This window comes from Pseudomonas sp. NPDC079367 (assembly GCF_044542195.1).
Taxonomy (GTDB): Bacteria; Pseudomonadota; Gammaproteobacteria; order Pseudomonadales; family Pseudomonadaceae; genus Aquipseudomonas.
The window spans coordinates 32,547-223,417 of sequence record NZ_JBITTW010000004.1 but is presented as its reverse complement, the minus strand read 5'-3'; the positions used below and the strand labels follow the sequence as shown (position 1 = coordinate 223,417).

166 protein-coding genes, 3 tRNA genes and 1 pseudogene are annotated in these 190,871 nt (G+C 60.2%); 82 read left to right on the top strand and 88 right to left on the bottom strand.

The annotated features are described in order from the left end of the window. From glnA to ntrC, 5 genes are all read left to right on the top strand, one after another. The coding region (gene glnA / locus ACIGDJ_RS08245; RefSeq protein ID WP_397504533.1) for a type I glutamate--ammonia ligase at positions 1-1,381 on the top strand (1,381 nt) is incomplete at its 5' end. Between the two features lie 288 nt (positions 1,382-1,669). Then, positions 1,670-2,182 carry a DUF4124 domain-containing protein gene (locus ACIGDJ_RS08240; protein WP_101156755.1) on the top strand — a complete coding sequence of 171 codons (513 nt, stop codon included), beginning with the start codon at positions 1,670-1,672 and terminating at the stop codon, positions 2,180-2,182. Next, positions 2,179-2,802, top strand: coding sequence for a DUF4124 domain-containing protein (locus ACIGDJ_RS08235; protein WP_101156757.1), 624 nt, complete (start codon positions 2,179-2,181; stop codon positions 2,800-2,802). Before ACIGDJ_RS08240 ends, ACIGDJ_RS08235 begins: the two co-directional genes overlap by 4 nt. A 230-nt stretch (positions 2,803-3,032) precedes the next feature. Then, entirely contained in the window at positions 3,033-4,118 is a 1,086-nt protein-coding gene (gene glnL / locus ACIGDJ_RS08230) for a nitrogen regulation protein NR(II) (RefSeq protein ID WP_101156759.1), read from the top strand. Next, positions 4,115-5,551, top strand: a complete 1,437-nt coding sequence (gene ntrC / locus ACIGDJ_RS08225) for a nitrogen regulation protein NR(I) (RefSeq protein ID WP_101156761.1) — start codon at positions 4,115-4,117, stop codon at positions 5,549-5,551. The genes glnL and ntrC overlap by 4 nt, the downstream gene beginning before the upstream one ends. A 559-nt stretch (positions 5,552-6,110) precedes the next feature. On the opposite strand, the gene ACIGDJ_RS08220 is transcribed toward ntrC, so the two are convergent. Beyond that, entirely contained in the window at positions 6,111-9,101 is a 2,991-nt protein-coding gene (locus tag ACIGDJ_RS08220) for a leucine-rich repeat domain-containing protein (protein ID WP_397478542.1), read from the bottom strand. A 492-nt stretch (positions 9,102-9,593) separates the two neighbouring features. Next, a complete protein-coding gene (locus tag ACIGDJ_RS08215) occupies positions 9,594-10,034 on the bottom strand; it encodes a hypothetical protein (RefSeq protein ID WP_312997972.1) in 441 nt (146 codons plus the stop codon). Here ACIGDJ_RS08215 and trmL point away from each other — a divergent pair. Further along, the gene (trmL, locus tag ACIGDJ_RS08210) at positions 10,033-10,488 is read left to right on the top strand and encodes a tRNA (uridine(34)/cytosine(34)/5-carboxymethylaminomethyluridine(34)-2'-O)-methyltransferase TrmL (RefSeq protein WP_027611265.1); all 456 of its coding nucleotides are present in this window, start codon (positions 10,033-10,035) and stop codon (positions 10,486-10,488) included. The two genes, ACIGDJ_RS08215 and trmL, sit on opposite strands and share 2 nt — an antisense overlap. Positions 10,489-10,614: 126 nt before the next feature. Here trmL and secB read toward each other — a convergent pair whose 3' ends face one another. Genes secB through ACIGDJ_RS08195 form a run of 3 tightly spaced genes read right to left on the bottom strand, consistent with a single transcriptional unit; the run spans position 10,615 to position 11,827 of the window. Then, the gene (gene secB, locus ACIGDJ_RS08205) at positions 10,615-11,100 is read right to left on the bottom strand and encodes a protein-export chaperone SecB (RefSeq protein ID WP_016772114.1); all 486 of its coding nucleotides are present in this window, start codon (positions 11,098-11,100) and stop codon (positions 10,615-10,617) included. A 57-nt stretch (positions 11,101-11,157) separates the two neighbouring features. Next, positions 11,158-11,412: a glutaredoxin 3 gene (gene grxC, locus ACIGDJ_RS08200; protein WP_312997976.1), complete on the bottom strand. Its 255-nt coding sequence runs from the start codon at positions 11,410-11,412 to the stop codon at positions 11,158-11,160. A gap of 1 nt (position 11,413) precedes the next feature. Continuing rightward, on the bottom strand, positions 11,414-11,827 hold the full coding sequence (locus tag ACIGDJ_RS08195; protein ID WP_101156769.1) for a rhodanese-like domain-containing protein: 414 nt from the start codon (positions 11,825-11,827) through the stop codon (positions 11,414-11,416). Positions 11,828-11,980: 153 nt separating this feature from the next. Here ACIGDJ_RS08195 and gpmI point away from each other — a divergent pair, with 153 nt between their 5' ends. The 5 genes from gpmI (at position 11,981) to ACIGDJ_RS08170 (ending at position 18,632) form a co-directional block, all read left to right on the top strand. Then, positions 11,981-13,510 (top strand): 2,3-bisphosphoglycerate-independent phosphoglycerate mutase, encoded by a 1,530-nt coding sequence (gene gpmI, locus ACIGDJ_RS08190; RefSeq protein ID WP_397478543.1) that lies wholly within the window; start codon positions 11,981-11,983, stop codon positions 13,508-13,510. A 216-nt stretch (positions 13,511-13,726) separates the two neighbouring features. Further along, the gene (locus ACIGDJ_RS08185) at positions 13,727-15,013 is read left to right on the top strand and encodes a murein hydrolase activator EnvC (RefSeq protein WP_312997984.1); all 1,287 of its coding nucleotides are present in this window, start codon (positions 13,727-13,729) and stop codon (positions 15,011-15,013) included. A 31-nt stretch (positions 15,014-15,044) separates the two neighbouring features. Next, positions 15,045-16,364, top strand: a complete 1,320-nt coding sequence (locus ACIGDJ_RS08180; protein ID WP_101156775.1) for a S41 family peptidase — start codon at positions 15,045-15,047, stop codon at positions 16,362-16,364. Between the two features lie 2 nt (positions 16,365-16,366). Beyond that, on the top strand, positions 16,367-17,143 hold the full coding sequence (locus tag ACIGDJ_RS08175; protein ID WP_101156777.1) for a divergent polysaccharide deacetylase family protein: 777 nt from the start codon (positions 16,367-16,369) through the stop codon (positions 17,141-17,143). 115 nt (positions 17,144-17,258) lie between these two features. After that, entirely contained in the window at positions 17,259-18,632 is a 1,374-nt protein-coding gene (locus tag ACIGDJ_RS08170; protein ID WP_397504532.1) for a Vps62-related protein, read from the top strand. Here ACIGDJ_RS08170 and ACIGDJ_RS08165 read toward each other — a convergent pair. After that, positions 18,613-19,368: an ABC transporter substrate-binding protein gene (locus ACIGDJ_RS08165; RefSeq protein WP_101156781.1), complete on the bottom strand. Its 756-nt coding sequence runs from the start codon at positions 19,366-19,368 to the stop codon at positions 18,613-18,615. The two genes, ACIGDJ_RS08170 and ACIGDJ_RS08165, sit on opposite strands and share 20 nt — an antisense overlap. Before the next feature lie 285 nt (positions 19,369-19,653). Between ACIGDJ_RS08165 and ACIGDJ_RS08160 the strand changes: the two genes are divergently transcribed. Next, positions 19,654-21,141: a trypsin-like serine peptidase gene (locus ACIGDJ_RS08160; RefSeq protein WP_397478545.1), complete on the top strand. Its 1,488-nt coding sequence runs from the start codon at positions 19,654-19,656 to the stop codon at positions 21,139-21,141. Positions 21,142-21,202: 61 nt separating this feature from the next. Here ACIGDJ_RS08160 and hisF read toward each other — a convergent pair whose 3' ends face one another. From hisF to ACIGDJ_RS08130, 6 genes are all read right to left on the bottom strand, one after another. After that, positions 21,203-21,973 (bottom strand): imidazole glycerol phosphate synthase subunit HisF, encoded by a 771-nt coding sequence (gene hisF / locus ACIGDJ_RS08155; RefSeq protein ID WP_007897430.1) that lies wholly within the window; start codon positions 21,971-21,973, stop codon positions 21,203-21,205. 9 nt (positions 21,974-21,982) lie between these two features. Continuing rightward, the gene (hisA, locus tag ACIGDJ_RS08150) at positions 21,983-22,720 is read right to left on the bottom strand and encodes a 1-(5-phosphoribosyl)-5-[(5-phosphoribosylamino)methylideneamino]imidazole-4-carboxamide isomerase (RefSeq protein ID WP_003220753.1); all 738 of its coding nucleotides are present in this window, start codon (positions 22,718-22,720) and stop codon (positions 21,983-21,985) included. Between the two features lie 42 nt (positions 22,721-22,762). After that, positions 22,763-23,023 carry a DUF2164 domain-containing protein gene (locus ACIGDJ_RS08145; RefSeq protein ID WP_011332018.1) on the bottom strand — a complete coding sequence of 87 codons (261 nt, stop codon included), beginning with the start codon at positions 23,021-23,023 and terminating at the stop codon, positions 22,763-22,765. After that, positions 23,024-23,662: an imidazole glycerol phosphate synthase subunit HisH gene (hisH, locus tag ACIGDJ_RS08140; RefSeq protein ID WP_016772124.1), complete on the bottom strand. Its 639-nt coding sequence runs from the start codon at positions 23,660-23,662 to the stop codon at positions 23,024-23,026. Beyond that, positions 23,662-24,255, bottom strand: a complete 594-nt coding sequence (hisB, locus tag ACIGDJ_RS08135; RefSeq protein ID WP_016772125.1) for an imidazoleglycerol-phosphate dehydratase HisB — start codon at positions 24,253-24,255, stop codon at positions 23,662-23,664. Before hisB ends, hisH begins: the two co-directional genes overlap by 1 nt. Before the next feature lie 284 nt (positions 24,256-24,539). Then, complete coding sequence (locus ACIGDJ_RS08130; protein WP_397478547.1) at positions 24,540-26,204, bottom strand: OFA family MFS transporter; 1,665 nt, start codon at positions 26,202-26,204, stop codon at positions 24,540-24,542. A 630-nt stretch (positions 26,205-26,834) separates the two neighbouring features. Between ACIGDJ_RS08130 and ACIGDJ_RS08125 the strand changes: the two genes are divergently transcribed. From ACIGDJ_RS08125 to ACIGDJ_RS08085, 9 genes are all read left to right on the top strand, one after another. Continuing rightward, a complete protein-coding gene (locus ACIGDJ_RS08125; RefSeq protein ID WP_397478548.1) occupies positions 26,835-29,051 on the top strand; it encodes an AsmA family protein in 2,217 nt (738 codons plus the stop codon). Then, positions 29,048-30,115 (top strand): A/G-specific adenine glycosylase, encoded by a 1,068-nt coding sequence (gene mutY / locus ACIGDJ_RS08120; RefSeq protein ID WP_397478549.1) that lies wholly within the window; start codon positions 29,048-29,050, stop codon positions 30,113-30,115. Before ACIGDJ_RS08125 ends, mutY begins: the two co-directional genes overlap by 4 nt. Then, entirely contained in the window at positions 30,112-30,384 is a 273-nt protein-coding gene (locus ACIGDJ_RS08115; protein ID WP_101156793.1) for an oxidative damage protection protein, read from the top strand. The genes mutY and ACIGDJ_RS08115 overlap by 4 nt, the downstream gene beginning before the upstream one ends. Before the next feature lie 91 nt (positions 30,385-30,475). Further along, positions 30,476-30,551: transfer RNA gene (locus ACIGDJ_RS08110), tRNA-Phe, on the top strand. Positions 30,552-30,676: 125 nt separating this feature from the next. After that, positions 30,677-31,024, top strand: coding sequence for a hypothetical protein (locus ACIGDJ_RS08105; RefSeq protein ID WP_397478550.1), 348 nt, complete (start codon positions 30,677-30,679; stop codon positions 31,022-31,024). A gap of 179 nt (positions 31,025-31,203) precedes the next feature. Next, positions 31,204-32,262: a YhcG family protein gene (locus ACIGDJ_RS08100; RefSeq protein ID WP_397478551.1), complete on the top strand. Its 1,059-nt coding sequence runs from the start codon at positions 31,204-31,206 to the stop codon at positions 32,260-32,262. A gap of 67 nt (positions 32,263-32,329) precedes the next feature. Further along, positions 32,330-33,304 (top strand): alpha/beta fold hydrolase, encoded by a 975-nt coding sequence (locus tag ACIGDJ_RS08095; RefSeq protein WP_312998013.1) that lies wholly within the window; start codon positions 32,330-32,332, stop codon positions 33,302-33,304. 29 nt (positions 33,305-33,333) lie between these two features. Beyond that, positions 33,334-33,747, top strand: a complete 414-nt coding sequence (locus ACIGDJ_RS08090; protein WP_312998016.1) for a hypothetical protein — start codon at positions 33,334-33,336, stop codon at positions 33,745-33,747. Between the two features lie 6 nt (positions 33,748-33,753). Further along, entirely contained in the window at positions 33,754-34,206 is a 453-nt protein-coding gene (locus tag ACIGDJ_RS08085; protein ID WP_312998018.1) for a hypothetical protein, read from the top strand. A 71-nt stretch (positions 34,207-34,277) separates the two neighbouring features. Here the strand turns inward: ACIGDJ_RS08085 and gabP are convergent, their stop codons facing one another. Beyond that, positions 34,278-35,669: a GABA permease gene (gabP, locus tag ACIGDJ_RS08080; protein ID WP_101156804.1), complete on the bottom strand. Its 1,392-nt coding sequence runs from the start codon at positions 35,667-35,669 to the stop codon at positions 34,278-34,280. A gap of 543 nt (positions 35,670-36,212) precedes the next feature. Here gabP and ACIGDJ_RS08075 point away from each other — a divergent pair. The 7 genes and pseudogenes from ACIGDJ_RS08075 to ACIGDJ_RS08045 all read left to right on the top strand — a co-directional run bounded on the left by ACIGDJ_RS08075 (position 36,213) and on the right by ACIGDJ_RS08045 (position 42,126). Next, positions 36,213-36,985, top strand: a pseudogene (locus tag ACIGDJ_RS08075) (ABC transporter ATP-binding protein). Between the two features lie 13 nt (positions 36,986-36,998). Continuing rightward, the gene (locus ACIGDJ_RS08070; RefSeq protein ID WP_101156806.1) at positions 36,999-37,751 is read left to right on the top strand and encodes an ABC transporter substrate-binding protein; all 753 of its coding nucleotides are present in this window, start codon (positions 36,999-37,001) and stop codon (positions 37,749-37,751) included. Positions 37,752-37,828: 77 nt separating this feature from the next. Continuing rightward, a complete protein-coding gene (locus ACIGDJ_RS08065; protein ID WP_101156808.1) occupies positions 37,829-38,524 on the top strand; it encodes an ABC transporter permease in 696 nt (231 codons plus the stop codon). Continuing rightward, the gene (locus ACIGDJ_RS08060) at positions 38,521-39,210 is read left to right on the top strand and encodes an ABC transporter permease (RefSeq protein ID WP_016772145.1); all 690 of its coding nucleotides are present in this window, start codon (positions 38,521-38,523) and stop codon (positions 39,208-39,210) included. The genes ACIGDJ_RS08065 and ACIGDJ_RS08060 overlap by 4 nt, the downstream gene beginning before the upstream one ends. Next, positions 39,191-40,423 (top strand): methyltransferase, encoded by a 1,233-nt coding sequence (locus ACIGDJ_RS08055; protein WP_397478552.1) that lies wholly within the window; start codon positions 39,191-39,193, stop codon positions 40,421-40,423. The genes ACIGDJ_RS08060 and ACIGDJ_RS08055 overlap by 20 nt, the downstream gene beginning before the upstream one ends. Positions 40,424-40,841: 418 nt before the next feature. Then, a tRNA-Thr gene (locus ACIGDJ_RS08050) sits at positions 40,842-40,917 on the top strand. Between the two features lie 411 nt (positions 40,918-41,328). Further along, on the top strand, positions 41,329-42,126 hold the full coding sequence (locus ACIGDJ_RS08045) for a lipopolysaccharide biosynthesis protein (RefSeq protein ID WP_101156812.1): 798 nt from the start codon (positions 41,329-41,331) through the stop codon (positions 42,124-42,126). On the opposite strand, the gene ACIGDJ_RS08040 is transcribed toward ACIGDJ_RS08045, so the two are convergent. After that, positions 42,117-42,782: an RES family NAD+ phosphorylase gene (locus ACIGDJ_RS08040; protein WP_397478604.1), complete on the bottom strand. Its 666-nt coding sequence runs from the start codon at positions 42,780-42,782 to the stop codon at positions 42,117-42,119. The two genes, ACIGDJ_RS08045 and ACIGDJ_RS08040, sit on opposite strands and share 10 nt — an antisense overlap. Positions 42,783-42,793: 11 nt before the next feature. Further along, positions 42,794-43,201, bottom strand: a complete 408-nt coding sequence (locus ACIGDJ_RS08035) for an antitoxin Xre-like helix-turn-helix domain-containing protein (RefSeq protein ID WP_397478553.1) — start codon at positions 43,199-43,201, stop codon at positions 42,794-42,796. A 322-nt stretch (positions 43,202-43,523) separates the two neighbouring features. Here ACIGDJ_RS08035 and ACIGDJ_RS08030 point away from each other — a divergent pair, with 322 nt between their 5' ends. Further along, on the top strand, positions 43,524-44,450 hold the full coding sequence (locus ACIGDJ_RS08030) for a LysR family transcriptional regulator (protein ID WP_397478554.1): 927 nt from the start codon (positions 43,524-43,526) through the stop codon (positions 44,448-44,450). Here the strand turns inward: ACIGDJ_RS08030 and ACIGDJ_RS08025 are convergent. The 5 genes from ACIGDJ_RS08025 to ACIGDJ_RS08005 all read right to left on the bottom strand — a co-directional run bounded on the left by ACIGDJ_RS08025 (position 44,367) and on the right by ACIGDJ_RS08005 (position 48,113). After that, a complete protein-coding gene (locus ACIGDJ_RS08025) occupies positions 44,367-44,684 on the bottom strand; it encodes an AzlD domain-containing protein (protein WP_024011198.1) in 318 nt (105 codons plus the stop codon). The two genes, ACIGDJ_RS08030 and ACIGDJ_RS08025, sit on opposite strands and share 84 nt — an antisense overlap. Further along, positions 44,663-45,379 (bottom strand): AzlC family ABC transporter permease, encoded by a 717-nt coding sequence (locus ACIGDJ_RS08020; protein ID WP_101156817.1) that lies wholly within the window; start codon positions 45,377-45,379, stop codon positions 44,663-44,665. The genes ACIGDJ_RS08025 and ACIGDJ_RS08020 overlap by 22 nt, the downstream gene beginning before the upstream one ends. Continuing rightward, a complete protein-coding gene (locus ACIGDJ_RS08015; protein WP_101156819.1) occupies positions 45,376-45,753 on the bottom strand; it encodes a GNAT family N-acetyltransferase in 378 nt (125 codons plus the stop codon). The genes ACIGDJ_RS08020 and ACIGDJ_RS08015 overlap by 4 nt, the downstream gene beginning before the upstream one ends. A 79-nt stretch (positions 45,754-45,832) precedes the next feature. Beyond that, on the bottom strand, positions 45,833-46,579 hold the full coding sequence (locus tag ACIGDJ_RS08010; RefSeq protein ID WP_101156821.1) for a 2OG-Fe dioxygenase family protein: 747 nt from the start codon (positions 46,577-46,579) through the stop codon (positions 45,833-45,835). 229 nt (positions 46,580-46,808) lie between these two features. Continuing rightward, a complete protein-coding gene (locus ACIGDJ_RS08005) occupies positions 46,809-48,113 on the bottom strand; it encodes an OprD family porin (protein ID WP_101156823.1) in 1,305 nt (434 codons plus the stop codon). 512 nt (positions 48,114-48,625) lie between these two features. On the opposite strand from ACIGDJ_RS08005, the gene ACIGDJ_RS08000 reads away from it, so the two are divergent. Next, positions 48,626-50,719, top strand: coding sequence for a TonB-dependent receptor (locus ACIGDJ_RS08000; RefSeq protein WP_397478555.1), 2,094 nt, complete (start codon positions 48,626-48,628; stop codon positions 50,717-50,719). A 125-nt stretch (positions 50,720-50,844) separates the two neighbouring features. Here ACIGDJ_RS08000 and ACIGDJ_RS07995 read toward each other — a convergent pair whose 3' ends face one another. The 4 genes from ACIGDJ_RS07995 to ACIGDJ_RS07980 form a co-directional block, all read right to left on the bottom strand. Continuing rightward, a complete protein-coding gene (locus tag ACIGDJ_RS07995) occupies positions 50,845-51,057 on the bottom strand; it encodes a hypothetical protein (RefSeq protein ID WP_090288350.1) in 213 nt (70 codons plus the stop codon). A gap of 245 nt (positions 51,058-51,302) precedes the next feature. After that, on the bottom strand, positions 51,303-52,409 hold the full coding sequence (aguA, locus tag ACIGDJ_RS07990) for an agmatine deiminase (RefSeq protein WP_101156827.1): 1,107 nt from the start codon (positions 52,407-52,409) through the stop codon (positions 51,303-51,305). Then, positions 52,409-53,287, bottom strand: coding sequence for an N-carbamoylputrescine amidase (aguB, locus tag ACIGDJ_RS07985; protein WP_101156829.1), 879 nt, complete (start codon positions 53,285-53,287; stop codon positions 52,409-52,411). Before aguB ends, aguA begins: the two co-directional genes overlap by 1 nt. A 306-nt stretch (positions 53,288-53,593) precedes the next feature. Next, entirely contained in the window at positions 53,594-56,506 is a 2,913-nt protein-coding gene (locus tag ACIGDJ_RS07980) for an aminotransferase (protein WP_397478556.1), read from the bottom strand. A gap of 161 nt (positions 56,507-56,667) precedes the next feature. Here ACIGDJ_RS07980 and rfbC point away from each other — a divergent pair, with 161 nt between their 5' ends. The 4 genes from rfbC (at position 56,668) to ACIGDJ_RS07960 (ending at position 61,037) form a co-directional block, all read left to right on the top strand. After that, positions 56,668-57,213 (top strand): dTDP-4-dehydrorhamnose 3,5-epimerase, encoded by a 546-nt coding sequence (gene rfbC / locus ACIGDJ_RS07975; protein ID WP_101156832.1) that lies wholly within the window; start codon positions 56,668-56,670, stop codon positions 57,211-57,213. Between the two features lie 184 nt (positions 57,214-57,397). Continuing rightward, on the top strand, positions 57,398-59,206 hold the full coding sequence (locus tag ACIGDJ_RS07970) for an ATP-binding protein (protein ID WP_397478557.1): 1,809 nt from the start codon (positions 57,398-57,400) through the stop codon (positions 59,204-59,206). After that, entirely contained in the window at positions 59,203-60,585 is a 1,383-nt protein-coding gene (locus tag ACIGDJ_RS07965; protein ID WP_312998071.1) for a sigma-54 dependent transcriptional regulator, read from the top strand. Before ACIGDJ_RS07970 ends, ACIGDJ_RS07965 begins: the two co-directional genes overlap by 4 nt. Beyond that, on the top strand, positions 60,582-61,037 hold the full coding sequence (locus ACIGDJ_RS07960) for a thioesterase domain-containing protein (RefSeq protein ID WP_101156838.1): 456 nt from the start codon (positions 60,582-60,584) through the stop codon (positions 61,035-61,037). Before ACIGDJ_RS07965 ends, ACIGDJ_RS07960 begins: the two co-directional genes overlap by 4 nt. An 11-nt stretch (positions 61,038-61,048) precedes the next feature. Here ACIGDJ_RS07960 and cysQ read toward each other — a convergent pair whose 3' ends face one another. Beyond that, the gene (cysQ, locus tag ACIGDJ_RS07955; protein ID WP_397478605.1) at positions 61,049-61,876 is read right to left on the bottom strand and encodes a 3'(2'),5'-bisphosphate nucleotidase CysQ; all 828 of its coding nucleotides are present in this window, start codon (positions 61,874-61,876) and stop codon (positions 61,049-61,051) included. Between the two features lie 7 nt (positions 61,877-61,883). After that, positions 61,884-62,453 carry an ADP compounds hydrolase NudE gene (gene nudE / locus ACIGDJ_RS07950; RefSeq protein WP_101156841.1) on the bottom strand — a complete coding sequence of 190 codons (570 nt, stop codon included), beginning with the start codon at positions 62,451-62,453 and terminating at the stop codon, positions 61,884-61,886. Positions 62,454-62,541: 88 nt separating this feature from the next. Between nudE and yrfG the strand changes: the two genes are divergently transcribed. Then, positions 62,542-63,204, top strand: a complete 663-nt coding sequence (gene yrfG / locus ACIGDJ_RS07945; protein ID WP_071174081.1) for a GMP/IMP nucleotidase — start codon at positions 62,542-62,544, stop codon at positions 63,202-63,204. A gap of 57 nt (positions 63,205-63,261) precedes the next feature. Here the strand turns inward: yrfG and lysM are convergent, their stop codons facing one another. Further along, on the bottom strand, positions 63,262-63,702 hold the full coding sequence (lysM, locus tag ACIGDJ_RS07940) for a peptidoglycan-binding protein LysM (RefSeq protein WP_123585632.1): 441 nt from the start codon (positions 63,700-63,702) through the stop codon (positions 63,262-63,264). Positions 63,703-63,839: 137 nt separating this feature from the next. Between lysM and ACIGDJ_RS07935 the strand changes: the two genes are divergently transcribed. The 4 genes from ACIGDJ_RS07935 (at position 63,840) to ACIGDJ_RS07920 (ending at position 68,783) form a co-directional block, all read left to right on the top strand. Then, positions 63,840-64,727 (top strand): LysR family transcriptional regulator, encoded by an 888-nt coding sequence (locus ACIGDJ_RS07935; RefSeq protein WP_101156845.1) that lies wholly within the window; start codon positions 63,840-63,842, stop codon positions 64,725-64,727. A 92-nt stretch (positions 64,728-64,819) separates the two neighbouring features. After that, complete coding sequence (gene fdhD, locus ACIGDJ_RS07930) at positions 64,820-65,659, top strand: formate dehydrogenase accessory sulfurtransferase FdhD (RefSeq protein WP_101156847.1); 840 nt, start codon at positions 64,820-64,822, stop codon at positions 65,657-65,659. After that, on the top strand, positions 65,656-68,004 hold the full coding sequence (locus tag ACIGDJ_RS07925) for an FdhF/YdeP family oxidoreductase (RefSeq protein ID WP_101156849.1): 2,349 nt from the start codon (positions 65,656-65,658) through the stop codon (positions 68,002-68,004). The genes fdhD and ACIGDJ_RS07925 overlap by 4 nt, the downstream gene beginning before the upstream one ends. A 293-nt stretch (positions 68,005-68,297) precedes the next feature. After that, entirely contained in the window at positions 68,298-68,783 is a 486-nt protein-coding gene (locus tag ACIGDJ_RS07920) for a glycine zipper domain-containing protein (protein ID WP_016772172.1), read from the top strand. Positions 68,784-68,837: 54 nt separating this feature from the next. On the opposite strand, the gene ACIGDJ_RS07915 is transcribed toward ACIGDJ_RS07920, so the two are convergent. From ACIGDJ_RS07915 to ACIGDJ_RS07905, 3 genes are all read right to left on the bottom strand, one after another. Beyond that, positions 68,838-69,257 (bottom strand): thioesterase family protein, encoded by a 420-nt coding sequence (locus ACIGDJ_RS07915; RefSeq protein ID WP_312998086.1) that lies wholly within the window; start codon positions 69,255-69,257, stop codon positions 68,838-68,840. Positions 69,258-69,356: 99 nt separating this feature from the next. Then, positions 69,357-70,583, bottom strand: coding sequence for a 3-hydroxyacyl-CoA dehydrogenase NAD-binding domain-containing protein (locus ACIGDJ_RS07910; protein WP_397478558.1), 1,227 nt, complete (start codon positions 70,581-70,583; stop codon positions 69,357-69,359). Positions 70,584-70,672: 89 nt separating this feature from the next. Continuing rightward, positions 70,673-72,643, bottom strand: a complete 1,971-nt coding sequence (locus ACIGDJ_RS07905; protein WP_397478559.1) for an ATP-dependent DNA helicase RecQ — start codon at positions 72,641-72,643, stop codon at positions 70,673-70,675. Positions 72,644-72,947: 304 nt separating this feature from the next. Between ACIGDJ_RS07905 and ACIGDJ_RS07900 the strand changes: the two genes are divergently transcribed. Continuing rightward, complete coding sequence (locus tag ACIGDJ_RS07900) at positions 72,948-74,090, top strand: hypothetical protein (RefSeq protein WP_397478560.1); 1,143 nt, start codon at positions 72,948-72,950, stop codon at positions 74,088-74,090. 197 nt (positions 74,091-74,287) lie between these two features. Here the strand turns inward: ACIGDJ_RS07900 and ACIGDJ_RS07895 are convergent, their stop codons facing one another. Next, a complete protein-coding gene (locus ACIGDJ_RS07895; RefSeq protein ID WP_101156859.1) occupies positions 74,288-75,829 on the bottom strand; it encodes a phosphoenolpyruvate carboxykinase in 1,542 nt (513 codons plus the stop codon). Positions 75,830-76,010: 181 nt separating this feature from the next. Then, the gene (hslO, locus tag ACIGDJ_RS07890) at positions 76,011-76,913 is read right to left on the bottom strand and encodes an Hsp33 family molecular chaperone HslO (protein WP_101156861.1); all 903 of its coding nucleotides are present in this window, start codon (positions 76,911-76,913) and stop codon (positions 76,011-76,013) included. A 107-nt stretch (positions 76,914-77,020) separates the two neighbouring features. Here hslO and ACIGDJ_RS07885 point away from each other — a divergent pair, with 107 nt between their 5' ends. Then, positions 77,021-77,821: a phosphatase PAP2 family protein gene (locus ACIGDJ_RS07885; RefSeq protein WP_101156863.1), complete on the top strand. Its 801-nt coding sequence runs from the start codon at positions 77,021-77,023 to the stop codon at positions 77,819-77,821. An 87-nt stretch (positions 77,822-77,908) separates the two neighbouring features. On the opposite strand, the gene ACIGDJ_RS07880 is transcribed toward ACIGDJ_RS07885, so the two are convergent. Then, positions 77,909-78,313, bottom strand: a complete 405-nt coding sequence (locus ACIGDJ_RS07880) for a S4 domain-containing protein (RefSeq protein ID WP_312998101.1) — start codon at positions 78,311-78,313, stop codon at positions 77,909-77,911. Positions 78,314-78,429: 116 nt separating this feature from the next. On the opposite strand from ACIGDJ_RS07880, the gene ACIGDJ_RS07875 reads away from it, so the two are divergent. From ACIGDJ_RS07875 to rimK, 3 genes are read left to right on the top strand one after another with little or no spacing between them, the layout of a single operon-like run. Beyond that, a complete protein-coding gene (locus tag ACIGDJ_RS07875) occupies positions 78,430-79,209 on the top strand; it encodes an EAL domain-containing protein (protein ID WP_397478562.1) in 780 nt (259 codons plus the stop codon). 34 nt (positions 79,210-79,243) lie between these two features. Beyond that, a complete protein-coding gene (locus ACIGDJ_RS07870) occupies positions 79,244-79,705 on the top strand; it encodes an ATP-dependent zinc protease (RefSeq protein WP_172667902.1) in 462 nt (153 codons plus the stop codon). After that, on the top strand, positions 79,702-80,607 hold the full coding sequence (gene rimK, locus ACIGDJ_RS07865; RefSeq protein ID WP_024011184.1) for a 30S ribosomal protein S6--L-glutamate ligase: 906 nt from the start codon (positions 79,702-79,704) through the stop codon (positions 80,605-80,607). The genes ACIGDJ_RS07870 and rimK overlap by 4 nt, the downstream gene beginning before the upstream one ends. An 86-nt stretch (positions 80,608-80,693) precedes the next feature. Here rimK and ACIGDJ_RS07860 read toward each other — a convergent pair whose 3' ends face one another. Beyond that, complete coding sequence (locus tag ACIGDJ_RS07860; protein WP_312998110.1) at positions 80,694-82,007, bottom strand: ATP-binding protein; 1,314 nt, start codon at positions 82,005-82,007, stop codon at positions 80,694-80,696. 114 nt (positions 82,008-82,121) lie between these two features. Continuing rightward, positions 82,122-82,862 (bottom strand): two-component system response regulator OmpR, encoded by a 741-nt coding sequence (gene ompR / locus ACIGDJ_RS07855; RefSeq protein WP_397478563.1) that lies wholly within the window; start codon positions 82,860-82,862, stop codon positions 82,122-82,124. 359 nt (positions 82,863-83,221) lie between these two features. Here ompR and ACIGDJ_RS07850 point away from each other — a divergent pair, with 359 nt between their 5' ends. The 7 genes from ACIGDJ_RS07850 (at position 83,222) to tauD (ending at position 91,690) form a co-directional block, all read left to right on the top strand. Then, positions 83,222-85,546, top strand: coding sequence for a Tex family protein (locus ACIGDJ_RS07850; protein ID WP_312998115.1), 2,325 nt, complete (start codon positions 83,222-83,224; stop codon positions 85,544-85,546). Next, positions 85,546-85,929 carry a PaaI family thioesterase gene (locus ACIGDJ_RS07845; RefSeq protein ID WP_024011182.1) on the top strand — a complete coding sequence of 128 codons (384 nt, stop codon included), beginning with the start codon at positions 85,546-85,548 and terminating at the stop codon, positions 85,927-85,929. Before ACIGDJ_RS07850 ends, ACIGDJ_RS07845 begins: the two co-directional genes overlap by 1 nt. A 317-nt stretch (positions 85,930-86,246) precedes the next feature. Continuing rightward, on the top strand, positions 86,247-87,830 hold the full coding sequence (gene gshA / locus ACIGDJ_RS07840) for a glutamate--cysteine ligase (RefSeq protein ID WP_397478564.1): 1,584 nt from the start codon (positions 86,247-86,249) through the stop codon (positions 87,828-87,830). A 257-nt stretch (positions 87,831-88,087) separates the two neighbouring features. After that, positions 88,088-89,065 (top strand): taurine ABC transporter substrate-binding protein, encoded by a 978-nt coding sequence (gene tauA, locus ACIGDJ_RS07835; protein ID WP_101156880.1) that lies wholly within the window; start codon positions 88,088-88,090, stop codon positions 89,063-89,065. A 16-nt stretch (positions 89,066-89,081) separates the two neighbouring features. Then, the gene (gene tauB, locus ACIGDJ_RS07830) at positions 89,082-89,876 is read left to right on the top strand and encodes a taurine ABC transporter ATP-binding subunit (RefSeq protein WP_397478565.1); all 795 of its coding nucleotides are present in this window, start codon (positions 89,082-89,084) and stop codon (positions 89,874-89,876) included. Beyond that, complete coding sequence (gene tauC, locus ACIGDJ_RS07825) at positions 89,873-90,706, top strand: taurine ABC transporter permease TauC (protein ID WP_312998129.1); 834 nt, start codon at positions 89,873-89,875, stop codon at positions 90,704-90,706. The genes tauB and tauC overlap by 4 nt, the downstream gene beginning before the upstream one ends. 141 nt (positions 90,707-90,847) lie before the next feature. Beyond that, positions 90,848-91,690: a taurine dioxygenase gene (tauD, locus tag ACIGDJ_RS07820; RefSeq protein ID WP_397478566.1), complete on the top strand. Its 843-nt coding sequence runs from the start codon at positions 90,848-90,850 to the stop codon at positions 91,688-91,690. 49 nt (positions 91,691-91,739) lie between these two features. On the opposite strand, the gene mgrA is transcribed toward tauD, so the two are convergent. The 3 genes from mgrA to epsC all read right to left on the bottom strand — a co-directional run bounded on the left by mgrA (position 91,740) and on the right by epsC (position 96,253). Next, positions 91,740-92,777, bottom strand: coding sequence for an L-glyceraldehyde 3-phosphate reductase (mgrA, locus tag ACIGDJ_RS07815; protein ID WP_312998133.1), 1,038 nt, complete (start codon positions 92,775-92,777; stop codon positions 91,740-91,742). 180 nt (positions 92,778-92,957) lie between these two features. Beyond that, the gene (gene betT, locus ACIGDJ_RS07810; protein ID WP_160768576.1) at positions 92,958-94,919 is read right to left on the bottom strand and encodes a choline transporter BetT; all 1,962 of its coding nucleotides are present in this window, start codon (positions 94,917-94,919) and stop codon (positions 92,958-92,960) included. A 407-nt stretch (positions 94,920-95,326) separates the two neighbouring features. Further along, positions 95,327-96,253, bottom strand: coding sequence for a serine O-acetyltransferase EpsC (epsC, locus tag ACIGDJ_RS07805; protein ID WP_101156892.1), 927 nt, complete (start codon positions 96,251-96,253; stop codon positions 95,327-95,329). A 190-nt stretch (positions 96,254-96,443) separates the two neighbouring features. Here epsC and ACIGDJ_RS07800 point away from each other — a divergent pair, with 190 nt between their 5' ends. The 13 genes from ACIGDJ_RS07800 to ACIGDJ_RS07740 all read left to right on the top strand — a co-directional run bounded on the left by ACIGDJ_RS07800 (position 96,444) and on the right by ACIGDJ_RS07740 (position 109,517). Beyond that, the gene (locus tag ACIGDJ_RS07800) at positions 96,444-97,436 is read left to right on the top strand and encodes a D-cysteine desulfhydrase (RefSeq protein WP_397478567.1); all 993 of its coding nucleotides are present in this window, start codon (positions 96,444-96,446) and stop codon (positions 97,434-97,436) included. 306 nt (positions 97,437-97,742) lie between these two features. Next, positions 97,743-98,543 carry a cystine ABC transporter substrate-binding protein gene (tcyJ, locus tag ACIGDJ_RS07795; protein ID WP_101156896.1) on the top strand — a complete coding sequence of 267 codons (801 nt, stop codon included), beginning with the start codon at positions 97,743-97,745 and terminating at the stop codon, positions 98,541-98,543. After that, positions 98,543-99,265 carry a cystine ABC transporter permease gene (gene tcyL, locus ACIGDJ_RS07790; RefSeq protein ID WP_256589696.1) on the top strand — a complete coding sequence of 241 codons (723 nt, stop codon included), beginning with the start codon at positions 98,543-98,545 and terminating at the stop codon, positions 99,263-99,265. Before tcyJ ends, tcyL begins: the two co-directional genes overlap by 1 nt. A 4-nt stretch (positions 99,266-99,269) precedes the next feature. Then, positions 99,270-100,019, top strand: coding sequence for an L-cystine ABC transporter ATP-binding protein TcyN (gene tcyN, locus ACIGDJ_RS07785; RefSeq protein WP_101156898.1), 750 nt, complete (start codon positions 99,270-99,272; stop codon positions 100,017-100,019). 462 nt (positions 100,020-100,481) lie between these two features. Then, a complete protein-coding gene (locus ACIGDJ_RS07780; protein WP_101156900.1) occupies positions 100,482-101,246 on the top strand; it encodes a hypothetical protein in 765 nt (254 codons plus the stop codon). Positions 101,247-101,507: 261 nt separating this feature from the next. Beyond that, positions 101,508-102,749 carry an SfnB family sulfur acquisition oxidoreductase gene (locus ACIGDJ_RS07775; protein ID WP_397478568.1) on the top strand — a complete coding sequence of 414 codons (1,242 nt, stop codon included), beginning with the start codon at positions 101,508-101,510 and terminating at the stop codon, positions 102,747-102,749. A 26-nt stretch (positions 102,750-102,775) separates the two neighbouring features. Further along, a complete protein-coding gene (locus ACIGDJ_RS07770; protein ID WP_397478569.1) occupies positions 102,776-103,969 on the top strand; it encodes an SfnB family sulfur acquisition oxidoreductase in 1,194 nt (397 codons plus the stop codon). Next, on the top strand, positions 103,969-105,327 hold the full coding sequence (locus ACIGDJ_RS07765) for an LLM class flavin-dependent oxidoreductase (protein ID WP_397478570.1): 1,359 nt from the start codon (positions 103,969-103,971) through the stop codon (positions 105,325-105,327). Before ACIGDJ_RS07770 ends, ACIGDJ_RS07765 begins: the two co-directional genes overlap by 1 nt. A gap of 119 nt (positions 105,328-105,446) precedes the next feature. Next, positions 105,447-106,256 carry a MetQ/NlpA family ABC transporter substrate-binding protein gene (locus ACIGDJ_RS07760; RefSeq protein WP_397478571.1) on the top strand — a complete coding sequence of 270 codons (810 nt, stop codon included), beginning with the start codon at positions 105,447-105,449 and terminating at the stop codon, positions 106,254-106,256. Positions 106,257-106,258: 2 nt separating this feature from the next. Continuing rightward, positions 106,259-107,380 (top strand): methionine ABC transporter ATP-binding protein, encoded by a 1,122-nt coding sequence (locus tag ACIGDJ_RS07755; RefSeq protein ID WP_397478572.1) that lies wholly within the window; start codon positions 106,259-106,261, stop codon positions 107,378-107,380. Then, entirely contained in the window at positions 107,370-108,014 is a 645-nt protein-coding gene (locus ACIGDJ_RS07750; RefSeq protein WP_065261159.1) for a methionine ABC transporter permease, read from the top strand. The genes ACIGDJ_RS07755 and ACIGDJ_RS07750 overlap by 11 nt, the downstream gene beginning before the upstream one ends. Before the next feature lie 412 nt (positions 108,015-108,426). Further along, entirely contained in the window at positions 108,427-108,783 is a 357-nt protein-coding gene (locus ACIGDJ_RS07745; protein ID WP_042608557.1) for a DUF6124 family protein, read from the top strand. 104 nt (positions 108,784-108,887) lie between these two features. Then, positions 108,888-109,517, top strand: coding sequence for a bifunctional 2-polyprenyl-6-hydroxyphenol methylase/3-demethylubiquinol 3-O-methyltransferase UbiG (locus ACIGDJ_RS07740; protein ID WP_101156914.1), 630 nt, complete (start codon positions 108,888-108,890; stop codon positions 109,515-109,517). A 90-nt stretch (positions 109,518-109,607) separates the two neighbouring features. Here the strand turns inward: ACIGDJ_RS07740 and ACIGDJ_RS07735 are convergent, their stop codons facing one another. The 3 genes from ACIGDJ_RS07735 to ACIGDJ_RS07725 are packed head-to-tail and all read right to left on the bottom strand — an operon-like array spanning position 109,608 to position 114,822. Further along, positions 109,608-112,661 (bottom strand): efflux RND transporter permease subunit, encoded by a 3,054-nt coding sequence (locus ACIGDJ_RS07735; RefSeq protein ID WP_056787048.1) that lies wholly within the window; start codon positions 112,659-112,661, stop codon positions 109,608-109,610. Beyond that, positions 112,658-113,722: an efflux RND transporter periplasmic adaptor subunit gene (locus ACIGDJ_RS07730; RefSeq protein WP_076565023.1), complete on the bottom strand. Its 1,065-nt coding sequence runs from the start codon at positions 113,720-113,722 to the stop codon at positions 112,658-112,660. The genes ACIGDJ_RS07735 and ACIGDJ_RS07730 overlap by 4 nt, the downstream gene beginning before the upstream one ends. After that, complete coding sequence (locus ACIGDJ_RS07725) at positions 113,719-114,822, bottom strand: efflux RND transporter periplasmic adaptor subunit (protein WP_397478573.1); 1,104 nt, start codon at positions 114,820-114,822, stop codon at positions 113,719-113,721. Before ACIGDJ_RS07725 ends, ACIGDJ_RS07730 begins: the two co-directional genes overlap by 4 nt. 146 nt (positions 114,823-114,968) lie before the next feature. Between ACIGDJ_RS07725 and ACIGDJ_RS07720 the strand changes: the two genes are divergently transcribed. Beyond that, positions 114,969-116,129: an AAA family ATPase gene (locus ACIGDJ_RS07720; protein WP_397478574.1), complete on the top strand. Its 1,161-nt coding sequence runs from the start codon at positions 114,969-114,971 to the stop codon at positions 116,127-116,129. A gap of 438 nt (positions 116,130-116,567) precedes the next feature. On the opposite strand, the gene ACIGDJ_RS07715 is transcribed toward ACIGDJ_RS07720, so the two are convergent. From ACIGDJ_RS07715 to ACIGDJ_RS07680, 8 genes are all read right to left on the bottom strand, one after another. Beyond that, positions 116,568-117,365: a MetQ/NlpA family ABC transporter substrate-binding protein gene (locus ACIGDJ_RS07715; RefSeq protein ID WP_016772222.1), complete on the bottom strand. Its 798-nt coding sequence runs from the start codon at positions 117,363-117,365 to the stop codon at positions 116,568-116,570. Positions 117,366-117,532: 167 nt separating this feature from the next. Then, positions 117,533-118,465 (bottom strand): sigma 54-interacting transcriptional regulator, encoded by a 933-nt coding sequence (locus ACIGDJ_RS07710; RefSeq protein WP_312998188.1) that lies wholly within the window; start codon positions 118,463-118,465, stop codon positions 117,533-117,535. 51 nt (positions 118,466-118,516) lie between these two features. Then, a complete protein-coding gene (locus ACIGDJ_RS07705; RefSeq protein WP_101156943.1) occupies positions 118,517-119,098 on the bottom strand; it encodes an alpha/beta hydrolase in 582 nt (193 codons plus the stop codon). A gap of 201 nt (positions 119,099-119,299) precedes the next feature. Next, positions 119,300-119,701, bottom strand: coding sequence for a biopolymer transporter ExbD (locus ACIGDJ_RS07700; protein ID WP_101156945.1), 402 nt, complete (start codon positions 119,699-119,701; stop codon positions 119,300-119,302). 1 nt (position 119,702) lies between these two features. Continuing rightward, entirely contained in the window at positions 119,703-120,428 is a 726-nt protein-coding gene (locus ACIGDJ_RS07695; protein WP_101156947.1) for a MotA/TolQ/ExbB proton channel family protein, read from the bottom strand. Between the two features lie 45 nt (positions 120,429-120,473). Further along, positions 120,474-121,283, bottom strand: coding sequence for an energy transducer TonB (locus tag ACIGDJ_RS07690; RefSeq protein WP_397478575.1), 810 nt, complete (start codon positions 121,281-121,283; stop codon positions 120,474-120,476). Between the two features lie 271 nt (positions 121,284-121,554). Further along, on the bottom strand, positions 121,555-122,898 hold the full coding sequence (locus ACIGDJ_RS07685) for an aryl-sulfate sulfotransferase (RefSeq protein ID WP_397478576.1): 1,344 nt from the start codon (positions 122,896-122,898) through the stop codon (positions 121,555-121,557). A 23-nt stretch (positions 122,899-122,921) separates the two neighbouring features. Continuing rightward, entirely contained in the window at positions 122,922-125,282 is a 2,361-nt protein-coding gene (locus tag ACIGDJ_RS07680; RefSeq protein ID WP_397478577.1) for a TonB-dependent receptor, read from the bottom strand. Positions 125,283-125,447: 165 nt separating this feature from the next. Here ACIGDJ_RS07680 and ACIGDJ_RS07675 point away from each other — a divergent pair, with 165 nt between their 5' ends. Together ACIGDJ_RS07675 and ACIGDJ_RS07670 are read left to right on the top strand one after the other, a co-directional pair. Next, positions 125,448-126,392 (top strand): LysR family transcriptional regulator, encoded by a 945-nt coding sequence (locus ACIGDJ_RS07675; protein ID WP_397478578.1) that lies wholly within the window; start codon positions 125,448-125,450, stop codon positions 126,390-126,392. Positions 126,393-126,518: 126 nt separating this feature from the next. Beyond that, positions 126,519-128,135: an alkaline phosphatase family protein gene (locus ACIGDJ_RS07670; protein WP_397478579.1), complete on the top strand. Its 1,617-nt coding sequence runs from the start codon at positions 126,519-126,521 to the stop codon at positions 128,133-128,135. A 148-nt stretch (positions 128,136-128,283) separates the two neighbouring features. On the opposite strand, the gene ACIGDJ_RS07665 is transcribed toward ACIGDJ_RS07670, so the two are convergent. After that, the gene (locus ACIGDJ_RS07665; protein WP_101156961.1) at positions 128,284-129,204 is read right to left on the bottom strand and encodes a TauD/TfdA family dioxygenase; all 921 of its coding nucleotides are present in this window, start codon (positions 129,202-129,204) and stop codon (positions 128,284-128,286) included. Between the two features lie 182 nt (positions 129,205-129,386). On the opposite strand from ACIGDJ_RS07665, the gene ACIGDJ_RS07660 reads away from it, so the two are divergent. Further along, entirely contained in the window at positions 129,387-130,307 is a 921-nt protein-coding gene (locus ACIGDJ_RS07660; RefSeq protein WP_312998214.1) for a LysR family transcriptional regulator, read from the top strand. A gap of 137 nt (positions 130,308-130,444) precedes the next feature. Here the strand turns inward: ACIGDJ_RS07660 and ACIGDJ_RS07655 are convergent, their stop codons facing one another. After that, on the bottom strand, positions 130,445-131,458 hold the full coding sequence (locus ACIGDJ_RS07655) for an ABC transporter substrate-binding protein (protein WP_397478580.1): 1,014 nt from the start codon (positions 131,456-131,458) through the stop codon (positions 130,445-130,447). A gap of 396 nt (positions 131,459-131,854) precedes the next feature. Here ACIGDJ_RS07655 and ACIGDJ_RS07650 point away from each other — a divergent pair, with 396 nt between their 5' ends. Genes ACIGDJ_RS07650 through ACIGDJ_RS07640 form a run of 3 tightly spaced genes read left to right on the top strand, consistent with a single transcriptional unit; the run spans position 131,855 to position 135,890 of the window. Beyond that, positions 131,855-133,453: an ABC transporter permease gene (locus ACIGDJ_RS07650; protein WP_397478581.1), complete on the top strand. Its 1,599-nt coding sequence runs from the start codon at positions 131,855-131,857 to the stop codon at positions 133,451-133,453. Then, entirely contained in the window at positions 133,450-134,265 is an 816-nt protein-coding gene (locus tag ACIGDJ_RS07645; protein WP_101156968.1) for an ABC transporter ATP-binding protein, read from the top strand. The genes ACIGDJ_RS07650 and ACIGDJ_RS07645 overlap by 4 nt, the downstream gene beginning before the upstream one ends. A 14-nt stretch (positions 134,266-134,279) precedes the next feature. Beyond that, entirely contained in the window at positions 134,280-135,890 is a 1,611-nt protein-coding gene (locus ACIGDJ_RS07640; RefSeq protein ID WP_397478582.1) for an arylsulfatase, read from the top strand. A gap of 109 nt (positions 135,891-135,999) precedes the next feature. Here the strand turns inward: ACIGDJ_RS07640 and ACIGDJ_RS07635 are convergent, their stop codons facing one another. Continuing rightward, positions 136,000-137,073 (bottom strand): fatty acid desaturase, encoded by a 1,074-nt coding sequence (locus ACIGDJ_RS07635; protein WP_101156971.1) that lies wholly within the window; start codon positions 137,071-137,073, stop codon positions 136,000-136,002. Between the two features lie 100 nt (positions 137,074-137,173). Between ACIGDJ_RS07635 and ACIGDJ_RS07630 the strand changes: the two genes are divergently transcribed. Further along, a complete protein-coding gene (locus ACIGDJ_RS07630; protein WP_101156973.1) occupies positions 137,174-138,178 on the top strand; it encodes an AraC family transcriptional regulator in 1,005 nt (334 codons plus the stop codon). 107 nt (positions 138,179-138,285) lie between these two features. Here the strand turns inward: ACIGDJ_RS07630 and ACIGDJ_RS07625 are convergent, their stop codons facing one another. Continuing rightward, entirely contained in the window at positions 138,286-139,671 is a 1,386-nt protein-coding gene (locus tag ACIGDJ_RS07625; RefSeq protein ID WP_101156975.1) for a heavy metal sensor histidine kinase, read from the bottom strand. Then, positions 139,661-140,341, bottom strand: coding sequence for a heavy metal response regulator transcription factor (locus ACIGDJ_RS07620; RefSeq protein ID WP_101156977.1), 681 nt, complete (start codon positions 140,339-140,341; stop codon positions 139,661-139,663). The genes ACIGDJ_RS07625 and ACIGDJ_RS07620 overlap by 11 nt, the downstream gene beginning before the upstream one ends. Positions 140,342-140,477: 136 nt before the next feature. Between ACIGDJ_RS07620 and ACIGDJ_RS07615 the strand changes: the two genes are divergently transcribed. Both ACIGDJ_RS07615 and uraH read left to right on the top strand, forming a co-directional pair. Then, positions 140,478-140,978, top strand: coding sequence for a heme-binding protein (locus tag ACIGDJ_RS07615; RefSeq protein ID WP_101156979.1), 501 nt, complete (start codon positions 140,478-140,480; stop codon positions 140,976-140,978). Continuing rightward, positions 140,975-141,385 carry a hydroxyisourate hydrolase gene (gene uraH / locus ACIGDJ_RS07610; protein WP_101156981.1) on the top strand — a complete coding sequence of 137 codons (411 nt, stop codon included), beginning with the start codon at positions 140,975-140,977 and terminating at the stop codon, positions 141,383-141,385. Before ACIGDJ_RS07615 ends, uraH begins: the two co-directional genes overlap by 4 nt. A 121-nt stretch (positions 141,386-141,506) precedes the next feature. Here the strand turns inward: uraH and ACIGDJ_RS07605 are convergent, their stop codons facing one another. Further along, positions 141,507-142,184, bottom strand: coding sequence for a Crp/Fnr family transcriptional regulator (locus ACIGDJ_RS07605; protein ID WP_101156983.1), 678 nt, complete (start codon positions 142,182-142,184; stop codon positions 141,507-141,509). 84 nt (positions 142,185-142,268) lie between these two features. Between ACIGDJ_RS07605 and ACIGDJ_RS07600 the strand changes: the two genes are divergently transcribed. Continuing rightward, positions 142,269-142,796 (top strand): DUF962 domain-containing protein, encoded by a 528-nt coding sequence (locus ACIGDJ_RS07600; RefSeq protein ID WP_101156985.1) that lies wholly within the window; start codon positions 142,269-142,271, stop codon positions 142,794-142,796. Between the two features lie 114 nt (positions 142,797-142,910). Here the strand turns inward: ACIGDJ_RS07600 and ACIGDJ_RS07595 are convergent, their stop codons facing one another. The 6 genes from ACIGDJ_RS07595 to dibA form a co-directional block, all read right to left on the bottom strand. After that, positions 142,911-143,900 (bottom strand): sulfate/molybdate ABC transporter ATP-binding protein, encoded by a 990-nt coding sequence (locus ACIGDJ_RS07595; protein WP_101156987.1) that lies wholly within the window; start codon positions 143,898-143,900, stop codon positions 142,911-142,913. 3 nt (positions 143,901-143,903) lie between these two features. Then, a complete protein-coding gene (cysW, locus tag ACIGDJ_RS07590) occupies positions 143,904-144,692 on the bottom strand; it encodes a sulfate ABC transporter permease subunit CysW (protein ID WP_397504531.1) in 789 nt (262 codons plus the stop codon). 12 nt (positions 144,693-144,704) lie between these two features. After that, entirely contained in the window at positions 144,705-145,523 is an 819-nt protein-coding gene (cysT, locus tag ACIGDJ_RS07585; RefSeq protein ID WP_007917680.1) for a sulfate ABC transporter permease subunit CysT, read from the bottom strand. A gap of 156 nt (positions 145,524-145,679) precedes the next feature. Beyond that, complete coding sequence (locus ACIGDJ_RS07580; RefSeq protein ID WP_101156989.1) at positions 145,680-146,693, bottom strand: sulfate ABC transporter substrate-binding protein; 1,014 nt, start codon at positions 146,691-146,693, stop codon at positions 145,680-145,682. A 157-nt stretch (positions 146,694-146,850) separates the two neighbouring features. Next, on the bottom strand, positions 146,851-147,033 hold the full coding sequence (oscA, locus tag ACIGDJ_RS07575; RefSeq protein WP_007917682.1) for a sulfur starvation response protein OscA: 183 nt from the start codon (positions 147,031-147,033) through the stop codon (positions 146,851-146,853). 237 nt (positions 147,034-147,270) lie between these two features. After that, positions 147,271-149,190, bottom strand: a complete 1,920-nt coding sequence (gene dibA / locus ACIGDJ_RS07570; protein WP_101156991.1) for a phosphodiesterase DibA — start codon at positions 149,188-149,190, stop codon at positions 147,271-147,273. 147 nt (positions 149,191-149,337) lie between these two features. Between dibA and desA the strand changes: the two genes are divergently transcribed. Next, positions 149,338-150,522: a delta-9 fatty acid desaturase DesA gene (gene desA, locus ACIGDJ_RS07565; RefSeq protein ID WP_312998272.1), complete on the top strand. Its 1,185-nt coding sequence runs from the start codon at positions 149,338-149,340 to the stop codon at positions 150,520-150,522. 208 nt (positions 150,523-150,730) lie between these two features. Next, positions 150,731-151,720 carry a sensor domain-containing diguanylate cyclase gene (locus ACIGDJ_RS07560; protein ID WP_101156994.1) on the top strand — a complete coding sequence of 330 codons (990 nt, stop codon included), beginning with the start codon at positions 150,731-150,733 and terminating at the stop codon, positions 151,718-151,720. Between the two features lie 139 nt (positions 151,721-151,859). On the opposite strand, the gene ACIGDJ_RS07555 is transcribed toward ACIGDJ_RS07560, so the two are convergent. From ACIGDJ_RS07555 to gabD, 3 genes are all read right to left on the bottom strand, one after another. Further along, a complete protein-coding gene (locus ACIGDJ_RS07555) occupies positions 151,860-153,071 on the bottom strand; it encodes an HDOD domain-containing protein (RefSeq protein ID WP_397478584.1) in 1,212 nt (403 codons plus the stop codon). A gap of 135 nt (positions 153,072-153,206) precedes the next feature. Next, positions 153,207-154,484, bottom strand: a complete 1,278-nt coding sequence (gene gabT, locus ACIGDJ_RS07550; RefSeq protein WP_101156998.1) for a 4-aminobutyrate--2-oxoglutarate transaminase — start codon at positions 154,482-154,484, stop codon at positions 153,207-153,209. A gap of 185 nt (positions 154,485-154,669) precedes the next feature. After that, entirely contained in the window at positions 154,670-156,112 is a 1,443-nt protein-coding gene (gabD, locus tag ACIGDJ_RS07545; RefSeq protein ID WP_024011131.1) for an NADP-dependent succinate-semialdehyde dehydrogenase, read from the bottom strand. Between the two features lie 432 nt (positions 156,113-156,544). Here gabD and ACIGDJ_RS07540 point away from each other — a divergent pair. Then, positions 156,545-156,621 (top strand) — tRNA-Arg (locus ACIGDJ_RS07540). 77 nt (positions 156,622-156,698) lie between these two features. On the opposite strand, the gene ACIGDJ_RS07535 is transcribed toward ACIGDJ_RS07540, so the two are convergent. After that, positions 156,699-156,908 carry a hypothetical protein gene (locus ACIGDJ_RS07535; RefSeq protein WP_024011130.1) on the bottom strand — a complete coding sequence of 70 codons (210 nt, stop codon included), beginning with the start codon at positions 156,906-156,908 and terminating at the stop codon, positions 156,699-156,701. A gap of 106 nt (positions 156,909-157,014) precedes the next feature. Beyond that, complete coding sequence (locus ACIGDJ_RS07530) at positions 157,015-157,575, bottom strand: YbhB/YbcL family Raf kinase inhibitor-like protein (protein WP_101157047.1); 561 nt, start codon at positions 157,573-157,575, stop codon at positions 157,015-157,017. 139 nt (positions 157,576-157,714) lie between these two features. Between ACIGDJ_RS07530 and ACIGDJ_RS07525 the strand changes: the two genes are divergently transcribed. After that, the gene (locus ACIGDJ_RS07525) at positions 157,715-159,238 is read left to right on the top strand and encodes an FAD-dependent oxidoreductase (protein ID WP_397478585.1); all 1,524 of its coding nucleotides are present in this window, start codon (positions 157,715-157,717) and stop codon (positions 159,236-159,238) included. 118 nt (positions 159,239-159,356) lie between these two features. Here ACIGDJ_RS07525 and pgaD read toward each other — a convergent pair whose 3' ends face one another. The 11 genes from pgaD to ACIGDJ_RS07470 all read right to left on the bottom strand — a co-directional run bounded on the left by pgaD (position 159,357) and on the right by ACIGDJ_RS07470 (position 173,485). Next, a complete protein-coding gene (gene pgaD, locus ACIGDJ_RS07520; RefSeq protein ID WP_101157052.1) occupies positions 159,357-159,887 on the bottom strand; it encodes a poly-beta-1,6-N-acetyl-D-glucosamine biosynthesis protein PgaD in 531 nt (176 codons plus the stop codon). Beyond that, positions 159,884-161,239, bottom strand: a complete 1,356-nt coding sequence (pgaC, locus tag ACIGDJ_RS07515; RefSeq protein WP_101157054.1) for a poly-beta-1,6-N-acetyl-D-glucosamine synthase — start codon at positions 161,237-161,239, stop codon at positions 159,884-159,886. Before pgaC ends, pgaD begins: the two co-directional genes overlap by 4 nt. A 1-nt stretch (position 161,240) precedes the next feature. After that, positions 161,241-163,238 (bottom strand): poly-beta-1,6-N-acetyl-D-glucosamine N-deacetylase PgaB, encoded by a 1,998-nt coding sequence (gene pgaB / locus ACIGDJ_RS07510; RefSeq protein WP_312998302.1) that lies wholly within the window; start codon positions 163,236-163,238, stop codon positions 161,241-161,243. Positions 163,239-163,250: 12 nt separating this feature from the next. Beyond that, positions 163,251-165,731, bottom strand: a complete 2,481-nt coding sequence (pgaA, locus tag ACIGDJ_RS07505) for a poly-beta-1,6 N-acetyl-D-glucosamine export porin PgaA (RefSeq protein ID WP_101157058.1) — start codon at positions 165,729-165,731, stop codon at positions 163,251-163,253. A gap of 239 nt (positions 165,732-165,970) precedes the next feature. Beyond that, complete coding sequence (locus ACIGDJ_RS07500; protein WP_101157060.1) at positions 165,971-167,476, bottom strand: YdgA family protein; 1,506 nt, start codon at positions 167,474-167,476, stop codon at positions 165,971-165,973. 262 nt (positions 167,477-167,738) lie between these two features. Next, positions 167,739-168,374: an NADH:ubiquinone oxidoreductase subunit N gene (locus tag ACIGDJ_RS07495; RefSeq protein WP_101157062.1), complete on the bottom strand. Its 636-nt coding sequence runs from the start codon at positions 168,372-168,374 to the stop codon at positions 167,739-167,741. A gap of 93 nt (positions 168,375-168,467) precedes the next feature. Continuing rightward, positions 168,468-169,910, bottom strand: a complete 1,443-nt coding sequence (locus ACIGDJ_RS07490) for an efflux transporter outer membrane subunit (protein WP_397478586.1) — start codon at positions 169,908-169,910, stop codon at positions 168,468-168,470. After that, positions 169,907-170,794 carry an efflux RND transporter periplasmic adaptor subunit gene (locus tag ACIGDJ_RS07485; protein WP_397478587.1) on the bottom strand — a complete coding sequence of 296 codons (888 nt, stop codon included), beginning with the start codon at positions 170,792-170,794 and terminating at the stop codon, positions 169,907-169,909. The genes ACIGDJ_RS07490 and ACIGDJ_RS07485 overlap by 4 nt, the downstream gene beginning before the upstream one ends. After that, complete coding sequence (locus ACIGDJ_RS07480; protein WP_016772264.1) at positions 170,791-171,000, bottom strand: DUF1656 domain-containing protein; 210 nt, start codon at positions 170,998-171,000, stop codon at positions 170,791-170,793. The genes ACIGDJ_RS07485 and ACIGDJ_RS07480 overlap by 4 nt, the downstream gene beginning before the upstream one ends. Then, positions 170,997-173,060: an FUSC family protein gene (locus ACIGDJ_RS07475; RefSeq protein ID WP_397478588.1), complete on the bottom strand. Its 2,064-nt coding sequence runs from the start codon at positions 173,058-173,060 to the stop codon at positions 170,997-170,999. The genes ACIGDJ_RS07480 and ACIGDJ_RS07475 overlap by 4 nt, the downstream gene beginning before the upstream one ends. After that, positions 173,057-173,485, bottom strand: a complete 429-nt coding sequence (locus ACIGDJ_RS07470) for a MarR family winged helix-turn-helix transcriptional regulator (protein ID WP_016772266.1) — start codon at positions 173,483-173,485, stop codon at positions 173,057-173,059. The genes ACIGDJ_RS07475 and ACIGDJ_RS07470 overlap by 4 nt, the downstream gene beginning before the upstream one ends. Before the next feature lie 195 nt (positions 173,486-173,680). Here ACIGDJ_RS07470 and ACIGDJ_RS07465 point away from each other — a divergent pair, with 195 nt between their 5' ends. Together ACIGDJ_RS07465 and ACIGDJ_RS07460 are read left to right on the top strand one after the other, a co-directional pair. Continuing rightward, positions 173,681-173,959, top strand: a complete 279-nt coding sequence (locus ACIGDJ_RS07465) for an antitoxin of toxin-antitoxin stability system (protein WP_397478589.1) — start codon at positions 173,681-173,683, stop codon at positions 173,957-173,959. Next, positions 173,956-174,237, top strand: coding sequence for a type II toxin-antitoxin system RelE/ParE family toxin (locus tag ACIGDJ_RS07460; protein WP_397478590.1), 282 nt, complete (start codon positions 173,956-173,958; stop codon positions 174,235-174,237). Before ACIGDJ_RS07465 ends, ACIGDJ_RS07460 begins: the two co-directional genes overlap by 4 nt. On the opposite strand, the gene ACIGDJ_RS07455 is transcribed toward ACIGDJ_RS07460, so the two are convergent. The 11 genes from ACIGDJ_RS07455 to ACIGDJ_RS07405 form a co-directional block, all read right to left on the bottom strand. Continuing rightward, complete coding sequence (locus ACIGDJ_RS07455; RefSeq protein WP_397478591.1) at positions 174,225-174,479, bottom strand: DUF2789 domain-containing protein; 255 nt, start codon at positions 174,477-174,479, stop codon at positions 174,225-174,227. The two genes, ACIGDJ_RS07460 and ACIGDJ_RS07455, sit on opposite strands and share 13 nt — an antisense overlap. A 77-nt stretch (positions 174,480-174,556) precedes the next feature. Next, on the bottom strand, positions 174,557-176,125 hold the full coding sequence (locus ACIGDJ_RS07450) for an efflux transporter outer membrane subunit (protein ID WP_397478592.1): 1,569 nt from the start codon (positions 176,123-176,125) through the stop codon (positions 174,557-174,559). Then, on the bottom strand, positions 176,122-177,189 hold the full coding sequence (locus ACIGDJ_RS07445) for an HlyD family secretion protein (protein WP_397478593.1): 1,068 nt from the start codon (positions 177,187-177,189) through the stop codon (positions 176,122-176,124). The genes ACIGDJ_RS07450 and ACIGDJ_RS07445 overlap by 4 nt, the downstream gene beginning before the upstream one ends. 27 nt (positions 177,190-177,216) lie before the next feature. Beyond that, entirely contained in the window at positions 177,217-178,755 is a 1,539-nt protein-coding gene (locus tag ACIGDJ_RS07440) for an MFS transporter (RefSeq protein WP_397478594.1), read from the bottom strand. Between the two features lie 199 nt (positions 178,756-178,954). After that, the gene (locus ACIGDJ_RS07435; protein WP_016772273.1) at positions 178,955-179,872 is read right to left on the bottom strand and encodes a LysR family transcriptional regulator; all 918 of its coding nucleotides are present in this window, start codon (positions 179,870-179,872) and stop codon (positions 178,955-178,957) included. Between the two features lie 133 nt (positions 179,873-180,005). Next, positions 180,006-180,872 carry an ABC transporter permease gene (locus ACIGDJ_RS07430; protein WP_397478595.1) on the bottom strand — a complete coding sequence of 289 codons (867 nt, stop codon included), beginning with the start codon at positions 180,870-180,872 and terminating at the stop codon, positions 180,006-180,008. A 20-nt stretch (positions 180,873-180,892) separates the two neighbouring features. Then, the gene (locus ACIGDJ_RS07425) at positions 180,893-181,753 is read right to left on the bottom strand and encodes an ABC transporter ATP-binding protein (RefSeq protein ID WP_312998342.1); all 861 of its coding nucleotides are present in this window, start codon (positions 181,751-181,753) and stop codon (positions 180,893-180,895) included. Between the two features lie 17 nt (positions 181,754-181,770). Further along, positions 181,771-182,667, bottom strand: coding sequence for a TauD/TfdA dioxygenase family protein (locus ACIGDJ_RS07420; RefSeq protein WP_397478596.1), 897 nt, complete (start codon positions 182,665-182,667; stop codon positions 181,771-181,773). 371 nt (positions 182,668-183,038) lie between these two features. Then, the gene (locus tag ACIGDJ_RS07415) at positions 183,039-184,406 is read right to left on the bottom strand and encodes an HlyD family type I secretion periplasmic adaptor subunit (protein ID WP_101157087.1); all 1,368 of its coding nucleotides are present in this window, start codon (positions 184,404-184,406) and stop codon (positions 183,039-183,041) included. Further along, positions 184,396-186,552: a type I secretion system permease/ATPase gene (locus tag ACIGDJ_RS07410; protein WP_101157089.1), complete on the bottom strand. Its 2,157-nt coding sequence runs from the start codon at positions 186,550-186,552 to the stop codon at positions 184,396-184,398. Before ACIGDJ_RS07410 ends, ACIGDJ_RS07415 begins: the two co-directional genes overlap by 11 nt. A 33-nt stretch (positions 186,553-186,585) precedes the next feature. Further along, positions 186,586-187,938: a TolC family outer membrane protein gene (locus ACIGDJ_RS07405; protein ID WP_101157108.1), complete on the bottom strand. Its 1,353-nt coding sequence runs from the start codon at positions 187,936-187,938 to the stop codon at positions 186,586-186,588. Positions 187,939-188,297: 359 nt separating this feature from the next. Here ACIGDJ_RS07405 and ACIGDJ_RS07400 point away from each other — a divergent pair. Beyond that, on the top strand, positions 188,298-190,871 hold a 2,574-nt coding region (locus ACIGDJ_RS07400; RefSeq protein ID WP_397504530.1), incomplete at its 3' end, for a retention module-containing protein.

Genomic DNA, 190,871 nt, shown 5'->3' with positions numbered 1-190,871 from the left:
AGATCATGACGTCAAGTGGATTGATCTGCGCTTCACGGACACCAAAGGCACTCAGCACCACGTGACCATGCCGGCTCGCGATGCGCTGGATGACGACTTCTTCGAAGTCGGCAAGATGTTCGACGGTTCCTCCATCTCCGGCTGGAAAGGCATCGAAGCCTCCGACATGATCCTGATGCCGGTCGACGACACTGCCGTGCTCGATCCGTTTACCGAAGACCCGACTCTGATTCTGGTCTGCGACATCATCGAACCTTCGAGCATGCAAGGCTACGATCGCGACCCACGTGCAATCGCCAAGCGCGCCGAAGAGCACCTGAAAGCCACCGGTATCGGTGACACCGTATTCGCCGGCCCAGAGCCAGAATTCTTCATCTTCGACTCGGTGAAGTTCAAGTCGGACATTTCCGGCTCGATGTTCAAGATCTACTCCGAGCAAGGTTCGTGGATGTCCGACCAGGACATCGAAGGCGGCAACAAGGGCCACCGTCCAGGCGTGAAAGGCGGCTACTTCCCGGTTCCACCATTCGACCACGACCACGAAATCCGTACCGCCATGTGCAACGCACTGGAAGAAATGGGTCAATCGGTTGAAGTTCACCACCACGAAGTGGCAACTGCCGGCCAGAACGAAATCGGCGTCAAGTTCAACACCCTGGTGAAGAAGGCCGACGAAGTTCAAACCCTGAAATACGTTGTACACAACGTTGCCGACGCTTACGGCCGCACCGCGACCTTCATGCCGAAGCCGCTGTACGGCGACAACGGTTCGGGCATGCATGTGCATATGTCGATCTGGAAAGACGGCAAGAACACTTTCGCCGGTGAAGGCTATGCCGGTCTGTCCGATACCGCTCTGTACTTCATCGGCGGCATCATCAAGCACGGTAAGGCCCTGAACGGCTTCACCAACCCGGCGACCAACTCCTACAAGCGTCTGGTCCCAGGCTTCGAAGCTCCGGTGATGCTGGCCTATTCGGCTCGCAACCGCTCCGCGTCGATCCGCATTCCTTACGTGTCGAGCCCGAAAGCCCGCCGTATCGAAGCACGCTTCCCGGATCCGGCTGCCAACCCGTACCTGGCCTTCGCAGCTCTGCTGATGGCTGGTCTGGACGGTATCCAGAACAAGATCCACCCAGGCGATGCGGCCGACAAGAACCTGTACGACCTGCCGCCTGAAGAGGCGAAAGAAATCCCACAGGTGTGCGGCAGCCTCAAAGAAGCCCTGGAAGAGCTGGACAAGGGCCGCGCGTTCCTGACCAAGGGCGGCGTATTCTCCGACGATTTCATCGACGCTTACATCGCGCTGAAATCGGAAGAGGAAATCAAGGTTCGCACCTTCGTACACCCACTGGAATATGAGCTGTACTACAGCTGCTGATCCGGTAGCGCTGCGTAAAGTGGCGTGACAGAAAGAGGCCTCCTTCGGGAGGCCTTTTTTGTTGTCCGGATTTTGTGACGCTACGCATTTCTCATGTGGGAGCGGGCTTGCTCGCGGAAGCGGTGGGTCATTGAAATAAACTGTTGCCTGAAACGACGCCTTCGCGAGCAAGCCCGCTCCCACAGGGGATTTGTGGTGTTTGAATGATCTTTGGATGTGTCGCCAGTTGGGCCAACCGCCGCAGCTGTCCTATGCTGCTACCCATCGTTTTCAATCCCGGTCGATTTCATGGGTCGCACGTTTCTCTACATTCTGCTGCTGATCGCCCTGCCCGCCGCTGCGCAGATCTACAAGTACACCGACGCCAACGGCAACACCGCGTACAGCAATCAACCGCCGGACGGCGTGCAGGCGCAACCGGTCGAGTTGCCGCCACTCAATCGGGTCGAGCCGCAAGCGCCGAGCGCGCCGCAATCATCCAGCGCCCAAGCACCGCAACCGCCGCGCAACCCCTATGAAATCCTCGAGCTCACCGGTCTGCCGACTGACGAGGCCGTGCGCGCCAACAACGGCACCTTCACGGTCAATGTTCTGATCAAGCCGCGCCTGCAACCGCCGCATCAGCTGAGACTGGTGCTGGACGATGTGCCCTACGGCCAGCCGAGCAACGTGCCGGTTTTGCAACTGGTGAATATCGATCGCGGCGAGCATCGCCTGGCCGTGCAAGTGATCGACGGCCAGACCGTCATTCAGCAGAGCCCGCCCGCAGCCTTCACCGTGCAACGCGTGCATACGCCATGATCCGTGCAGGGCTGTTACTCATCCTGGCGCTGATTGCGCTGCCCGCCCGGGCCGAGGTCTTCACCTATATCGACGCGCAGGGCAACCGCGTCTACACCGATCAGCCACATGCCAACGCACAGCGAGTGCCGATCGCGACGAGCAATCGCATGGCTGTGCCTGCCAACACCGCCGCGCCGATCGCCACGGCGAAAAAATCCGCTGAAGCACCACCCTTCCATTACGACATGCTGCGCATTCTGATCCCGGAGCCCGACGCCACTTTGCGCAGCAGCGCCGGCGAGCTGATCGTCAGCGTCACCAGCGAACCCCGCCTGCAAAGCGGCCATCGTTATCGGCTGCTGCTGGATGGCAAGGCCACGGGCGAGCCCGGCGTCAGTCCGGTATTTGCCCTGAGTAACATTGATCGCGGTAGCCACAGCCTTTCGATCGAAATCCTCGACGCCGCCGGGCAAACTGTCGAACGCACCGCCAACCAGCCTTTCCACATGCTACGCATTTCCCTGGCGCAGAAACGCAAGGTTCAACCCTGCGTCGCAGAAGACTACGGCGTGCGCCCGGAATGCCCGCTCGAGGACAAACCTGCAGAGCCGAAAAATCCGTTTCTGCGCTTCTTTTAACGTCCGCCAGCCATCCGCACTCTATTGGTGCACTAAACTGCATTCCACCCACATGCCATCCCATTTTGGTTCGAAACTTCCCGTTTGAGCTGGCTCCGTGCCATACAAACGCGCGTCAAACGCCTGTTTCAGAGGCCAGACGCTTCTTTTCGGAGCCTTGGTTTGGTTTTTGCATTTTCCCGACATCAGCGCTTTGTTCTCGCGCACGCCTTGCTCCAAAAGGGGTCCAGATGACCATAAGCGACGCTATTCACCGTTTGCTGCTCGACAACCTGACCACGGCGACCATCCTGCTCGACGCCGAATTGCGACTGGAGTACATGAACCCGGCGGCGGAGATGCTGTTGGCGGTCAGCGGTCAGCGCAGTCACGGCCAGTTCATCAGCGAGCTGTTCACCGAATCCCCCGAGGCGCTCAATTCCCTGCGCCAGGCGGTCGAGCAGGCGCACCCGTTTACCAAGCGCGAAGCGATGCTCACCGCCCTCACCGGCCAGACCCTGACTGTGGATTACGCGGTCACGCCGATTCTCAGTAACGGCGAGACTTTGCTTTTGCTCGAAGTGCATCCGCGTGACCGCTTGCTGCGGATCACCAAGGAAGAGGCGCAGTTGTCCAAGCAGGAAACCAGCAAGATGCTGGTGCGCGGCCTCGCCCATGAAATCAAGAATCCGCTCGGCGGCATTCGTGGCGCGGCGCAATTGCTGGCCCGCGAACTGCCGGAAGACAGCCTGCGCGATTACACCAATGTGATCATCGAAGAGGCCGACCGCCTGCGCAATCTGGTCGATCGCATGCTCGGCTCGAACAAATTGCCGTCGCTTGCCATGTGCAATGTCCACGAAGTGCTCGAACGCGTTTGCCAACTGGTCGAAGCCGAAAGCCAGGGCTGCATCACGCTGGTGCGCGATTACGATCCGAGCATTCCTGACGTATTGATCGACCGCGAGCAAATGATCCAGGCCGTATTGAACATCGTGCGCAACGCGATGCAGGCCATCAGCAGCCAGAACGAGCTGCGCCTGGGCCGCATCAGCCTGCGCACCCGCGCCATGCGCCAGTTCACCATCGGCCACATCCGTCATCGCCTGGTCACCAAGATCGAGATCATCGACAACGGCCCGGGCATCCCGGCGGAACTGCAGGAAACCATTTTCTTTCCGATGGTCAGCGGTCGCCCGGACGGTACCGGGCTCGGCCTGGCCATCACCCAGAACATCATCAGTCAGCACCAGGGCCTGATCGAGTGTGAGAGCCATCCAGGCCACACCACCTTCTCGATCTTCCTGCCACTGGAACAAGGAGCCACATCGACATGAGCCGTAGTGAAACCGTGTGGATCGTCGATGACGACCGTTCTATCCGTTGGGTTCTGGAAAAGGCCTTGCAGCAGGAAGGCATGACCACCCAGAGCTTCGACAGCGCCGATGGCGTGATGAGTCGTCTGGCACGGCAGCAGCCAGACGTGATCATTTCCGATATCCGCATGCCGGGCGCCAGTGGCCTGGATCTGCTGGCGCGGATTCGCGAACAACACCCAAGGCTGCCGGTCATCATCATGACTGCTCACTCGGATCTGGACAGCGCTGTCGCCTCCTATCAGGGCGGCGCCTTCGAATACCTGCCCAAGCCGTTCGACGTCGATGAAGCCGTTTCGCTGGTCAAGCGTGCCAATCAGCATGCCCAGGAACAGCAAGGCCTGGAAGTCGTACCGGCATTGACCCGCACTCCGGAAATCATCGGCGAAGCGCCGGCGATGCAGGAAGTGTTTCGTGCTATCGGCCGCTTGAGCCATTCCAACATCACCGTGCTGATCAACGGTGAGTCCGGTACCGGTAAAGAACTGGTCGCTCACGCCCTGCACCGTCACAGCCCTCGCGCGGCTTCGCCGTTCATTGCGTTGAACATGGCAGCGATCCCCAAGGATCTGATGGAGTCGGAGCTGTTCGGCCATGAGAAAGGCGCCTTCACCGGCGCCGCCAACTTGCGTCGCGGCCGCTTTGAACAGGCGGATGGCGGCACGCTGTTCCTCGATGAGATCGGCGACATGCCGGCCGACACGCAGACGCGTCTGCTGCGCGTGCTGGCCGATGGCGAGTTCTATCGCGTCGGCGGCCATGTGCCGGTCAAGGTCGATGTACGCATCATCGCCGCGACCCACCAGAACCTGGAAACCCTGGTGCATGCCGGCAAATTCCGTGAGGACTTGTTCCACCGCCTCAACGTGATCCGCATCCACATCCCGCGCCTGTCGGATCGTCGCGAAGACATCCCGACCCTGGCCCGACACTTCCTCAGCCGCGCCGCGCAGGAACTGGCGGTCGAGCCCAAGCTGCTGAAGAGCGAGACCGAGGAATACCTGAAAAACCTGCCATGGCCGGGCAACGTGCGTCAGCTGGAAAACACCTGCCGCTGGATCACCGTGATGGCCTCGGGGCGTGAAGTGCACATCAGCGACTTGCCGCCAGAACTGCTGAACCTGCCGCAGGATTCAGCGCCGGTGACCAACTGGGAGCAGGCGCTGCGTCAGTGGGCCGATCAGGCGCTGGCGCGCGGCCAGTCGAGCCTGCTCGACAGCGCCGTGCCGGCGTTCGAGCGGATCATGATCGAGACGGCGCTGAAGCACACAGCGGGCCGTCGCCGTGATGCTGCGGTGTTGCTGGGCTGGGGGCGTAACACCCTGACGCGCAAGATCAAGGAACTGGGGATGAAGGTTGATGGTGGCGATGATGATGAGGGGGAAGAGGCTTAACACATAATAGGCGAGCACCCGATATCCCCTGTGGGAGCGGGCTTGCTCGCGAATGCGGTGGGTCATTGAAATATAGGGTGACTGACACGACGCCTTCGCGAGCAAGCCCGCTCCCACACTTGGTTCACCGTGCACCGCATGGATGCACGATGACCTGTGATCGGGCACTGCCGGTCTTTCGAATGACCACCTCAAAACCTTAAAAGCTCACCCTTCAAAAATAACGAAAGCCCCGAATTCCGGGGCTTTCGCGTTTCCGAATCGTTTGTTTGTTTCAGCAAATTAAAACCTGGCACGGCGCCTGCAATACGTTCTTCAGGTGATTCGATTCACCACCCGTTTCGGGGACCTTGGTACAGGCAGGCCGGGGATTCCCCTCTTTACATCGGGCTCATGCCGCAACGGATGAGCCCATCCTTTTGGGATCCTTGGTACAGGCAGGCCGGGGGTTCCCTCTTTACACTGGACCGACGCTCGCAGCGAAGTCCGCCCCTTTTGGGAACCCTGATACAGGCAGGTCAGGGATTCCCGCTTTTATTCCTCCCACCCGGTTTGAAGCTCAATCGAGCTTCGGACGCTTGGGCAGATGATGCAGGGGCTGATTTTGCCGTCCCGGGTCATTTTCACGAATCTCGGCCTCCAGCCTGTCCAGCATCTTCCCAGGGCTCCATTCGAAGGTCAGGATATTGTCGAGCCGTGCCTGCTCGCCAGGTATGCACTCGCTGTAAATCTTGAGGAACGACCAGACCCGCCGCTGCAAAAGCGGATACTCGACATGGAATTCGGGGGTTCGACTCAGTTGCCTCATCGCGCCCGTCAAGCTCGAGCGAAGACCGAAGCTGTCCCAGAGCTGGAGTTTTTCAGTCAACTCCTTTCCCGGCGGCACGTTTCGCAGCCAAAGGTGGGCCGACCGGTCATCGCTTGCAACTCCCAGCCAGATATCGCTACCCGTTGCGATACGTGCATGGATCAGCCGTCGGAGTGAAGCAGGATCCGTTATTGGATTGCCGAGGAGATTGAAACCGGCTCTGATCTCAATGGATTCGGGAATCGATGTAATGCGATTGTTCGCCAGATTCAGGATTTTGCCGGGAATCTCGTTGGTGATGCCCTCGGGAAACCTGTCTAACCCGGCAAAGGAAAGATCCAGTTCCTGCAGCACGGTCATTCGTGTGACTGAAGGCGCAACCGAGAGCGGGTTATTACTGAGTTTCAGTACTTCCAAGCGCAACGGCCCGTTATCGGCATCAAGTCCTCGCAGCTGTTGTATACCGTTCTGCTCCAGATCCAGGACGCGCAACCCGGTCATGCCGACCACCGAAAAATCAGGCGACAAGTTGGCCCTTTGCAGCGTCAAGCCTCGTAACTGCGCAAGGCTTCCCGACATTTCAACGTTTCCCGCATCCACGGTGAACCTGAAGCCGGGATCGGCAGAAGACATGCCATATCCGAAAATCAATTTCAGACTTTCAAGATTGGGGAACGCTGAAAAAAACCGCTCCGGCAGAGGCACGGCTAACCCCGTTAGCTCAAGGGAAACGATGGAGTTGAATTGTGTTGCCAGTGACGGATGATCTGGCCACCTCGAAACACTCGCAGACAGCTTGAAACCCACCGGCCGCTTATCGTGAAAGACCAGTTCGTCAGGCTCTCCTTGCCACGTGTACAGACGGCGTAACGTGGGGCCCAACTTATCGCCGTCATACAGGTAGGAGTTCGTCCAACGGCTGAGTTCCTGATCCAGTTGCACAAGTCCAGGCTGGAGCCGTTTGAGCTCCACCTCTGCCGCATCCTTGGCACTGAAGTGCACGCGGAAATGATCGGCTTGTTGATCGCTCGCTTCCGGAAAGTATTGTCGGACCTGCGCTCGGGTGGTGGACTCAGCGACAGCCAGCAAACGCCCTACGTCGCCAGTATCACCGCGCAGCACCGAGCGCGCCGGCGATGGTTCGCTTGGCAGGCCTGTTTCTGCCTCCAGCCTTTCCAGCTTTTTCAAAGGGCTCGGTTCATTCTTCAAAATGTCCTTCAACCTGGCCTGAAGGCCGGGGTCAGCCTTACGGTAGCTCTCGAGAAATCGCCAGACCCGTTGCTGCAAAACCGGGCGCTCAACGTGAAATCCAGGCGTACGCGCCAAGTCCACCGCAATTTGCCTAGCCACAAGCCAATATGCGTCAACGTCAACACTGTCCCAAATTTTCAAGTTTTCAGACAGTTCCTCTATCGGCAAATGTCGTAGCCAGGCATTTGGCGAGCGGTCAAAATTTGTTTCCCCCAACCAAACGTCGGTGCCTGTTTTTGTACGCGCGTCCATCAGCCGCCGGTGGCTCGCCAGATCAGTTATGGGGTTGCCCATTAGATTGAAGCCCGCTCTGACCTCAACGGACTCAGGAATCGATGTAATACGGTTTTTCGAAAGATTCAGGACTTTCCCGGGAATTTCGGAAGTGATGCCCTCGGGAAATCGGTCCAGACTGGTATTGGAAAGGTCCAGCTCCTGCAGCGCAGTTCGGCCTGTAAGTGAAGGCATTTTAGAAAGCCGGTTGTCGCCAAGCCTCAATACCTCCAGTCGTAACGGCCCGTTGTCAGCCTCAAGCCCTGATGGCAGCTGCTCTATGCCGGTCTGCGTCAAATCCAATACGCGCAACTCGGTCATCCCGGTCACGTCAGGTGCCACTTTCAGGGCAGCATTGCGGTTCAGATCGAGGACCTGCAAGCTCAACCGCCCGGGCAGGCCATTCACTACGGCATTCAGATCAGCCCCCCCGTGAATGTTGCCAAGTGTCAGTGCCCGCAGTTCAGGCATGCCTGCCAGCGAGAACTCGGCGGGTAAATCGCAGTTTTGCAGGCTCAGCGAGCGTAAATGAGGAAGCTTTGCCAAGTCCTGGACGACGCTTCCCTCAAGCTTGAGCCTCGCTGCAGAATGACCGCCAGAGAGAATGGATGGCCGGCCAGACACCGTCAGACTTTCAAGGTTGGGAAACAGCGCAGATAAACGATGCGAGTGTGGAACTTCACCCGAGCCAAGGGTCAGGGCGACAACAGAGTTGAATTTTTCCAAATGAGGAAAAACGTTTGGAAGAGAGCCGAAATCCAGATCCAGCTTGAAACCCACCAGTCGGCCTTCGCGATAGACATGCTCACCGGGCCCGCCTTGCCACTTATGAAGCCTGCGTATCCTGCTCGCCATTTCCTCGCTGATACCACCGTACTGCCGCTCTAGCTCGGGGCTCGCACGCTCGATCCGCCTCAGTTCCACCTCTGCCACATCCTTGTCGCCAAACCGGGCGATAAAGGCATCGGCGGCCAGGTCGGTCGTTTCCGGAAGGTACCTTCGGACCTGTTCTCGAGTGGTTGGCTTGACGAGCGTGCGCTGGTACCAAAGACCATTATCGGCATTACGCAGCATCACCGGCCCTGGGAGCAGTTCGCTTGGCCGTCGGGCACGATGCAATCCAGTCGTCGGGTCCACGGCGACAAGCACGAAAGCGCCCTCGGCCACCTCAACGTAAGTACGATTGTTGAAAACCCTTAAGCCTTCGGCGTTGGCCACTGGAAGTAACGCCCGGGCGTTGACTACGTAATCGTCCAGTATCGGTTGAGGCGCAAGCAAACGCGTTGCAGCCGGGGCCGCGTGAATAACGACCGTCGGAGTCGCCCCAGCGGCACCTGCGCCAACAGCGCTGGGCGTCCCGGCTCGCGGCCCAGGATCATCAATGGAGCGTCCTGAGCCGTAATCTCTAAGGCCCGATGGCCCGGGGAGCGGAATATCCGCGTCGGCCGGTCGGGTCGGGCTGGTCGAAGCATCCACTCTCACGTGGCTGCTGCCACCGGTAGGTGGTTTTACTGGCATGTTTTTCATCCTTGAAAAAAGTCGCCCCTGACAGTCGTGCAAGGGACGAACGCTTTCGGCATCCTGCCGGGTTAAAAGAGGATCGCAAGATAGCCTGTGCAAGCACTGAAGGAGAGTGGAAAGACAGACAGGCGCAGTGGGAAACGACGTCAAAAAGCGTAGGGGTACTCGAGAAGGACGGCAGGAGTGCGATCAGTTCGTTTGCAAGCGGATCTCCAGCCGCCAGCGGTCGTCGACCTCGCTGCCGACCCACTCGCCTTTCAGCGGCCGTGCCGCCAGCACGGTCAGCAGCAAGCCACCATCACTCTTGCGCGTGCGCCAGTTGACGTCCCGGCCATTGAGCTTGAGCTGGCCTTTCTGCGCGTGCCCTTCAGCCTGAAACAACAGCGCGACGCTGCCGTCGATGATCTCGCCGTGCAGCTTCGGTTCGTTGTTGAACCACACCGCCAGGCCGCCATCGGTCACCTCGACCTGCTGCAGCACGCTGGGGTCCGGCGTGGTCAGACGGCCGATCATCAGCCCCACCATCAGGCCGACAATCGCCAACGAACCGATCACCCGCGGCAATAGTTTCGAACGGTTGTCCACAGGCGGCGTAGAATGCCGCTCATCTTTACCTTCGGAGCCGTGCATGTTTCACGTCATCCTTTTTCAACCAGAAATTCCGCCGAATACCGGCAACGTTATCAGGCTGTGCGCCAACAGCGGCTGCCACCTGCATTTGATCGAACCGCTGGGTTTCGAGATGGACGACAAGCGCCTGCGCCGCGCCGGTCTCGACTACCACGAATATGCCACGCTGCAACGCCATGCGGACCTCGCCAGTTGTCTGGAAAGTCTCGGCAATCCACGCTTGTTCGCGTTTACCACCAAGGGCTCGCGGCCGTTTCATGACGCGGCGTTCGTGCCGGGCGATGCGTTTATCTTCGGCCCGGAAAGCCGCGGTTTGCCCGCCGAGGTGCTCGATGCCCTGCCCGCCGAACAGCGCCTGCGCCTGCCGATGCGAGAAGGCTGCCGCAGCCTGAACCTGTCCAACACCGTTGCGGTCGCCGTTTACGAAGCCTGGCGGCAGAACGACTTCAAATAACGATGCATAGCAAATGTGGGAGCGGGCTTGCTCGCGAAAGGTGCACCAGATGACATCACTGTCGCCTGACACGCCGCCTTCGCGAGCAAGCCCGCTCCCACATTGGACTTGCGTCAACGCTGGTATTTACTGAACGGTTGGCGTCTCGCCGCTTTCCTGCATGCGCTGCAGCTCTTGCGCGTACAGAGCGTCGAAGTTCACCGGGGCCAGCATCAGCGCCGGGAACGAGCCACGGGTGACCAGGCTGTCCAGGGTTTCACGGGCATACGGGAACAGAATGTTCGGGCAGAACGCACCGAGGGTGTGGCTCATCGAAGCCGCGTCCAGGTTCTTGATCAGGAAGATACCGGCCTGTTGTACTTCAGCGATGAAGGCCACTTCTTCGCCGTTTTTCACGGTCACGGAAAGGGTCAGCACCACTTCGTAGAAGTCGCCTTCCAGCGCTTTCTGGCGAGTGTTCAGATCCAGACCGACCGCCGGATCCCACTGCTGGCGAAAGATCGCCGGGCTTTTCGGGGCTTCGAAGGACAGGTCGCGTACGTAGATGCGCTGCAAGGAAAATTGCGGTGCGGTTTCTTCTTCGCTGGCTGCAGTGTTCTGTTGGTCAGTCATCTCAGATCCTTATCGATCTTGGGTCTTTTAGGGAGTGCTGTACGTGGGTGCAGCCGTTCAGCCCTTGAGCAGCGCGTCGAGTTTGCCGGCGCGCTCCAGGGCGTACAAATCATCACAACCGCCGATGTGCTTGTCGCCGATCCAGATCTGCGGCACGGACGTGCGCCCGGCCTTTTTGGTCATTTCGGCGCGCAGCTGCGGCTTGCCATCGACCTTGATCTCTTCGAAGGCCACGCCTTTGCTGGCGAGCAGGTGCTTGGCGCGCGAGCAGTAAGGGCAGTAATCGCTGGAGTAGACGACGACGTGGCTCATATCACTTCACCAATGGCAGGTTGTCGCCTTTCCAGCTGGAAATCCCGCCGGACAGCTTGGCGGCGGTGAAGCCGGATTTCATCAGTTCGCGGGCGTGGGTGCCGGCGGTCTGACCGAGGGCATCGACCAGAATGATGGTCTTGGACTTGTGCTTTTCCAGCTCGCCGGCACGGGCAGCCAGTTTGTCCTGCGGGATGTTCACCGCTCCGACGATGTGGCCTGCGGCGTAATCCTTGGCCGGACGGATGTCTACCACCACGCCTGCATCTTTATTGACCAGTGCGGTCAGCTCGCCGGTGCTCAGGCTTTTACCGCCGCCCTGCATCGTATGCGCCAGCAACAGAGCCAGCAGTACGACGAAGATACCGACAAGAATGTAGTGGTTAGTGGCAAATTCAATCAGGTGAGCAACCATCGAAGGAGGTTCCAGGGCGTTAAAATGTCGGCCAGTATACACAGCCACTATGGTCGGCCAAACCCCGTCCGGCGGTGACGTGGTCGGAACTTCGCTTTAAACTCCAACTCCGTTTTGCATCGCCCTCTTCTTTATCAGCCACGAGTGGATTCCATGACGACTACGCCCAAACCTTTGGTCCTGATGATTCTCGACGGCTTCGGTCACAGCGACAGCCCCGAATCCAATGCCGTGTTCGCGGCGAAGAAACCTGTCCTGGATCGTCTGTGGGCCACGGTGCCGAACGGCTTGATCTCGGGCAGCGGGATGGACGTCGGCCTGCCGGACGGCCAGATGGGCAACTCCGAAGTCGGCCATATGAACCTCGGCGCCGGGCGCGTGGTGTATCAGGACTTCACCCGTGTGACCAAAGCGATTCGCGATGGCGAGTTCTTCGAAAACCCCACCATCTGCGCCGCTGTGGATAAGGCCGTGGCCGCCGGCAAGGCCGTGCACTTCATGGGCCTGCTGTCGGATGGCGGCGTACACAGCCACCAGGATCACCTGATTGCCATGGCCGAACTGGCCTTCAAGCGCGGCGCCGAGAAAATCTACCTGCACGCTTTCCTCGATGGCCGCGACACGCCGCCAAAAAGCGCTGCTTCGTCGATCGAACTGCTCGACGCGTCCTTCCAGGCACTCGGTAAAGGCCGGATCGCCAGCATCATTGGCCGCTACTTCGCCATGGATCGCGACAACCGTTGGGATCGTGTCGCCCAGGCCTATAACCTGATCGTCGATGGCAAGGGCGAATTCAACGCCGCCACCGCTCAGGAAGGCCTCGAAGCCGCTTACGCCCGTGGCGAAAGCGACGAGTTCGTCAAAGCCACTTCCATCGGCGAGCCGGTCAAAGTCGAAGACGGTGACGCCGTGGTGTTCATGAACTTCCGTGCCGACCGCGCCCGCGAGCTGACCCGGGTGTTCGTCGAAGACGATTTCAAGGAATTCGAGCGCGCCCGTCAGCCGAAACTGGCCGGTTTCGTCATGCTGACCCAGTACGCCGCAAGCATCCCGGCACCGTCGGCCTTCGCCGCCGGCAGCCTGGAAAACGTCCTCGGCGATTACCTGGCGAAAAACGGCAAGACCCAGCTGCGCATCGCTGAAACCGAAAAATACGCTCATGTGACCTTCTTCTTCTCCGGCGGTCGCGAAGAACCATTCCCGGGCGAAGAGCGCATCCTGATTCCATCGCCGAAAGTCGCCACCTACGACTTGCAGCCGGAAATGAGCGCACCCGAGGTGACCGACCGCATCGTCGATGCCATCGAAAACCAGCGTTACGACGTGATCGTGGTCAACTACGCCAACGGCGACATGGTCGGCCACAGCGGCGTGTTCGACGCAGCGGTCAAAGCGGTCGAATGCCTGGACACCTGCGTCGGGCGCATCGTTGAAGCTCTGGAAAAAGTAGGCGGCGAAGCACTGATCACCGCCGACCACGGCAACGTCGAGCAGATGGCCGACGAATCCACCGGCCAGGCGCACACCGCGCACACCACCGAGCCGGTGCCGTTCATCTATGTCGGCAAACGCAACCTCAAGGTGCGTGAGGGTGGCGTACTGGCGGACGTAGCGCCGACCATGCTGATGCTGCTGGGCCTGGAAAAACCGACAGAGATGACCGGCACTTCCATCCTCGTATAAACGCCGCTAATCCCTGTGGAGGCGGGCTTGCTCGCGAATACGATGGATCAGTCGATATCAATGTCGCCTGACACAGCGCTTTCGCGAGCAAGCCCGCTCCCACAGTGGATTTTGGTGTTTTTCTGTCCAGTTATCACACAGCCCCAATTGGGCGTTTTTTTTGCAGCCTCGGGCGGGCATACTAGGCCGTCCCTTACCCTGGTGCCGCCCGCCCCTATGCTTCGCGTCCTGATCGCCCTTGCTCTGACCTGTCTGCTCCAGCCGGCCTTCGCCGACGAGCGCGCGCAAACCCAACAGCAGTTGGACGCCACGCGCCAGGATATCGCCGAGCTGAAAAAACTCTTGGGCAAGCTGCAGGAAGAAAAATCCGGCGTGCAGAAAGAGCTCAAGGGCACCGAAACCGAGATGGGCAAGCTGCAGAAGCAGGTCGACGCCCTGCAGAAAGAACTGCAGAAAAGCGAATCCGAGCTGCAGCGGCTCGATGCAGAGAAAAAAAAACTCCAGAGCGCGCGCACTGAACAGCAGCGACTGATCGCGATTCAGGCCCGTGCGGCCTATCAGAACGGTCGTCAGGAATATCTCAAGCTGCTGCTCAATCAGCAGAATCCCGAGAAATTCGCCCGCACCCTGACCTATTACGATTACCTGAGCCAGGCTCGCCTGGAGCAGCTGAAAAACTTCAACGAAACCCTGCGCCAACTGGCCAATGTCGAAAAAGACATCGGCCTGCAGCAAGCGCAGTTACTGGTGCAGAAAAGCGACCTCGACAAGCAGCGCGAAGCACTCGAGAAGGTCCGCAAGGAACGCCAGCAGGTTCTCGCCAAGCTAAATGACGACGTGAAAGCCCGCGATCAAAAGCTGGCCGCCCGCGAGCAGGATCAGGCAGACCTGTCTAAAGTCCTTAAAACCATCGAAGAAACCCTGGCGCGCCAGGCTCGTGAGGCAGAAGAAGCGCGGCAGAAAGCGCTGATCGCCCAGCAGGAAGCGGAAAAAAAGCGTTTGCGTGAGGCGCAGGCTGACACCAGCGACGCCCCACGAAAACCCGCCAGATCAAGCCCCGGCGCGCTGGTATCGAGCAGCGGTGAAACGTTTGGCGGGCCTTTTGCTGCAACCCGGGGAAAACTTCCGTGGCCGGTTGATGGTCGATTACTCGCACGCTTCGGTGAAAGCCGCGGCGACGATGCCCGAACCAAGTGGGACGGCGTGATGATCAGCGCCTCCGCCGGCAGTCAAGTGCATGCCGTCCATGGCGGTCGCGTGGTGTTCGCCGACTGGCTGCGCGGTGCCGGGCTGCTGGTGATCCTCGATCACGGCAACGGTTTTTTGAGTCTGTACGGCCACAACCAGACGCTGCTCAAGTCGGCGGGTGATGTGGTCAAAGCGGGTGAGTCGATCTCCACTGTCGGTAACAGTGGCGGTCAGGACACGCCAGCGCTGTATTTCGCAATTCGTCAGCAGGGTCACCCGAGTGATCCGGCGCAATGGTGTCGTGCGCAAGGATAAGCGCCGCATCTAATTCAGGAGTTCGTTCGACATGCTGCATTTGTCCCGCCTTACCTCGCTGGCCCTGACGATCGCTCTGGTGATCGGCGCGCCTCTGGCGTTCGCCGCGCAACCGGCACCGGCCGTGGCTCCGGCAGGCACTGCTGCAACCGCCAAGGCGCCACTACCGCTGGAAGAGCTGCGTACTTTCGCCGAGGTCATGGACCGGATCAAAGCCGCGTACGTCGAACCGGTGGACGACAAGACCCTGCTGGAAAACGCGATCAAGGGCATGCTCAGCAACCTTGACCCGCATTCGGCCTATCTCGGCCCCGAAGACTTCACCGAGCTGCAGGAAAGCACCAGCGGTGAGTTCGGCGGTCTGGGCATCGAAGTCGGCGCCGAGGATGGCTTCATCAAGGTCGTCTCGCCGATCGATGACACCCCGGCGTCGAAAGCGGGTATTCAGGCCGGCGATTTTATCGTCAAGATCAACGGCCAGCCAACCCGCGGCCAGACCATGACCGAAGCCGTCGACAAGATGCGCGGCAAGATCGGCCAGAAAATCACCCTGACCCTTGTGCGCGATGGCGGTACGCCGTTCGACGTGACCCTGGCGCGTGCGGTGATTCAGGTCAAGAGCGTCAAGGCACAGCTGCTCGAATCGGGTTACGGCTACATCCGCATTACCCAGTTCCAGGTCAAGACCGGTGACGAAGTCTCCAAGGCGCTGGCCAAGCTGCGCAAGGACAACGGCAAGAAGCTCAACGGCATCATTCTCGACCTGCGTAACAACCCGGGCGGCGTGCTGCAATCGGCGGTGGAAGTGGTCGACCACTTCATCACCAAAGGCCTGATCGTTTACACCAAGGGCCGCATCGCCAACTCCGAACTGCGCTTCTCCGCGACCGGCAAGGACGAAAGCGAAGCAGTGCCGATGGTCGTGCTGATCAACGGCGGCAGCGCTTCGGCTTCGGAAATTGTCGCAGGCGCCCTGCAGGACCAGAAACGCGCTGTGGTCATGGGCACCACCAGTTTCGGCAAGGGCTCGGTACAAACCGTGCTGCCGCTGAACAACGACCGCGCATTGAAAATCACCACCGCGCTGTACTTTACGCCCAATGGCCGTTCGATCCAGGCCCAGGGCATCGTCCCGGACATCGAAGTGCGCCGCGCGAAAATCACCAACGAAGTCGACAGTGAATACTTCAAGGAAGCCGATCTGCAAGGGCACCTGGGCAACGGCAACGGCGGCGCCGACAAACCGAGCGGTTCGGCTGGCAAGGCCAAAGCCATGCCGCAGGATGACGATTATCAGCTCGCCCAAGCCCTGAGCCTGCTCAAAGGGCTGAGCATCACATCCGGCCGTTGAGGATGTCGCTGCGTTTTCTGTTCGTTCTATTGTGCTGTCTGGCGGGTACTGTTCACGCAGAGCCCGCCAGCCCGAAACCACCCAAAGCCTACCTGACGCTGATCATCGATGACCTGGGGCAGAACCTGCCCCGGGATCGTCGCGTGCTCGCCCTGCCCGGCCCGGTGACCACCGCGATCATGCCGGATACGCCGCACGCTACCGAGTTTGCCCGCGAGGCCCATCGCGCGGGCAAACTCGTCATCCTGCACATGCCAATGGACCCGGCCACCGGGCCGTATGCCTGGCATCCGGAACTGCCGATCGAAGAGCTGCAGAAACGCCTGAATGCGGCGTTCGAAAAAGTGCCATTCACCGCCGGCATCAACAATCACATGGGCAGCCGCATGACCGCGCAGCCAGCGGCGATGGCGTGGTTGATGGCTGAGTTGCAGCGCCGGCACAAGTTCTTCGTCGACAGCCGCACCAGCGCTCAAACGGTCGCCGCGCAGCAGGCGCAGAAAATCGATCTGGCGAGTGTCTCGCGAGACGTATTCCTCGATGACGAACGTACCGAAGCGGCGATCGCCACTCAGTTGCAAACCGCGATCGCCCTGGCCCACAAACAAGGTTCAGCGGTAATGATCGGCCATCCGTATCCGCAGACGCTGGCGGTGCTCGAGCGCGAGTTGCCCAAGCTGAAGGCGCAAGGCATCGACTGGATCGATATCAGGCAGATGATCAGCGTGCGCAGCAACCGTGCCATGGCTGGCCATGGCAAGGACGGCGTTTACCGGTAACACCCGGTCACCTTGCAATACATAGTTACCACCGAACGCCCCGCCTCGTTCCGGATAGTGAGACCTGCAACAGGTCGCGGCTCCTTTGAGTCGCTTTCAACTATCAGGAGTGCCCATGACAAGCAATGCCCCGATCATCCCGCCCGTTGGGCGAGCTGAACCGATCCGCATCGATAACCTGCTGATCAACTTCACAACAGAATTCCTGCGCATCTGGGATACCGACGGTGTGTCGTCCAGACCTGCGTCGTTCTGGCGCCCGACCCCGGCTCCCGACGCGCTGCCCGGTTATTTCCCCTTGGGCGATGTCGTCACCAGAGGCGTTGGCAACATCAATGGCGAACGAGTGGTGGCGGTGGCTTGTGAGGCAGATATCGCCAGCACTGACCCCACCAAAGGCCGGGCGCTGCGGCGTCCCGATGATTATGAACTGGTCTGGAAGGATTCCGGGTCAGGCTCAAAACGAGATCTGTCGATCTGGCGACCGCGGCCTCCTGCAGGCTATGTGGCGCTGGGGTCGGTGTGTTCGAATGATCATGAAAAACCGTCGCTGAACGCGGTCCGCTGCGTTCGTGCAGACCTGGTGATCGCTTCGAATTCAAGCGAGTTGATCTGGGACGACAAAGGCAGCAAAGCCCGGCAGCGCATCAGTAGCTGGAGCGCCGTTCCTCCAGCGGCTTCACCGGGCGAGGTCTATTTGGCATCGGGCAGTTTTTTCAGCTTGAGTGACTACACCCGACCTGCCAGTTTCCCCGTCTATTGCTTGCGCTTGCAGATTGGCCTGCAGCTTTACACACGCCCATCGCCACCGATTCTCTGCGGGGAAACGCCGACCCCTGTAGACGCAGTGGACGATCCTACTTACAGCGCCGTTCTGCCCTGGTTCACGGTTAAGGATCCGCGTTACACCGTCGCCGAGCAGTTGCGTCATTCACCTTCCTACCTGCTGGAGCGCAAGGATCGGTACGTGCTGGTCGGACACGCACGCAACAGTGGCAACAACAGTCAGATATTCAGATGGACTGCGCCTCGCGCTCAACGCACTGCGGGCTTGCGGACTTTCACCCAAACGACTTCCGTCGAATTCGGCGCCCAATGGAAAACCGGTCAGCACAGCGCGCTGATGTTTTCCGCACGCCTGGGCCATGATTTCACCCAATGCGAAGTGCATGCGAATGATTGGCTCAATACGGCGGCAATCGAAGTGGTTGCGGTGGTGGACAAAAACCGCTCAGTGGCGGCCTATCTGGTGCAGAGCGATTACAGACTGGTGCGCGCCGACGGCACCTCAGTGACGGACGGCTTCAGCTACACCGATGGCAATAGCCTGCACATCAGCCAGTACGCGGCAACCGAGCCCGAAATCATCGTCGCGCCAGATACGGAGGCAGTCGAAGATCAGGCTGTGCAGCCGTCTCTGAGCGAGAACGAAATCAGCGCCCCGCTGCCAGAGCCCGACCCGTCCGCCGCTACAGATAGCGCGCCATGATTTCATCGACCACGCCTTCTTTGCGCAGTTGATCCAGCGCGGTCTGAAGCTTGTTCACCACCTCATCGGAAACGTCCTTGTTCAGCGCCAGGTACAGCTCGGCGCTGTTGAAGCGCAGCACGGTCTTCAGACCGGTCACGCCATCCTGCCGCGCCAGATAACGGCCGGCAGGATCACCCGTGGCCCACAGATCGATCTGGCCGTTGACAAGTTTTTTTGCATTGTCCTGATCACGCAGCACCACGATCGGCTTCAGGCCCTGCTTGGTCAGCGTTTCGGCAATCGCGTCACCCTTGTAGGCGCCGATCTTGTACTTGCGCGCATCATTGAGCGTCTCGAGAGTGATCTTGCTGTCAGCCTTGGCCAGCAGGATCCAGTCATCCGGGCCGATCGGGCCGACCCACTTGAACAGTTTTTCGCGATCGGGCAGGCGCGCCATGACGAAGGCCCCGTAGCCGGGATTTTCCAGCGCGAGTTTGTAGACGCGCTCCCAGGGGAAACGCAGGGTCAGGCTGTAAGTGAGGCCGGCGCGCTGGAACATCTCGCGAACGATGTCAGTGGCAATGCCGTTGATGTTTTCGCCCTGAGCGAAATTCTTGCCGTTTTTCGCCATGTTGTACGGCGGGAAGTTTTCGGTGAGCAGCACCAGATCGGTGGCGGGACTGGTTTCGCCCCGGGCATTGCTGATGAGCAACAATGAGGCGCTGGCGAGAACAACAAGCAGGCGTTTGATCATGTCGGGCTACCGGAATCCATGGCGTGCCCAAGAGTGCCTTGGGTGCGCCATGCTGTCCACTGGCCTGTATGAAATCAATGCGCCTCGGCCCAATCGGGGGCGGCGATAAGATATTCCTTCGGCGGGCCTTTCTTAACTACGCCAACAACAAACAGAGTTGAAACTCCTGGCAATAACCACATAACTTACATTTGGCTACAGCACAAATAACATAACAATGAAAGATTCAAATTAGAGTAATTGGAACCAGGCTTTATTATTTCACCCCTCGACTAAGGATCGGTCATGAACTACACATCAAAAATAACAGCAATTATTGCCTTTCCGGCAATCATCTTCGCTCTAACGTCTTGTTCATATGCAGTTCCTGCACCTGCAGAGCCGGTTCTTTTGAACAATTCTCTTGGCCAGAATAATCACTTGAATGGTATTGGACAGATCTTCAAAGGAGACCTTCGCTATTGCACGGCTTTTCTCGTCGACAGCCGCGACTCTGAAAATAACGCAAACGGCCCGGCGTATATCCTTACCAACGGACATTGCGCGTCCATCTGGACTGGAACGGTCGCGGATCTTTCCTATGAGGGCCAGATACAATTCAATTACTTTCAAGACACTCAGCTGGAGGGCAGGCGTTACGACATCCAAAAGATCAACTGGGCCAGCCTGGCCGGCACCGATGTAGCGGTCATGCAATTGAACAGTTCGCTGCAAGCGGTGATCGCCGCCGGCATCAACCCGCTCAAGGCGGCGCCCAAAGCACCTGAGCAACTCACCCAGGTCACGGTTATCGGCGCGCCCTCAAGTGCGCCGGGCCTGAGGCTCTCGTCCTGTACTCAAGAGCCAGCAAACACGACACTGATCAAGTATCTGACCGTTCATACCGATTACCAGAAACAGGATTGCAAAGGCATTGAACCGGGGTCATCCGGTTCTCCGGTCATTGATATCGCTACGGGAGAAGTTACCGGCGTCCTGTCGGGAACCACTTATGGGATATCAACGGGCGACTTGTGCTTTTGGCATGGACTTTGTGCAAAGCCTGATCGCCGATCCGTTTTGCCTGATCAGGCCAGCCAGAGTTTCCCGATTGATTATCTGATGCCCTGTTTTTCTGAAGGTCGCTTCAACATGAATGCGCCTGCCTGCTCGCTAAAGCCTGAATTCAATTTCAGAGCCAGAACCAACTCAGACGTTACGCTTTATAAAGCACCTCAGAAGGAATACGAAAAGAGTCCAGCCTGGGACGTGAACTTTTCAATGAGCACGAAATTCTTTCGATTCAAAACCGTGCGCGACGCCCATGCCTGTTACCTGCCAGAAGATTACAGCAACCCGATCAATCTCAGCACCGGCCTTGTTGATGCACCGATCGGCAGCATGGCAGGCTTATATTATCTGTGCCTGGTGGGTGTCGACTCAGTTGAGCAACAACTCATCGCGGGCGAATTACGCAACACACAAATTCTGCCGGCGCGGCTGGTTAATCCAGGCGGGATTTCACTGTCTGAACCGGCGCCTCACATCAAGCACGGCGCTGAAGAACTGCTGATCGAATATCGTCAAACCACCGATCGCAATATCTGGACTCAGATATACGTCGGGGCAGTCGATTCAACAGACTGCGCCGGCATCGATTCGAGAAGCTACACCAAGATAGGCGACAGCTTTCTGGTACCCAACGAAGCCCTGCCGTTGACGCTGTGCAGCTACACCATGGATCGCGACTTCAATACCTCTGCCGTGCGCACAGAAATACTGCAAAAACCTTGACCCGTCGGGCGGCAAGCAACCCGCATGGGTTTGCGCCCGACCGTGTTCAGACTCAACCTGATCAGCGCATCACGATGCCGCGATGCGCCATGTAAGCCTTGGCTTCCTGCACGGTGTATTCGCCAAAGTGGAAAATACTCGCCGCCAGCACCGCACTGGCGTGGCCTTCAAGAATGCCGTCAGCCAGATGCTGCAGATTGCCAACGCCGCCGGAGGCGATCACCGGAATGCCCAGCGCGTCGCTGATCGCGCGGGTCACGCCGAGGTCGAAGCCGTTCTTCATGCCGTCCTGATCCATGCTGGTCAGGAGGATCTCGCCGGCACCGAGGCCTTCCATTTTCTTCGCCCACTCGACTGCGTCGAGGCCGGTCGGCTTGCGCCCGCCGTGGGTGAAGATTTCCCAGCGCGGGGTTTCGCCGGGGCCGGAGACTTTCTTGGCGTCGATGGCGACGACGATGCACTGCGAGCCGAAATGCTGCGCAGCTTCGCCGACGAACTCCGGGTTGAACACAGCAGCGGTGTTGATCGAGACCTTGTCCGCGCCGGCATTGAGCAGGTTGCGGATGTCCTGCACGGTGCGCACGCCACCGCCGACGGTCAGCGGGATGAACACCTGACTGGCCATGCGCTCGACGGTATGCAGCGTGGTGTCACGACCGTCGACGCTGGCGGTGATGTCAAGGAAGGTAATCTCGTCGGCACCCTGCTCGTCGTAGCGACGGGCGATTTCCACCGGGTCACCGGCGTCGCGGATGTTCTCGAACTTCACGCCTTTAACGACCCGGCCGTTGTCCACGTCCAGGCAAGGGATTATGCGTTTGGCCAGCGCCATGGTCAGTCCTCAGCCTTGGTACGAATCGCAGAAAGCTTGCGCTTCGGCGACGTCGAGGGTGCCTTCGTAAATCGCCCGGCCCGTGATCGCGCCGATGATGCCCGGTGCCTTGGCGTCGAGCAGCGACTTGATGTCACCCAGGTTGTGGATGCCGCCGGAAGCGATCACCGGGATCTTAGTCGCCGCAGCCAGCGCAGCGGTGAACGGTACGTTGCAGCCCTGCATCATGCCGTCTTTGGCGATGTCGGTATAAACGATCGACGAGACGCCGTCGGCTTCAAACTGTTTGGCCAGGTCAATGACCTGCACGGTGCTGATTTCCGCCCATCCATCGGTGGCGACGAAGCCGTCTTTGGCATCCAGACCCACGATGATCTTGCCCGGAAAGGCGCGGCAGGCCTCAGCGACGAACGCCGGATCCTTAACGGCTTTGGTGCCGATGATCACGTAGCTCACGCCGGCCTTGACGTAGTGCTCGATGGTTTCCAGCGAACGGATGCCGCCACCGATCTGGATCGGCAGGGTCGGGTAACGCTTGGCGATCGCGGTGACCACTTCACCGTTGACCGGCTGGCCTTCAAAAGCACCATTCAGATCGACCAGATGCAGACGACGGCAACCGCCCTCCACCCACTTGGCAGCCATGCTCACCGGGTCATCGGAGAACACCGTGGAATCTTCCATGCGGCCCTGGCGCAGACGTACGCAAGCACCGTCTTTGAGATCGATAGCGGGAATAATCAGCATCTGGCAAACCTTAAAATTGGAATGTTCAGCTTGGCTCGGGAATCAGTTTTTCTCGAGCGCCCACAGGTCGCTTTCGATGCTTTCAAACCGTTCCTTGAGGTGGGTCTGCACATCGAAAATCGCCCTGTTGTAATAGTGCGGAGCAATCTCGCGGGTAAACAGCTCAAGAATTTCCGCCGCCTCGAACGAACCCAGATCCAGTTCGAAACGGTCTTCCATGAACCGCTGAATCTTGCGATTGGCCTCGCTCTCCTGCTCGGGAGTGAGGGTCAGAATCGGCGGCTTGGATTTCTTGACAGCCATTTACCAGCGACCGTCCCACGCAGCGAAGTTCTGCAGCAGTTGCAGGCCGTGGGTATGGCTTTTCTCCGGGTGGAACTGCACGGCGAAACGCGAACCGTCGGCCAGCGCTGCGGCGAAATCGACACCGTAATGACCGCTTCCCACCACCTGACGCGCATTGGCGGCGGCGATGTAGTAGCTGTGCACGAAGTAGAAACGCGCCAGATCCGGGATGTCATGCCACAACGGGTGACTGATATTCTGCTTCACCTCGTTCCAGCCCATGTGCGGGACCTTCAGGTGCTCGCCGTCTTCGTGCAGATCCTTGCCGAAGAATTTCACCGCGCCTGGAAACAGGCCGATGCAGTCGACGCCGGCGTTCTCTTCGCTGGTATCGAGCAGGGCTTGCATGCCGACACAAATGCCGAGGAACGGCCGATCCTGGCTGACCTCACGGACCAGCGAATCGAAGCCGAGGCGACGGATCTCCGCCATGCAATCGCGAATCGCGCCAACGCCCGGGAAGACCACGCGGTCGGCTTCGCGAATCACGTTCGCATCGCTGGTGATCAGCACCTTGCCGGCGCCGACATGCTCCAGGGCCTTGGCCACCGAGTGCAGGTTGCCCATGCCGTAGTCGATAACTGCAACCGTCTGCATTACAAAACGCCTTTGGTCGAAGGCATCTGCCCGGCCATGCGCTCGTCCAGCTCGACGGCCATGCGCAGCGCGCGGCCGAAAGCCTTGAACACGGTTTCGATCTGGTGGTGAGTGTTGGTGCCGCGCAGGTTGTCGATGTGCACGCTGACCAGCGCATGGTTGACGAAGCCCTGAAAGAACTCCTGGAACAGGTCAACGTCGAAGCCGCCGACCGTGGCGCGGGTGTACGGCACGTGCATCTGCAGGCCCGGGCGACCGGAGAAATCGATCACCACGCGCGACAGCGCTTCATCGAGCGGCACGTAGGCGTGGCCGTAGCGACGGATGCCTTTCTTGTCGCCAATGGCTTTGGCGAACGCCTGGCCGAGGGTGATACCGACGTCTTCCACCGTATGGTGATCGTCGATATGCAGATCGCCCTTGCATTCGATATCCAGATCGATCAACCCGTGACGGGCGATCTGATCCAGCATGTGCTCAAGAAAAGGGACACCGATATCGAATCGGGCCTTTCCGGTGCCATCAAGGTTGATCGAGGCTTTGATCTGGGTTTCCAGAGTGTCGCGCTCGACAGACGCCTTACGTTCGGCCATCACCAGCTCCGCAAAATCATTGGGCGAAAAAGGCAGCCATTATAGGCACGCAGGAAGCAAACAGAAACACGAGAGGTGAGATGGTTGACGGATAGAATGCCCGGCGGTCGCGGGTAGACATGTCCATACAAGCCATTACGGGCATGCCAGAAACAAATGTGGGAGCGGGCTTGCCCGCGAAAGCGGTGGATCAGCCAACATTGATGTCGACTGACAGGACGCCTTCGCGAGCAAGCCCGCTCCCACAGGTTTGGTGGCGGCCTGAGGATTCTCAGGCCAACACCTTAGTGAAACAGTACCGCCGTCTTCTGCAGGGTCACCCACACACCCCACGCCAACGGAATACCCACCACCAGCCATGCCGCGATCGCCAGAGGCTTGGTGCCCGGCGCCGCTTTCCACTCCAGAACGGTGCTGGCATCGGCACCCTTGTCGTGGCCCAGCGCCTGTTCGGCGGCCAGTTCGGCGTCGGTCATGAAGTACTTGTCGGCCACCGGGCGCACCATCAGGTTGCACAGGAAGCCCAGCACCAGCAGGCCGGCGAGGATGTACAGGGTGATGTCGTAAGCGGCAGCGCGTTCCACGCCGATGCTCAACTGATATTCACGCAGGTAGTTGACCAGCACCGGACCGAGTACACCGGCAGCAGCCCAGGCAGTCAGCAGACGACCGTGGATCGCACCGACCATTTGCGTACCGAACAGGTCCGCCAGATACGCCGGCACCGTGGCAAAACCACCGCCGTACATCGACAGGATGATGCAGAACGCCGCCACGAACAGCGCGACGTTGCCCAGGTGGCCCATGTTCGGAATCAGCGCGTACAAGGCAAAACCCAAGGCAAAGAACACGAAGTAGGTGTTCTTGCGGCCCAGGTAGTCCGAGAAGGAGGCCCAGAAGAAGCGCCCACCGATGTTGAACAGGCTCAGCAGACCGGTGAAGCCCGCAGCGATCGCCGCGATCGAGGCCAGTTGGCCAGCGTCGAGTTGACCGAACGGCACATCAACGCCTAGCAGTTTACCGCCGAACACTTCCTGCAACAGCGGCGACGCCATGCCGAGGATGCCGATACCGGCAGATACGTTCAGGCACAGCACCAGCCAGACCAGACGGAATTGCGGAGTTTTCCACGCGACGTTCACGTGCACGTGACGGTTGGTGATCATCGCGTTCGAGGCTTTCTTCGCCGGCGCGGTCCAGCCTTCAGGCTTCCAGCCGGTTGGCGGCACGCGGTAGGACAGTGCGCCACCGATCATGAACACGAAATAGATCGCAGCCATGGCCACGAAACTCTGCCATACGCCCACGCCTTCAGCCGAAGCGAAGTGGCTCATCAGCGCAGTCGCCAACGGTGCACCGACCATCGCGCCGCCACCGAAACCCATGATCGCCATGCCGGTCGCCATACCGCGCTTGTCCGGGAACCACTTGATCAGGGTCGACACCGGCGAGATATAACCCAGGCCCAGACCGATGCCGCCGATCACGCCGGAGCCGATCCACATCAGCCAGATCTGGTGGGTATAGATACCCAGCGCGGAAATCAGCAGACCACCGCACCAGCACAAGGCCGAGACCACGCCCGCTTTACGAGGCCCGGCGTGTTCCAGCCAGCCACCCCAGATCGCTGCCGAGCAGCCGAGGAAGATGAAGAACAGCGTGTAGATCCAGCCGAGCATGGAGATCGGCCAGTCGCAGTTCGACGAAAATACCTGTGCGATGAAGCTCATGTCCGGCGCGCAAGCCACCGGCGAGGTAACGCCGAGTGCCTTGGACAGCGGCAACCAGAACACCGAGAAGCCGTAGGCCATGCCGATGCACAGGTGAATGGCCAAAGCGGCCGGTGGAACCAGCCAGCGGTTGAAACCGGGCTTGGCGATGATGCGTTCCTTGGACAGGAACGCAGGCTGGTCGGCTTTGAGGCCGTCCGCCGTGATGCTCGTGCTCATTGTGTATCCCCCAATTGTTAGTATGGTTCGCCAGCCACTGCTCACCCTCGGCCTTATGCACGCAGGCATGACCGTTTTTTGAGGTGAAGCTCCTTGAAGGCGCGACGTTAAGTCGCAGACGGGCGGACGAACTGGCGAAGGTTACCATTCTCAGGTGACAGAAAAACCAAACTGATATCACCTTTTTTCTGTCAGCTGCGTCCGTCCCCTGAAGGAGCTGCGGAACGCTGCGATCTTTTGATGTATTTGAAAAATGCCAAAATCAAAAGATCGCAGCGTTCCGCGGCTCCTACAGTCGGCATTTCAACGGGGTTACCATGCCGGATGTTGTTGAGGTGTCTGACGACAGATATATGCATTTGGTACTTGTCCCATTTATGCGTGCGAAAAGTTACCCATCGCCTCGGTGTGGCTGAACAGCGGGTGAACCAAGCGCCGAAAAAGGCGTCGCAAACGGGGGCCTGATTGCGCTTTCCGGCGCCAGCCGGGCACCCTCAAACACAGACGCCGGTGGCAAAGTGGCAGGTACCGTTGCCGACCCTCGGCAGATGACGCCACACCGAACCGGGTGCCGGCAGCGCTATACTCCCCGGCCATATGACCAATTCGACTAACTACAAGGACTCGCCCATGAAAGCGTTCGGCAAAATCCTGGGTCTGGTACTTCTCGGGCTGTTGCTGATCATTGTGGCGGCAGGTTTTGCCCTGACCCACCTCTTCGATCCCAACGACTACAAAGACGAGATCCGCCAGATAGCCCGCGACAAGGCCCACATCGAGCTGACGCTCAATGGCGATATCGGCTGGAGCCTGTTCCCGTGGCTCGGCCTGGAATTGCACGAAGCCAGCGTCGCCACCCTGGCCAAACCTGCCGAACCGTTTGCCGACCTGCAGATGCTCGGCCTGTCCGTGCGCGTGCTGCCGCTATTGCGCCGCGAGGTGCAGATGAGTGACGTGCGTGTGGAAGGCCTCAACCTGCGCCTGAACCGTGACAAGAACGGCCACGGCAATTGGGAAGACATTGGCAAGGTCCCAGTGGCGCCCGGCTCGACTCCACCCGCCACGCCGGGCGCGACCGCCAGCGAGCCGACCGTCGCCGTGGAAAAACCGGCGCAACCGATCCGCCTCGACATCGACAGCCTGACCGTCAACAACGCCCGCGTTGAGTACACCGACGAGCTGACCGGCAAGCAGTTCAGCGCCGAAAGCATCCAGTTGAGCACCGGCCCGGTCCACGAATCGACCAATATCCCGGTGAAAGCCACTGCATTCCTCGGCACCAACCAACCGGTGCTGCGCGTACGCACCGAGCTCAACGGCGAGCTGCGCTTCGAGCGCGCACTGCAGCGCTACAAGTTCGAAGACATGAAACTCACTGGCGAACTCGCTGGCGATCCGCTGCAAGGCAAGACCATGACCTTCTCTGCTCAGGGCCAGTTGTTGCTGGACAAAGCAGCTAACGTCGCCGAATGGACCGGCATCAAGATCTCCGCCAACCAGCTTCGCGCCTTGGGCGAACTAAAAGCCAACGACCTCGACAAGACGCCGCAGATCACCGGCGGCATTTCCATTGCCCAATTCGATCTGGCGAAATTCGTCGACAGCGTCGGCCAGACACTGCCGGCCATGGCTGAGGGCAGTCTGAGCAAGGTTGAACTGGTCAGCCGCATCGCGGCGACGCCCAGCAGCATCGCCTTCGACAACATCAACCTGAAGCTCGACGACAGCAGCATCAGCGGCCGTATCGCCGTCGAAGACTTTGCCAAGCAATCGTTGCGGATGATCCTCAAAGCCGACACCTTCAACGCCGACCGTTATCTGCCGCCAAAATCGGCGCAGGCCAACAGCGCCACGCAAACGCGTCAGGCCGAAGTTGCCAGCACCGAGGCCGGTGCCGTCGCAGGCACCACGCCGCTGCCGGACAAACCGAGCAAAACCGCCTGGAGTACCGAGCGCCTGCTGCCGGTCGAACGCCTGGCCAAACTCGATGTGGACGCTGACCTGACCTTCGGCCAATTGACCCTCGACAAGTTGCCGATCGACAACGCCGCGCTCAAGGCCAGCGGTCAGGGCGGCCTGTTGACCCTGACCAATCTCAGCGGCGACTTGTACAACGGTGGATTTGTCGCCAACGGCACGCTCGACGTGCGCCCGAGTGCGCCGGTGTTGAATCTGCAGACCCGACTCAATCGCGTTCCCGCAGAAAAAATCATCGAAAGCCAAGGCAAGAACCCGCCGGTCAAAGGCCTGGTGACATTGACCAGCAGCTTCACCGGCAGCGGCAACAGCCAACAGGCGCTGATCGATACGCTCAACGGCAACGCCAGTTTCGTCATCAACAATGGCGTGCTGCTCAACGCCAACCTTGAGCAGCAACTGTGCAAAGGCATCGCCACGCTCAATCGCAAAACCCTCAGCGGCGAGCCACGCGGCAAGGACACTCCGTTCGAAGAACTCAAGGGCAATCTGACCGTGCGCAACGGCGTTGCCAACAACCCTGACCTGAAAGTGCGCATTCCCGGCATGACCGTCAACGGTGACGGCGATATCGATCTGCGCGTTTTGGGTATGGACTACCGCGTCGGCATCATTGTCGAGGGCGACACCAGCGCCATGCCCGATCCGGCCTGTCAGGTCGGCGACAAATTCGTCGGTATCGAGTGGCCCCTGCGCTGCCGTGGCCCGCTGGAACTGGGCGCAAAGGCCTGCCGCATCGACAATGACCGTCTCGGTCAGGTCGCCAGCAAGATGGCTGGCAACAAGCTCAGCGAAAAGATCGACGAGAAACTGGGCGACAAAGTCAGCCCGGAACTGAAAAACGCATTGAAGGGGCTGTTCAAGCGATGACAGCGGAGCAGTTTTCCACGGCGGTGCTGGAGTGGTTCGACCGCCATGGCCGCCACGATTTGCCGTGGCAGCAGGACATCAATCCGTATCGGGTCTGGGTTTCCGAGATCATGTTGCAGCAGACTCAGGTCAGCACGGTGCTCAATTACTTCGAGCGCTTCATGGCAGCGCTGCCAACGGTCCAGGCACTGGCCGAAGCCCCGGAAGACGAGGTACTGCATCTGTGGACGGGGCTGGGTTATTACACTCGCGCACGCAATCTGCAGAAGACCGCGAAGATCGTCGTCAGCCAGTACGCTGGCGAATTCCCGCGAGACGTGGAGAAACTCACCGAGCTACCGGGTATCGGCCTGTCCACCGCCGGCGCGATTGCCAGCATCAGCATGGGCCTGCGCGCGCCGATCCTCGACGGCAACGTCAAACGGGTGCTGGCGCGCTTCACCGCGCAGGAGGGTTACCCCGGCGAGCCGAAGGTCGCCAAACAGCTGTGGGCCAACGCTGAGCGCTTCACCCCGCACGATCGGGTCAACGCCTACACCCAGGCGATGATGGATCTTGGCGCCACACTCTGCACGCGCAGCAAGCCGAGCTGCCTGTTGTGCCCGCTGGAGCGAGGCTGCGAAGCGCATATGCTGGGCCTGGAAACCCGCTACCCGATCCCCAAGCCGCGCAAGGCCATCCCACAGAAGCGCACGCTGATGCCGATGCTCGCCAATGGCGACGGCGCGATTCTGCTTTATCGCCGCCCGTCCTCGGGGCTGTGGGGCGGTTTGTGGAGCCTGCCGGAACTGGATGATCTGGAAGATCTGCAACATCTGGCCGATCAGCACTCGCTGACCATGGGCCAGCAGCAAGCACTGCCGAGCCTGGTCCATACGTTCAGCCATTTCCAGTTGTCCATCGAACCCTGGCTGGTTCAGGTGCAGGAGGCCAGTCATCACGTGGCCGAGGCCGACTGGCTCTGGTATAACCTCGCCACCCCGCCGCGCCTGGGCCTTGCTGCCCCGGTCAAGACCTTGCTCGAACGCGCGGCCGCCGTCTTGAATGCAGGAGAATCGCCATGACCCGCACCGTAATGTGCCGCAAGTACAAAGAACAACTGCCCGCGCTGGAACGCGCCCCGTTCCCGGGTGCCAAGGGCCAGGACATTTTCGACCACGTCTCGGCCAAGGCCTGGGCCGACTGGCAGAAACACCAGACCCTGCTGATCAACGAAAAGCGCCTGAACATGATGAACGCCGAAGATCGCAAATACCTGCAGGGCGAAATGGACAAGTACTTCTCCGGCGAGGAATACGCCAAGGCCGAAGGCTACGTGCCGCCAGCCGAATAACCCGCAGATTTCGTAAGCGACGGAATTAATTTAAGAAATTTTCAAAAAGTCGTTGACGTAAATCCGAAAAACCCTTTTAATGCGCCCCGTTGCCCAGATAGCTCAGTCGGTAGAGCAGGGGATTGAAAATCCCCGTGTCGGCGGTTCGATTCCGTCTCTGGGCACCAAATACCGAAAACCCTGAATCGCAAGATTCGGGGTTTTTTTATGCCTGCGATTTAATGAGGCTGGTTTCGCACCGCTTGATCCGCGCTACCATCAGCCCCCCTTACGGAAGAGGGTCATCCCCGCCATGAACCAGAAACGAACCCGCGTGCCCCTGCCCCATCCGCCGCCGCCCCGGGAAGGTCTGGTGTCCAGAGGACTGGCAATGATGATTTGCCTGTTTCTGATCGGTACCGGCGCGTTGCTGGGCTACTCGGCCATCGATGGCGTTATCCACGAGACGATCACCACCGCCACGCGCGGCGGGCCGGCCAAGGTCTACACCCTCGCCATGCAGCCGGGCGCGTACTGGTTTCATGTCGTACTTCAAGGTCTGTTCGGCATGTTACTGATGGCCGCAGGCCTGGCGTGGCACAGACTGACGCGCATCGACAAACCCGCGGCCAGAACCAAACGCAAATCAGGTTCGCGCTAACGGTTGTCGCCACGCGTACGAAATGGACTACAGACGTCAGCCCGGCAAAGCTTCGGTCCTCGGCAACGTCCTGCAATCGCCATCTCCTCTTCCTGCGGACTTCACCGTCTCCCCCGACATACTCAAACGGCGACAATCGTCATGCTTTTGCGTCTGTTCACTCTGACGCGGAAGACCCGATGAGCCAGCTCATACCTGCTGACACGCAAGACCCGAAAGTCGATTCACTGCTGGGCGAACTGGGCGAGTTGATTCGCCAGGCGCGGCAAAAAGTCCTGCGCGCGGTTGATACGATTCAAGTGCAGACTTGCTGGCAGATCGGCCGGCATATTGTCGAGTTTGAGCAAAAAGGCGCTCAGCGGGCAGGCTATGGTCAGCAGTTGCTGGCGCTGCTGGCGAAGGATCTGACGGAGCAGTTCGGGAAGGGCTTTGACGCCTCCAATCTGCGCTACATGCGCCTCTTTTATCAGGCGTTTCCAATTCGTGACGCACTGCGTCACGAATTGAGCTGGACCCATTACCGTCGCCTGCTACGCGTCGAAAGCGAGAAAGCGCGCCTGTGGTACATGAACGAATGTGCCGACCTCAACTGGTCGAGCCGCGCCCTTGATCGGCAGATCCTGACGCTCTATTACGAGCGCCTGCTCATGAGTCAGGACAAAACCGAAGTGGTCGAGGAAGCGACCACCAACATCAACGCGATGAAATGCAATCCACGGGAATTCATTCGCGATCCGGTCATGCTCGAATTCCTCGGCCTGCCCTCGGCGGGCAAAGTCAGGGAAAGCGGCCTCGAACAAGCTCTCATCGATCACCTGCAAAGCTTTCTGCTTGAACTGGGCAAAGGCTTCTCCTTTGTCGCTCGGCAACAACGCATGAGCACTGACGGCGTTGATCTCTACATCGATCTGGTGTTCTACAACTACCTGCTCAAGTGCTTCGTGATTATCGACCTCAAACGCGGCAAGCTCAGCGCCCGCGACGTCGGGCAGATGGACATGTATGTACGCATGTACGACGAGCTCAAGCGCAGCGAGGGCGACAAGCCGACTGTCGGCATCATTCTGAGCGCCGAGAGCAACGACTCGGTTGCGCGTTATTCGATGCTCAAGGGCAATGAGCAACTGTTCGCCAGCAGTTACAAAACGATATTGCCGAGCGAAGAAGAGTTACGCGCCGAGCTGAACCGCGAACAGGCGCTGATTGAAGAACGCTTGCTCACCCAATCCGCTGAATAAACCGGCTGGATTGTTCACAGGCACCACTGAGACTATCGTTGGCAACTCTCCGCCGAGGTCACGCGCCATGAGCAGTCAGCACACAACCGAACTGGAAGATGTGGAATTGAGCCAACCGGTTCTGACTGCAAGCGAAGGTATTTCCTTCAAGGAAACCGCCGATGACGGCTATGCACTGGGCGGTTTCACCTGGCGCCACACCTCGCCCAACCCGCAACGCCCGGTGGTCATCATCAACGCCGCCACGTCCGTGCGTTGCCGTCACTACTCACGATTCGCGGCTTACCTGTTCAGCCATGGCTTCGACGTGATGACCTACGACTACCGCGGCATCGGCGAATCGCGCCGCGCTTCGATCAAAGGCTTGAACGCGTCATGGACGGATTGGGGCGCACTGGATTTCGAAGCGATGCTCAAACGTGCGCAGCGGGAGTTTCCCGGGCAGCCGATCGATGTGGTCGGCCATAGCTTCGGCGGTTGCGCGGCGGGGCTCGCCGAATCCGGCAGAGTCATCCGACGGTTGGTCACTGTCGGCGCGCAGTTTGCGTACTGGCGCGATTACGCTCCCGAGCAGCGCTGGCGCATGTTGGGCAAATGGCATGTGGTCATGCCTTTGTTGACGCTGCTCTGCGGCTATTTCCCCGGCAAGCGGCTCGGCTGGCTGGAAGACACGCCAAAGGGCGTTGTACACGACTGGAGCACGCCTGCCGCGCGGTTCGAACAGCGCCCGAGCGGTCGCGTTCTGATGCAGAAGACCGGTGCCCTGCCCTTCACCAACGTCCGCGCGCAAACTCTGGCCATCAGCATCAGCGACGACCCTTACGGCACGATCCCGGCCATCGAACGCCTGCTCGACTACTTCAGCAACGCGGCAAAAACCCACCTGCGTATCGAGCCGCCGGACATCGGCGAGCAACAAGTCGGACATTTCGCCTTTTTTCGCAGCGCATACCAAGCCACACTATGGCCCATCGCTCTGACCTGGCTGCAGACCGGCGCACTGGCCCCCGACACACCCGGACGGCAAGTCCCGCGCAGCTGAGCCCTTCTCCACGCACGACGGAACACACCATGGCCTCCGCCAACAAGCAGCAAAAACGCGCCGCCCGGGCCAAGACCAAGGCCAAGCAGAACCGCACCAAACGCGCCGAGACGCCGGTCGAACTGGATCCGAACGACGACCGCATCGACTTCGAATCGGTGGACCTGACCGAGCTGTTCAAGAAAATGATCGACGCCGAGAAGATCAGCCAACAAGCCATGTGCACGACCTTCCTCGAAGATCCGCTCTTGGAACTGGTGTATGAGCAGGAAGGCGAAGAAGGTGCGATGGATTTCATCCTCGCCGCGCTGATCGAGTATCGCCAGTGGTCGCAGGAAACCGACGAAGCCGGCGCGCTGGCGTGGATCGAATCCCCGGCCTTCCAGGCCGACTATGTAGCGGCGTCCGACGCGATCGCCGCACAAACCCAACAGAAGAACTGAGTTCCCATGGCATCCCTGAACAAGCAACACAAACGCGCCAAACGCGCCAAGGCCAAAGCCAAGCAAATCCGCATGGTCGGTCGTAAACCGCTGGATCAGGACGAAGACCTCGGCCACCTCGCCGAGCCGATCCCGGAATACACCCTGGCGATGTTCAGCAAAATGCGCGACGCCGAAGCCGTCAGCCGCAACGACATGCTGCTGACGCTGCTGCGCGAACTGGCCTTCATCATCGTCGACCATCCTGAACTGCTGGACATGGAAAACGCCGACAACGAAGGCATGGCCGCCACCCACCTGGCCGCCGACATGCTCATCGACTACCGCATGTGGGCCGACGGCATGACGATCGAAGAAGCCCAGGCCTGGCTGAGCGAACCGCAGTTCATCACCGATTTCGGGGTGGCGCTGGATGCTTATGGCAAATCAGTGGACTCGCCGGAAGAAAAGAGCGAATAAATCCTGCGCAGAAACAAAAACGGCCGCTCGTCATCCCTGACAGCGGCCGTTTTCACATCACGCGTTGCGACTCAGTTCAACACCACCGCACCACGCTTTTCCAGCTTGCGACGGCGCGATACCAGCAGGCCGGCAGCCACCACCAGCAGGCTCAGCAGGCCGGTGGCGAGGATTTCCACGCGATGGGCTTCCTGGAACAGCATGATGGTCAGCGCCGCGACGATGAAGATGATCACCGCCCAGGTCAGGCCCGGGAACAGCCACATGCTGAAGACGATCTTCTCGCCGCGCGCCATGCGCTGTTTGCGCATACGCAGTTGCGAGAAGGCGATCACCAGATACACCAGCAGCGCGATGGCGCCGGAGCTGGCCAGGAGGAATTCGAACACCGCGGCCGGCGCCACGTAGTTGGCGAAAGTGCAGAGGAACGCGGCGCCGGTCGACAACATCACCGCCCAGTAAGGCGTCCCGCTTTTGTTGGTGCGGGTCGACATGGCCGGGGCATCGCCGCGTTTGCCGAGCGAGAACAGCATGCGCGAAGACGTGTACAGCGCCGAGTTCAGGCAACTGGTCACCGCGACCAGCACGACGATATCGACGATCATCTTGGCGTTCGGGATGCCCATGCGCTCAAGTACGGTCTGGTAGGAACCCAGGTTGGCCAGCGTAGGATCGTTCCAGGGCACCAGCGCCACGACGATGAAGATCGACACCAGATAGAAAAGGCCGATCCGCCAGATCACCGAGTTGGTCGCTTTGGAGATCTGCTTGCCCGGGTCTTTCGATTCCGCCGCCGCGATGGTGACGATTTCGGTGCCCATGAACGAGAACATGGTGGTCAGGATCGCGCCCAATACAGCGCCCATGCCATTAGGCAGGAAGCCACCGCTGTCGAACAGATGCGACACACCGCTGACCTGACTGGTCGGCAGGAAGCCAAAAATCGCCGCCAGCCCGAGGCCGATGAAGCCGATGATCGCCAGCACTTTGATCAGGGCGAACCAGAACTCGAATTCGCCGTAGTTCTTCACGCTGAACAGGTTGGTCACGGTCAGCAGCATGGTGATGACCAGAGCGAAGGCCCAAATGTCCACGCCCGGGAACCATGCGTGGAGGATGGTTGCGGCGGCATTGGCCTCCAGCGGAATCACCAGCACCCAGAACCACCAGTACAACCAGCCGATGGTGAAACCGGCCCAGTGGCCGATCGCGCGGTCAGCGTAAGTCGAGAACGAACCGGTGTCCGGCGAGGCGACGGCCATTTCGCCGAGCATGCGCATCACCAGCACCACCAGAGTACCGGCGGCGGCGTAAGCCAGCAGCACGGCCGGGCCGGCGGCAGCAATGGCGTGGCCGGAGCCGACAAACAGACCGGCGCCGATCACACCGGCGATCGACAACATGGTCACATGACGCGGTTTGAGCCCCTGTTCGAGGCCAGTGGAGCTTGGGGTACTGCTCATAGAGACTACCTTTGCAAGGAAAGCGAGTGCATCCGGCCGGTCTGAAAAATTCTTTCTCGTAAAAAGAATCCAACGGGCTGTTCCTTATTCTGCACGCAATATTTGCGCCAAAATGTTTCAAGTCCTTGGGGGCCGGGGGTTACGACATCCGATGCAAGTCCTTGAGTTTAATGGCTATTCGCCAAAGCGTTACCCGGCGACTCACTTTAAGGACAAATCAGCGCACCAGAAACACACAGAAAAAGTGTGTGTCGCACAGAAAAAGGGCGAATAAGGAACGTTCAGCCGGATAGCGCTTCCAACACCCCGCCAAAGCTGGCAACATCGCGCCTTTTTTTACGCGGCACCCAAGGGTTTGCACGTCAAACACCCGTTCGGTTGTTGATGGGGCGACAGTCTGCTGCGCCGATGCGACAACCCGCCACCTGCCATCCGTTTACCGCTCGTAGCGCTGTTGGCTGCCATTGAAACGCTATGCTAGCTTGGCCGCCTCGCCAGGAAGGCCCGCCAACAGCAGGAGCGCAACATATATGAGGAACGCACATGGCTGAGGCCACGCCCGCGCTTGAAATCCGCAACTGCACAAACGCTACGGACAGCTTGAGGTGCTCAAAGGCATCTCGCTGACCGCCCGCGACGGCGACGTGATCTCGATCCTCGGCTCTTCCGGTTCCGGCAAGTCCACGTTCCTGCGTTGCATCAACCTGCTGGAAAACCCCCACCAGGGCCAGATCCTGGTGGCTGGTGAAGAACTCAAGCTCAAAGCCGCCAAAAATGGGGAACTGGTTGCCGCCGACGGCAAGCAGATCAATCGCCTGCGCTCGGAGATTGGTTTTGTATTTCAAAACTTTAATCTGTGGCCGCACATGAGCGTGCTCGACAATGTCATCGAAGCCCCGCGCCGCGTGCTCGGCCAGAGCAAGGCCGAGGCCATCGAAGTTGCCGAAGCCCTGCTGGCCAAGGTCGGCATCGCCGACAAGCGCCACGCCTACCCGGCGCAATTGTCCGGTGGCCAGCAACAGCGCGCAGCCATCGCCCGCACACTGGCGATGCAGCCGAAAGTGATCCTGTTCGACGAACCCACCTCCGCGCTTGACCCGGAAATGGTTCAGGAAGTACTTAGTGTCATCCGCGCATTGGCCGAAGAAGGCCGCACCATGCTGCTCGTGACCCACGAAATGGGCTTCGCCCGTCAGGTCTCCAGCGAAGTGGTGTTCCTTCATCAGGGCCTTATAGAAGAGCAAGGATCGCCACAGCAGGTGTTCGACAACCCGCTTTCGGCGCGCTGCAAACAATTCATGTCCAGCAACCGCTAACGGAGCAACATGCATGCAGAATTTCAAGAAGGTCTTTCTCGCCGCCGCCGTCACCCTCGCGTTCAGCGCCGGTGCCATGGCTGAAACCCTGAAGATGGGCATCGAAGCGGCCTACCCGCCGTTCAACAATAAAGACGCCAGCGGTCAGGTGGTCGGCTTCGACAAGGAAATCGGCGACGCCCTGTGCGCGAAGATGAAAGCCGAATGCTCGGTCGTCACCTCTGACTGGGACGGCATCATTCCGGCCCTGAACGCGAAGAAATTCGACTTCCTGATCTCCTCGCTGTCGATCACCGAAGAGCGCAAGGCCGCGGTGGACTTCACCGACCCGTACTACTCGAACAAACTGCAGTTCATCGCGCCGAAAAATGTCGACTTCAAAACCGACAAGGACTCGCTCAAAGGCAAGAAGATCGGCACCCAGCGTGCGACGCTGGCGGGCACCTGGCTGGAAGACACCTACGGTGATGACATCTCGGTCAGCCTCTACGACACCCAGGAAAACGCCTACCTCGACCTGACATCCGGTCGTGTCGACGCGATCCTCGCCGACAAGTACGCCAACTATGACTGGCTGAAAACCGACGCCGGCAAGAACTACGAGTTCAAAGGCGACCCGGTGGTGGAAAGCGACAAGATCGGCATCGCGGTGCGCAAGGGTGACAACGAGCTGCGCAACAAGCTGAACGCCGCACTGAAGGAAATCGTCGCTGACGGTACCTACAAGAAAATCAACGACAAGTATTTTCCGTTCAGCATCTATTGATCTGACCTGTGGGACCGGCGCCGTGATCAAGCGACGCCGACTCCCGACTTTGCCTCCCGCAATTTGAACAGAAACCCATGATTATCGACCTCTACGGATTCGGCCCGGCGCTTGCCGCTGGTGCGCTGATGACCGTCCAACTGGCCCTGACCGCACTGTGCCTGGGCCTGGTGCTCGGCCTGCTCGGCGCCTTGGCCAAAACTTCTCCGTACAAGCCGCTGCAGTGGCTTGGCGGCATCTATTCGACGCTGGTGCGCGGCGTCCCGGAATTACTCTGGGTGCTGTTGATCTACTTCGGTACGGTCAACCTGATGCGCGCGCTCGGTGAATACTTCGGCAATCCCGACTTGCAACTCAATGCCTTCGCCGCCGGCGTGATCGCCCTGGGCCTTTGCTTCGGCGCCTACGCCACGGAAGTATTTCGCGGCGCGATTCTCGCCATTCCCAAGGGCCATCGTGAGGCCGGCCAGGCCCTGGGCCTGTCGAAATGGCGCATTTTTACCCGGTTGATCATGCCGCAGATGTGGCGCATCGCCCTGCCGGGCCTGGGCAATCTGTTCATGATCCTGATGAAAGACACCGCGCTGGTTTCTGTTATCGGCCTGGAAGAAATCATGCGTCACGCGCAGATCGGCGTGACTGTGTCGAAACAGCCGTTCACCTTTTATATGGTCGCGGCCGTCATGTATCTGGGCCTGACGGTGCTGGCGATGACCGGCATGCACTTCCTGGAAAAACGCGCCGCACGCGGCTTTGCGAGGAGCGCTCAGTGAACTGGGAAGTGATCATCAAGTGGCTGCCGAAACTGGCGCAAGGCGCGACGCTGACGCTGGAACTGGTCGCCATCGCTGTCATCGCCGGCCTGCTGCTCGCCATTCCGCTGGGCATCGCCCGCTCTTCGAAACGCTGGTACGTGCGCTCGCTGCCATACGCGTACATCTTCTTTTTCCGTGGCACGCCGCTGCTGGTGCAGCTGTTTCTGGTCTATTACGGCCTGGCGCAGTTCGACGCCGTGCGTGAAAGCGCTTTGTGGCCGTACCTGCGCGATCCGTTCTGGTGTGCGACGGTGACCATGACCCTGCACACGGCGGCGTACATCGCCGAGATTCTGCGCGGCGCGATACAAGCAATTCCGCCGGGCGAAATCGAAGCCGCGCGGGCCTTGGGCATGTCCAGGCCGAAAGCGATGTTCTACATTATCCTGCCCCGGGCAGCGCGCATCGGCCTGCCGGCCTACAGCAACGAAGTGATCCTGATGCTCAAGGCCAGCGCGCTGGCGAGCACCGTGACCCTGCTGGAATTGACCGGCATGGCCCGCACAATCATCGCTCGCACCTACTTGCCGGTGGAAATCTTCTTCGCCGCCGGCGTGTTCTATCTGGTCATGGCTTACGTGCTGGTTCGCGGCTTCAAGCTGCTGGAGCGCTGGCTGCGCGTCGATGCCTGCCAGGGCCGCTGAAACTTCCCACGTGCTGACGGGCGAGGACTTACTCGCCCGTTTCACGGCGCTGAATACTTTTCTGATTGAACATCAGGCGCTGTGGAAACCTCGGCCGTTCACGCATCTTTCGCTTGCCTGGGAAGCGTCCTACCCGGCCTTGTCGTCGTGGCTGCGCGAGCGATCGCTGGAAGATGCGGAACGCGCGCATAACCATCCTGCTGATCTTGTCGATGCGCCTGAGCCGTTTGCTTCATTGGCGACGTTGTCGGCGAGGTTGAGCGCGGTCGGTGAGTTGCCTTCACATGTGCTGGAAAACGCAGGTCATCGATTGAATGTCGATGTGCCTGGACGCAAGTGGCAGCAGATCGAGGCGTTTGCCAGTCGGTTGTCGTTCGCCGCGCAGCCCACGCATTGGCTGGACTGGTGCTCGGGCAAAGGGCACCTGGGGCGGCGCTTACTGGGTGAAGGGCAGCAACTGACCTGCGTGGAGTACGATCCGGCTTTGGTCATCAGCGGTCAGACGTTGAGCCAGCGTCATCATCTGCACGCTTTGCATGTTGAACAGGATGTTCTGGCAGCAGACGCAGCGACCGTTTTAAGCGCTCGACACACCCCCGTCGCCCTGCACGCCTGCGGCGATCTGCACGTACGCCTGATGCAATTGGCGAGTGCCGCCGAATGTCGGCAAATGGCAATCGCGCCCTGCTGTTACAACCGCATCAGTCGCAGCGAGTACCAGGCAATGTCCTCAGCGGGTTTGCGATCCGCCCTACAGCTATCGCTCGAAGACCTGGCGCTGCCGATGAGCGAAACCGTCACCGCCGGTGCACGAGTCCGACGCCAGCGCGACACCTCCATGGCACGACGCCTGGGGTTTGATCTGCTGCAACGGCAAGTGCGCGGCGTAAATGAATACCTGCCAACCCCATCCCTGCCCAGCGCCTGGCTGGACAAACCCTTCGCTGACTACTGTCGCGATCTGGCAGCGCTGAAAGAGTTATCCACAACGGACACGCCCGACTGGCAGGCGCTGGAAGCCGCCGGCTGGCAGCGGTTGGCCGAAGTCCGGAACCTCGAATTAGTCCGCGGGCTGTTCCGACGGCCACTGGAGCTTTGGTTGAATCTTGATCGAGCGCTGTTTCTCACCGAGCAAGGATATGACGTGCGCCTCGGCATCTTTTGCCAATCAATGCTCACACCACGCAACTTACTGCTGCTGGCCGAGCGTTGAGAACACCCTGAAGCCTGTGGATAACTCTGTTGATGGAAACTTCTTGGATCCAGTATCCCTGCCTGTTTCAAGCAACCATAAGCACTGATCATTTTTTGCTCGCATCAATAAAGAACTGCGAGAACAGCGATTTGCGGACAAGATGAGAATGAATTCATGAACATGAATTCGAACATCCTCCCTGCTTATCCATATGTGCATAACCTGCCCGTTGAAAGGTATAACCGCGTCAATTCAATGATTCACAAGCACAGAAGTCCGATATTTCCACGCACGCAGGCCATCCGACTCGGCATTTCGAGCAGTGCAACGCCGCGCACGGCAACCCTGCGTAAAAGACAATTTGATCTTCGCTCAAAAATAGTCTGAATTCAGGGGTTTACAGAATCAGCCCAATCGCTATAATCGTCGCCCACACGCCGGTATAGCTCAGTTGGTAGAGCAACTGACTTGTAATCAGTAGGTCCCGGGTTCGACTCCTGGTGCCGGCACCATACAAAACAAAGCCCCTGCAGAAATGCAGGGGCTTTGTTGTTTCCGGGGCGTGGGTATTTCGACAATTTCATTTCCAGTGCAAATAGTCCTCCACTCACACGTCGCCCGATTAGCCACACGTCCTTTGACACACATCCAAAGCATGCACTCCAACCGCCGGCCCGCCTGCGGATTCAAACTCGAGAACATCTGCAAGCCATCAATCTAAGTCACCCTATGAAGCCCTCGTAGATACGAGGGCTTTTTGCGTTTCAGGCCTGCCGAAAACCTGCGCACCTCACACCCGGTTGCCGAATGGGAACTAAATGCCGACTGCGGCAATCCCTAAACAGGTACTGAGCTGTGGAGCAGTCATGCCCCTTCATCTCGTAACGAATGGACTGAACGCATGACATGGACTTAAAGATCCGATGAATTCAACATCAGAAACGTCAAACGGCTCCGCACGCTCCCGGCGAATCAATGACTTTGCTGACTGCCGCAATATTGCTCACGGCGCTGTATTCATCATTGCTTCGGGCAACTCCGCGAAGGATTTTCCGATCAGAGAGTTCGCCGGCATTCCAATGATCACGGTGAACGGCGCGATATCAATGTTCATGGAAACGGGCATTGAACCGTTCTTCTACGCCTGCACCGATACCAGTTTTTCAAAGCAACAGCCTGAACTGTTTGCCTATGCGATGCGCATTAGTCAGCGCGTAGCTTTGTGGGGGAACCAGGCTGAGGAACTTGCCGTTGAACCGACGGGCGATCTCTATCTGCTCAAGAAAGCGCCCAAGCCAACACTGACTGAATGGCTACTGCGTATCGACAAGGATCTGGTACGTAATCGCGCTGTTCTGGGTAGCCGAAACCGGAGTATCGGATTCAGCAAAAACCTCGCTAACGGTTTCTTTGATGCTCGCACCGTTTTGTACCTCGCACTCCAGATTGCCTGTCACGCAGGTTTCTCCAAGGTGTTTTTGGTGGGAGCGGATATGAACCAGTCTGCCGGGCGCTTTTACGAGACTGATGGCAGCTCCATCTCCCCGTGCGGGCTGGACCAGCATTTTCATTCCAGAATTCTTCCATCTCTGAAACTCATGTCGGAGAAAGTCGTCGGCAGTAAGTTTGCCGTTTACAACTTGTCGCCCACTTCGCGAATTCCATCCAGCGTCATTCCCGTCAAAACCCTCGACGAAGTCAAAGCGATAATTCAGAGCTGACTGACCTCAAACACAAACGAAATCTTGCCCTGACTCGCATTCCAGACATAGCGCAAATGCTTGCCCTGCCTCGGAATCGAAACCGCCGGAGGCCGGAACGCCGCAACACATTCCTGCCCAGGCAAACGCACGCTGTTGTAGAGCAGGCCCCAGGATTGAGCATCGCGCAATTGCCGCGCAAATACCTGGGATGGCCCGTAGGCTTCGGGGTCGGGCTGATGCAAATGATCGAAGCCCCGGCGAACGTCATGCAGCGGTTTGATCACCTGATTGACGTAAGTGCGCATGGTCAATTCGAGGTCGGCTTCGTGGGTCGCGGCGAGAAAGCGCTCCTGATGAAAACAGGTTTCGGCGATGGCCGCTGCCTGGCTGCTGGCGGCGTAGTACACGCCAAAAGTACCGTCGCTGAAACGGCTGCGTTTACCGACATGAGTGAACGCGGCCATCACCGGACTGGAACCGGGGCCGGACAGACGATCTTCCGGGCGCACGCGAGCCAGTACGCCGGCCTGTTCGATCAGCCGATCATTGGTCAGCGCTTCGATGGCGTAGGCCACTTCGAGGTCTTCGGGGTCGAGGACGTCCTCGAACAGCGCAATCGGCGGGAAGCTGCTGTTGACGATGCGATAGGCCCGCGGCCACGGCACATCGACCAGCGCCGGGGTTTTCAACCGCGCACTCCGTCGAGGTAGCGGCGCACATCGGCAATGTCGACCACCCGGCCCGCCAGCATGTAGTCGATGGCAGTTTTGCCATTGAACGGTGCCGCCATGTTAGGGCTGCTGACCCAAGCGTAAGCGCGCTCGCGGCTGTTGCTGAAGATGATGCTCAGCGCCTTGTGAATGCCCATCAAGTAAGAAATGCGCTCGAGGGTGTCATGGGGCAGGCGTATGTTTGGCAGGTGCTTGTATTTATAGAACGTAGTGTTGCCGACTCCTCCGAGCAGGGTGCGCTGTTGCTCGGCGTTGCAGCCCCAATGTTCCATGAGGTTGAAAAAGAACTTCAGCGCAACGCGGCCAGCTTCGGGGGCGTCAAGTTGTTCGCGCGGGTTTAACGCTGTAGATGAAGTTGGCATCGGGCCGCCTCCAGAGAAATCATCGTGTCGTGAGAGTAGTACATATCGGTACCTTTGCTAAAAATCAATACACAAACGGACGATAAAGCAGGCTGAACAAACCGTCTTTCCTGCAAAAATATTCCGTCCTTTTTTGATCTCCATCACCCCCACCCAGCCAAAAAACCCGATCCTCCGTCAGCCTCCAGCCATCGGCGGGGAAATCAATTCACTACTAAATCCGCGACAACTATGCTCAGGTGCAGGAATATAGCCGGCATATGGCGCCGTTTCGGTCGTTTCGTAAACAACAATACCCAGCCCACTTCAGAGGGCATTACCCATGGATAGCAGAACCTTACGCAACCTCATGCGCATCGTGCAGACCGGCTCGTTGTCGGCTGCAGCCGAGCATTCGTGCCTGACCGTGCAGGCCTTGGCTGCACAGTTGAACAAGGTCGAAGAACAGTTCGGTTTCCGCTTGTTTCGTCGTTCCAACAAGGGCCTGACGCTGACACCGCAAGGCACGGAGCTCACGCCTTACATCGACAAAGTGTTGATCGCCACGCGACAGATGGAAGAAAAGGTCGAGGCGCTGAAGGTGCCGGGACAGCGCACATTGAAGGTGGCGCTGAACAACACGCTGTCGCCTGACTTCAACCGGCGCATGATCGGACGTCTGATCGAGGTGTTTGCCGATTACCAGATGGAATTCAGCTACGCCGAGTCGATGGAAAATCTCAGCAAGCTGAAGAACGAAGATTTCGACCTTGCCGTGCTCATTGGCCCACAACGCCCGGGACTGCCGAGCATCGTGCTGCCAGACGTGCAGGTACAGGTGGTCGGTGCCCATTGCGGACAGGAGAACGATCCGCTGACCTTGCTTGGCAACAAATTCCAGGTGCGTCCTGCGGAAGACTGTCCGTATTCCCACAGCTTTTTGCGTTTTCTCGACGCTGGGCTGGGCAACCACGAGAATGGCCAGCGCATGGTCTATTCCTGCAGCGAAACCCTGACGTTGTCGCTGATTACGCAGATGGACGCAGTCGGCATGGTCTCGCGTGAAGCGGCGCAGAAGAACGGTCTGACAATTTTTCCCGGTTTCGAGGACTTTCTCGAAGTGCGCCTGGCGGTGAACAATCCGGAGTTGTCGAGCCAGGCGTTGAGCGATGTCGTCGATTTGCCGTTACATAAACGAGCCGAGCGCAATGTACGCAGCCGTCCCCACCGCCACACTGAGAAAGAGGTTTTTGCTGAAATACGCACATAGCAACGTCGGAATTGCGGCATAGAATTCCGGGCGATCGAGCTGAATCTGCCGGTCCTTGATCAACAGGGGCGTGAGGCTGATCGCAGCGACGATCGCCACCGGCAAATATTCCAACGCCCGCGCCACGAACGGCGGCCAGTGTTCGGTGTTGATCTGCAGCGGCAAGGCGCGCGGCAGAAAGGTCACGGCCATCATCAGCACCACCACCAGAATCAGGAACGTTTGGTCAGGCATACACCTACTCCGCAGCCCACGAACGTGGCGATAAATACGTTGAAGGGCGAACTGCCGATCAAGCTCAGGGCGCCCATGCAGACGACGGCAGCGGCCGCTGCGATCAGCTTGTTGCGCGTGTTGCACAGCGAGACCAGCACGTAGAGCATCATCGCCGTCAGCGCATAGTCGAGCTGATATTTGATCAGATGCGCCGCGTATTGCGCGCAGACCGCGCCAAGCAAACCGCCGAGCACCCAGGAGGTGTGGCAGAACAGGTTGAAACCGATCAGGTAACGCACATTGACCGGGGCGCCTGTGCCGAGTTTGACGCTGTGCAAAGCGAAGGATTCATCCGTCAGGCCACCAGCGTATGCCCAACGCTCCATGCGGCTCAAACCAAGGGCTCGCAAGGCCTTGGCCATGTACACCGACATCAGCATGTGCCGCGCATTGATCAGGAAAGTGGTCAGCACAATGGTGGTCAGCGATGCGCCGCTGGAGATCAGCGCCAGCGCAGCGAATTGCGAAGCGCCAGCATAAACAAACAAGCACATCGCCACTGGCAGCCACATCGGCAGCCCGGCGTTGACCGCCATCAGCCCGAAGACAAACGACACGGTGAAGTACCCGGCGACCACCGGGCTGGCTTCGGCAAACGTGCGCGACGGCTGGTGAGTCGCCATCAGCGGCGCGCTGCCGGACCTTTCATTCATAGATCCCTCTCAAATGTTCGTTCGCCGTGAGGTTCGCAAAAACCCTGGGCGGTCCAGAATCGCTTGCCCGCGAGGTTAGCATCGTCGACGAACAGAAACATCCGCAGCACCCCGACCCGCTTCATGTCGGATGACGCGGCTTCGACCAGGCGCTGGCCCACACCCTGGCTGCGATAGCGCGGGCTGACAGCCAGATGATTGATCGTGCCGCGACTGCCGAGCATGCCGCCCAGCACCGCGCCGACGATTTCGCCGTCGACATCGAACGCCAGATACGCCGTGGTGGTTTTCTGGATCAATACACCGCGCAGGCATTTGGCGTCCTGCCATTGGCAGAACGACACTTCGTCGAACTGGCGGAAGAAGCGTTCCATGCGCTGGGCATCCTTGGCGGTAGCGCGGCGCAATACCACAGGCGTTGAGCACTCGACGCCGTCGATTGGGGTGATCTGATTAGCGAACAATGTCGAAAGCGGTCCCGGGCCGCGAGAAGGAAATCGCCAGAATCTGCCGGTACGCCATGGCATGAGTGTGGGTGTTGCGCGCCGGAGTCACGTAATGGCGCATGTCGCGATCGAGGAAGTAAGTGGTATCGAGAATTTCCTCGTAAGTGGTCGCTGCCAGTTGCTGCTGATGGACGTCGTATAAGCGACTCTCCGCACCCTCGACATTATTGCGCCCCCAGAAGTGCACACCGCTGAACGGATAGCCATCGCAGTGAATGCCTTCCGGGGTGATTTCCAGCTGTTTGCCGGGTTTGATCTCGATGCGGATCTGATGAATCTGGCACTGCCAGATTTCATCGTGCAACTCTTCCGGCAGCACGCTTTTGTACACTTCGAAATCAGTGTCGATCAGGCTGCGCATCACCGGCGAAGTAATCACTTCCTCGGAAAAGTCCTGGAAGTGGCGCACCACGCCGCCGACATAGGCATTGTTCTCTTTCGATTGCACATAGGGGCGATGCTCAAGCTGGGTGAGTCCGCGGGTTTTCGGGTTGTATTCAAAGTCACTGTAACGACGGTAGCGCATGCCGGCTTCGGCCTGACCGTAGTAACTGTCAGGCTCCATGTTTTCCCAACTTTTGGTCAGTCTGACGAAGTCGGCAAAATGACCGTAGAGATTGAAGTCACCACCCTGGACGTTGACAAATTTGTCGCGCCGTAGCGATTCGCCCACTTCTCTGTTCAAAACGATCATTACCAATTCTCCGCTGCGTTGAACGCCCTAATCTATTAGGTGGAGAAATGGCGTCCATGAGAAAGAATTTCAGGCATTTGAAACACTGCTTGAAACGAAATCTGCAGCGCTTTAAAAACAACTTTCACATGACAAAAACACTGGTTTTTCCGGTTTCCGTCGAAAAAACGTCGAAAAAAAACCCCGAGCGAATCGGGGTTTTCTCATTTCTCTTACAGCGGATCGATCATCAGAAGATGTTGATCGGGTAGTCCACGAATACACGCACCTCGTTACCGCTGACGTTGTATTCACTGGATTTCTGCGACACACGCAGGATCGAGCTGCGCAGCTTCACGCTCAGGTCTTTGGCCGGGCCACTTTGCACGACGTACTTGAACTGGTTGAAGATTTCGCGCTCGGTGCCGCCTTCGCTGGTGGAGGTGGTGATGTTGTCGCCACGTACGTAAGCAAAGTTGTAGCTCAGACCCGGAACGCCAAACGAACCGAAGTCCAGGCCGTAGCCCAGTTGCCAGCTGCGTTCGTCTTCGGCGTTGAAGTCGGACCAGTAGGAGTTGGCCAGGTAGATGGAGTTACCACCGTCGCCGACACGACCCTGATCTTTCTGGTAACCGCCATAGGCGTAACCGAGGTTGCTGTCGCCAGTGGAACGCTGATGCGCCACGGTGAACGAGTGCGGGCCGGTGGCGAACGTGGCTGCCAGGCTCCAGATCTTGTTGTCGCGACCGGTGACGATGCTTTCGCCCGGCACGGTGTTTTCTCGCACGTACGAGCTGTCGAGTTTGGTGCGATAGCCGTTGAAGTCCAGGGTCAGCGACTGATCCTTGTTGAACGGGATGACGTAGTTGGCATTCACGTATTGTTTCTTCAGGACGTCTTCGACGTCGGACGCATACAGAGCGCCTTTGAAGTTTTCGGTGAACTGATAGCTGCCGCCCAACACGTTGATCGACTTCAGACCGCCGCTGTCACGGCCTTCATCGCTCTTGCGCGACTCGGCGGTGAAACGACCGGCGTTCAATTCCAGACCTTCGATCTCACGGGAAGTGACCAGAGTCCCGGTGTAACTTTCCGGCAGCAGACGCACGTTGTCGTAGCTCAGCACCGGCAAGGCCGGCATCTGGTCGCCGTAGGTCAGCACGGTGTTGGAGAAACGGAATTTGACCGCGGCGCCGCCCTTGGCGATGTCGTGGTTCGCGCGACCGTCATTTTCCTGCCTGAAGAAATCGATACCGCCAGCGCCGCTGCGGCCCTTGCCGCCATCCAGACGCAAGGCGTACAGACCGAAAGCGTCCACACCGACACCGACAGTGCCTTGGGTGAAGCCCGACGAGAACGTACCGATGGCCGCTTGGCCCCATTCGGCCTTGTCCTTGTTTCCGTCTTTGTAATCACGATTGATGTAGGCGTTGCGCAGCAGCACTTTCAGGCTGCTGTCTTCAACGAAGCCCTTGGATTCGGCCTGGTCGTTTGCCATGGCCTGTGTAGCACTCAACATCCCCAGTGCGATCAGACTGATTCGCTTGTTCAACATTTTGTTTTCCTTATCACGGGTTGAAACGCGCTGTGTCGAACGGCTGAAACGGCGCTTTTGCACTCTTGTATTCACCCCGAAACAAAAAGACCCGCCACCGATGATTCATGGCGGGCCTGCTCCTTTTTTTGATTCATGGCGGTTAGCCACAGGCGTTGGGCCGAATCGTAGCCGCGCCCTGAACAGTGTGTCAATTTCAAGAATCGTCTAGAAACAAGCAGAAATCTTCTAAGAAATGGAAATTTTGCGCTGGCGGCTTGCTGTTAAATGCGTGGAGCCAGTGAATCCGCTGCGTGACAGACGTAGCGTACCTACGCCTGACTGGAAAAGGGGATGTATTACAATTTTCTTCCGAACCCGGCCGACCTGTGAATCTGACAAAGTTGGATCAAAGCAGACATAAGTTGAAACAATCAACCAAGTGAAGTAACAAGGAATAATTAACGGAAGCAAATGCAAAGCATTACCATCCGCGCGATCGAATTCTCCCACCCTCTCGGATGCGCTGTTAAATGCCTGCCCCGTTCTGTCTCACGCCCTTGACCCTTGGGCTTTGTGCTTTGCTGTCCAGCGGTTTTGCCTTCGCTGCAACCGAATTACCCGCTACTGCGATCAACGCCGAAGCGCAGGCGGATGACCCGCGAGTAAGGCTCAGTAACACCGCGACGCGCACCGCCACGCCGGTGCGTTATGTGCCGCAGGCGATCGATTCGATCAAGACTTCGAACGTCGCCAACTACGGCACCAATGATATTGGCGACGCATTGAGCGGCATGCCCAACGTCAGCAGCAGCGCCGACACCCGCTTCGACAGCCTGCGCATCCGTGGCTTCGATGCCAGCAACGACTTTTATCTGGACGGCATCCGCGACGACAGCCAATACAAGCGCGACCTGCACAATATCGAGCGGGTCGAAGTGCTCAAAGGCCCGGCCGCAGTGCTGTACGGCCGCGGCAGCCAAGGCGGGATCGTCAACCGCGTGAGCAAAATGCCCGAGTTCGGCCGCCGCTCGACGATCGAGGCCCAGGGCGGCAGCGAAGATTTGCGCAGTCTTTACGCCGACCTCAGCACCGACCCGAGCGAGAACATCAGCCTGCGCCTGAACATGGGCAACATGGACGAAAACAGCTTCCGCGATGGCGTCAGCGGCAATCGCCAATTGTTCGCACCCTCGATGAGCTGGCAATTGACCCCCGATCTGAACTGGCTGGTGCAGTACGAATACAGCCGCTACAACCGCACGCCGGATCGCGGCATACCCGGCGTCAACGGCCGGCCGGCGGACGTAGGTCGGGATACCACGTATGGCAACGATCACGACTTCATCGACGACAAGGCGCAATCGCTGCGTTCGAAACTCACTTTTGAGCTCAACGACAGCTGGCAACTGCGCCAGACACTGGGCGTATTCAAGCTCGACAGCGATTTCGACAACACCTACCTCACCGGCTACACGCCAGCGACCAACAAGGTCACGCGTCAGCACTGGCAGCAGGACCTGACCACCCGCAACGTCTACAACAACCTCGAACTGGAAGGTGGCTTCGATACTTTCGGCCTTGAGCATCGCCTGCTGACCGGCGTCGAGATCGGTAGTCAACGCCGCGATCCGACGTTGTATAACGCCGCCACCGGCCGAACGCCCGGTGCGCAACCCGTTCCGTCGCTCGATCTGTACAGCCCCAACCGCGATCTTCGCCACACCGGCAGCATGCAGGTGGCCAGCAGCAGCCATACCGAAGTGGAGAGCCGCGCGGTGTACGTGCAGGATCAACTGCGCTTGAACGACCAATGGCAACTGCTCGGTGGTTTACGCTACGACACCTTCGCTATCGAATCGACCAACAAAATGCGCAATATCTCTGAGGATCGCGACAGCCACAGCACCAGCCCACGCGTCGGTCTGGTCTGGACGCCGCTGCAGAATCACTCGTTCTACGCTTCGTGGTCGAAGACCTTTTCGCCGGTGGGCGGCGGCTTGATTGGCATCACACCGGGCGCGGCCGGTAATACCAACGACCTCAGCCCCGAACTGACCAAGCAGAAAGAAATCGGCGTGAAGAGCGATTGGCTCGATGACCGTTTGAGTACCACCCTGGCCGTTTACGATCTTGAGCTCTACAACCGCCGAACTGCCGATCCGAACGACCCGACCCTGACGGTAATGTCCGGTCTGCAACGCTCACGCGGTATCGAATTGACCGCCACCGGCAACCTCGTCGGCAACTGGTACGTGCGCGGTGGCGTCGGCGTGCAGGACGCAACCATCGAGAAGGACAACAACGGCCTGGAAGGCAAGCGCATCAACAACGTCGCCAAGCGCAACGCCAGTCTGTTCCTGACCTGGAAACCGGAAATGGGCTGGTACGGCGAGACCGGCCTGACCCTCGTTGGCCAGCGTTATGCCGACAATGCCAACACCGTGGTATTGCCAGGATATGGTCGCTGGGATGCGCTGGTCGGTTACCGGATGAAGGAGTGGGATCTGCGTGCGGCGCTGAACAACATTGCTGATCGCGAGTATTACGCCTCAGCGACCAGCCAGTATCAGATCCAACCGGGTGCGCCACGCAGTGTCGTGATGACCGGCACCTACAGTTTCTGATTGCACATAACATCTGGTGGGAGCAAGCCCCCTTCCACAGGTTTAATGTTCGCGATGGTATTTATGTCGTGCATAAAAAAGCGCCGCCCTCCCGGCAGCGCTTTTTCCAATCCCTGTTGTTCTTCCTATCCTTCCATCACAGCCCACAACGCATCCAGTTCGGCCTCGCTGAACAGGTCAGCGGGATAGCGCTCGATCATCATCCGGCGCGGATCAGGTTCTCTGATCTGACGCGTTCCATTGGATTTCAACCAGTGCGCCACACGCTGGAGCGTTTCGCCGTTGACGGCCATGGGATGCAAAGTCCGCTCGCTGATTACGTTCACTTCGGCGTTCATTTCAGCGCTCTCTCCCGTTCGTGAGCGGCTACGTTATCCAAGATTCATGACAGAACTGTTGAAGTTCCTCTCCCTCCCTAGTGCAACAGAAGCAATACAAGAGGTATGCCAAGGTTTTTACCGGGACGACCAGTGGAGGCAAAAAAGCCCGCGGTCCTTTCGGGCTGCGGGCTTGGTGTTCCTGACCGGTACGTTAACAAACGTCAGGCTTTTTTATCTGCCAGCTCAGGCTGTTACGTCTGACCTCACTCTTTGTGCGGCGCCGGTTGTTGTTGGGTAAGGCAGTGAATATTGCCGCCGCCCAGTAACAGTTCGCGCCCCGGCACCATTACCACTTCGTGCTGCGGGAACAGCTTCTGCAGAATTTCCCTGGCCGGCGCGTCCATTGGGTCATCGAAGCTCGGCGCGATGATGCCGCCGTTGACGATCAGGAAGTTCACGTAGGAACCCGCCAGACGCACGGAAGGATTGCGCTCCTGCGAACCGTCCACCGCGTCAACCCCGGCGCATTCTTCTTCGGTCGCATACAGCGGCCCCGGTATCGGCATCTTGTGCACCGTGAACGGGCGACCCTTAGCGTCGGTGCTGCTTTGCAGCACGTTCATTGCAGCCTGGCAGCGCGGGTAGTTCGGATCCTGCGGATCGTCGGTCCACGCCAGCAAAACTTCGCCCGGGCGCACGTAGCAGCAGAAGTTATCCACATGGCCGTCGGTTTCATCGTTGAACAAGCCATCCGGCAACCAGATGATCTTGTCCACGGCCAGGTTGTCGCTGAGCACCGCTTCGATTTCTTCGCGGCTCAGGTGCGGGTTGCGATTGCGGTTGAGCAGGCATTCTTCGGTGGTGATCAGCGTGCCTTCGCCATCGACATGAATCGAACCGCCTTCGAGCACGAAACCTTCAGTGCGGTAGCGCGGGCTGCGCTCGATTTCGAGGATCTTGCCGCCGACTTGCGAATCACGGTTCCACGGCGCATACAGGCCGCCATCGAAACCACCCCAGGCGTTGAAATCCCAGTTCACGCCGCGCACTTCGCCACGGTTGTTGATGACGAAGGTCGGACCGCTGTCACGCACCCAAGCGTCGTCGCTGGACATTTCCACCACGCGGATATTCGGCACATCGAGGCGCGCGCGGGCGTTTTCGTATTGGCCAGCGGAGACCGCAACGGTCACCGGCTCGAAGCGGGCGATAGCTTTGGCCACCGCGGCGTGTGCGGCCTGCGCCGGTTTGCCGCCCAGGCGCCAGTTGTCCGGGCGCTCGGGCCAGATCATCCAGGTCTGGGTCTGTGGCGCCCACTCGGCCGGCATGAAGAAGCCGTCGGCGCGTGGGGTACTTTTCAATGTGGTCATCAGGACTCCAGGGAACCGTCGAGGGTTTTCAACGCGCCGTACAGATTTGGCCGGCGGTCGCGGAATGAACCCCACGCGCTGCGAATATGTTCCAGCTCGTCGAGGTTGAACGTGTGCACAAGAATACCTTCTTCGGTTTTATTCAGCTCCTGCACTTTTTCGCCGAACTGGTTGGCGATAAACGAGGAGCCGTAGAAGGTGATGTCGTAGCCGTCCTGCTCTTCGTTGCCGATGCGGTTGCTGGCAATCAGCGGCATCAGGTTGGCACCGGCATGGCCCTGCTGCACACGCTGCCAATGATCGCGCGATGAGATGGTCTTGTCGTGTGGCTCGCTGCCGATGGCAGTCGGATAGAAGAGGATTTCCGCACCCTGCAGCGCCATGCTGCGTGCAGCTTCCGGGAACCACTGGTCCCAGCAGATGCCCACGCCGATTTTTGCGTAACGGGTGTTCCATACCTTGAAACCGGTGTCGCCCGGGTTGAAGTAATACTTCTCGTGATAACCCGGGCCGTCGGGGATGTGGCTCTTGCGATAAATCCCCAGATTACTCCCGTCGGCGTCGATGATCGCGATGCTGTTGAAGCGTGCCCGCCCGGCCAATTCGTAGAAGCTGATCGGCAGCACTACTTGCAACTCTCTGGCGATTGTCTGGAAATGCTTGATGGCGACGTTCTCTTCAACCGTCGTCGCCAGTTGCAGGTAATCCGGATTCGGTTTCTGGCAAAAGTACGGCGCCTCGAACAGCTCCTGAATCAGGATGATCTGCGCGCCTTTGGCGGCAGCTTCGCGGACCAGCCTTTCAGCGGTTTCGAGGTTGGCTTCAAGATCCCACGAACAGGCCATCTGCGTGGCGGCGACGGTAACGATACGGCTCATGAATCATCTCCGGGCTAGTGCTTTGACGGTCAAAGAATTTGACCGAAAAGAAAACGCGCGCACCGGACAAGCGATCGCCACCCCGGAGCAATGGCGACTTTATAACCGATAAATATCGACTTTAAAAGCGACTGAAACGCCTTCTATCTAAATAAACCCAGAAAATACCGATACAAATCGAATTTATCGTCCAAAACAAACGTGGGAGCGGGCTTGCTCGCGAAAGCGGTATTTCAGTCACTAGAGAGGGTGACTGAAATACCGCTTTCGCGAGCAAGCCCGCTCCCACAGGAGGATGTGCGGTGCTTACAGGCCTTCAGCAAGCACCCGATCCAGCATATCGACAAAGAAATCCACACTCTGGCGCGACGTCACCATTGGCGGCTTGATCTTGAGGATGTTCAAGTCATCGCCGGTCGGCTGCATGAAAATCCCCAACTCGCGCAGGCGATCACACAGCAACGCGGTCTCGGCGGTTGCCGGCTCCAGCGTCTGCCGATCGCGGATCAGCTCCAGGCCCAGATAAAACCCGGAGCCGTGTACCGCACCCACCAGCGGATGTTTATCGATCAATGCTTGGAGCCGCGCCTTGAAGTGGCCGCCGACCACCTGGGCGTTCTCCCAGAGTTTTTCTTCCTCCATCACATCCAGCACCGCCATGCCGATCTGGCAACTGACTGGACTGCCGCCCGCCGATGAGAAGAAATAACCCTCGGCCTCCAGCGCCTCGGCTATTTCCCGGCGAGTGATCACCGCGCCAAGTGGCTGGCCGTTACCCATGCCTTTGGCCATGGTGATGATGTCCGGCACTACGCCCTGCTCTTCGAAGCCCCAGAAAAAATGGCCCATGCGCCCGTAACCGACCTGCACTTCGTCAGCGATGCACACCCCGCCTTGCGCGCGGACTCGTTCATACACCTGCTGCAAATAGCCCGGCGGTAGAGAAATACCCCCCGCATTGCCGTAGACCGGCTCGCAGATGAAACCGGCCAGTTGGCGCTTCTGCTCAGCCAGTTTCTGCAGATGATGTTCGACGCTGCGCACGTAATCCGGCGCCGAATCCGGGCCACGGAATTCGCCGCGATAAGTGTTTGGTGCGGTCACTGGATGCACCCATTCCGGGCGACTTTCCAGGGCTTTCGGGTTGTCGGCAATCGAGGTCGAAACCGCATCAGCGCCGACTGTCCAGCCGTGATACGCCTCAAGCACGCTGATCATGTCGCGCCCGCCGCTGAAGGCCCAGGCCAGACGAATCGCCAGATCATTGGCCTCGCTGCCGCTATTGACCAGGAACACGCGATCCATGCCCGGCGGTGCGAGCTTGAGCAAGCGCTCGGAAAACTCGGCGACTGCTGCGTAGTTGAACCGCGAGTTGGTGTTGAGCAGCGACCACTGCCGCGCCGCGACCGCCGCCATCCGCGGATGACCGTGGCCGAGCACCGCGACGTTGTTGAGCATGTCCAGATACGAACGGCCCTGCATGTCGATAAGGTGATTGCGCCAGCCGCGCTCAATACGTGGCGGGTCGACGTAATAGTGTTTTTGCGTGCGGGCGAAACTGGCGTCGCGGCGTTCGAGCAGGGTTTTCGCGTCCAGCTCAGGCTCGGCATCGCAGGCCAGCCCGAGCAAGGTCGCCGGTGATGGGCACAAAGTCCGCCAGGCTGATGCGCGGGTCGGCGTGCAGAACAGCGGCGCGTCGAGTTCCGCTTCCCGGCACAACTGCACGAGCAGCGGCGCCGTGACCGCACCGAGTTTCTGGCCTTTCTTCAGTGCTGCGCCATGGCCAGGAATCGGCGTCACGCCCCACAGGCGGACGCTGAACTGCGGGCCATCGAGTTGCAGCGCACCGTCCGACGTTTGATTCAGAACGCCGGCGAACGGTGCTTGCACTTCGGCCCCGATGGGCACACGCAATTCGACATGTAACGGGAACGTGTCCGGCTCAGTCGCGCTGTCCGGCCGGGTGCGTGACAAGCGGTACTGGCCATAACGCGTCGCTGCCAGCCCATGCACCGCTGCCGCTTCTGTCAGCAAGCGTTGATCGATGCCCTCCTGCTCCCAGTTGCCAGCCTCGAAGTGCGGGCTCAACACGCCCAGATCGATCAGCGCAAATTCGCGCCCGACCAGGCCGGGCAGCAGCGGCGCAAATTGAATGTTTTCGCCACTCGGCAGGGGCTGGTCCAGGGCCGCCAGAATGGCCGCTTCCATCAGCGCCAGGGGCACCGAGGTCGCGACGCGGAAAATTTCCCACTCATGGCTGAGGTTGTCGCGGCTGTAGGTATTGGTGGGATCGATGCTCACCTGCTGCTCGCCACTGAGCACCAGCACCGCCGCCCGCGCCACGATCAATGGCCACAGCGCTTGCAGCTCAGCGTACTGCAACGGATTGACCGCGTGATAAGCCTGGACCGCCGGCAGGATGACAAACGGATCGCCATCGGCGTGGTGCAGCAAAGCCGCACAGGTCACCGACAGATCAGTGATGCGCCAGGTGCGCACCAGATCACCGAAATCGATCACACCCTGCAGCTGCCAATGCCGCTGAGCATCGCGGGCCCAAACGACGTTGTCATCGGTGATATCCATGTGGATCGTCTGCACCGGCAGCTTGTCCAGCAACGGCCGCAAGCGGTGCCGGGCCTGCTCGGCAGCAGCGCTGATCGCCGCACGCTGCGGCTCGTCGCTGATCACTGGCAACAGATGACTGATCAAAGCATCGGCGTGACGCGCATCCCATTGCAAGGTGCGCTCAAGGCCCGGGTGATCGAAACCTGCCAGGGCCAGATCCATCTCGCCACAGAGCCGGCCAAACCCGGCGACCACGTTCTGGCCAAGATGATCGAAATCGGTCAACGGCTGCCCGTCGATGTACTCCAGCAATCGCACATGAACCGCTTCGCCATTGGCTTGCAGCGACAACAGGTCTTCACCGTTATTGGCAGCAATCACGCGAGGCACCTTGATCGGCGAGTGCTCGGCCAGATACTTGAGCCCGGCGTGCTGGGCTTGCAGCTCTACAAGCGCGTAATCGCCACGACAGACTTTCAACACGAAGCGCCCATTTGCGCTGTCGACGCGGTAATTCAGATCCTGCTGGCTGCCGAGCGCCTGCAACGTGCCGCCAATTCCGTAATATTCGGCCAGCCATTGCAGCGCCTGCGCCTCTGAAACCTGCGGACCGGGCAAACTGGCGCGATGAATCAACGTGGCGAGCGGCATGAAACGACCCCTGAAATTTTATTAGGCGCTTATATCGCCATTGCCTTAGCGGTTGCGCAACCCCCGGCTTCAATGAACGCTCCAATTCAAACCCAACACTCGCGCCCTGCAGCACTTTGCGCAAGAATGTCGGCCATTCACACTCATCAATGGAAATCCTCATGAATGTCATCACCACCGAGCTGCCCGGTGTTCTGATCATCGAACCCAAGGTGTTCGGCGACGAGCGCGGTTTTTTCTACGAGAGTTTCAATGCCAAGGCGTTTCAGGACGCCACCGGTCTCGATACGCAATTTGTCCAGGACAACCATTCGCGCTCGCAAAAAGGCGTGCTGCGTGGCCTGCATTACCAGTTGCAGAACACCCAGGGCAAACTGGTTCGCGTGACCGTGGGTGAAGTGCTTGATGTGGCGGTGGACATCCGTCGCAGCTCGCCGCATTTCGGCAAATCGGTGGCGGTGCGCCTGTCGGCGGAAAACCATCGTCAGCTGTGGGTGCCGGAAGGTTTCGCTCACGGTTTCGTGGTGCTGAGTGATTTTGCCGAATTCCTCTACAAGACCACCAACTATTACGACCCGACCTCCGAACGCAGCATTCGTTGGGACGACCCGGCGCTGGGCATCGACTGGCAACTGGACGAAGCGCCGAAGCTGTCGGCCAAGGACCAGGCAGCCGCGCTGCTCAAGGACGCTGACGTCTTCGCCTGAGGCCAGGTCTGTACGAAAACTCGCCGAGCGGTGATCAGGCAAGGCAAAAACAGGCGAGGAAGCGGAGTCCAGGTACCTAAATGAGCATTCCGAGCCTGTTTTTAACGCAGCATGATCGATGCGCAGGCAGTTTTCGTACAGAGCAAAGGCATAATGCGCCTGTCCCTACAGGCGCTACCGGCTCATGAAAGCATCTCTCCCTCGCAGACCCCGCTGGCGCAGCCTCGCGCTGTTGGCCCTGTGCCTGGCGCCGCTGCTGTGGCCGCTGGAACACCTCGCCGAGCGCTATTACCGCAGCGAACTCGCCGGGCAGAATCGCCAGACCCTCGATCTTTACGTCGCCAACCTGCTCGGCACCCTGCATCGCTATGAAGTGTTGCCGCAGATTCTCGGCGACTTGCCGGCCCTGCGCGCAGTTCTCGGCGCGCCGGACGACGGCGTCACCCAAGGCAACGCCAACCGCCTGCTGAAAAACATCGCCGCGCAGACCGGCGCCGAAGTCATGTACCTGATGGACACCTCTGGCCAGACGCTGGCGGCGTCGAACTGGGACAAACGTGACAGTTTCGTCGGCCGCAATTTCGCCTTTCGCCCGTATTTCAGCGAAGCCATGGCCGGGCGCCTCGGGCGCTTCTTCGGCCTCGGCACGACGTCCGCCAAACGCGGCTACTTCTTCGCCGCCGCGGTGCGCAACGGCGAGAAGATCATCGGCGTGCTGGTGATCAAGGTCGACCTCGACCACACCGAAAGCCTGTGGGGCAAAACCCCGGAACAACTGCTGGTGACCGACCATAACGGCGTGGTCATCCTCACCTCGCGGCCCGAATGGCGTTTCCGCTCGACCCGCGAGTTGAGCGATACAGAGCGCTCGGCGATCACTGCGATCCAGCCGTACCCGACGCGTGAGCCGCGGCCGCTGAACCTCAGCCCCGACGCCTGGCTGATCCAGACCCACGATATCGCCGAAACCGGCTGGAGCGTCAGCATCCTCGCGCCGCGCACGCTGATCGACCGCCCGGTGCGCACCGTCGTCGCGATTGGCGGGGCGACGCTGCTGGTGGTGATGCTGCTGCTGGGCCTGATGATGCAGCGCCGTCGCCATTATCTGGAGCGCATCGCCTTCGAGGCCAAGGCGCGACGTGAGCTCGAAGGCCGGGTTGCCGAGCGCACCAGCGATCTTGAAGGCCTCAACCGACGCCTGAAGCAGGAAGTGCTGGAACGCGAAACCGCGCAACAGGAATTGGTTCGCGCGCAGGATGATCTGGTTCAGGCCGGCAAACTGTCGGCACTGGGGACGATGTCGGCAAGCATCAGCCACGAACTCAATCAGCCGCTGGCGGCGATCCGCAGCTACGCGGAAAACGCCGAAGTGCTGCTCGATCATCAGCGCACCGACGACGCGCGCGGCAACCTCAAGTTGATCAGCGAACTGACCGGACGCATGGCCTCGATCATCGCCCACCTGCGCGCCTTCGCCCGTCGAGACCGCCACGCCCCGGAGAGCGTCGCCCTGCAACCGGCGCTGGACGATGCGCTGGCCTTGCTGGCCAAACGTCGGCGCAGCATGGAAGTCGAACTGATCCGCGACCTGCCCGCCGCGACGCTGTGGGTCGAGGCCGGCGAAACCCGCTTGCGCCAGGTTCTCGGTAACCTGCTCGCCAACGCTCTCGATGCCCTGACTGAAAAAGGCCCGCCGCGCAAATTGTGGCTGAGTGCCGAAGCCACCGCCGACGGCGTCAATCTGTACATTCGCGACAACGGTCCCGGGTTCTGCATGGAAGCCCTTGACCGCGCCAGCGAGCCCTTTTACACCACCAAGACTCGCACGCAAGGCCTGGGTCTGGGGCTGGCCATTTGCGAAACGCTGATGCGCGCTTTCGGCGGTGAGTTGTCGTTCGCCAACCATAAGCAAGGCGGCGCCCTGATCACCCTGCGCCTGCGCGCCGGCGCGCCCGGGGTCAGCCTGCAACCGTCCGAGGATCGAAGTGCATGACCATCGACAATCGCATCCAGGTAGTGTTGATCGACGACGATCCGCACTTGCGCCAGGCCCTCGGCCAGACCCTGGACCTGGCCGGCCTGAAAATCCTGCCGCTATCCGAAGCCAAGGGCCTGGCTGCGCAACTTGAGCGTGACTGGCCGGGTGTGGTGGTCAGCGACATTCGCATGCCGGGTATGGACGGCCTCGAACTGCTCAGTGAACTGCACGCGCAGGATCCCGAGTTGCCGGTGCTGCTGATCACCGGCCATGGCGACGTGCCCTTGGCGGTGCAAGCGATGCGCGCCGGTGCTTACGATTTTCTGGAAAAACCGTTTGCCAGCGATGCCCTGCTCGACAGCGTCCGCCGTGCCCTCTCGCTAAGGCGACTGGTGCTGGACAACCGCAGCCTGCGTCTGGCGCTGAGCGATCGCAACGAACTGAGCGCGCGGCTGGTCGGCCATTCGACGCCGATGCTGCGCCTGCGCGAGCAGATCGGTGCGCTGGCAGCGACCAAGGCTGACGTGCTGATCCTCGGCGAAACCGGTGCTGGCAAAGAAGTCGTAGCCCGTGCATTGCATGACTTGTCGAGCCGGCGCAACGGCCCGTTCGTGGCGATCAACGCTGGCGCGCTGGCGGAATCGGTGGTGGAAAGCGAGCTGTTCGGCCACGAACCCGGCGCCTTCACCGGAGCGCAGAAACGTCGCATCGGCAAATTCGAATTCGCCAACGGCGGCACGCTGTTTCTCGACGAAATCGAAAGCATGAGCATGGACGTGCAAGTGAAATTGCTGCGCATGTTGCAGGAGCGTGTCGTCGAACGCCTGGGCGGCAACCAACTGATCCCGCTGGACATTCGCGTCATTGCCGCGACCAAGGAAGACCTTCGTCAGGCCGCCGACCAGGGCCGCTTCCGCGCCGACTTGTATTACCGTCTCAACGTCGCGCCGTTGCGCATCCCGCCGCTGCGCGAACGAGGCGAAGACGCCTTGGTGCTGTTCCAGCATTACGCCGACGAAGCCAGTGCTCGCCACGGTTTGCCGCCCCATCCATTGCAACCGGCACAACGCGCTCTGCTGCTGCGTCACACCTGGCCGGGCAATGTGCGTGAGCTGCAAAATGCCGCCGAGCGGTTTGCGCTGGGACTGGAGCTGGCATTGGATAATAGCGCTGATGGCAGCGGCGGCACGCCTGTCGAAGTAGTCAGCGGCGGCCTCAGCGAGCAGGTGGAAAATTTCGAGAAATCGCTGATCGCCGCCGAACTGGCGCGCTCGCACAGCTCGGTGCGCAGCCTCGCCGAAGCCTTGGGCATTCCGCGCAAAACCCTGCACGACAAATTGCGCAAACATGGCCTGAATTTCGGCGACAGCAGCCATGGGGAAGAGAGCGAATGAGCAGCGAAAGCGCATACCTGCAAACGGTGCTGCACCACGACATTCCGCTCACTGCCGAGATGGGTCTCGAGGTGCTCGAGTGGCGCGAGCAACAATTAAGCCTGCACCTGCCGCTCGCACCCAACGTCAACCACAAGAGCACCATGTTTGGCGGCAGCCTGTACTGCGGCGCGGTGCTGGCCGGTTGGGGCTGGTTGCATTTGCGTTTGAAGGAAGAAGGAATTGGCGACGGACACATCGTCATTCAGGAAGGGCAGATCAGTTATCCGCTGCCGGTGACCGGAGACGCCGTGGCGATTTGCCCGGCGCCTGATGCGGCAATATGGAAGAAGTTTCTGGCGATGTACCGGCGTTATGGGCGAGCGCGGTTGACGCTGGATACGCGGATCCTGAATGCGGGAAGTGCAGACGATGCGGTGAGATTTACCGGGCAGTACGTTTTGCACCGCTGAAGCAAAAGTTCTCAGGAGCGTGCCAACTCCAACAGTTGCGCACGCCACGCAGCCTTCGCCGGCAACGCCAGAAAAAACCCGTTCAACAGCGATTCCCGCGCTGGGTAACAAAACGCTTCACCGTTCAGATCCAGCACCTCGCCTCCCGCCCCTTCCAGCACACCTTGCGCTGCCGCCGTGTCCCACTGCGAAGTCGGCGCCAGACGCGGATAGCAGTCGGCAGCACCTTCGGCGAGCAGACAAAATTTCAATGAACTGCCGATATTGGCCAGTTGCAGCTCACCGAGACTGGCGCTCAAACCGGCCAGCAAACGCTCTTGCTCGGGACTGGAATGTCGACGGCTGGCCACCACGGTAAACGCCTCGCCCGGCGCTGGCACATCGCGTACCTGAATCGGCACCGGCGTTGCGCCCTTGTCGCCACGCCATGCACCGAGCCCGGCGCCACCGACGTAAAAACGACCGTTGGTCGGCATCGTCACCACGCCAAACACCACTTGACCGTTTTCGATCAGTGCGATGTTGACGGTGAATTCCTCGCTACCGCTGATGAACTCCTTGGTGCCGTCCAGCGGATCCACCAGCCACCAGCGCTGCCAACCGGCGCGCACGCTCTGCGGGATATTGGCGTCCTCTTCCGACAACACCGGAATGCTCGGATCAAGCGCCGTCAGCCCGGCAACGATAAGGTGATGCGCAGCCAGGTCGGCGGCCGTCACCGGCGAATCATCGGGCTTTGCCGTGACTTCAACGCCGACACGCCAGAACGGCAGAATCGCCTCGCCAGCCTGCAGAGCCAGCTCAATTACCGGTGCCATCAACGGATGGAGAAAATTCATCGACGTCTCACTCATAGCTGAATATCCCGCGCTGGCTCAGCAGGTCACGGACCAAATACAGCGCCGCCAACGCGCGGCCTTCGGTAAATTGCGGGTTGAGCGCCAGCGTCGACAGTTCGCGCAGGTTGACCTTGTCGACCCGCATCGGCTCCGGCTCATCGCCTTCCAGCCGTTCTTCGTAGAGATCGGTGGCCAGCACCACCTGGATCTTCTGGCTCATGTAGCCGGGCGACAGCGACAGCTCGGTCAGATGTTCCAGTTGGCGCGCGCCATAACCGGCCTCTTCCTTGAGCTCCCGCTCGGCTGCCGCCAGCACGTCTTCGCCCGGCTCGATCAGGCCTTTGGGCAAAGACAGTTCGTATTCGTCAGTGCCGCCGCAATATTCCTCGATCAGCACCGCATGTTCAGCGTCGAGCATGGCGACAATCATCACCGCGCCGTAGCCAGCACCTTTGCCGACCAAACGCTCGTAGGTGCGCTCCACGCCATTGGAAAATCGCAGCTTGAGTTCTTCGACGCGAAACAGGCGACTGGTAGCGACGATCTCGCGGGCGAGTACGGTGGGTTTCTGGCGCATGCAAAGCTCCTTGGCGTGAACGCGCTACTATAACGCGGCTTTCCCGATTGTTTGCGTCGGATATCCTTTCACCGTTCGAGACGTTGCCATGCCATCTTTACCGTGGTCCGACATTGATACCGTTCTGCTCGATATGGACGGCACGCTGCTGGATCTGCACTTCGACAATCATTTCTGGCTCGAGCACCTGCCCCAGCGCTACGCCGAACTGCACGGTATCAGCCGGGCCATGGCCGAACTGGAGTTGCAGCCGTTGTTCGAACGCCACGCCGGCCAGTTGCAATGGTATTGCCTGGATTTCTGGAGCGCGGAGCTGAAGCTTTCGGTGCGCGAATTGAAACAGGAAACCGCGCACTTGATCGCCCTGCGCGCGGATGCCGATACTTTTCTCGACGCGATCAAGCGTGCCGGCAAACGGGTGATCATGATCACCAATGCGCACCGCGATTCGCTGTCGTTGAAACTGGAACGGATCGAACTGGCACCGTACTTCGAGCGGCTGATCAGCTCGCATGACTATGGTTATCCCAAGGAGAACCCGCAGTTCTGGGATGCCCTTCAGGCCGACATCGGTTTTGATCCGGCGCGCAGCCTTTTTATCGACGACACCTTGCCAATCCTGCGCAGTGCACGGGATTTTGGCGTGGCGCATCTGCTCGCGGTGAAAGAACCGGACAGCCGCAAAGGGCCGAAGGACACCGCAGAATTTGCCGCAGTCGAGGACTACCGCGATCTCATCGCCGGACTGTGATCCCTGCAGGAGCTGCCGATCGCGGCCCGAGCCTTCGGCAGCTCCTACATGACTGCGTTACTTTGGAATACGCAGCTTTTGCCCTGGATAAATCTTGTTCACATCCTTGAGCATTGGCTTGTTGGCGTCGAAGATCTTCTGGTACTGGTTGGCATTGCCATAGACGCGCAGTGAAATCGCACTGAGCGTGTCACCTGCCTTGACCTCGACAAACTCGGCAGCCACGACGACCGGTCCGGTCACAGTGATCTGATCATCGACACTGCCTACGCCCGCAATATTGCCCACTGCCAGCAGGATCTTTTCCTTTTCCTCCTGGCTCGCCACTTCACCGGTCACCGTCACCTTGTCGCCATCCACGGTCGCCTGCACGTTGGGATTGCCCAGCCCGACCTTGCTGATATGTTCCTTCAACTGCTCACTGGCGTTGGCATTGCCTGGGGTCAACAGATCGATCAGCTTCTCACCGGCCTCTTTTACAAAGCTCAAAAGACTCATAGCGCACACTCCTTGATTTGGGTTCCAGACGCCCAAGCCTAGACCACCCCAGCCAAACCCGGTTCCAGTCCGACCAATGACGCTGCCGCGCCGCAGGCGGTAGAATCGCCCTACCCCGCCAACCGCCCGGAGCGAAGATGGACATCAAGCAGCTGAAATTCCTCATCGCCCTCGACGAAACCCGCCATTTCGGCCAGGCCGCCGCGCGCTGCCACATCACTCAACCGACCTTGTCGATGCGCCTGCGCAGCCTCGAAGAAGAACTTGATCTGCCATTGGTCAATCGCGGCCAGCGCTTCGAAGGCTTCACCGCGCCGGGCGAGCGCGTGCTGGCGTGGGCGCGCACGGTGCTGGCGGCGTACGACGGCTTGCAAGCGGAAGCGGCGGCCTGTCGCGGCAACCTGATCGGTACGCTGCGCCTGGGTGTGGTGCCGCTGTCGAGTTTCGATCCGTTGCCGCTGATGCAACGTCTGCATGCGGCGCACCCGGACCTGCGCTTCGAGCTGTCGTCGCTGAGTTCCGAACAGGTGCTCGAACACTTGGCGAACAATCGCATCGACATCGGCGTGTCGTACCTTGAACGCCTGGACAACGAGCGCTTCGATTCGCTGGCCTTCAACGAGACGCGCATGGGCCTGCTTTACGACGAGCGCTCGTTCAACTTCGGCGAAGAACCCCTGAGCTGGGAAGCGCTGATCGAACTGCCGCTGTGCATGCTCACCAGCGGCATGCATTTTCGCCAGTCCATCGACCACAACTTCCACAGCCGCGGCCTGACCCCGCAGCCGCTGCTGCAGACCGACGCCGTGCATCAACTGCTGCAAGCGGTTCACGGCGGTTTTTGCTGCGCGATCATGCCGCTCGATGGCGGCGCGGAAACCCTCGCCGATCACCTGCGTCTGCAACCGATCGAGAACGCTCATACCCTCGCACCGCTGGGCCTGATCATGCGCCGTGGCGCCCCCCGCTCAGCGCTGGCAGAAGCCTGTTTCGCGCTGTATCAGAAATTGCCAAAAGACGCTTGATCGACGGCATCTATCGGTAGATCGGTAATAGCGATTAGACGCGACATCTTGCCGCGCCTAGTCTTGACCTAGATCAAACCGTCGGTGATGCCATGAACGCCAAGCGCCCAGCCTGCGCGGCGCCAGCAATTGAAACGCCCGCGCCTGCCGCCAGCCAGACCTACAGCTACAGCGATCTACCTTTTGAGGCATCGGCCAGCACCGCGCTGGCCGAGGAAGTTGCGTTGGCGATCGCCTACAACGGCATCAGCCAGGCAGTGATGCTGGTCACGCCGACGGACCTTGAGGATTTCATCGTCGGTTTCAGCCTCGGCAGCGGCATCATCGAAGACCCCAGCGATATCTACGATCTGCAACTGACAGGCGCAGGCTCTGCGCAATACGCGCAAGTGACCATCGCCAACCGTGCGTTCTGGAACCTCAAGCAACAGCGGCGCCAGTTGGCCGGCACCAGCGGCTGTGGACTGTGCGGCGTCGAAGCGGTCGAACAGGCCTTGCCCGATCTCAACGTATTGCCGGGCGCAGCGTTGCCACCGATCGAATGGCTCGACGGTTTGCGCCAGCGCATCGGCGCGTTCCAGCCGCTCGGCCAGCACTGCGGCGCGGTGCATGCGGCGGTGTTCATGAATGCCAGCGGTGAATTATTGCTCGGTCGCGAAGACATCGGCCGCCATAACGCGCTGGACAAGCTGATCGGCGGACTGATTCGCCAGAAGATATCCACAGAGGGCGGGCTGGCGATTGTCACAAGCCGTTGCAGCCTCGAACTGATCCAGAAAGTCTTGCGTGCCGGCATCCAGACCCTCGTCAGCCTGTCGGCACCCACCGGCCTGGCCGTGCAATGGGCCCGGCGCCACAACCTCAATCTCATCCACCTGCCGCAGAAAAGTGCGCCGCGGGTGTACAGCCCCGCGATGGAGAATCAAGCGTGAGCCAACATCATCAAGCCGACCAGAAACCTGTCCCGCGCTACAAGCCTTACAAAGGTGCCGCCGGCGGCTGGGGCGCCCTGATCAGTGTGGCTCAGGCGTGGCTGACCAGCGACAACGCCCTGAAGAACCTGCGCATGATGCTCAAGACCAACCAGAACGGTGGCTTCGACTGCCCGGGTTGCGCCTGGGGTGATTCGCCGGAGAGCGGCATGGTCAAGTTCTGCGAGAACGGCGCCAAAGCGGTGAACTGGGAAGCGACCAAGCGTCGCGTCGATGCGAAATTCTTCGCCAAGCACAGCGTCACTGCGTTGCTGGAGCAGAGCGACTACTGGCTGGAATATCAGGGCCGGCTGACCGAGCCGATGGTCTACAACGCTGAAACCGATCGCTACAAGCCAATCAGCTGGGAAGATGCTTTCGCCCTGATCGGCAAGCACCTGCGCAATCTGCCGAGCCCGGATCAGGCCGAGTTCTATACTTCGGGCCGCGCCAGCAACGAAGCGGCGTATCTTTATCAATTGTTCGTACGGGCTTACGGCACCAACAATTTCCCTGACTGCTCGAACATGTGCCACGAGGCCAGCGGCGTGGCATTGGCGCAGAGCGTCGGTGTCGGCAAAGGCACGGTGACCTTCGATGACTTCGAACACGCCGACGCGATTTTCGTGTGGGGCCAGAACCCCGGCACCAACCACCCGCGCATGCTTGAACCGTTGCGTGAAGCGGTGAAACGCGGCGCCCAGGTGGTGTGCATCAACCCGCTCAAAGAGCGCGGCCTGGAGCGTTTCCAGCATCCACAGCACCCGATCGAAATGCTCACCAACGGTGACAAGCCGACCAACACCGCGTACTTCCGCCCCGCACTCGGCGGGGACATGGCGGTGCTGCGCGGCATGGCCAAGTTCCTCCTGCAATGGGAACGCGATGCGCAAAAGGCTGGTGAGCCAGCGGTGTTCGACCATGATTTCCTCAATGCCCACAGCGCCAACGTGCTGGAATATCTCGCCACTGTCGACGACACCTCGTGGGAGCAGATCGTCGAGCAGTCCGGCCTGACGCTGATCGAGATCGAGCAAGCGGCGCGCATGTACGCCAAAGGCAAAAACGTGATCATGTGCTGGGCGATGGGCATCACCCAGCATCGCCACTCGGTGCCGACCATTCAGGAAATCGCCAACCTGATGCTCCTGCGCGGCAACATCGGCAAGCCGGGCGCAGGTCTGTGCCCGGTGCGCGGTCACAGCAACGTGCAGGGCGACCGCACCATGGGCATCAACGAGCGTCCGCCAGTGGCGTTCCTCGACTCCCTCGAGCGTCGCTTCCAGTTCAAGGTGCCGCGTCATAACGGTCACAACGTGGTCGAGGCGATCCATGCGATGGCCGAAGGTCGTGCCAAGGTCTTCATCGGGCTGGGCGGCAACTTTGCCCAGGCCACGCCGGACAGCTCGCGCACCTTCGAAGCGCTGCGCAACTGCGACCTGACCGTGCAGATCAGCACCAAGCTCAACCGCAGCCACCTCGCTCACGGCAAAGACGCGCTGATCCTGCCGTGCCTGGGCCGTACCGACATCGACATCCAGACCGAAGGCCCGCAAGCGGTGACGGTGGAAGACTCGTTCAGCATGGTCCACGCGTCCAACGGCCAGTTGCAGCCGCTGTCGAACCAGATGCGCTCGGAACCGTCGATCATCGCCGGCATCGCTGCCGCGACGCTGGGCAGCCAACCGGTGGACTGGAACTGGCTGGTAGCCGATTACGGGCGCATTCGCGAACTGATCGCCGACACCATTCCAAGTTTCAAAGACTTCAACGACAAGATCAAAAACCCGGGCGGCTTCTATCTGGGCAACTCGGCTGGCGCCCGCAAATGGAACACGCCGTCGGGCCGCGCCAATTTCCGCGCCAATCAGTTGCCGAAAGATCTGGTCCATGAGCGCACCCGTGCTACCGGGCAGGTGCCGGATCTGATCCTGCAATCAATGCGGTCCCACGATCAGTACAACACGACGATTTATGGTCTCGACGACCGCTATCGCGGCGTGAAGGGCCAGCGCGACGTGCTGTTTGCCAATGAGGCTGACATCATTCGTCTGGGCTTCCGTCCGGGGCAGAAGGCCGACATCGTGTCGATCTGGGACGACGGTCGCGAACGCCGGGTGAAAGGTTTTACCTTGTTGGCGTTCGACATTCCTGCCGGGCAGGCAGCGGCGTACTATCCGGAAGTCAATCCGCTGGTGCCACTGGAGAGCACGGGCGATGGCAGCCACACGCCGACATCCAAGTTCATTGCGATCCGGCTGGAAGCGGCGAGTGAGACCGGGTTGATCATGGCCAAATCAGCTTAAACCAAGATCAAAAGATCGCAGCCTTTGGCAGCTCCTACACCGTTTCCTGTAGGAGCTGCCGAAGGCTGCGATCTTTGAGATTGTACTTTTCGACCGCCCACAAAAAAGGCCGTTTTTGCATAAAAACGGCCTGTCCGAAGTAGTTAAAGACCGGCGAAAATCGGTTAAGTTCCGTTGAAAAAACAGTAACTTGCAATCTTGTATACAAGTCGTGTTATTCGTCGGATTTTGATTGTCACGCCCATTGCAGAGCCTCAGGATCGGCGCCGTCATCCCTTTGAGGCTCATCCTCTATGAAGTTCTCCTCGATTCTCTTGTTGTCCCTTGGCCTGGTCAGTGGCTTCGCTTCTGCCGGAGGCACCACCGAAGCAGGTGTGGGCGGCGCATTGGGCGGGGTTCTTGGCTCGGTCGTCGGTCAGTCGTTAGGCGGCAATACAGGTTCCACCATCGGCGCAGCCTTGGGCGGCGCGGGTGGTAGCGCAGTCGGCGCAGACAAGCGCAGCCGTGGCGAAGCAGCCATCGGCGGTGCATTGGGTGCAGCCGGCGGTAACGTGGTTGGTCGCAGCCTCGGTGGCACCACCGGCAGCCTGATCGGCTCTGCCGCTGGTGGCGGTGCAGGTGGCGCGCTGGGTAACTACATGGGCAACAAGAGTGACGACGATGATCGTCGCTACGACCGGGGCCATGATGACCGTCGCTACTACCGCGACCGTGGTCATCCAGGTCGCGGCCATGCCTACGGCCATCGTAAGCATCACAAGTACTATCGCCACCACTAAGGCGAAGGCTTGAACGAAAATCGCGGCCCTTTGGGCTGCGATTTTTTTTCGCGTCTAGATGACCAGCCTCTCCAGCGCCCCGCGCAAACCGGCAGGAATCGGCACCGGCTGATTGCTCGCCCGATCCACGAATACATGCACGAACCGCCCCGCCGCACACGCCTCGCTTTCGCCAACCTTGAACACCGCCAGTTCGTATTGCACCGAACTGTTGCCCAGCTTGCCAACCCGCAGTCCGATCTCGATCAGATCGGGGAAAGCGATCGAGGCAAAGTAATCGCAGGCCGAACTGACCACGAATCCCACCACTTCGCCGTCATGAATATCCAGGCCCCCGACCTGAATCAGATACGTGTTCACCGCCGTGTCGAAGAAGCTGTAGTAGGTAACATTGTTGATATGACCGTAGGCGTCGTTGTCGTGCCAGCGTGTAGTGATCGGCTGGAAGTGGGGGTAGTCGGAGCGTTGATTCATGCAGGACTCTCGCATTTCTGGAATGGATTTGACCGTGAGGACGACCCTTTACCTGTGGGAATGGGCCTGCCCGCAAAGGCGCCTGCACAGCCAGTCAAATTAACGATCTGCAAACCCCTTCCCCTGCGCCGCCAGCTCGCCAATCAGCCGCGCCGGTTTCCATTGATCGCCCTGACGCGCCTCCAGCGCCAGCAAGCGCTGATGAATATCCGCCAGTCCCTGCTGATCCGCCCAAGCCATCGGCCCGCCCTTCTGCACTGGAAAACCATAGCCATTCAAGTACACCAGATCGATGTCATGGGCCGAGCCGGCAATGCCTTCCTGCAGAATCTTCGCACCTTCGTTGACCAACGCCAGCAGACAGCGCTCAAGGATTTCTTCCGGGCCGATGTCGCGACGCTGAAATCCCAGCTCTTCGCTGACGCGCAGCACCAGCGCATCCACCTCGGGATCATGCTCGGCCTGGCGACTGCCTGGCTCGTAATGGTAGTAACCGTTGCCGGACTTCTGCCCGAACCGGCCCATCTCGCACAGTCGGTTATCGATCTGCAACTGCGGCGCATCCTGACCATTGCCAGCGAGCTCCCGAGCACGCCACTCCAGATCGATGCCGACCACGTCGTACATGCGAAACGGCCCCATGGCGAAACCGAAGCCTTGCAGCGCAGCATCCACCTGCTGTGGATAAGCGCCTTCGAGGAGCATCTTGCGTGCTTCGAGTACATACGGATGCAGCATGCGGTTGCCGATAAAACCGTGACAGTTGCCCGACACCACGCTGACCTTGCCCATGCGCTTGCCGAGCGCCAGCGCTGCCTCCAGCGCTGCTGGCGAGGTCTGCGCACCGCGCACGATCTCCAGCAGTTTCATAATGTGCGCAGGGCTGAAGAAATGCAGGCCCAGGACCTGTGCCGGGCGCCGGGTTGCGGCGGCAATGGCGTCGATATCCAGCGCCGAGGTGTTGCTCGCCAGCAGTGCCTCGGGCTTGAGCAGGCCATCCAGTTCGCGAAAGATCTTCTGCTTCAGCTCAAGGTTTTCGTACACCGCTTCGATCACCAGGTCGACATTGCGAATCGCCGCGTAATCCGCCGCCGCTGATACGCGAGCCATTCGCGCATCCGCCTCGGCCTGATCGATGCGGCCCTGACGCACGCTGTGTGCATAAGTGTCGGCGACCGTTGTCAGAGCTTGCTCAAGCATCTGCGGGTTGTTATCGACCCACTGCACGCTCACGCCGGCATTGGCCAGGCACATGACAATGCCACGGCCCATGGTGCCCGCGCCGATCACGGCAGCCTGCTGGATATCAAAGGATGTCTGGCTCATGTTGTTCTCTTGTAAGTGGCCCTGAGACAGCTTCCAACCTTAGTCAGGCAACAGCGGTTTTTGAAGTTTATTAGCGTGATGATCGATATTCAGCAGATGGATCCAGCTCGCCCAGAATTGCGCGCCTGATCGAGCAAATGGTAGTCCGCCCACTCGCGGACCTCAGCGTAGCGGTACTCTTCCAGTGCCGCATATCCTGGTATCGCGCGAGCCTTGAGCCTGGTGAACAACGGCACGCTGATACCGCACAGGAACCGCGTCAGCCGTTCGGCCGTGGGGAAGCTGCCTGTGTGTTGCTCATGCCTGTGGATAAATTCCCCACACAGCTGCGCGAAGTTTTTATCCACAAGCGGAGGCAATGCTGGCGGCTCAGGCAATCGTGCGGTCTGGCCGTGACACACCGAGCAATGGCCACAACGCTCAGGAGCATTGAGATCGCCGAAATACTCCGCCAGGCGATAACCCAGGCAGCGCTCAGTGGCGAACACCTCGAGCATGGCGTGAATCCGCGCCACCTCCGTCAGTTCGTGCCGAGTGAAATACCCGTGCAGTTCAGCGCTCAGGGCATCGCTGTCAAAATCGCTGTGCAGCAGGCTGTACACCTCGGTCATCTGCTTGCTTTCAAGCTCGACCCAGCCCTTTTCCTGAAAATAGTCCAGCGCTGTCACCACTCGATTGCGCTCGGCGGAATACTGCGAGTACATCGCCTCGAAATCCACCGTGGCCCAGGTACGTGCGCGCGTCGATGTCTGGATGATCGCCGCCACGAAATCCCTTCGCTTGCCCTCGAAGCGCTGGAGCAGTGCTTCAGGCTCAAGCAGATATTTGAAGCGGTATTCGGCGTAATAGGCGTAACGCGGCGCGATCAGACCCCGCAGTTCCAGCTGCACCAGCAACGTCTTCAACGGCAACGAACGAATATTGCTCTGATCGGCCAGTGGCCCGAGCAAAAATTCCCACTGCCCCTCCGGCACTGAGGCTTTGAGTTCATCGAGCACATGACGAATCCCAGCGCACTCAGGCGTATCGCCATAAACGAAATTCTCCAGCACATTGAGGCTGTCGCGGTTGGCCAATACCAGGCAATCGGAGGGCTGCCCGTCGCGCCCGGCACGGCCGATTTCCTGACTGTAGTTTTCGATGGATTTGGGCAGATCGAAATGCACCACGTTGCGGATGTCGCTCTTGTCGATGCCCATCCCGAAGGCGATGGTGGCAACGATGCAGTTGGACTGACCGACCATGAAGCGATGCTGTATGCCTTCACGCTGATCGTGGGGCAAGCCTGCGTGGTAAGCCTCGGCCTGCGTTCCGTTGCGTTGAAGGTGTTCGGCAATGTGTTCGGCGGTCTTCTGCAACGTGACATAGACAATGCTCGGTTGCCCGGGACGTGCGGCCATCCATTCGACCAGACGCCGACGTTTGTCCTGACCGCGCACAGGCTCGACCAGCAGGTTGAGGTTGCAACGATAGAAACCGGTGGTCACCACATCGCCCGGTGCGATGGCGAATCTGGCCTGCATGTCGGCGATGACCTTTGGTGTGGCCGTGGCGGTAAGCAACAGGGCCTGCGCAATGTTGAACTGACGTTGGTAGTCCGGCAGTTTCAGGTAATCGGGGCGAAAATTATGGCCCCATTCGGAAATGCAGTGCGCCTCGTCGATCACTAATAACGAGATCGACACCTGCTGCAGGAAGTTGCGGAAGCGCTCGTTTTTCAGACGCTCGACGGAAATCATCAGAATTTTCAATTCACCCGAACGCGCACGGGCCATTACGTCGTTGGCATCCTCACGGCTCTGTGCCGAATCGATGCTCCCTGCCGAGATGCCGTGGCGTTTGAGAAACGCCAGTTGATCCTGCATCAACGCCAGCAACGGCGAGACCACCAGTGTCAGGTGCGGCAACAGAAGCGCCGGCAGTTGGTAGCAAAGCGATTTGCCGGAGCCGGTAGGAAAGATCGCCGCCGCCGAACGCCCCGCTAGCACCGCGCTGATGGCGGCCTCCTGACCGGGCCGGAACTGTGGGTAACCAAAAACCTGTTCCAGGGTGTTGTGCATTTGCTGTCACTCCTTTGACTGCTGCCTTGCCCAAAGCCTAGCGGGCGATTGCAGCGAGTCGAGAAAAGGTTGCAGGTCAAAACGATACGGAATAATACAGCGGATCAAGCGCACCCAAGGGATCGTAAGCCAGATAAAAGCCTCCATGACAGTTTAAAAACCAACCACAACAAACTTCCAAGACAGACAAAACATTACAAACCAGCTTATTCAAACGACAAGAATCGATACAACGAAAAACTTTATCTGCTCAGCTCACCCAAACTAAATTACTTGCTCTCCCAAATAATAAGAGGGCAACACAATGACGATCTTAAGCATATTTTTTTGCGGCACCGGCTCTAACAAATTTGACCAACACCATAAAAACTTCTGGGATGGCGAAATCGTCTCCACGCTTGCTGCTCACCACAACGGACGTGAATTTGCCGAGTGGATTGTCGTCGATGGCCCTGGCAGCGGCAATCTGCAAGCCGATGACCTGTTCACCAAGACGTCTGAATACGGCCTGACCGGCACCCTGTTTGGTAAGGGATGGGAGGAAAACGTGCAACACGCCGTAAATATCATCAAAGGCAAATGTGACTGGCAGCGTAAACAACTGACCGAAGCAGAATATAACCGCCTCAAAGCCGCAGGCATTCCTATTGAAGATGTAAAAGTTGAAGGCTCCTGGTTATGGCGCAATTACAACTATGGCGATCGCAGCATCACCCAACAGAAATTGCAGGAACAAATCATCAAGACTTTCCGCAAGGACGGTGTTATTCCAACCACAGTCAATCTTGTCGGCTGGAGCCGGGGCGGTATCAGTTGCCATATGCTCGCCAATGCAATGTTCCAGGACGCGGCCCTCAAACATGTTCCGGTGAACATCTTTGCGATCGATCCAGTTCCGGGAATCGGTAACTTTCAGGAAAACCGGATAAAACTTCAATCCAACGTCAAGGAATACATCGCGTTCTATGCCCGCGACGAACGCTCAAAAGGTTTCAGCTGCGTGATCCCGCAAACCGCCACCGGCACCAGGACTTCGATCTATCCAATGGCCGGTCGCCACGCCACCCTCGCGGGCAACGCCACATCGCTTGGCGGCGAGCCAAGCAGCAGCAGCGACCTCAACGCTCTGATCGAGCCCGGACGCATCGTTCGCCATCTGGCGGAAACCTGCCTCAAGCGCTGGGGCGTGTCGCTTGGCAAAACCCTTAACCTGAGTGATGCCGACCTGCTGCGCCTCACCGGCGCCATCGTCAGCGACGAAGCGCGTTACAAGAAGATGCACAGCCAGTCCTACACTTATTTCACCGAACTGGATCAAGGCGAGCGCTATGTTTCGCTCGGCAGCAAAGGCGTGCCGTTCTCAGCAGTGAAAGGCACGATCTACCGGCCGGCAACCGGACTGACCACTAGCCTGCTGGACATCTCCAGTTACGGGCATCTGCGTTGAAATCGTTGAAAAATCGGTAGCAACGTCCGGCAAACAGTTCGTCCCGTTCCGGCGCTGCGCGATGCCCTGTCTGCCATCCCGATCCCGGTGGGGCGAAGCTCCATCCCGCGAATTTCATGTGAAGGCATTACGGGTCAAGATCGAGAATAAAAAAACCGCCCCAAAGGGCGGTTTTTTCAATCATCGCAAACCAATATTTACAACTTCGGCCCAGCCGCCTTGATCGCGTCGCTCACTTCGAACTTCTTGAAGTTCTCGATGAACAGACCGGCCAGTGCTTTCGCTGCCTCGTCGTACGCCGCCTTGTCAGCCCAGGTATTGCGCGGGTTGAGCAGGTTGGTGTCGACGCCCGGAACGGCCAGTGGCACGTCGAGGTTGATGGTGTCGAGGTGTTCGGTGGCAGCACCGATCAGTGCGCCGCTCTGAATCGCGGCAATCACTGCGCGGGTGGTCGGGATGTTGAAGCGTTGGCCGACGCCGTAGCCGCCGCCGGTCCAGCCGGTGTTGACCAGGTAGACCTTGGAGCCGAAACCGCGGATGCGCTTGATCAGCAGTTCTGCGTATTCGCCAGCCGGACGCGGGAAGAACGGTGCGCCGAAGCAGGTGGAGAAAGTCGACTTGATGCCGCTGCCCGAACCCATTTCAGTCGAGCCCACCAGTGCGGTGTAGCCGGACAGGAAGTGGTAGGCCGCTTGCTCTTCGTTGAGGATCGACACTGGCGGCAGTACGCCGGTCAGGTCGCAGGTCAGGAAGATCACCGCGTTTGGCTCGCCACCAAGGTTCTTCTCGGAACGCTTGGCAACGTGCTCCAGCGGATATGCGGCGCGGCTGTTCTGGGTCAGGCTGACATCGGCATAGTCGGCGTGCTTGGCGTCGTCGATGACGACGTTTTCCAGCACCGCGCCGTGCTTGATGGCTTTCCAGATGACCGGCTCGTTCTTCTCGGAGAGGTCGATGCACTTGGCATAGCAACCACCTTCGATGTTGAAGACAACGCCTTCGCCCCAGCCGTGCTCGTCGTCACCGATCAGGTAACGGCTTTCGTCGGCCGAAAGGGTGGTTTTACCGGTGCCCGACAGACCGAAGAACAGGGTCACGTCGCCTTCTTCGCCGATGTTGGCAGCGCAGTGCATTGGCAGCACGTCAGCGGCCGGCAGCAGGAAGTTCTGCACCGAGAACATGGCTTTCTTCATCTCACCGGCGTAACGCATGCCGGCGATCAGCACTTTCTTCTGCGCGAAGTTGATGATCACGCAGCCGTCGGAGTTGGTGCCGTCACGCTCGGGCACGCACTCGAAGTTGGCGACGTTGAGCACCTGCCATTCTTCACGGCCAGCCGGGTTGTACTGGGCCGGATTGATGAACAGGCAACGACCGAACAGGTTCTGCCAGGCAGTCTGCGTGGTCATTTTCACGGCCAGGTAGTGATCTTCCGCCGCGCCTACATGCACGTGGGAAACGAAATGCTCTTGCGCGTTGTTGAAGGCCTCGACGCGAGCCCACAGGGCATCGAACTTGTCGGCCGGGAACTTGCGGTTGATCGGGCCCCAGGCGATAGCGGCCTGAGTGGAAGGCTCTTCAACGATGAAACGGTCGACTGGCGAACGACCGGTGCGGTGACCGGTGCGGACAACCAGAGCGCCGGTATCGGCAAGCTCGCCTTCACCGCGATTCAGGGCTTCTTTTACCAGATCATCAACACTCAGATCGGTGTACACGGCGTTATTGGCTTGCGTCATGAGGTTCCCCGTCGGCCAGTGGCCGAGTGTGCTCCAAACGTTTTGTAGTAGAAAGTCGTGCACTACTACCGCGAAAAAAGTGGGCCGGATTATGCCAGAAAAGCCCAAAAAGAGTAGGGTCCTCCCGTCGTAACGGCGATATTCCGTCATTGCGCAGTGAATTTACCTGCGCTGAACCGTTTTAGTGACGGGTATCTGACGGCGTATCGACGCCCGCGCCAGCGAACAACTGAGCGATATCAGCCGCGTCGAACAGGTACTGCTGATTGCAGAACTGGCAATCGATTTCGACTTTGCCACCCTGCTCGGCTGCCAGCGCCAGCGCATCTTCCAGCCCAAGACTGACCAGCGCATTGCCGGAGCGTTCCCGCGAGCAGCTGCAGTTGAAGCGCAAATGCTGGACATCAAACAGGCGCACCTGCTCTTCGTGATAGAGCCGGTGCAGGACGGTTTCGTTGTCCAGACTGAGCAGTTCATCGGCGCCCAGAGTGCTGGCCAGCGCGGTGAGGTGCTGCCAGCTGGCGGCGCGATCTTCTTCGTCTTTCAAGCGATCGGCGGGGAGTTGTTGCAGCAACATGCCGCGTGCACGACGACCGTCGGCGAACAGCTTGAAGCGCGTGCCGACTTGCTGCGACATGACGAAGTAGTTGGTGAAGCAATCGGACAGGGTTTCGCCGTCAAGGTCGACAATCCCCTGATAACGCTGGCCAACAGTCGGGTCGATAGTGAGCGCCAGAACACCGTTCGGCATCAGGTCGCCGAGTGTGGCGTCCGCCGCGATCTCTTCGGCGTTATAGCGCGCCAGGCCGCGAATTTCGCGCTCGCTGGAGCATTCGATCATCAGCAGCGGAATCGGCCCTTCCGAACGCGCCTGCAAGATCAGCAAGCCATCGAACTTGAGCGTGCCGACCAGCAAGGAAGCGGCCGCCATCAGTTCGCCGAGCAACTGCGCGACCGGCTCCGGGTACGGGTGTTTGGCAAGGACTTCGGCATAGCTGCGCTCCAGCGCTACCAGTTCGCCGCGAGTATCGCTGTCATCGAAGATGAAGCGCTGTGTGAAATCGGTATCCGCTAGGTCGGTCATAGGTCTGGGTATCTGAATGTGATGACAAAATGGTTACAAAACGTGAAAATTTGCGCTTGCTGGCACTTTTTTTGGTGCCGGCGCTTTTTCGCCATGGGAGGCATTTTATGAACAATCCGGGTTTGTTCCAATCAAGGTGGAACCTCGGCCGGCTGGTTCTGTGTAACGTAGTGCCGTTGGCGCTACTGGCTTTCTGGTTATGGCCTACGGGCCAGATGCTGTGTGTGATTTTCGACGAGTGGCTGTTCCGCTCGCTCAACACACCGCTGGCCAGCAACCCGATATGGCTCCACATCTGGGCAATTGCAAGTCTGCGCCCGTTCGACATCGTCGTCGGACTCATTCTTCTGACGCTGCTGATCAAGGGCGACTGGATCTTCAGGGCGATCGACGTGCGCCGCGCATTCTTCGGTTTTTTCTCGATTCTTCTATTGATGGTGGTGATCCGCGCGCTGTTTTCCAAATTCGCCGATCACATGGGCTGGCAGCACAGCAGTCCATCGATGGTGCTTGAGGGCGCCGTGCACATCAGCGATTACTTTCCCCACCTGGAGAAAACCTGGGAGCTGAAGGACCGCTCGGGGCAGAGCTTTCCCGGTGATCACGCGTCGGTGCTGTTGATCTGGGCACTGTTCATGGGCGTCTTCAGCCGCACGGTCGGGCAGTTTCTGACGGTCTGGGGCCTGGCCGTGCTGTTCATGATGCCGCGCCTGGTCGCCGGGGCGCATTGGGGCCAGGACGACTACATTGGGGGCGTGCTGCTGGCGGTATGGGCGCTGGGCTGGGGTTACTACACGCCATTTGCCCATCACGCGGCGAACTTCTGGTTGAAGCTCACCGCGCCGGTTTTCGCGCTGCTGGGCAAGCTGCCGATGGTGTCGCGGATGAGCGTCATTTCCGCCCGGTAAATGGTGACGTTTCGAAAAGATCGCAGCTTCGGCACTCCTGCACAGGATCGCATTCAACTGTAGGAGCTGCCGTAGGCTGCGATCTTTTTATTCGTCATTGCTGCCGCGAAACCTGAACAGATCACGCCGCTGTTTCTTGCTCGGCTTGCCGTCGGTGCTCACGCCCAATGACCCGGCCTTGCGCATGGCCGCGGCCGCTTCACGCTTGGCAATACTCGCCTCGGTCTCGGCATACAAAGTCTGCGCTTCGGGTGCGCCACGACGCACGATGGACAAGGCCTCGACCCTCACGGTACGAACTTCGAAACCGGTGCGAATCTCGAACTCATCACCAATGCGTGGCTCCTTGCCAGGTTTGCACCGCTCGCCACGACAATGCACCTTGCCACTTTCAATTGCTGCTTTGGCCAAGGCACGGGTTTTATAGAACCGCGCCGCCCATAGCCATTTATCAAGACGGACCTTGTCGTCCTCTTCCTGCTTCTGTCCCATATGAATTCCTCGCTCAGCCAGTAGTCGGAACTGTACTACCGTTTCTGTCGGGCGCAAGAACTCGGCCCTCCAGATAGACTGTGATCTTCGCCGCCTGACCGGCCTGGAGTGACCGCGTGACTAAATTTCCAACTTCTTTGACCTCGCCCAAGGGCGGTTGCCAGGGCTGCCAGCAGAGCGAGCCGCTGAACTTCGATTTTTCCTTTGCCTACCAGCCGATCGTCGACCTGCGTGACCAATCGGTGTTCGCCCACGAAGCGCTGGTGCGAGGCGTGGCCGGTGAAGGCGCTTTGTCCGTGTTAAATCAGGTTACAGAAGACAACCGCTACCGTTTCGACCAGCTCTGCCGGACTCGCGCCATCGAAGGCGCGGCGAGCCTTAATATGCAGACACACTTGTCGATCAACTTTTTGCCCAACGCCGTCTACCGTCCAGAGCTATGCATTCGCAGCACGCTGGAGGCCGCGCGAAAACACGACTTTCCGATCGACCGACTGATTTTTGAAACCCTGGAAATCGAGCACGTAGATAATTATCGCCATTTGACCAATATTCTGCGTGAATACCGCGAATTCGGCTTCAAGACCGCCATCGACGATTTCGGTGCCGGTTATTCGGGGCTCAATCTGCTGGCTGATTTCCAACCGGATCTGATCAAACTCGACATGGCGCTGATTCGTGATGTCGATCAAGACCGCGTCCGTCAGGTGATTGTGCGGGGGATTGTCACAATGTGTGCGGAGTTGGACGTTACAGTCATTGCCGAAGGCATAGAAAGCGCCGGGGAACGGGATTTTCTCGCAGACTGTGGAATATTTCTGATGCAGGGCTACTGGTTCGCCAAACCTGCATTCAAAGCGTTGGCCCAGGTGCCGGACAAGGCCTGGAAGCGTTAACCCTTGGTTTTTTTCTTTGAAGACATTTGATCATTTGACCGTTGTCGGTCTGCGCGAGTGGGTGGCGCTCCCGGGCCTGGGAGTGGCGGGCCTGCGCGCAAAAATCGACACCGGCGCCAGCACCTCCAGCCTGCACGCTACCGACATCGAGCCGTTCGAACGCGACGGCGAGAAATGGGTGCGTTTCACTGCGCACCTCGGCACGGTCGTGCAGTTACGTCACCGGCGCTGCGAAGCTCCGCTGGTCACGCGCAAAACCATCAAAAGCTCCAACGGCCATGCACAGGTGCGCTACGTGATAAGCACCACGCTGGCCCTGGGTGATCGGGTCTGGCCGGTGGAGTTCACCCTGGCCTGCCGCAAGTCGATGCGTTATCGCCTGTTGCTCGGTTCCAAAGCCCTGATCGATGGCCAGTTGGTGGTCAATCCGGGCATCAAGTATGTACAAGACAAGCCGGTGTTCCCGGTATCTACCTCCTCCACAGGTGTTGCATGAAGATCGCTGTGCTGTCGCGTAATCCGCGTCTGTATTCCACCCGCCGTCTGGTCGAAGCCGGAATCGAGCGCGGGCATGAAATGGTGGTGATCGACACCTTGCGCGCCTACATGAACATCGCCAGCCACAAGCCGCAGATCCACTACCGCGGCAAACCACTGGAAGGTTTCGACGCGGTGATCCCGCGGATCGGCGCGTCGGTAACGTTCTACGGCTGCGCGGTGTTGCGTCAGTTCGAAATGATGGGCGTATTCCCGCTCAACGAATCGGTGGCCATTGCCCGCTCGCGGGACAAATTGCGTTCGCTGCAGCTGCTGTCGCGGCGCGGAATCGGTTTGCCGGTCACCGGTTTTGCTCACTCGCCGGACGATATTCCCGACCTGATTGCCATGGTCAACGGCGCACCTTTGGTGATCAAGGTGCTCGAAGGTACTCAGGGCATCGGCGTAGTGCTGTGCGAAACCGCGACGGCGGCCGAGTCGGTGATCGAAGCGTTCATGGGCCTGAAGCAGAACATCATGGTTCAGGAATACATCAAGGAAGCCGGCGGTGCAGATATCCGTTGCTTCGTGGTGGGCGACAAGGTGATCGCGGCGATGAAGCGCCAGGCCAAACCGGGCGAATTTCGCTCCAACCTGCACCGTGGGGGCAGCGCCAGCCTGATCAAGATCACCCCGGAAGAACGCATGACCGCGTTACGCGCTGCAAAGGTCATGGGCCTGGCAGTGGCGGGTGTGGATATCCTGCGTTCGAACCACGGCCCACTGGTGATGGAAGTGAATTCATCGCCGGGCCTGGAAGGGATCGAGACCACCACCGGCAAGAACGTGGCCGGGATCATCATCGAACATCTGGAAAAAAATGGCGGGCCGAATATGACCCGCACCAAAGGCAAGGGGTAAAGCAAAAGATCGCAGCTTTCGGCAGCGCCTACATGGGAGTGCGTTTCCTGTAGGAGCTGCCGTAGGCTGTGATCTTTTTTCAGCCGTTACACGGCATCTCTAGGCAACATCAACCCGAGCGGCAATCTCACGCGAGCCTCAAGTCCACCCCCGGACCGGTTGCGCAACTCGACGTTGCCGCCATGCATCGCCGCAATTCGCTTGACGATCGCCAACCCCAACCCCGTGCCTTTGCCGCCCCGAGCCCGATCGCCCCGGGTGAACGGGTTGAAAATCGCCTCAAGCTCGGACGGATCAATCCCGGCGCCACGGTCCATCACGCTCAGCACCACATACGGAGCGCTGGTATCCCCCGACACGTACGCCGCCACTTCGACGCCACTACCGGCATGATTCAAGGCGTTGCCAATCAGGTTGTTGAGCAGGCGCTTCATCGACACGCGACGCAGCGGGAATGGCTGGATCGGTTCCAGACGCAGGCGCACTTTCTCTTCGTTCTGGTTGTACGGCGCGGCGACTTCGCGCACAAGATCGCTGAGGTCGACTTCTTCCACCGACTCGTCTCGACCATCGCGAATGAACGCGAGGAACTGGTCGAGAATCGCGTCCATGTCTTCGATGTCGCGAACCATGTCGTCAGTCAGATCGGTGTGAGCCCCCATCAATTCCAGCGCCAGGCGCAAGCGCGTCAGCGGTGTGCGCAAGTCGTGGGACACCCCCGCGAGCATCAACTCGCGCTCGCGGCCGGCCTGCTCGACGTCTTCGGCCATCTGGTTGAAGGCGCGGTAAACCTCGGTCATTTCGCTGGGCGTGTCGCTGATCGGCAGGCGCACGCTGCGGCCCTGACCGAGCTGCCGTGCGGCATACACCAGACGCTTCAACGGCTGGTTGAGCTGGCTGACGAAAATCCACGCCGACGCTGTCGACAACAGGCCGATGGCGAGGAACCAGCCGAGCACGTTCCAGATTTTCTGGCCACGCAGCGGATGCGGGTAAAGCGGCACCTTCAGCCAGCCATCGCCCAGGCTTGGCGCGCGCACCCACAGCGCCGGTGGTGAGTGCATGCGCAAACGCACTTCGGTGTCGGCCCCCAGCTCCGCCTGCATCTGGCGCTGATAGATTTCGCTGTACGGCCAGTGCTGTTCGCCTTCCGGCACGCCGGCGCCGACCACACGGATCAGGGTTGCGGCATCGGCAATCTTTGCACGGTTTTCTTCATCGGCGGCCCAATAGGCGCGCAGCGTCAGGGCGACGCCGTGGCTGTATTGGCGATCCACCAGCACGTCCTCGTTCATCAACAGATAAACCAGGGTCAGCGCCTTGGAAAACAGCACGACGATCAGCACCAGCCAAAGGGTGCGAGAGAAAAAACTTTGGGGGAACCAGACGGGGGTTTTCATCTTTAACCGCTACACACTTGCAGGAGCGAGCAATGCTCGCATATTGCAGATTGCGAGTCTGTGGCCATGGCCGTGCGACCAGAGCCTTGCAGACCCGCTCCTACAAATCACCGATCACTTGGTGGCGGTGCCATCCGGAACGAACACGTAACCCACACCCCAGACGGTCTGGATGTAGCGCGGCTTCGACGGATCGGGTTCGATCATCCGACGCAGACGCGAGATCTGCACGTCGATGGAACGCTCCAGCGCATCCCATTCACGACCACGGGCGAGGTTCATCAGCTTGTCGCGGGTCAGCGGCTGACGCGCGTTCATTACCAGCGCCTTGAGTACAGCGAACTCACCGGTGGTGAGCATGTGCACCTCATCGCCGCGCTTGAGCTCGCGGGTGGCCAGCGACAATACGTAATCACCGAAGGTGACATTTTCGTCTTCGCTACCCGGTGCGCCCGGCACCGGTGCGGCCTGACGGCGCAATACGGCTTTGACACGCGCCATCAGCTCGTCGGGATTGAACGGCTTGGCCAGGTAATCGTCGGCCCCCAGTTCAAGGCCCTTGATACGGCTCAGCTCATCGCCCTTGGCGGTGAGCATGATGATCGGAATCTGGTTGTTCTCGCCACGCAGGCGGCGGCAAGCGGTCAGGCCGTCTTCGCCCGGCAGCATCAGGTCGAGAACGACCAGATTGAACACTTCACGCGCCAGCAGACGGTCCATCTGCTCGGTGTTCGGAACGGTACGGGCGCGATAGCCCTTGCTGACGAAGAAGCGTTCCAGCAGGCTGCTCAGCCCCGGATCGTCGTCAACGATGAGAATTTTTTCGCCTTCAGCAGTTTGTGCAGTGCTGCTCATTGGATGCTCCTTTTAGCTCGGCGCGCATTATGGCGTAGCTGCCGTTATACGCACCGTGTGCATTGTTAGCAGATTTTTCCTTCACTGCCAGAAAACCGGGGTTTATGCCTACAGCCTGCAACGCCCCCGAATGACAGAACGCTGGTTATAATGCGCGGCGTTTTGCGCCAGGCAACGTCTGAATCGTTACCGTAAGTGGCCGGTATTTTTTCCGGCCCTGTGCAGCAACTGTTCGATTTCACGGGTCAATGGGCAGCCTCTTGATCCAGGCAGCGGCAATTTTCCAGCCGCTCAATCAGCCTCCAGGCCTTTATCTGCGTGCCTGCGAGCCTGCTTTTCATACTATGTCAGGTGGTTTTATGGACAGCATCAACAGCCGCATCGCCGAGGAACTCGGCGTACGCCCACAACAGGTCGAAGCGGCCGTCGCGCTACTCGATGAAGGCTCTACCGTTCCCTTCATCGCCCGTTACCGAAAAGAAGTCACCGGCAGCCTCGACGACACCCAACTGCGTCATCTGGAAGAGCGCCTGCGCTACCTGCGAGAACTCGACGAACGGCGTATCAGCATCCTCGCCAGCATCGAGGAGCAAGGCAAGCTCACCCCCGCTCTCGAGCGCGACATCAAGCTCGCCGACACCAAAACCCGCCTGGAAGACTTGTACCTGCCGTACAAGCAGAAGCGCCGCACCAAGGGCCAGATCGCCCTCGAAGCCGGCCTCGGCGAACTGGCCGACGGCTTGTTCAACGACCCGAACCTGTCGCCGGAAACCGAAGCCGCGCGCTTCGTCGATGCGGAAAAAGGCGTGGCGGACGTCAAGGCTGCGCTGGAAGGCGCCAAGTACATCCTCATGGAGCGTTTCGCCGAAGACGCCAGCCTGCTGGAAAAATTGCGTAACTACCTGAAACAGGAAGCCACCCTCAGTGCCCGCGTCATTGCCGGCAAGGAAGAGGAAGGCGCCAAGTTCCGCGATTACTTCGAACACGACGAGCCGCTGAAAAGCATGCCGTCGCACCGTGCCCTAGCGATTTTCCGTGGCCGCAACGAAGGCATTCTCAGCTCCGCGCTGAAGGTCGGCGACGAGCTACCGGGCACCATGCATCCGTGCGAAGGCATGATCGGCCAGCAATTCGGCATCCAGAACCAGAACCGCCCTGCGGACAAGTGGCTCAGTGAAGTGGTGCGCTGGACCTGGAAGGTCAAGCTCTACACGCACCTGGAAACCGACCTGCTCGGCGAGCTGCGCGATGGCGCCGAAACCGAAGCGATCAACGTTTTCGCGCACAACCTGCACGACTTGCTGCTGGCCGCACCGGCCGGCCCGCGCGCCACTTTGGGCCTCGACCCGGGCCTGCGCACTGGCTGCAAAGTGGCGGTGGTCGATTCGACCGGCAAGCTGCTCGACCACGCCACGGTTTACCCGCACGTGCCGCACAACAAATGGGACCAGACCATCGCCATTCTCGCTGCGCTGTGCGCCAAGCATTCGGTGGACCTGATCGCCATCGGCAACGGCACCGCCAGCCGCGAGACCGACAAACTGGCGATCGAGCTGATCAAAAAATATCCAGCAATGAAAATGACCAAGGTCATGGTGTCCGAAGCCGGCGCATCGGTGTACTCGGCATCGGAACTGGCGGCCAAGGAATTTCCGGATCTGGACGTGTCGATCCGTGGCGCCGTGTCGATCGCCCGTCGCCTGCAGGATCCGCTGGCCGAACTGGTAAAAATCGACCCGAAATCCATCGGCGTCGGCCAATACCAACACGATGTCTCGCAGCTGAAACTGGCGCGGGGTCTTGATGCCGTGGTCGAGGATTGCGTGAACGCCGTCGGTGTCGATGTGAACACCGCCTCCGTGGCACTGCTGGCGCGGATCTCCGGCCTCAACGCCACATTGGCGCAAAACATCGTTGCTCACCGTGACGAACACGGCGCGTTCAAGACCCGTGCGGCGCTGAAGAAAGTCGCGCGTCTGGGCGAGAAAACCTTCGAACAGGCTGCCGGTTTCCTGCGCGTGATGAACGGCGACAATCCGCTGGATTCCTCGGCGGTGCACCCGGAAGCCTATCCGCTGGTGCAGCGCATTGCCGCTGAAACCGACCGTGACATTCGTTCGCTGATTGGCGATGCGGCGTTTCTCAAGCGCCTGGATCCGAAGAAATTCACCGACGAAACCTTCGGTCTGCCGACCGTCACCGATATTCTCCAGGAACTGGAAAAGCCCGGTCGCGACCCGCGTCCGGAGTTCAAAACCGCCGAGTTCCAGGAAGGCGTCGAGGACCTCAAGGATCTGCAACTGGGAATGATCCTTGAAGGCGTGGTCACCAACGTTACGGCGTTCGGTGCGTTCGTCGACATCGGCGTGCACCAGGACGGTCTGGTGCACATCTCGGCGCTGTCGGAGAAGTTCATCAAGGACCCACGCGAAGCGGTCAAGGCCGGTGACGTGGTGAAAGTGAAGGTCATGGAGGTCGACATCCCGCGCAAACGCGTCGGCCTGTCGATGCGCATGAGCGACACCCCGGGCGAGAAGGTCGACGGCGCCCGTGGCTCGCGTCCAGGCTCGGCACCGCGCCAGTCTTCCGGCAACGCGCCGCGCAAGGAAACCGCTACCGCCGCGCCGGTGAACAACGCAATGGCCTCGTTGTTTGCCAACGCCAAGCAATTGAAGAAACGCTGATGGACATGCCGGCCGGGCTCGTCGAGAGCGCCTTTTTCAAGCTGTTGGGCTGCCGCCTGCACAGTCTCGAGACCGGGGTGGCGCAAGTCGCCCTGGCGCTTGAGCCCGAGCTGCGCAACCGTGGCGGCAAGCTGCACGGTGGCGCGCTGTTCAGTCTGGTCGATATTGCCATGGGCCTGGCGTGTTCCAGCAGCCATGGCTTTGATCAGCAGAGCGCGACCATCGAATGCAAGATCAACTACATCCGCGCCGTCTCCGACGGTGAGGTGCTGTGCACGGCGCGGGTGATCCACCCGGGCCGTCGTACGCTGGTGGTCGAAGCCGAGGTGATGCAGGGCGACAAACTGGTCGCAAAAGCGCAAGGCACCTTCGCTGTCTTGTAGATGTTGTTCATCATTTTGAGTTAATTTCGGCGCTGTGATCGCAGCGTCGAGCTTTTCTGTGGGAGCGGGCTTGCTCGCGAGGGCGGTGTGTCAGATGACTTGATATTGACTGACACTCCCTCTTCGCGGGCAAGCCCGCTCCCACAGGTACTGCATGATCTTCGCGTGCGTCTGCCAGATTCAGGGATTGAAGTAGGCGGTTCGAAAGGACTATTCCAGTCCAAAAAACCAGGCGATAACGCCAGTTTCAACTTCACCCTTGTAGACCGTCCTGCCCACCCCCATATTGGGGCGACTGACGCGTGAAGGAATCCAAATTGAGCGAACTTCTCAACCGCCGCCTGGCTCTGCTCGGCGAGCGCGCCAACCTCTCTCTGCTCAAGCAGTGCCTGCACGGTATCGAACGTGAATGCCTGCGCGTGACCAGTGAAGGTCGCCTGGCGCAAACGCCGCACCCCGAAGCCCTGGGTTCCGCGCTGACCAACGAACAGATCACCACCGACTACTCCGAGTCGCTGCTGGAATTCATCACGCCTGCCCTGCCGGATCCTGCCGACACACTGGCGAGCCTGGACAAGATCCACCGCTTTGCCTACAGCAAACTCGGCAGCGAGTACCTGTGGAGCCCGTCGATGCCGTGCCCGTTGCCGGCCGAGGAAGACATCCCGATCGCCTACTACGGCACGTCCAACATCGGTCAGCTCAAGTACGTTTACCGCAAGGGCCTGGCCCTGCGTTACGGCAAGACCATGCAGTGCATCGCCGGGATTCACTACAACTTCTCGCTGCCGGAACAGCTCTGGCCGCTACTGCGTGAGGCCGAAGGTTTCGTCGGCACCGATCGCGACTTCCAGTCGGTGTCGTACATCGCCCTGATCCGCAACTTCCGCCGCTACAGCTGGCTGCTGATGTACCTGTTCGGTGCCTCGCCGGCGCTGGATGCGGGTTTCCTGCGCGGGCGTTCGCATCAGCTCGAACAGCTCGATCCGGACACGCTGTATCTGCCGTACGCGACCAGCCTGCGCATGAGCGACCTCGGTTACCAGAGCAACGCCCAGGCCGGCCTGACGCCGTGCTACAACGATCTGGCGAGCTACACCGACAGCCTGCGCAAAGCCGTGGCCACGCCATACGCGCCGTACGTTGAAGTCGGCACGCACAAGGATGGCGAGTGGGTGCAGCTCAACACCAATATCCTGCAGATCGAAAACGAGTACTACTCCAACATCCGCCCGAAACGCGTGACCTACACCGGCGAGCGGCCGATCCAGGCCTTGATGGCGCGCGGCATTCAATATGTCGAAGTGCGTTGCCTGGACATCAACCCGTTCCTGCCGATGGGCATCGACCTCACCGAGTCGCGCTTCCTCGACGCGTTCCTGCTGTACTGCGCGTTGAACGACAGCCCGTTGCTGACCAATACTTCGTGCGGCAACGCCACTTCGAACTTCCTCAGCGTGGTCAAGGAAGGCCGCCGTCCGGGACTGCAATTGCAGCGCGACGGCCAAGCGGTCGAAATGAAGACCTGGGCTGGCGAACTGCTTGAGCAAATCGCTCCGCTGGCTGCGCTGCTCGATCAGAGCCACGGCGGCGATGTGCACAGCCAGGCGCTGGATGCGCAACTGGCGAAAGTCAGCGATCCGTCCCTGACACCGTCGGCGCAGGTACTGGCGGCGATGGCCGAGCACAAGGAAAGCTTTGCGCAGTTCTCGCTGCGGCAGAGCCAGGCCCATGCCGAGTTCTTCCGCAGCGAGCCGTTGACGGCGGATGAGCAGGCGAAGTTCGAGGAAGTGGCGCGCTCGTCGCTGGCGCAGCAGGCCGAGCTTGAGCAGAACGAGGTCGGCGATTTTGATGTGTTTGTCGGCGCGTATCAGGCGAGCATCCTCGCCATCAGCAATTGATATAGAACATCCTTTGATCGTTCCCATGCTCTGCGTGGGAATGCAGCCTGTGACGCTCCGCGTCACTTTGGACGCAGAGCGTCCCTTGAGGCGTTACCACGCAGAGCATGGGAACGATCAGTCAAAGGCTCACATCCTCTCCTGTCTTAGATTTTTCCGCTCATAAGCTCATTCGAAAAAGTTATTTATTTTTCGATTCTTAGATCATTTAGTCTCCTTTCACGCCGACACTCGGTCGCCTGATCTGGAGCTCTCACTTGAAACTGAATTCCCCGCTTCGCCTGCTCGCCGCCGCCTCACTGGCCGCTGCAAGCTTCCTGGCCCAGGCTGCCGATCTCACTGTCGCCTACCAGACTACCGTCGACCCGGCCAAAGTCGCTCAGGCCGACGGCGCTTACGAGAAAGCCACCAAGGCCGATATCAGCTGGCGCAAATTCGATAACGGTGCCGACATCATTGCCGCCATCGCGTCCGGCGATGTGCAGATCGGCTATCTCGGTTCGAGCCCGTTGACCGCCGCGATCACCCGCAAAGTGCCGGTCGAAACCTTCCTGATTGCCACGCAGATCGGCGCCGCTGAAGCACTGGTCGCGCGTGAAGGTTCCGGCATCAAGACTCCGCAGGATCTGATCGGCAAGAAAATCGCCGTGCCGTTTGTGTCCACGGGGCACTACAGCCTGCTCGCCGCGCTCAAGCACTGGAACATCGATCCGTCGAAAGTCACCGTGCTCAACCTCGCGCCGCCAGCGATCATCGCCGCATGGAAACGCGGCGATATCGACGCCACTTACGTTTGGGATCCGGCACTGGGCGTGGCCAAGGAAAACGGCAAAGTGCTGATCACCTCCGGCGAACTGGCCAAGTTCGGCGCGCCGACCTTCGATGCGTGGATCGTGCGCAAGGACTTCGCCGAGAAGCATCCGCAAATCGTCACCGCATTCGCCAAGGTCACCCTCGACGCCTACGCCGCTTACCGCAAGGATCCGCAGGCCTGGCTGGCCAACCAGAGCAACGTCGACAAACTGGTGAAGCTGTCTGGCGCCAAAGCCAGCGACATCCCATTGCTGCTGCAGGGCAACGTCTACCCGCTGGCGGCTGATCAGGTCAGCGACCTTGGCGCGCCGACCACCAAAGCCATCACCGACACCGCCGCGTTCCTCAAGGAGCAAGGCAAGGTCGACGCCGTGCTGCCGGACTACGCGCCGTACGTCAGCGCCAAATACATCACCAACTGATCGGGAGATAACAGCGATGGCCTTGCTACAGCTGGAGCGCATCAGCGCACAGTACCCGGGCAGCCCGGAGCCGGTGCTGGCGGATATTTCTCTGACCCTGGGGCCGCAGCAGTTGCTGGTCGCCCTCGGCCCGTCCGGCAGCGGCAAGACTTCGCTGTTGAACCTGATTGCCGGTTTCGTCGAACCGAGCGCCGGGCGCATCACCCTCGACGGCGTGCCGGTCAAAGGCCCGAGCGCCGAACGTGGCGTGGTGTTTCAGGATGACGCTTTACTGCCTTGGCAAGATGTATTGGCCAACGTCGCCTTCGGCCTCGAACTGGCCGGTGCCAGCAAGGAAAAACGCGAACAGCGCGCCCGTGAAATGCTCGCACTGGTCGATCTCGCTGGCTTCGAAGAACGGCGCATCTGGCAATTGTCCGGAGGCCAGAAACAACGCGTCGGCCTCGCCCGCGCCCTCGCCGCCGACCCGCGCGTGCTGCTGATGGATGAGCCGTTCGGTGCGCTTGATGCATTTACTCGCGAACAGATGCAGGAGCTGTTGCTGCAAGTCTGGCAGCGCACCGCCAAACCGGTTTTTCTGATTACCCACGACATTGAAGAAGCGGTGTTCCTCGCTACGGATCTGATCCTGCTGGCGCCGAATCCGGGGCAGATCGTCGAGCGTCTGCAGCTGAACTTCGGCCAGCGTTATGCCGCTGGGGAGTCGGCCCGTGCGATCAAATCCGATCCGCGGTTTATCGAAACCCGCGAGCACGTGCTGAGCAGAGTCTTCTCGCAACGCAGCGCCGTAACCCGGCAGGAGCGCGCATGAGCAGTTACGACGCAACCGCTGCGGCGGTGAAAACATCTTCGGTGAGCATCCCGGTGGGCCGCAGCCTCAGCACGCGCTGGATCAGCCTGTTGACCTTGTTCGCCTTGTTGGCGATCTGGTGGGCCGTGACGGCTACTGGTTTGATCGAACCGTTGTTCCTGCCGCCACCCGCCGCCGTGCTGCAAAAGGGCTGGCTGCTGGCGACTTCGGGATACATGGATTCGACGCTGTGGCAGCACTTGGGTGCCAGCCTGAGCCGCATCGGTCTGGGTCTCGCTTTTGCGATTCTGACCGCCGTACCGGTGGGCATTGCCATCGGCGCCAACCGCATCGCCCGTGGTGTGCTCGACCCGCTGATCGAGTTCTACCGCCCTATTCCACCGCTGGCCTATCTGCCGCTGATCGTGATCTGGTGCGGCATTGGCGAGTTGTCGAAAGTGCTGCTGATCTATCTGGCGATTTTCGCGCCGATTGCCATCGCCACCGCAACGGGGGTGCGCACCGTTGATCCGGCAAAACTGCGTGCGGCGCAGTCGTTAGGCGCGACACGCGCGCAATTGATTCGTCATGTGATTTTGCCAAGCGCGTTGCCGGACATTCTCACTGGCGTGCGCATTGGTCTGGGGGTTGGCTGGTCGACGCTGGTCGCTGCCGAATTGATCGCGGCCACCAGCGGCCTCGGTTTCATGGTGCAGTCGGCTGCGCAGTTCCTGGTGACCGATGTGGTGGTGCTGGGGATTCTGGTCATCGCCCTGATCGCCTTCGCCATGGAAATGGGCCTGCGCGCCCTGCAGCGCAAACTCGTGCCATGGCACGGCCAGGCGCACTAAAACATCTTTTGAATCCCCCCTGTAGGAGCTGCCGAAGGCTGCGATCTTTTGATCTTGATCTTCTTAAAAAGCAAGATCAAAAGATCGCAGCCTTCGGCAGCTCCTACAAAGGGTGGTCTCACCGAATTGAAGAGAAAGACCATGAGCAGCCTGAACATCATCCCGTTAAGCTCGGCCCTCGGCGCGCAGATCAGCGGCCTCGATATCAGCCAGCCGCTGAGCCTGGAACACCGCGATGCCATCGAGCAGGCGCTGCTCAACTATCAGGTGCTGTTCTTTCGCAACCAGCCGATCGAGCCGGCGCAGCAGGCACGTTTCGCGCATTATTTCGGCGACCTGCACATTCACCCGATCTACCCGAACGTGCCGGAACAACCGGAAGTTCTGATCCTCGACACCGCAGTCACCGACGTACGTGACAACGCGATCTGGCACACCGACGTGACCTTCCTGCCGACGCCAGCGATGGGCGCCGTGCTCAGCGCCAAGTTGTTGCCGGAGTTCGGTGGCGACACGTTGTGGGCCAGCGGGATTGCGGCGTATGAAGCGTTGTCGGCGCCAATGAAAAACCTGCTGGAAGGCCTGACCGCGACCCACGATTTCACCCGCTCGTTTCCGCTGGAGCGCTACGGCAACACGCCCGAGGCGCTGGCGCAGTGGGAAGAAGCGCGGCGCAAGAATCCACCGCTGTCGCACCCGGTGATACGTACGCATCCGGTCAGTGGGCGACGGTCGTTGTTCGTCAATGAAGGATTTACCTCGAAGATCAACGAGCTGTCGGAAACCGAGAGCGAGGCCATCCTGAAGTTTCTGTTCGCCCATGCAACGCGGCCGGAGTTCACCATTCGCTGGCGCTGGCAGAAGGACGACATCGCCTTCTGGGATAACCGCGTGACCCAGCATTACGCAGTGGACGACTACCGCCCGGCGCGGCGGGTGATGCAGCGGGCGACGGTGTTGGGGGATGTGCCGTTCTTTCGCTGAGCCTGATCGTTCCCACGCTCTGCGTGGGAACGATCAGTCTTCGGAAGGCTTACTCCGCCGTCGAAGGCTTCTCCCAAAGATTGATCCCGCCCTCCTGGGCAAACCGGTCAATCTCCGCCAGCTCTTCGGCACTGAAACTCAGATTCTTCAACGCGCCAACGTTCTCGATAATCTGCTCCGGCCGGCTCGCGCCGATCAATGCCGAAGTCACCCGCGGATCACGCAGCGTCCACGCCAGTGCCAATTGCGCCAGGCTCTGCCCGCGACGCTGGGCAATCTCGTTCAACGCTCGCACGTGAGCGATGTTGGCCTCGGACAAGTGCGAAGCCTGCAACGAACCGCCGCCCGGGCGATTGACTCGCGCATCGGCCGGCACGCCGTTGAGGTATTTGTCGGTGAGCAAGCCCTGCGCCAGCGGCGTAAAGGCAATCACGCCCGTGCCGAGTTCATCGGTGGTATCGAGCAGATCCTTCTCTACCCAGCGATTGAGCAGGTTATACGCCGGTTGATGAATCAGCAGCGGCACTTTCCACTCTTTCAGCAGCGCGGCCATTTCGCGCGTTTTCACCCCTGAGTAGGACGAGATACCGATGTACAAAGCCTTGCCCTGTTGCACTGCAGTGGCGAGAGCGCTGGCGGTTTCTTCCAGCGGGGTGTCCGGGTCGAAGCGGTGCGAATAGAAGATATCCACGTAATCCAGACCCAAGCGTTGCAGGCTCTGGTCGAGACTGGCCAGCACGTATTTGCGCGACCCACCGCCCTGGCCATAAGGGCCGGGCCACATGTCCCAGCCAGCCTTGCTGGAGATGATCAGCTCGTCGCGATACTGCTTGAAGTCCTCGCGCAGCAGGCGGCCGAAATTGATTTCGGCGCTGCCGTACGGCGGGCCGTAGTTGTTGGCGAGGTCGAAATGGTTGATGCCCAGATCGAACGCGGTGCGCAGCAACGCGCGCTGTGTATCGATCGGCGTGCTGTCGCCAAAGTTGTGCCAAAGGCCCAGCGACAGCGCTGGCAGCACCAGACCGCTGCGGCCAACGCGGCGGTAGGGGATGGAGTCGTAGCGGTTTTCGGCAGCGGTGTAAGTCATCGAATGCTCTCTTGTCAGTTTCAGGTATCGACGGCGTTGCGAGGAACCCAGCATACGCCGACGAGTGCGCTGAAAAATAAAGACTCGATCAATAGCTGAAACGTTTCACAAAACTGCCGAAAGGGACGCGCGTTCGCTTTGAGCGCCGAGCCTTGAAAAGACCCGGCGCTCAGCCGCCGATCAACGCACCAGATGCAGGAACTGCATGTGCCGTTCGTACTGGTCGAGGATGTCGTTGATGATCTGCTCTTTGGTGTAGCCGACCAGATCGTAGTCCTGACTGCCCTCGCTCAAATGCACTTCGGCGCGGTAGTAGCGGCGGTTGTTGAGTTGTTTCGAACCCATGCCTCCGCGCGCGAACGATGGCGTGAAGTAGCCGCGCATCTGCACTTGATAGATGAATGGATGTTGCTCGCCATGACCGATTTCCAGGCTGACGTTGTCATGCGCCGGATCCGGCTGGGTGACCACGTGCAGACCTTTTTCGACGAACACGGCGGTCACTTCCTCGATCGCCGGGCGCACCGTGCTTTCCATGAAGCGATACACCTCGTCGCGCGACGGGAAGTGCACGGCCTGACTCAGGCGCTGGCGCCAGCCGCCAGTGCCGCGCCGTGAACCGGACACCGGCGCCAGCGAATGCAGCTGCGCGATCTGCTTCTGCGATTCCAGATAGAACGCCTTGTGCAGGCCCCACATCATCAGCAGCAGAATCAACGAGAACGGCAACGACGTGAGGACAACCGCTGACTTGAGTGCATCGATGCTGCCGGAGAACAGCAGCGCACTGGTGATCAGTGCAGTCATCGCGCCCCAGAACACCCGCAGCCATTTCGGCCCGTCTTCATCCGGGTTACCGCCCTTGGCCGACAGGGTCGAGAGCACGACGGTGCCGGAGTCCGCCGAGGTGACGAAGAACACGAAGCTGATGAACACCGTCACGGCGATGACGGTTTTGCTCCACGGATAGGTTTCCAGCAACAGATAAATGCTCATCGACGGATTGTCGATGGCCGACATGCCCAGTGCGCTCATGCCGTGATTGAGGACTTGATCGAGGGCGCTGTTGCCGAAGATCGACATCCACGCCAGGGTGAAACCGAGCGGGATCAACAGCACACCGAAGACGAATTCACGAATGGTGCGACCACGGGAAATCCGTGCGATAAACAGGCCCACGAACGGCGACCATGCAATCCACCAGGCCCAGTAGAACACTGTCCAGCCACCCAGCCAGTCGCTCGGCTTGTCATAGGCGTAGAGGTCGAAACTCTTCATCGGCAGGGCGCCGAGGTAGTCGCCAACGTTCTGGATCAGCGTATTGAGCAGGTGCTGCGTGGGCCCGGCAAACAACACGAACAGCAGCAACCCGCAGGCCAGCAGCATGTTGATATCGGACATCACCCGCACGCCTTTATCAACGCCGGAGACGGCAACGATGATCGCCGCGCCCATCATCAGGGTGATCAGGCCGACCTGAATCCACTGGGTATGAGCGATACCGAATAGATAGTCGAGACCGGAATTGAGGTGCAGCACGCCAAAGCCCATGTCGGCACCGAGGCCGAACACCGTGGCGATGATGCCGAAGCCATCGACCGCGTAGCCGATCGGGCCGTTGATGCGTTTGCCGATCAGCGGATACAGCGCCGAGCGTAGCGCCAGCGGCAGGTTGTGACGGTAAGCGAAATAGGCGAGCGCCATGCCGACGAAGGCGAACACGCCCCAGCCATGCAGACCCCAGTGCAGAAACAGAATCTGCATCGCTTGCCGCGCGGCATCAGCCGTGCCGGCCTCGCCCTGCGGCGGCTGCAGCATGTGCGTCAGCGGTTCGGAGACGCAGAAGAAGAACAGCGTGATGCTGATCCCGGCGGCGAACAGCATGCCGGCCCAGGACAGGTAACTGAATTCGGGCTCGTCGTGGTCGGCACCGAGTTTTATCTTGCCGTAGCCGGATAAGGCGGTGACCACCACGAAGACCAGATACAGGGTCATCGCGAGCATGTAGTACCAGCCGACCGTATTGGCCGCCCAGTTTTGCGCTTCCAGCAACCAGGCGCCGGCCTGCTCGGGGATGGCGATGACGACAAGACCAAACAGCAAAATGACCGTCGCGGCGAAGTAGAACACCGGCGGATTCATGCGCACCAGACCGCTGGCGGGGGGAGACGATGCACTCATGAAACGTGCACCTCGAGGGGTTGAAACGTGGCTGAAATGATCGGACTCAGCAAAGGCAAGCCTCCTGTTGTGAGCGGGCAGCGAACCACCGGTTTAACTTGAATGAACGTTCAAGTTAAACATGAATGCGGTGGTAAGGACTAATCGCAGGGCTGGGCGGTAGGTTTCCTACAGCGCCCAAGGAGGGATATGACGCGGGTCTGAGGGGATTTGTTCAACAGCAAAATGCCTGATGCCCGAACCTGTAGGAGCTGCCGAAGGCTCGGGCCGCGTTCGGACGATCTTTTGATCTTGATGTTTAAAAGCAAAGATCAAAAGATTGCAGCCTCGTTTCACTCGTCAGCTCCTACAGGTCGCATGTTTGCAGGCTATTTTTGCGTCCCGTCATCATGCTGCAGATTCGCCTGGGTCAGATTCGCCCCCGCCGGCACGCTGCGCGTCAGCCACACGTTGCCGCCAATGGTCGATCCCTTGCCGATGGTGATCCGCCCCAGAATCGTCGCTCCGGCATAAATCACCACATCGTCTTCGACGATCGGGTGGCGCGGATGGCCCTTCTGCAATTGCCCGTCCTCATCGGCCGGGAACCGCTTGGCGCCCAACGTGACGGCCTGATAAATGCGCACGCGCTCGCCAATGATCGCGGTTTCGCCAATTACTACGCCGGTGCCGTGATCGATAAAAAAACTGCGGCCGATCTGCGCGCCAGGGTGGATATCGATGCCCGTCGCCGAGTGGGCGATCTCCGCGCTTATCCGCGCCAGCAAAGGCAAACCGGCACGGTATAAATGGTGCGCCAAGCGGTGGTGAATCACCGCAAGAATGCCCGGATAGCACAGCAGCACCTCATCAACACTGCGCGCCGCCGGGTCGCCGTGGTAAGCCGCCAGCACATCGGTATCGAGCAGTGTGCGCAACCCCGGCAAGGCCAAGGCAAAATCTTGCACGATCCGAATGGCCCGAGCCTCGACTTCACTGTCATCCTGCGCGCTGTGTCGAGCGACGTAACGCAGCTCCAGGCGCGTCTGTGCCAACAAAGCATTCAGCGCAACATCGAGCGTGTGCCCGACGTAGAAATCTTCACTTTCTTCACGTAGATCAACTGGCCCCAAACGCATCGGGAACAGCGCGCCGCACAACGCCTCAAGGATTTGCGCCATCGCCGCCCGGGACGGCAATTCGCGGCCACCCTGCTCTCCTGAAGCCCGACCATTCTGTGCACGCCACTGATCCCGTGCGCTACGCAGTTGGCTGACGACGGTCTGCAATTGCCAATGGCTGGAACGCTCGCTCACGGTAAAGACTCCTCACGGGCGGCCGGACTGTCTGGCCGCGTCAACGGCGCCTACTTTACGGCATGCCCTGGCCGACGAATTAAGAACCGATAGTGCTGGCCTCAGTCCATTTGGCTATAAGCGATTGGCGGTTGCCCGGGTAAAAACGCGTGCCTATAGTCCTCTCATTCTTTTGCGCCAGTACAGACTCATGATCAAACAACAGCTGCAACGCTTTACCCGTCTCGACCTGCTGAGCCATCCCACGCCACTGGAAAAACTCGAACGCTTGTCCGCCTGGCTCGGCCGCGAGGTGTACATCAAGCGCGATGACCTGACGCCGCTGGCCATGGGCGGCAACAAGCTGCGCAAACTCGAATACCTTGCCGCTGATGCGCTCGCGCAGGGCGCCGACACGTTGATTACCGCCGGTGCGCTGCAATCGAACCACGTTCGTCAGACCGCTGCGCTGGCCGCCAGGCTCGGTCTCGGTTGTGTGGCGCTGCTGGAAAACCCGCTGGGCACGGACGACGGCAATTACACCGGTAACGGCAACCGGCTGCTGCTCGATCTGTTCGATACCAGGGTCGAGATGGTCGACAACCTCGACAATGCCGACGAACAACTGGCCGCCCTCGCCGCGCGTTTGCGCAGCAACGGCAAGAAGCCGTATCTGGTGCCGATTGGCGGCTCCAATGCGCTCGGTGCTTTGGGTTATGCGCGCGCCGGGCTGGAGTTGGCTGAGCAGATCAAGGACAGTGGCCTCGATTTCGCCGCAGTCGTGCTGGCGTCTGGCAGTGCCGGGACTCACAGTGGTCTGGCGCTGGCGCTGAGTGAGGCGCTGCCGCAACTGCCTGTGATTGGCGTCACGGTTTCGCGCAGTGAAGAAGATCAGCGGCCGAAGGTGCAGGGTTTGGCCGAGCGCACGGCAGAGCTGCTTGGCGTCGAGGTGCCGGGCAACTTCAAGGTCGAGCTGTGGGATGAATATTTCGGCCCGCGTTATGGCGAACCGAATGCCGGCACACTGGCGGCGGTGAAACTGTTGGCGGGTCAGGAAGGTCTCTTGCTTGACCCGGTCTACACCGGCAAGGCGATGGCCGGTCTGCTCGACGGCATTGGCCGGCAGCGCTTCGATAACGGCCCGATCATCTTCCTGCACACCGGTGGCGCGCCGGCGTTGTTTGCTTACAAGGATTTCCTGTAACTGATCGTTCCCACGCTCCGCGTGGGAATGCAGCCCGGGACGCTCTGCATCCCTTCCAGAGCTGGAACGTGGCGTGCCTTGAAGCATTCCCACGCCGATCGGGGGAACGATACTTATGCAAGAAAGGAATAACAGTTTTGATATTGAGTATTTTCAAGTCTATAAACGACATCATATAGTCTCGCCGCAGGCGAATTTCGGGCGAGACGCATAAGCTGCTTTAAGGCAGGATAGCGCTGTCGTTCAAATCACCCATTTGCCTACATTTCCTTAAGCGTCTTCCATAAGAAAACACAGGGGCTTGTCATGAATTTTTCCGCACTACGTCGCACTCTGCTGGTCGGTTCGCTGGGTCTGGCCCTGAGCGCCGGCCTGATCGGTCAGGCAGTGGCCGGCGAGCAGCTGCAACAGATCAAGGACAAAGGCGTTCTCAACGTCGGCCTGGAAGGCACTTATCCACCGTTCAGTTTCGTTGACGAGAACGGCAAGCTGTCCGGTTTCGAAGTCGAGCTGTCCGAAGCGCTGGCGCAAAAACTCGGGGTCAAGACCAAGATCCAGCCAACCAAATGGGACGGCATCCTCGCCGCGCTGGAGTCCAAGCGTCTGGACTTGGTGGTCAACCAGGTCACCATCTCCGACGAGCGCAAGAAGAAGTATGACTTCTCCGAACCGTACACCGTCTCCGGCATTCAGGCTCTCGTGCTGAAAAGCAAAGAGTCGGCCCTGAACATCAAGACCGCCGCCGACCTGTCCGGCAAGAAGGTCGGTGTAGGCCTGGGCACCAACTACGAACAATGGGTTCGCGCCAACGTGCCGGGTGCAGACGTGCGTACATACGACGATGATCCGACCAAGTTCGCCGACCTCAACAACGGCCGTATCGACGCCATCCTTATCGATCGTCTGGCCGCACTTGAGTACGCCAAGAAAGCGCCAAAAACTGTCGCTGCCGGTGAAGCTTTCTCCCGTCAGGAGTCCGGCATCGCCCTGCGCAAAGGCGAGCCTGAATTGCTGGCTGCGGTGAACAAGGCACTCGACGAACTGCGTGCTGACGGTACCCTTGAAAAACTGTCGAAGAAATACTTCAACGCAGACGTCACTAAATAATGGAAGCTGGTTTTCAATTCGGATTCGGACTGGACTTCCCACAGTTGAGCCAGCAGATCGCCGAAACCACAGCCCTGCTCGTGAACTCCGCGCCCTTTCTGCTAAAGGGCGCGTATTTCACAGTCGTTCTCAGCCTCGGCGGTATGTTTTTCGGATTGGCGCTGGGCTTCGCTCTGGCGCTGATGCGCCTGTCGCGGTTCAAGCTGCTGAGTTGGCTAGCTCGCGTTTATGTGTCGTTCTTTCGCGGCACGCCGCTGCTGGTGCAACTGTTCGTCATTTATTACGGCTTGCCGCAACTGGGCATGGAGCTTGATCCCTTGCCGGCAGCGCTGATCGGCTTTTCGCTGAACATGGCCGCCTACGCCTGTGAAATCCTGCGAGCTGCGATCGGTTCGATCGAACGCGGTCAATGGGAAGCCGCTGCGAGTATCGGCATGACCCGCGCGCAGACCCTGCGCCGGGCCATCCTGCCGCAAGCGATGCGCACGGCGTTGCCGCCGCTGGGCAACAGCTTTATTTCGCTGGTCAAGGACACGGCGCTGGCCGCGACCATTCAGGTGCCGGAGCTGTTCCGTCAGGCTCAGCTGATCACCGCCCGGACTTTCGAAGTCTTCACCATGTATCTTGCCGCCGCACTGATCTACTGGATTCTGGCCACGGTGCTTTCGCACTTCCAGAACAAGTTGGAAGAGCGTGTCAATCGGCATGACCAGGAGTCCTGATCCGATGATTGTCGTGGAAAAACTGACCAAGCAATTCAAGGGTCAGGTCGTGCTCAATGGCATCGACCTTGAGGTAAAGGAGGGCGAAGTCGTCGCGATCATCGGCCCCAGTGGCTCGGGAAAAACGACGTTCCTGCGCTGCCTGAATTTCCTTGAAGAACCCACCAGCGGCCGGATCAAGGTCGGCGATATCGAAATCGATACCCGCCGCCCGCTGAACCAGCAGCAGGGTCTGGTGCGCAACTTGCGCCAACACGTCGGCTTCGTGTTCCAGAACTTCAATCTGTTCCCCCATCGCACCGCCCTGGAAAACGTCATAGAAGGCCCGATCGTGGTCAAGAAGATGCCTCGCGATCAAGCGATTGCCCTGGGCAAAAAGCTGCTGACCAAAGTCGGCCTGGCGGGCAAGGAAGACGCTTATCCGCGTCGTCTCTCCGGTGGGCAGCAACAGCGCGTGGCGATTGCCCGGGCGCTGGCGATGGAGCCGGAAGTGATTCTGTTCGACGAGCCGACCTCGGCACTCGACCCGGAACTGGTCGGCGAAGTGCTGGCGACCATTCGCGGTCTTGCCGAAGAAAATCGCACCATGGTGATTGTCACTCACGAGATGGGCTTTGCCCGTGACGTGGCCAATCGCGTGGTGTTTTTCGACAAGGGCGTCATTGTCGAGCAAGGTGAAGCAAAAGCACTTTTTGCCAATCCGAAAGAAGAACGCACTCAACAGTTTCTTAGCAAGTTTCTCAACCACGCCTGAGAACTACCGGTGCAATCCTGGCCAACTTCCACGGATGGAAGTTACGCCTTTCTCCTATTACTCGAATCGTTTGAACATTTGTTACTCAGTGCGCGGATATACATTGCGCAATGGTTCCACTCATCCATGAACGCTCACACATCCACACACGCTTGCCCAAGTTCAAACCCTTAAAAAATGCGGCCGAATCGGCGTTTTCCTGTAGCCCTCTTTACTACTGCGCCTAGGCTTAATACCTCAGTGACGTAGGAACTTTCTGATTAACCTGTAATTCACAGATTAACTAATCCCTTCTATTGACACCCCTCTCCGCAGACTTTTATCTAGTCGGCAACCGGCGCTACTTAGTTCAAACAATCCGCACTAATGCTGAGTAAATACTGGTCCTTTTATTGCCAGTTGATTCGCGCCTTTTGTTTTCCAGAAACGGATTTCGCTGCGAGACTTCAAGGAGAGAAACCGATGACCCGCATTTCGCACACCCCCGAACTTGCAGCGCCAACGCTGGTATGCGCACAAAAAACCGGCATCAACCTGGCGACAGCGGCCCACCTGCTGATCGATGTGTCGCCCTATCCCGACATGGACGTTGGCGACCTGATCGAACTGTTCTGGAACAAATGTTATGTCGCGTCAAAAGTCCTGAGCGCGGCCGATGTGGGCGACTCGGTCAGCCTGCGCGTACCGGAGAGTTTCATCACTAACGGCACCGCGCGCATTCACTACCGGGTGATGCAGGTCGGCCAGGGCCCGGCGTTGTCGGCCGCGACCCGGGTGCAGGTCAAACTCGATTGCCCGGGTGGTCAGCCCACTGCGCAATGCGAAGACGAAAACCAGCGACTGGCGCCCGTGGTCATCCCCGAAGCGATCCGCCGTCAGGGCGTGAACCCCAGCCAGATCAAACGCGGCGTACCGCTGACCATCGAGCCTTATCTGAACATGGCCGAAGACGACGCCATCACGTTGCGCTGGGGCGATACACGCATGGACCTGGCGCCGATTACGGCCGCCGATGTCGGGCTGCCGATTCAGGTCTGGGTGCCACCGGCGGTGATTGTCGAAGCAGGCGAAGACCTGCGGCTGGATGTGACGTACTGCATCCTCGATCGGGTCGGCAACAATTCACGCTGGGCGCCGCCGCGTACGTTGAAAATCGGTTGTGTGAATTCATATGTGAAAGTCCCATTGAAGCCCGAATTCAAGGCCGCCGAAACGCGCGCCAAATGAGTTCCGGTCGGGGTGAGAGGCACGTCCTCTCACTTGCAACACGTTGACCAGCCCGAACATCCCCCCTTCTATGCATATTCCTAAAAGTTAGTTTATTTAATTTTTATACGCGATTAGGGTATATGCACCGGACCACCGGACATTCTTTCATTCATCGCGCTTCGCGACGTTTTTCTTGAAATGTGAGGTAGGTATGGTCCGGAACACAATCACCCCAGTGCAGATCGCCAGGGCATTGCGTGCAGCCAGGGAGCGGCACTGATGTCCAGTCTTGCAGATGCAAACGTGCAGTCCGATCTGGATATCGCCCCACTGTTGTTGCCCGCGCAAGTACTGCGCAACGACGCTCAAGCGATCAAGGCCGCCCACGAGCTGGCGCAAGCCGCCCGTGTGCAGGCGGCCAAACGCGACCGCCAGCGAAAACTGCCGTGGTCGGAAATCGAACAATTCACCCGCAGCGGACTCGGTAGCATTGCCATCCCGCGTGAATACGGAGGCCCGCAGGTTTCCTTCGTCACGCTGGCCGAAGTCTTCGCGATCATTTCCGCCGCCGACCCGGCGCTCGGGCAGATTCCACAGAACCAGTTCGGCATCATCAATCTGGTGCTCGGCAGCGCCACCGAAGCACAGAAAAAGCAGTTGTTCCAGAGTGTTCTGGAAGGCTGGCGCATCGGTAATGCCGGCCCGGAACGCGGCACAAAAAACACGTTGGAACTCAAAGCGCGAATCACCGCCGATGGCGACGGTTACCTGATCAACGGCCAGAAGTTCTACTCCACCGGCGCGCTGTTTGCACACTGGGTCGCGGTGAAAGCGCTCAATGATGAGGGCAAGCAGGTACTGGCTTTTGTTCGTCGCGGCACCCCCGGTTTGCGCATCGTCGATGACTGGTCGGGCTTCGGCCAGCGCACCACCGCCAGCGGCACGATCCTGCTGAACAACGTGCGCGTCGAGTCGAGCCTGGTCATCGACAACTGGAAGATCAACGAGAAGCCGAATACCCAAGGCGCAGTGTCGCAGCTGATTCAAGCGGCGATCGACGCCGGCATCGCCCGTGGCGCCATTGACGACGCCATCGAATTCGTCAAAACCCGCGCGCGACCATGGATCGATGCCAAGGTCGAGCGCGCCAGCGATGACCTCTACGTGATCGCCGATATCGGCAAACTGAAAATCGAACTGCACGCCGCCGAAGCGCTGCTGCGCAAGGCCGGCAAAGTCCTCGATCAGGTCCACGCCGCGCCGCTGACCGCCGAATCCGCCGCACGCGCTTCGATCGCCGTGGCTGAGGCGAAAGTGCTGACCACCGAGATCTCGCTGCTGGCCAGCGAGAAGCTCTTCGAACTGGCCGGCAGCCGCGCGACCCTCGCCGAATTCAATCTCGACCGTCATTGGCGCAACGCCCGCGTGCACACCCTGCACGACCCGGTGCGCTGGAAGTATCACGCGGTCGGCGCCTATCGCCTGAACGGCACCTTGCCGGCTCGCCATTCCTGGATCTGAGACGACCAGACATCTGGAGGAAAAACATGACGCTTTCCCATCACGTCGCGGTCATCACCAGCGATGAGCAAGCCCTGATTGTTGCCAGCGACCTGGCCGAAGACTTCAAACGCGACAGCGCGATCCGCGACCGCGAACGCCGCCTGCCCTTGGCGGAACTGGAAGTGTTTTCCCGCTCTGGCCTGTGGGGTATCAGCGTGCCAAAAAAATACGGCGGCGCGGACGTATCCAACGTCACCCTGGCCAAGGTCATTGCTCTGATTGCGCAGGCCGACGGCTCGCTGGGGCAGATTCCGCAGAACCATTTCTACGCACTGCAAGTACTGCGCGTGAATGGCAGCGATGAACAGAAACAGCGTTTGTACGCCGAGGCCCTCGCCGGCCAACGCTTCGGCAATGCACTGGCGGAGCTGGGTACCAAAACCGCTCACGACCGCGTCACCCGTCTCACCCGCGACGGCGCTGGTTATCGCATCAACGGTCGCAAGTTCTACTCGACCGGAGCGATTTACGCGCAGCGCATTCCGACGTCGGTGGTCGATGAAAACGGCGTACAGCAACTCGCGTTCGTCCCCCGCAACAGCAAAGGTCTGACCGTGATCGACGACTGGAGCGGCTTTGGCCAGCGCACCACCGGCAGCGGTTCGGTGGTGTTCGAAGACGTCTATGTCGGGGCTGAAGACGTGCTGCCGTTTCAAAGTGCTTTCGAACGGCCGACCACGGTCGGCCCGCTGGCACAAATTCTTCACGCCGCTATCGACACCGGGATCGCCCGCGCCGCTTACGAAGACGCTCTGCATTTCGTGCGCAGCAAAACCCGTCCGTGGATCGATTCCGGCAATGACAAGGCCACCGAAGATCCGCTGACGCTGAAAAGCTTCGGCCACCTGAGTATCCGCCTCCACGCCACCGAAGCCCTGCTTGAACGCGCCGGCGAATTTCTCGACGCCGCACAGGCTGACACCACCGCCGAAACTGTTGCAGCGGCCTCGATCGCGGTCGCCGAAGCACGCGCAATCAGCACGGAAATCTCTCTGGCGGCGGGCAGCACTTTGTTCGAACTGGCCGGCAGCCAGGCCACCCTCGCCGAACACGGCCTCGACCGCCACTGGCGCAACGCCCGTGTGCACACGTTGCACGACCCGGTGCGCTGGAAGTATCACGCGGTGGGCAATTACTACCTCAACGATGAAAACCCTCCGCTGCGAGGGACGATCTGATGGGCGCTGCGAAAAAGAAGATCCTGCTCAACGCGTTCAACATGAACTGCATCGGCCACATCAACCACGGTTTATGGACGCATCCGCGCGACACCTCGACGCGCTACAACACCATCGAATATTGGACGGAACTGGCGCAATTGCTGGAGCGCGGGCTGTTCGATGGCTTGTTCATCGCCGACATCGTCGGCGTCTACGATGTTTATCAGGACTCGGTGGACGTCACGCTGAAAGAGTCGATCCAGTTGCCGGTCAACGACCCGTTGCTGCTGGTGTCGGCAATGGCTGCAGCGACCAAAAACCTCGGCTTCGGCCTCACCGCCAATCTCACTTACGAGCCGCCGTACCTGTTTGCCCGGCGCATGTCGACGCTTGATCATCTGAGCCGTGGCCGGGTCGGCTGGAACATTGTCACCGGTTACCTGGACAGCGCCGCCAAGGCCATGGGTCTGCGTGAACAGGTCGAACATGACCGCCGCTACGACCAGGCCGAAGAATATCTGCAGGTGCTGTACAAGCTCTGGGAAGGCAGCTGGGAGGACGGCGCGGTGCTCAACGACCGCGAGAAGCGCATTTACGCCAATCCGGAGAAAGTCCACAAGGTCGAGCACAAGGGCGAGTTCTATCAGGTCGAGGGCTATCACCTCTGCGAGCCTTCACCGCAGCGTACGCCGGTGTTGTTTCAGGCCGGCACCTCCGATCGTGGATTGCTGTTTGCCGGGCGTCACGCCGAGTGCGTATTCATCAGCGGCCAGAACAAACCGTCGACCAAGGTGCAGGTCGACAAGGTCCGTGCCAGCGCCGTTGAAGCGGGGCGCAATCCTCAAGACATCAAGGTGTTCATGGGCCTCAATGTGATCGTCGGCACCACTGAAGCAGCGGCGTGGGCCAAGCATGCCGAGTACCTCAGCTACGCCAGCGCCGAAGCCGGCGTGGCGCATTTTTCCGCGTCCACCGGTATCGACTTTGCCCAGTACGAAATCGACGAACCGATCCAGTACGTGAAGAGCAACGCCATTCAATCGGCGACGAAAACCCTGCAGAACAACGACTGGACCCGGCGCAAATTGCTCGACCAGCACGCCCTCGGTGGCCGCTACATCACCGTGGTCGGCTCGCCCGAGCAAGTGGCGGATGAACTGGAATCGTGGATCGCCGAAACCGGGCTGGATGGCTTCAACCTGACCCGCATCGTCACGCCGCAAAGCTATGTCGATTTCATCGAACTGGTGATTCCAGAGCTGCAGCGGCGCGGTTCGTACAAAACCGCGTATGACCGCGGGACCTTGCGCGAGAAGTTGTTTCACGGTGAGGCGCAGTTACCCGAGCAACACACCGGCTCCGCCTTTCGTCGCTAAAAGCTTCGCGAGCAAGCCCGCTCCCACAGGGCTACGCATTCCAGAATGTGGGAGCGGGTTTGCTCGCGAAGAGGCCCGACCAGACACCCAAAATTTATGCACTGACTGGAAAAACCACCATGACCAGAAAAATCCTGTCCCACCCAGTCAAAGCACTGGCCCTGGCCTTCGGCCTGTTCAGCTCGGCGGTGTTTGCTGGCGATGCGCCGCTGAAAATCGGCACCACCGCAGCGTTTGCGATTCCGCTGGAAGCCGCCGTCGAAGAAGCCTCCAGGCAAGGCCTGAAAGTCGAACTTGTGGAATTCACCGACTGGATCGCGCCCAACGTCAGCCTCGCCGCTGGCGACATCGACGTGAATTATTTCCAGCACATCCCGTTCCTGGAGAACGCCAAAGCCGCGTCAGGTTTTGATCTGGTGCCGTTCGCCCCGGGAATCATCAACAACGTCGGCCTGTATTCCAAGAAGTACAAAAGCTTCGATGAGCTGCCCGAAGGCGCCAGCGTTGCCATCGCCAACGACCCGATCAACAGCGGTCGCGGCCTGCAATTGCTCGCCAAGGCCGGGTTGATCACCCTGAAACCGGGTGTAGGCTACAAGGCCACCGAGGACGACATCGTCGCCAATCCGAAGAACATCAGGATCCTTCAGGTCGAAGCCGTGCAACTGGTGCGCGCTTACGACGACGCTGACCTGGTTCAGGGTTACCCGGCCTATATTCGTCTGGCGAAGACGTTCGATGCCGGCTCGGCGCTGCTGTTCGACGGTCTCGATCACAAGGAATACGTGATCCAGTTCGTCATCCAGCCGAAGAGCAAAACCGACCCGCGCCTGATCAAGTTCGTCGACATCTATCAGCACTCGCCGGCGGTTCGTGCGGCGCTGGACAAGGCCCACGGCAAGCTCTACCAGGCCGGTTGGGAAAGCTGAACATGACTGCCGCCATCCAACGGCGACTGGAGCTTCCAGAGCCACACAACGCTGAAAAAACCGAGCTGCACCCCGAGCTGAATCGCGCCCACGTACGCTTTATCGGCGTGGGCAAAACCTACAACGGCCGGCAAGGCCCGGTCGCAGCGTTGCAGGGCGTCGACCTGGCGATTCAGCGCGGTGAAGTGTTCGGCATCATCGGTCGCAGCGGCGCCGGCAAGTCGTCGTTGATCCGTACGATCAATCGTCTTGAGCAACCGACTTCGGGCCGTGTGCTCATCGATCAGGTCGACATCGGCGGATTCGACGAACACCGTCTCGTCGCATTGCGTCGGCGCATCGGCATGATCTTCCAGCACTTCAATCTGATGTCGGCCAAGACTGTCTGGCAGAACGTCGAATTACCGCTGAAAGTGGCCGGTGTGCCGAAGGAACAGCGCGAGAACAAGGTTCGCGAACTGCTAGAGCTGGTCGGCCTGCAAAGCAAGCACACAGCCTATCCGGCACAACTCTCCGGTGGGCAGAAACAGCGTGTCGGTATCGCCCGCGCCTTGGTGCATGACCCGGACATTCTGCTCTGCGATGAAGCGACATCGGCGCTCGACCCGGAAACCACGCAGTCGATCCTCGGCCTGCTGCGCGAGATCAACAAACGCCTGGGCCTGACCATTGTGCTGATCACTCACGAGATGGCGGTGATCCGCGAGATCTGTGACCGCGTCGTCGTGCTTGAGCATGGCCATGTGGTCGAGCAAGGGCCGGTGTGGCAAGTGTTCGGCAATCCGCAACACGCAGTCAGCCAGACCCTGCTCGCGCCGCTGCAACACGCCTTGCCGGAAGAACTGCAAAGCCGTTTGCAGGCGCAATCAACGGTTTCTGATGCCGCTGCTGTATTGCGTTTGCAGTTCACCGGCAGCGCCGCTGATGAACCGGATCTGGCCGCGTTGTTCGCGGCATTGGGTGGCCGAGTGAAGCTGCTTCAGGGCGGTGTGGAACGGATTCAGGGTCATGCGCTGGGGCAGCTGTTGCTGGCCGTCAGCGGCTCGGCTTTGAGCACCGAACAATTGCGTGAACGCGCCGGACAGTGGGCGCAACGGGTCGAGGTCTTGGGTTATGTGGTTTGATCGCTTGCTGCAGGGTTTTATCGACACCTTCCTGATGGTCGGCGTGTCGTCGCTGATCGCGCTGCTGGCGGGTATTCCCATGGCGGTGATTCTGGTTACCAGCGACAAGGGCGGGATCTACGAAGCGCCGGTGTTGAACCGGGCCTTGGGCGCCTTCGTCAATCTGTTCCGCTCGATCCCGTTTCTGATTCTGATGGTCGCGCTGATTCCGTTCACTCGTTTGATCGTCGGCACGACCTATGGCGTGTGGGCCGCGGTGGTGCCGCTGACAATCGCGGCAACGCCGTTTTTTGCGCGGATCGCCGAAGTCAGCCTGCGCGAGGTCGATCATGGCCTGATCGAAGCCGCGCAGGCGATGGGTTGCCGACGCTGGCATATCGTCTGGCATGTGCTGTTGCCCGAGGCCCTGCCTGGAATCGTCGGGGGCTTCACCATCACTCTGGTGACAATGATCAATTCATCCGCCATGGCCGGTGCAATTGGTGCGGGCGGGCTGGGGGATATCGCTTACCGCTACGGCTATCAGCGCTTCGACAGCCAGATCATGTTGACGGTGATTGTCTTGCTGGTGGCGTTGGTGGCGGTAATTCAGTTGGGTGGCGACAGGCTGGCGCGGGGGCTGAATAAGCGCTAAGGTCGATAGCGGCAGGTGGCCATCAACCAAGCCCATGTGATTGCAGTTTTTTGGGCAATGCCCTTAGCGAAAATCAGATGTTTCCTACGCAAATTTTATCGTTTCGCCAGCCCGAACCACGCGGCTTTGCAGGACGATTCCTAGAATGATTTGCCCGCTTGTACCCGAAATACCCTGTAGCTAATCTCCGGTCGTCACTGTTTTGCGGTGACCGGATTCAGTTGTCCGGATTCGCTGGGCGTGCAGTCAGGCCTGACCTCGGCAGAGGCGTTAGCTGTCCGATGTTGGCTGCATGCAGGGCACTTTCGGGTGCGCCGATGACCGGCGGCCGGCGACTGATCCACGTGCAGCCGCCGTCCTGCTCGTTTACTCGCGAAATGGTTGGCTCCCACTTGAAGTCAGGAGTTTACCCATGGAAAAAAATCTTGCCGATCCGCCACTCAGCCTTACCTCCAGCAAGCGGTTCACCGAGGATTTGCTCAAGGACCGCTCTGCACTGTGCCGCGCCGTTGATTCGCATCTGGCCGGCACTCAGGTCACGTTGGCGGGACAGAAACGCGTCTACAGCATCAGCGAAGATGTGACGCTGGAAGACGCGCAGTTGTACGTCGCCGACCTGCTGCGCTGCGCCTCGGTGACCGTCCATCAATGCGGTGACCAGCTTGGGGGCGCGGATCGAGCCATGGTGTTCTCGGTCTGGCATCTGCTGGAGATGGCCAAAGCGATGATGGACCGTTCGATCGATTGCCTGGGAGCCAAGCAGCTCTGAAGTCTGGCACTCATGGCCGCCTGCACTGGCACCAGCGCAGGCGGCGTTTTTTTGCCCGCGAAAAAGCTTATAGTCCGCTCTCTCATCGCCATACAGCATCGACCATGAAACAGACGCCCAGCGACCTCGAACAGATCACCGCCACGACCCTTGGTCATTACAACTCAGTGGCCGAGGATTTCCGTGAGGGCACTCGCGACCACGATGTCAGCCAGAATATCGAGGCTTTGCTGCGCCACATTCAGGCTGATTCGCCGTTGACGATTCTCGATTTCGGCTGCGGCCCCGGGCGGGACCTGCAGACGTTCACGCGCATGGGCCACGTCGCGATCGGCCTCGATGGCTCGCAGGAGTTTGCGCGCATGGCCCGCGAGGACAGCGGCTGCGAAGTCTGGCAGCAGGACTTTCTCAAGCTTGATCTGCCGGCGGAACGCTTTGACGGGATTTTCGCCAATGCCGTGCTGTTTCATGTGCCGTTGCAGGTATTGCCGCACGTGTTGCAGCAATTGCACGGCACCTTGAAACCGGGCGGCGTGTTGTTCAGCTCCAATCCGCGCGGGGACAACCGCGAAGGGTGGAATGGGCCGCGTTATGGCTCGTACCACGATCTCGACGCCTGGCGCGCTTTGCTGACAGCGGCAGGCTTTGTCGAGCTTGAGCACTATTACCGACCCGCCGGGTTGCCGCGCGAGCAGCAGCCGTGGCTGGCGAGCGTGTGGCGTCGAGTTGATTGAAGATCAAAAGATCGCAGCCTTTGGCAGCTCCTGCGTTGGAATGCGTTTCCCTGTAGGGGCTGCCGTTGGCTGCGATCTCTGGTTCTTGCTTCAGGAAGATTCCTTTTCAGGCTCGCGAATCTTGTACCAGGCCACATACAGCGCCGGCAGAAACAGCAGCGTCAGCAACGTCGCCACCACGATCCCGCCGATCATTGCGTAGGCCATCGGGCCCCAGAACACTTCGCGAGCGATCGGGATCATGCCCATGCTCGCCGCCGCAGCGGTGAGCAGAATCGGCCGGCGCCGGTGCTCGGTCGCTTCCACTACCGCATCCCATGGCGCGTAGCCCTTCTGCTCGAACTCATCGATCTGCGTCACCAGAATCACCGAATTGCGGATGATGATGCCGATCAGCGCGAGAATCCCCAGGATTGCCACGAAGCCCATCGGCGTGCCGGTCGGCACCAGCGCCAGAACCACGCCGATCAGTCCCAGCGGTGCAACACTGGCGACCAGGAACATCTTCTGCACGCTGTGCAACTGGATCATCAGGAACGTTGCCATCAGGAACAGCATCAATGGCAAGACCTTGGCAATCGGCCCCTGCGCCTTGCCGCTTTCCTCGACCGTACCGCCGGTGGCGACCTTGTAGCCGACGGGCAGTTTCGACGCAAAAGCATCAATCGACGGCTTGAGCAGTTTCACCAGGTCGGTCGGCTGAATCTCGTCGCGCACCGAGGCCTTGATGGTGATGGTCGGTAAGCGATCGCGCCGCCACACCAGCGGCTGCTCCAGCTCATAGCGCACGGTGGCGAACGCCAGCAGCGGAATCGAGGTGCCGCTCGGCGTGACGATCTGCAGGTTCTGCAGGGTTTCCGGCGTACCGCGTTCGGAATCCACCGCGCGACCGACCACGTTGATCAGGTAGATATCGTCATCCACTTGAGTCAATGGCGAGCCGCTGACGATGCTGTTCATCAGGTTGGCGACGTCTTCGGAGGACAACCCGAGTTGCCGCGCCTTGTCCTGAGCGATATCGATGCGCAGGACTTTGCCCGGCTCGTTCCAGTCGTAAATGATCTCGCCAATGTGCGGGTTCTTGTCCAGTTCGGTGGCCAGGTCGATGGCGTGTTTGCGCACCTGATCGACGTCCTTGCCGCTGACCCGGTACTGGATTGGACGCCCTACCGGCGGGCCCATCTCCAGGGCCTGGACGTAGCTGCCGATGCCGACGAAGTCCTTGTGCAAGCGCTCGCGCAGGCGCTGGCTCAGTGCCTCGCGGGCTTCGAAATCCTTGCTGACGATCACCAGTTGCGCGTAGTACGGGTTTTGCAGTTGCTGGTCCAGCGGCAGGTAGAAACGGATCGCGCCCTGACCGATGTAAGTGCTCCAGCGCACGATGTCCGGGTCGCCCTTGAGCGTCGCTTCGAGCTTGTCCACGGCTTTGCGGGTTTCGTCGATCGAGGCGTTTTGCGGCAGGTTCAGGTCAACCAGAATTTCCGGGCGATCCGAAGCGGGGAAGAACTGGTTCTGCACGAAACGCATGCAGAACACCGCCAGCACGAACAGCAGCACGGTGACGCCGATCGCCCACCAGCGATTGCGCATGGCCCACAACAGGCCGCCGTTGAACGCCCGACCAACGCGACCCGGCTCGGCGTCATGGGCCTTCACCTTGTCACTGAGGATATGCACGCCGATCACCGGCGCGAAGAACACCGCGACCACCCACGAGACGATCATCGCTACGGCGATCACCGCGAACAGCGTGAAGGTGTATTCACCCGCCGAACTGGCATTGAGGCCAATGGGCACAAAACCGGCGACGGTCACCAGCGTACCGGTGAGCATCGGGAATGCGGTCGAGGTGTAGGCGAACGTCGCCGCCTGCTCCTTGCTCTCGCCCATTTCCAGGCGCGTGACCATCATCTCTACGGTGATCATCGCGTCGTCCACCAGCAGACCGAGGGCAATGATCAATGCGCCGAGGGAAATCCGCTGCATGGTGATGCCGCTGTACTCCATGAACACGAATACCATGGCCAGCACCAGCGGAATCGAGCAGGCCACCACCAGACCGGCGCGCACGCCGAGGCTGATGAAACTCACCACCAGCACGATGATGACCGCTTCGAACAGCGCGCTGGTGAAACCGCCGACGGCCTCTTCCACCACCACCGCCTGATCGGAAACGGTGTGCACGCCGACGCCGACCGGCAAGTCAGCGGTGAGCTGGTCGATGCGCTCGTGCAGCGCCTTTCCGAATTCCTGAACGTTGCCGCCCTTCTGCATGGCAATCGCCAGGCCGATCGCCGGTTTGCCGTCGAAGCGGAATTCCGGTGTCGCCGGATCGACGTAGCCACGGCTGATCTCGGCGATGTCGGCCAGACGATAGAAGCGATCGTTGAGTTTGAGATTGACCTCGGCCAGATCTTTCTCCGACTCGAACTGGCCCGAGGTGCGCACGGAGATCCGCTCCGGCCCCGCCTCGATCACCCCGGCCGGAGTCACCGCGTTCTGCGATTGCAGGCTCTGCACCACCTGGCGCTGGTCGATACCTAACGCTGCGAGTTTGCGCGTGGAGAAGTTCAGGTAAATCGTTTCGTCCTGCTGGCCGACCATTTCGATCTTGCCCAGCCCCGGCACGTTGCGGATTTCGGCGCGCGCCTGTTCCACGTAATCGCGCAATTGACGCATGGTCAGGCCATCGGCGGTGAAGGCGTAGACCGAGCCGTACACGTCACCGAACTCATCGTTGAACCCCGGCCCCTGAATGCCCTGGGGAAACTGGCCGCGAATATCGTCGATCTTCTTGCGCACCTGGTACCAGATTTGCGGGATGTCCTCAGCGCTGGTGGTGTCGCGCAGGTACACGTACACCGTCGACTCGCCGGGGCGGGTGTAGCTTTTCACGTAGTCGAGGGAATCGAGCTCTTCGAGTTTTTTCTCGATGCGGTCGGTGACCTGCTTGAGGGTTTCTTCCTGGGTCGCGCCGGGCCATTTGGTCTGGATCACCATGGTCTTGATGGTGAAGGACGGGTCTTCTTCGCGGCCGAGATTGAAGTACGAGAACACCCCCATCAGCAGCCCGACGAACATCAGATACCACACGAAAGACTGGTGCTTGAGGGCCCATTCGGAGAGGTTGAAAGAGCCTTTCATTGACTGTCCTCGTCAAGTTTTACCGATTGTCCGGGTTTGAGACTGTTGACGCCGGCGCTGACCACGCGCTCGCCGTTTTGCACGCCACCGGCCAGCACCACACTGTTGTCGCCACGGCTGACCACGCTGACGTCGCGCGGGTTGACGGTTTTGTTTTGCGTATCGATCACCCAGATTCGGGGTTTGCCATCGACTTCCTGCAACGCCGTCAGCGGCAGTTCGATGCGCGGCTTGATCGCCGAGCTGAGGGTCACGCTGATCGCGGTGCCGAGGCGGAAACCGTCCGGCGTTTCCGACAGGGTCAGGCGCGCGCGGCGGGTGCGCGTGGCGCTTTGTGCCTGGGGCTCGATCTCGCGGATGATCGCCGTGGTGTTGATGCTCGGGTCGAGCTGCGCAGCCACCGAGAACACCACGTCGCTGGGCAACTGATCGACCAGGGTATCGGGCAGATCGATCACCGCTTCCTTGATGTCCGGTTGCGCCAGCGTCACCACTTGTTGCCCGGCAGTTACCACTTGCCCGGCTTCGGCGTTCCACGCGGTGACTACGGCTTTGTGATCGGAGCGCAGCTCGGTGTAGCTCAGTTGATCCTTGCTCTGGCTGACCGCCGCGCGTGCCTGATCGAGCGAGGCCTGAGTGGTTTTCAGATCGGTGTTGGCGACGTCCAGTTGCGCCTGCGCACCGACGCCGCGATCAAACAGCGCTTGCTGGCGACGTGCGTTGGCCTGGGCGTTGATCAACTGCGCCTGGATCCTGGCCAGATCGCCTTGGGCCGAACGCAACTGGTTCTGCTGATCGGACGGATCGAGGGTGGCGAGCAAGGTGCCCTTCTGCACCTCGGCGCCGACATCGACGTTACGACTGGCTATGCGGCCGCCGACGCGGAAACCGGTGTTGCTCTCGTAGCGCGCCTGAATGCTGCCGGCAAAGCGTCCGAGGCTTTCTTCGTTCAGCGCTTTGACCGTGACCGACAGCACCGGACGTACCGGTTCCGGCGGTGTTTCCTTTTCCGAGCAGGCGCCCAGCAGCAGCGCCATGCACAACAGGCCGAGGCGCTTCATGGCTGCGCTCCCGGTTGCAGATCCTTGTAGGTGTTTTCGGCAATCTCGACTTTCATGCCGGGGTGCAGCAACTGGCCGCCGGCGACAATGACTTTCTCGCCGCCCTTGAGGCCTTCGCTGATGATCACTTTGCCGGTCAGGTAACGGCCGACCGTGACCGTATGCAACTGCGCTTCGCCTTTGTCATCGACCAGCCACACCGCCGGGTCGCTGATGTTTTTTGTCAGCGCCGACCAGGGCAGTTCCACCGCCGATTTGCCGGTGCCCTTGGCGGTGGCACTGACCACCGAACCGAGCTGCATGCCCGGCGGCAGCTTGTCGAGGCTGACCTTGACCTGCACGGTGCCCGATTGCGCCGACACCGACGGCGTGATCTCACGCACGGTGCCGGTGGTTTTGATCTCGGGATTGTCGAGCAGGCTGACCACGATCGAACGATCGGACGGACGCTCGGCCAGCAGCGATTCGTAGACATTGAACACCGCGTCGCGGTCGCCATCGCGGGCGAGGCTGAAAATCGGCGCGGTGGCCTGCACTACCTGGCCGACTTCGGCCTGGCGCTCGGTGATCACCCCGGGTGCATCGGCGATCAGCGCGGTGTAGCTGAGCTGGTCCTTGGCGTTGGCCAGCTGCGCCTGCGCCGCGCTCAATGCGCTCTGGCTGCTGCGCAGCGCGGCTTGTGCCGAATCGTATTCGCTCTGGCTGGTGTAGCCCTTGGGCAGGAGTTTTTGCTGACGTACGAAAGCGGCTGCCGCTTGCTTCACGCGGGCCTGTTCGGCGACGACCTGGGCCTGAGCGGAATCGACGTTGGTCTGCAGATCTTTCGGATCGAGTTTGGCCAGCACCTGCTTGGCGGAGACGCGGTCGCCGACATCGACCATGCGCTGGATGATCTTGCCGCCGACGCGAAATGACAGCTGGGTCTGCACCCGCGCCTGCACATCACCGGTGAGGGTCACCGCGGCGGCGTAGTTGGCCGGTTCGACCTCTTGCACAAAGACCCGTGGCAAGTATTCCTGAGCAGGTTTCTTGTCGCCGCATGCGGTGAGCAACGCCATGGCGCTCACGGCCATCAGCACTTTCAATCCGGGACCCTCCATGCACACTCCTTGGCCTTAAATGCTGCTGTCGAGACGATACGACTTCAGAGCTTAGAACAGGGTTCCACGGTTGCGGACGCCAACACCAGATTTATCTCATTAAAGGTATGCTGCCCGCGTATCGCAGCGACCCGGAGAAGGATTTCATGCTCAACATCCTGGCGGTGGCCAATTACCGCTCGATCAACAAACTGGTGATTCCGCTCGGGCGCCTGAACCTGATTACCGGGCCCAACGGCAGCGGCAAGTCCAACCTCTACCGCGCCTTGCGCCTGCTGGCCGAAACCGCACAGGGCGGCGTGGTCAATGCGCTGGCGCGTGAGGGCGGGCTGGAATCGACGTTCTGGGCCGGGCCGGAAACCATCAGCCGACGCATGCGCAACGGTGAGGTGGCGATCGAGCCGACGGTGCGCCACGGCGTGAAAAGGTTGCGCCTGGGATTCGCCGGCGAGGATTTCAGTTACGCCATCGGCCTGGGTCTGCCGGAGCCGAGCACTTCATGCTTTTCCCTCGACCCGGAAATCAAGCGTGAGTGCATCTGGGCCGGCCCGGTGTTCCGCCCGGCGAGCCTGCTGGTCGATCGCAACGGTCCGATGATCCGTGCCCGCGAAGGTCGCGCATGGGATGTGCTGGCGCAACACACACCGAACTTCGACAGCCTGTTCGATCAGGTCGGCAATCTGCGCAGCTCGCCGGAAGTGTTCCAGATGCGCGAATTCATCCGGCGCTGGCGCTTTTATGATCACTTTCGCAGCGATGCCGACGCGCCGGTGCGTCAGCCGCAACTGGGCACTCGTACGCCCGTGCTGCACCACGACGGCCGCGATCTGGCGGCAGCCTTGCAGACGATTATCGAAATTGGCGATCCGCAAGCACTGAGCGCGGCGATCAGCGACGCGTTCCCCGGCGCGCGGCTGAACATTGCACTGTTGGCCGGTGGCCGTTTCGCTATCGAGTTTTATCAGGAAGGCTTGTTGCGACCGCTGTCAGCGGCAGAACTGTCGGACGGCACCTTGCGTTATCTGCTGCTGATTGCCGCTCTGCTGACGCCACGACCGCCATCGCTGATGGTGCTCAACGAACCGGAAACCAGCCTGCACCCGGACCTGCTGCCGGCGCTGGCACGGCTGATCATTCGCGCTTCGGAGCAGTGTCAGGTGTGGGTCGTATCCCATGCACGGCGATTGATCTCGGCGTTGCAGGAAGACCCGGAATGCAATTGCATCGTGCTGGAGAAGACGTTGGGACAGACCGGGATTGTCGGGCAGCGGGTGCTGGATGAGCCGGCGTGGCAGTGGCCGGATTGAGCGGTGACGGCACAATCGCTTGCTTAAAACAACGTTCTGCGGGTTTGCCGGGAACGAATAAGACGGCTATTTTTCTTTGCGCTGTAGGACGGATCTTTTTTTCATGAAAGACCTCCAAGGAACCACAGCTTTTGGCCAGACTCTCCGGCCCATCCATCACAAGGAAGAACAACATGGACGTAAAAGTGCCGCAGCGGCTGGATCCGCAGGACATTGTGAAATTGTTAAGGGCGTTGCGCCGGGCGTTGAAGACGCAGGTGGCCTGAAGCAAGGGCCAGATCAAAAGATCGCAGCCTGCGGCAGCTCCTACTGGAGACCGCATTCCCGTGGAGGAGCTGCCGCAGGCTGCGATCTTTTGTCTGTACGCACAAAAACGCCGATGACCATCACTGGCCATCGGCGTTTTCACGTCTGAAGCGGATTTACTCAAGCGTCAGATCAGAACGCCGGCAGCACCGCGCCGCTGTACTTCTTCTCGATGAACGCTTTGACTTCCGGGCTGGTCAGCGCTTTGGCCAGTTTCTGGATCGCGTCGCTGTTCTTGTTGTCCTCGCGGGCAACGAGGAAGTTCACGTACGGCGAGTCAGCGCCTTCGATCACCAGCGCATCTTTCTGCGGATTAAGCTTGGCTTCCAGCGCGTAGTTGGTGTTGATCATGTCCAGATCAACTTCTTTCAGCACGCGCGGCAGCAGGGCCGATTCCAGTTCCTTGAACTTGAAGTTGTGCGGGTTCTTGGCGATGTCTTTCGGCGTGGCCAGAGCGTTTTTCGGATCTTTCAGTTCGATCAGGCCAGCCTTCTGCAACAGGATGAGTGCGCGGCCGCTGTTGCTGCCTTCGTTGGGGATGGCGATGGTCGCGCCGTCCGGCAGTTCAGCCAGGGTCTTGTACTTGCTCGAGTAGCCACCGAACGGTTCAACATGAACGCCCTGCACGGTCACCAGATACTTGGATTTGTCGTCCTTGTATTTGCCCTGGTTGAAGCTGTTCAGGTAGGGCAGGGTCTGGAAATAGTTGGCATCCAGACGCTTCTCGCCAACCTGTACGTTCGGTTGCACGTAGTCGGTGAAAACCTTGATCTCCAGATCCACGCCTTCTTTGGCCAGGGTCGGTTTGATCAGCTCAAGGATTTCAGCGTGGGGCACCGGCGTCGCGGCAACCACCAGTTTCTCACCGGCGTTGGCGAAAGAAGCCGTCAGCGCAGCCGCCAATGCGGTAAACAACAGAACCTTTTTCATGCAGTGTCCTTATCGAAAATCACGGTCGTCATCGACGACGGCATTTAATACGTGTGCCAGTGAAGTGATATCGCTGGCGTGAGGCGGACAATACCCGGATTTTTTATTCCCGGACAATAACGTTTATTCAGCTTCATATTCCATTTTGTTCATGTTGAAGAAAATGTTCACACCGCCTCGCTCAAGCGAATCAGCCAATCTTTCAAGGCCTTACGCTCTGCACTGCTACCACCTATATGGGTCTGCCTGACCAGACGTTCGATCTGAACCTGCGGCGCAGACGCGTCAGGCAGGTTCAGGTGTTCCGGCAGGATCTCGTCGCCGGTGCTGACCAGCAGAGCAAAGTGAATGACATTTTCCAGCTCGCGGGTGTTGCCAGGCCAGCTGTGTTCTTCAAGCACGTTCTGCGCGGCTTCGCTGATCAGCGGCACGGGCAAGTCGAGACGCTGGCTGTAGATGCCGAGGAAATATTCAGCGAGCGAGAGGATATCGCCGGTGCGCGCGCGCAAGGCTGGCAGCTCGAGATGACCTTCGCTGAGGTAGTGATAGAGTCGCTCGTGGAATTTCCCGGCATCCACAGCCTGGGCCAGATCGATGCTGGTCGCCGCAACCAGGCGTACATCCACCGGACTTGGCTGATGCGCACCGACACGGGTGACTTCGTGGTTTTCCAATGCCGCGAGCAATTTGACCTGGATCGGCAGCGGCAAGTCGCCGATTTCGTCGAGGTACAACGTGCCGCCATTGGCCGAACCAAACCAGCCGGCGCGACTGCTGGCCGAACCGCTATGACTGCCGGCGGCGTAGCCGAACAGTTCGGCGTCGGCGTAGGTCGGGCTGATCGCGCCGCAGTTCACCGAAACGAACAGACCGCTGCGGTCACTGGCGCGATGGATATGCCGGGCGAGCAACTCCTTGCCCGTGCCGGTCTCGCCACGGATCAAAATCGAGATCGAGCGCGGTGCCAGTTGCTCCAGCTCTTCACGCAATTGCCGCGAGCGGGGATCGACAAACACCAGCGCTTTGGCGCGAATGCTCAGGGGGCTTTTTTCCGCATCGGGAAAGGTCAGCAAGGGCTGACCGAAGGTTTCCAAACTCATGGCAGGCTCCCGCCCAAAACCGCCAGCCGACGGGGGCGTTGAATAATAAGGTCAGGCGCGACGGCGGGCGTGGTGTTCCAAGCGGTTTTGCAGGCGATAGAGGTAGGCAAACCCCTGCTCCCAACGCTGATGCCCGGACTTGACGTTGATGTGCCCGGCCCCGGCAAGAATCCCCGCCTCCGCGCCCCAGTCGCGCGCCAGTTCCAATGCGCGAGGCGCACTGACGGCGGCGTCGTTGTCGGAGCTGACGACCTGAGTGGGGAACGGCAACAGACCCGTCGGAATCGGTGCGAAGTTGCGCAGCGCCGGTGCGCACGCAGGACGCTCGACATCGGCCGGCGCGACCAGCAACGCCCCACGCACCTGACGCAGGTATTGCAGCGGCGCAGTCGCCGCCCAGTGGGCGACGGTGATGCAGCCGAGACTATGAGCGATCAGGATCACCGGTGTGCTGTCGGCGGCAATCGCTTCGGCCAGCGCGGCGACCCAGTCCTCACGGCGCGGCGCCAGCCAATCGGCCTGCTCGACCCGCGCGCTGTTCGGCAGGCTGTTCTGCCAATGGGTTTGCCAATGATCTTCTGGCGATCCTTGCCAGCCCGGCACAATCAGGTAGCGGATTGATTCGTTGCGCATGGGGAGCTCTCCTGCGTCGTGTCTGTTCCGGGTCGAGTATAGGGAGATGAGATATATCCGTTAAGGAATAAGAAGCTATTTATTAATATCTGAATTGAATATAAGGAACCGTGTAGGGGCGGTGCCTGGCGGGACAAAAGTTGCGGAATAAAAAAAGGGCCGCACCCTGCCAAGGAGACGGCCCCGGAAAAACAAAATCTGTCACCGCGCAGTGATCACCGACAACTTGGTGATCCCGGCCCGTTCGATCGAAGCCATGGCTCGCGCCACTTCGCCGTAATTCACCCCATCATCGGCCTGCAACTGCACGCGCACTTGCGGGTCCTTCGCTTTGGCCGACTTGAGGTTGAATTCGAGCAAGTCAGGCTGAATCTCGTCCTTGTTGATAAACAGCTTGCCGGCGCCGTCAATGCTCACCACCAGCGGATCCTTCTGCTCGACCGGCGCCACCGCTTCGGTCTTCGGCAGGTTGATCGGTATCGCATTGGTCAACAGCGGCGCGGTGACGATGAACACCACCAGCAGCACCAGCATCACGTCCACCAGCGGCGTCACGTTGATTTCGCTGAGCACCTCATCCGCGTCTTGCGTGGAGAAGGCCATATCAAGACGCCTCCTTCGCTTCTGCCGCGTTGCCCGGCGTCGCCACCTTGTGCGCGGTCGGGTGGATCAGTACGCGGAACGCACTCTTCTGCGCCAGGCTGTAGAAGTCGTGGGCGAAGTCATCGAGATCCGCCGCCGTCAGTTTCAGACGGCGCAGAAAGTAGTTGTAAACCAACACCGCCGGCACCGCGACGGCAATACCCACGCCGGTCGCTACCAGTGCCGCACCGATCGGCCCGGCCACCGTTTCCAGGCTCGCTGAACCCGCCGCGCTGATCCCTTTCAACGCCTCCATGATTCCCCACACCGTGCCGAACAAACCAATGAACGGCGAGGTGCTGCCAATACTCGCGACCACCGCCAGGCCGGTTTCCAGCGAACGCCGTTCGCGGACGATCTGCTGGCGCAGGGCGCGCTCGAGGCGATCCTGATGGTTGATCGCCTGGCTCAGGTCATTCGCCGGCGGCGCCTCGCCCACCTGGATCGCCGCGTAACCGGCCTGCGCCACCCGCGCTGCGGCGCCGGGCTGGGTCTCGCTCAACTCTGCCGCGGAATCCAGACTCGACGCTGCCCAGAAACGTTTGTGAAAGCGCCGATCCTGCGCCTTCAGACGACCGAACTGCACAGCCTTGAGCAACGCCAGGCCCCAGGTGGCGACGGAAAAAACCACCAGCAGCCAGATCACCGCGCTTTCGATGGATTCCAGTGGAGATGCCAGTAACGTCATGATGTGTTCCCTCGTGTAAACATTTCGCGCGAATTTGGTTTCGGTTTAATGAATCTTGAAATCGATAGGCACGCTGACCCAGCCGTCCTGGGCGACATCACCCTGCTTGGCCGGAACGAAACTCCAGCGCTTGACGGCATTCAGCGCCGCGTCGTCGAGCTGCTGCCGACCGCTGCTTTTGGCTATCTGGATCTCCCCCGGCTTACCACTGGCCAACACACGCACCCGTAACAACACCATGCCTTCCCAACCGCGCCGCTGGGCCAGCGACGGATATTCCGGTGCCGGGTTTTTCAGATACGCAGCGTTGGCTGAAGCCGGAGTGACGGGCGCTGGTGCTGGTGGCGCAGGAGGCGCTGGCGCGGCGACCGGGGCTGCCGGTTTCGCTGGCGCTGGCGGCTGCTCTAGTGCCTTGGGCGCGGGTTTGGGCGGCGGTTTCACCACCGGTTTGGGTTTGGCGATCGGCTTGGGCGGCGGCGGTTTTACCGCCAATTCCTCTTCCACCGGCGGTGGCGGCTCGACCACCGGTGCCGGTGGTGGCGGCACCACAACCGGCGGCGCGGGCGGAGCCGGGCGCGAAAACTCGATGGTCATCGGCGGAATTTCCGGCGGCACCACCGGCAGCGCTGGCGTCGGTTTCTGGCTGACCCAGTAAATCACCGCGCCATGCACGACCAACGCGAGCACACCGAGCAGAAGGGTTTCGCGCCGACTCAAAATGCCCTTGGGAACACGCTGTAAACGCAGCTGCCCCAACGGCACCCGGTGCGGCCGGCCAAGATCGACCAGTTCGCCACTCGGCGTTTGCCGCCACAGCAATTCCCCTGCGCTGGCGGCGGTCTGGACATTGCCCATTGTTCAACTCCCTGCGGTCTCTTTCGTTCTACTAATCAAAGCGATCGACTTGCCCTTCGTAATGCCCCCACGGCGTAGTCGACGGGATCATCATTGGCTGTGGACGCTTATCACCGAAAGTAATCTTTGACGTTATGTATAGACCTTCGAGGAATATACAAAATGCCTTTTTTACCGAGGCCGCGCGCCACAAGGGCTGCAGCAACCGACGACAAATCGCATGCTTTTACGGCATGAAAAGTATTCGTTCACGGCATTCATCCGCGCTCGTTTAACGACTGGCATTGGTGTGCCGGACGCCGACGGTAGGCGCGATCACTGCAGTTTCCGAGCGCGGCGTACCGGTCGGCACCCAGTCATAGCTCACTGGCAACGCTCGATATACCCAATTGCTGATCGCGTCACTGCACGGCGCTTTGCCCAGATAAGGGCTGACGTACTCCCAGACGTTTTCACCGCTGGCGGTGACTTGGAAAAATCGGCCATTCATGCCTTCGTCGATCAAGGTGTTGCCGTTGGGCAAACGCCGCGCGCTGCTGATGAACGAGCTATAGAACGCCCAGCCCGGCTGCTTCGAATTGGCCGCGCTGTACTGCCAGACGATCTGGTTTTGCTGCGGGTCGATTTCCAGCACCCGTGAACCGGATATCAAGCCGAGGGTGACGTTCGGATAGCCCGCCGAACCCTGGTTATCGAACACCAGCAGATTGCCGGCGCCAGGCAGTCCGGCGGGGATGATGTGCGCGTCGTGCTGACCGACGAACTGATCGACCGGGCGCGGCAGTTTCTGCGCGGTTTTCGGATTGATCAGCGGCAGGTTCGGCCCCAGTCGCCAGACCACTTTGCCGCTGTTTTTATCGATGATGGCGATGAAGTTGGCGTTGCGTGAATCGATCAACAGATTGTCCGGGCTGAAGCGCTTGTCACCGGCGTCGAACCACTTGTTCGGCCCGACCAGACTGAGGTTGTTGATGTGCAGGTAATCCGGGTTGTCACTGGCGCGCACCAGTTTCAACTGCTCGGCACTGAAGCCGAATTCGCCCAGATGTTCCGAGGCGAGCCACTGCCATTTCACTGCGCCGTCGGGGCTGACTTCGTAGATCACATCGTCGATGACTTCGGGCGTCTTGAAGCCATTGACCTTGTGCACTTTGTTCGCCAGCACCACGGTGTTGCCATTGCTCAAGCGGCGTTGATCGTGATGCTGCTGCGCCGCCCCACCGGGTGCCTTGTCGCCCCACTGCCAGACGACTTTGCCGTCCCAGTCGAGTTCGCCGACGCTCTGATTGCCCAAGCCATTCCCCGCCGAGCCGAGCTTGCCGGGATCCTTGTCACTCAATTGCAGCAGTACGTGGCCGCGTTTACCGCCGACCAGTTGCGGGTCGATGATGGCTGAAGGGAAACCGGCCTGCGCCCAGGTTTTCACTTCGTTGCCATTCATGTCGATCAGGTGCGTCTGCTTGTCGGCGCCGCTGAAGATCACGTACTGGTTGAACGCCTTGTCCGGGTCATAACGGGTGACGCCGGTCGGGTACACACTGGGCGCGGCGAAGGCGCCGCTGCTCAGGACTGCGCCGGATAACAGCAGAGGTAAAGCGCTTTTGATGGGCAACATGGTGCAGCTCCTTGAAAGCTCGATCAGAAGTCGTAGCGACCGGTAACGCCGAGGGTCCGTGGCGTGCCGAGCAGGCCTTCATAGCCGCCGTTGCCGCCGGTCCACAGGGTCGTGTAGTAGGTTTTGTCGAAGGCGTTTTTCAGCCACAGCGAGACATCCCACTGGCCCTGATTGAAATCGCCGCGCAGGCCAGTGGAGAGGTTGACCACCGCGTAACTGGGGATCTGCCCGTAGTCGGAATCCTCGACCGTGCCCACCGCTTTGGAGCGGAACGCATAGCTGCCGGTGACGTAGGGTTCTAAGCCGTTGTCCAGATTCCATTTGTATTCGCCGTTGGCGTTGCCGATCCATTTCGACGCGCCCACCACTTGATGGCCGCTGAGATCGCATGAGGCCGGCGCGCCCGGGGCCTGGCTGACTTCCGGCGGGCACGGCGCATCTTTGTAAGAGAGGTAGCTGACATCGTTGTACGAGCCGTTGAAGTTCAGCGTCAGGCCACGCAACGGCACCACGGTGCTTTCGAACTCGATGCCGCGCGAGCGCACCGAACCGGCGTTGGTCAGGTATTGCACGCGGTTGGCGGCGTCATAGGCGTTGGTCTGGTAAGCGTTGACCTGGGTCCAGAACACGTTGGCGTTAAGTTGCAGACGGTGATCCCACAGGGTGCTTTTGAATCCGAGTTCGGCGTTGTTGGCGCGCTCGGTGCCGATCAATAGTGAGTCGGCGCCAGCGGTAGGTGCGGAGCCGACCGCAAGGTTGACCCCGCCGGATTTCTCGCCGTGGGACAGCGTGGCGTAACCAAGCACGTCGTCGGTGATGCGATAGCTCAGATTAAGCAGTCCCGAGGGGCTGGAGCTGTACTGATTCAAGTCACCGGAATCGTAAGCGCCGGCACGCCCGCGGCGCGCATTGGCTGCCGCGCCCGCCACCGCTACACCGCCGAGCGGCGCGTTGCGGCTGACCGAGGCGTTTTTCTCTTCGTAGGTGCCACGCACCCCGGCCGTGAAATCCAGGCGATCGCTGAGGTGCCAGGTGCCCTGGGCAAACAGGGCGAAACTGTCGGTCTTGATGTGCCCCTTGCCGACGCTCGTGACATTGGCCAGGCTGCCGGCCGGCGTGCCGTTCCAGATGTCGGCCTGCGGGCCGTAATAGGCAAAGGATTTGTTGTCCAGATCCGAGCCGAAATAGTAGGCGCCGACCACGTAATCGAAGAACTCACCCTTGGGCGAGGCCAGGCGAAATTCCTGCGAATATTGTTTGTCTTCCACCGACACGCCAGCGTTGTAACTGGCCGGCACGTTGAGGCCGTCGTCGTTGCGCGGGGTGAAATTCCAGAAGCGGTACGAGCTGACCGAAGTCAGGGTGAAGTCGCTCGGCAAGGTCCAGTTGGCTTCCACCGACGTGCCGCCCTGATGCACGGTGACGTGCTGGTCGTTGTCGAGATTGACCTTGCGCTGCCGACCGTTGACCAGCGTAGCCCCGGCCGCGCTGGCCCGAGATTCATACAGGTTGACGCCGTTGATGGTCGGCCCGGTGTTGTAAAGCACGCGGGTGCCAGCGCTGGAATCTTCTTCGTTGTAATCGCCGATCCAGCGCAGGTTGAAATCTTCATTGGGCTTGAACAGCAGCTGCGCGCGAAAGCCCTCGCGGGAGCCGCCGTTGAGGTCGTGGCCGTCGTATTCGTTCTTGATGTCGCCGTCACTGCGCGTGCGATACGCGGAAAAACGCCCAGCCAGTTGATCATTGAGCGGCCCGGAGATCGTGCCCTTCGTCTGGAAATAACCGTCCTCGCCGACCGAAGTTTCGATGCTGCGCTCGGGCGTGAAACTGGGCGCGCGGGTGCTGATGTTGATGACCCCGGCAGTGGTGTTCTTGCCGAACAGGGTGCCCTGCGGCCCGCGCAGAACTTCGAGCTGTTCGATGTCCATCAGATCGAACACCGCCATCCCCGGACGGCCTAGATAGACGTTATCAATGTACAGGCCAACGCTGCCTTCCAGCCCATCACTGGCCGGGTTGTTGCCCAGGCCGCGGATCGACACGCTGGACTGGCGCGCATGCATGTAGGCGACGTTGACGCTGGGCACCAGTTGCTGCAAATCCTGAATTCGGTAGACCCGTTGCGTCTCCAGATTCTGCCCGCTGACCACACTCATGGGCGTCGGCACATCTTGCGAGCTTTCTTCGCGGCGGCGGGTGGTGACGGTCACCGTTTCCAGCTGCGAACCGTTGGCCGCCGCTGTGCCTGCCGGGACCGGTGGCGGGGTTTCGGCCTCTGCAGCATAACCGTGAGTCCAGCTGGCGCTGCCCGCCAGTAACAGCGCCAAAGGCAGGCGTTTGAGCCGTCGGGAGGCTGGGGGTAACGCGAGATTCAACGGACTCATGACGCGGCTCCTGGTCAAAAAACACACAGATATTTTCAACGCTGCATATTCTTTTCAGTTATTTATTTATGGATTTACAAATATTTACTGCATAAGAGATTGCCTTTATAAGGAGTCGACCTAATGCATATCCAATGCATTTCCCGGATATTTTTTATGTGAAAAATGCATATCGACTTGCGCCAACTGCGTCACTTCATCGCTCTGGTTGAGCAACGCAGCTTCGTCGCCGGCGCGCAGGCAGTGAACCTGTCGCAGTCGGCTTTCAGCCGCAGCATTCAGGCGCTGGAACACAGCGTCGGCTGCCAATTGGTCGACCGTGGACGCAAGGAATTGCCGCCGACCAAACAGGGCCAGGTGCTGCTCGAACATGCGCGGCGGCTGGTCAGCGGTGCGCAGCAGATGGCCAACGAGATCAGCCAGTTCAACGGCCTCGAAGCCGGGGAGTTACGCTTTGGCTGCGGGCCGGCTCCGGCGGCCGGATTGATTCCGCGCGCGATCGGCGCGTTCATCGGCCGCTACCCGAAAGCGCGGGTGCAGTTTCAGGTCGATGACTGGCAAAGCCTGAGCAAACGCCTGCTCAGCGAAGAATTCGAATTCTTCGTCGCCGATACCCGGCAATTCGAGGCCGACCCGGATTACCAGACCCACCGCTTACGAGCGCGCAAATGGCATTTCTGCTGCCGCGCCGGGCATCCGCTGACAGCGTTTGAACGCATCACTGCCGAGCAGTTGCTGAGTTATCCACTGGCGGTCAGCATCCGCCCGCCAAACCTGCGCAAGGTCATCGTCGACCTCAGCGGTCGCCCGGATTTCACCCCGAATGTGGAATGCGAAAACGGCTCGAGTCTGTTGAGTGTGGTGCTGCGATCAGAAGCGATCGGGATTGTCGGCGCGTATTCCGATGCGCTGCATCTGGCCAAGGGTGAGCTGGTCTGTTTGAAGATTGAAGGCCTGGCCGATGACCTGGAGGAGCTGTACACCCGCTATGGCATTGTCAGCCGCGCCGGGTATCGGTTGTCGCCCCTGGCCGAAGCGATGATCGAGCAGATCAAGTCGATTGACGCGGTGGATGAGGAGGTGTGTTCGCTGGAGAATTTTGCCGTCTGATCCACCGCTATCGCTTCAGCCAGGCACTGATGCAATCCCTGCATGATCTTCATTCCCCAAATGCACTTGCCGAAAACCCCCACCGACAGCGAAAACCCTCACCTGTCCCACTGACCGGTGAACCCCATGCCCACTCCTCCCAACCCCGTGCGCAACGTGCTGTACATCATGTGCGATCAGCTGCGCCGCGATTACCTGTCCTGCTACGGACACCCGCATCTGCACACGCCAAACATCGATCGCCTCGCTGCCCAAGGCGTGCGTTTCAGCCGTGCCTACACCCAAGGCACGATCTGCGGCCCGTCGCGGATGTCGGCCTACACCGGACGCTATGTCAGCAGCCATCAAGTGGCCTGGAACGCGGTGCCGTTGCCGCTGGATGAATTGACGATCGGCGATTACCTGCGACCTCACGGCATTCGCACCGCGCTGGTCGGCAAGACCCATGCGACGGCAAATGTCGACGCCTTGCAGCGCCTGGCGATCAACCCGCAAAGCGCACAAGCCGAATTGCTCAACGAGGTCGGCTTCGAACCCTATCTGCGCCACGACGGCATCTATCCCGACGACACGCTGTTCGACGACAAGCGCGAATCCGCCCCTTATACCCATTACCTGCGCGAACACGGTTTCGAGGGGCGCAATCCCTGGCATGACTGGGCGAATGCCGCAAAAGGCGAGAACGGGGAAATCCTCAGCGGCTGGAAAATGCGTCATGCGAATTTGCCAGCACGAATTCCCGAGCAACACTCAGAGACTGTCTACACTACAAATCGCGCCATCGACTTCATCGCTGAGCAAGGCGAGAAATCCTGGTGTTTACACCTCTCGTACATCAAACCCCACTGGCCGTACATCGTACCGGCGCCATACCACGCCTTGTACAGTACGAAATCGATCCTGCAGCCAGTCCGCGCGGCGCCCTCCAAAGCCAGCAAACACCCCGTATACACTGCCTTTTGTCAGCATGAGGAAAGCCTCAACTTTTCCCGCGATTCAGTACGATTAAATGTAATCCCCACTTACATGGGCCTGATCAAGCAAGTGGATGATCAGTTGGGGCGGCTGTTCGATTTTCTGCAGAGCAATGGGCGCTGGGACGACACGCTGATCGTGTTCACCAGCGATCACGGCGATTTCCTTGGCGATCACTGGCTGGGCGAGAAGGAGTTTTTGCTCGAGCAGGCGGTAGGCGTGCCGTTGATTGTTCGCGATCCTCGGGCGGCGGCGGATGTCACTCGCGGCACTGTCGATGATCGGCTGGCAGAAACCATTGATGCGTTGCCGACGTTTATTCAAGCGCTTGGATTACCGAGTGCGGAACATCGACTGGAAGGACGCTCATTGATCCCGTTGCTACACGGGGAAAATCCCGATTGGCGTCGCTATGCAATCAGCGAATACGACTACGCCTTTCAAGCCCCGGCGCGGCAACGCCTCGGCCAGCCGATCGACCGTTGCCGCATGACCATGGTGCGCAGCGAGCGTTGGAAATACCTGGCGTACGACGGCTTTCGACCGCAGCTGTTTGATCTGTTGAATGATCCGCAGGAGCTGCGCGATCTGGGTGAGGACCCGGCGTACGCGGCGGTGCGCGAGGAGCATGCGGGGTATCTGTTTGAATGGCTGCGCGGATTGAAGCGGCGTACAACGATCAGCCATCAAGAGATCGATTTGCGCGGGCAGCGGTTTCGTTATGGCGAGCCGGAAACCGAGAAGGTCGTTCAGATCGGAGTGTGGTGAAAGCCCTTCGCGAGCAGGCTCGATCCCACAGGTTCAAGCGATCGTTCCCACGCTCCGCGTGGGAATGCAGCCCACAACGCTCCGCGTCCCAACAGCGAACGCAGAGCGTTCATCGAGGCATTCCCACGCAGAGCGTGGGAACGATCATTCAGACGCCGACGATATCCGGACCTTTGATAGTCTGGCTGCGCTGCCCATTCACCCCCACCGGCACCTCGCCCTTGAGCGTCACGCGGCGCACCACGCGATCCTGGGTGCCGTAATCATCAATCGCGTAATGCTGCGTCGAGCGGTTGTCCCAGATCGCCACATCACCGGCCTGCCAGCGCCAGCGCACAGTGTTTTCCTGGCGGATCACGTGGCTCTGCAGCAAGCCGAACAGGTGTGCCGAATCCGCCTGTGAATAACCTTTGATGCGTTTGACGAAATGCCCCAGCAGCAAGCTCTTTTCGCCGCTGATCGGGTGCACGCGCACCACCGGATGCTCGGTTTCGTAAACGGTCGAGGTGAAGACTTTGCGATAGCGCTCCAGTTTTTCCGCCGAGACGTCCGGCTTCGCACCGGCGTAGTCGTACTCGTTGCTGTGCACGGCGGTGAGTTTGTCGGCCAGTTCACGCAGCTCGCTCGGCAAGCCGCTGTATGCCGTTGCGGTGTTGGCCCACAGCGTATCGCCGCCGAATGCCGGGGCGACCACCGAGCGCAGGATCGAGGCTTTCGGGTAGGCGTCCACGAAGGTTACGTCGGTGTGCCAGGAGTTGGCGCGCTGACCTTCGGCGCCGTCCAGCTCGAGCAGGTAACGGGTGCCTTCGCGCGATGGCACGGTCGGGTGCGCCACCGGTTCGCCAAGCAGATGGGCGAAGGCTTCCTGACGTTGATCGTCGAGCTGCGTCTGCTCGCGAAAGAACAGCACTTTGTATTCGACCAGCGCCTGCTGGATGGCTTCGACCGTGGCGGCGTCCAGCTCACCGGACAGGTGCACGCCGCGGATTTCGGCACCGATACGACCGGCTACCGGGTGAATTTCCAACGCGTGAGAAACGGGTTTTACGGCGAGTGCGGCATTGCTCATGGGAAGACCCTCATCGACGGTTTGCGGTTTTGACGGCAGCGAAACAACGTTCTATCCATATTCCATTTATATCTAATAGATATTCACATGCTTCGTTGACGGAATAAGAGCTTGCATTTAAAACCTCAAGCAACCCTCCTCGCAAATGCCTTCGAGCTATTTTTAGGATGCCGGAAAAGCATATGGATCTTCGCCAGTTGCGCTACTTCATCGCCCTCAACGAACACCGCAGCTTTGTCCGCGCGGCCGACGCCATGGGCATCACTCAACCGGCGTTCAGCCGAAGCATTCAGGGGCTGGAGCAAGAGTTCGGCTGCGTGCTGGTTGATCGCGGCAACAAGGATCTGCGCCCCACGCCCGAAGGCCAAGTGGTGCTGCAACACGCCCTGAGCCTGGTGCAGGGCGCGGCATTGCTCAGCGCTGAAGTGACACAAATGACCAAGCTCGACGCCGGTGAAGTGCATTTTGGTTGCGGGCCGGCGCCGGCGGTGAAACTGGTGCCGGATGCGGTAGCGCAATTCATCAACGCGCACCCGAAAGTACGCACCTGTTTTCAGGTGGATAACTGGGAAAAACTCAGCCGCGCGCTGAGCCGCGAAGAGATCGAATTCTTCATCGCCGACATTCGCCATTTCGAGTCCGACCCGAATTTCCAGACGCAACCGCTGACGCCCAAGCGCGGCGTATTTTTCTGCCGGCCCGGGCATCCGTTGCTGGCCAAGGAAAGCCTGTCGACCAACGACATGTTCGACTATCCGCTGGCCGCGACGCTGATTCCACCGGGCATTCGCAAGCTGCTGGCGAACCTCAGCGGGCGCATCGATTTCTCTCCGACCATCGAAACCGAGCACTTTCCGGCGCTGGTCAAAGTGGTGCTGCAATCCAACGCGATCGGCGTCGGCACGGAGGAGGCGTTTGTCGAGGATGTCGCCAAGGGTTCGCTGGCGCTGTTGCATTGGCGCAACCTGCCGCAGAACCTCGAAAGCATGAACGCGCGCTGCGGCATCGTCAGCCGCACCGGATTCCGCTTGTCGCCAGCGGCGAGGGCAATGATCGAGACGCTGGTGGCGTTGGATCGGCAGGACGTCAGCGTCGCTGTCTGAAAAACCTTTGGCAGACGCCGATCGTTCCCACGCTCTGCGTGGGAATGAATCCCGTGACGCTCTGCGTCACAAAGGACGCGGAGCGTCCTCGGCTGCATTCCCACGCGGAGCGTGGGAACGATCTGGATTTTTTGCTTCTAGAGCTTGGCCGCTGAGAGTTCAGGCGCCACCCAATCGCTGACTTTGAACGGCTTGCGAATGAGCTTCTGCTGCGCCGCCAGGTCGACCTTGTCTTGCAGGCCGCTCAAGAACACCGGATCCAGCGTCGACGGGAAGATCTCGCTCAAATTCTGATCCTTCAGATCCTGAGCCAGAATCACCGGTGGATAACTCGCCAGCCCTGATACCAGCTGCACATAGGCGTCCTTGTTGCTGTCCTGAGTCAGCCACTCGACCGCTTGCTGCTGCGCCTTGAGCAGTTTGGCAATGACCTCAGGATGGGCGTCGACAAATTTGCCATTACCCAGCAACACCGCCTGCACGCTGCCAGCGCCGCCGAGGTCTTTGGTGTTGAGCGGCAATTCCGCCAGGCCTTTGGCTTGCAACGCACTCAGCGCGGAGCTGCCCCACGAGGCATCGATCTGCTTGGCCGCGAGTGCCGAGACCGCCGCGTTGAAATCCAGATTGATGACCTTCACGTCCTTCTCGCTGAGGCCCTGACTGACAAGCGCCGCATCGAACGACAGCTGCGTCGCCGTCCCGCGAAAGATCGCCACGCGTTTGCCTTTGAGATCCTGCAGGGTCTTGATTCCCGAGCCGGGCACCACGCCGAGGTATTGCTTGACCCCACGTGCCGTGGCGCTGAGCAGGCGCGTGTCCAGGCCATTGGATTTTCCGATGATCGCGGCCAGATCGCCAAGATAGGCCAGATCGACCTGCCCATTGGCAAACGCCTCATTGATCACCGGCCCGGCGCCCTTGAAAAAACTCCACTGGATCTTGATGCCCTGCTCGGCGAAGGCCTTTTCGAAGATCTGCTGATCGCGCAGCACATCGACGATGCCGCCGCCGCTGTGTTGAGTGCCGGCGCTGAGGTCGGGCACGGCGATGCGGATTTCCTTGAGTTCTCCGGCTTGGGCGCCAAGCGCAAGAAAGCCTGCAAGCGCCGGGGCGGCCAGCAGGCCAATGATTCGTTTGAAGGGAAGGTTCATGGGTGCGGCTCCTTGATCGCTGAGGAGCCGAAAGTAGGCTGGATGCATACCTTCACTTAAATACTATAAATGCACATTTTTATATCCATATGACCTAAGTGAGGGCGTGTGCGGCTTGCAGCGCGATATGCATTAACAGCATCGAAAATATTCTTCGAATGCATTGGATGCGCGTAAGCAGGCAAGCCTTAAATGGATTCGCTTATCTCCCGATAGCATCTAACGCAACTCTGTTAGATCAGTTTCATATATGACGAAACCCAATGTGGGAGCGAGCCTGCTCGCGAAGGGGCCATGCCAGCCGCCATCAATGCTGCCTTAAACAGCCATTTCGCGAGCAGGCTCGCTCCCACATGAAAAGCGGTTCGCCATGCAACCCGACAACGGAGGTCACCCATGGCCCGTCAATCTCTGCTCAGCCTGCCGCTGGCCGCGCCGCCGCTGAAAAGCCGTCGCACCTGGCCGAGCCTGAATCAACGCCTGCTGCCTTGGCTGTTGCCCGTCAGCCTGTTCGTCCTGTGGTGGCTGGCCGCGCGCAATCAGTGGATGAGCGAGCAGATCCTGCCGGCGCCATCGCTGGTGTGGAGCAGCGCTGTGGAACTGGCCCAAGGCGAGTTGTGGAGTCATTTGTGGATCAGCCTGCAACGGTTGTTCTGGGGTTTGTTGGCAGGCGTTTCGGCCGGCGCGGTGCTTGGCGCCGCACTGGGTTTCAGTCGACGTCTGGAGCGCCTGGTTTTTCCGACATTCGCTGGATTGGCGCAGGTGCCGACGCTGGCGTGGATTCCGCTGTTCATGGTGTTTTTTGGCATCGGCGAACTGCTGAAACTGGTGGTGCTGATCAAGGCCATTGTGGTGCCGGTGACCTTGCACACACTGGTTGGCGTACGCGATGCACAACCGAAACTGCGCGAAGCCGCCGCCGTGTTGCGCCTGCCGGCGCATCTGCTGATTCGTCGTCTGGTGCTTCCCGCTGCGCTGCCCGCGTTCATGGCTGGCGTGCGCCTGGCACTCGCCGCCGGCTGGACCTCGTTGCTGGCGGTCGAGCTGCTGGCCTCCAGCGAAGGCATCGGCTATCTGATGGTCTGGGCGCGGCAGTTGTTCATGCTCGACATCGTGTTCGTGTGCATCGTGGTCATCGGTCTGATCGGCGTGGCCATGGATCGCGGCATCGGTCTGCTCGACCGCAGACTGGTGCACTGGCCGCACCCGGCCACCGCGCACATCACACGCGGCCCGCGCTATCAGGGCTGGCAGCGCCTGCAGCCGTGGCTGTTGCCGCTGGGCTTGTTGGCGCTTTGGCAACTGGCCAACGAGCAACAGTGGGTCGATGCAAATATTCTGGTCAGCCCTTTGGCGGTGCTGAGCACGGCATGGAATGGACTGCTCGACGGCACGCTGGTCAACGGCATGGCGCTGAGCCTGAGCCGCACCCTCGGCGGCTTGCTGATCGGTGGCGGCCTCGGTTTCGCCTTGGGCTTGCTCCTCGGCCTGTCGCGTTTCAGCGAACGGTTGCTCGGCCCGACACTCGCCGCACTGCGGCAGATTGCGATTTTCGCCTGGGTGCCACTGCTGACCGCGTGGTTCGGCCTCGGAGAACTGGCCAAGTGGGTGTTCGTCGCGCTCGCCGCATTTTTCCCGCTGTTCATCGCCACCCAGCGCAGCGTCGTCAACCTCTCGCCGCAACTCAACGAGGCCGCGCAGGTGCTATGCCTGAGCCTCGGCCAGCGTCTGCGCCGACTGGTGCTGCCCGGCGCTGCGCCGGGAATTTTCGCCGGGCTGCGATTGAGCCTGATCTACGCCTGGCTGGGCACCATCGGCGCTGAATATTTCATGCCGTCCAATGGCGGCATCGGCAGCCAGATGATCGGCGCGCAACAGTTGCTGCGCATGGATCTGATCATGGCCGGCATGCTGCTGGTCGGCCTCACCGGCGCCCTGCTCAACCTGATCGGCCAACGCCTGGAAATTCGCGCGACCCGCTGGAGACACGCATGAACGCACCGATTGTCAGCTTCAACCACGTAGGCAAATCCTTCGCCGTCAACGGTTTCGAACTGGAGGCAATTCGCGAATTCAACCTGGACATCGCCGAGGGCGAATTCGTCGCCATCGTCGGCTCCAGCGGCTGCGGCAAATCCACTTTGCTGCGTCTGCTGGTCGGCCTCGACACCGAGTTTCGCGGGCAGATCAGTGTCGATGGCAAGGCCGTCAGCGGCATCGGCGGCGAGCGCGGCATCGTCTTTCAGGAACATCGTCTGTTTCCGTGGCTGACGGTCGCCGACAACATCGGCTTGGGCCTGGTCAATGAGCCGCTGAGCACAGCGCAGAAACAACAACGCATCACAGACTTTATCGAGCTGGTCGGCCTCAGCGATTTCACCGCAGCCTATCCGCATCAACTCTCCGGCGGCATGGCGCAGCGCGTGGCGATAGCGCGCGGCCTCGTCGCCAGCCCGCGAATCCTGTTGCTCGATGAACCCTTCGGCGCCCTCGATGCGCTGACTCGCCAGCAAATGCAGGACGAGCTGCTGGCAATCCGCGAGCGAGCAAAGATCACCACGATTCTGGTGACCCACGATGTCGAGGAAGCGATTTTTCTGGCCGACCGCGTGGTGGTGATGGAGCCGCGTCCGGGGCGGATCAAGCAAGTGGTCGGCATCGCTTTGCCGCACCCGCGCCAGCGCAGCAGTTACGACTTCCATCAGTTGCGTGAAGAACTGCTGCACGAGTTGACCAGTGACGACCATTACCAACCGAGCGCACCGGTGCAGATCCGCGATCTGCCGCTGACGTTCATTGCCTGCTGAACAGGAGTTTCGCAATGCCGCAACGTCCCAACTTTCTGGTGATTCTGGCCGACGACCTAGGCTTTTCCGACATCGGTGCGTTCGGCGGCGAAATCGCCACGCCTAACCTTGATGCACTGGCCCGCAACGGCCTGCGCCTGACCGATTTCCACACCGCACCGACCTGCTCGCCGACGCGCTCGATGCTGCTGACCGGCACCGATCATCACATCGCCGGCATCGGCACCATGGCCGAAGCGTTGACCCCGGAACTGATCGGCAAACCCGGTTACGAGGGCTACCTCAACGACCGCGTCGTCGCGCTGCCCGAGCTGCTGCGCGAGGCCGGCTATCAAACCTTGATGAGTGGCAAATGGCATCTTGGTCTGAAGGCCGAACTGGCACCCCATGCGCGCGGCTTCGAGCGTTCGTTTTCGCTGTTGCCGGGCGCTGCCAACCACTATGGTTTCGAGCCGACCTACGATGAGCAAACGCCGGGCCTGCTGAAATCCACCCCGGCGCTGTACATCGAGGACGATCAGTTTGTCGATGAGCTGCCGAAGGATTTCTATTCCTCCGACGCCTTCGGCGACAAGCTGCTGCAGTACCTCAAGGAACGCGATCAGACCCGGCCGTTCTTCGCTTACTTGCCCTTCTCCGCGCCGCACTGGCCGCTGCAGGCACCGGCCGAGATCGTCGAGAAATACCGTGGCCGTTATGACGCCGGCCCGCAAGTGCTGCGCCTCGAACGCCTGGAAAAACTCAAGGCGCTGGGCCTGATCGACGCGGACGTCGAGCCGCACCCGCTGATTCAGCTCAGCGCGCAGTGGGACGCGTTGAGCGATGAGCAAAAGCAGATTTCCGCACGAGCCATGGAGGTCTACGCGGCGATGGTCGAGCGCATGGACTGGAACATCGGCCGGGTCGTCGATTACCTGCGCCAGCAAGGCCAGCTCGACAACACCTTCATCCTGTTCATGTCCGACAACGGTGCCGAAGGCGCGCTGCTGGAAGCGTTCCCCAAGTTCGGTCCGGAGCTGATGACCTACCTGAACCAGCACTACGACAACAGCCTCGACAACATCGGCCGGGCCAATTCCTACGTCTGGTACGGGCCGAACTGGGCGCAAGTGGCAACCGCGCCGTCACGCTTGTTCAAGGCTTTCACCACCGAGGACGGGATCCGCGTGCCGGCGCTGCTGCACTATCCTCAACTGCCACTCAAAGGGCAGATCAGCCATGGTTTCGGCACGGTGATGGACATCACCCCGACCATTCTCGATCTGGCTGGCGTGCGGCATCCGGGCAAACAGTGGAAAGGCAAAGCGGTGGCGCCACTGCGCGGCAAGTCGTGGCTGGGCTTTTTGTCCGGCGAGACCGCGCAGGTGCATGACGAACACACGGTGACCGGTTGGGAGTTGTTCGGCCGACGGGCGATTCGCCAGGGCTCGTGGAAGGCCGTGTGGATTCCCGGGCATGTAGGGCCGGCGACCTGGCAGCTCTATGATCTGGCTAGCGATCCGGGGGAGATTCATGATCTGGCGTTGAGTCAGCCGCTGAAACTCACTGATCTGATCGGGCATTGGCAGCGCTATGTCGAGGAGACCGGAGTGATCCTCAGTGCTTCGCCGTTTCAGCCGGATTGACGTTGCCTGACCTGACGCCTTCGCGAGCAGGCCCGCTCCCACAGGGGATTTGTGTCGATCACAGATTCAATGTGGGCTTGCTCGCGAAGAGGCGCTTGAAAACAACCCATCAGGCCTGAGCTGAACGTACCTCTTTACTCACCATCTCAGCCTGCCGAACAAACCGGTTCGCCCGCCCGAACGTCCCAAAATCATTAAAGCGCACGCCCATCTCGCGCATCACCTTGTGTGCCACCGGCACGGTCATCTGGCGAATGTAGAACGGCTCCTTGACCACGAAATGATGAATCCCGTGACTGCTGCCGAAGTTGAAGCAGAACGCCTGCAACGGCCACAGCCACCAAGGGTTCAGCACCTGGCATTGCTGCAGCACATTGCCCGGTTCGACGTCACCGTAGTAATGCATGTTCGAGCTGATGAAGTGCAGGCAAAAAGTGCGCAATACGTTGGGGCCGATGATCACCACGGCGGCGATATCGATCACCTGCATCACCGAGAGCGTGGTGGCCGACCACTCGATGGGCGAGCCGAGCAAATGCGCGATGCCGTTGGCCGCGTGAAAGCCGAGAAATACATACCACGCGCCCCAGTGCAGCAGCGCCAGCGGTGCGTAGACCTTGAGCACGCGTTTGCCGATGCTCAGCTTGTGCGCCCAGGTCTTGGCGCGGAGCAGGCGGATGAACGCCGACATCATGTTGTCGCCCACCATCAACAGTCGCGCAAAACCCCACGGCTCGCCGTTGGTGATCGCGCGCTCTTCCATGTCGGCTTCGGTGCCGGACACTTTGTGATGGTTGAGGTGCAGATGCCGACGGATCCAGGGATTGATCGTGCTCGGCCGCGCCAGCCAGACCAGGGCCATCATCAGGTTGTGCGGCACGCGCTGTTTGCGGAAGTACATGCTGTGGATCAGGTCATGTTCCAGCTCATGGGTCAGCGAGGCGAAAAACGCATTGAGCAGCAGGCACACCCACCAAGCCATATGGCCGGTGATGTACAGCGCCGCCGAGCCGATCATTCCGGCCAGCGCGAACGCCAGAATCCCCGTGCCCAGAGCATCCTGATGCTGAAGAATCGGGTAGCGCTCACGCAATTCCACACCTTTGGCCAGCACCACCTGGCGAATATGTGCCGAGCGCTGCGCCGCATTCAGTCGTTCGGGGCTTGCAGAAGTACCGTCCATGCTTCCATCCTCGGGTCTAAGATGAATGCATCGTGCCTCGCCGTGGTTCGATCCGCGCTAGCCAAGAACGCCAACCTGTTGACCGGACGCGCCAATCCGCATGAAGGAACCGACCTCCCTTGCCAGCTGGACCCGCGCCTTGCGCAAACAACTCGACGCGCTGGGGCTGGACAGCTTTGCCTTGTGCCAACGGGCCGGGCTCGACCCGAGCCTGATGGACGACCCCAACGCGCGCTATCCGCTGTCCGGCACCACGCGTTTATGGGCGCTTGCCGTCGAGGCCAGCGGCGACCCGGCGCTGGGCTTGCGCGTGTCGCGTTTTGTCAGCCCGACCACTTTCCACGCGCTCGGGTACGCGCTGGTAGCCAGCGGCAGTTTGCGCGAGGTGTTCGAGCGCATCGTGCGTTATCACCCGGTGGTCAGCGATGCGCTGGAACTGGAACTGAGCCGCCACGAAGACCGCTATCAATTCCGCCTGAAAATTCCCCCAGGCAACCCGGCGCCGGCCTTCGAAGCCATCGACGCCTTCGCCGCGATCTATGTGCGCACCTGCCGCAATCGACTCGGCCGTGATTACGCGCCGCTGGCGGTTTATCTGCGCCGCCCTGAACCGACCGATGCCCATCAATGGCACAAAGTCTTTCGCGCATCTGTGCATTTCGGCTGCGCCGAGGATCGCCTGGAATTCGCCCTCGCCGACTTCGATAGCCACCTCGACGACGCCAACCCGGAACTGGCCGAACACAACGAAGCGGTGCTCAAACGCACCCTCGCCCAGCTCAAGCCGCTGACCTGGGAACGCAAAGTGCGCGATGCCATTGAAGAACAATTACCCGAAGGCGAACCGAGCGCCGAACGCATCGCCCAGGCCTTGCACCTGAGCCTGCGCAGCCTGCAACGGCATCTGGCGGATGAAGGTTGCCGCTTCGACACCTTGCTCAACGAAAGCCGCGAAAACCTCGCGCTGCTGCACCTGCGCGACCCGCAATGCTCGTTGAGTGAGGTGAGTTATCTGCTGGGATTCGCCGACACCAGCAGCTTCAGCCGCGCGTTCAAGCGCTGGACGGGTATGACGCCGGGGCAGTTTCGCGATGGGTTGCGTTGAGTAACTCGGCATTTGCCGTGCATCGACTGGCCTCTTCGCGAGCAAGCCCGCTCCCATATTTGAAATGCATTCCCCTGTGGGAGCGGGCTTGCTCGCGAAGGCGTCCTTCAAATCACCAAAAAGCCCAGCTCGAACACGGTGCCGTCAGCATCACTCCTCACCCGCACCTGCCCGCCATGCAACTGCATGATCGACTGCACAATCGCCAGTCCCAACCCACCCGAATCCCCCGGTTCAGCACGCGAAGGATCGACGCGATAAAAGCGGTCGAACAGTTTGCCAAGATGCTCAGGCGCGATGACCGGGCCGTGGTTGTGCACTTGCAGCCAGCACCTATCCGGTTCGTCGCGGCGTTGCAGGCTGATCAGGGTGCCGGGGTCGGCATGGCGGACAGCGTTGGCCAGCAGGTTGCCGAGGGCGCGTTGCAGCAGTTGCTGGTCGGCGAGCAATTTGCCGTGCATGCGGTTTTGCAGCTGAAGTTCGCGATCATCGGCCAGGGCTTCGAAGTAATCGCAGAGCTCGTCGCCAACGTTGCGCAAGTCCAGTGGTTGCAGATTGAGCGCGCGTTCGGCCTGTTCGGCGCGGGCGAGGAACATCAGGTTCTCGGCCATGCGCTTGAGCCGTTCGAACTCTTCCATGTTCGAGGCCAGCACTTCCTGATATTCAGCCGTGCTGCGCGGGTGGTTGAGGGCCTGGCCGTTGCTCGCGAGCAAGGTGTGCAGCGGCGTGCGGATTTCATGGGCGAGGTCGGCAGAGAATTGCGACAGGCGCTGCACGCTGTCGTCCAGCCGCACGAGCATGGCGTTGAGCGCGTGCACCGGTTCGCGCAACTCGGTCGGCGTGCCGTCAACCGGCAGGCGTCGATCAAGGCTGCGCAGATCGATACTGCGTACGGCCTCGCTCAACTGATGCAACGGTTGCAGTCCCCGACGCAGCAACAACAGGCCCAGCGCAAAAGCGAGCAACGCGCCGAGGCCGACGGACAAATACAGGCGCAGGCGATAAATGCCGAGCATCTGCTCGCGCTCGCTGAGCACCTTGCCGGCAATCACGGTCAGGGTTTCACCGTTGGGGCCTAGCGCCTGGCCGGACAGCAAGGCCAGTTCGGCACCGTCGTGCGCCTGCCAGGTGAGCACGTCGCGGCGCTGCGGCATTTGCTCTCGCGGTAATGCATTGAGCGCAGGCAACTCACGCTGGCGCGGGTTGATCGCGATCACGCTGGAACCGTCAGCCCGGCGCACCAGCAGCAGGCTGTCGAGATTGCCGAGCATGTTTTGGTACAGCCGTGGTCGTGCCTGCAAGGCGTCGAGGCTGTCGCTGTCGGCGAGCAAGGCGCGCACTTGCTCGAGACGACCAAGCAGGGCCATGTCGTCCCGAAAGGCCAATTCCGAGGCCAGCGAGCGGTAGAGAAAAACGCCGATTGCGCTCAGCACCAGCGCGCAGACTACGGCGAACGCCAGTGCCAGACGCCAGGCGATCGATTTACTCCACATCGTCCGGCGCTTCCAGTTGATAACCGACGCCGCGCACGGTGTGGATAAGTTTCGGCATGTACGGATCGTCGACCTTGGCGCGCAAACGCCGGACGGCGACCTCGACCATGTTGGTGTCGCTGTCGAAATTCAGGTTCCACACCTGCGAAGCGATCAGCGTGCGCGAAAGCACTTCGCCCTGGCGGCTGGCGAGCAATTGCAGCAGGGCGAATTCCTTGTTGGTCAGGGCGATGCGCTGGCCACCGCGACTGACGCGGCGGCGCAGCACGTCGATTTCCAGATCGGCGATGCTGTACGACTCGGCTTCGCGCATCGGCCCGCGTCGCAGCAGTGTGCGCACCCGCGCGAGCAGTTCGGCGAAGGCGAAAGGTTTGAGCAGATAATCATCGGCGCCCAGCTCAAGACCACGGACGCGGTCTTCGATGGCGTCCTTGGCGGTGAGAAACAGCACCGGCGTGGCGCCGCGCTGGCGGATCAGTTGCAGCAATTGCCAACCATTGAGGCCCGGCAGCATCACATCGAGGATGATCAGGTCGTATTCCTGCTGCTCGATGAAATAGCGGCCATCGAGGCCATTGAGCGCCACATCCACGGCATAACCCGACTCGCCCAGGCCCTTGGCGAGGAAGTTGGCGGTTTTGGCTTCATCTTCTACGACCAGCAAACGCATGGCACACCTCGATTGATCAGGTACACAGGCTAGGCGTGTTCGGCGCCGTTGCCCATTACAAACTTGTAATCCGCCTGACGGGGTTCTGACGAAGTGCGCCGGTTAAGGTGCAGACCTTCCCAAACGGAGCCTGCACATGACCGTCAAATACCTTGTCGCCAGCCTGATCATCGGCCTCAGCGGCGCCGCGAGCGCCACGCCAGAACTGCCGCGCCACGCCGATCTCGACCTGAAAACCGCTCGCTGGCTGGCCGACAAAGCGATGAGCAGTTGCACCGGCACAGTGTCGGTGCTCGACCGTGGCGGCAATCTGCTGGTGACGTTGCGTGGTGACGGCGTCGGCCCGCACAACACCGCCGCCAGTCAGCGCAAGGCCTACACCGCGCTCTCGACCAAGACGCCGACGCGGCTGTTCGCCGAGCGCGCCCGCAGCAACCCGGAAACCGCCAACCTCAACACACTCGATGAATTGCTGTTGCTCGGCGGCGGCATTCCGCTGTTCGCCGGCAGCGAACTGGTCGGCGCCATGGGCGTGGCCGGCTCCGGCGGCGGTGAGCAAGACGAAAATTGCGCTCGCGCCGCCGCCGACAAAGCCGGCCTGACCACCACCCGTTCCACTAAGGAGATCCAACCATGACCACCTTGCGCATGACCCTTGCAGCCCTCGGCCTGAGCGCTGTTTCAAGCTTGGCACTGGCCGCTGGCAACCCGCTGAGCGTGCACGTGCTCAACCTGGAAAACGGCCTGCCGTCACCGGGCATCAACGTCACCCTGGAAAAACACGTCGGTGAAAACTGGCAGCCACTGGCCCAGGGCACCACCAACGAACAGGGGCGAATCGCCGAACTGTTCCCGGCCAAACAGACTTTTGAAGCCGGTGAATACCGCGTGGTGTTCAAGACCGGTGAGTACTACCAGAAGATCAAGCACGAGACGTTCTTCCCGGAAATTCCGGTGATCTTTCAGGTCAAGCAGACCGATCAGCATTACCACATCCCGCTGCTGCTGAGCCCGTACGGTTTCTCGACCTATCGCGGTTCTTGATCTCTACGCCAATCAAATGTGGGGGCTTGCTCGCGAAGGCGCAGTGTCAGTCGACGGATGCGTTTACAGGCACACCGCTTTCGCGAGCAAGCCCGATCCCGCAGTTGATGTGAAGCGTTAGTCAAATCGTGGTCAGTGCACGCAATCGCGCGGCATCGAGGATTTCGATCTCGCCGTACGCCAAACCAATAATCCCCTGCCCCTGCAGATCCTTGAGGATCTGGTTGGTGGTCTGCCGCGACAGCGACAACATTGCGGCCAGTTGCTCTTGCGGCAGTTGCAGCACCCGGCGTGGTGCGTCGAGTTCGCCATAGCCTTCGGCGATCATCAGCAAGCGATGGGCCAGACGCGCCGGGGCCGGCAGCAAGCTCAGCTGTTCGAGATTAATAAAGGCCAGGCGCAACTTGTGGCTCATCAGCAACGCCAGATGCCGCCAATACTGCGGCTGTTCGTCGAGCAATTTGAGCAACGCCGCCTGCGCAATATTCAGCAAGGTACACGGCCCGACCGCATAGGCGTCATGGGTACGTGGCTGACCGTCGAACAGGCAGATTTCGCCGAACCAGTGCGGCGCCTCCACCAGGCTCAACAACGCTTCCTTGCCCTGCTCGCTCACCGCGCCAATGCGCACGGCGCCATCGAGCACCGCGTACAGACCGCACGGCGCATCGCCGCGCTGGAACAGCCGTTGCCCCGCCGTCAGCCGCCGCTCCCGGGCCAGCGCCAGCAGGCTATCCTGAAAAGATCCAGGCAGATGACTGAACCACTGGCCGCTGAGCAACCGTGCACGAATTTGCATAACCACTCCTGGAGTGTCGCCTGCCCGACAGAGCGAACGCGGATCCCGAGGGATGATGCATCCAACCCCACTGGAGGAACAACAATGAAAAGCCTCGTCGACCACCTCAGTCAATACGCCGCCTACCACCGCGACCCGCGCAACATCGCCAGCCACTTTATCGGCATTCCGCTGATCGTGGTGGCGGTGGCTGTGCTGCTGTCACGGCCGCAATGGGCGCTGAGCGGGCTGTGGATATCTCCGGCGGTTGTGGTGGCGCTGGCCTCGGCGTGGTTTTACCTGCGTCTGGAGGTGAAGCTTGGCGTGTTGATGACAGTACTGATGGGGCTGTCGGTGTGGGCCGGGCATGCGCTGGCGCAGCAGAGCACCCTGGTCTGGCTGAGCAGCGGCCTGGCGATGTTCGTGATCGGCTGGGTGATCCAGTTTGTCGGGCATCACTATGAAGGGCGCAAACCGGCATTTGTCGATGACATCAGCGGGCTGATTGTCGGGCCGCTGTTTGTCGTCGCCGAGTTGGCGTTTTTGCTGGGGATGCGGCAGGAATTGAAACAAGAGATCGAGTTGCGGGCGGGGGTGGTGCGGGTCAATCCGAATCGCAAAGCGGCGGCTTAGGCCGCTTGAAAGATCGCAGCCTGCGGCAGTTCCTACAGTGGGTTTGGTCGATCACGAAATGTGTGACCAACCGAAACCCCTGTAGGAGCTGCCGCAGGCTGCGATCTTTTGATCTTAGAGGCTGGCGACTTTCTGCCAGACCTTCGGCTTGAAGAACAGGGTTTCACCCTTGGCCAACCCGATCAGGCTGTCGTGATCCTTCACCACTTCAGCCTCGATCAGATCCGTCTGCCCTTCAACCTTCAGCGTCACTCGGGTAGTCGCGCCCAACGGCCGGATATCACGCACCTCTGCCGCGTGGTGATCTTCCAGCTCATGCCTGGATAACGACACTTCGTGCGGGCGGAACAGCACGTGGTTGTCGTCGCTCAGCAGCAAGCGATTCGAGTCGCCGAGGAAGTGATAGACGAAATCGCTGGCCGGGTTTTCGTAGACGTCGCCCGGTGAGCCGATCTGCTCGATCACGCCTTTGTTCATCACCACGATACGGTCGGCGACTTCCATCGCTTCTTCCTGGTCGTGGGTCACAAACACCGAAGTCAGGTTGATGTCTTCGTGCAGCCGCGCCAGCCAGCGCCGCAGTTCCTTGCGCACCTTGGCATCGAGGGCGCCGAACGGTTCATCCAGCAGCAGCACTTTCGGCTCCACCGCCAAAGCACGGGCCAAAGCGATACGCTGACGCTGACCACCGGACAACTGCTCCGGGTAGCGATCCGACAACCAGTCCAGTTGCACCATGTTCAGCAGTTCGTGAACCTTGCTGGCGATCTGGCTTTCGCTCGGGCGCTGGTTTTTCGGTTTCATGCGCAGGCCGAACGCGACGTTGTCGAACACTGTCATGTGGCGGAACAAGGCGTAATGCTGGAACACGAAACCGACGTTACGATCACGCACATCGTGGCCGGAAACGTCTTCGCCGTGAAAAACGATGTTGCCCTGATCCGGGGTTTCCAGACCGGCAATAATGCGCAGCAAGGTGGTTTTGCCGCAGCCCGACGGACCAAGCAGCGCGACCAGCTCACCGCTGTGGATATCCAGGCTGATGTTGTCCAGCGCCTTGAACGCGTTGAAATTCTTGCTGACGTTACGCACTTCGATCGACATGAATTATTCCTCCGCGGCGCTGGCGCGCAGGCGGTTGATACGGTTTTCGTTGTAGAGGATCTCGACGTGCAGCGGCAAGGTGTTGGTCACCCCGCGAATGTGCCCGGACACCACCGACACCGCACCGAACTCACCCATGGCCCGCGCGGTACACAACACCACGCCATAAATCAGGCCCCACTTGATGTTCGGCACGGTGACGTGCCAGAACATCTGCCAGCCATTGGCGCCGAGCAGGCGCGCCGCTTCTTCTTCCTGCGTGCCTTGTTCCTGCATCAGCGGAATCAGCTCGCGGGCCACAAATGGCACGGTGACGAAAATCGTCGCCAGCACAATGCCCGGCAGGGCGAAGACGATCTGGATGTCGTGATCCTGCAGCCACGGCCCGAACAGACCCTGAGCGCCGAACATCAGCACGTAGACCAGACCGGCGATCACTGGCGACACCGAAAACGGCAGGTCGATCAGTGTCACCAGCATGCTCTTGCCGCGGAACGAGTATTTACTCACGCACCACGCGGCGCTGACGCCGAACACCAGGTTAAGCGGCACCGATATCAGCACTGCAAACACGGTGAGTTTCAACGCCGAAAGCGCGTCCGGTTCAAAAATCGCGGTGAAAAATGCACCAAGGCCATTCTTCAAACCCTGCGATACCACAATGAACAACGGCAGCAGCAGAAACAGGAAAAAGATCAGCCAGCCAAGACCGATCAGGACTCTGCGCGAAGTCGCACTGCCACGCCGCGCAGCGTTGGCCGCAGAGGCAGCCGCAATAGACGATTGGGACATGTTCGCGCCTCCTTATGGGGTTTCGATGCGCCGCTGCAGCAAGTTGATCAGCAGCAACAGGACAAAGGAAACCACCAGCATCAACACGCCGATGGCCGTGGCGCCGGTGTAATCGTACTGGTCGAGCTTGACCATGATCAGCAGCGGCAGGATCTCGGTTTTCATCGGCATGTTGCCGGCGATGAAAATCACCGAACCGTACTCGCCGACGCCACGCGCGAACGCCAGAGCAAAACCGGTCAGCCAGGCGGGCAGCAGTGCCGGAACCAGAATGTGGCGAAATACTTGCCATGGCTTCGCACCCAGGCACGCCGCCGCTTCTTCGACTTCACGGGGAATGTCGGCCAGCACCGGTTGCACCGTGCGCACCACGAACGGCAGTGTGACGAAGGTCAGCGCCAAAGTGATGCCCAGCGGGGTATAGGCGATCTTGAAACCCAGGTCAGCGGCAAACTGCCCGACCAGTCCGGCCGGGGCGTACAGCGCAGTCAGTGCGATACCGGCCACGGCGGTGGGCAGCGCGAACGGAAGATCGATCATCGCGTCGATGACCTTGCGCCCCGGGAAGGTGTAGCGCACCAGCACCCAGGCCAGCAGCGTGCCGATGATGCCGTTGATGATCGCCGCGCACAGCGCGGTGCCGAAGCTCAGCTTCAACGCCGCCAGCACCCGCGGTGCGGAAATGATCGTCCAGAACTGATCCCAGGTCAGCTGGGCGGCGTGGACGAACATCGCCGCCAGCGGGATAAGCACAATCAGGCTGAGGTACACCAAGGTGTAACCCAGCGTCAGCCCGAAGCCGGGTATGACGGGGGAGATACGACGCGACATAAAAGTCCCTGGTTGAAAACGCATCAATGTGGGAGCGGGCTTGCTCGCGAATGGGGGTATTCATTCAACATTTACGTCGCCTGACATACCGTCTTCGCGAGCAAGCCCGCTCCCACATGGTTTCGTGCCTGAGCTTCAGGCCCGTTATGGGTCAGATTACTGCGCCTGATAAATCTGGTCGAACACGCCGCCGTCGTTGAAGAATTTCGGCTGCGCGGATTTCCAGCCGCCGAAGTCCTTGTCGATGGTCACCAGTTCCAGTTTCGGAAACTGCTGGGCGTACTTGGCCGCTACGTCCTTGTCACGAGGTCGGTAGAAATTTTTCGCGGCGATTTCCTGGCCGGCCGGGCTGTACAGGTGCTTGAGGTAGGCCTCGGCGATCTGCGCGTTGCCTTTCTTCTCGGCATTCTTGTCGACCACCGCCACGGGTGGTTCGGCAAGAATCGACAGCGACGGCACGACGATGTCGAACTTGTCTGCGCCGCCGTCTTCTTTCAGCGCCAGGAACGCTTCGTTTTCCCAAGCCAGCAACACGTCGCCCTGGCCGTTGTTGACGAAGGTAATGGTCGAACCACGGGCGCCGGTGTCGAGGATCGGCACATGCTTGAACAGGGTTTGCACATATTCCTTGGCCTTGGCTTCATCACCGCCGTTGGCTTTCAGGCCATAGGCCCACGCGGCGAGGAAGTTCCAGCGCGCACCGCCCGACGTTTTCGGGTTCGGCGTGATCACCGAGACGTCGTTCTTGACCAGATCGCCCCAGTCCTTGATGCCTTTCGGGTTGCCCTTGCGCACCAGGAACACGATGGTCGAGGTGTAAGGCGTGCTCGCTTGCGGCAGGCGCGTCTGCCAGTCGGCGGGCAGGCTCTTGCCGAGCTTGGCGATTTCGTCGATGTCACCAGCCAGCGCCAGGGTCACCACGTCAGCACGCAGACCGTCGATGACCGCACGACCCTGCTTGCCCGAACCGCCATGGGATTGCTGGATTTTCACCGTGTCGCCGGCATGATCTTTCTGCCAGAACTTGATGAATTCGGCGTTGTATTCCTGATACAGCTCGCGCGTCGGGTCATACGACACGTTGAGCAGTTCGTAATCCTTGGCAACGGCGGAACCGGCAAACACGGCACTGACCAGCGCGGCCAAAGCGTAACGGCGAATCGACGACATGGTGAAAGCTCCTGGAATTCCTGGTGGTGGCTTTTTCTTATGTATTTCGGAAATTGTGGTGCCGTTTAAAAGATCGCAGCCTTCGGCAGCTCCTACACACACAGCCCCCTGCAGGCGCCGCCGAAGGCTCGGGCCGCGATCGAACGATCTTTTGATTTCAGCCCGGCTGCTTACCGGGCTGCTGCAAGCGGAATTTCTCCTTGCGTTCGATCTGCACGACCTGGGCGTTATGCACAGTGATCTCCACCGCGCCAAACCGCAGATCGCGCAGCGCGCTCTGGATTTCACGCAAGATGGTGCTTTCGTCCTGACCGTCAACGCTGCGAAGGGATGCGCTCATGGTGCTGCTCCTTTGAAGGGGATTTGCCTGGCAGTGGGCGGCACTGCGTTCGGCGTGGGAGCAATATAAGAGAGGCATGGATATTCTTAAAAAGACTATTTAAGAATGTTTATATAACCAGAATTGTTTACCTGCCTTCACAAGGGGTTGCAGCCTCTAAAAGCAAAAGATCGCAGCCCTCGGCAGCTCTACACCGATCCATGTAGGAGCTGCCGAAGGCTGCGATCTTTTGATCCTTCACTCAATCACAGGCGCTCTTGCCCAATCGATATCCTGCGCAGGCAACGGCCGCCCAAACCAATACCCCTGCCCCAGATCACACGCGTGCTCCAGCAAAAACGCCGCCTGCTCAACCTGCTCGATCCCTTCAGCATGCACCTGCATGCCCATGCTCCGCGCCAGCGCGATGATCACCCGGACGATCGCCACGTCATCCTCATCCCACGGCAAACCTGCGACGAAGCCCTGATCGATCTTGAGTTTCTGCACCGGCAGCCGCTTGAGCCGCAGCAGCGAGGAATAACCGGTGCCGAAATCATCAATGGCCAGGCGCACACCCAATTCACGCAAACGATGCATCTGCTCCAGCGCCACCTCCGGATCGTCCATCACCGCGCTTTCGGTGACTTCCAGTTCCAGATACGCCGGATCCAGCCCCGTGTCGTGCAGCACCTGCGCCACCTGCTGATAAAGCTCACGCCGGGCAAACAGCCGCGACGAAACATTCACCGCGACGAACGCCAGCACCACACCGCTCTGCTGCCATTGGCACATCTGCCGGCAGGCCTGCTGCATCACCCAGGCATCAATGTCGGCGATCAGCCCAGTGCGCTCGGCAATCGGAATGAATTCTGCCGGCGACACCAGCCCGCGCTGCGGATGTTGCCAGCGCACCAGTGCTTCGACGCCGATCAGACGGCTGCTTTGCAGGTCATGCACTGGTTGGTAATAGACGCGCAGTTCCTCTTGCTCCAGTGCGCGGCGCAGTTCGAAGGCGATTTCGACCCGTTGCTGGGCGTGGGCGGTCAGCTCTTCGGTATACAGCGCGTAGCCATTGCGCCCGCTGCTTTTGGCCTTGAACAGCGCGCTGTCGGCATTGCGCAACAACTGCTCGGCGCTCAAGGCATCGCTGGGGAACAGACTGATGCCGATGCTGGCATTGATGAACAGTTGATTGCCGTCAATCAGCATCGGCTCCTTTAACGCGTCCAGCATCCGTTGCGCCAATGCCGCCGCCTGCGCAGGCTGTGGACAACTTTCCGCGAGCACCGCGAACTCGTCGCCACCCAACCGCGCCAGGGTGATGCCGGAACCGAACAGTTCCTGCAAACGCGTCGCCACCGCTTTGAGCAATCGGTCACCGACGTTATGCCCGAGACTGTCATTGATCATCTTGAAGTGATCCAGATCGAGCATCAGCAGCGCACAGCCACGCTTGTGCGTTTGCGCCGACGCCAGCGCCTGCTCGGCGCGGTCGCTGAACAGCAGACGATTGGGCAGATCGGTCAACGGATCGTGATGGGCCAGGTGTTTGAGCTCGGACTCGGAATCCTTGATCGCACTGATATCGGAGAACACCGCCACGTAGTGACTGAGCCGACCGAAATCATCGTGAATCGCCCGGATGGTTTGCCACTGTGGATAAATCTCGCCGGTCTTGCGTCGGTTCCAGATCTCCCCGCTCCACTCACCTTCGGCTTGAAGAGTGGCAAACATCGCCTGATAAAAGCCCGACGGATGGTGGCCGGACTTGAACAGGCTGGGCTGCTGGCCGATCACCTCGTCGCGCCGATAACCGGTGATCTCAATAAAGGCGCGATTGACGTGCACGATCAGGCCCCGATGATCGGTAACCAGCACACCTTCGCGGGTGCAGTCGAACACGGCGGCCGCCTGACGCAGGCGCTCACGGTCGCTATGGCGCTCGCGCAGACGCGCACCAATGCCGAGAAACCGGCAAAGACGCGCCCGCGCGAGAAAAATCAGCCCGGCGCTGACCGCCGCCAGCAGATAACCGTTGATCAGTTGCCAACGGGCCAGCTCAGCGGAGTCATCGAAGAATTTGCTTAATAAATGATCAGAAACCCGCAGCCATACGGCGGCCAGTACGAGGTAGAGCAGCGCTGCACGCAGGGCATCGCGGTAAGTCGCAGACATTCGGTCGTCCATGTCCCTACAAAAAGGTTGGAATTATAGGTGAAGAAACATTCAGCGACTTCTTATCTGAAAGGCCGACTGGTTTTATCTGTGTGCTTGGTGATAATGCAACGGCTGTTTTTATCTTTATCGAGGGCCCTATAGCCTATGTGGTACGAAGGTTTTCTTGGCTTGTCGGCCTGGTCACTGGTCGCGGTCACCCTGCTGATGACCCATGTGACTATTATTGCCGTCACGGTCTATCTGCACCGATACTCGGCCCACCGCTCGCTCGAGCTGAATGCGGGTCTCAAGCACTTTTTCCGTTTCTGGCTGTGGCTGACCACGGCACAGAACACCCGCGAGTGGACTGCCATCCACCGCAAACACCACGCCAAATGCGAAACCGAAGATGACCCGCACAGCCCGGTGATCAAGGGTCTGTCCACGGTGCTGCGCACCGGTGCCGAGCTGTACCGCAGCGAAGCGCAGAACCCGGAAACCCTGCGCATCTACGGCAAGAACTGCCCCGAAGACTGGATCGAACGCAACGTCTACAGCCGCTACCCACTGCTGGGCGTAGCAATCATGGGCGTCATCGACCTGCTGCTGTTCGGCACCATCGGCATCACTATCTGGGCCATCCAGATGATGTGGATTCCGGTGTGGGCTGCGGGGGTTATCAATGGTCTGGGCCATGCTGTCGGCTATCGCAATTTCGAATGCCGTGACGCGGCGACCAATCTGGTGCCGTGGGGCATCCTGATCGGCGGCGAAGAACTGCACAACAACCATCACACCTACCCCAACTCGGCCAAGCTGTCGGTGAAGAAATGGGAATTCGACCTCGGCTGGGCGTGGATCAAGGTCTTCTGCTTCCTGCGTCTGGCCAAGGTGCAGCGAGTCGCACCGATCGCCCACCGCGTCGAAGGCAAGGGCAGCCTGGATATGGACACCGCCATGGCGATCCTCAACAACCGGTTCCAGATCATGGCCCAGTACCGCAAATTGGTGATCGGCCCGCTGGTCAAGCAAGAGCTGGCCAAGGTCGATCATTCGGTGCGCCACCAGTTCCACCGGGCCAAACGCCTGCTGTCGCGGGAAACCAGCCTGCTGGAAGACCGTCATCACCTGCGCATCCAGACCATGCTCGAACACAGCCAGGCGCTGAAAGTCATTTACGAGAAACGTTTGGCTCTGCAGCAGATCTGGGTCAAGACCAGCTCCAATGGCCACGACATGCTCGCCGCCATCAAGGAATGGATTCACGAGGCGGAGGCCAGTGGCATCCAGTCGTTGCGTGACTTTGCCGATCAGCTGAAAACCTACTCGCTGCGTCCTGCGGCTGTCTGACCCGGCATTGGCTGCGATCTTCTGATTCTGGATCAAAAGATCGCAGCCTCGTTGCCTGCATCAGCTCCTGCACCTCGCCGCCTGGCGGGACTCGGTAGTGGCCGGGAACTTCGCCGAAAATCCTCTATCTCAATGACACTTCGCCATCCCGGCGGGCTGTCCTGTGGCCGTTGTCGACATTGCGACGCGCCCTTTGAGATTTGTGCCGATGGTCAACAACAACCAGAAAGACACATCCTTCACCCAATGGCCCGAGGCCGCGCAAACGCTGATGGCGCTGATGCATGCGCAAGGCGAAGTGGCGCGCCTGAGCGAGCGCGAACAGCTGATCAGTTCGCTGCTGGTCAGCGTCAATGCCGTGCTCTGGGCCTTCAACTGGGAAACCCGACAGGTGCTGTACGTCAGTCCGGCCTATGAACGGATTTTCGGCCGTTCCGCCGCGCTGTTGCTCGCTGACTACAACCAGTGGCGTGACAGTATTTACCCAGATGATCTGGAGTACGCCGAACAGAGCCTCGCCGAAGTTCTGCACCAAGGTGCGGTGGAAGATCGCGAATACCGCATCATCGCTGCTGACGGCCAGGTACGCTGGCTCAGCGACAAATGTTTTATCAATCGGCAGGACGAGCCTGGGCAACCGGTGATCATCGTCGGCATCGCCGAAGACATCACCGACAAGAAGCACATGGAAACCGAGCTGCAGCGCTTGGCCACCACCGATGTGCTGACGCAAAGCAGCAACCGCCGCCACTTCTTCGAATGCGCCCATCGCGAGTTCGCCGAGGCGCGCCGGCAAGGCACGCCGCTGGCCTTCCTGCTGCTGGACATCGATGACTTCAAAGTGATCAACGACAGCTACGGCCACCCTGAAGGCGACAACGTGCTGCAACGGATTGCTGAGTGCGGCCGCGGCTCATTGCGCCGTGGCGACCTGTTCGGGCGGATTGGCGGTGAGGAGTTCGCGGCGGTGTTCCCCGGCTGTGCGCCCGAGATGGCCGTGCAGGTGGCGGAACGATTGCAGCAGGAGATCCAGCGACTGCGCTTCAACCACGACGGTCAGCCGTTCAGCATCACCGTGAGCCAGGGCCTGACCAACCTCACGGACGAAGACAAGAGCCTCGACAGCCTGTTCGCCCGGGCGGACGCGGCGATGTACGAGGCGAAGCGGCAGGGCAAGAACCGGATTATTGCGGCCTGAGCACACCGTTCAGTCATATGAATATTCGAAGTGGGAGCGGGCTTGCTCGCGAAAGCGTCGTGTCCGTCAAGTGTTGTATGCACTGACATGACGCCTTCGCGAGCAAGCCCGCTCCCACAGTTTGAAATGCGGAATCGGGTTATTTGCGCATCCGAATCAATTCCGGCAAGCCGATCTTGAGCAAACGCGCCGTCCGGCTCTTCGCCAGCTCCTCGACGCCTTCGTGCTCGGTCAGCCGGGCCATCTGCGCCGCCATGTTCATCACCAGCGCCTCGCGGGAATACACGCCGCCGCCCAGCTGATAGACCGAAGCAATCAACTCGCGCAACTCCAGCGGCAGTCGCCAGCGAGTGCGCAATGCCGAGCCATAAGAAGCGCCATACTTCGCCAACGCTTCACCGACCTCTTCCAACTCGTCCAGCTCGCCGCCGGCCTGCTGCCATTCCTGCAAACAGCGCAGCAGCGCAAGATCACCGAGCCGATGCAGCATACCCGCGCAATAGCAGCGCTCCTGATCGAGATCGAGCAAGCGCGCCAGCGTACGCGCATATTCCGCAGTATGCAGAGAAAGCCCCCAATAACGCTCTGCGTAGTCCGCCAGGCATGGATCGCTGAGCCGCGCGCTGCGTTTGAGCGCCAGCCCGAGAATCAGGTTCATGCTCTGCCCGGTGCCGAGTCGATGCAGCGCCTGAGCCAGGGTCTGCACCGGCGCGCCGTAGTGTTGCGCGGCACTGTTGGCGGCTGCGATCAGCACGGCGGTAATCTGCGGATCGGTGCGCACCTCTTCCTCCAGCAGCTTGAGGTCCAGCCCCTCGGGATTGAGGCTGCGCTTGACCGCCACTTGCACATCGGTCATCAGCGGCGCGCCATCAGCCTGCTCGCGACGCCGCTCAAGGAACACCGACAGGGTCATGCCCGGCGCCAATGCCGGCACTTCGCAAACCACCGCTTCGCCAGCATTGAGCAGCAAACCTTGCAAACGCTCGGTCAGGCCTTCCATGTTCAACGGTTTGGTCAGGTACGCCGTCGGCGCCAGCGGAATCGCTTCGCGCACGCTGGCGCTGTCGTTGCGGCTGCTCATCAAAATGAACGGCAGCGGCGGATTACGTTTGCGCTGACGCACGCTGCGCAGCACATTCAAGCCATCGACGCCGGGCAACTCCCAATCGACGATGGCCAGGTCATAGGGCACCTCGCCAAGCAACGACAACGCTTGTTGGCCATCGGCACACAGATCCAGCCGCGCATCGCAGCGCACGTTGAGCAGCACTTGTTTGAGCAGGTCGCGGGACCACGGATCGGCCTCGGCAATCAGCACCCGGGGTACGGCGGGTAAATCAACGGCAGTCATGCGCGCTCTCCTTGCAATGCCTGAACCTTAGCCAATGCTGGCGATTCGATACAGCGCAAACACGTCCGATGTGTTTCTACAGCCATAAAAAAACCCGCCGAAGCGGGTTTTTGTCGAGCAGGTCACAGCAATGGATCAGAGTTCAGAGAAGCACTCTTCGATGATCGCCAGACCTTTGTCCAGTTGCTCGTCCGGCGAAGTCAGCGGCACCAGCACACGCAGCACGTTACCGTAAGTGCCGCAGGACAAAAGGATAAGGCCCTTGTCACGCGCCTTGGCCACCACAGCGGCTACAGCGGTCGGGTTTGGCTTGTGGCTGTCACCGTTTTCGAACAGCTCGAGCGCGATCATCGCGCCCAACGCACGCACTTCGCCGATCACCGGGTACTTGGCCTGAATCGCCTTCAGGCCAGTGACCAGACGCTCACCGACAGCCTTGCAGCGGTCCAGCAGTTGCTCTTCCTCAAACACTTCCATTACCGCCAGCGCAGCGGCGCAAGCGATCGGGCTACCGGCGTAGGTGCCGCCCAGGCCGCCCGGAGCAATGGCGTCCATGTATTCGGCCTTGCCGCAGACGCCGGCCAGCGGGAAACCGCCAGCGATGGATTTGGCGAAAGTGGTCAGGTCGGCGGCAACGCCCATCTGTTCCATGGCGAAGAAGGTACCGGTACGGCCAGCGCCGGTCTGCACTTCGTCAGCGATCAGCAGGATGCCGTGCTGGTCGCACAGCGCGCGCAGGCGCTTCATGAATTCTTTCGGCGCGACGTAGAAACCACCTTCGCCCTGCACCGGCTCGATGATGATCGCAGCGATGTCTTTCGGCTCTGCGTCGTTCTTGAAGATGCGCTCGATGGAAGCGATCGAATCGTCGATGCTCACGCCGTGCAGTTCGTTCGGGTACAGCGCGCGGAAGATGCCGCCTGGCATCAGGCCCATGCCAGCCGAGTACGGCACGACTTTACCGGTCAGGCCCAGGGTCATCATGGTGCGACCGTGGTAGGCGCCGGTGAAAGCGATCACGCCAGCACGGCCAGTGGCGGCACGGGCGATCTTCACGGCGTTTTCCACCGCTTCGGAACCGGTGGTGACCAGCAGGGTTTTCTTGGCGAAATCACCCGGCACCTTGGCGTTGATTTTTTCGCACAGCTCAACGTACGGCTCGTAGGCCAGCACCTGGAAGCAGGTGTGGGTCAGCTTGTTCAGCTGTTCAGTCACGGCGGCAATGATTTTCGGGTGCACGTGGCCGGTGTTCAGTACAGCGATGCCGCCGGCGAAGTCGATGAACTCACGACCTTCAACGTCGGTCACGGTGGCGTTCTTGGCCGACTCGGCGAAGATCGGGTGAATCTGGCCAACACCACGAGGTACGGCATTGGTGCGGCGGGCCATCAGTTCAGCGTTAGTCTTGCTCATTACAGTCCTCATTCGCCGCTCATCGGGCGGCGCGGTTCAAGGATGAAGCGGGAGGAAGCGGCGGTGGCAGCATGCGATGATCGACTGCCACGGCGTTCCCGGCCGCGGAGAAAATGCAGGTTTCAAACGACGCAAAGGGACAGCGCTCTCGTGCCCTTTGCGTTTGCAGCGATCCCTTTCCCGGCTCAGATGCCCAGGCAGAGGTATTTGATTTCCAGGTAATCTTCGATGCCGTACTTGGAGCCTTCGCGGCCCAGACCCGAGGCCTTGATGCCGCCGAACGGCGCGACTTCGTTGGAGATCAGCCCGGTGTTGACGCCCACCATGCCGTATTCCAGCGCTTCGGCAACACGGAACACACGGCCGAGGTCGCGCGCATAGAAGTACGAGGCCAGACCGAACTCGGTGTCGTTGGACATCGCGATCACTTCGGCTTCGTCTTTGAAGCGGAACAGTGGCGCCAGCGGGCCGAAGGTTTCTTCCTTGGCCACCGCAGCGTTTTTCGGCACGTTGGTCAGAATGGTTGGCTCGAAGAAGTTGCCTTCCATCGCCTTTCCGCCAGCCAAAACGGTGGCGCCTTTACTCACGGCGTCAGCGATGTGCTCTTGCACCTTGGCTACGGCTTTTTCGTCGATCAGCGGGCCGGTGGTGGTGCCGTCTTCCAGACCGTTGCCGATCTTCAGTTTGGCCACTGCCACTTTCAGCTTTTCGGCGAACGCATCGTAGACCGCGTCCTGAATGTACAGACGGTTGGCGCAGACGCAGGTCTGGCCATTGTTGCGGTATTTGGAAATGATCGCGCCTTCAACGGCCTTATCCAGATCGGCGTCGTCGAACACGATGAACGGCGCGTTGCCGCCCAGTTCCAGCGAGACTTTCTTGATGTCCTTGGCGCATTCGGCCATCAACTGGCGACCGATTTCGGTCGAGCCGGTGAACGACAGCTTGCGCACGATCGGGTTGCTGGTCAGCTCGCTGCCGATGTCGCCGGCGCTGCCGGAAACGACGCTGAACACGCCCGCCGGAATGCCCGCACGCTGGGCCAGTTCGGCCAGGGCGAAAGCGGAAAACGGGGTTTGCGAAGCCGGCTTGAGCACCATGGTGCAACCGGCGGCCAGGGCTGGACCGGCCTTGCGGGTGATCATCGCCGCCGGGAAGTTCCACGGGGTGATCGCGGCGGTGACGCCGATCGGCTGCTTGATCACGATCAGGCGCTTGTCCGGCTGGTGGCCCGGAATCACGTCACCGTAGATGCGCTTGGCTTCTTCAGCGAACCACTCGATGAACGACGCAGCATAAACGATTTCGCCCTTGGCTTCGGCCAGCGGCTTGCCCTGCTCGAGGGTCATCAGGCGCGCAAGGTCGTCCTGGTTTTCGATCATCAGTTCGAACCAGCGACGCAGCTTGCCGGCACGCTCCTTGGCGGTCAGTGCACGCCAGGCCGGCAGCGCCTTGTCAGCGGCTTCGATGGCACGACGGGTTTCGGCAGCGCCCATTTTCGGCACGGTGCCGAGGATTTCGCCAGTGGCCGGGTTGTTGACCTTGATCGTCTGACCGTTGTCCGCATCGACCCAAGCGCCATCGATGAAGGCTTGCTGGCGGAACAACTGGGTGTCTTTAAGCTGCATGTCGGCTTTCCTTAACAGCACCGCGGCCTGCGCGGAGCAAATTATGATTGTAGAAAGGCGCCTCGCAAGGCTGCCGTCAGGGAAATCAGTGAGCGGAGTGTGGCGCATCTACAGTGCACGAGCGGGCGCACCTGCGCTGCAACATCCCGTCAACGAGCGTTTGAAATCTCAAACGGATCGTAGGTTCAAAGGGGGTAAAGGACAATAGGTCGTTCGAAAAAAAGAACAAAAATGCCGCTTTTCAGATCAACGCATCAAAAACCCTTGCCGCAGGCAAAACCATAGATCAACCCCGGCAAAGCGCCAAGCGAGGGTTTTGCAGGACGTTACCGCTTTAAGGAATGCAGCGATTTGCGCCGACACGCACACTGACAAAACCCGCCAAACCCGGCATGGACGCCCCGAGCCGACCTAGGTATGATGTCGCCCGCTGCACCAGTAGCTCAGCTGGATAGAGTACTGCCCTCCGAAGGCAGGGGTCGTGGGTTCGAATCCCGCCTGGTGCACCATGAATCAAATGAGAAAGCCCCGGACTATGATGGTCCGGGGCTTTTTTGTGGGCGATGACAAGATCGCTGGAACGCCGTCACTCCGTCGTCCAGTCAAACTCATCATATTCATCGTCGTCATCCCCCTCCTCCTCAGCTTCGTCAAACACCTCATCTTCTTCAACGAGGTCTTCTTCCGGCTGATTCAGCAGAAATTCCTTACGTGTCTCGGTTACTGCACGCCGCATTTGTTCGCCCTTCTCCGGGCAGTTGAGCAGTTGGGCGATGCGGTCGATTTTTGCTGCCACGGTGTCCTCCCAGCGCATTGGCAATGGCTTGATAGTGCGCGTTTTCGCGGGGCAATGCCAAATGCCTGGGGTATCAGGGCAGTCCGCCGCTCGGGAGCGGCGAACCTCAGCGGTGATAGCGTCGCACCGCACTGCTGTTGCGCAGCACATGGCCTTTGATTTTTTCCATCAATTCGGCACGGGTCAGGCCGGCGGGCAGGGCGTCCGGGGCGAGGTCGAGGGCGTAGATCTGGATGATGTAGTGGTGCGCGCTGTCACCCACTGGCGGGCATGGGCCCATGTAATGGGTGTTGCCTTTGCTATTGGTGCCGCCGACGCCTTCGAGCGCGGATTTGGCGCCGACACCGGCCGCGATCTGGTGGGTGGTGGGCTTGATGCCGTAATGAATCCAATGATCGACGCCCAGGCCTTTCTGCCCATCCGGGTCGTGCATGACGATGGCGTAGCTCTGGGTACCGGCCGGACCGGCGTTCCAGCTCAGCGCCGGCGACTGGTTCTTGCCGCCGCAACCAGGCGCGTCGCTGGCGGCGGCCGCAGTGAACAGGCGGTTGTCCGACACGCCCGGGATGCTCAGGGTGAAGCGCTCCTGGGCCTGTGCCGGGAACTGCACGCAAAGGGTCACGGCAATGGCCGCCAGCCATGGGTTGAGAGAGGTCAATCGGGTCATTCCGGGAGCACCTTGTGCAGTGAGGCCGTCGTCGGCCCGCAAACTATAGCTGTACCGTTCGTGCCTTGGCACTAGCAAATGGCTGAACCTCGCGCGGCGACCTCAACTCACATGAGAAATGCCTGCGAGGAAACCGAAGATGTCCCTGCACCGTGTCGCCCGCCTATCCGATGTCCCGCAAGACCATGGCCTGCAAGTCGAAATTGGTGACTGCAAGATTGTTCTGCTGCGGGCCAACGGAGAATTGCAGGCGTTTCAGGGGCTGTGTCCACACGCCGGTGCGCCGTTGGCCGAGGGTGCGTTGTGTCACGGCAGGTTGATCTGCCCCTGGCATAAAGCCGCTTACCGCGCCGAGGACGGCGGCCTGTGCGAGCCGCCATCGCTGGACAGTCTCAAGCGCTACCCGCTGGAGCTACGCGGCGATGATGTCTGGGTTGATGACCAGCCCCTGCCCGATCCGCACACCCCGCCCGCTGACGATCCAAGAACGTTCGTGGTGGTCGGCGCCGGGGCGGCGGGCACGGCTTGCGCGGCGGCGCTACGGGAGAAGGGTTTCGGCGGACGCATCGTGCTGGTCGATGGCGAACCGGATGCCGGCTATGACCGCACGGTGTTGAGCAAATTTGTGCTCGCGGGGGAAATGTCACCGAAAGAGGTCCCGCCCCTGCGCGATGAAGCCTTCTATCAAGCGCAGCGCATCGAGCGCGTGCAAGGTGAAGTCAGTTCACTCGACGCTCCAGGCAAAACCCTTCATCTGAACAATGGCGGCATCCTGCACTACGACGCTGCGGTACTCGCCACCGGTGGCGCGCCCAATTCGCTGAAACTGCCCGGCGCCGAACTGGCCAACGTCTTCGTCCTGCGCTCAAAAGCCCAGGCTGAACAGATCATCAACGCTGCACAACCGGGGCAGCGCGCAGTGATCATCGGCGACAGCTTCATCGCCCTCGAATGCGCGGCGGGGCTGCGCGAGTACGGCCTCGACGTCACCGTTCTGGCCCGCCACGCAGTCCCGTTTGCCAAGCAATTGGGTGATGCCGTGGGCAAGGCGATTCGCGCGTTGCACGAAGAGCACGGGGTGAAGTTCATCAGCGAGCACGAGGCTACTGAGATCTTTGGCGAAGACAAGGTCGAGGGCGTGCTGCTCGACAATGGTTTGCGTCTGGCGGCAGATCTGGTTCTCGTCGGCGTCGGCGTCCATCCGGCTACCGAGGCGTTCGGCTCACTGCCTAAGGAAGAAGACCTATCGTTGCGCGTGGATGACGGCATGCGCGTGACCGATGGCTTGTGGGCCATTGGCGATATCGCCACGTTCCCGCTGAGCGGCCAGCCAACCCGCATCGAACACTGGCGGCTGGCCCAGCAACACGCGCGCATCGCCGCTGCCAACATGCTTGGCGGCGAGGAGCATTATCTGGATGTGCCGTTCTTCTGGACCTACCACTTTGGCAAGAATTACGACTATCTCGGTCACGCGACAGAATGGGACGAAATCGAGTTCAGCGGCGAGCCGGAAAAGCCGCCATTCATTGGCCTGTTCGCGAAAAACGGTATCGTCGTTGCGGCGGTGGCTTGCGACAAACAGCGCGCCATGGCATTGCTGGCCGAGCGGATGAAGCAACCTTTACGAATGAAAGAAGCCTGGACGCTGATTCAGGCCTGACACCGGTGCTGTAGGAGCTGACGAGTGCAACGAGGCTGCGATCTCTTGATCTTGTTTTTACATAAGCAAAATCAAAAGATCGCAGCCTTCGGCAGCTCCTACACAGGCCGCGTGGAGATCAGGTCAGGCGTTTCACCGGCTCGCGACTGTCGTCTTCTTCGGCATGCAGAAAGATCACCCGCGGGTTTTCCAGTGGCGCCAGGGGCGCGGGGAGGGCTTGTTGCTGTACCGGCCAGAAGTGTGTTTCGACGTGGCTGATGTCGCCTTCGTGATCGTTGTGAATGGTCATTACCCCCGGCGCGCGCAGTTTCTGGAAACGCTCGTCGGACAGTTTGAAACTCTGGCTCAGACCTTCATCGCCAATCACCGGCGACGGCAGACGACGCTGGGCGAAACTGCGACTTTTGCGTTGTTGATAACGCGCCCACCCGATCAGGATCACCGCGTTGACCAGCGCGACCCACATATACACCTGCAGAGTGCCCAAGGCATCGAATGCCGAATTATCGATGCGCGGGCCGCCGGTGGTCTCGATCAATGGCCATAAGCCGCGCACCAGTAGCAACAGCAGGCCGACCCAGGCCAGCACCGTGAGGATGATGTCGATCACCAGCAGAAATGGCCGTTGGCGAGTGCGGATAATTTTCATTTGATGACTTCCTCCTGGTCGTCGCCCAGCGGGCGGATGCCCCGATCAGGACTGACCCAGCGCGCGCGTTTCTTGTGTTGGCTGAACAACACCTTGGGGAAACTGACCAACGTGGTCAGCAGACTGACGAGCCAGAACACCAACGGGTACCACACCACCCAGAACATGGTCTTGCCCAGGCCCGGCTCGTAGCGGCGATCGATGATGATGCTGACGCCGAACTGCACGAGGCACACGAACGCCAGCAGCAGGCCGGTGAAGGCCGGTGGCATCAAGTGATCGACAGCGATCGCATCGGGCATGACCATGAACTTGCCCATGCCCCAGAAAATCACCGACAACAGGAAGGTGAAGGCCCAACCGGTGGACAGGCAGTATTCGAACAGCAGCGGCCACAAGTAGCGATGGCGGTACTGCCAAATGCCGCGAATGTTCTTGAACAGCACTTCGGCGCCGCCCTGAGCCCAGCGCAGACGCTGCTTCCACAGGCCGCCGAGGGTCTCGGGCATGAGGATCCAGCACAGTGCGCGCGGTTCGTAGAAAATGCTCCAGTGATCGAGCTGCAGTTTCCAGCTGATGTCGATGTCTTCAGTGATCATGTCCGGGCTCCAGTAGCCAACCCGGTTCAGTGCAGTGCGGCGGAACGCGACGATCACACCGGAAACGGTAAAGATGCGTCCGAACACCCGCTGAGTGCGTTTGATCAGCCCGATGATCGAGGAGAATTCGCCAACCTGTACGCGCCCGATCAAAGTCGAACGCGTGCGAATGCGCGGGTTGCCGGTCACCGCGCCAAGGCGTGCGTTATCCAGCATCGGCGCGACCAGATAAGCCGCAGTATTGGGCGCCAGCAACGCATCACCATCTATGCACACCAGATACTCACTGCGCGCAGCAATCGCGCCCATGCGCAGGGCCACAGCCTTGCCCTGGTTTTCCGCCAGATGCAGAACCCGCAGGCGCGGATCTTCCTTGGCCAGCGCATCGAGCACTTCGGCGGTGTTGTCCTTGGAGCCGTCGTTGATCGCGATGACTTCGATGTTCGGGTAATGCTGCGCCAGCGCCGCGTGGATGGTGTCGGCGGCGTTATCGCCTTCGTTGTAGCAAGGGATCAGGATCGAAATCAGCGGCTCGCCTTCCAGCGGTGGCGGCAGCGTGTCGTCCTGCCACGGCCAGTGGCGCTCCCAGTGCAGCCAGAAATACAGGCCGCCGGCGATCCACAACCCGGACATGAACAGCGGGTAGAAGAACACGAACGACATCAGGAACTGGCCGGTGACCACGAAGATCAGCCCCAGCGGAACGCCGAGCACGATCGCCAGAACAAGCAGGGCTAACAGTCTATCCAGCATGTTATGGATTCCATTTGTTGGAGAGTGCAGGCCTTACGGTTTTCAGGTCTGGCAGATTGTCGAGGAAGTTGTCCGGGTAGTAGCCGAAACTGGTCGCACCCTGACGCTTGAGCCGGCCCATCCAGTCCGCCAGTTGTGCGGCATCGATGTCGGCCTGATCCTTTTGGTTCCAGTCGCGCGCCTGCAATTCGAACACCGTGCGATTCAGCGCACCGGGACGTTTTTTCACCGTCGCTACCAAGGCTTCCAGCCACGGGCCAGACTCGGCCACGGTCTGTTTTTCCATCAGAGGCATCGCCATCGGCGCCGTCCAGTCGTAAGTGGCGAGGAAGTCATCGAGGTTCTGCGCGAACCACGCTTCGCTCTGCGGATTGAGCATCGGCTCGGCGAAGATGTTGCGCGCGGTCAGCACCTGCGGGCCGCGAATCGCACGAACCTTGGCGGTCAGCTCGTTGGTGAAGTCGATCAGGTAGCGACTCTTGAAGCGCGTCCAGCGCTGCATCGCCGCCGGATCGTCGCGCAGCGCGGCAATCGAGCCGGGCAAGCCCTGGGCGGCGTAGGCCTTCAGCGCGTCTGGCGTGGCATCTTCGAAATCCGACAGCACCGCGTCGTCGTGATAAAGCACACCGTCGACCGAGGTCAGGCGCGCGAGGTCTTCGTAGATTTCACCGATGATCTTGCGCACTTCGGGATTGAACGGTGACAGGCGTTTGTACTGCTTCGGATCGACCGATGCAGTGCCGGTTTCCGGGTCCCAGCGGGTCACGCGCGGCAGCTTCGAATCCAGTTCGAAACTCAGCACTGGCATCCACGCATAGACCTTCACATGAGCGCGGGTCCGCAGTTGCCAGGCGACGCGGTCGAACAGGTCGGCGCGCACCGGCAAGTGACGGTTGGGAAAGTACAGTGAGTGCACCAGTCCATCGCCCTTGGGATCGGCGAAGGCTTGCAGGAATACCGTGCTGGCGCCCAGATCTGACATGCGCTGCACCAGTTTGCCGAGGTTGATGTCCTGCTGCGCCGGGTCCGGGTCGTAGACGTTGTCGAGATCGACATGCACCACGCGCATCGGCCCCTCGGCCTGCACCGAGACGATGCTGTTGGCAAAATGCTCGCCGTCAGGATCGGAGGCGACGAGAAAGCGCGGCCCGCTCATCAGGTTGTCTAGCGTGTCGAGACCGTCGTCCAGAGTGAGGGCCATTTCATAGCCCTCCTCGCCGACGACGGTCAGCGACGTACCGTCGGCGGCCCCGTACGGCCAGACCCAGACCCGTGGTTTGTAGCCAGTGACCTTGCGAATCTTCTCGGAGATATTTTTCACGTCGGTACGAATGCGCGCCTGGAAATCGGCTTCGGATTCGTAGCGCTTGGTCACAGGGTCATAGCGCCGGGTCGCAGCGGCCGGCTGCAGGTTGCCCTGCGGGTTGGCGAGGATGCCTTTGTGGTTGGCATCGGTGTGAGCAGCAATCTCTACCAGCCCGGACCTGGAAATTTCGCGTATCTGCGCCCAGGTCAGAAAATCCGAACGCTGGCGTGGCGTGCCGGCAAAATCCACCGGCTGGTTCAGCGGCGTGTCGATCCAGGTGCCGACCGGCGCCAGCAAGGCGTGCCAATTATAGGCGCGCAACACCGGCAGCACGCGGGTATAGAAGCTGGCATAACCGTCATCGAAACTGAGCAATACCGCTTTCGCCGGCAGCTCCGGGCCGCCCTTGCGCGCGGCCATGATCTGGTCGACGGTCACTGGTTTGTAGCCGTTCTCGCGCAGCCACGCGAGTTGCTCGATCATGCGCTCGGTGCGCACCGCCACCACGGCCTGATCGGGATCACGGTCTTCGACATCGTGGTAAGCGATGCCGAGCACATGGTTTTTCGGCCACGGTTGTTCACTGGCCGCGACCGGGCGCTCGGAGGGCGGCGCAAAGGCCGGGGCTTGCTGGGCGCAGGCGCTGATCAGCAGCGCTCCCAGCAGAAGGATGAAACGCGAGATAAATGGCATCTTCAAACTCTTCTAGAAGCGGAAAGTGAGGTCGACGAGCAAACGGAGATCAGTTTCCCGATCACCGTCGTAAGGCCGGTTGATCACACTGAACATGCCGCCCACATCGAACACGTCGTTCCAGGCGTACCGTTGGCCATAACCGAGCAACGCCATGCCGCCGGTGCCGTGGTCGCGCTGGCTGTAGGTGCCGGCGCCGGCCTGGAACTGCTGGCTCCAGGAGGTTTCGTAGCGGTGGTAGAGCACGTGATTGACGTTGACCAGCGGCATCACGCTGAAGTCGGATTTCGGGTTGAAATACGGCACGTCGTCGGATTTCGAGTTGTGGCTGGTGCCGACTTCCAGACCGGCGTCGACCTGAATATTCGGCGCGCTGTAAATACCTTCGCGCCCGGTGACCAGCGCTTCGACACGGTTGTTGCCATCGCTGAAGTGCGACGGACTGACCGACACGCGCCACTCGCGGCTTTCGTTGGCACGCCAGCGCAGGAACGCACTGCCGCCGTTGGCCTTGATATCGCTGTTGAGTGCGCGCAGCGGCGTTTCGGCCGAGAGGTATTCGAGGCTGCCGCCGTACTGCCAGTGATCGTTGATGTCGCGGGCAATCGCCAGGCGTGCGCCCTGTTTGTCACCGAAGCCGTAATCGTGATTCGACACCTCGGCTTCGAGCGTCATGTCACGGGTGCGCCGTTCCAGGCCGACACGCTGGAAGCGGTGGTGGCCGGTGCCCTCGGCGAAATCGCCGGTGGCATAACCGGCGCCGGCGAACACGCGCCAGTCTTCGTTGATCGGCGGGCTGTACAGCGTGCTCTGGATACCGAAATCACGGCTGCCGCTGACCGCACCGGCATCGCCGCTGCCGCCACCGTTGGCCTTGCCGCCGTAGGCTTCGACGCGCAGTTCGGCCATGTCATGCACTTCGCGCTCGCGGGCCAGACGCTGCACCTGGCGGTTGTCCGGGTAGCGCGCGACCACATCGTCGACCAGTGCATCGTTCTGTCGCCACTCCTGCAACTCCATGGCGGTGCGTGCCTGAGCGACTTCCAGGCCGGCGTCGCGCGGCGCCATGCCCTCGGTTTCCTTGAGCAGGCTTTCCGCACGGCGTGGCATTTGCCGGGCGAGGTAGAGATCAGCCTGGGCCAAACGCAGGCCAAGGTTGCCCGGCGCTTGATCGACCAGAGCCTGCAAACGCTCTTCACCGTGGGGCAAGTCAGAACTGTAGGTACCGGCCTGGGCGGCGAGTTGCTGAGCGTCCATCCACTCATCGTTGGGATTGCCGACCGGCAAGCCCTTCAGTTCGACGCGCGGCCGCTGGGCTTTTGCCGCATCTTCGGCGACCTTGCGCGCCTCGTCGGCGCGGTCGCTTTCCAGCAGCGAGTAGTACAGCGCCGTGGTGTCTTCGAGACGATCACCGGCATCGGCGTCCGGTGCCGAAAGCACCTGGCGATACAGATCGGTGGCCATCTCAGGCTCACGCTGATCCAGATACGACGCCGCCACCCAACGCAGGGCGTAGGTCGGAATCTGCACGCCCTCGGCCTGCAATTTTTGATATTCGCTGATGACGTCGGCGGTGCGCGCCCGCGCCTTGAGCGCGCCCATGCGGTCGATGCGCCAGCGCGTCACGTCGTCGTGGGCAGTGGCGTCAGGCGTCCAGGTCGCGAGCAGTTTGTCGTAGTCGGCCAGCGCACGGTCGGCGATGACGTAGCGTTCCTGTTCGCTGCGGGTAGCCAGTTCGGCGAGGCGTACGCGTTCGGCAGCGAGATCGCCTTCGAGGCGGCGCAAGGTCACCGGGTCAATCAGACCGGGACGTTGGCTGGCCAGACGCAGCGCCGGCTCAGGCAGACGAGCCTTTTGCAGGGCAACCACGTACTCGCGGGCGACTTCCGGTTTGTTGCCGGCGCGGATAAAGGCCTGATCGAATTCGAATAATGCGTCGTACGGTTTGCCAGCGCGACCGAGGGCATAGCCCAGGGCGAGGCGGCGCGAAGGATCGTCGGGCTTGGCGGCGACCAGCGCCTGCGCACGGGTGACTGCCTGATCGGGTTTGCCGGCATCGGCCTGGGTCAGCGCCAGGCCCAGTTGCAGGTCGGCGTTGTCCGGTTCCAGCGCCAGTGCCTTGTTGTAGACCTGGGTGGCCTGATCCCAGCGCTTGAGGTTGCGATAGGCACGTGCTGCGGCGGTCAGCGCCTGAACCGGCAGAACGCGGTCGCGGCCCTGGGCCTCATAGACCTTGACCACTTCGGCATCGAGCCCGGCCCAACTGGCGATTTGCAGATGATCGCTGATCTGGCCGTCGCTGGCCTGACCCGGCGGCACCTGACGCAGCACCGTCAGCGCAGGCGTGTAATGCCCGGCACGGGCATCGCGCACCATCTCGTCGTAGGGTGTGTCGGCCAACGCCAGCAGCGGCCAGAGCAACTGGCTGCACAGGGCGAATCGGAACAAAGGGCGCAAACCACGATGTATTACAGGACCATCAATACGCGGCATTCGTCAGCATCCTTACATGGCCAGCCGGGTCGCAATGCCCTCCTTGCCCATTCGTAACGGTGGCCGACAATGACAGCCCTCGGCCAAGCTTGGTGAGGCAGTCTGCACGCAAGCGTAGTCGAATTTTCACAACGCAATAATTGTTCAGAATCGGCATGAGCGCCGTATAAAACCCGCACAGCAAAACGCCCGGCGCCTGTTCACACAGGGGCCGGGCGTCTGGATAGCGCGCGGTGGATTTATTGCACTTGGGTGACGCCGGCAAACTTGCTCATCAGGAAGCCGATAAACTGCTCGACGGTCATTTTCTGGCCGTTGAATTCGACCTGATTGGCCGCGTAATGCAGTTTGGTCACCACGTTGGTGCCGTCGACGACAGCCAGTTGCGAGCCAACCGCCATGCCGGCGAACATGTCCGCCGCTTCCTTGGACTGATCGACGATGGCTTTGGCGTCAGTCTGGCCATCGAGTTGCGCCTGCACGCTGAGCAGATCGACCAGCATCGGCTTGGACACCTGAATGTTCAGGTCGAGCAGCGCGATCAGTTGCTTGCCGAGTTGATCCGGCGGCAGATCCATCGATTGCGGCTTGGTCAGGTCGATCACCAGATTGGCACGGCTTTCGCCGTTGGCGGTGTTGAACGACAGATTCTCCAGCGCCAGTTGCGGGCCGGCGGCCAGCAGCTTCTGCAGATCGGCTTTGACCTGGGCGTTTTCCGCTTCGGTCAGGTTCAGCTCCGGCGCCGGCAGACCCTGGGCTGCCGCCTCGGCGGCGGCTTTTTCGTATGGCTGCAACTTGGTCTGGTAGATCTGCATCAGCGACATGGTCGACGGAATGTCGAGGTTCTTCAGGCTCATGGCCATGGCCGCCGAACCGACTTTCTTGTCATTGAGCGACACTTCGCCGATTTTGTAGTCGGCACGCCCCGAGGCATTGCTGCCGCTTTCTTCGGTGCGGTTCTTCATTTCGAAGTTCTTCACGCCCAGCACCATGGGCTTGGCACCAAAGGTGGTTTTGCTGCTGGTCACTTCCAGGGTGTTTTCGCCGGTGTAGTAGCCGTAGCTGCTCTTGGCGAGGTTGCTGGCCAAGGTCAGACCGTTGAGCTCGACCTGCACCGGCGCCTGGTCTTCAGACACGGTGACCAGTTTCAGGTTGTCCATGTAGCCGTCGGCCTTGACCTTCTGCGCCTGGGCGCTGGCGGCGATGTCCATGCTCAGACCGGAAAACTTCAGGCTCGACTGCTCATCCAGCGCGGTTTCGAACGGCACCAGGTTGAGGGTGCTGGTGGTCGATTCGTCGTAACCGATGTTGGTCACGCCCTTGAGCGGCGCGGCGCCGTTGGTGGCGGCGAACCATTTTTCCGTGGACGGGCTCTTTTCCAGCTCGTAGTTGCTGGTAGCCATGACCGGCAGCCACTTCAGCGAAACCAGACGCGAGAACGGCAACGGGCCGTGTTCGATGTGATCGACGAACAGCAGCTCGACCGGCGCATCACCGAACATCTCGCCTTCGCCCTTGAGGCGATAGTGCGCGGTGCTGGTGAAGGTGTGGCGTTCCAGCGATACCAGTTCCAGCGACGCGGTGCCGTTGGAGCCGGCCATGGCGGTCTGCAGCTCTTTGTTGGCGTTGCTGACGGCGTTGTTCAATACGCCTTCGATCTTGGTCCCGGTGTACCAGGCCCCGCCTGCGCTGACCGCGCCGATGGCAACAACAATTCCGAGGAGCACGCCTGCTGATTTATTCATGAATGACCTGATCGATTTCCGTGGCTGTGGATGAAGTCGTCTTCCCTGAACCCGAGATCGGGTCGCGGCTCGACTGTACGCAATGAGCGGTGGAGATTAGCACCGGGCGTGGCGGACGGCCCAATGTTTAAAGGTTAAAAGAGTGTCTATGGACACTTGGGAGAGCAAAAAGATCGTCCGATCGCGGCCCGAGCCTTCGGCAGCTCCTGCATTTGGAATGCGATTCTCCTGTAGGAGCTGCCGAAGGCTGCATCTTTGGATTTCAGGAATATTGAACCTCGATTTCATCGAGCTGATGATCAAAGCTCTTCAACCGCGCCGTCCAGGTATACACCAGCACTTCAAAGTCGCGATCGATCACCGCCCCGCCATTGGCATCTGCGCGCACATCGCAGAAATCCAGTTGATAGCGCTCTCGGGCCATGGCCGTGGCGACGTCGGACAGCTCACGGGCATTGTTCAGCCAGTGCCAGCCTTCATCGGCGATCTGCTTGTCGAGTTCCAGACATTGCTTCTTCAGGGCTTCGAGGCTTTTTTCCAGCGGCGTGCCGGTGAGCTCGCCCATGACTTCGGCGAAGGTTCGCCCGGGCTGCCAGTAACTGCCCCAGAAGTAACGATCGAACACGGTTTCGACCCGGCGCAGGGCGACTTTGGTGTCCCAGATCAGCACGAGCATCTTGCCGCGTTCGAGCTGGCGCTTCTTGACCCGCTGCAGTTGAATCGAGGTCCACGCAACGACGACGATCGCCATCACTGCGATCAGCGCAACGGCGCTGTCGAGGAAGATCATTGCCGTGTCGATCTGATGGGCCAGCATGATTCCGTAGAAATACGTGGCCGAGAGCAGCACCAGTGCGACCAGAGCGCACCAGAAGCCGAGAGCGTAAGGGTTCTTCATTATTGGTTTCCCCTGGGCCAGCACGAGCAATGTGCATTGGCGGAGCGCTTGGCACGGGGCGCCCCTCCAACACTTCAAAGCATAGCAATGGCCTCAGGGTTTGCTGGCGCCCGAGGTGTTCGTTCGTCCGCTTTCCCAGCCACCGCCCAGCGCCAGGAACAAATCGATCTGGCTCATCGCGACTTGGGTGTTGGCCGCGGCCAGTTGCGCGGTGACATCGGTATAGGTTCGCGTCGCTTGCAGATCGGCGAGGAACGACTCGCGGCCGGCCTGGAAGAAACGGTGCGTCTGCTCGGCGGCGAGCTTCGCCGACTGCTCGGCTTCGGCCAGCGCATCGCGGCGTTGCAGCAGCGCGCTGTACTGGGCCAGACCGGTCTGCGTTTCGCGGATGGCGTTGAGCACCACGCCGTCGAAATGCGCCAGCGCGCCTTGAGTGTTGGCCTCGGCTTCACGAATGCGCGCACGGGCGCCGTTGGTCGGTACTTTCCAGCTCAGCGACGGGCCGAAGCCCCAGCGGTTGGTCGACGGATCGCCGAGGTCATCAATGATGCCGACGGTGCCGATGGTCGCGCCGATGCTGATGTCCGGGTACAGCTCGCCGGTGGCAATGCCGATGCCGGCGGTTGCCGCCGCGAGGCGCCGTTCAGCCTGACGAATGTCGGGACGGCGCTTGAGCAGCGCAGCGCCGTCACCGACCGGCACCAGTTGCGCGATCTTCGGCAACTCAGCGCAACTGGCGGTACCTGCCGGCAACTGTTCGACCGGTTTGGCCAGCAGCATCGACAGACGGAACAGCCCGGCCTGACGCGCTGCTTCATAGCGCGGCAAGTCGGCGCGCAGGGATTTGAATTGGGTCTGCGAACGGGTGACCTGGGTCTCGTCGCCACGCCCGGCATCGCGCAGACGCTGGATCAGCGTGGTGCTTTGCGATTGCAGGTCGAGAGAATGCTCGGCGATTTCCCGCTCTTCATTGGCAGCGCAGACCTGGGTGTAAGCACGAACCACATCCGCCACCAGAGTGATGCGTGCGGTATCGGCGGCGGCCTGAGTCGCATCGGCATTAGCTTTGGCCGCTTCGATGCCGCGCTGCAAGGTGCCCCACAGGTCGAACTGGTACGAAGCGCTGATACCAATATCGGCGATGTTGGCCACCGGGACTTTCTCCGGCAGCAGGAACGCCTGACCGGATTCCTGCAAACGTTGCGCGCCCATTTTCACCCCGCCGCTCCAGCCACCAGCGGCCTCGGCTTCATCCACCTGAGCACGTGCCCGCGACAGGTTCGCCGCCGCCACGCGCAGGTCGGTATTGGAAGCCATGGCCTGCTGCACCAGTTGATCGAGGCGCGGGTCTTTATACAGCCGCCACCAGTCCGCCGGGACGGGTGCCGACACCACCGGTTTGCCGGCGACTGCCAGCTCGCCCTGAATGTCCTTGCGCTGCACCGCCGCGTCGACGGGCACCTGATAATCCGGGCCGACCATCTGACAGGCCGAGAGCATCACGCCCAACCCGGCGATCAACCAGGCCCTGCTCATGGCTGCGGCTCCTCATGCTGGTCGTCGATGATCGACACGGTGGCGGTACGCCCGGCGATCATGCGGAAGTCGGCCGGCACCTCATCAAAAGCGATGCGCACCGGAATCCGCTGCGCCAGGCGTACCCAACTGAACGCCGGGTTGACGTTGGGCAGCAGGTTGCTGCCGCTGGTGCGGTCGCGGTCTTCGATGCCGGCGACGATGCTTTCGACATGCCCGCGCAATCGCGCGCTGTCGCCGATCACGCGGATATCCACCGATTGCCCGACATGAATACCGTCAAGTTTGGTTTCTTCGAAATAGCCGTCGATGTGGAAGGAGTTGCTGTCGACCACCGACAACACCGGACGCCCGGCGGTGACGAACTCCTGCGGACGCGGCGCGCGGTCATTGACGTAACCGTCGACCGGGCTGCGGATTACCGAGCGATCGAGGTTGAGCTGTGCACTGTCGACCGCTACCAACGCTTCGGCCAGCGCCGATTGCGCTCGCGCCACCCGCGACTGGCTTTCTTCCAGTTGCTCGGCCGGCACCAGATTGCCGAGGCCACGGTTACGCTTGGCTTCACGCTGGGCCTGGGCGAGGGTTTCTTCGCGATCGGCAACGGCGGCCTTGGCTTGGCGCAGGGCCAGTTTGAAGCGGTCCTGATCGATGCTGAACAGCACCTGGCCACGCTTGATCAACTGGTTGTCCTTTACCTCGACCTGCTGGATCAACCCGGACACGTCCGGGGCGATCTGGATGATGTCGGCGCGAATGTGGCCGTCACGGGTCCATGGCGCGAACATGTAATACATCACCATGCGCCAGACGAGGACAACGGCAAAAGTCACGATCAGCAGGGTCAGGACCACGCGACCGATGGTCAGAAACGGTTTTTTCATGTCATCAGGTATCGACTGAGTGAGTCCACGCCGTACAGCAGCACGGCGTAGAGCGCCACGTTGAACAATGCCCGGTGCCAGACCAGACGGTAAAAGTGCAGGCGTTGCAGCACGCCATGCACCAGCAAAAACAGCACGTAAGTAATGCCCATCAGCACCAGCAGGGTCGGCAGGAAAATGCCGCTGATATCCAGATCACCGATCATAGGGGCGCTCCATCGGGCAGCGGTTCTTCGGGTTCGGCGCTGGAGACGAACTCAACGCCGGGCAGCAAGGCCAGACGCAGACCGCTCAGAGCGTGCAACAGGTGTCGACGGGTTTCATCGTCGCCCTCGCCGTTCAGCGCACGGCGGGTACGATCAAGTGTCATCAGCAGACCGCTCGGTGCCGGCAGGCGTTCGTCGGCTTTGAGGCAGGCGCGAAAATACTCGCCGACCTCGCCCACCACTTGTCGCAACAGGGCGTTTGGCACGCCAGTAACGCGCGGGGTGTAGGCAAGCAGATCGAGCATGTTCAGACCGACACGCACTTCACGCATGGCGATGCCGGTGTCCTGACCGGTCAGGGCCAGACGCGGCAGGTGCTGCATCAGCCGATCAAGCAACTGCACGCCCAAATGCCGATGCTCGGCGAGGCTGGCCGGTTCGGTCATGCTGACGATGTCTTTCCAGCTGAACCGGGTCAGACGCTTGGCCGCCAGCTCGGCACCGAACGGTCGCGCCACCAGCGTCCAGATGAAAGCGAACAACAACCCCAGTGGCCCGGCGAGGTTGGAGTTGGCGAAGGCGAAAAAATCCGCGTCGTAGGCACCCTGAATACTGATGAACGAGGAAGTGTTGACCAGCGTCAGCAGCATGCCGAGGTAGAAACGCGGCTGCACCGTCAGCGTGCCGATGCAAATGAACGGCACGGCGAACGCCAGCACCAGCATCGGGAAATCATGCAGGTTGGGCAGAATCAGAAATAGATAAAGGCTGGCGAACAGCACTGACATCCCGGTCCAGAAAAAGAACCGGTAAATCTGCGGCGCCGGATCGTCCATCGAGGCGAAGAAGCTGCACGCCACCGCCGCCAGAATCACTGCGCTGCCGCCATCCGGCCAGCCGAGCAGGATCCATAGCACCGAAGCGACGATGATCGCCAGAATGGTCGAGGTCACCGAGTACAGCATCAGCCCGCGATCGATGAACGGCGTCAAGCGGCCGAGGCGCCAGTGCCGATAGACCGCACGCCAGCTGTCCTGGCGCTCGCACAGGATCGCATCCTGCAGGCTGCGGCAGTCCTGCCACAGATCGATGAACTCACCGAGGCGGTAGATCGCATTGGAGAACAGCAACTGTTTGCGCTCCTCCAGCGCTTCGGCGCTTGGTTGCAGTGCGTCGAGTTGATCTCTGAGTGCTTGCCAGCGCTCGAGATTGGCGTCCGCGTAGCCCAGCCATTCCCGGGTCGCGGTCAGCAACGGCTGGAATTTCTCCACCAGTTCCGGGGTGCGGCGTTCGAGGGCGTAAAGCGAATCCTCGAGGGCATCGATCACCGGCAACAGGTGAATCATCCGCCCGCGCAGTTCCTTGGTGTTACGCACGGTTTGTGGCCGCGCGCCTTCGTGGGGCAACTGGCCGATCATCAATTCGAGGCTGTTGAAATTGGCGACCATGGCCATGCGCAGCGCGGTGACTTCTTCCGGCTGCACATCGCGGCTGAGAAACTTCAGGCTGTAGCTCGTCGCATCGGCGAACCACTTGCTCACCGCATCGTTGAACACCGGCGCCAGCCGTCGCGGCCAGAACATCGCACCGACTACCGCAGCGACGGCGATGCCAAGGAAAATCTCTTCGGTACGCGCCTCGGCCACGTCCCACACCGCCAGCGGATTATCCACCACCGGCAGGGCAATCAGCGGCAAGGTGTAACCGGCCAGCATCAGCGCATAGCTGTTGGCGGTGCGCAGATGCAGGGACATGAACAACAAGATGCCGGTCCACAAGGCAATGACCACCACCAGCACATAGGGGCTCTGCACGAACATCGGCACGAACAGCACCGCCGCCGCCGCGCCCAGGAAAGTGCCCGCCGCGCGGTACAGCGCTTTGGAGCTGGTCGGGCCGAGAAACGGGCTGGAGACGATGTACACCGTGGCCATCGCCCAATACGGACGCGGCATTTGCATGAGCAAGGCGATGTACAGCGCAATCATCGACGCTGCAAAAGTACGGACCCCGTAAAACCAGTCACGGGCCGGCGGCATGCCGGTGAAAAAACCGTTCAAGAATTGACCACCACAGGCGAACTCGCCGCCTCAAAAGCCCTCAGTACCCGAAGCGTAGCTTCCAGATCACTGCGCTCGATGCCTTCCAGCACCTCGTGGCGCAAGCGCACCAGCTCGGCTTCGACCGCTTGCACCAGCTCGCGGCCGGTATCGGTCAGGCTCAGGCACTTGGCGCGGCGATCCTGAGCATCTTCGGTGCGACAGACGTAGCCGGCATGGCACAGCTGATCGAGCAACCGCACCAGCGAAGGACTCTCCATCCCCGCAGCCTGGGCGACTTGCACCTGACGCACGCCCTCGCCCAAACGCCCGATCATCAACAAGGGCACGGCGCAGGCTTCGGAAATTCCGTAGTTGACCAGCGTGGTCTGGCAGATCTTCCGCCAATGCCGGGCGGCCACCACCATGGCGCTGCTGATGTTCATCTGGAGACTGTCGAGGGAATCGGACACGGGATAACGGACACTGTTAGTTTGCTAACTATCAATATCGCATTGGAGAGGAATTTCAGTCAAGTATTGAAACAAATCTCTCCGTTAGTCGCCCTATCTGACTCAAAGCTATCTCCTTCGATACTGACAAGGTATATACGTTGTCATCACCAAATTCAGGAGCCCAACATGTCAAAACTAGCCGTTTTCACAATGAAACTGGAGCCGGAACTGCGGGAGGAGTTCATGGCGGAAGCCGAAGCGGCACACCGGCCGGCGTCGCAAATCATGCGAGACATGATGCGTCAGTATGTTCAAACCCAGCGAGAGGCCCGCGAATATGAAGCGTTCCTGCAACGCAAGGTTGAAATCGCTCGGGAATCCGTACGTGCCGGAGACGGATTGAACACCGAAGACGTAGAAGCAGCGTTCGCGGCAAAGCGCAGGCAGGCAGAAGATCACCTATGAGAATCATATGGACGCCAGTTGCCGCACAGGATCGTGCAGACATTTGGGACTACCTGCAGGCCGCCAACCCAAGAGCGGCCATCGAAATGGATCTGCGCTTCAGCGATGCGGTTCATAGCCTTTCCGACAATCCGTTGATTGGCCGTGCCGGCATCATTGCCGGTACGCGTGAGCTGATTCCGCATCCCAGTTACCGTCTTGTCTATCAAACGGAGAGAGATGCCGTCTGGATCATGGCGCTGGTGCATACGGCACGGACTTGGCCTCAGCCGAAGTAATCAGCCCGTCCCTTGCGCAACAAGACATTCAACTGATCCACCACTTCCGCCCAGTCCGCATCATCCAGAATCTCCTCGCGCAGAAACTGCGCCTGACCTGCTGTCCAGAAAAACGCGTCGGCCAGATGCAATCCCGGCTTGAGCGGGGAATGGCTGGCGATGAATTGGTCGATGCCGGTCGGGTCGTCAGCGAGACCGAGTTGTTTGAACAGGGCCGGTAAGCTGTGCTGCGGATTTTCCATGATGCAACTCCTCTGCAGTCCAGGTCCGGCGTTGCGCCGTTTACTGCAGTGGAGTTGATCATAGCTGTCGCTGCGGTTCAGGGTCTGGCGACATCCGGCGAGCCTGCGGCCAGGTGCGCTGCCGGGTAGACCGATTGCCATCCGCCGCCCAACGCCTTGTACAAACCGACCATCGCCAGGGAAACGCCGGTCGAGCTTTCCACCCATTGTTCCTGCGTGGCGAGCAAGGCGCTTTGCACGGTGAGAACGTTGACGAAATCGACCACGCCTTCAACGTATTGCTGCTGCGCAGTGCGCAGGGCGATGCGGTTCTGGCGCACGGCTTCGGCGAGGCTGTCGCGACGGCGCTGGCTGGCGTTGTACGCGGTCAGTTGATCGTCGATTTCATGCCAGGCGCGCAGCACAGTCTGCTGGTAGGCGATGGCCGCTTCCTGTTGCTGGGCTTCGCGCAGTTGCAGCATGCCGCGCAGGCGACCGCCGTCGAACAGCGGCAGGCTGAATTGCGGGCCGATGCCGAAGGCGCGCGAGCCCCAGGAGCCGAAATCGCTCAGTTGCATCGCCTGCGATCCGAAGTTGCCGGACAACGTGATGCGCGGATAGAAATCACCCTTGGCCACACCGATGTTGGCGGTGGCGGCGTGCAGATGCGCTTCGGCCTGGCGGATATCCGGGCGGCGCTCGGCCAGTTCCGACGGCAGGCCGATCGCGACTTGCAGCGGCGACTGCGGCACTGCCGCGTCTTTGGACAATGCTTGAGCGAGTGCCTGCGGCGGCTCGCCCATCAACAGACTGATCGCGTTGATCAGTTGCGCCTGACGCTGCTCAAGCGCTGGCAGCCGTGCTTCGATGGCGGCGACTTGCGCGGCGGCTTCGGCGACGTCGAGATCGGTCGCCACCCCGTCAGCCAGACGCAGCTGCGAAAGCTTCAGGCTATGCCGGGCGACATCGAGATTCTGCTCGGTGACGGCGCGGGTATTCTGCACGCCGCGCAGCTGAATGTAATTTTGCGCGGTATCGGCGAGAACGGTCAGCAGCACACCGCGACGATCGTTTTCCGCCACTTCGAGATTGGCGTCAGCGGCTTCGGTTTCACGGCGCACGCGACCCCAGAAATCCAGTTCCCATGAGGCAGAGAAACCGGCATCCCACAGGTTGAACGCCTCGTCGCCGTTATTTCCCGATGGATCGTTCAAGCCTTCGCCGCTGTTGCGTTTACGTGTGTAGCTGCCGCTGGCGGCGCTGTTCGGATAACGCTCGGCGGTGATTACCTGGCGCGCGGCGCGGCTTTGTTGCAGGCGGCTGCTGGCCAGTTGCAGGTCGAGGTTGTTGTTCAGCGCGCGTTGGGTGAGCGCGGAAAGCTGCGGGTCGTGGAAGGTTTCCCACCAGCGTTCGTTCAGGGGTTCGCTAACGGCCTGGCTCGGGGCGGACCGGGCGGGTTTGGCCCAGTCGGCAGGCTGAGGGGCTTCGGGTTTCTGGAAGTCTGGGCCGACAGTGCAGGCGGTGAGACTCATTGTGAGCAAGGCACTGAAGGTTAGCTGCTGCCACTGGCGTTTTCGCGAGCAGGCTCGCTCCCACATTCTGCAATGCGTTGTCCCTGTGGGAGCGAGCCTGCTCGCGTAGGCGCCAGCCGATTCAACACCGATCATCGCTGCGTTACCTCGCGCCCGGACGCCTTTGAGCTGGCGGTATCAATACTCGCCTCCACCGACATCCCCACCCGCAACCGCTCGGCCAGTGGCTGGCCCGGTTCCAGCACGATCTTCACCGGAATCCGCTGCACAACCTTGGTGAAGTTGCCCGTCGCGTTGTCCGGTTTCACCGCCGCAAAGGTCACGCCAGTTGCCGGCGCAATGCTCTCGACGCGGCCAGTCAGGGCTTCACCGCCCAAGCTGTCGACCCGCACTTGCACATCCTGCCCGGGCTGCACATCGGTCAACTGGGTTTCCTGAAAATTGGCCACCACGTAGGCCTGCTGCAATGGCACTACTGCCAGCAATTTGCTGCCCGGCGTGACGTAAGCGCCAACACGCACCGCGCGCTCGCCGATCATGCCGTCCTGTGGCGCAGTGATGCGCGTGTAGGACAGGTTGAAGCTGGCGATCTCCAGCGCCGCCTGCGCGTGTTTCAGATTGCCTTCGGCGGCGTTGCGCTGAGCGGTGAGAATCTCGACTTGCTTGCGTTCGGCCGCAAGTTTCGCCGTCGCAGTATCGAGACGCGCCGACGCCTGATCAATGCGCGTGCGCGCCTGCTGCGCGTTCTGTACGGTGCCGGCGCCGACACCGGCGAGGTGGTTGTAGCGGTTCAGTTCCTGTTGCGCAAAGGCCATTTGCGCTTTCGCCGAGACCACTGCAGCCTGCGCCTGAGCAATCAGCGAAGCCTGCCGCTCCAGGGTCGCGTTGGCGTTCTGCAACTGCGCCCGCGCGACCAGGGTTTGCGCATCCGCCGCTTCCGCCGCCGCGCGCAAATCACGGTCATCGATCAGCGCCAGCAACTGCCCGGCCTTGACCTGTTGGTTGTCTTCGACCAGCACCTGCTTGATGAACCCGGCCACGCGCGGCACCACCAGCGTGTAGTCGGCGCAGACGAAGGCGTCGTTGGTGGTCTGCTCGGTGCGTTGGCCGAACAGCCCGGGCATCGCCAGATACACCAGCACGCCCACCGCCAGCGCGGCAGCCACGGCCACCGCAAGTTTTTGCTTGGATTGAGTCATAAAAAACCTTCAGTTTCAGTGCAGCGATCAGGTCGGCGCGCGCGGCGGATAGATCCGCGTGGGCAGCCAGAAAATCAACAGAATCAACGCCACGGCGACGCCGGCCATGCACACGTAGAGATCGGACGAAGTCAGCACCACGGCTTGCTCGTGCAAGCGGTGGGCAAGGCCCGGATCGCTGTGATCGGCCAGCGGCGAATTGCCGAGGCTGTCGACCAACATGGTCGAATGGAAATGCAGGCGCGATGTGGTCAGCGCTTCGATCACGCCGGTGGCAACCACTGCGGCAAGACCTTTGACGGTGTTGAACCACGCCGACGCGAACGGCCCTTCCATCGGCGAAATACTGCCGGTCGACAACATCAACAGCGGCAACACCGCCATCGGCTGACCGAAGATCTGCAGCCATTGCAGGACATAGAAATCATCGCGAATCCAAGCCGAGGTCAGGTGCGAACCGCCCAGACAGGACAACGTGAGCATGCCCAGACCGATGCCGAGCACCCAGCGACAATCGACCCAGCGCAAATTGCACAGCGCCGCCACCAACGGCAGCGCAATCAGCTGCGGCAACGCAGCAATGAGCATGATCGGTGCGGTCTGCGCCGGACGATAACCTTGTACCTGCGCCAGATAGCTCGACGGAATCAGCACCACCGCCAGTAGCACGATCAGCACGCCGGCGAGGGTAATCAGGGCGAACAACAGGTTGCGGATGCCGAGCATCTGCAGCTTGAAAAACGGAATCGGCTGCGACCATTCATTGATCATGAACGCCACCAACAGCAGCGAACCGGCACCGAGCAAGGCGCAGATCAGATTCGACTCGAACCAGTCCAGGCGATTGCCCTGCAACAGGCCGATGACCAGCATGCAGATCGCCGGAAAGCCCAGCAGCAGGCCTTTCCAGTTGAATGACTTGAGCCGCTCCAGCCGCAGCGGATCCTGCGGCAAGCCGTAGGCAACGGCGACCATGGCGATCAGGCACGGCACGATGATCTGCCAGAAGGTCCATTGCCAGCCGACGTATTCAGTCCAAAGACCGGCCAGCGGCGTGCCGAGTCCCGGGCCAAACGTTGCGGTGAGCGCGTAGCCGGCCAGTCCGTACAGTTTGATGTTCGCCGGCAAAAAGCGCAGCGCGACGGTCATCAGCATCGGCGGCAGTGCACCGCCGGCCAGACCCTGGAGGATGCGCATCAACAACAGGCTTTCGTAATTCGGGGCAAACGGGCACAGCACCCCGAGCAACGTAAACAGGCCGATGGCGCAAAGAGTGAAACGGCGCAGTGAGAAGGTCACCGAGCACCACGGCGCGAAGGCCATGGCCGCAACCGACGTGGCGGTGTAACTGGCGACCAGCCAGGTGCCTTCGTCATAGCCGATGTGCAGCGCGCCACGAATATCGGCGAGTGCGACTTTGGTGACCATCTCGTTGAGGCCCGAGACCAGCACGGCCAACAGCACGCCGACCAGACCAATGATGATCCGCGCCCCGAACACCGGTGGCGCAACCGCCGTCGCCGGGCTGGTCGCGGCGAGAGGCGCCGTGACCGTCAGGGATGTCATGAATGAAAACTCCGGGGGTGAAAATACCGGAGCATTTTAGTGGGGCTTGATGCTGACGAAAATTGACTTATCGGCAGGTTATAAGTGCATTAAACACAAATATCAAAAGCAAAAGATCGCAGCCTTCGGCAGCTCCGACAGGTGAAATGCATTCCAGTGTGGGAGCTGCCGAAGGCTGCGATCTTTTGCTTTGCTTTTTTTAGGGCTGTGCCGCCAGCCACGTTTCATCGCAGCAGGTCTTGAGGGTTTCGCGCAGCCAGCGATGCGCCGGATCCTTGTCGAAGCGTGGGTGCCAGGCCTGGGTCAGCATCAGCATCGGCAGCGGAATCGGCAGGTCGAATGAGCGCAGTTTCAAGCCCAGCCGCCGCACGCTGAGCAGCGCTTCTTTAGGCACCGGCAGGATCAGGTCGGAGTCGGGCAAGGCAAACATCGCCGCGTGGAAACTCGGCGCGATCACCGCCACCCGGCGCTCCAGCCCCAACGCATTCAACGCCGTATCGATCGGGCCGCGAGCGATGCCACGGCGGGACATGCTGATGTGGGAGAAACCGGCGTAGCGCTCGGCAGTGATTTCGCCGTCGAGCAGCGGATGGTTCTCGCGCACCAGGCCGACGAAATGTGTAGAGAACAGGTTCTGCACCTTCACCTCCGGCGTGAGCGGTCGGGTGTTGCTGACGCTCAGATCGATGCGCCCTTCGCGCAGCGCCTCATCGTCGCCATCGCCTTCCGGGACGAAGCGCAATTCACAATGCGGAGCCAGTTGATCGAGGGTATCGAACAGTTTGCCGCCGTAGACGCCGACGAAAAAATCATTGGCGCGGATGCTGAAACGCCGCCGCAGGGTGCCCAGCTCTACGCTGTCGGCCGAACGGAACAGCAGCGCCGCCTGTTCGACCACATCTCGCACCTGTTCGCGTAACTCGAGGGCTTTGGGTGTCGGCACCAGACCACGCCCGGCGCGCACCAGTATCGGATCGCCGATGGCTTCGCGGATCCGCGTCAGGGTGCGACTCATGGCCGCCGGACTGAGGTTCATCCGCCGCGCCGCGCCGACCACACTGCCTTCGTCGAGCAAGGCGTCGAGGGCGACCAGAAGGTTCATGTCCGGGAGTTGCATGCTGAGCACTCTTGGCTGATCTCAATTGATTCGGGCGCAATGCTAGCAGATCAACAGATCGCAGCCTTCGGCAGCTCCTACCAGAGGATCGCATTTGCTTGTAGGAGCTGCCGAAGGCTGCGATCTTTTCAGGTCAGCGCTGCATACCCCACCGCTTCACCGTCACACGCTCAAGGGTGTCAAACACCAGATTTTCCACCAGCAGACCAATCAGAATCACCACCGCCAACCCGGCAAACACCTTGTCGGTATACAGCTCATTGCGATTCTGGAAGATGTACCAGCCCAGCCCGCCCTTGCCACTGGTCGCGCCAAACACCAGTTCGGCGGCGATCAAGGTGCGCCAGGCGAACGCCCAGCCAATCTTCAAACCCGCAAGAATCGACGGCAGCGCCGCCGGAATCAGGATGAACAGGACCAGGCGCAAACCCTTCAGGCCATAGTTGCGCCCGGCCATGCGCAGCGTTTCGGAGACGCCGAGAAATCCGGCATAAGTGTTGAGCGCCAGCGCCCACAACACTGAATGCACCAGCACGAAAATCAGGCTGTTCTGGCCCAATCCGAACCAGAGCAGCGCCAGCGGCAGCAGGGCAATCGCCGGTAACGGGTTGAACATAGAAGTCATCGTACTGAGCAAGTCACGCCCCAACTGGGTCGAGACCGCCAATGTCGTCAGAGCGAACGCGAGGACGATGCCGATCAGATAACCCTTGATCAGCACCATCAAAGATATCCACACCTTGGCCAACAGCTCGCCACTGAGCAGCCCGTCGAACAAGGCATGCGCGGTTTGCAGAAAACCCGGCAGCATCAGGTCGTTGTTCTGAATGCGCGCGACCACTTCCCAGATGATCGCCAGGACGATCAGGATCAAACCTTTGCGCAGCCAGCCTTGTTGCCATAACCGCGTGCTCAGCGGCAGCTCGCGCTCGACCGGCACTGCAGTCAGCGGCTCGAGCACGGTTTCGAATTCCTCACGCACGGATGATGAATGGCTCATCGGGTAGTCCTCCTGGCCGCTCAATAGGCGATGCGAATGTCGTTGAAGTCATGCTCGCGTTCGGTCTCGGGCGCCTGGCCCTCATCGAACAGCAGACGATGAATGCGTCGTGCCGATTCCTGAAACGCCGCGCCACCGAGGCTGTGCAGGTCGTATTGATGGCTGTGCACTTCGGCACGCACGCGGCCCGGATGGGGTGACAGCAAGAGAATGCGATTGCCCACCACCAGGGCTTCTTCAATCGAATGGGTGACGAACAACAGGGTGAAGCGCACCTCCTCCCAGAGCAGCAGCAATTCCTCCTGCATCTTGCGGCGAGTCAACGCATCGAGTGCAGCGAAGGGTTCGTCCATCAAGAGGATTTTCGGCTGCATGGCCAAGGCCCGGGCGATCGCCACCCGTGCTTTCATGCCGCCGGACAAGGTGTGTGGATAGGCGTCGGCGAATGCTGCGAGGCCGACCTTTTCCAGATAATGCAACGCACGCTCTTCGGCTTCTTTCTTGTTCAAGGTGCGCGAGGCGAGCAGCGGGAACATCACGTTCTGCTTGACGGTTTTCCACGGCAGCAACTGGTCGAATTCCTGAAACACCACAATGCGGTCCGGCCCCGGCGCATCGACGCGCTGGCCTTGCAGGCGGATCTCGCCTTCGCAAGGCTGGATGAACCCGGCGACCGCCTTGAGCAAGGTCGATTTCCCGCAACCGGACGGGCCGAGCAGGACGAAACGATCAGCCGGGTCGACGGCGAAACTGACTTGATGGGTAGCGCGCACCACTCGCTGCGGCGTGCGGTATTCAAGGCTGACGTGATCGACGGCCAGCAAGGCTTCGCTGCGGGCGATCGGGTTGCTGGCCGCGTGGCCTGGCAAAGGGGCGTTCATGATCTTTCTCCGGCAAATCAGAAAGGCGCGTCGCCCTGAATGGTCGTGCGATACAGCTTGCGGCGCAGATGCGCAGGGCAGCCGGCGGCAAGGTGGATCAGCGAGCGGTTGTCCCAAAACACCAGGTCATGTGGTTCCCACTGATGGCGGTAGATGTTTTGCGGCAGCACGCTGTGGGCGAAGAGTTCGCCGAGCAACTGACGACTTTCGTCTTCCGGCAGACCGACAATTCGCGTGGTGAAGCCTTCGCTGACGAACAAGGCCTTGCGGCCGTTTTCCGGATGAGTGCGCACCACCGGGTGCACCACTTCGGCGACCTGAGCCAACTGTTCAGGGGTCAGGGTCGGGCGCCAGTTGCCTTCGAACTTGGTTTCGCTGTAGCGCGCGGTATAGGAATGCGCAGCGGAACGTCCTTCGACCGCAGTGCGCAACGCAGCGGGCAAGTCGTCCCAGGCTTTGTGCATGTCGGCGAACAGCGTGTCGCCGCCCTCGGCGGGCAGCTCTTGGGCGTGCAGCATCGAGCCGAGACTTGGCAGCTCTTTATAGGAAAGATCGGAATGCCAGAACTTGCCGGCGTCACCGAGACCGATGTTCTGGCCGTTCTCGATGATGTTGGAAACGATGAGAATTTCCGGATGATTGGCCAGCAGGAATTGCTTGAGCACGTGGATCTGCAGCACGCCGAAACGGCGGCTGAAATCGATTTGCTGTTGCGGGGTGATCTGCTGGTCGCGGAACACCACGACGTGGTGATCCAGGTGCGCGCGGTGAATGCGCGCGAAATCCTCGTCATTGACCGGTCGGCTCAGGTCGAGGCCAACGATTTCGGCGCCGACGGCACCGCTGAACGGGCGAATCTCAAAGGTTTGCGGCGCGGCGGTCGCGGCGCTCTGGGTGGCAGTAGCTGTGGACATCTTTCCATCTCCCACGCACGGCGCGCCCAAGGGCGCGCTCGTCGATCAGACACTCACGCTCGATTGCGTGTCGGTTCAGGTCGTGCGGCGCGCCGATTGGTCGGCAGGTACGCAGGGAGATGAATTTATAGCTATAAAAACTGGAGGCTAAATACCGTTATTGAATAACGATATGGCGAATGGTGAGGGATGGGCGGAATGATGAGTGACGGTTTTTGTCACTTACTGACAGATGCATCGATCCGACTGACGCCTTCGCGAGCAAGCTCGCTCCCACAGTTGATCTCCAGTGACCGAAAATTTTGTGTTCGGTTAAGGACCAATGTGGGAGCGAGCTTGCTCGCGAAGAGGCCGCAAGCCGCGCTGAAGACCTAGCGCTCGTGCAACGCCTCAGCCCGCGCCCGAATGATCGGCTTCAGCAAATAGCTCAACACCGACTTCTTGCCGGTGATGATATCCACCGAAGCGACCATCCCCGGGATGATCAGCAAAGGCTTTTCATCGGTGCCCAAATGGCTGCGCTCAGTGCGTACCTTGATCACGTAATAAGTGGTTTTCTTGTCTTCGTCGGTGATGGTGTCGGCGCCGATCTGCTCAAGCTGCGCCTTGAGCCCGCCGTAAATGGTGTAGTCATAGGCGGTGAATTTGACGATCGCTTCCTGCCCCGGATGCAGGAAGGCGATGTCCTGCGGTCGGATCTTGGCTTCGACCAGCAGGGTGTCGTCCAGCGGTACGATTTCAACCATGTCGCTGCCCGGCTGGATCACGCCGCCGATGGTGTTGACCAGCAGTTTATTGACGATGCCGCGCACTGGCGAGGTGACCAGCGTACGGCTGACGCGGTCTTCCAGCGCCTTGCCGGTGGCCTGGGCCTTGTTCAGATCGGTGCGTGCTTCGTTGAGTTGAGTGAGCGCTTCACTGCGGAATTTGCCACGGGTTTCGTCGATCTTGCGCTGCACTTCCTTGATCGCCGATTCCGCGCGCGGGATGGCCAGCGTGGTCGCGTCGAGCTGGCCGCGGGTTTCCACTTCGGCGCGCTTGAGGCGCAGTACTTCCACCGGCGAGACCGCGCCCTGCGCCACCAAGGGCTCGGACATGTTGATTTCCTGACGCTGCAAGCCAAGTTGCTGACGGTACTGCGCTTGCTTGGAGCTGAACTCACGCAGCTCTTGCTGACGCTGGATCAACTGCTCCTGCAAACCACCGATTTCGTCGTGCAACTGCTGACGACGGCTGATGTACAGCGACTCTTCGCTTTTCGCCTGACCGGGCACGGCTTTGAGCACGTCCTCGGGGAAATTCAGTGGACGATCATCGACCTCCGCGCTCAGGCGCTCGACACGCAGTAGCATCGACAGGCGATCAGCTTCGGTTTCGCCAACGTTGGAAGCAAAACGCGTGTCGTCGAGACGGATCAACGGCGCGCCGGCCTCGACGATCTGACCTTCCTTGACGAACAGCTCGGCGACGATACCGCCCTCCAGGTTCTGGATTTTCTGGATCTTGGAAGACGGAATCGCCTTGCCGTCGCCCTTGGTCACTTCGTCGATCACGGCGAAGTTGGCCCAGAGCATGAGGAACACGAAGAAGCCGATGATCGCCCAGATGGTCAGGCGCACAACGCGCGGTGCGTCTTCGATCAGCGCCTTGTTGACCTCTGGCAGCGGCTGACCCTGCAGCGAGGCAGAGCCCTTGAAGTAGCGACGGATCGACTCCTTGACACCGGACTTAAGCAACACTGATCTGCCCCTTCTTCAACGCTTCCATCACGGCGGCTTTCGGGCCGTCGGCGAGAATCTGCCCGCGATCGATTACCAGCAGGCGATCGACCAGCGACAACAGCGATGCCCGGTGCGTGACCAGCACCACGGTCTTGTTTTCAATCACTGCTGCGAGGCGTTGCTTGAGGCGTTCTTCGCCGGTGTTGTCCATCGCGCTGGTCGGCTCGTCCATCAGCAGAATCGGCGGATTGAGTAACAGCGCCCGGGCCAGCGCGACGTTCTGCCGTTGGCCGCCGGACAGGTTCTGCCCGCGCTCGCCGACTTGCAGCTCGTAACCCTGCGGATGCAGACGAGCGAATTCGTGGACGCCGGCCAGTTCGGCGGCTTGCAGCACCAGCTCGTCTTCGACGTAACGCGCGCCGGACACCAGGTTGTCACGCAGGGTGCCGGACAGCAGCTGAATGTCCTGCGGCACGTACCCGATGTTGTAGCGCAGTTCGCTGACGTCGATCTGACGGATGTCCACGCCGTCGACCAGCAAGGCACCGTCGTCCGGTTGGTACAGGCCCACCAGCAGTTTCGCCAGCGAACTCTTGCCCGAACCGCTGCGGCCAATGATGCCGATCTTCTCGCCGGGACGGATCACCAGGTTGATGTTCTTCAGCGCCGGGTTCTGCTGGTCCGGATAGGTGAAGCTGAGCTGACGGCATTCGATCGCACCCTGCAGAACCTTGCGGCTCAGCGGGCGCTCCTCGAAGTTGCGCTCCTGCGGCAGCTCCATCATCTGGTCGACCGAAGTCATGGTCACCCGCGCCTGTTGATAGCGCGTGAGCAGGCCGGACAGCGACGCCAGCGGGCTGAGGGCGCGGCCACTGAGCATGTAGCAGGCAATCAGCCCGCCCATGCTCAGGTTACCGGCGATGATCTGGTAGACGCCGAAGACGATCATGATCACCCCCGCCAGTTGCTGGATCAGCAGGGTGATGTTCATCGCCAGACCGGAAAGCATTTTCACTCGCAGCTCGAGGCGGCTAAGGGTGCCGATGGTCTGCTCCCACTGATACTGGCGCTCGCTTTCGGCGTTGTTGACCTTGACCGCGTCGAGGCCGGCGAGGGTTTCGATCAGGCTCGACTGGCGCTCGGCGCCCAGTGCCATGGTCCGCTCCATGGTCGCGATCAAGGGCTTCTGCAAGGCGTAGCCGATCAGCAGGGCAATCGGGAACGCCAGCACCGGAATCCATACCAGATGCCCGCCGAGAATGGCGATGACGATGAAAATCAGAATGGTGAACGGCAGGTCGATCAGGCTGGTCAGGGTCAGCGAGGCGAGAAAGTCGCGCAGGCTCTGAAACTCATGGATGTTCTGCGCGAAGCTGCCGACCCGCGCCGGGCGGTATTTCATCGCCATGCCGACGATGCGTTCGAACAGCGTCGCCGAGATGATCAGGTCGGTTTTCTTGCCGGCCAGGTCCAGGCACAGACTGCGCAGGCTTTTCAGAATCAGGTCGAAGATGTACGCGCCGGTAATGCCCAGCGCCAGCACCCACAGGGTTGCTTCGGCCTGGTTCGGCACCACGCGGTCGTAGACGTTCATCACGAACAGCGGCGCGGCCATGGCGATGATGTTAATCAGGAAACTCGCCGCGATCGCATCGGCGTACAACCAGCGCGAACGCTTGAGGGTGTCACGGAACCACGAGCGTGCGCGAGGGATCAGCGTGCCGTGGTTGACGTCGAATTTGTGTTGCGGCTGAGCGAAGAACACTTTGCCGGTGTAATCGTCGCTCAGCAGTTCGCGGCTGACCACCGATTCGCCGCCATCGCTTTCGCTGAGCAGCACTCGCGCATCGTTGTCGCCCTGCCAGCCGAGCAGAACGGCGCTGCGGCCATCCTTGAGCAGCAACAGCGCGGGCATGGCGATCGCCGGAATCTCTTCGAGCTTGCGCTGCAACACCCGCCCCTGCAGCCCGGCGCGGGCCGCTGCGCGTGGCAGCAACTCGACACTCAAACGTTGTTTGGGCAGCGGCAGGCCGGTGGTCAGCATCGCCGCGCTGGCAGGCTTCTGGTGCAGCATGCACAGGGCGAGCAGACCATCCAGCAGCGGATCGTCGTGCAACGCGCGTGGATCATGGCTGAGTTGAACTCGACTGACTTCTGATTCCACGCTCGACACTCTTTAACAGTTGGAAGGGATAACTCAGTTCATCCCAGGCAGCTGAACCTTGGGCTTCACGTCGTTCTGCACAACGGATGCCAACGGCGCGACCACTCCCTGGCTTTTGAGCAATTGGCCCATGGTCGCCTTGATTCGGTACTGAGTAAATAACTGGACGTTTTTGATTTCCGCCAGACGGCGCGAGGCGGTGAACAGTTCGTTTTCGCTGTCGAGCAAGTCCAGCAGGGTGCGTTCGCCGAGGCTGAATTGACGCTGGTAGGCGGTGCGCACCGAGGTGCTGTGATCGACGTATTGCTGGGCGATCGGCACCTGCGCGTTGGCGTTGTTCAGGGCGTTCCAGGCCAGGCCCAGCTCTTCGTTCAACTGGCGCAAAGCGTTGTTGCGGATGTCCAGCGCCTGATTGGCCAGGTACGACTTGGATTCCAGATCAGCCTTGTTGCTGCCACCGGAATACAGGTTGAAGCGCATGCGCAGCATGGCCTGCCACTCGTTGTTGTGGCCATTCTGGCCGTCAAGATCGTTGTCGGCGGTGCGGCCCAGTTCGGCGTCGAAGCGTGGGTAGAACGTCGATTTGGCCGTGGCGAACTGCTTCTCGGCAGCGGCAATATCCGACTCGGCGGAACGCAGGATCGGGCTATTTTCCAGCATCTGTGCGCGGGCCTCGTTGAGGTTGGCCGGCATCATTGCCATGAACGGCGCCGGGCGCTCCAGTTGATCGGGCATCTGACCCACGGCGCTGAGGAAATTGGTTTCCGAGTCGGCGAGGTTGGTCTGCTCGGTGATCAGGTTGTTGCGGGCCTGGGCCATCCGCGCTTCGGCCTGATCAAGATCGGCGCCACTGCCCACGCCGCGCTGGGTGCGCAACTGGATCTGGTCATAGATGCGCTGGTGGCTTTTGAGGTTTTCCTCGGCCAGACGCACGAATTCGCGGCGGGTCAGCACGTCCAGATAAACCTGGGCGACGGTCAGCGCGGTGCGCTCGGAAGTGCCAAGCAGCGAGTAGGCGCGTGAGCTGACGTTGGCTTGTTGACGCGCAACTTCGTTGGAGGTCGCAAAACCGTCAAAAACCATTTGCGAGAGACGTAAACTTGACTCGCTGCGGGTTAACGTCTCCCAGTGATTACCGCCACTGTTCGCTCGGGTCGTCACGCTATCGGTGCCCTCACGACCGTAACCGCCCAGCAGATCAACCTTGGGCAGGTATCCGCCCTTCGCCGCCTTCAGCTGGTAATCCGCCGCTAATCGACTGTTAACCCCCGCCTGAATCTCCGGATGGACATCCAGCGCCTGTTGCATGGCTTCTGGTAAGGATTGTGCTTGTACAAAAGAGGCGGCGAGGGCGAAGGGAGCGGCAAGGAGCAAAAGCGAACGCATGGTTGGAATTTCCCAGAACTTCTTGTCTTGAATCACAGCAAAAACGTGGCGCTGCGTCGGATGATGGCAACCCGAAAGACCGTATGTCGGAAAGTTCAAAAGAGGAACTGGATGACACGCTGAAGGACAGGTCGCCGCGGAAATATCAATGTGACATTAGTGGGGCGATTGTTTAGGATGGCTCCCAGAAGGTCAATAGTTTGGCATAAAGTTAATCGCGATAATTTATAGCCAGATTATTGACGGAAATACAGCGCCAATAAGTTATCCATTTATAGAAAGTACGTCCAGACTGAAGTGGCGCCGACGCCCGTCAGGTCCATGGAAGTCAACTGATGTGACACCCCGGAGAGTCTTCAATGAGCAGTGTTGTTGCCGTCGTCAAAAGCATTGTCGGTCAGGTTTTCGTGGTGTCCCCAGAGGGCGTGCGTCGCGTACTCGTTGAAGGCGATCGCCTGTATGTTGGCGATCAGATCGACACCGGTCTGTCCGGCGCCGTGTCGCTGGAATTGGCCGATGGCCGCACCCTTGACCTGGGTCGCGATACGCAGTGGAGCGCCAATGCGCCCGACTCCAGCACCGACCTGGCCGAAGCCACCGCGCAAGCTGCGCCATCGGTTGAAGAACTGCAGCAAGCCATCGCCGCCGGCGTCGACCCGACCACCGCGCTTGAATCCACCGCTGCAGGCCCGACTGCCGCAGGTACCGGCGGTGCTGCCGGCGGTGGTCACAGCTTCGTCATGCTCGACGCCACCGCTGGCCGCGTCGATCCGACCATTGGCTTCCCCACGGCGGGCATCAATTCTGCCGCGCAAGCTGCGCAGGACACCACCGGCGGCCTGACCACCGATACCACCACCAATGCGCTGCGTGATTCGACCCTGAGCCTCAGCGCCACGCCGACTATCACCGAAGCGGGCGGCGTGCTTGTGTACACCGCGACCCTGACCCAGGCGCCGCTGACTGACCTGACCATTAACCTGTCCAACGGCGCAGTGATCGTCATCCCGGCCGGCGCCACCATTGGCACCGTCAACGTGCCGCTGGCACCGAACGACACGGTCTATAACGACCAGACCCAAATCGACGTGACCGTCACCGGCACCACCGGCGGCAACGGCATCACCGTGACCCCGCCGAACATTCCGGCGACCACGCAAGTCACCGACACCGTCGATACCACTACCGTCACTCTGACGGCTGGCTCGAGCGTGACTGAAGGTGGCCAGATTACCTACACCGCGACGCTGACTAACCCGGCGCAAACTCCGGTGACCGTCACCCTGTCGAACGGTTCGACCATCACCATCGGCGCTGGTCAGACGACCGGTACCGTCAATGTGCCGACAGCGGCCAATGACGTTTACAACAATGGCAGCACCGTCAGCACCACGATCACCGGCGCTACCGGCGGTAACTTTGAAAATCTGGTGCCGAACGCGACACCAGCAGTCACCACGATTACTGACTCGGTCGACAACACCGGCCTGACCCTGACAGCGACCAACAACATCGTTGAAGGCGGTCAGATCACTTACACCGCAACACTGACCAATCCGGCGCAGACGCCGGTGACCGTCACCCTGTCCAACGGCTCGACCATCACCATTGCAGCCGGCGAAACCGTTGGCACCGTCAACGTGCCGACAGCGGCCAATGACGTTTACAACAATGACACTACAGTCAGCACCACGATCACGGGCGCTACCGGCGGCAACTTCGAGAACCTGGTGCCGAACGCGACACCAGCCGTTACCACCATTACCGACTCGGTCGATAACACCGGCCTGACACTGACCGCGACCAACAACATTGTCGAAGGCGGTCAGATCACTTACACCGCGACACTGACCAATCCGGCGCAGACGCCGGTGACCGTCACCCTGTCGAACGGTTCGACCATCACCATTTCAGCCGGCGAAACCGTTGGCACCGTCAATGTGCCGACAGCGGCAAATGACGTTTACAACAATGGCACTACAGTCAGCACCACGATCACCGGCGCTACCGGCGGTAACTTTGAAAATCTGGTGCCGAACGCGACACCAGCCGTTACCACCATTACCGACTCGGTCGATAACACCGGCCTGACCCTGACCGCGACCAACAACATCGTCGAAGGCGGTCAGATCACTTACACCGCGACCCTGACTAACCCGGCGCAAACCCCGGTAACCGTCACCCTGTCGAACGGCTCGACCATCACCATTGCAGCCGGCGAAACCGTTGGCACCGTTAACGTGCCGACAGCGGCCAATGACGTTTACAACAATGGCACTACAGTCAGCACCACGATCACGGGCGCTACCGGCGGCAACTTTGAAAATCTGGTGCCGAACGCGACACCAGCAGTCACCACGATTACTGACTCGGTCGACAACACCGGCCTGACACTGACCGCGACCAACAACATCGTCGAAGGCGGTCAGATCACTTACACCGCGACGCTGACCAACCCGGCGCAAACCCCGGTGACCGTCACCCTGTCGAACGGCTCGACCATTACCATTGCGGCTGGCGAAACCGTTGGTACCGTTAACGTGCCGACAGCGGCCAACGACGTGTACAACAATGGCAGCACCGTCAGCACCACCATCACTGGCGCTACCGGCGGCAATTTCGAAAACCTGGTGCCAAGCAACACGCCTGCGGTCACCACCATTACCGACTCGGTCGATGACACTGGCCTGACCCTGACCGCGACCAACAACATCGTTGAAGGCGGTCAGATCACTTACACCGCGACTTTGACCAACCCGGCGCAAACCCCGGTGACCGTCACCCTGTCCAACGGCTCCACCATTACCATTGCAGCTGGTGAGACCATCGGCACCGTGAACGTGCCGACAGCGGCCAACGACGTGTACAACAATGGCAGCACCGTCAGCACCACCATCACTGGCGCTACCGGCGGCAATTTCGAAAACCTGGTG

Bases quoted from the DNA above. Each gene is read 5' to 3' on its own strand.
- ACIGDJ_RS08240 (WP_101156755.1), top strand. From the start codon at position 1,670: ATGGGTCGCACGTTTCTCTACATTCTGCTGCTGATCGCCCTGCCCGCC.
- ACIGDJ_RS08235 (WP_101156757.1), top strand. From the start codon at position 2,179: ATGATCCGTGCAGGGCTGTTACTCATCCTGGCGCTGATTGCGCTGCCC.
- glnL (WP_101156759.1), top strand. From the start codon at position 3,033: ATGACCATAAGCGACGCTATTCACCGTTTGCTGCTCGACAACCTGACC.
- ntrC (WP_101156761.1), top strand. From the start codon at position 4,115: ATGAGCCGTAGTGAAACCGTGTGGATCGTCGATGACGACCGTTCTATC.
- trmL (WP_027611265.1), top strand. From the start codon at position 10,033: ATGTTTCACGTCATCCTTTTTCAACCAGAAATTCCGCCGAATACCGGC.
- ACIGDJ_RS08215 (WP_312997972.1), bottom strand. From the start codon at position 10,034: ATGCACGGCTCCGAAGGTAAAGATGAGCGGCATTCTACGCCGCCTGTG.
- secB (WP_016772114.1), bottom strand. From the start codon at position 11,100: ATGACTGACCAACAGAACACTGCAGCCAGCGAAGAAGAAACCGCACCG.
- grxC (WP_312997976.1), bottom strand. From the start codon at position 11,412: ATGAGCCACGTCGTCGTCTACTCCAGCGATTACTGCCCTTACTGCTCG.
- ACIGDJ_RS08195 (WP_101156769.1), bottom strand. From the start codon at position 11,827: ATGGTTGCTCACCTGATTGAATTTGCCACTAACCACTACATTCTTGTC.
- gpmI (WP_397478543.1), top strand. From the start codon at position 11,981: ATGACGACTACGCCCAAACCTTTGGTCCTGATGATTCTCGACGGCTTC.
- ACIGDJ_RS08185 (WP_312997984.1), top strand. From the start codon at position 13,727: ATGCTTCGCGTCCTGATCGCCCTTGCTCTGACCTGTCTGCTCCAGCCG.
- ACIGDJ_RS08180 (WP_101156775.1), top strand. From the start codon at position 15,045: ATGCTGCATTTGTCCCGCCTTACCTCGCTGGCCCTGACGATCGCTCTG.
- ACIGDJ_RS08175 (WP_101156777.1), top strand. From the start codon at position 16,367: ATGTCGCTGCGTTTTCTGTTCGTTCTATTGTGCTGTCTGGCGGGTACT.
- ACIGDJ_RS08170 (WP_397504532.1), top strand. From the start codon at position 17,259: ATGACAAGCAATGCCCCGATCATCCCGCCCGTTGGGCGAGCTGAACCG.
- ACIGDJ_RS08165 (WP_101156781.1), bottom strand. From the start codon at position 19,368: ATGATCAAACGCCTGCTTGTTGTTCTCGCCAGCGCCTCATTGTTGCTC.
- ACIGDJ_RS08160 (WP_397478545.1), top strand. From the start codon at position 19,654: ATGAACTACACATCAAAAATAACAGCAATTATTGCCTTTCCGGCAATC.
- hisF (WP_007897430.1), bottom strand. From the start codon at position 21,973: ATGGCGCTGGCCAAACGCATAATCCCTTGCCTGGACGTGGACAACGGC.
- hisA (WP_003220753.1), bottom strand. From the start codon at position 22,720: ATGCTGATTATTCCCGCTATCGATCTCAAAGACGGTGCTTGCGTACGT.
- ACIGDJ_RS08145 (WP_011332018.1), bottom strand. From the start codon at position 23,023: ATGGCTGTCAAGAAATCCAAGCCGCCGATTCTGACCCTCACTCCCGAG.
- hisH (WP_016772124.1), bottom strand. From the start codon at position 23,662: ATGCAGACGGTTGCAGTTATCGACTACGGCATGGGCAACCTGCACTCG.
- hisB (WP_016772125.1), bottom strand. From the start codon at position 24,255: ATGGCCGAACGTAAGGCGTCTGTCGAGCGCGACACTCTGGAAACCCAG.
- ACIGDJ_RS08130 (WP_397478547.1), bottom strand. From the start codon at position 26,204: ATGAGCACGAGCATCACGGCGGACGGCCTCAAAGCCGACCAGCCTGCG.
- ACIGDJ_RS08125 (WP_397478548.1), top strand. From the start codon at position 26,835: ATGAAAGCGTTCGGCAAAATCCTGGGTCTGGTACTTCTCGGGCTGTTG.
- mutY (WP_397478549.1), top strand. From the start codon at position 29,048: ATGACAGCGGAGCAGTTTTCCACGGCGGTGCTGGAGTGGTTCGACCGC.
- ACIGDJ_RS08115 (WP_101156793.1), top strand. From the start codon at position 30,112: ATGACCCGCACCGTAATGTGCCGCAAGTACAAAGAACAACTGCCCGCG.
- ACIGDJ_RS08105 (WP_397478550.1), top strand. From the start codon at position 30,677: ATGAACCAGAAACGAACCCGCGTGCCCCTGCCCCATCCGCCGCCGCCC.
- ACIGDJ_RS08100 (WP_397478551.1), top strand. From the start codon at position 31,204: ATGAGCCAGCTCATACCTGCTGACACGCAAGACCCGAAAGTCGATTCA.
- ACIGDJ_RS08095 (WP_312998013.1), top strand. From the start codon at position 32,330: ATGAGCAGTCAGCACACAACCGAACTGGAAGATGTGGAATTGAGCCAA.
- ACIGDJ_RS08090 (WP_312998016.1), top strand. From the start codon at position 33,334: ATGGCCTCCGCCAACAAGCAGCAAAAACGCGCCGCCCGGGCCAAGACC.
- ACIGDJ_RS08085 (WP_312998018.1), top strand. From the start codon at position 33,754: ATGGCATCCCTGAACAAGCAACACAAACGCGCCAAACGCGCCAAGGCC.
- gabP (WP_101156804.1), bottom strand. From the start codon at position 35,669: ATGAGCAGTACCCCAAGCTCCACTGGCCTCGAACAGGGGCTCAAACCG.
- ACIGDJ_RS08070 (WP_101156806.1), top strand. From the start codon at position 36,999: ATGCAGAATTTCAAGAAGGTCTTTCTCGCCGCCGCCGTCACCCTCGCG.
- ACIGDJ_RS08065 (WP_101156808.1), top strand. From the start codon at position 37,829: ATGATTATCGACCTCTACGGATTCGGCCCGGCGCTTGCCGCTGGTGCG.
- ACIGDJ_RS08055 (WP_397478552.1), top strand. From the start codon at position 39,191: ATGCCTGCCAGGGCCGCTGAAACTTCCCACGTGCTGACGGGCGAGGAC.
- ACIGDJ_RS08045 (WP_101156812.1), top strand. From the start codon at position 41,329: ATGAATTCAACATCAGAAACGTCAAACGGCTCCGCACGCTCCCGGCGA.
- ACIGDJ_RS08035 (WP_397478553.1), bottom strand. From the start codon at position 43,201: ATGCCAACTTCATCTACAGCGTTAAACCCGCGCGAACAACTTGACGCC.
- ACIGDJ_RS08030 (WP_397478554.1), top strand. From the start codon at position 43,524: ATGGATAGCAGAACCTTACGCAACCTCATGCGCATCGTGCAGACCGGC.
- ACIGDJ_RS08025 (WP_024011198.1), bottom strand. From the start codon at position 44,684: ATGCCTGACCAAACGTTCCTGATTCTGGTGGTGGTGCTGATGATGGCC.
- ACIGDJ_RS08020 (WP_101156817.1), bottom strand. From the start codon at position 45,379: ATGAATGAAAGGTCCGGCAGCGCGCCGCTGATGGCGACTCACCAGCCG.
- ACIGDJ_RS08015 (WP_101156819.1), bottom strand. From the start codon at position 45,753: ATGGAACGCTTCTTCCGCCAGTTCGACGAAGTGTCGTTCTGCCAATGG.
- ACIGDJ_RS08010 (WP_101156821.1), bottom strand. From the start codon at position 46,579: ATGATCGTTTTGAACAGAGAAGTGGGCGAATCGCTACGGCGCGACAAA.
- ACIGDJ_RS08005 (WP_101156823.1), bottom strand. From the start codon at position 48,113: ATGTTGAACAAGCGAATCAGTCTGATCGCACTGGGGATGTTGAGTGCT.
- ACIGDJ_RS08000 (WP_397478555.1), top strand. From the start codon at position 48,626: ATGCCTGCCCCGTTCTGTCTCACGCCCTTGACCCTTGGGCTTTGTGCT.
- ACIGDJ_RS07995 (WP_090288350.1), bottom strand. From the start codon at position 51,057: ATGAACGCCGAAGTGAACGTAATCAGCGAGCGGACTTTGCATCCCATG.
- aguA (WP_101156827.1), bottom strand. From the start codon at position 52,409: ATGACCACATTGAAAAGTACCCCACGCGCCGACGGCTTCTTCATGCCG.
- aguB (WP_101156829.1), bottom strand. From the start codon at position 53,287: ATGAGCCGTATCGTTACCGTCGCCGCCACGCAGATGGCCTGTTCGTGG.
- ACIGDJ_RS07980 (WP_397478556.1), bottom strand. From the start codon at position 56,506: ATGCCGCTCGCCACGTTGATTCATCGCGCCAGTTTGCCCGGTCCGCAG.
- rfbC (WP_101156832.1), top strand. From the start codon at position 56,668: ATGAATGTCATCACCACCGAGCTGCCCGGTGTTCTGATCATCGAACCC.
- ACIGDJ_RS07970 (WP_397478557.1), top strand. From the start codon at position 57,398: ATGAAAGCATCTCTCCCTCGCAGACCCCGCTGGCGCAGCCTCGCGCTG.
- ACIGDJ_RS07965 (WP_312998071.1), top strand. From the start codon at position 59,203: ATGACCATCGACAATCGCATCCAGGTAGTGTTGATCGACGACGATCCG.
- ACIGDJ_RS07960 (WP_101156838.1), top strand. From the start codon at position 60,582: ATGAGCAGCGAAAGCGCATACCTGCAAACGGTGCTGCACCACGACATT.
- cysQ (WP_397478605.1), bottom strand. From the start codon at position 61,876: ATGAATTTTCTCCATCCGTTGATGGCACCGGTAATTGAGCTGGCTCTG.
- nudE (WP_101156841.1), bottom strand. From the start codon at position 62,453: ATGCGCCAGAAACCCACCGTACTCGCCCGCGAGATCGTCGCTACCAGT.
- yrfG (WP_071174081.1), top strand. From the start codon at position 62,542: ATGCCATCTTTACCGTGGTCCGACATTGATACCGTTCTGCTCGATATG.
- lysM (WP_123585632.1), bottom strand. From the start codon at position 63,702: ATGAGTCTTTTGAGCTTTGTAAAAGAGGCCGGTGAGAAGCTGATCGAT.
- ACIGDJ_RS07935 (WP_101156845.1), top strand. From the start codon at position 63,840: ATGGACATCAAGCAGCTGAAATTCCTCATCGCCCTCGACGAAACCCGC.
- fdhD (WP_101156847.1), top strand. From the start codon at position 64,820: ATGAACGCCAAGCGCCCAGCCTGCGCGGCGCCAGCAATTGAAACGCCC.
- ACIGDJ_RS07920 (WP_016772172.1), top strand. From the start codon at position 68,298: ATGAAGTTCTCCTCGATTCTCTTGTTGTCCCTTGGCCTGGTCAGTGGC.
- ACIGDJ_RS07915 (WP_312998086.1), bottom strand. From the start codon at position 69,257: ATGAATCAACGCTCCGACTACCCCCACTTCCAGCCGATCACTACACGC.
- ACIGDJ_RS07910 (WP_397478558.1), bottom strand. From the start codon at position 70,583: ATGAGCCAGACATCCTTTGATATCCAGCAGGCTGCCGTGATCGGCGCG.
- ACIGDJ_RS07905 (WP_397478559.1), bottom strand. From the start codon at position 72,643: ATGCACAACACCCTGGAACAGGTTTTTGGTTACCCACAGTTCCGGCCC.
- ACIGDJ_RS07900 (WP_397478560.1), top strand. From the start codon at position 72,948: ATGACGATCTTAAGCATATTTTTTTGCGGCACCGGCTCTAACAAATTT.
- ACIGDJ_RS07895 (WP_101156859.1), bottom strand. From the start codon at position 75,829: ATGACGCAAGCCAATAACGCCGTGTACACCGATCTGAGTGTTGATGAT.
- hslO (WP_101156861.1), bottom strand. From the start codon at position 76,913: ATGACCGACCTAGCGGATACCGATTTCACACAGCGCTTCATCTTCGAT.
- ACIGDJ_RS07885 (WP_101156863.1), top strand. From the start codon at position 77,021: ATGAACAATCCGGGTTTGTTCCAATCAAGGTGGAACCTCGGCCGGCTG.
- ACIGDJ_RS07880 (WP_312998101.1), bottom strand. From the start codon at position 78,313: ATGGGACAGAAGCAGGAAGAGGACGACAAGGTCCGTCTTGATAAATGG.
- rimK (WP_024011184.1), top strand. From the start codon at position 79,702: ATGAAGATCGCTGTGCTGTCGCGTAATCCGCGTCTGTATTCCACCCGC.
- ACIGDJ_RS07860 (WP_312998110.1), bottom strand. From the start codon at position 82,007: ATGAAAACCCCCGTCTGGTTCCCCCAAAGTTTTTTCTCTCGCACCCTT.
- ompR (WP_397478563.1), bottom strand. From the start codon at position 82,862: ATGAGCAGCACTGCACAAACTGCTGAAGGCGAAAAAATTCTCATCGTT.
- ACIGDJ_RS07850 (WP_312998115.1), top strand. From the start codon at position 83,222: ATGGACAGCATCAACAGCCGCATCGCCGAGGAACTCGGCGTACGCCCA.
- ACIGDJ_RS07845 (WP_024011182.1), top strand. From the start codon at position 85,546: ATGGACATGCCGGCCGGGCTCGTCGAGAGCGCCTTTTTCAAGCTGTTG.
- tauB (WP_397478565.1), top strand. From the start codon at position 89,082: ATGGCCTTGCTACAGCTGGAGCGCATCAGCGCACAGTACCCGGGCAGC.
- tauC (WP_312998129.1), top strand. From the start codon at position 89,873: ATGAGCAGTTACGACGCAACCGCTGCGGCGGTGAAAACATCTTCGGTG.
- tauD (WP_397478566.1), top strand. From the start codon at position 90,848: ATGAGCAGCCTGAACATCATCCCGTTAAGCTCGGCCCTCGGCGCGCAG.
- mgrA (WP_312998133.1), bottom strand. From the start codon at position 92,777: ATGACTTACACCGCTGCCGAAAACCGCTACGACTCCATCCCCTACCGC.
- betT (WP_160768576.1), bottom strand. From the start codon at position 94,919: ATGAATCCGCCGGTGTTCTACTTCGCCGCGACGGTCATTTTGCTGTTT.
- ACIGDJ_RS07800 (WP_397478567.1), top strand. From the start codon at position 96,444: ATGATCAAACAACAGCTGCAACGCTTTACCCGTCTCGACCTGCTGAGC.
- tcyJ (WP_101156896.1), top strand. From the start codon at position 97,743: ATGAATTTTTCCGCACTACGTCGCACTCTGCTGGTCGGTTCGCTGGGT.
- tcyL (WP_256589696.1), top strand. From the start codon at position 98,543: ATGGAAGCTGGTTTTCAATTCGGATTCGGACTGGACTTCCCACAGTTG.
- tcyN (WP_101156898.1), top strand. From the start codon at position 99,270: ATGATTGTCGTGGAAAAACTGACCAAGCAATTCAAGGGTCAGGTCGTG.
- ACIGDJ_RS07780 (WP_101156900.1), top strand. From the start codon at position 100,482: ATGACCCGCATTTCGCACACCCCCGAACTTGCAGCGCCAACGCTGGTA.
- ACIGDJ_RS07775 (WP_397478568.1), top strand. From the start codon at position 101,508: ATGTCCAGTCTTGCAGATGCAAACGTGCAGTCCGATCTGGATATCGCC.
- ACIGDJ_RS07770 (WP_397478569.1), top strand. From the start codon at position 102,776: ATGACGCTTTCCCATCACGTCGCGGTCATCACCAGCGATGAGCAAGCC.
- ACIGDJ_RS07765 (WP_397478570.1), top strand. From the start codon at position 103,969: ATGGGCGCTGCGAAAAAGAAGATCCTGCTCAACGCGTTCAACATGAAC.
- ACIGDJ_RS07760 (WP_397478571.1), top strand. From the start codon at position 105,447: ATGACCAGAAAAATCCTGTCCCACCCAGTCAAAGCACTGGCCCTGGCC.
- ACIGDJ_RS07755 (WP_397478572.1), top strand. From the start codon at position 106,259: ATGACTGCCGCCATCCAACGGCGACTGGAGCTTCCAGAGCCACACAAC.
- ACIGDJ_RS07750 (WP_065261159.1), top strand. From the start codon at position 107,370: ATGTGGTTTGATCGCTTGCTGCAGGGTTTTATCGACACCTTCCTGATG.
- ACIGDJ_RS07745 (WP_042608557.1), top strand. From the start codon at position 108,427: ATGGAAAAAAATCTTGCCGATCCGCCACTCAGCCTTACCTCCAGCAAG.
- ACIGDJ_RS07740 (WP_101156914.1), top strand. From the start codon at position 108,888: ATGAAACAGACGCCCAGCGACCTCGAACAGATCACCGCCACGACCCTT.
- ACIGDJ_RS07735 (WP_056787048.1), bottom strand. From the start codon at position 112,661: ATGAAAGGCTCTTTCAACCTCTCCGAATGGGCCCTCAAGCACCAGTCT.
- ACIGDJ_RS07730 (WP_076565023.1), bottom strand. From the start codon at position 113,722: ATGAAGCGCCTCGGCCTGTTGTGCATGGCGCTGCTGCTGGGCGCCTGC.
- ACIGDJ_RS07725 (WP_397478573.1), bottom strand. From the start codon at position 114,822: ATGGAGGGTCCCGGATTGAAAGTGCTGATGGCCGTGAGCGCCATGGCG.
- ACIGDJ_RS07720 (WP_397478574.1), top strand. From the start codon at position 114,969: ATGCTCAACATCCTGGCGGTGGCCAATTACCGCTCGATCAACAAACTG.
- ACIGDJ_RS07715 (WP_016772222.1), bottom strand. From the start codon at position 117,365: ATGAAAAAGGTTCTGTTGTTTACCGCATTGGCGGCTGCGCTGACGGCT.
- ACIGDJ_RS07710 (WP_312998188.1), bottom strand. From the start codon at position 118,465: ATGAGTTTGGAAACCTTCGGTCAGCCCTTGCTGACCTTTCCCGATGCG.
- ACIGDJ_RS07705 (WP_101156943.1), bottom strand. From the start codon at position 119,098: ATGCGCAACGAATCAATCCGCTACCTGATTGTGCCGGGCTGGCAAGGA.
- ACIGDJ_RS07700 (WP_101156945.1), bottom strand. From the start codon at position 119,701: ATGGCCTTCTCCACGCAAGACGCGGATGAGGTGCTCAGCGAAATCAAC.
- ACIGDJ_RS07695 (WP_101156947.1), bottom strand. From the start codon at position 120,428: ATGACGTTACTGGCATCTCCACTGGAATCCATCGAAAGCGCGGTGATC.
- ACIGDJ_RS07690 (WP_397478575.1), bottom strand. From the start codon at position 121,283: ATGGGCAATGTCCAGACCGCCGCCAGCGCAGGGGAATTGCTGTGGCGG.
- ACIGDJ_RS07685 (WP_397478576.1), bottom strand. From the start codon at position 122,898: ATGTTGCCCATCAAAAGCGCTTTACCTCTGCTGTTATCCGGCGCAGTC.
- ACIGDJ_RS07680 (WP_397478577.1), bottom strand. From the start codon at position 125,282: ATGAGTCCGTTGAATCTCGCGTTACCCCCAGCCTCCCGACGGCTCAAA.
- ACIGDJ_RS07675 (WP_397478578.1), top strand. From the start codon at position 125,448: ATGCATATCGACTTGCGCCAACTGCGTCACTTCATCGCTCTGGTTGAG.
- ACIGDJ_RS07670 (WP_397478579.1), top strand. From the start codon at position 126,519: ATGCCCACTCCTCCCAACCCCGTGCGCAACGTGCTGTACATCATGTGC.
- ACIGDJ_RS07665 (WP_101156961.1), bottom strand. From the start codon at position 129,204: ATGAGCAATGCCGCACTCGCCGTAAAACCCGTTTCTCACGCGTTGGAA.
- ACIGDJ_RS07660 (WP_312998214.1), top strand. From the start codon at position 129,387: ATGGATCTTCGCCAGTTGCGCTACTTCATCGCCCTCAACGAACACCGC.
- ACIGDJ_RS07655 (WP_397478580.1), bottom strand. From the start codon at position 131,458: ATGAACCTTCCCTTCAAACGAATCATTGGCCTGCTGGCCGCCCCGGCG.
- ACIGDJ_RS07650 (WP_397478581.1), top strand. From the start codon at position 131,855: ATGGCCCGTCAATCTCTGCTCAGCCTGCCGCTGGCCGCGCCGCCGCTG.
- ACIGDJ_RS07645 (WP_101156968.1), top strand. From the start codon at position 133,450: ATGAACGCACCGATTGTCAGCTTCAACCACGTAGGCAAATCCTTCGCC.
- ACIGDJ_RS07640 (WP_397478582.1), top strand. From the start codon at position 134,280: ATGCCGCAACGTCCCAACTTTCTGGTGATTCTGGCCGACGACCTAGGC.
- ACIGDJ_RS07635 (WP_101156971.1), bottom strand. From the start codon at position 137,073: ATGGACGGTACTTCTGCAAGCCCCGAACGACTGAATGCGGCGCAGCGC.
- ACIGDJ_RS07630 (WP_101156973.1), top strand. From the start codon at position 137,174: ATGAAGGAACCGACCTCCCTTGCCAGCTGGACCCGCGCCTTGCGCAAA.
- ACIGDJ_RS07625 (WP_101156975.1), bottom strand. From the start codon at position 139,671: ATGTGGAGTAAATCGATCGCCTGGCGTCTGGCACTGGCGTTCGCCGTA.
- ACIGDJ_RS07620 (WP_101156977.1), bottom strand. From the start codon at position 140,341: ATGCGTTTGCTGGTCGTAGAAGATGAAGCCAAAACCGCCAACTTCCTC.
- ACIGDJ_RS07615 (WP_101156979.1), top strand. From the start codon at position 140,478: ATGACCGTCAAATACCTTGTCGCCAGCCTGATCATCGGCCTCAGCGGC.
- uraH (WP_101156981.1), top strand. From the start codon at position 140,975: ATGACCACCTTGCGCATGACCCTTGCAGCCCTCGGCCTGAGCGCTGTT.
- ACIGDJ_RS07605 (WP_101156983.1), bottom strand. From the start codon at position 142,184: ATGCAAATTCGTGCACGGTTGCTCAGCGGCCAGTGGTTCAGTCATCTG.
- ACIGDJ_RS07600 (WP_101156985.1), top strand. From the start codon at position 142,269: ATGAAAAGCCTCGTCGACCACCTCAGTCAATACGCCGCCTACCACCGC.
- ACIGDJ_RS07595 (WP_101156987.1), bottom strand. From the start codon at position 143,900: ATGTCGATCGAAGTGCGTAACGTCAGCAAGAATTTCAACGCGTTCAAG.
- cysW (WP_397504531.1), bottom strand. From the start codon at position 144,692: ATGTCCCAATCGTCTATTGCGGCTGCCTCTGCGGCCAACGCTGCGCGG.
- cysT (WP_007917680.1), bottom strand. From the start codon at position 145,523: ATGTCGCGTCGTATCTCCCCCGTCATACCCGGCTTCGGGCTGACGCTG.
- ACIGDJ_RS07580 (WP_101156989.1), bottom strand. From the start codon at position 146,693: ATGTCGTCGATTCGCCGTTACGCTTTGGCCGCGCTGGTCAGTGCCGTG.
- oscA (WP_007917682.1), bottom strand. From the start codon at position 147,033: ATGAGCGCATCCCTTCGCAGCGTTGACGGTCAGGACGAAAGCACCATC.
- dibA (WP_101156991.1), bottom strand. From the start codon at position 149,190: ATGTCTGCGACTTACCGCGATGCCCTGCGTGCAGCGCTGCTCTACCTC.
- desA (WP_312998272.1), top strand. From the start codon at position 149,338: ATGTGGTACGAAGGTTTTCTTGGCTTGTCGGCCTGGTCACTGGTCGCG.
- ACIGDJ_RS07560 (WP_101156994.1), top strand. From the start codon at position 150,731: ATGGTCAACAACAACCAGAAAGACACATCCTTCACCCAATGGCCCGAG.
- ACIGDJ_RS07555 (WP_397478584.1), bottom strand. From the start codon at position 153,071: ATGACTGCCGTTGATTTACCCGCCGTACCCCGGGTGCTGATTGCCGAG.
- gabT (WP_101156998.1), bottom strand. From the start codon at position 154,484: ATGAGCAAGACTAACGCTGAACTGATGGCCCGCCGCACCAATGCCGTA.
- gabD (WP_024011131.1), bottom strand. From the start codon at position 156,112: ATGCAGCTTAAAGACACCCAGTTGTTCCGCCAGCAAGCCTTCATCGAT.
- ACIGDJ_RS07530 (WP_101157047.1), bottom strand. From the start codon at position 157,575: ATGACCCGATTGACCTCTCTCAACCCATGGCTGGCGGCCATTGCCGTG.
- ACIGDJ_RS07525 (WP_397478585.1), top strand. From the start codon at position 157,715: ATGTCCCTGCACCGTGTCGCCCGCCTATCCGATGTCCCGCAAGACCAT.
- pgaD (WP_101157052.1), bottom strand. From the start codon at position 159,887: ATGAAAATTATCCGCACTCGCCAACGGCCATTTCTGCTGGTGATCGAC.
- pgaC (WP_101157054.1), bottom strand. From the start codon at position 161,239: ATGCTGGATAGACTGTTAGCCCTGCTTGTTCTGGCGATCGTGCTCGGC.
- pgaB (WP_312998302.1), bottom strand. From the start codon at position 163,238: ATGCCATTTATCTCGCGTTTCATCCTTCTGCTGGGAGCGCTGCTGATC.
- pgaA (WP_101157058.1), bottom strand. From the start codon at position 165,731: ATGCCGCGTATTGATGGTCCTGTAATACATCGTGGTTTGCGCCCTTTG.
- ACIGDJ_RS07500 (WP_101157060.1), bottom strand. From the start codon at position 167,476: ATGAATAAATCAGCAGGCGTGCTCCTCGGAATTGTTGTTGCCATCGGC.
- ACIGDJ_RS07495 (WP_101157062.1), bottom strand. From the start codon at position 168,374: ATGAAGAACCCTTACGCTCTCGGCTTCTGGTGCGCTCTGGTCGCACTG.
- ACIGDJ_RS07490 (WP_397478586.1), bottom strand. From the start codon at position 169,910: ATGAGCAGGGCCTGGTTGATCGCCGGGTTGGGCGTGATGCTCTCGGCC.
- ACIGDJ_RS07485 (WP_397478587.1), bottom strand. From the start codon at position 170,794: ATGAAAAAACCGTTTCTGACCATCGGTCGCGTGGTCCTGACCCTGCTG.
- ACIGDJ_RS07480 (WP_016772264.1), bottom strand. From the start codon at position 171,000: ATGATCGGTGATCTGGATATCAGCGGCATTTTCCTGCCGACCCTGCTG.
- ACIGDJ_RS07470 (WP_016772266.1), bottom strand. From the start codon at position 173,485: ATGAACATCAGCAGCGCCATGGTGGTGGCCGCCCGGCATTGGCGGAAG.
- ACIGDJ_RS07465 (WP_397478589.1), top strand. From the start codon at position 173,681: ATGTCAAAACTAGCCGTTTTCACAATGAAACTGGAGCCGGAACTGCGG.
- ACIGDJ_RS07460 (WP_397478590.1), top strand. From the start codon at position 173,956: ATGAGAATCATATGGACGCCAGTTGCCGCACAGGATCGTGCAGACATT.
- ACIGDJ_RS07455 (WP_397478591.1), bottom strand. From the start codon at position 174,479: ATGGAAAATCCGCAGCACAGCTTACCGGCCCTGTTCAAACAACTCGGT.
- ACIGDJ_RS07450 (WP_397478592.1), bottom strand. From the start codon at position 176,125: ATGATCGGTGTTGAATCGGCTGGCGCCTACGCGAGCAGGCTCGCTCCC.
- ACIGDJ_RS07445 (WP_397478593.1), bottom strand. From the start codon at position 177,189: ATGACTCAATCCAAGCAAAAACTTGCGGTGGCCGTGGCTGCCGCGCTG.
- ACIGDJ_RS07440 (WP_397478594.1), bottom strand. From the start codon at position 178,755: ATGACATCCCTGACGGTCACGGCGCCTCTCGCCGCGACCAGCCCGGCG.
- ACIGDJ_RS07435 (WP_016772273.1), bottom strand. From the start codon at position 179,872: ATGCAACTCCCGGACATGAACCTTCTGGTCGCCCTCGACGCCTTGCTC.
- ACIGDJ_RS07430 (WP_397478595.1), bottom strand. From the start codon at position 180,872: ATGAGCCATTCATCATCCGTGCGTGAGGAATTCGAAACCGTGCTCGAG.
- ACIGDJ_RS07425 (WP_312998342.1), bottom strand. From the start codon at position 181,753: ATGAACGCCCCTTTGCCAGGCCACGCGGCCAGCAACCCGATCGCCCGC.
- ACIGDJ_RS07420 (WP_397478596.1), bottom strand. From the start codon at position 182,667: ATGTCCACAGCTACTGCCACCCAGAGCGCCGCGACCGCCGCGCCGCAA.
- ACIGDJ_RS07405 (WP_101157108.1), bottom strand. From the start codon at position 187,938: ATGCGTTCGCTTTTGCTCCTTGCCGCTCCCTTCGCCCTCGCCGCCTCT.